217 protein-coding genes, 4 riboswitches and 1 other annotated feature (2 of these 222 cut by a window edge) are annotated in these 230,686 nt (G+C 40.2%); of the genes, 56 read left to right on the top strand and 161 right to left on the bottom strand.

Features of this window, described 5'->3' with window-relative positions; translation table 11 throughout:
* The 32 genes from BSM4216_RS06205 to BSM4216_RS06050 form a co-directional block, all read right to left on the bottom strand.
* Nucleotides 1-703: the 5' portion of an aspartate carbamoyltransferase catalytic subunit gene (locus tag BSM4216_RS06205; protein WP_048623116.1), read on the bottom strand. The gene continues 230 nt to the left of window position 1, outside the view; only the first 703 of its 933 coding nucleotides appear in the window; its start codon is at nt 701-703; its stop codon lies beyond the left edge, outside the window.
* 269 nt (nt 704-972) lie between these two features.
* Complete coding sequence (gene pyrR / locus BSM4216_RS06200) at nt 973-1,530, bottom strand: bifunctional pyr operon transcriptional regulator/uracil phosphoribosyltransferase PyrR (protein WP_255287916.1); 558 nt, start codon at nt 1,528-1,530, stop codon at nt 973-975.
* A gap of 181 nt (nt 1,531-1,711) precedes the next feature.
* The gene (locus tag BSM4216_RS06195) at nt 1,712-2,623 is read right to left on the bottom strand and encodes an RluA family pseudouridine synthase (RefSeq protein ID WP_048623115.1); all 912 of its coding nucleotides are present in this window, start codon (nt 2,621-2,623) and stop codon (nt 1,712-1,714) included.
* Entirely contained in the window at nt 2,610-3,086 is a 477-nt protein-coding gene (lspA, locus tag BSM4216_RS06190) for a signal peptidase II (protein WP_048624422.1), read from the bottom strand. The genes BSM4216_RS06195 and lspA overlap by 14 nt, the downstream gene beginning before the upstream one ends.
* A gap of 91 nt (nt 3,087-3,177) precedes the next feature.
* Entirely contained in the window at nt 3,178-3,456 is a 279-nt protein-coding gene (locus BSM4216_RS06185; protein WP_003354502.1) for a hypothetical protein, read from the bottom strand.
* A gap of 182 nt (nt 3,457-3,638) precedes the next feature.
* A complete protein-coding gene (ileS, locus tag BSM4216_RS06180; RefSeq protein ID WP_048623114.1) occupies nt 3,639-6,410 on the bottom strand; it encodes an isoleucine--tRNA ligase in 2,772 nt (923 codons plus the stop codon).
* Between the two features lie 58 nt (nt 6,411-6,468).
* Nucleotides 6,469-6,703 (bottom strand) — a binding site (T-box leader).
* 98 nt (nt 6,704-6,801) lie between these two features.
* The gene (locus BSM4216_RS06175) at nt 6,802-7,314 is read right to left on the bottom strand and encodes a DivIVA domain-containing protein (protein ID WP_048623113.1); all 513 of its coding nucleotides are present in this window, start codon (nt 7,312-7,314) and stop codon (nt 6,802-6,804) included.
* Nucleotides 7,315-7,398: 84 nt separating this feature from the next.
* The gene (locus tag BSM4216_RS06170; protein WP_003354498.1) at nt 7,399-8,175 is read right to left on the bottom strand and encodes a YlmH family RNA-binding protein; all 777 of its coding nucleotides are present in this window, start codon (nt 8,173-8,175) and stop codon (nt 7,399-7,401) included.
* A gap of 152 nt (nt 8,176-8,327) precedes the next feature.
* Entirely contained in the window at nt 8,328-8,591 is a 264-nt protein-coding gene (locus BSM4216_RS06165; RefSeq protein WP_003354496.1) for a YggT family protein, read from the bottom strand.
* Between the two features lie 5 nt (nt 8,592-8,596).
* On the bottom strand, nt 8,597-9,028 hold the full coding sequence (locus BSM4216_RS06160) for a cell division protein SepF (protein WP_048623112.1): 432 nt from the start codon (nt 9,026-9,028) through the stop codon (nt 8,597-8,599).
* 15 nt (nt 9,029-9,043) lie between these two features.
* Nucleotides 9,044-9,715, bottom strand: a complete 672-nt coding sequence (locus tag BSM4216_RS06155) for a YggS family pyridoxal phosphate-dependent enzyme (RefSeq protein ID WP_048623111.1) — start codon at nt 9,713-9,715, stop codon at nt 9,044-9,046.
* The gene (gene pgeF / locus BSM4216_RS06150) at nt 9,699-10,538 is read right to left on the bottom strand and encodes a peptidoglycan editing factor PgeF (protein WP_048623110.1); all 840 of its coding nucleotides are present in this window, start codon (nt 10,536-10,538) and stop codon (nt 9,699-9,701) included. The genes BSM4216_RS06155 and pgeF overlap by 17 nt, the downstream gene beginning before the upstream one ends.
* A gap of 65 nt (nt 10,539-10,603) precedes the next feature.
* Nucleotides 10,604-10,879, bottom strand: a complete 276-nt coding sequence (locus BSM4216_RS06145; RefSeq protein ID WP_003354492.1) for a YlmC/YmxH family sporulation protein — start codon at nt 10,877-10,879, stop codon at nt 10,604-10,606.
* Between the two features lie 96 nt (nt 10,880-10,975).
* Nucleotides 10,976-11,752 (bottom strand): RNA polymerase sporulation sigma factor SigG, encoded by a 777-nt coding sequence (gene sigG / locus BSM4216_RS06140; protein WP_003354491.1) that lies wholly within the window; start codon nt 11,750-11,752, stop codon nt 10,976-10,978.
* 215 nt (nt 11,753-11,967) lie between these two features.
* Nucleotides 11,968-12,687: an RNA polymerase sporulation sigma factor SigE gene (gene sigE, locus BSM4216_RS06135; protein ID WP_048623109.1), complete on the bottom strand. Its 720-nt coding sequence runs from the start codon at nt 12,685-12,687 to the stop codon at nt 11,968-11,970.
* 52 nt (nt 12,688-12,739) lie between these two features.
* Nucleotides 12,740-13,663, bottom strand: coding sequence for a sigma-E processing peptidase SpoIIGA (gene spoIIGA, locus BSM4216_RS06130; protein ID WP_048623108.1), 924 nt, complete (start codon nt 13,661-13,663; stop codon nt 12,740-12,742).
* A gap of 452 nt (nt 13,664-14,115) precedes the next feature.
* A complete protein-coding gene (gene ftsZ, locus BSM4216_RS06125) occupies nt 14,116-15,267 on the bottom strand; it encodes a cell division protein FtsZ (RefSeq protein ID WP_048623107.1) in 1,152 nt (383 codons plus the stop codon).
* Between the two features lie 39 nt (nt 15,268-15,306).
* The gene (gene ftsA / locus BSM4216_RS06120) at nt 15,307-16,608 is read right to left on the bottom strand and encodes a cell division protein FtsA (protein WP_048623106.1); all 1,302 of its coding nucleotides are present in this window, start codon (nt 16,606-16,608) and stop codon (nt 15,307-15,309) included.
* 506 nt (nt 16,609-17,114) lie between these two features.
* Entirely contained in the window at nt 17,115-17,882 is a 768-nt protein-coding gene (locus BSM4216_RS06115) for a cell division protein FtsQ/DivIB (protein ID WP_048623105.1), read from the bottom strand.
* A gap of 145 nt (nt 17,883-18,027) precedes the next feature.
* Nucleotides 18,028-19,134: an undecaprenyldiphospho-muramoylpentapeptide beta-N-acetylglucosaminyltransferase gene (gene murG, locus BSM4216_RS06110; protein WP_048623104.1), complete on the bottom strand. Its 1,107-nt coding sequence runs from the start codon at nt 19,132-19,134 to the stop codon at nt 18,028-18,030.
* 929 nt (nt 19,135-20,063) lie between these two features.
* On the bottom strand, nt 20,064-21,164 hold the full coding sequence (spoVE, locus tag BSM4216_RS06105; RefSeq protein WP_003354483.1) for a stage V sporulation protein E: 1,101 nt from the start codon (nt 21,162-21,164) through the stop codon (nt 20,064-20,066).
* A 102-nt stretch (nt 21,165-21,266) separates the two neighbouring features.
* Nucleotides 21,267-22,619 carry a UDP-N-acetylmuramoyl-L-alanine--D-glutamate ligase gene (gene murD, locus BSM4216_RS06100; RefSeq protein WP_048623103.1) on the bottom strand — a complete coding sequence of 451 codons (1,353 nt, stop codon included), beginning with the start codon at nt 22,617-22,619 and terminating at the stop codon, nt 21,267-21,269.
* On the bottom strand, nt 22,620-23,594 hold the full coding sequence (gene mraY / locus BSM4216_RS06095) for a phospho-N-acetylmuramoyl-pentapeptide-transferase (protein WP_048623102.1): 975 nt from the start codon (nt 23,592-23,594) through the stop codon (nt 22,620-22,622).
* 2 nt (nt 23,595-23,596) lie between these two features.
* Complete coding sequence (locus BSM4216_RS06090) at nt 23,597-24,043, bottom strand: hypothetical protein (RefSeq protein WP_048623101.1); 447 nt, start codon at nt 24,041-24,043, stop codon at nt 23,597-23,599.
* A gap of 4 nt (nt 24,044-24,047) precedes the next feature.
* Complete coding sequence (locus BSM4216_RS06085; protein WP_048623100.1) at nt 24,048-25,508, bottom strand: UDP-N-acetylmuramoyl-L-alanyl-D-glutamate--2,6-diaminopimelate ligase; 1,461 nt, start codon at nt 25,506-25,508, stop codon at nt 24,048-24,050.
* Between the two features lie 301 nt (nt 25,509-25,809).
* Nucleotides 25,810-27,723, bottom strand: coding sequence for a stage V sporulation protein D (locus BSM4216_RS06080; RefSeq protein WP_048623099.1), 1,914 nt, complete (start codon nt 27,721-27,723; stop codon nt 25,810-25,812).
* Between the two features lie 309 nt (nt 27,724-28,032).
* Nucleotides 28,033-30,186 carry a penicillin-binding protein gene (locus tag BSM4216_RS06075; protein ID WP_048623098.1) on the bottom strand — a complete coding sequence of 718 codons (2,154 nt, stop codon included), beginning with the start codon at nt 30,184-30,186 and terminating at the stop codon, nt 28,033-28,035.
* 1 nt (nt 30,187) lies between these two features.
* Nucleotides 30,188-30,544 carry a cell division protein FtsL gene (gene ftsL, locus BSM4216_RS06070; RefSeq protein ID WP_048623097.1) on the bottom strand — a complete coding sequence of 119 codons (357 nt, stop codon included), beginning with the start codon at nt 30,542-30,544 and terminating at the stop codon, nt 30,188-30,190.
* Between the two features lie 18 nt (nt 30,545-30,562).
* On the bottom strand, nt 30,563-31,498 hold the full coding sequence (rsmH, locus tag BSM4216_RS06065; protein WP_048623096.1) for a 16S rRNA (cytosine(1402)-N(4))-methyltransferase RsmH: 936 nt from the start codon (nt 31,496-31,498) through the stop codon (nt 30,563-30,565).
* Nucleotides 31,499-31,518: 20 nt separating this feature from the next.
* Complete coding sequence (gene mraZ, locus BSM4216_RS06060) at nt 31,519-31,950, bottom strand: division/cell wall cluster transcriptional repressor MraZ (RefSeq protein WP_003354473.1); 432 nt, start codon at nt 31,948-31,950, stop codon at nt 31,519-31,521.
* Nucleotides 31,951-32,301: 351 nt separating this feature from the next.
* Nucleotides 32,302-33,930 (bottom strand): bacillithiol biosynthesis cysteine-adding enzyme BshC, encoded by a 1,629-nt coding sequence (gene bshC / locus BSM4216_RS06055; protein ID WP_048623095.1) that lies wholly within the window; start codon nt 33,928-33,930, stop codon nt 32,302-32,304.
* Between the two features lie 78 nt (nt 33,931-34,008).
* Nucleotides 34,009-34,926, bottom strand: a complete 918-nt coding sequence (locus BSM4216_RS06050) for a 2-dehydropantoate 2-reductase (protein ID WP_169799152.1) — start codon at nt 34,924-34,926, stop codon at nt 34,009-34,011.
* A gap of 316 nt (nt 34,927-35,242) precedes the next feature.
* On the opposite strand from BSM4216_RS06050, the gene BSM4216_RS06045 reads away from it, so the two are divergent.
* Nucleotides 35,243-35,701 (top strand): N-acetyltransferase, encoded by a 459-nt coding sequence (locus tag BSM4216_RS06045; RefSeq protein ID WP_048623093.1) that lies wholly within the window; start codon nt 35,243-35,245, stop codon nt 35,699-35,701.
* A 59-nt stretch (nt 35,702-35,760) separates the two neighbouring features.
* On the opposite strand, the gene BSM4216_RS06040 is transcribed toward BSM4216_RS06045, so the two are convergent.
* The 3 genes from BSM4216_RS06040 to BSM4216_RS06030 all read right to left on the bottom strand — a co-directional run bounded on the left by BSM4216_RS06040 (nt 35,761) and on the right by BSM4216_RS06030 (nt 37,500).
* Nucleotides 35,761-36,306 carry an RsfA family transcriptional regulator gene (locus BSM4216_RS06040; RefSeq protein ID WP_048623092.1) on the bottom strand — a complete coding sequence of 182 codons (546 nt, stop codon included), beginning with the start codon at nt 36,304-36,306 and terminating at the stop codon, nt 35,761-35,763.
* Nucleotides 36,307-36,731: 425 nt separating this feature from the next.
* Nucleotides 36,732-36,905: a 50S ribosomal protein L32 gene (gene rpmF / locus BSM4216_RS06035; RefSeq protein WP_003354468.1), complete on the bottom strand. Its 174-nt coding sequence runs from the start codon at nt 36,903-36,905 to the stop codon at nt 36,732-36,734.
* Between the two features lie 64 nt (nt 36,906-36,969).
* Entirely contained in the window at nt 36,970-37,500 is a 531-nt protein-coding gene (locus BSM4216_RS06030; RefSeq protein WP_327832439.1) for a YceD family protein, read from the bottom strand.
* Between the two features lie 181 nt (nt 37,501-37,681).
* Between BSM4216_RS06030 and BSM4216_RS06025 the strand changes: the two genes are divergently transcribed.
* Nucleotides 37,682-38,893, top strand: coding sequence for a nucleotidyltransferase (locus BSM4216_RS06025; protein ID WP_048623090.1), 1,212 nt, complete (start codon nt 37,682-37,684; stop codon nt 38,891-38,893).
* Nucleotides 38,894-39,035: 142 nt separating this feature from the next.
* On the opposite strand, the gene BSM4216_RS06020 is transcribed toward BSM4216_RS06025, so the two are convergent.
* Entirely contained in the window at nt 39,036-40,094 is a 1,059-nt protein-coding gene (locus tag BSM4216_RS06020; protein ID WP_003354463.1) for a SepM family pheromone-processing serine protease, read from the bottom strand.
* Complete coding sequence (locus tag BSM4216_RS06015) at nt 40,075-40,911, bottom strand: patatin-like phospholipase family protein (protein WP_174521024.1); 837 nt, start codon at nt 40,909-40,911, stop codon at nt 40,075-40,077. The genes BSM4216_RS06020 and BSM4216_RS06015 overlap by 20 nt, the downstream gene beginning before the upstream one ends.
* 170 nt (nt 40,912-41,081) lie before the next feature.
* On the opposite strand from BSM4216_RS06015, the gene ylbJ reads away from it, so the two are divergent.
* Nucleotides 41,082-42,299: a sporulation integral membrane protein YlbJ gene (gene ylbJ / locus BSM4216_RS06010; RefSeq protein ID WP_156179223.1), complete on the top strand. Its 1,218-nt coding sequence runs from the start codon at nt 41,082-41,084 to the stop codon at nt 42,297-42,299.
* 55 nt (nt 42,300-42,354) lie between these two features.
* Here the strand turns inward: ylbJ and coaD are convergent, their stop codons facing one another.
* Nucleotides 42,355-42,855 carry a pantetheine-phosphate adenylyltransferase gene (coaD, locus tag BSM4216_RS06005; protein WP_003354460.1) on the bottom strand — a complete coding sequence of 167 codons (501 nt, stop codon included), beginning with the start codon at nt 42,853-42,855 and terminating at the stop codon, nt 42,355-42,357.
* Nucleotides 42,856-42,857: 2 nt separating this feature from the next.
* A complete protein-coding gene (gene rsmD, locus BSM4216_RS06000) occupies nt 42,858-43,430 on the bottom strand; it encodes a 16S rRNA (guanine(966)-N(2))-methyltransferase RsmD (protein ID WP_048623089.1) in 573 nt (190 codons plus the stop codon).
* Between the two features lie 537 nt (nt 43,431-43,967).
* Between rsmD and BSM4216_RS05995 the strand changes: the two genes are divergently transcribed.
* Nucleotides 43,968-44,357 (top strand): DUF7147 family protein, encoded by a 390-nt coding sequence (locus BSM4216_RS05995; RefSeq protein ID WP_048623088.1) that lies wholly within the window; start codon nt 43,968-43,970, stop codon nt 44,355-44,357.
* A gap of 133 nt (nt 44,358-44,490) precedes the next feature.
* Here BSM4216_RS05995 and BSM4216_RS05990 read toward each other — a convergent pair whose 3' ends face one another.
* The 5 genes from BSM4216_RS05990 to ylbD all read right to left on the bottom strand — a co-directional run bounded on the left by BSM4216_RS05990 (nt 44,491) and on the right by ylbD (nt 47,172).
* Nucleotides 44,491-44,766, bottom strand: coding sequence for a YlbG family protein (locus BSM4216_RS05990; RefSeq protein WP_048623087.1), 276 nt, complete (start codon nt 44,764-44,766; stop codon nt 44,491-44,493).
* Between the two features lie 139 nt (nt 44,767-44,905).
* On the bottom strand, nt 44,906-45,349 hold the full coding sequence (locus tag BSM4216_RS05985; RefSeq protein WP_003354456.1) for a YlbF/YmcA family competence regulator: 444 nt from the start codon (nt 45,347-45,349) through the stop codon (nt 44,906-44,908).
* 55 nt (nt 45,350-45,404) lie between these two features.
* On the bottom strand, nt 45,405-45,797 hold the full coding sequence (locus BSM4216_RS05980; RefSeq protein ID WP_048623086.1) for a lipoprotein: 393 nt from the start codon (nt 45,795-45,797) through the stop codon (nt 45,405-45,407).
* Between the two features lie 686 nt (nt 45,798-46,483).
* On the bottom strand, nt 46,484-46,741 hold the full coding sequence (locus BSM4216_RS05975; protein WP_048623085.1) for a YlbE-like family protein: 258 nt from the start codon (nt 46,739-46,741) through the stop codon (nt 46,484-46,486).
* A 20-nt stretch (nt 46,742-46,761) separates the two neighbouring features.
* Entirely contained in the window at nt 46,762-47,172 is a 411-nt protein-coding gene (ylbD, locus tag BSM4216_RS05970; RefSeq protein ID WP_053083227.1) for a YlbD family protein, read from the bottom strand.
* A gap of 133 nt (nt 47,173-47,305) precedes the next feature.
* On the opposite strand from ylbD, the gene BSM4216_RS05965 reads away from it, so the two are divergent.
* Entirely contained in the window at nt 47,306-47,788 is a 483-nt protein-coding gene (locus BSM4216_RS05965) for a PaaI family thioesterase (RefSeq protein ID WP_048623084.1), read from the top strand.
* A 69-nt stretch (nt 47,789-47,857) separates the two neighbouring features.
* Here BSM4216_RS05965 and BSM4216_RS05960 read toward each other — a convergent pair whose 3' ends face one another.
* A complete protein-coding gene (locus BSM4216_RS05960; protein WP_048623083.1) occupies nt 47,858-48,922 on the bottom strand; it encodes a CAP domain-containing protein in 1,065 nt (354 codons plus the stop codon).
* A 459-nt stretch (nt 48,923-49,381) separates the two neighbouring features.
* Here BSM4216_RS05960 and BSM4216_RS05950 point away from each other — a divergent pair, with 459 nt between their 5' ends.
* On the top strand, nt 49,382-49,741 hold the full coding sequence (locus BSM4216_RS05950; RefSeq protein ID WP_048623081.1) for a YugN family protein: 360 nt from the start codon (nt 49,382-49,384) through the stop codon (nt 49,739-49,741).
* A gap of 65 nt (nt 49,742-49,806) precedes the next feature.
* Here the strand turns inward: BSM4216_RS05950 and BSM4216_RS05945 are convergent, their stop codons facing one another.
* The 7 genes from BSM4216_RS05945 to cyoE form a co-directional block, all read right to left on the bottom strand.
* Nucleotides 49,807-50,268, bottom strand: coding sequence for a DUF420 domain-containing protein (locus BSM4216_RS05945; RefSeq protein WP_048623080.1), 462 nt, complete (start codon nt 50,266-50,268; stop codon nt 49,807-49,809).
* Nucleotides 50,269-50,493: 225 nt separating this feature from the next.
* Nucleotides 50,494-51,399 carry a cytochrome c oxidase assembly factor CtaG gene (gene ctaG, locus BSM4216_RS05940; protein WP_048623079.1) on the bottom strand — a complete coding sequence of 302 codons (906 nt, stop codon included), beginning with the start codon at nt 51,397-51,399 and terminating at the stop codon, nt 50,494-50,496.
* 281 nt (nt 51,400-51,680) lie between these two features.
* On the bottom strand, nt 51,681-52,013 hold the full coding sequence (ctaF, locus tag BSM4216_RS05935) for a cytochrome c oxidase subunit IVB (protein ID WP_048624417.1): 333 nt from the start codon (nt 52,011-52,013) through the stop codon (nt 51,681-51,683).
* A 3-nt stretch (nt 52,014-52,016) separates the two neighbouring features.
* Nucleotides 52,017-52,646 carry a cytochrome (ubi)quinol oxidase subunit III gene (locus BSM4216_RS05930; RefSeq protein ID WP_003354444.1) on the bottom strand — a complete coding sequence of 210 codons (630 nt, stop codon included), beginning with the start codon at nt 52,644-52,646 and terminating at the stop codon, nt 52,017-52,019.
* Nucleotides 52,646-54,517 carry a cytochrome c oxidase subunit I gene (gene ctaD / locus BSM4216_RS05925; RefSeq protein WP_048623078.1) on the bottom strand — a complete coding sequence of 624 codons (1,872 nt, stop codon included), beginning with the start codon at nt 54,515-54,517 and terminating at the stop codon, nt 52,646-52,648. The genes BSM4216_RS05930 and ctaD overlap by 1 nt, the downstream gene beginning before the upstream one ends.
* Before the next feature lie 29 nt (nt 54,518-54,546).
* Nucleotides 54,547-55,626 (bottom strand): cytochrome c oxidase subunit II, encoded by a 1,080-nt coding sequence (gene coxB, locus BSM4216_RS05920; protein ID WP_003354442.1) that lies wholly within the window; start codon nt 55,624-55,626, stop codon nt 54,547-54,549.
* Between the two features lie 102 nt (nt 55,627-55,728).
* Nucleotides 55,729-56,640 carry a heme o synthase gene (gene cyoE / locus BSM4216_RS05915; protein WP_048623077.1) on the bottom strand — a complete coding sequence of 304 codons (912 nt, stop codon included), beginning with the start codon at nt 56,638-56,640 and terminating at the stop codon, nt 55,729-55,731.
* A gap of 512 nt (nt 56,641-57,152) precedes the next feature.
* Here cyoE and BSM4216_RS05910 point away from each other — a divergent pair.
* Nucleotides 57,153-58,115, top strand: coding sequence for a COX15/CtaA family protein (locus BSM4216_RS05910; protein WP_048623076.1), 963 nt, complete (start codon nt 57,153-57,155; stop codon nt 58,113-58,115).
* A 125-nt stretch (nt 58,116-58,240) separates the two neighbouring features.
* Here the strand turns inward: BSM4216_RS05910 and pyc are convergent, their stop codons facing one another.
* The 3 genes from pyc to BSM4216_RS05895 all read right to left on the bottom strand — a co-directional run bounded on the left by pyc (nt 58,241) and on the right by BSM4216_RS05895 (nt 63,487).
* Nucleotides 58,241-61,678 carry a pyruvate carboxylase gene (gene pyc, locus BSM4216_RS05905; RefSeq protein ID WP_174521025.1) on the bottom strand — a complete coding sequence of 1,146 codons (3,438 nt, stop codon included), beginning with the start codon at nt 61,676-61,678 and terminating at the stop codon, nt 58,241-58,243.
* A 254-nt stretch (nt 61,679-61,932) separates the two neighbouring features.
* Nucleotides 61,933-63,084 (bottom strand): FtsW/RodA/SpoVE family cell cycle protein, encoded by a 1,152-nt coding sequence (locus BSM4216_RS05900; protein WP_048623074.1) that lies wholly within the window; start codon nt 63,082-63,084, stop codon nt 61,933-61,935.
* Between the two features lie 121 nt (nt 63,085-63,205).
* Complete coding sequence (locus BSM4216_RS05895; protein WP_048623073.1) at nt 63,206-63,487, bottom strand: Fpa/YlaN family protein; 282 nt, start codon at nt 63,485-63,487, stop codon at nt 63,206-63,208.
* 218 nt (nt 63,488-63,705) lie between these two features.
* Here BSM4216_RS05895 and BSM4216_RS05890 point away from each other — a divergent pair, with 218 nt between their 5' ends.
* Nucleotides 63,706-64,206 carry a molybdopterin-binding protein gene (locus tag BSM4216_RS05890; RefSeq protein ID WP_048623072.1) on the top strand — a complete coding sequence of 167 codons (501 nt, stop codon included), beginning with the start codon at nt 63,706-63,708 and terminating at the stop codon, nt 64,204-64,206.
* A 287-nt stretch (nt 64,207-64,493) separates the two neighbouring features.
* On the opposite strand, the gene BSM4216_RS05885 is transcribed toward BSM4216_RS05890, so the two are convergent.
* Nucleotides 64,494-65,822, bottom strand: a complete 1,329-nt coding sequence (locus tag BSM4216_RS05885; protein ID WP_040341485.1) for a PhoH family protein — start codon at nt 65,820-65,822, stop codon at nt 64,494-64,496.
* A gap of 407 nt (nt 65,823-66,229) precedes the next feature.
* On the opposite strand from BSM4216_RS05885, the gene BSM4216_RS05880 reads away from it, so the two are divergent.
* From BSM4216_RS05880 to BSM4216_RS16210, 3 genes are all read left to right on the top strand, one after another.
* Nucleotides 66,230-66,847: a YhcN/YlaJ family sporulation lipoprotein gene (locus BSM4216_RS05880; protein WP_048623071.1), complete on the top strand. Its 618-nt coding sequence runs from the start codon at nt 66,230-66,232 to the stop codon at nt 66,845-66,847.
* A gap of 631 nt (nt 66,848-67,478) precedes the next feature.
* Nucleotides 67,479-67,647: riboswitch (M-box (ykoK) riboswitch) on the top strand.
* Between the two features lie 227 nt (nt 67,648-67,874).
* The gene (locus tag BSM4216_RS05875) at nt 67,875-68,816 is read left to right on the top strand and encodes a magnesium transporter CorA family protein (protein WP_003354429.1); all 942 of its coding nucleotides are present in this window, start codon (nt 67,875-67,877) and stop codon (nt 68,814-68,816) included.
* Between the two features lie 310 nt (nt 68,817-69,126).
* Complete coding sequence (locus BSM4216_RS16210; RefSeq protein WP_081473078.1) at nt 69,127-69,327, top strand: YlaI family protein; 201 nt, start codon at nt 69,127-69,129, stop codon at nt 69,325-69,327.
* A gap of 136 nt (nt 69,328-69,463) precedes the next feature.
* On the opposite strand, the gene BSM4216_RS05870 is transcribed toward BSM4216_RS16210, so the two are convergent.
* Both BSM4216_RS05870 and typA read right to left on the bottom strand, forming a co-directional pair.
* Entirely contained in the window at nt 69,464-69,760 is a 297-nt protein-coding gene (locus tag BSM4216_RS05870) for a YlaH-like family protein (RefSeq protein ID WP_040341542.1), read from the bottom strand.
* Nucleotides 69,761-69,781: 21 nt separating this feature from the next.
* Nucleotides 69,782-71,623, bottom strand: coding sequence for a translational GTPase TypA (gene typA / locus BSM4216_RS05865; protein WP_003354424.1), 1,842 nt, complete (start codon nt 71,621-71,623; stop codon nt 69,782-69,784).
* 154 nt (nt 71,624-71,777) lie between these two features.
* Here typA and BSM4216_RS05860 point away from each other — a divergent pair, with 154 nt between their 5' ends.
* Nucleotides 71,778-71,963: a YlaF family protein gene (locus BSM4216_RS05860; RefSeq protein ID WP_003354423.1), complete on the top strand. Its 186-nt coding sequence runs from the start codon at nt 71,778-71,780 to the stop codon at nt 71,961-71,963.
* A gap of 55 nt (nt 71,964-72,018) precedes the next feature.
* Here the strand turns inward: BSM4216_RS05860 and BSM4216_RS05855 are convergent, their stop codons facing one another.
* The 3 genes from BSM4216_RS05855 to BSM4216_RS05845 all read right to left on the bottom strand — a co-directional run bounded on the left by BSM4216_RS05855 (nt 72,019) and on the right by BSM4216_RS05845 (nt 74,412).
* Nucleotides 72,019-72,813, bottom strand: a complete 795-nt coding sequence (locus BSM4216_RS05855) for an inositol monophosphatase family protein (RefSeq protein WP_003354422.1) — start codon at nt 72,811-72,813, stop codon at nt 72,019-72,021.
* Between the two features lie 572 nt (nt 72,814-73,385).
* The gene (locus BSM4216_RS05850; protein WP_048623070.1) at nt 73,386-73,835 is read right to left on the bottom strand and encodes a PH domain-containing protein; all 450 of its coding nucleotides are present in this window, start codon (nt 73,833-73,835) and stop codon (nt 73,386-73,388) included.
* Nucleotides 73,836-74,217: 382 nt separating this feature from the next.
* On the bottom strand, nt 74,218-74,412 hold the full coding sequence (locus BSM4216_RS05845; RefSeq protein ID WP_003354419.1) for a hypothetical protein: 195 nt from the start codon (nt 74,410-74,412) through the stop codon (nt 74,218-74,220).
* 153 nt (nt 74,413-74,565) lie between these two features.
* Between BSM4216_RS05845 and BSM4216_RS05840 the strand changes: the two genes are divergently transcribed.
* Entirely contained in the window at nt 74,566-75,216 is a 651-nt protein-coding gene (locus BSM4216_RS05840) for a YktB family protein (protein ID WP_048623069.1), read from the top strand.
* A 296-nt stretch (nt 75,217-75,512) separates the two neighbouring features.
* Here the strand turns inward: BSM4216_RS05840 and BSM4216_RS05835 are convergent, their stop codons facing one another.
* The gene (locus BSM4216_RS05835; protein WP_003354417.1) at nt 75,513-75,794 is read right to left on the bottom strand and encodes a UPF0223 family protein; all 282 of its coding nucleotides are present in this window, start codon (nt 75,792-75,794) and stop codon (nt 75,513-75,515) included.
* A gap of 33 nt (nt 75,795-75,827) precedes the next feature.
* Nucleotides 75,828-76,787: an NAD(P)H-dependent flavin oxidoreductase gene (locus BSM4216_RS05830; protein WP_048623068.1), complete on the bottom strand. Its 960-nt coding sequence runs from the start codon at nt 76,785-76,787 to the stop codon at nt 75,828-75,830.
* 148 nt (nt 76,788-76,935) lie between these two features.
* Between BSM4216_RS05830 and BSM4216_RS05825 the strand changes: the two genes are divergently transcribed.
* Entirely contained in the window at nt 76,936-78,405 is a 1,470-nt protein-coding gene (locus BSM4216_RS05825) for an aminotransferase class I/II-fold pyridoxal phosphate-dependent enzyme (protein ID WP_048623067.1), read from the top strand.
* A gap of 668 nt (nt 78,406-79,073) precedes the next feature.
* Here BSM4216_RS05825 and BSM4216_RS05820 read toward each other — a convergent pair.
* The 6 genes from BSM4216_RS05820 to pdhA form a co-directional block, all read right to left on the bottom strand.
* Nucleotides 79,074-79,190, bottom strand: coding sequence for a GapA-binding peptide SR1P (locus tag BSM4216_RS05820; RefSeq protein ID WP_048623066.1), 117 nt, complete (start codon nt 79,188-79,190; stop codon nt 79,074-79,076).
* A gap of 131 nt (nt 79,191-79,321) precedes the next feature.
* Complete coding sequence (locus BSM4216_RS05815; RefSeq protein ID WP_048623065.1) at nt 79,322-79,579, bottom strand: hypothetical protein; 258 nt, start codon at nt 79,577-79,579, stop codon at nt 79,322-79,324.
* A 155-nt stretch (nt 79,580-79,734) separates the two neighbouring features.
* On the bottom strand, nt 79,735-81,144 hold the full coding sequence (lpdA, locus tag BSM4216_RS05810) for a dihydrolipoyl dehydrogenase (RefSeq protein WP_048623064.1): 1,410 nt from the start codon (nt 81,142-81,144) through the stop codon (nt 79,735-79,737).
* A 5-nt stretch (nt 81,145-81,149) separates the two neighbouring features.
* Nucleotides 81,150-82,454: a dihydrolipoamide acetyltransferase family protein gene (locus BSM4216_RS05805; protein ID WP_003354410.1), complete on the bottom strand. Its 1,305-nt coding sequence runs from the start codon at nt 82,452-82,454 to the stop codon at nt 81,150-81,152.
* 74 nt (nt 82,455-82,528) lie between these two features.
* Nucleotides 82,529-83,506, bottom strand: a complete 978-nt coding sequence (locus BSM4216_RS05800; RefSeq protein ID WP_003354409.1) for an alpha-ketoacid dehydrogenase subunit beta — start codon at nt 83,504-83,506, stop codon at nt 82,529-82,531.
* 3 nt (nt 83,507-83,509) lie between these two features.
* Nucleotides 83,510-84,625 carry a pyruvate dehydrogenase (acetyl-transferring) E1 component subunit alpha gene (gene pdhA / locus BSM4216_RS05795; RefSeq protein WP_040341479.1) on the bottom strand — a complete coding sequence of 372 codons (1,116 nt, stop codon included), beginning with the start codon at nt 84,623-84,625 and terminating at the stop codon, nt 83,510-83,512.
* Between the two features lie 613 nt (nt 84,626-85,238).
* Between pdhA and def the strand changes: the two genes are divergently transcribed.
* On the top strand, nt 85,239-85,793 hold the full coding sequence (gene def, locus BSM4216_RS05790) for a peptide deformylase (RefSeq protein ID WP_003354407.1): 555 nt from the start codon (nt 85,239-85,241) through the stop codon (nt 85,791-85,793).
* 182 nt (nt 85,794-85,975) lie between these two features.
* On the opposite strand, the gene BSM4216_RS05785 is transcribed toward def, so the two are convergent.
* On the bottom strand, nt 85,976-86,746 hold the full coding sequence (locus BSM4216_RS05785; protein ID WP_048623063.1) for a Cof-type HAD-IIB family hydrolase: 771 nt from the start codon (nt 86,744-86,746) through the stop codon (nt 85,976-85,978).
* 470 nt (nt 86,747-87,216) lie between these two features.
* Between BSM4216_RS05785 and BSM4216_RS05780 the strand changes: the two genes are divergently transcribed.
* Nucleotides 87,217-87,423: a DNA-dependent RNA polymerase subunit epsilon gene (locus BSM4216_RS05780; RefSeq protein ID WP_003354403.1), complete on the top strand. Its 207-nt coding sequence runs from the start codon at nt 87,217-87,219 to the stop codon at nt 87,421-87,423.
* Between the two features lie 6 nt (nt 87,424-87,429).
* Nucleotides 87,430-89,097, top strand: a complete 1,668-nt coding sequence (gene rnjA, locus BSM4216_RS05775; RefSeq protein ID WP_003354402.1) for a ribonuclease J1 — start codon at nt 87,430-87,432, stop codon at nt 89,095-89,097.
* A gap of 128 nt (nt 89,098-89,225) precedes the next feature.
* Here rnjA and BSM4216_RS05770 read toward each other — a convergent pair whose 3' ends face one another.
* Both BSM4216_RS05770 and BSM4216_RS05765 read right to left on the bottom strand, forming a co-directional pair.
* Nucleotides 89,226-90,239 carry a cytochrome d ubiquinol oxidase subunit II gene (locus BSM4216_RS05770; protein WP_048623062.1) on the bottom strand — a complete coding sequence of 338 codons (1,014 nt, stop codon included), beginning with the start codon at nt 90,237-90,239 and terminating at the stop codon, nt 89,226-89,228.
* A gap of 196 nt (nt 90,240-90,435) precedes the next feature.
* A complete protein-coding gene (locus BSM4216_RS05765; protein ID WP_082142266.1) occupies nt 90,436-91,773 on the bottom strand; it encodes a cytochrome ubiquinol oxidase subunit I in 1,338 nt (445 codons plus the stop codon).
* Between the two features lie 331 nt (nt 91,774-92,104).
* On the opposite strand from BSM4216_RS05765, the gene BSM4216_RS05760 reads away from it, so the two are divergent.
* Nucleotides 92,105-93,466, top strand: coding sequence for an IS1182 family transposase (locus BSM4216_RS05760; RefSeq protein ID WP_048622333.1), 1,362 nt, complete (start codon nt 92,105-92,107; stop codon nt 93,464-93,466).
* A gap of 327 nt (nt 93,467-93,793) precedes the next feature.
* Here BSM4216_RS05760 and BSM4216_RS05755 read toward each other — a convergent pair whose 3' ends face one another.
* From BSM4216_RS05755 to BSM4216_RS05705, 12 genes are all read right to left on the bottom strand, one after another.
* Entirely contained in the window at nt 93,794-94,249 is a 456-nt protein-coding gene (locus BSM4216_RS05755; protein ID WP_048623061.1) for a TlpA family protein disulfide reductase, read from the bottom strand.
* 217 nt (nt 94,250-94,466) lie between these two features.
* Nucleotides 94,467-95,018, bottom strand: coding sequence for a peroxiredoxin (locus BSM4216_RS05750; RefSeq protein ID WP_048623060.1), 552 nt, complete (start codon nt 95,016-95,018; stop codon nt 94,467-94,469).
* Nucleotides 95,019-96,103: 1,085 nt separating this feature from the next.
* Complete coding sequence (locus BSM4216_RS05745) at nt 96,104-97,234, bottom strand: N-acetyldiaminopimelate deacetylase (RefSeq protein WP_048624415.1); 1,131 nt, start codon at nt 97,232-97,234, stop codon at nt 96,104-96,106.
* Between the two features lie 117 nt (nt 97,235-97,351).
* Complete coding sequence (dapD, locus tag BSM4216_RS05740; protein WP_048623059.1) at nt 97,352-98,062, bottom strand: 2,3,4,5-tetrahydropyridine-2,6-dicarboxylate N-acetyltransferase; 711 nt, start codon at nt 98,060-98,062, stop codon at nt 97,352-97,354.
* Between the two features lie 139 nt (nt 98,063-98,201).
* A complete protein-coding gene (locus BSM4216_RS05735) occupies nt 98,202-99,092 on the bottom strand; it encodes a transcriptional regulator CcpC (protein ID WP_003354395.1) in 891 nt (296 codons plus the stop codon).
* A 44-nt stretch (nt 99,093-99,136) separates the two neighbouring features.
* On the bottom strand, nt 99,137-100,627 hold the full coding sequence (locus tag BSM4216_RS05730; RefSeq protein ID WP_048624414.1) for an MDR family MFS transporter: 1,491 nt from the start codon (nt 100,625-100,627) through the stop codon (nt 99,137-99,139).
* A 134-nt stretch (nt 100,628-100,761) separates the two neighbouring features.
* The gene (gene cbpB, locus BSM4216_RS05725; protein ID WP_048623058.1) at nt 100,762-101,208 is read right to left on the bottom strand and encodes a cyclic-di-AMP-binding protein CbpB; all 447 of its coding nucleotides are present in this window, start codon (nt 101,206-101,208) and stop codon (nt 100,762-100,764) included.
* Between the two features lie 201 nt (nt 101,209-101,409).
* Complete coding sequence (locus BSM4216_RS16675) at nt 101,410-101,556, bottom strand: hypothetical protein (protein WP_155814574.1); 147 nt, start codon at nt 101,554-101,556, stop codon at nt 101,410-101,412.
* Nucleotides 101,557-101,683: 127 nt separating this feature from the next.
* Complete coding sequence (locus BSM4216_RS05720; RefSeq protein WP_003354390.1) at nt 101,684-101,935, bottom strand: YkuJ family protein; 252 nt, start codon at nt 101,933-101,935, stop codon at nt 101,684-101,686.
* Nucleotides 101,936-102,319: 384 nt separating this feature from the next.
* Nucleotides 102,320-102,559: a hypothetical protein gene (locus tag BSM4216_RS05715; RefSeq protein WP_003354389.1), complete on the bottom strand. Its 240-nt coding sequence runs from the start codon at nt 102,557-102,559 to the stop codon at nt 102,320-102,322.
* A 72-nt stretch (nt 102,560-102,631) separates the two neighbouring features.
* A complete protein-coding gene (locus BSM4216_RS05710; RefSeq protein WP_048623057.1) occupies nt 102,632-103,843 on the bottom strand; it encodes an EAL domain-containing protein in 1,212 nt (403 codons plus the stop codon).
* Between the two features lie 383 nt (nt 103,844-104,226).
* Complete coding sequence (locus BSM4216_RS05705) at nt 104,227-104,442, bottom strand: hypothetical protein (protein WP_003354387.1); 216 nt, start codon at nt 104,440-104,442, stop codon at nt 104,227-104,229.
* Nucleotides 104,443-104,725: 283 nt separating this feature from the next.
* On the opposite strand from BSM4216_RS05705, the gene BSM4216_RS05700 reads away from it, so the two are divergent.
* Entirely contained in the window at nt 104,726-105,592 is an 867-nt protein-coding gene (locus BSM4216_RS05700) for a metallophosphoesterase (RefSeq protein ID WP_003354386.1), read from the top strand.
* An 82-nt stretch (nt 105,593-105,674) separates the two neighbouring features.
* On the opposite strand, the gene BSM4216_RS05695 is transcribed toward BSM4216_RS05700, so the two are convergent.
* A complete protein-coding gene (locus tag BSM4216_RS05695) occupies nt 105,675-106,043 on the bottom strand; it encodes a hypothetical protein (RefSeq protein ID WP_048623056.1) in 369 nt (122 codons plus the stop codon).
* Between the two features lie 81 nt (nt 106,044-106,124).
* Nucleotides 106,125-107,483, bottom strand: coding sequence for a YeiH family protein (locus tag BSM4216_RS05690; RefSeq protein ID WP_048623055.1), 1,359 nt, complete (start codon nt 107,481-107,483; stop codon nt 106,125-106,127).
* Nucleotides 107,484-107,978: 495 nt separating this feature from the next.
* On the opposite strand from BSM4216_RS05690, the gene ssuE reads away from it, so the two are divergent.
* From ssuE to ssuD, 5 genes are all read left to right on the top strand, one after another.
* Complete coding sequence (gene ssuE, locus BSM4216_RS05685; protein ID WP_048623054.1) at nt 107,979-108,533, top strand: NADPH-dependent FMN reductase; 555 nt, start codon at nt 107,979-107,981, stop codon at nt 108,531-108,533.
* Between the two features lie 133 nt (nt 108,534-108,666).
* Nucleotides 108,667-109,422 carry an ABC transporter ATP-binding protein gene (locus BSM4216_RS05680; protein ID WP_048623053.1) on the top strand — a complete coding sequence of 252 codons (756 nt, stop codon included), beginning with the start codon at nt 108,667-108,669 and terminating at the stop codon, nt 109,420-109,422.
* A 30-nt stretch (nt 109,423-109,452) separates the two neighbouring features.
* Entirely contained in the window at nt 109,453-110,442 is a 990-nt protein-coding gene (locus tag BSM4216_RS05675) for an aliphatic sulfonate ABC transporter substrate-binding protein (protein WP_048623052.1), read from the top strand.
* A gap of 26 nt (nt 110,443-110,468) precedes the next feature.
* Nucleotides 110,469-111,314, top strand: a complete 846-nt coding sequence (locus BSM4216_RS05670; RefSeq protein ID WP_371836633.1) for an ABC transporter permease — start codon at nt 110,469-110,471, stop codon at nt 111,312-111,314.
* A gap of 61 nt (nt 111,315-111,375) precedes the next feature.
* Nucleotides 111,376-112,515, top strand: a complete 1,140-nt coding sequence (ssuD, locus tag BSM4216_RS05665) for an FMNH2-dependent alkanesulfonate monooxygenase (RefSeq protein ID WP_048623050.1) — start codon at nt 111,376-111,378, stop codon at nt 112,513-112,515.
* Between the two features lie 144 nt (nt 112,516-112,659).
* On the opposite strand, the gene bioC is transcribed toward ssuD, so the two are convergent.
* From bioC to bioF, 3 genes are read right to left on the bottom strand one after another with little or no spacing between them, the layout of a single operon-like run.
* Nucleotides 112,660-113,481, bottom strand: coding sequence for a malonyl-ACP O-methyltransferase BioC (gene bioC / locus BSM4216_RS05660; RefSeq protein WP_048623049.1), 822 nt, complete (start codon nt 113,479-113,481; stop codon nt 112,660-112,662).
* On the bottom strand, nt 113,478-114,203 hold the full coding sequence (locus tag BSM4216_RS05655; protein ID WP_048623048.1) for an alpha/beta fold hydrolase: 726 nt from the start codon (nt 114,201-114,203) through the stop codon (nt 113,478-113,480). Before BSM4216_RS05655 ends, bioC begins: the two co-directional genes overlap by 4 nt.
* Entirely contained in the window at nt 114,200-115,381 is a 1,182-nt protein-coding gene (gene bioF / locus BSM4216_RS05650) for an 8-amino-7-oxononanoate synthase (RefSeq protein ID WP_048623047.1), read from the bottom strand. Before bioF ends, BSM4216_RS05655 begins: the two co-directional genes overlap by 4 nt.
* A gap of 206 nt (nt 115,382-115,587) precedes the next feature.
* On the opposite strand from bioF, the gene BSM4216_RS05645 reads away from it, so the two are divergent.
* Entirely contained in the window at nt 115,588-116,949 is a 1,362-nt protein-coding gene (locus tag BSM4216_RS05645) for an IS4 family transposase (RefSeq protein WP_003353499.1), read from the top strand.
* A 405-nt stretch (nt 116,950-117,354) separates the two neighbouring features.
* On the top strand, nt 117,355-117,825 hold the full coding sequence (locus tag BSM4216_RS05640) for a YkyB family protein (protein ID WP_048623046.1): 471 nt from the start codon (nt 117,355-117,357) through the stop codon (nt 117,823-117,825).
* Between the two features lie 344 nt (nt 117,826-118,169).
* Here BSM4216_RS05640 and BSM4216_RS05635 read toward each other — a convergent pair whose 3' ends face one another.
* A complete protein-coding gene (locus BSM4216_RS05635) occupies nt 118,170-119,075 on the bottom strand; it encodes a chemotaxis protein (RefSeq protein WP_048623045.1) in 906 nt (301 codons plus the stop codon).
* Nucleotides 119,076-119,136: 61 nt separating this feature from the next.
* Nucleotides 119,137-120,129 carry a magnesium/cobalt transporter CorA gene (corA, locus tag BSM4216_RS05630; protein WP_048623044.1) on the bottom strand — a complete coding sequence of 331 codons (993 nt, stop codon included), beginning with the start codon at nt 120,127-120,129 and terminating at the stop codon, nt 119,137-119,139.
* A gap of 112 nt (nt 120,130-120,241) precedes the next feature.
* Between corA and BSM4216_RS05625 the strand changes: the two genes are divergently transcribed.
* Nucleotides 120,242-121,402 (top strand): aminotransferase A, encoded by a 1,161-nt coding sequence (locus tag BSM4216_RS05625; protein ID WP_048623043.1) that lies wholly within the window; start codon nt 120,242-120,244, stop codon nt 121,400-121,402.
* 93 nt (nt 121,403-121,495) lie between these two features.
* Here BSM4216_RS05625 and BSM4216_RS05620 read toward each other — a convergent pair whose 3' ends face one another.
* From BSM4216_RS05620 to BSM4216_RS05600, 6 genes are all read right to left on the bottom strand, one after another.
* The gene (locus BSM4216_RS05620) at nt 121,496-122,365 is read right to left on the bottom strand and encodes an NAD(P)-dependent oxidoreductase (protein ID WP_048623042.1); all 870 of its coding nucleotides are present in this window, start codon (nt 122,363-122,365) and stop codon (nt 121,496-121,498) included.
* Nucleotides 122,366-122,826: 461 nt separating this feature from the next.
* Nucleotides 122,827-123,612: an SDR family oxidoreductase gene (locus BSM4216_RS05615; protein ID WP_048623041.1), complete on the bottom strand. Its 786-nt coding sequence runs from the start codon at nt 123,610-123,612 to the stop codon at nt 122,827-122,829.
* A 276-nt stretch (nt 123,613-123,888) separates the two neighbouring features.
* A complete protein-coding gene (ptsP, locus tag BSM4216_RS05610) occupies nt 123,889-125,619 on the bottom strand; it encodes a phosphoenolpyruvate--protein phosphotransferase (protein WP_048623040.1) in 1,731 nt (576 codons plus the stop codon).
* On the bottom strand, nt 125,619-125,885 hold the full coding sequence (locus BSM4216_RS05605; RefSeq protein ID WP_003354366.1) for a phosphocarrier protein HPr: 267 nt from the start codon (nt 125,883-125,885) through the stop codon (nt 125,619-125,621). The genes ptsP and BSM4216_RS05605 overlap by 1 nt, the downstream gene beginning before the upstream one ends.
* Before the next feature lie 360 nt (nt 125,886-126,245).
* On the bottom strand, nt 126,246-126,422 hold the full coding sequence (locus tag BSM4216_RS16200) for an aspartyl-phosphate phosphatase Spo0E family protein (RefSeq protein WP_234395482.1): 177 nt from the start codon (nt 126,420-126,422) through the stop codon (nt 126,246-126,248).
* 333 nt (nt 126,423-126,755) lie between these two features.
* Complete coding sequence (locus BSM4216_RS05600) at nt 126,756-126,950, bottom strand: hypothetical protein (protein ID WP_003354365.1); 195 nt, start codon at nt 126,948-126,950, stop codon at nt 126,756-126,758.
* A 509-nt stretch (nt 126,951-127,459) separates the two neighbouring features.
* Between BSM4216_RS05600 and BSM4216_RS05595 the strand changes: the two genes are divergently transcribed.
* Both BSM4216_RS05595 and BSM4216_RS05590 read left to right on the top strand, forming a co-directional pair.
* The gene (locus BSM4216_RS05595; protein ID WP_003354364.1) at nt 127,460-127,639 is read left to right on the top strand and encodes a YkvS family protein; all 180 of its coding nucleotides are present in this window, start codon (nt 127,460-127,462) and stop codon (nt 127,637-127,639) included.
* 279 nt (nt 127,640-127,918) lie between these two features.
* Complete coding sequence (locus BSM4216_RS05590) at nt 127,919-128,731, top strand: hypothetical protein (protein WP_048623039.1); 813 nt, start codon at nt 127,919-127,921, stop codon at nt 128,729-128,731.
* Nucleotides 128,732-128,855: 124 nt separating this feature from the next.
* Here the strand turns inward: BSM4216_RS05590 and BSM4216_RS05585 are convergent, their stop codons facing one another.
* Complete coding sequence (locus BSM4216_RS05585) at nt 128,856-129,887, bottom strand: YkvI family membrane protein (protein WP_048624413.1); 1,032 nt, start codon at nt 129,885-129,887, stop codon at nt 128,856-128,858.
* A gap of 339 nt (nt 129,888-130,226) precedes the next feature.
* Between BSM4216_RS05585 and BSM4216_RS05580 the strand changes: the two genes are divergently transcribed.
* Nucleotides 130,227-132,389, top strand: a complete 2,163-nt coding sequence (locus BSM4216_RS05580; RefSeq protein WP_048623038.1) for an ATP-dependent Clp protease ATP-binding subunit — start codon at nt 130,227-130,229, stop codon at nt 132,387-132,389.
* A 208-nt stretch (nt 132,390-132,597) separates the two neighbouring features.
* Here BSM4216_RS05580 and BSM4216_RS05575 read toward each other — a convergent pair whose 3' ends face one another.
* Nucleotides 132,598-133,044 carry a MarR family winged helix-turn-helix transcriptional regulator gene (locus tag BSM4216_RS05575; protein WP_048623037.1) on the bottom strand — a complete coding sequence of 149 codons (447 nt, stop codon included), beginning with the start codon at nt 133,042-133,044 and terminating at the stop codon, nt 132,598-132,600.
* Nucleotides 133,045-133,889: 845 nt separating this feature from the next.
* Here BSM4216_RS05575 and BSM4216_RS05570 point away from each other — a divergent pair.
* Nucleotides 133,890-135,404, top strand: a complete 1,515-nt coding sequence (locus tag BSM4216_RS05570; RefSeq protein WP_048623036.1) for an ATP-binding protein — start codon at nt 133,890-133,892, stop codon at nt 135,402-135,404.
* A 52-nt stretch (nt 135,405-135,456) separates the two neighbouring features.
* Here the strand turns inward: BSM4216_RS05570 and BSM4216_RS05565 are convergent, their stop codons facing one another.
* The 3 genes from BSM4216_RS05565 to BSM4216_RS05555 form a co-directional block, all read right to left on the bottom strand.
* Nucleotides 135,457-135,726 (bottom strand): aspartyl-phosphate phosphatase Spo0E family protein, encoded by a 270-nt coding sequence (locus BSM4216_RS05565; RefSeq protein WP_048623035.1) that lies wholly within the window; start codon nt 135,724-135,726, stop codon nt 135,457-135,459.
* 283 nt (nt 135,727-136,009) lie between these two features.
* Nucleotides 136,010-136,495: a methylated-DNA--[protein]-cysteine S-methyltransferase gene (locus BSM4216_RS05560; protein WP_048623034.1), complete on the bottom strand. Its 486-nt coding sequence runs from the start codon at nt 136,493-136,495 to the stop codon at nt 136,010-136,012.
* A 9-nt stretch (nt 136,496-136,504) separates the two neighbouring features.
* The gene (locus BSM4216_RS05555) at nt 136,505-138,661 is read right to left on the bottom strand and encodes a PAS domain-containing sensor histidine kinase (protein ID WP_048623033.1); all 2,157 of its coding nucleotides are present in this window, start codon (nt 138,659-138,661) and stop codon (nt 136,505-136,507) included.
* A 143-nt stretch (nt 138,662-138,804) separates the two neighbouring features.
* Here BSM4216_RS05555 and BSM4216_RS05550 point away from each other — a divergent pair, with 143 nt between their 5' ends.
* Nucleotides 138,805-139,833, top strand: a complete 1,029-nt coding sequence (locus tag BSM4216_RS05550) for an acyltransferase family protein (protein WP_040340829.1) — start codon at nt 138,805-138,807, stop codon at nt 139,831-139,833.
* Nucleotides 139,834-140,116: 283 nt separating this feature from the next.
* The gene (locus tag BSM4216_RS05545) at nt 140,117-141,868 is read left to right on the top strand and encodes a B12-binding domain-containing radical SAM protein (RefSeq protein WP_048623032.1); all 1,752 of its coding nucleotides are present in this window, start codon (nt 140,117-140,119) and stop codon (nt 141,866-141,868) included.
* A gap of 4 nt (nt 141,869-141,872) precedes the next feature.
* On the opposite strand, the gene BSM4216_RS17225 is transcribed toward BSM4216_RS05545, so the two are convergent.
* Entirely contained in the window at nt 141,873-142,001 is a 129-nt protein-coding gene (locus BSM4216_RS17225) for a hypothetical protein (protein WP_003354993.1), read from the bottom strand.
* Nucleotides 142,001-142,162 (bottom strand): hypothetical protein, encoded by a 162-nt coding sequence (locus BSM4216_RS16875; RefSeq protein ID WP_003354994.1) that lies wholly within the window; start codon nt 142,160-142,162, stop codon nt 142,001-142,003. Before BSM4216_RS16875 ends, BSM4216_RS17225 begins: the two co-directional genes overlap by 1 nt.
* A 217-nt stretch (nt 142,163-142,379) precedes the next feature.
* Here BSM4216_RS16875 and BSM4216_RS05540 point away from each other — a divergent pair, with 217 nt between their 5' ends.
* Complete coding sequence (locus BSM4216_RS05540) at nt 142,380-142,586, top strand: alpha/beta-type small acid-soluble spore protein (protein WP_003354995.1); 207 nt, start codon at nt 142,380-142,382, stop codon at nt 142,584-142,586.
* Between the two features lie 166 nt (nt 142,587-142,752).
* Here BSM4216_RS05540 and BSM4216_RS05535 read toward each other — a convergent pair whose 3' ends face one another.
* From BSM4216_RS05535 to BSM4216_RS05510, 6 genes are all read right to left on the bottom strand, one after another.
* A complete protein-coding gene (locus BSM4216_RS05535; RefSeq protein WP_048623031.1) occupies nt 142,753-143,529 on the bottom strand; it encodes a TerC family protein in 777 nt (258 codons plus the stop codon).
* Between the two features lie 242 nt (nt 143,530-143,771).
* Entirely contained in the window at nt 143,772-144,236 is a 465-nt protein-coding gene (locus tag BSM4216_RS05530; protein ID WP_048623030.1) for a hypothetical protein, read from the bottom strand.
* A gap of 316 nt (nt 144,237-144,552) precedes the next feature.
* The gene (locus BSM4216_RS05525) at nt 144,553-146,124 is read right to left on the bottom strand and encodes a peptide chain release factor 3 (protein WP_048623029.1); all 1,572 of its coding nucleotides are present in this window, start codon (nt 146,122-146,124) and stop codon (nt 144,553-144,555) included.
* Between the two features lie 165 nt (nt 146,125-146,289).
* Nucleotides 146,290-147,615 carry a purine/pyrimidine permease gene (locus BSM4216_RS05520; RefSeq protein WP_048623028.1) on the bottom strand — a complete coding sequence of 442 codons (1,326 nt, stop codon included), beginning with the start codon at nt 147,613-147,615 and terminating at the stop codon, nt 146,290-146,292.
* A gap of 19 nt (nt 147,616-147,634) precedes the next feature.
* Nucleotides 147,635-147,874: a YueH family protein gene (locus BSM4216_RS05515; RefSeq protein WP_048623027.1), complete on the bottom strand. Its 240-nt coding sequence runs from the start codon at nt 147,872-147,874 to the stop codon at nt 147,635-147,637.
* Between the two features lie 134 nt (nt 147,875-148,008).
* A complete protein-coding gene (locus BSM4216_RS05510) occupies nt 148,009-149,058 on the bottom strand; it encodes a M42 family metallopeptidase (protein WP_048623026.1) in 1,050 nt (349 codons plus the stop codon).
* A gap of 151 nt (nt 149,059-149,209) precedes the next feature.
* On the opposite strand from BSM4216_RS05510, the gene BSM4216_RS05505 reads away from it, so the two are divergent.
* The gene (locus tag BSM4216_RS05505; protein ID WP_048623025.1) at nt 149,210-149,461 is read left to right on the top strand and encodes a GlsB/YeaQ/YmgE family stress response membrane protein; all 252 of its coding nucleotides are present in this window, start codon (nt 149,210-149,212) and stop codon (nt 149,459-149,461) included.
* A 294-nt stretch (nt 149,462-149,755) separates the two neighbouring features.
* Here BSM4216_RS05505 and metC read toward each other — a convergent pair whose 3' ends face one another.
* Together metC and BSM4216_RS05495 are read right to left on the bottom strand one after the other, a co-directional pair.
* Nucleotides 149,756-150,925: a cystathionine beta-lyase gene (metC, locus tag BSM4216_RS05500; protein ID WP_371836632.1), complete on the bottom strand. Its 1,170-nt coding sequence runs from the start codon at nt 150,923-150,925 to the stop codon at nt 149,756-149,758.
* Between the two features lie 5 nt (nt 150,926-150,930).
* Nucleotides 150,931-152,037, bottom strand: a complete 1,107-nt coding sequence (locus BSM4216_RS05495) for a methionine biosynthesis PLP-dependent protein (RefSeq protein WP_048623024.1) — start codon at nt 152,035-152,037, stop codon at nt 150,931-150,933.
* Nucleotides 152,038-152,826: 789 nt separating this feature from the next.
* Nucleotides 152,827-152,937, bottom strand: a riboswitch (SAM riboswitch).
* Nucleotides 152,938-153,235: 298 nt separating this feature from the next.
* Between BSM4216_RS05495 and bacA the strand changes: the two genes are divergently transcribed.
* The 4 genes from bacA to BSM4216_RS05470 all read left to right on the top strand — a co-directional run bounded on the left by bacA (nt 153,236) and on the right by BSM4216_RS05470 (nt 156,458).
* Nucleotides 153,236-154,018 (top strand): undecaprenyl-diphosphate phosphatase, encoded by a 783-nt coding sequence (gene bacA / locus BSM4216_RS05485; RefSeq protein ID WP_048623022.1) that lies wholly within the window; start codon nt 153,236-153,238, stop codon nt 154,016-154,018.
* A gap of 158 nt (nt 154,019-154,176) precedes the next feature.
* Entirely contained in the window at nt 154,177-154,989 is an 813-nt protein-coding gene (locus BSM4216_RS05480) for an amino acid ABC transporter substrate-binding protein (RefSeq protein ID WP_048623021.1), read from the top strand.
* Nucleotides 154,976-155,671: an ABC transporter permease subunit gene (locus BSM4216_RS05475; protein ID WP_048623020.1), complete on the top strand. Its 696-nt coding sequence runs from the start codon at nt 154,976-154,978 to the stop codon at nt 155,669-155,671. The genes BSM4216_RS05480 and BSM4216_RS05475 overlap by 14 nt, the downstream gene beginning before the upstream one ends.
* Nucleotides 155,672-155,723: 52 nt before the next feature.
* Entirely contained in the window at nt 155,724-156,458 is a 735-nt protein-coding gene (locus BSM4216_RS05470; RefSeq protein ID WP_048623019.1) for an amino acid ABC transporter ATP-binding protein, read from the top strand.
* A gap of 340 nt (nt 156,459-156,798) precedes the next feature.
* Here BSM4216_RS05470 and BSM4216_RS05465 read toward each other — a convergent pair whose 3' ends face one another.
* Together BSM4216_RS05465 and BSM4216_RS05460 are read right to left on the bottom strand one after the other, a co-directional pair.
* On the bottom strand, nt 156,799-158,262 hold the full coding sequence (locus BSM4216_RS05465; RefSeq protein WP_048623018.1) for a catalase: 1,464 nt from the start codon (nt 158,260-158,262) through the stop codon (nt 156,799-156,801).
* A 1,149-nt stretch (nt 158,263-159,411) separates the two neighbouring features.
* Complete coding sequence (locus tag BSM4216_RS05460) at nt 159,412-159,633, bottom strand: YozQ family protein (protein ID WP_003355011.1); 222 nt, start codon at nt 159,631-159,633, stop codon at nt 159,412-159,414.
* A gap of 417 nt (nt 159,634-160,050) precedes the next feature.
* On the opposite strand from BSM4216_RS05460, the gene fdhF reads away from it, so the two are divergent.
* From fdhF to BSM4216_RS17220, 4 genes are read left to right on the top strand one after another with little or no spacing between them, the layout of a single operon-like run.
* Nucleotides 160,051-163,032, top strand: a complete 2,982-nt coding sequence (fdhF, locus tag BSM4216_RS05455) for a formate dehydrogenase subunit alpha (RefSeq protein ID WP_048623017.1) — start codon at nt 160,051-160,053, stop codon at nt 163,030-163,032.
* Entirely contained in the window at nt 163,016-163,507 is a 492-nt protein-coding gene (locus BSM4216_RS05450) for a helical membrane plugin domain-containing protein (RefSeq protein ID WP_048623016.1), read from the top strand. Before fdhF ends, BSM4216_RS05450 begins: the two co-directional genes overlap by 17 nt.
* Before the next feature lie 28 nt (nt 163,508-163,535).
* The gene (locus BSM4216_RS05445; protein WP_003355015.1) at nt 163,536-163,781 is read left to right on the top strand and encodes a heavy-metal-associated domain-containing protein; all 246 of its coding nucleotides are present in this window, start codon (nt 163,536-163,538) and stop codon (nt 163,779-163,781) included.
* Between the two features lie 40 nt (nt 163,782-163,821).
* Entirely contained in the window at nt 163,822-163,953 is a 132-nt protein-coding gene (locus BSM4216_RS17220; RefSeq protein WP_255287989.1) for a hypothetical protein, read from the top strand.
* 211 nt (nt 163,954-164,164) lie between these two features.
* On the opposite strand, the gene BSM4216_RS05440 is transcribed toward BSM4216_RS17220, so the two are convergent.
* The 8 genes from BSM4216_RS05440 to BSM4216_RS05405 form a co-directional block, all read right to left on the bottom strand.
* Nucleotides 164,165-164,851 carry an ECF transporter S component gene (locus BSM4216_RS05440; RefSeq protein WP_048623015.1) on the bottom strand — a complete coding sequence of 229 codons (687 nt, stop codon included), beginning with the start codon at nt 164,849-164,851 and terminating at the stop codon, nt 164,165-164,167.
* On the bottom strand, nt 164,833-166,488 hold the full coding sequence (locus BSM4216_RS05435; protein ID WP_048623014.1) for an ABC transporter ATP-binding protein: 1,656 nt from the start codon (nt 166,486-166,488) through the stop codon (nt 164,833-164,835). Before BSM4216_RS05435 ends, BSM4216_RS05440 begins: the two co-directional genes overlap by 19 nt.
* Nucleotides 166,461-167,348 carry an energy-coupling factor transporter transmembrane component T gene (locus BSM4216_RS05430; protein ID WP_048623013.1) on the bottom strand — a complete coding sequence of 296 codons (888 nt, stop codon included), beginning with the start codon at nt 167,346-167,348 and terminating at the stop codon, nt 166,461-166,463. Before BSM4216_RS05430 ends, BSM4216_RS05435 begins: the two co-directional genes overlap by 28 nt.
* Nucleotides 167,345-168,220 carry a DUF4430 domain-containing protein gene (locus BSM4216_RS05425; RefSeq protein ID WP_003355020.1) on the bottom strand — a complete coding sequence of 292 codons (876 nt, stop codon included), beginning with the start codon at nt 168,218-168,220 and terminating at the stop codon, nt 167,345-167,347. Before BSM4216_RS05425 ends, BSM4216_RS05430 begins: the two co-directional genes overlap by 4 nt.
* A complete protein-coding gene (locus BSM4216_RS05420) occupies nt 168,217-168,795 on the bottom strand; it encodes a class D sortase (RefSeq protein WP_048623012.1) in 579 nt (192 codons plus the stop codon). The genes BSM4216_RS05425 and BSM4216_RS05420 overlap by 4 nt, the downstream gene beginning before the upstream one ends.
* Complete coding sequence (locus BSM4216_RS05415) at nt 168,788-170,854, bottom strand: DUF4430 domain-containing protein (protein ID WP_048623011.1); 2,067 nt, start codon at nt 170,852-170,854, stop codon at nt 168,788-168,790. Before BSM4216_RS05415 ends, BSM4216_RS05420 begins: the two co-directional genes overlap by 8 nt.
* A gap of 133 nt (nt 170,855-170,987) precedes the next feature.
* Nucleotides 170,988-171,193: riboswitch (cobalamin riboswitch) on the bottom strand.
* 98 nt (nt 171,194-171,291) lie between these two features.
* The gene (gene menC, locus BSM4216_RS05410) at nt 171,292-172,395 is read right to left on the bottom strand and encodes an o-succinylbenzoate synthase (protein WP_048623010.1); all 1,104 of its coding nucleotides are present in this window, start codon (nt 172,393-172,395) and stop codon (nt 171,292-171,294) included.
* A 439-nt stretch (nt 172,396-172,834) separates the two neighbouring features.
* A complete protein-coding gene (locus BSM4216_RS05405) occupies nt 172,835-173,983 on the bottom strand; it encodes a M20 peptidase aminoacylase family protein (protein WP_048624411.1) in 1,149 nt (382 codons plus the stop codon).
* A 702-nt stretch (nt 173,984-174,685) separates the two neighbouring features.
* Between BSM4216_RS05405 and BSM4216_RS05400 the strand changes: the two genes are divergently transcribed.
* Together BSM4216_RS05400 and BSM4216_RS05395 are read left to right on the top strand one after the other, a co-directional pair.
* Nucleotides 174,686-175,498: a protein-glutamine gamma-glutamyltransferase gene (locus BSM4216_RS05400; protein ID WP_048623009.1), complete on the top strand. Its 813-nt coding sequence runs from the start codon at nt 174,686-174,688 to the stop codon at nt 175,496-175,498.
* 86 nt (nt 175,499-175,584) lie between these two features.
* Nucleotides 175,585-176,748 carry an IS256 family transposase gene (locus BSM4216_RS05395; protein ID WP_048623008.1) on the top strand — a complete coding sequence of 388 codons (1,164 nt, stop codon included), beginning with the start codon at nt 175,585-175,587 and terminating at the stop codon, nt 176,746-176,748.
* Between the two features lie 509 nt (nt 176,749-177,257).
* Here the strand turns inward: BSM4216_RS05395 and BSM4216_RS05390 are convergent.
* The 11 genes from BSM4216_RS05390 to BSM4216_RS05340 form a co-directional block, all read right to left on the bottom strand.
* Complete coding sequence (locus BSM4216_RS05390) at nt 177,258-177,458, bottom strand: cold-shock protein (RefSeq protein ID WP_003355029.1); 201 nt, start codon at nt 177,456-177,458, stop codon at nt 177,258-177,260.
* Nucleotides 177,459-177,650: 192 nt separating this feature from the next.
* Nucleotides 177,651-178,640, bottom strand: coding sequence for a ferredoxin family protein (locus BSM4216_RS05385; RefSeq protein WP_048623007.1), 990 nt, complete (start codon nt 178,638-178,640; stop codon nt 177,651-177,653).
* A 320-nt stretch (nt 178,641-178,960) separates the two neighbouring features.
* A complete protein-coding gene (locus BSM4216_RS05380) occupies nt 178,961-180,211 on the bottom strand; it encodes a right-handed parallel beta-helix repeat-containing protein (protein ID WP_156179222.1) in 1,251 nt (416 codons plus the stop codon).
* 245 nt (nt 180,212-180,456) lie between these two features.
* On the bottom strand, nt 180,457-181,122 hold the full coding sequence (locus tag BSM4216_RS05375) for a haloacid dehalogenase type II (protein ID WP_048623006.1): 666 nt from the start codon (nt 181,120-181,122) through the stop codon (nt 180,457-180,459).
* A gap of 129 nt (nt 181,123-181,251) precedes the next feature.
* The gene (queF, locus tag BSM4216_RS05370; RefSeq protein ID WP_048623005.1) at nt 181,252-181,749 is read right to left on the bottom strand and encodes a preQ(1) synthase; all 498 of its coding nucleotides are present in this window, start codon (nt 181,747-181,749) and stop codon (nt 181,252-181,254) included.
* Between the two features lie 30 nt (nt 181,750-181,779).
* Complete coding sequence (gene queE, locus BSM4216_RS05365; protein WP_048623004.1) at nt 181,780-182,508, bottom strand: 7-carboxy-7-deazaguanine synthase QueE; 729 nt, start codon at nt 182,506-182,508, stop codon at nt 181,780-181,782.
* Nucleotide 182,509: 1 nt separating this feature from the next.
* Nucleotides 182,510-182,941, bottom strand: coding sequence for a 6-carboxytetrahydropterin synthase QueD (gene queD, locus BSM4216_RS05360; protein ID WP_048623003.1), 432 nt, complete (start codon nt 182,939-182,941; stop codon nt 182,510-182,512).
* Nucleotides 182,941-183,603: a 7-cyano-7-deazaguanine synthase QueC gene (gene queC / locus BSM4216_RS05355; RefSeq protein ID WP_371836618.1), complete on the bottom strand. Its 663-nt coding sequence runs from the start codon at nt 183,601-183,603 to the stop codon at nt 182,941-182,943. The genes queD and queC overlap by 1 nt, the downstream gene beginning before the upstream one ends.
* Before the next feature lie 263 nt (nt 183,604-183,866).
* A riboswitch (PreQ1 riboswitch) is annotated at nt 183,867-183,910 on the bottom strand.
* Nucleotides 183,911-184,122: 212 nt separating this feature from the next.
* Entirely contained in the window at nt 184,123-184,794 is a 672-nt protein-coding gene (locus tag BSM4216_RS05350) for a type 1 glutamine amidotransferase domain-containing protein (protein ID WP_041846895.1), read from the bottom strand.
* 265 nt (nt 184,795-185,059) lie between these two features.
* Nucleotides 185,060-185,326: a metal-sensitive transcriptional regulator gene (locus tag BSM4216_RS05345; RefSeq protein WP_003354269.1), complete on the bottom strand. Its 267-nt coding sequence runs from the start codon at nt 185,324-185,326 to the stop codon at nt 185,060-185,062.
* Nucleotides 185,316-185,699: a rhodanese-like domain-containing protein gene (locus tag BSM4216_RS05340; protein WP_003354268.1), complete on the bottom strand. Its 384-nt coding sequence runs from the start codon at nt 185,697-185,699 to the stop codon at nt 185,316-185,318. Before BSM4216_RS05340 ends, BSM4216_RS05345 begins: the two co-directional genes overlap by 11 nt.
* Nucleotides 185,700-185,942: 243 nt before the next feature.
* Between BSM4216_RS05340 and BSM4216_RS05335 the strand changes: the two genes are divergently transcribed.
* The 5 genes from BSM4216_RS05335 (at nt 185,943) to BSM4216_RS05315 (ending at nt 192,530) form a co-directional block, all read left to right on the top strand.
* Entirely contained in the window at nt 185,943-186,617 is a 675-nt protein-coding gene (locus tag BSM4216_RS05335; RefSeq protein WP_048623001.1) for an SOS response-associated peptidase, read from the top strand.
* Between the two features lie 296 nt (nt 186,618-186,913).
* Nucleotides 186,914-188,197 (top strand): IS110 family RNA-guided transposase, encoded by a 1,284-nt coding sequence (locus BSM4216_RS05330; RefSeq protein WP_048622726.1) that lies wholly within the window; start codon nt 186,914-186,916, stop codon nt 188,195-188,197.
* A 565-nt stretch (nt 188,198-188,762) separates the two neighbouring features.
* Nucleotides 188,763-189,206: a YndM family protein gene (locus tag BSM4216_RS05325; protein WP_048623000.1), complete on the top strand. Its 444-nt coding sequence runs from the start codon at nt 188,763-188,765 to the stop codon at nt 189,204-189,206.
* Between the two features lie 515 nt (nt 189,207-189,721).
* Nucleotides 189,722-190,669 carry an L-lactate dehydrogenase gene (locus tag BSM4216_RS05320; protein ID WP_048622999.1) on the top strand — a complete coding sequence of 316 codons (948 nt, stop codon included), beginning with the start codon at nt 189,722-189,724 and terminating at the stop codon, nt 190,667-190,669.
* Between the two features lie 661 nt (nt 190,670-191,330).
* Nucleotides 191,331-192,530 carry a NupC/NupG family nucleoside CNT transporter gene (locus BSM4216_RS05315; protein ID WP_048622998.1) on the top strand — a complete coding sequence of 400 codons (1,200 nt, stop codon included), beginning with the start codon at nt 191,331-191,333 and terminating at the stop codon, nt 192,528-192,530.
* 314 nt (nt 192,531-192,844) lie between these two features.
* Here the strand turns inward: BSM4216_RS05315 and BSM4216_RS05310 are convergent, their stop codons facing one another.
* The 13 genes from BSM4216_RS05310 to BSM4216_RS05245 all read right to left on the bottom strand — a co-directional run bounded on the left by BSM4216_RS05310 (nt 192,845) and on the right by BSM4216_RS05245 (nt 207,195).
* Nucleotides 192,845-193,258 (bottom strand): GtrA family protein, encoded by a 414-nt coding sequence (locus BSM4216_RS05310; protein ID WP_048622997.1) that lies wholly within the window; start codon nt 193,256-193,258, stop codon nt 192,845-192,847.
* 124 nt (nt 193,259-193,382) lie between these two features.
* Nucleotides 193,383-194,378: a glycosyltransferase family 2 protein gene (locus BSM4216_RS05305; protein ID WP_048622996.1), complete on the bottom strand. Its 996-nt coding sequence runs from the start codon at nt 194,376-194,378 to the stop codon at nt 193,383-193,385.
* A 22-nt stretch (nt 194,379-194,400) separates the two neighbouring features.
* Nucleotides 194,401-196,092, bottom strand: coding sequence for a DUF6044 family protein (locus tag BSM4216_RS05300; protein WP_048622995.1), 1,692 nt, complete (start codon nt 196,090-196,092; stop codon nt 194,401-194,403).
* 29 nt (nt 196,093-196,121) lie between these two features.
* The gene (galU, locus tag BSM4216_RS05295; RefSeq protein ID WP_048622994.1) at nt 196,122-197,006 is read right to left on the bottom strand and encodes a UTP--glucose-1-phosphate uridylyltransferase GalU; all 885 of its coding nucleotides are present in this window, start codon (nt 197,004-197,006) and stop codon (nt 196,122-196,124) included.
* A 711-nt stretch (nt 197,007-197,717) separates the two neighbouring features.
* Nucleotides 197,718-198,992 carry an Nramp family divalent metal transporter gene (locus tag BSM4216_RS05285; protein WP_048624409.1) on the bottom strand — a complete coding sequence of 425 codons (1,275 nt, stop codon included), beginning with the start codon at nt 198,990-198,992 and terminating at the stop codon, nt 197,718-197,720.
* A 476-nt stretch (nt 198,993-199,468) separates the two neighbouring features.
* Nucleotides 199,469-200,269: a VOC family protein gene (locus tag BSM4216_RS05280; RefSeq protein ID WP_244878048.1), complete on the bottom strand. Its 801-nt coding sequence runs from the start codon at nt 200,267-200,269 to the stop codon at nt 199,469-199,471.
* A 474-nt stretch (nt 200,270-200,743) separates the two neighbouring features.
* Nucleotides 200,744-201,349 carry an alpha/beta hydrolase gene (locus tag BSM4216_RS05275; RefSeq protein ID WP_048622991.1) on the bottom strand — a complete coding sequence of 202 codons (606 nt, stop codon included), beginning with the start codon at nt 201,347-201,349 and terminating at the stop codon, nt 200,744-200,746.
* A gap of 119 nt (nt 201,350-201,468) precedes the next feature.
* Complete coding sequence (locus tag BSM4216_RS05270) at nt 201,469-202,419, bottom strand: ring-cleaving dioxygenase (RefSeq protein WP_048622990.1); 951 nt, start codon at nt 202,417-202,419, stop codon at nt 201,469-201,471.
* A 217-nt stretch (nt 202,420-202,636) separates the two neighbouring features.
* Complete coding sequence (locus tag BSM4216_RS05265) at nt 202,637-203,035, bottom strand: DoxX family protein (RefSeq protein ID WP_048622989.1); 399 nt, start codon at nt 203,033-203,035, stop codon at nt 202,637-202,639.
* A gap of 596 nt (nt 203,036-203,631) precedes the next feature.
* A complete protein-coding gene (locus BSM4216_RS05260) occupies nt 203,632-204,471 on the bottom strand; it encodes a sugar phosphate isomerase/epimerase family protein (RefSeq protein ID WP_048622988.1) in 840 nt (279 codons plus the stop codon).
* A 23-nt stretch (nt 204,472-204,494) separates the two neighbouring features.
* Nucleotides 204,495-205,553 carry a zinc-dependent alcohol dehydrogenase family protein gene (locus tag BSM4216_RS05255; protein ID WP_244878047.1) on the bottom strand — a complete coding sequence of 353 codons (1,059 nt, stop codon included), beginning with the start codon at nt 205,551-205,553 and terminating at the stop codon, nt 204,495-204,497.
* Between the two features lie 62 nt (nt 205,554-205,615).
* Nucleotides 205,616-206,587, bottom strand: coding sequence for a sugar phosphate isomerase/epimerase family protein (locus BSM4216_RS05250; RefSeq protein WP_048622987.1), 972 nt, complete (start codon nt 206,585-206,587; stop codon nt 205,616-205,618).
* Nucleotides 206,588-206,598: 11 nt separating this feature from the next.
* Nucleotides 206,599-207,195 (bottom strand): Gfo/Idh/MocA family protein, encoded by a 597-nt coding sequence (locus tag BSM4216_RS05245; protein ID WP_244878046.1) that lies wholly within the window; start codon nt 207,193-207,195, stop codon nt 206,599-206,601.
* A gap of 125 nt (nt 207,196-207,320) precedes the next feature.
* On the opposite strand from BSM4216_RS05245, the gene BSM4216_RS05240 reads away from it, so the two are divergent.
* Nucleotides 207,321-208,043: an HAD family hydrolase gene (locus tag BSM4216_RS05240; RefSeq protein ID WP_048622986.1), complete on the top strand. Its 723-nt coding sequence runs from the start codon at nt 207,321-207,323 to the stop codon at nt 208,041-208,043.
* Nucleotides 208,044-208,259: 216 nt separating this feature from the next.
* On the opposite strand, the gene BSM4216_RS05235 is transcribed toward BSM4216_RS05240, so the two are convergent.
* From BSM4216_RS05235 to BSM4216_RS05200, 7 genes are all read right to left on the bottom strand, one after another.
* Entirely contained in the window at nt 208,260-209,621 is a 1,362-nt protein-coding gene (locus tag BSM4216_RS05235) for an IS1182 family transposase (RefSeq protein ID WP_048622333.1), read from the bottom strand.
* A 168-nt stretch (nt 209,622-209,789) separates the two neighbouring features.
* Entirely contained in the window at nt 209,790-210,806 is a 1,017-nt protein-coding gene (locus BSM4216_RS05230) for a FecCD family ABC transporter permease (protein WP_048622985.1), read from the bottom strand.
* Nucleotides 210,803-211,837, bottom strand: a complete 1,035-nt coding sequence (locus BSM4216_RS05225; RefSeq protein ID WP_048622984.1) for a FecCD family ABC transporter permease — start codon at nt 211,835-211,837, stop codon at nt 210,803-210,805. The genes BSM4216_RS05230 and BSM4216_RS05225 overlap by 4 nt, the downstream gene beginning before the upstream one ends.
* 80 nt (nt 211,838-211,917) lie before the next feature.
* The gene (locus tag BSM4216_RS05220) at nt 211,918-212,859 is read right to left on the bottom strand and encodes an ABC transporter substrate-binding protein (RefSeq protein WP_003354245.1); all 942 of its coding nucleotides are present in this window, start codon (nt 212,857-212,859) and stop codon (nt 211,918-211,920) included.
* Between the two features lie 72 nt (nt 212,860-212,931).
* Complete coding sequence (locus BSM4216_RS05215; RefSeq protein ID WP_048622983.1) at nt 212,932-213,555, bottom strand: nitroreductase family protein; 624 nt, start codon at nt 213,553-213,555, stop codon at nt 212,932-212,934.
* 21 nt (nt 213,556-213,576) lie between these two features.
* Nucleotides 213,577-214,398 (bottom strand): ABC transporter ATP-binding protein, encoded by an 822-nt coding sequence (locus BSM4216_RS05210; RefSeq protein WP_048622982.1) that lies wholly within the window; start codon nt 214,396-214,398, stop codon nt 213,577-213,579.
* A gap of 559 nt (nt 214,399-214,957) precedes the next feature.
* A complete protein-coding gene (locus tag BSM4216_RS05200) occupies nt 214,958-215,926 on the bottom strand; it encodes an ABC transporter substrate-binding protein (protein ID WP_048624406.1) in 969 nt (322 codons plus the stop codon).
* A gap of 193 nt (nt 215,927-216,119) precedes the next feature.
* Here BSM4216_RS05200 and BSM4216_RS05195 point away from each other — a divergent pair, with 193 nt between their 5' ends.
* From BSM4216_RS05195 to BSM4216_RS05185, 3 genes are read left to right on the top strand one after another with little or no spacing between them, the layout of a single operon-like run.
* Entirely contained in the window at nt 216,120-217,121 is a 1,002-nt protein-coding gene (locus BSM4216_RS05195; protein ID WP_048622980.1) for a FecCD family ABC transporter permease, read from the top strand.
* On the top strand, nt 217,118-218,170 hold the full coding sequence (locus BSM4216_RS05190) for a FecCD family ABC transporter permease (RefSeq protein WP_048622979.1): 1,053 nt from the start codon (nt 217,118-217,120) through the stop codon (nt 218,168-218,170). Before BSM4216_RS05195 ends, BSM4216_RS05190 begins: the two co-directional genes overlap by 4 nt.
* 23 nt (nt 218,171-218,193) lie before the next feature.
* Nucleotides 218,194-219,024, top strand: a complete 831-nt coding sequence (locus BSM4216_RS05185) for an ABC transporter ATP-binding protein (protein ID WP_048622978.1) — start codon at nt 218,194-218,196, stop codon at nt 219,022-219,024.
* Between the two features lie 413 nt (nt 219,025-219,437).
* Here the strand turns inward: BSM4216_RS05185 and BSM4216_RS05180 are convergent, their stop codons facing one another.
* From BSM4216_RS05180 to BSM4216_RS05145, 8 genes are all read right to left on the bottom strand, one after another.
* Entirely contained in the window at nt 219,438-221,255 is a 1,818-nt protein-coding gene (locus tag BSM4216_RS05180) for an IucA/IucC family protein (RefSeq protein WP_082142264.1), read from the bottom strand.
* Nucleotides 221,242-222,462 carry an MFS transporter gene (locus BSM4216_RS05175; RefSeq protein ID WP_048622977.1) on the bottom strand — a complete coding sequence of 407 codons (1,221 nt, stop codon included), beginning with the start codon at nt 222,460-222,462 and terminating at the stop codon, nt 221,242-221,244. The genes BSM4216_RS05180 and BSM4216_RS05175 overlap by 14 nt, the downstream gene beginning before the upstream one ends.
* 9 nt (nt 222,463-222,471) lie before the next feature.
* Entirely contained in the window at nt 222,472-223,773 is a 1,302-nt protein-coding gene (locus BSM4216_RS05170; RefSeq protein WP_048622976.1) for a lysine N(6)-hydroxylase/L-ornithine N(5)-oxygenase family protein, read from the bottom strand.
* Nucleotides 223,743-224,348 carry a GNAT family N-acetyltransferase gene (locus BSM4216_RS05165; RefSeq protein WP_048622975.1) on the bottom strand — a complete coding sequence of 202 codons (606 nt, stop codon included), beginning with the start codon at nt 224,346-224,348 and terminating at the stop codon, nt 223,743-223,745. Before BSM4216_RS05165 ends, BSM4216_RS05170 begins: the two co-directional genes overlap by 31 nt.
* Nucleotides 224,338-226,140, bottom strand: coding sequence for an IucA/IucC family protein (locus tag BSM4216_RS05160; protein WP_048622974.1), 1,803 nt, complete (start codon nt 226,138-226,140; stop codon nt 224,338-224,340). Before BSM4216_RS05160 ends, BSM4216_RS05165 begins: the two co-directional genes overlap by 11 nt.
* Entirely contained in the window at nt 226,091-227,638 is a 1,548-nt protein-coding gene (locus BSM4216_RS05155; RefSeq protein ID WP_048622973.1) for a pyridoxal phosphate-dependent decarboxylase family protein, read from the bottom strand. Before BSM4216_RS05155 ends, BSM4216_RS05160 begins: the two co-directional genes overlap by 50 nt.
* A 12-nt stretch (nt 227,639-227,650) precedes the next feature.
* Entirely contained in the window at nt 227,651-229,015 is a 1,365-nt protein-coding gene (locus tag BSM4216_RS05150) for an aspartate aminotransferase family protein (RefSeq protein ID WP_048622972.1), read from the bottom strand.
* 438 nt (nt 229,016-229,453) lie between these two features.
* Nucleotides 229,454-229,609, bottom strand: coding sequence for a DUF1540 domain-containing protein (locus BSM4216_RS05145; RefSeq protein ID WP_082142263.1), 156 nt, complete (start codon nt 229,607-229,609; stop codon nt 229,454-229,456).
* 357 nt (nt 229,610-229,966) lie between these two features.
* Between BSM4216_RS05145 and BSM4216_RS05140 the strand changes: the two genes are divergently transcribed.
* Together BSM4216_RS05140 and BSM4216_RS05135 are read left to right on the top strand one after the other, a co-directional pair.
* Entirely contained in the window at nt 229,967-230,320 is a 354-nt protein-coding gene (locus BSM4216_RS05140) for a DUF485 domain-containing protein (protein WP_048622970.1), read from the top strand.
* Nucleotides 230,317-230,686, top strand: the beginning of a protein-coding gene (locus tag BSM4216_RS05135) for a solute symporter family protein (RefSeq protein WP_048622969.1). 1,157 nt of this gene lie beyond the right edge of the window; the window shows 370 of its 1,527 coding nt (coding positions 1-370); its start codon is at nt 230,317-230,319; its stop codon lies off the right edge, out of view. The genes BSM4216_RS05140 and BSM4216_RS05135 overlap by 4 nt, the downstream gene beginning before the upstream one ends.

Below are 230,686 nucleotides of genomic sequence, written 5' to 3'. Positions count from 1 at the left end.
CGTACAATTCGTGATATTCCTCTGTTGAAAAAGAGGTATGTTCGTTATGACGTTCATGCTGAATTCTTAAAAGCATCAGCACATCCACCTCAGGAATCAAATCGTCGATCGCTGCAAATTCACCCGAATACAAGAAATCCTGATCAAACCATTCTTTCGGACCTGAATAAAAAACATTCGCTCCCAGTTTTCTTAATGCCTCTGCGTCGGAACGGGCAACTCGGCTGTGACGAATATCGCCGACAATTCCAATCTTCAATCCTTCAAAACTTCCAAACTCTTGCTGAATCGTAAATAAATCCAGCAAACTTTGAGTCGGATGCTGCCCGCATCCATCGCCTGCGTTAATAACGGGGATATTCACTTTTCCAATTAAGTGGCGATAGTATTCATCTTCTTCATGGCGAATCACAACCGCATCCACTCCTAGTGATTCCAAAGTACGGACTGTATCATAAAGAGTTTCTCCCTTTAATACGCTTGAACTTCCCGCTTCAAACGGTATCACTTCAAGTCCTAATTTCCTCTCGGCCATCTCAAAGCTGCTTTTTGTTCTTGTGCTCGGCTCAAAAAATAAGTTTGCGATAAAAGTTTGATTGTCAGGTTGCCAGCGATAGCCTTTGCTAAAATAATCGGCTTGCATTAATATTAACAAAATTTTATCTTTATGCAAATCCTTAATTGATACTAAATTTTTTAACATGCGCTCTGCACCCCTTAAATTTCGTTTTTTTGCTTGAATAAAAAAGTTTTTCTTTTTTCGTTCGAATCATCCAAAAATATTGTGTTTTTTGATATTTGTTTTTTTATACAAGCATAAAAAAACCTCTTTGCAGCTAAACGCCGACAAAGAGGTAAGCAAAATCATGCGCTCGCTGTTCGATCTCCCATACACGGTACCGAAATCAGCAGCGCCGTCATTCATTCTGCCCTTTGTCAGCCTCTCTGGACTGCATTTAAAAGGGAACTTATTTAGTTTTCAATCCGTTCATGGATCGTTACTCTCTCGTGTTGATCTACCTCCTCCAGCTCTACTACAATTTTTTCATGAATGGAGGTAGGTATGTTCTTTCCGACATAATCCGCTCGAATGGGCAATTCCCTATGTCCTCTGTCCACAAGAACCGCCAGTTGAATCTGAGCAGGACGCCCCATATCCATTAAAGCGTCCATCGCTGCTCTCACTGTTCTTCCCGTAAAAAGAACATCGTCTACTAATATCACTTTACGATCAGTGACATCTGTCGGAATATCCGACCCTTTTACCTGTGGCTCCTTACGATTAGATTTATACGTGAGATCATCTCGATATAAAGTGATGTCCAGCTCTCCGACCGGAACACTCTGTCCCTCGATTTCCTCGATTTTTTTTGCTAGTCTGTTTGCGAGATAAATGCCTCTCGTCCGGATGCCGACAAGCAAGCAATTATGAATACCTTTATTTTTTTCGATAATTTCATGGGCAATTCGAGTCAAGGACCTGCGTATGGCAGGCTGATCAAGCACCATCGCTTTTTGCATCGGACTCACCTTCTCTCTTTTTTTGGAAACGGCACAAAAAAAACTCTCATCGTCAGGATGAGAGGATTCATTTCGAAAGCATATCTTGTCAAAGTGATTACGATCATTTCCGTTTCCTTCTCAGCCTCACGGGACTGGATTAAAGGTTCATATTCAACTGCCATTATGATACTCTTTTCAAAATGTACTGTCAACCTTCCAATCGCAAAAAAGTCAGAATTCGAGAAAAATCATCCGGTAATGGCGCTTTAAACTCTAAATATTCTTCCGTTCTCGGATGAATGAAGCCAAGTACCTCAGCATGTAAAGCTTGTCCTTCAATATTTAATGTTTTTTTGGGGCCATACTTCGGATCTCCGGCTAAAGGATGACCGATGTATTTCATATGAACGCGGATTTGATGAGTCCTTCCCGTTTCCAACTCACATTCAATTAAACTATATTGACTAAAACGTTCCAAAACTCGAAAATGAGTGACCGCATGTTTGCCGTTATCGACAACCGCCATTTTTTGCCTGTCTTTTGGGTCTCTGCCAATGGGAGCATCAATCGTTCCAACATCATGTGGAATCATGCCGTGAACGATGGCTTTGTATTTTCTTGTAACCGTTTTATTAGAAAGCTGCTGAGAAAGCTTTTCATGAGCATAATCATTTTTAGCCGCCATCAATAATCCGGAAGTATCTTTATCAATGCGATGAACAATTCCAGGCCTTAGAACGCCGTTGATGCCTGACAAGTCTTTGCAGTGAGCCATCAACCCATTGACAAGAGTGCCTGACAGATGCCCTGGAGCCGGATGAACCACCATTCCACGCGGTTTATTGACAACGATGACATCTCGATCTTCATAGTAAATGTCCAAGTCCATTTTTTCCGGTGTGATTTCCAGTACTTCCGGTTCCGGAACGCTAACAACAATACGGTCATCTGCCTCACATTTATAATTTGCTTTCACAGTCGCTCCATTGACTGTTACACGTCCTTCTTTAATCCATTCTTGAACTTGACTCCGTGACCAATCTTCGTTCCATTGACTAAGAACTTTATCAATTCGTTGATGCTGTTCCTCTTCTGTGATGATATGTTCAATTCGTTCCATTCGCTTTCTGTCTTTCCCTCCGATCTTCTAATAACAGAGCAATAATCAAAAGCACCACCCCGATGGTGAGCGATGAATCGGCGAAATTAAATATTGGAAAATCATAATGGAAAATATACGTATGGATAAAATCGACGACTTCTTTCCGGAAAAAACGGTCCAGAAAATTTCCAATCGCTCCCCCGAGAATAAAGGAAAAACCGATGGATTGAAGCGTTTTATCTTTTCCGTATTTTACCATGTAATAAATGATGCCAATGACAACAATGACGGTTAAGATATAAAACAGCCATAGCTGTCCTTGGAGCATTCCCCATGCTGCTCCTTTATTGCGATGGGAAGTTAAGTACAAAAGATTCGGCACGATCTCTATGCTTTGACCGACTTGCATGTATTTGACAATCAACCACTTCGACCATTGATCGATTATCACCACCACAATTGCTAAACCAAAGTAATACAATAAACGCACATTGGTTACCTCCACCTCTAAAGTGAATTGTTACCTTTGCATTTTAGCATAACCTTTTTGATTCAACAATTGTAGAATGAATTTATCCGTATATCCCTTTTCTGCCATATGTTAAAACGCATTTCTCCCATTCATCGATCGTTTCCATTGTAGGAATTTGTTTGATCCATTCAAAGGGAATCCATTCTCCGCTGATTTCGCATTTTCCAAAATCTCCCGACTCAAATTTTTTTAAAGCTTTTACAATATCCTTCTTTTCCTGCTCGATGTAACGATACACTTCTTCTTTTTGGGATCGTGAATTCATTAATTCTTGATAGACGATCTGCAATTCATGATAGATCTTATCATACGTTGCCATCTTCATCCCTCCGTTAACACCGATTGAAGTTTATTCCCGGGAAGTCTTATTGAAAACTGCATCAACGCGAAAACGCTCACTTCTGAATTTCTTGTTATCGTTAGTGTTCCTTTATGAACAAAATTATTACGATGAAAGAAAAAGAAGCTTTGGATAAATTATGATCCAAAGCTTCTTTCGAATTAAGCTAAATGGGAATAATGATTTTTCACCACATCCGCACAGCGCGGGCAAAGAGTCGGATGTTCCGGATCTGATCCAACTTCCGGCGTCACTGTCCAGCAGCGTTCACATGTTTCCCCTTCCGCTTTTTCGACCACAACGGCTGCCCGTTCCAGCTTTAAGGCGTGTTCAGGAGCGTCTTCCAACCGACCAGCTACTTCAAATCCCGACACGATGAACAATTGTTTTAAGTTTTCATGAATGGAATCAAGCAGAGCTTTTGTTTCATCGTTTACATAAAGTTTGACGTGGGCGGTCAGCGATTTTCCAATTATTTTTTCGTTCCGCGCCTCTTCTAGCGCTTTAAGAACATCATCGCGCAGTTTCATAAATTGATCCCATTTTTCTTCTAATTCTTTACTGTTAGGAATCTCTTTATAAACCGGCATGTCAGTTAACTGCACACTTTCTTCCGTTACACCCGGAATATGTTCCCACACTTCATCCGCCGTATGCGCCAGAATAGGAGCTATTAATTTGACGAGGGAAACGAGACATTCATACAAAACGGTCTGAATGGCCCTCCGTTCATAGAAGTTCATCGGTTCAATATACAGAATGTCTTTCGCAAAATCGAGATAGAACGAACTTAAATCAAATGTGCAAAAGTTATTAATTTCGTGATAAATCGCCGAGTATTCATAATGTTCATAATGATCGTGAACACTTTTAATTAAATGATTTAATTTTACAAGGATATATTGGTCGACTTCACGCAGGTTGTCATAAGAAAGCGAGTCTTTTTTCGGATCGAAATCGGCAAGGTTTCCTAAAAGGAATCGGAACGTATTGCGGATTTTGCGATACACTTCCGAAACTTGCTTTAAGATCGCATCAGACACGCGCACATCGGCTTGAAAATCAACAGAAGCTACCCAAAGTCTCAAAATATCAGCGCCGTATTGATTCATGACTTTTGCCGGTACAACCACGTTGCCAAGCGATTTACTCATTTTTCGTCCTTCACCGTCTAAAGCAAATCCGTGGCTAAGAACGGCTTTGTACGGAGCTTTTCCCGTTACAGCGACAGCGGTTGTCAATGAAGAGTTAAACCAGCCGCGGTATTGGTCGGAACCTTCCAAGTACAGATCGGCAGGACGGTTCAATTCTTCTCTTTCCAGTAAAACGGCTTGATGCGATGATCCGGAATCAAACCATACGTCCATAATATCCGTTTCTTTTGTAAATTGACCGTTCGGGCTGCCAGGATGAGTAAATCCTTCCGGAAGAAGATCTTTAGCCTCCCTTTCAAACCATACATTGGAACCGTATTGACGGAACAATTCCGAAACATGCTGAATGGTTTCATCGGTAATAATAGCTTCCCCGTTTTCCGCATAAAATACCGGAATCGGCACTCCCCAAGCCCGCTGACGGGAAATACACCAATCACCGCGGTCACGAATCATATTGTAAAGACGAGTTTCTCCCCATTCAGGCACCCAATTCGTTTCTTTTACGGCTTCCAGAAGCTGTTCTCTGAAGGCGTCGATAGAAGCGAACCATTGAGCAGTGGCTCTAAAAATGACCGGTTTTTTCGTACGCCAATCGTGTGGATAAGAATGGGTAATAAACGCAAGTTTTAACAGTGCGCCTGCTTCTTCCAATTTTTTCGTAATGGCTTTATTCGCATCATCGTAAAAGAGTCCTTCAAAACCTGGAGCATCTTCTGTCATGCAGCCTTTATCATCTACCACTGATAAGACATCCAAATTGTATTTTTTCCCGACCAAGAAATCGTCTTCCCCGTGTCCAGGAGCTGTATGAACACATCCCGTACCTGAATCCGTGGTCACGTGCTCTCCCAGCATCACTAAGGAATCGCGTCCGTATAAAGGATGTTTGGCAACGACATACTCCAGTTCTGTGCCCTTTAATGTTTTCACTACACTTGGCTCATTCCATTCAAGCGTAGATGATACATCTTCAAGCAGAGCTTCCGCCACCACATATTTGTGGCCATTGACTTGAACTACCACGTAATTAATGTCAGGATGAACCGAAATCCCAAGATTGGCAGGTATCGTCCAAGGAGTGGTCGTCCAAATGACGATGCTTGTATCCGAATCCAGTACCCCTTTTCCATCCTTCACAGGAAAAGCAACATAAATGGACGGGGATCTTTTGTCTTTGTATTCGATTTCCGCTTCTGCCAAGGCCGATTCGCTGGAAGGAGACCAATATACCGGTTTTAGGCCTTTATAAAGGTATCCTTTTTTGGCCATTTCACCAAAAACTTTAATTTGTTGGGCTTCATACTCCGGCTTTAATGTAATATAAGGATTCTCCCAATCGCCTCGTACACCTAGTCTTTTAAATTGTTCACGCTGATTGTTAATTTGTTCGTAAGCGTACTGCTCACAAAGTTTACGGAATTCGGCCACGCTCATTTCTTTCCGATTGACGCCTTTATTCGTCAAAGCCTGTTCAATCGGAAGTCCGTGCGTATCCCAACCGGGAACGTAAGGGGCGTGATAACCGCTCATTGATTTATAGCGGACGATAAAATCCTTTAAAATTTTATTCAGCGCATGCCCCATATGAATATCTCCGTTCGCATAAGGAGGGCCGTCATGCAAAACAAAAAGGGGGCGTCCTTCCGTACGTTTTTGCACTTTTTGGTAAATATTCATTTCTTCCCATTTTTTTTGAATGGCAGGCTCTCTTTTTGGTAAATTCCCACGCATTGGAAAATCCGTCTTAGGCATTAACAGTGTTTCTTTATAGTCCATTCTTTTTACCTCCTTGTCCGTTCGTGAATGTAAATACAAAAAAACCTTCTCATCCCCAAAAAGGGACGAGAAGGTTGATGATTCCCGCGGTACCACCCTTATTGGCAAACAAACTGTCTGCCCTCTCTTTCATTCGTAACGTGAACAAACCGCTGTCTTCTACACATCCGTTTTGGATTTTCAAAGACAGAACTCAAGGGTGATCTTCCACTCTTCGCTTATACCGGCTTCCACCGTCCCGGCTCGCTGAACAATAAGCTAAAAGAATGTACTCTCCCCGTCATCGTTTTTCCCTTATACCTTTTACATTATAGAAATCGTATGTCTGTCAGTCAAGTCTTGCAACGGCACTCTCTTCCGGATAGAACGGTGAGACAATCAAAAATAAATCTTACTCCTCGTGTTCATTTTGCAGACTTTTAAGATCGGTTGCATCTACTTCAAATTCCATCAGCTGATCCCAATCGTCGTTGTTTAACAAATCCAGTTGGGCTTCCACAAGCATTTTAAAACGAGTGCGAAATACTTTTGACTGCTTTTTGAGCTCTTCGATGTCAAGAGCGATTTTCCTCGCTTTTGATAAAGCTTCATTGACAATGCGATCCGCATTTTTCTCCGCTTCCTTAATGATTAGCTTAGCTTCTTTTTGAGCATTCCGCTTTACGTCTTCCGCGGCTTCCTGAGCGATCAAAATCGATTTATTGAGCGTTTCTTCAATATCTGAATAATGATTCAGACGTTCACGCAAAGATTCCAGCTGTTCTTCCAGATCTTTTTTTTCCCGCAATATCAGTTCGTAGTCTTTAATCACTTGATTTAGAAACTCGTTGACTTCATCTTCATCATAGCCTCTAAATCCTTTACTGAATTCTTTATTATGTATGTCCAAGGGCGTTAAAGGCATACAGCCACCTCCATACCTATCTATGGACTTTATTATAACGGTTTTTTTCCCATTTGTAATGAATATCTTGCAATTTTCCCCAAATTATTTCAAAAGACCTAATGTAATTCGCCACTTCTCTTTTTTTGTTTTATCATCAATCGACAGCAGCTTGCACCTTCCTTTTCCACGCACGGAGAGAACATCCCCTTCTTCGCATAGAAAAGCAGGGTTGTCCACCACTTTCCAATTCACTTTGACTAAGCCGCTTTTGATCATCGTCTGCACTTTTTGGCGGGACAGCTTGGCATAAGCGGAAATCATAACATCTAAACGCAACGATGAGACGGTTGTTTGAACCGGTTGCCAGCTTTCTTCTGATTCAATCGCTTCTTCTAGTTTTTTTTCTTCCAATTGGACGGACGCTTTTCCCACTTGACGAAAATTTAATTTCACAAAATCAGCCATTTCCGCAGCAACTAAAAACTGAAAACGCCCTTCTTTAGCTAGAATATCGCCGAATTTTTCGCGTCGAAGTCCAAGACCCATTAAACTTCCTAATACGTCGCGATGATTTAAAACAACAAATTTTTGCGGGTAGAGAATTTCAAAAAGCGCTACTTGAAAGTCTTCTTGCTGTACAGAAAAGTAAGGCGGATAAAGGAGCGCCCTCTTTCGTTCCGCCTGTACCGTTCCTCCGAAAAACGACACGTTAACCTCGGTGTTTTTCCCCAGCAATGAAGACAAAATTTGCTGTTCCCGAGGATCTAAAAAATCCATCAATTTTGGTGCATATTTTTCTTCGACCTGTCGAATCGACTCGAGGACATCGTCAATAAATTCCTTTTCCTCCGGTCGAAAGTGCTGATAAATCGATGACATCGTTTACTCCTTTTCACTAACGAAATCGAAATAAATATTTAAATAACCTTTCTCTTCCGCACAATGGTTTGTCGGTCATGATTAGCATGATTACAGAATTTTCCTTTCGCAACGATCACAAAAAACGTTGCGAAACGGAATTTTCAACTCTGCTATAACACCCAGTAGGCAAGTTGATGCAGTCCCCGAGTAGCTAGGTTTAAAACAATGAACGCCACAATAGGGGAAAAATCTATCATCCCGATCGGAGGCACGATGCGTCTGAACGGTTCTAAATAAGGTTCACATATTTTAGCAAGAAACTGTCCGAAACCAGATTCTCTAGCTCCAGGCAACCAAGACATCAAAATGTAGATAATTAACGCCCATGAATAGATTTCAATGAGCCAAGACAAAGCATTAAAAACGAATACCATTCTTCTTATAACCACCTTGAATTATCCATATTTTCTTCTGACAATATTTCAGAAATAGAACCGGAAACCTCCACATTGTCAGGAGCGCAAAGAAAAATTTTCGGTCCTAAATGCTGGATGTCTCCACCAATAGCATAAACAGTTCCGCTCAAAAAATCCACAATCCTTTTGGCTTGGTCATGCTGGATTCTTTGTAAATTGACAATCACCGCTTTATGACTTTTTAAATGATCTGCAATTTCTTGAGCTTCAGCAAAAGCACGCGGTTCTATTAAAATCACTTTAGATGATTTTTGCACACTTTGCAAACTGACAACATTTCGTTTTGGAGCTTCTTTTGACGGTTGTTTCGGCTCTTCCTGTACTTCGCTCTCCTCAACCGCTTCATAATCATCGTCCAAAAGGAAAAACGTTTTAATTTTTGACTTGATTCCCATCCTTCCAACCCTCCTTTATTCACCTACAAGAGCTGTTCCGATCCTGATAAAAGTTGCACCTTCTTCAATCGCGATGGGAAAATCATTGCTCATGCCCATAGATAGTTCCGTGCAAGGCGCATAAGGCAAATCGAGATTTTGAATTTCCAACTGCAATTGTTTCAATCGTCTGAAACAGTCCCTTATGATGAGCTCATCGGTTGTAAACGGGGCCATCGTCATGAGACCGACCACCTTAATCTTTGGAAATTCTTCCAATCGCTTAACAAAATCTTCAACCGCTTCAGGAGCTAATCCATGTTTCGTTTCCTCTCCCGACGTATTCACTTGGACGAAACAAGAGATTGGTTCATTCGCCCTCTTATCGATCTCTTTAGCGAGCGACAGTCTATCCAAAGAGTGTATGTAGGAAACTTTATCTATAATGTTTTTTACTTTTCGGCTTTGCAGCGTGCCGATAAAATGCCACACAGGCTGATCTTTTAATGCTTCCCACTTGGAAAGAAGACTATCGTCTCGATTCTCGCCAAGATGAATGATCCCTGCATCCAGAGCTTCTTTCGCCCTCTCAACGGATACATATTTCGTAACGGCCACGATTTGAATTTCTTCCGGACTGCGCCCTGAACGTCCACATGCTTCTTCAATCTGTTTTTGTATGTTTGCCAGCTTATCGGCTACTCTCAAGATGCGAAACCTCCTTATTCCATCCGATAAAACCAAGCATTCTCCCCGTCTTTCCATTATCGCGGCGATGAGAATAAAACTCGTGATGACAGCTTGTACATAATGAGGTGACAAGGATGTTTTCTTTTGGCAATCCCGCATTTTCTAAAATAGTGCGGTTTAACGCTTTTAAATCCAATTGATAACGCCCTTTTTCTGTTTCAACATATGGAATGTCGTCGTTAGGAGATAGAACGGCATCGACTTGTTGAATGACACGATCATCCACTTGATAACAATTTTGGCAGATAGAAGGTCCAATGGCCGCAAAAAGCTCAGTCGGATCGATTCCATCACTCAGCCATTTTGCCGCCATTTCCCCGGCAATTTTTTGCACGGTTCCTTTCCATCCGGAATGAACAATGCCGATTCTTTGCTGTTTAGGGGCAAGAAAATAGATAGGGACACAGTCAGCATAACACATGGTAAGCAAAATGCCTTTTTCCTCTGTGTAAAAACCGTCAGTGTCCTTTATGCTATCTTCATAACGAAGTGCGCCTTTTCCACGATCATTTTGCGAGATGCGGCGAATATTTTTTCCATGAGTCTGTTCTGCGCTTACCCATTGCTGAAGAGGAAACCCGATCTTTTTTGCTAATATACGGCGGTTTTCGCACACATCGTCGCTGTTGTCATTGACATGAAACGCCAAGTTCATGCTGCGAAACGGTTCGCTGCTTTTTCCTCCATTTCTCGTCGTAAATCCGGCTACGAGGCCGGAATTGTTCTTCATCCAGGAGTCAAGAATATAGAGGTCATTCATTAAACGAAAAGGTTCTGTCATAACGACAACTCCCGTTTTTTCTTTAGTTTAACACGATTGCCAACAAACGTCACTGTTAAAGTGATTTATTCTTTTGGTTCTTCTAATTTCGACTGAGTATAATAAGATCCGCGTGTTCGGACAAGAATCACATCTTCGCCGATTTTTACTATCTGACTCCAAGGTATGACTGTTTCTTCTTCTTTTCCAAAAAAGCCAAGGACTTTTCCGCCGTTATTCATCACAATCGCATCAATTTTTCCAGTATCGAGATTAATTTCAATATCCGTTATATTTCCAAGCTTTTTTCCGTCAGAAACATTGACAACGTCCTTCACTTGAAAATCAGAGACTCTTGCCATTATCTCTCCCCATTTCTTTTCCGTCTTATTGTTACAATATATGCTCTTTCTCCGCACAAAAGACCCCGCAAGCTGTTCGCTTGCGAGGTCCGTTTCTTATTGAATATTTTTATTCATTTGTCGGATGGCCGCTTTTTCCAATCTTGAAACTTGCGCTTGCGAAATGCCTATCTCTTCGGCCACCTCCATTTGAGTTTTTCCTTGGAAAAAGCGTTTCCTTATGATCATTTTTTCGCGTTCATTCAATCTCTTCATTCCTTCTTTAAGCGCGATCCCTTCAATCCACTGGCTGTCTAAATTTTTCTCGTCGCTCAGCTGATCCATGACATAAATGGGATCCCCCCCGTCATTATAAATGGGTTCAAAAAGAGAAACGGGATCTTGAATGGCATCTAATGCGAACACAATTTCTTCATGGGGGACATCCAATTCCTTGCTGATTTCTTCGGCTGTTGGTTCCTTTGAGGTTTCACTGATCAGCCGTTCCCGTACTTGCAACGCTTTATAGGCGATGTCTCGAAGGGAACGCGAAACACGGATTGGGTTATTGTCTCGCAAATAACGGCGAATTTCCCCAATAATCATCGGGACCGCATAAGTGGAAAATTTAACATTTTGACTTAAATCAAAATTATCGATCGATTTCATTAATCCGATGCAGCCCACTTGAAATAAGTCATCCACGTATTCACCGCGATTATTAAACCGCTGGATCACACTTAAAACAAGACGAAGATTTCCATTAACGAGCTTTTCTCTTGCAGAAATGTCACCTGCTTGCATTTGCTTAAAAAGCTCACGCATCTCCTCATTTTTCAATACAGGGAGTTTAGAAGTATTCACACCACAGATTTCAACTTTGTTGCGAGCCATTGATTCCCCTCCTTGCAGGAGCTGCTATTTCAAAGATCAGTATCTCCTTGGAAGGGAATTTTATGCACGCCTGAATCCATCTTCAAAACCTGTCGCCGCCGCTTATCTGTAAAGCGATTGGCCCGTATTTTTCGTTAGATCGCTTTTAAAATTTATTATTTCCATCTATTTTTTATTTTCCGACAAATGATCGGATGTCAATCAATCTTAACTGTTTAAACCATTTTATTAAACTCTTTTCGGAGTCTTTGAATAATTCGTTTTTCCAGCCGAGAAATGTATGATTGGGAAATTCCAAGCATATCTGCGACATCTTTTTGCGTTTTTTCTTCTTCCCCGTTCAGGCCGAATCTCAGCTCCATAATTTGCTTCTCTCTGTCCGATAGTTGATGCAAAGCTTTAAACAACAATTTTTTGTCCACAGTCGATTCTAAGTCTTTCGTGATAATATCATCCTCAGTACCAAGCACATCCGATAAAAGCAATTCGTTTCCATCCCAATCGACATTGAGTGGCTCATCGAAGGAAACTTCAGAACGGATCTTATTGTTTCTTCTTAAATGCATTAAAATTTCATTTTCAATACAGCGAGAGGCATATGTAGCTAATTTGATTTTTTTCTCAGGATTAAACGTGTTAACGGCTTTGATGAGACCAATTGTACCGATACTAATCAGATCTTCTATGTTAATGCCTGTATTCTCGAATTTTCGGGCGATGTAGACTACCAGCCTTAAGTTGCGTTCAATTAAAATGGATCGAGCGGCTTTATCCCCTTTTGGCAGCTTCTCAAGCAGCACTTTTTCTTCTTCTTTAGACAGCGGCGGAGGAAGAGCCTCGCTCCCCCCGATGTAATAAATTTCATCGGTTTTTAATCCTAAAGCAATCAATAATTTATACCACAAATACGTCCATCGCACTCTCCATTTTTTCATTTTTTGTCATCCCCCTTCTATTTTCGATCCATACGAGTATAGTAATAATACGTTAAGATGCACTTTCTTTCGGGGCAGTTGCCGCTAATTTCGGGTGAACGATACATGCAAAAGATTGATCTGCCGACAATTGTTGAACGGTAAAATGAATCAATGCTTTGCTGACAGTTCCTCTAGGTTGGTTTTGGATTTCCACCCCATCCGATTTAAAAGCCAGCAAAAGCTGACGAGTTTTTCCGACGCTTTGAGCAGGAATGAAATGGACCCGGTCCGCCCACTTTTGGTTTAATTCTAATTCCCCATTTAAAAACTTATCTGGTTCTTCGGCTATTTCCAATATTTCTCTAGGAAGAGTATTTTCCAGACCTTTGGTAGAAACAATCATAACGGGCGTTTTTGTCAAAGGATCGAAAAGGTGATTGCCACTGTCGACAAGCCCTTTCAATTCCAATTGGCAGCCGGCAAAATGAATCATCACATCAACAAGTTGATCATATTGAATTTTGGCCGTTTCAAAATCTTCCAATCTTCGTTTAGAGAAATACCAAGCAACCGGAATCGCCAACATGACAAACACCCAGCTGATGGGATCGCCAAATCCTTTTACATTTGCTAGAAGCGTGGCGGAGTGAAGATCGGAATCAAATGAAATAAAATAATGAATGCCTATTAAGATTCCCCCCAGCAGAAAAGTTGCAAAATATAATGTCAGTAAATTGGACAGAAAAAAGCGAAACCTTTTATAGCCGAACACCGCCAATACCATCCATATGGAGAACAAAACTTTCACAGCCGGATTTCCCGCGATCGGCGCAAACTTGGTTGCCAATAGAAGAACAAGGCAAGATCCGATTATCCCTCCGAGAAGAATACGAAAAAAGGACACTTGCCTTTTTAAAAAAAGCGCCGTCATCCATAACAACAAACTGTCCACCAGCAAGTTTAATAGCCATATCACATCGAGATAGACTACCAATGTTTTCCCCCTTTTTCTTCCCTTTTGTTATCGAAGTATATCCTACTGCACATCCAAAGTGTGTCATAATTTGGATTCGATAATAGGTTTTTTTTTAATGATATATTCGAAAATTGTCAGCTTTATTCCTTAAACTGTTCTATAATCTTCTTTTGACAATCATTTTCTAAGAATGATGAGTTTAAAAGGGGCCGAAATAAGAGAGGATGCTATAAAACCGCCTATGATTTGTCACAATAGCCGGCAAGATTCGAAATTTAAATGAATCTTTATTCATGGATCGCACATTCCATCCCATTGCAGCATGTGGCTAACTTTCATTCTCCAAGAGCGGCTAAAAATACGATCTCTATCGTTTGATACTTAGCACAAAAAATGACTGCCTCCAAAAACCATAGATTACGGAATGGAGACAGTCATTTTCTTCATTTATGTTCATATCGTTTTTTCACTTATCTGCGGCGATTGCGATTGCGTAAAAATGTTGGAATATCAAGCGTATCTTCCAGCGGTTGAACATTGGAACGAGAAGGTGTTTCAAAGTGAGAGGCTTCTTCTTTTTTTCCTTCACGCTTGATATGACTGGAAGGAGCAGCACTCGCTTTGGCTTGTCCCAATCCGGTACGAATCGGTTTACTGTTTTGTGATGTATCTTGCTTAAATCCAGTCGCAATGACAGTGACGACAATTTCGTCTTTTAAATTCTCATTGATGACAGATCCAAAAATCATATTGACTTCTTGATCTGATGCAGAAGCTACAATGTCTGCTGCTTCTTGTACTTCATATAGGCTTAAGTTTGTTCCGCCCGTAATATTCATGAGAACACCTTGTGCGCCATCAATGGACGTTTCAAGAAGCGGACTGGAAATAGCCTTTTTCGCAGCTTCTGCTGCCCGATTTTCACCGGAAGCCACTCCGATTCCCATCAAAGCTGATCCTTTATTAGACATGATCGTTTTGACGTCAGCAAAATCGAGGTTAATCAATCCAGGAACGGCAATCAAATCAGAAATGCCTTGAACTCCTTGACGCAATACATTATCGGCTTCCCTGAAGGCTTCGAGCATCGGGGTGCTCTTATCGACAATTTCCAGAAGGCGGTCATTCGGAATCACAATTAACGTGTCCACCGCTTCTTTCATTGCCGCAATTCCCCCGGCTGCTTGGTTTGCCCGTTTTTTTCCTTCAAATGTAAATGGGCGCGTTACGACTCCAACAGTCAAAGCTCCTAAGTCTTTTGAAATTTGAGCGATGACCGGAGCGGCCCCGGTTCCTGTACCGCCGCCCATACCGGCTGTTACGAATACCATATCCGCTCCTTTGAGCGCTTCTTCAATCTGTTCTTTGCTTTCTTCAGCTGCTTTTTTTCCTACTTCCGGGTTGGCACCGGCTCCCAATCCTCGGGTCAGCTTGGCCCCAATTTGCATTTTGATTTCCGCTTTGGATAAATTCAACGCTTGTGCATCTGTGTTGACGGCAATAAATTCTACCCCTTGTACACCATGTTCAATCATACGGTTGACCGCATTGTTTCCTCCGCCGCCAACACCGATTACTTTTATCGACGCAAATGAATCTACACTCATATCAAACTCCAACATGACAAATCCTCCTAATTCGTCGTTATTCCCTCAAGATGACTACTCATCAAAAAAGTAACCAAAAATTCTTTTCATTTTAGCAGTAAATTTTTCTTCTTTATGTTTGTCAGGCTTCACTTTTTCTTTCGAAGGTTGCGGTTCTATTTCTTTTTGAATTCTCGCGTCCGGCACCATGACCGGTTCCGGATTCGCACTTACCGTTCTTCCTTGCATTCTTGCAGTCTTGTAAGCGTACTGTATCAATCCAATAGATGTGATAAACTGTGGATTTCGAACACCAATGTAATCAGGAACTGCAATGCGTACTCGATTTTCAAAAATGCTTTGAGCTAATTCCATCACACCTGGCATATTGGCAACTCCGCCAGTAAGAACAATGCCGCCCGGCAAATCATGGACACCCATCCGTTTCATTTCTTGCCGTGCCAATTCAAAAATCTCTTCCAATCTAGCTTCAATAATATCAGAAATTTCTAATTGATTGAATTGCTGATGTTGGTCGCTTCCTATGATTGGCACACTGAAAACTTCGTCCTCCGAGGCAAGATCATAAAACGCATGGCCGAATTTTATTTTTATTTTTTCGGCATCTTCCGTATTGGTCCGAAGTCCAACGGATAAATCTTTCGTAATATGATCGCCGCCCACAGGAAAAACCGTTGTGGCTTTTATATGTCCTTGTTCAAATACCGTTAAGGTGGTTGAACCTCCGCCAATATCAATCAACGCAGTGCCTAATATTTGTTCGTCCCGTGATAACGCCACCGTTCCGGCTGCCAACGGCTGCAGGACGATTTCCAGAATCTCCAGTCCAGCTCTTTCTACGCAACGTAATGTATTATGTAATAAAGTTTTGGATCCGGTTATTAAGATTCCTTCCATTTCCAAGCGGACCCCTATCATTCCTCTTGGATCGTTGATTTCATCCAATCCGTCCACGATAAATTGTTTAGGCAAAACATTGATTATTTCCCGATCCTGCGGAATCGGCATCACTTGGCAGGCGTCTATCACTCTAGCAACATCTTCATCTGTAATTTCACGATTCTCGCTAGATACAGCGACTACTCCGCTGCACGGCTGCAGCTGCACTTGATTGGCCGGAATGCCAACGATCACTTGCTTGATCTCCATTCCAACCATTCTTTCAGCTTGTTCGACTGCTTTTTTTATAGAATGAACGGTTTCATCTATATCAATAATGGATCCTTTCTTAATTCCTTTCGATTTTACATTTCCGACACCGATGATATTTAATGAATCATTAACCATTTCGCCGATAATGACTTTAACTGTGGATGTACCGATGTCAAGACTGACATAAATCTCATTGCTGTTCATTCTCTGGCACCTCCTTTATCTTACATCCAGCGTAATCCGATTGTGAACAACAATTGACCAATTCTTGTAAATACCTTGTTAAGTTATTCGTCATTTTTTACTTATTTCCCTTTAAAAAATATGAATTTTTTTCATCGCTCATAGCTTTGCATCTTCATGAAAATTTTTTTAAAAAAGTTTATTGCGATGCAATGGCAAAAGTATGCTAAATACAAGTCTACACTAAGATTCAAAGGGAGAAAAGCGAAATTTAGCTAAAGGATTTTCTCCTACGTCGTTTTTCTTTTTTCTTTCACTCCCGCCCATCCTTAAACTTTATGTCAGTTATCCACCCAGAACGCAATAGGACAGTTAAAAATAGTTTTTGCCATACGTTTCCATTCATTAATCGCTTTTTCCGAATTTCAACGGTACATAAATATTGTATTTTTTACGGAAACCATAGCAAAAAAAAATTTCTTTCATGAACAAAAATAGTTCTTATGACCTAACGACCTTTCTTTCCTTTATCTATTGTTTTGTTTCTTTTCTCCTTTATAGGATTGAAAAAAAGTACCTACTTCTAAATCGATAACTCCTTTTACTTTCGGATCCAATTGACTAACAATGGAAGGATAATACACCATTTTTTTCGAAAACGTCTCAAGTGTTGCTCTTACTTCATAACCATCATTCATATAAAGCGTTATATGATAGCGATCCGTTTTTTTCGGTGTGTAGTGTATCTCTGAAATGGAATTGACGATTTCAACCGGCAATTCGTTTAACGATTTCACCATTTCTTTTAAAACATCATCTTTTTTAAAATCAAATAGAATGGGTAATTGTTTTGGAATCTTTACAGTTTTTTCTTTTATCACACGTCCGTTTTCCAGAACCGGTTCATATGTGTCGCCATTCGCGAGATAGCCGATTTGCTTCATTTCCTTGATTTTAATATGGATACGGTTCGGGAACCGGACGGATATGTCTGATGATTTAATTTCGGGTATTTTTTTTAGCCGTTTTTCCACATCGTCCTTGTTCAATTTCCAAATGCTCATTCCATTTTCAATATTGCTCCATTTGATAATATCTTTCGTTTTCAGCACATGGTTTCCAGAAACAGTCACTTCTTTTACATGGCTGATAGGCGACAAAAAATAGACCACTGACAACACTAATAAGAAAAAAAGAAAAAGAAGTAAAATCAGCCGGCGATTCGCCTTCCTTTTGCGATATTCTTTTAATCTAGGAATCCGATCCTCCAACGAGACGATTTTCCCATTTTCCACTCCATTCCCTCCCTGATGTTGCTGAACAGATACTAGGAGCATGTTCCCTCTGCTCACCTTGTCCAAGGCCAGGAAACACACGGCGCATAGTACAGTTGATTCATCCTATTTTCTTGTACGGACACGCAGCTAGGATTAATCGGCCTTATTGGGGATCCGATGAGTTCGCCAGTTCAACCATTACTTGGTATAATCGATCAGATGCATCTGGAATTCCCAATTTGGAAGAAGCTTGCTTCATTTTTTTCAGTCGATTCTCGTTTGTTAAAACGGCATCCAGCTCCTTGACCAGCCGCTCCGGTGACAATTCTTTTTCTAAAAGCAATACTGCCGCTCCTTTATCGGCTAAAGTCCGAGCATTTTTTTCTTGATGGTTGTTCGTCACATAAGGGCTCGGAATTAAGATGCTCGGTACTCCAAGCGCCGTTAGTTCTGCTAAAGTAGTTGCTCCGGCACGAGAAACAACCAAATCTACTTCTTTTAATATCTCCGGCATATTATGGACAAACGGAGCAATAGCGACATTGGACGGCTTTCCTGCTAAAGAGACTTCCTTTTTGACATTCTCAAAATGGATTTCTCCTGTTATATACAAAATTTGATACGGTTTGTTTCCTAACACAGGCAGCGATTTGACGACTGCTTCATTTAAAGGTCTTGCTCCCCTGCTTCCGCCAAAAATAAGCACAGTAGGAACATTTTCTTTTAATCCAAATGCACGCAAAGCCCCATTTTTCTCCGCAGAAACCACTTCGGAAGCCCGGGGATTTCCAGTCAAAATGACTTTTTCCCGTGGGAAAAATTCCTCGGCTGCCTCAAAACAAACCGCTATTTTATCAACATATTTGCTTAAAAATTTATTGGTTAAACCAGGAACGCTGTTTTGTTCGTGTATGATGGTGGGAATATGTAATTTCGACGCGGCGTATACGACCGGTCCGCACACATAGCCGCCGGTACCGATGACAATATCCGGCTTATACTCTTTCAGCCACTTCTTGCATTCTCTTACACCCTTTAGAAAACGAGCCACCGTTTTCACGTTTTCAAAAGAAAGAGAACGTTTAAAACCCGTAATATGAATAGAGCGAAACTCAATTCCTTCTCTCGGAACAAGCTTTGATTCTAATCCCTTCTCTGTTCCGATATACAAAAAAGAAGTTTCGGCATGTTTTTCTTTTATGGTCCTGATGAGAGCCAAAGCCGGGTAAATATGCCCTCCAGTACCGCCGCCACTGACGACGATTTTCATATTCTTTTCACCTCAAATTCTTCTTTCACTGTTATGTACGTATTCATGATAGTCAATCCACATCCTGTTTCTTTTTCGGAAAACACGTTCACAAAGGTCGACTACATTATCATACTATATTTTAGCGAATGAATGTCCATGCGCAAATACAATTTAATAGAAATTGCAACATTGTAACATATCTTGTAAGCATTTTGTTAAATAACAAGGATTCTCGTCTTCTGAATGATGAAAGATGCCCAAAAAATCGAGTAGGAGGGAGCGATTAACTCCCGTCCTCTCACACCACCGTACGTACGGTTCCGTATACGGCGGTTCAATTAAGATAATTGACGCAAGTCTTTATAACTTCCGTGAATAGCTGTTCTCTTTATGCCAGTGGTCACTCCACCCTCCAAGAGGTCTCCCACGGGATTCACCGCTTCCTCCCTCAAGTGAGGTACTACGTTTTCTGTGTTCATCATGACTCACTGAATACCAAGGGCTATTCTCTCTTAATTGTTCGGTCCTTCTTAGTTGTTCTAGACCAACTAATACTATGACCTCTGCTGACTTCTGACGGTTCAGCTACTTATCACTAAGTAGGTTATGAAGAGTACTTCACATATCCGCCAGACCTCCCCGGGTAAGTACATGCACTTTCACACCATCTATCCGCCTCATTTACTCGATATGACCTTCGACAGAAAGAGCTTTGTTTTGTTATGCAAACTCACTCAATCATACCTAGCCTTATATGAGGTTCGTGTTCCTCGGACCGGTGTTTTGCCTCCAGCTTCCTTCAGATTCCGCGTCACCACGGACACCCTTGCTCTTGGCTAACCTCTACTTCTGTCTTCGGGGTTCGGGACTTACACCCTATAGTTCATGTACATGCCGGGCGCACATACAAAAAACTGGAAACCTTAAAAGATAAGGTCTCCAGTTTTTTAATATCGGGAATAACGACTTACATTTAAAAGAATCCCAATGGCTGCTAATACAAGCGTCAAGGAAGAACCGCCATAACTCAAGAAAGGAAGGGTGATGCCGGTGACCGGCATCAATCCGGTCACCACGCCCACATTGATCATGACTTGGATGGCCACCATGGAAATAATGCCCACTGCCAAAAAACTTCCATACAAATCTGGAGCCCCCAATGCAACGCGTATGCCCCTCCATAATAAAAGCGTAAATAAAAGGAGCACAATGCTGCCGCCGATAAACCCCAATTCTTCCGCTAAGATGGCAAAAATAAAATCGTTTTGCGGCTCCGGCAAATAGAAAAATTTTTGCCGGCTTTCTCCCAAGCCCAGCCCAAATAATCCTCCTGGTCCAATAGCATACATCGATTGTATGATCTGAAAACCGGTTCCCAGTGGATCAGACCACGGATCCAGATAAGAGGTAATGCGGTTCATCCGATAAGGTGCCGAAAGAATAAGACCCGCAAAACCAATCAGCCCGACAAAAGCAAAGCCAGCGAAATGTTTGATTTGAGCACCGGAGATAAAGATCATCACAATGCATGTGCCCACCATGACAGTTCCTGTTCCAAGATCCGGCTGGAGCATAATGAGTCCAAAGGCCAAAAACACTAAAGACAATGTAGGTACCAGCCCTTTTTTAAAAGAGGTAATGTACTTTTGCCGTTCTGATAAATATTTTGCCAAAAAAACGATCATAGCCAGTTTCATAAACTCGGATGGCTGGATGGAAAACGCACCGACCCCGATCCAGCTTCGCGAACCGTTTCTGACTGTTCCCACTCCCGGCACTAGCACAAGAATGAGCAATGCAAAACAAACAAGCAGAATGACTTTTGACCATGAACGCCATATCCAATACTCCACGTTCATGAGAAAGAACATCGCCATGACGCCAGCGCCGGCAAAAAGCAGCTGCCTTTTTGCAAAATAAAATGAATCACCAAACTTATATTCCGCCCAAACGGCGCTGGCGCTGTAAACCATGATGAGCCCAATGGCCAAAAGACTAAGTGTCAGTACAATTAAAACAAAGTCCGGGGAAGACTTTTTGTAAGACAAAGCCAACACCTCGATAGACATAGATTTGAGCTAATCAGCACGAAATTAGCCGATCGTAGGTGTTAATTCTTTGTTGGGTCCGTGCATCCACTAGACAAGCTCTTACTTCAGTCTATGCACAGCCTCAATAAAAATATCACCGCGTTGTTCGAAAGTTTTATACTGATCCCAGCTGGCGCATGCCGGCGATAACAGAATAATGTCCCCTTTCTCTGATAACTGATATGCTTTTGGCACTGCATCGCTCACATTCTCCGCATGAACAATCGTTTTAATGCCCGCTTTGCGCGCCGTTTCGGAAATTTTTTCTGCTGTTTGTCCAAATGTAATGACAGCTTTCACATTTTTTAAATAAGGAATAAGATCGTCAAAACCGTTTCCGCGGTCCAGACCGCCTGCAAGGAGAATAATCGGGCTTTGAAAGGCGCTTAAAGCGGCTTTAGTCGCCAACGTATTCGTTGCCTTCGAATCGTTGTAAAATTTTCGGCCATTCACTTCACCGACATATTGAGTGCGATGTTTTACTCCAGCGAAAACTTTTAACACGTTTCGAATCGCTTCATTTCCCCCGCCGGCCAATTTAACGGCTGCAACTGCAGCCAGTATATTTTCTAAATTATGGGATCCCGGGAGAGCAATTTCCTCTGTATCGATCAATTTTTCACCACGGAAATAGACGATGCCGTCTTGGATATAAGCTCCGTCCTCAATCACCCGTTTAGTGGAAAATAGAACTTTTTTCGCTTTGGAAAATTTCGTCAGTTCAATTAGTTCTTCTTGATCGCCATTGATAATCAGATAATCGTCTTCTGTTTGATTTCTCGTAATATTCGCTTTCGCTTTTGCATATTCTTCTTTTGTTCCATGGTAATCAAGATGAGCCTCATACAAATTCGTAATAATGGAAATATGAGGCCTGAACGTATCAATCCCCATCAGCTGAAAAGAAGACAATTCCATGACCACTATATTCTCTTCCGTTGCCTTTTGGGCAACTTTAGAAGCTACTTTTCCAATATTTCCGGCGATAAGCGGCCGCTTCCCATCCTTTTCTAACATCTCGAAAATTAACGTCGTTGTCGTTGTCTTGCCGTTCGTGCCGGTAATGCCGATGATAGGAGCTTCCGAAATTAAATAAGCCAATTCTATTTCCGTCAAAATCGGAATCCCACGTTCCAAAGCCCCCCGAACAAGAGGGTTCGAATAAGGAATGCCGGGATTTTTGACGATATACTCATATCCCTCATCCAACAATTCGATGGGATGGGAACCCGTGATCACCTTTATGCCCTGTTCCAGTAAATCTTGGGCTTGAGGATTTTCCTGCAAAGGTTTTTTATCGTTTACTGTGACAAATGCGCCAAGCTTATGTAGAAGTGAAGCCGCGCTTGCTCCGCTTTTGGCGAGGCCCAATACTAATACTTTTTTATGCTGAAATTTAGTGATCGTTTTCAATTAGTCCCACACTCCGATATAGATTCCTAGTCCTGCACAAATAAGAGAGGCCGTCCAAAAAGTCACGACGACACGCCATTCTGACCAACCGCCGAGCTCAAAATGATGATGCAGCGGACTCATCCGGAAAATACGCTTGCCGGTCGTTTTAAAAGAAATCACTTGCAATATAACAGACAGCGTCTCTGCGACAAACACCGCACCGATGACCAGAAGGACGAGCTCAAGCTTCGTTAGCAAAGAAATGGTGGCAATCGCACCTCCAAGCGCCAACGAACCGGTATCTCCCATAAACACTTTGGCCGGGTGGGCATTAAAGACGAGAAATCCTAACACAGCTCCCACCACTGCCATCGCAAACACAGCTGTCTCATATTGCGATTGATTCCAAGCCAACACTCCGAACGCCCCGAATGCAATCGCGCTCGTTCCCGAAACAAGCCCGTCAAGACCGTCTGTCAAGTTGACAGCATTGGAAAAACCAACAAGCCAAAAAATAACAAACAATACATACAACCAGCCCAAATCGACCGATATATCCGTAAATGGAATGGACAACTCCGTTGAATAATGATGCTGCTTATAGAAAAAATAAAAAATAACGGAAATAATGATTTGACCCAACAATTTTTGCTTGGATGTCAACCCTAAATTCCGCTTCATCACCACTTTAATAAAATCATCTAAAAATCCAAGCAGACCAAATCCAACTGTCACAAAAAGCAATAGATAGGTTTCCACATTCGGTTTGGAAAACTTTCCGGTCATCACTAGAGTCGTAATGATGATAGACAGTAAAATAACGATTCCGCCCATTGTTGGTGTGCCTGATTTTTTCTGGTGGGATTTTGGCCCTTCTTTGCGAATGCTTTGCCCAAATTTTAATCTTCTCAAAAAGGGGATAAAAATGGGCGAAAGAAGCACAGTGATTAAAAACCCCATCAAGATCGTATAGAAAATCACTTGTTCCATCATCGTTATCCCCTCCTCTTCCCATATTGATTAATAGATGAAAACAGCTGTTCCATTTCCCTTTCATCATCTAGGTGGAATGGTAAATATTGATTGAATGATGGATCGTTTTGATAAAAAATAAAAGTTGTCATTTCTTTCCACTCTTCTTGTTCTATTTTTTTCTTGTAATTCTCAGCAATCGTGTTAAAGGCATCAAATAAATCTTGTGTTTGAAAAACTGGAAAATCGTTAGGCACCGATCTCGGCAAAGGGCTGTCCGTGTTCCACAATGCCGCAATCGCTCCTTGTTTTATCGCCGCTAAAAAATTCGGATTTTCTTCAACAGGCAAATAAAGCCCTTTTGGCATCGATAATGAGGAAGTGATCGAAACCGTTTCAATTCGAATTTCCTCCATTTTGGCTCCCGCGACTTGCTTGAACCATCCGGCTATTTCTTTCATGAATAGCATGGATTTATCTCTCCTTCAAAGCTTCAATAGCTACTTCCCGATCATCAAAATGAAGCACTCGATCGCCGATAATTTGGTACGTTTCATGGCCTTTTCCCGCAATGACAACGACATCGCCGGCGGATGCTTTTTTAATCGCTTTGAAAATGGCCTCACGGCGATCCGGAATGATTTCGTATTTCTCTCCTTCAACCCCTTTTTCCATGTCCTTCAAAATAGCTAAAGGATTTTCACTACGGGGGTTATCCGAAGTAAAAATCGGATCTGTCGCATATTGACAAGCTACTTTCGCCATTAAAGGCCTCTTCGTTCGGTCCCTGTCTCCGCCACAGCCTACGACGACGAAAATCCGTTTGTCTGTCAACTGGCGCACCGTTTTCAGTACATTTTCAAGTCCGTCTGGAGTATGAGCATAATCCACGATAACAGAAAAATCTTGGCCTTCATGAATTAATTGAAAACGGCCGGCCACTCCTTCGATGTCTCCTACCGCTGAAACGATCGTATCGAAGTCCACTTTCGCAACATATGCGGCAGCAATGCTCGCTAAAACATTATACACATTAAATTTTCCGGCAAGTTTCGTTTTTATCTGACATTCCCCGTCCGGATACACTAAATCAAACGTTGTTCCCGAAGGGTGGAGTTCAATATTTTTGGCTCGAAATATAGCCTCCCGTTCGATGCCGTACGTGACAATATGGGCAGCTGTTTCGCGGATAAAGTACTCGGAAGCCGGGTCGTCGATGTTCAGCACGGCAAATTTTTGCTTTTCTCTGTCAAAGGTATTTCCCAGCTGGGCAAATAACAGCCCTTTGGCTCTCCGATACTCATCCATCGTTTTGTGATAATCCAAATGATCTTGAGTTAAATTCGTAAAAACGGCAATATCATAGTCACAGCCATGCACCCGCCCCTCGACAAGGGCATGCGAGGAAACTTCCATTGCCGCCGCCGTGACCTGTTCTTCCTGCATTTGATGAAATACTTTTTGCAACGTTAAGCTGTCGGGTGTCGTATTTTTGGTTTCCAGCGTTTTATCCCCTATTTTTATGTACATGGTGCCGATCAAACCAGCCTTTTCGCCCGCTTTCTGAAATATTTCGTACAGCAAATGACTGGTCGTCGTTTTACCGTTCGTTCCCGTGATTCCGATTAATTTTAACGATTTTGTCGGCGATTGATAAAAGGCATCGGCCAATACGGCCATCGCTCTTTTTGTATCTTTTACATATACGACCGGGACATCAACGTCAACAGGCTCCTCTGCCACGATCGCTGCAGCCTGTCGTTCCGCTGCTGCCTTCGCAAACTGATGACCATTTACCGTATACCCTTTAATACAAATAAAAAGGGAACCCTTTTTCACTTGGCGATGATCGTTTTCAATCGAAGTGATGTCTGGGTTTTGCTCGGAAGTAAGCTGATAAAAAGGCAATGATTTTATCAAACTTTGCAGTTTCATTATGTCCAATCCTTTCTAACAGTCGCATCCATCCTATGTATTTGGCTGTATGGCTGTTTTGCTTATTCAATCTTTACTATGATGATGGATACTTGGCCATGACAGCCACTCTTTTCTCATTTTAACGAAATTCCTGCGAGAATGCGAACCAATATCGAAGAAAAATGACTTTAAAACGGAAAGACAGATTGAAAAAAATGTCGAGCTGTGGCAGTCACTTAATCATATTAACACAGAATGGTAGGTTCTGCTTAACTTTTTGAAGAAGAAAGATGGGTAGGCGGCATATTGCCGCCTGCAGCTAATTCATAAAAATGCGGACAGTAGCCCCCTCTTCTACTTTCGTTCCCGGTTTTGGAGATTGATTGACCACTTTATTTCCATTTCCGCTTACATCGAATTGTAATGGATATCGTTGTTCCAATAATTCTTTTTTTGTCATTCCTTCCAAATTGGGAATCTTGATTTCTTTCGGGTCGTTCCATTGTCGTTTTTTCTCGATTTGATTTTTTCTTGGTTTGACATTCATCGCTTGCAAACTGTCATCCATGATTTTGCCTACAATCGGGGCCGCGACGGTTCCTCCGAATTGAATCGTGCCTTTAGGATTGTCGACTGCCACATAGACGACGATTTGAGGGTCATCCGCAGGTGCAAACCCGATAAAAGAAACGATATGATTATTTTCTAAATAACGCCCGTTTTGTGCTTTCTGAGCCGTTCCGGTTTTTCCGCCCACCCGGTAAGAATCAACATAGGCGTTTTTTCCCGACCCTTTCGCAACGACACTTTCCAATGCATAGCGAACTTTTTTAGATGTCTCTTCCGAAATCACTCTTCTCTTTTTAACGGGAGTTTTTCTCATCAGAACCTCATGAGTGTTTGGATCAATTAATTCTTTTGCTACATACGGCTGGTACAAAATTCCGCCATTGATAGCAGCGGAAACAGCTGCTACCTGCTGAATGGGAGTAACGGAAACACCTTGACCGAAAGCGGTAGTAGCCAATTCAACTGGCCCTACTTTATTCATAGGGAATAATAACCCTTTTCCTTCTCCTTGCAAGTCGATCCCGGTTTTTTCGCCAAAGCCGAAATCATGAATATACTTGAACAATTTTTCTTTTCCCAAACGTTCTCCCAATTCGACAAAACCAGGGTTGCAGGAGTTTTGGACCACTTCCAAAAATGTTTCCGTCCCGTGTCCTCCCCGCTTCCAGCAATGTAGTGTGGCACCCGACACCTCAATATAACCGGGATCATGAAATTTTTCATGCTCCAAATCTACCTTTTTTTCTTGAAGCGCCGCAGCAAGAGTGATAATTTTGAATGTCGAACCAGGTTCATACGTGCTCCAAATCGGCAAATTTCGGTTGTAAATTTCCGGAGGGACCTCTTTATAGTTTGCAGGGTTAAAAGTAGGCCTAGAAGACATCGCCAAAATTTCTCCTGTATTGGGATTCATCGCAATAGCTATGATTCCGTCCGGATTATACTTGGCTTCTGCATTGTCCAATTCCCTTTCAATAATCGTTTGCACTTTTGTATCAATGGTCAGCACTAAATCTTCCCCGTCCATTGGAGGTTGGTAGTCGTCGGACATATTGGGCATTTTTTTGCCCTTAGCATCAGAATAATATTTCATCGAGCCTTTCTGTCCTCTCAACTCTTTATCATATGTCAATTCCAGCCCGGCTAACCCTTGATTATCGATTCCCGTGAACCCCAGCACATGCGACAAATAGCTTCCAAATGGGTAATAGCGCTTTGAATCCTCAGCAATAAAAACTCCTTTGATTCCTAACGCTCGAATTTCGTTTGCTTTTTCATAAGAAATTTTTCTGCCTTCGGGTAAGCGTTCAATAGAAGTTTTTTTCGTCAAATGCTTATACAATTTTTCTTCATTCGCATTCAGAACAGCCGCCAACTTTTCGGCAGCTTCTGCAGGATTTTCAATTTGCCGCGGCATGACATAGATGGTCGGAGCACTCTTGTTTGTGGCTAGCGCAACGCCATTTCGGTCGAGAATTTTTCCGCGCTCAGGCTCAAATGGTATATTTCGGCTCCATGAGTCTTTCGCTTTATCCGTGAGCATGTCTCCCATGGCAAATTGAACATAGCCAAGTCTAACATCAATAACGGCGAATATAACTATCCCTGCAAGCAGCAAAAAGGTCAGACGTTTTCGAACCGTAACTTGAGATACACGCTTCAAGAAATCCCCTCCTTTCCAGGCTCGTTCCCAATATATGCTTGTTTTTTTTTAATAGAACGGACAAACCCGAAAGAGAAGTCTACTTGCTAACGCTGAAACAAAGCGAATAGGAGACGTTTACTATGCACGTGCATCTTTCATTTTTACAACGATGATAAACAATCTTGCAATGGGTTCTAATGAAGTTTTTTGAAATAGAAAAAGCCGGATCCCAGGCCCTGTTGTTTAGATGCCTTAGATCCGGCTGCATGGACTAAATATTTCTGCAGAACGTTTTTTCGTATCCGTCTCCTTGGTTTGCTCTCTTTTTTATTGCTGTTTAACGTAATTTTCCGGTCGTGTTAAATGGATGACAAGCTCCGTTCCTTTTTTAATGGTTTCATTCGGCTTTATGTTTTGTTTGATCACATAGCCTTTTCCGCTCACACTCAGCTTCAAGCCCGCCAGCTTCGCTACTTTCGCCACGTCACGCAATGACCACCCCTTCAAATCAGGAATCGTCAGCGGCCCATCTATTCGCAAAATGACTTTTTCTCCTTCGAGAAGGTCTGTGGACTTTTCTGGATCCTGACTTTGAACAGTGTCCCCCTTCCCTAACAATACAGGTTCCAATCCTGCCTCTTTCACTTTTTGAACCGCGTCTTCCGCCTTCATTCCCGTATAATCGTCGACGGTTATCGTTTTGGCTGTAATCTTTCGTTGCGGTTTAATATTTAAATACTGCAAACTGTTTTTCATGACAGGATTAAAGATTTTGGCCACCGGGACTCCTCCCGTCTCATTTTTGAGATGAGGCTGCTGTACCGCCACATATACGATCAGCTGCGGATCATTTTTTGGTGCCATGCCTAAGAAAGAAAAAAGATAGTTTTCGGCACCGCTTAAATAGCCGCCGCCGTTAGGGTTGGGCAGTTGAGCTGTTCCAGTTTTTCCTATCACATCATAGCCATCGATATTATAAATTTTTCCAGTTCCATTTTTCGCTGTGAGAACCGTACGCAAAATATCCCGAACTTCTTTTGCCGTGTTGGAGGAGATTGGTCTTCCTACCTCTTTCGGTTTTGTTTGCATAACGATTTTATTCGTATTAGGATCCACGATTTTATCAATCACATATGGTTTCATCATCTTCCCATTATTCGCGATAGCCGTAGCTCCTTGAACGAGCTGTAATGCCGTTACGGTCGTCCCCTGACCGAAGGCCGTCGTCGCCTTTTCCACAGGATACCGGTATAAGATATTTCCGGAAGCTTCATCAGGGAGTTCAATTCCTGTTTTCTTTCCAAATCGGAAGCGATCCAAATACTCTCGGAACGTATCCGATCCCATCATATCCAGCAAATGCACAAAGGCCACGTTGGAAGATCGCTGAACCCCTTCCAAATAAGTAATGGTTCCCCAACCTACGCCACCGTTATGATCACGTATGACGCTTGTTCCCACTTTATAGCTTCCGGATTTATAGGTGGCATTTGGTGAAAATACTCCTTCTTCTACTGCGGCCGCAAGCGTAAAAATTTTCATCACCGACCCTGGCTCATAAGCAGATTCCACGATTTCATTGCGCCAGTTATCGGACAAACCTTCCCGCGAACCGGGATCGAAAGAAGGTCTTTGACCCATCGCTAATATTTTTCCGGTTTTCGGATCTGCAACAACAGCTAGGATTTTAGAAGGTTTGTATTCTTTTTCTACCGTGTTCAATGCATCTTCCAAAAATACTTGTATTTTAGAATCGATCGTTAAATAAATATCATCTCCGTTCTTCGGTTCTTTCACCATTTCTTTTTTATTCGGCAATAAATATCCCCATAAATCACTCTCATATTGAATTTTTCCATTTCTGCCGCGCAAAAATCGGTCATAAGCTTTTTCAATCCCTAATTGTCCAATACTTTGATCGGAATTTTCGTCTTTTCTGGCAAACCCGATTAAATGCGAAGCGAATTTGCCGTTCGGATAGAATCGAGTTGAATCTCGCAGAAAAACGATCCCGGGCAATTTTTCCTTTTCGATTTTTTCTTTTACATCGTAGGAAAGGTTACGGCCTGCATTGCCAAATTCAACTTGAAATACTCCTTTTTTCGTTAATCGCTTGTAAATTTCTTTTTCATCCATATCAATATATTTGGCGAGAATTCGGGCGGTTTTTTTGGGATTCGTGACATGATGTGGATATTTCGGATCGCTTGTCGCTCTTTTATCCAGAATAGCCGCAAGCTTATAAGTGGTCATATCCTCGGCAATCACGTCTCCATTTCGGTCATAAATGTTTCCGCGATGAGCGATCAAAGTATCAGTTTTCATATACTTTCTTAACGCTTCGTTTGCCAATACATGGCCGTCTACTTTTCCTGTGATTTCTATGTATAAAAAACGTACAAATAAGACAAAAAAGAGCAAAGCGAAAAAAACAAATAAAATCGCTGCTCCTTTTCGGATGTTTATTTGATTACCATTCATGTTACTGCACAACCTTAATGTTTTGTTGATTCAAGTTTAGCCCTTGTTGTCTTGCCTTTTCCCAAATTTTTTTATATGTACTGTCTTCGCTGATTTGCATTTGTAAATCCTTGTTCACTTTTTGTTGATTTTTTACTTTTGCTTCGATCTGTTGGATTTCCTTATTCGTTTGATAAATGGCTGTTTCAGTTGAAATAATTTTCACGGACAGCACACAAAAAAACAATGCAAAAACAACGATCATCACTTTTTCACCCGGAGTAAGCCACCTTTTGTGGCGGCGTACTTTCTTGGGTGCTATCGGTTTCCGTAATTCCGGTTCCTCGAACACTTGTACTTTTCGCGCTACATTCGCCATCGTTTTCCCCCACTCATTTTAGATTTTTTCTGCGATTCTTAGCTTAGCCGAACGGGCACGGTTGTTGTTCATGATTTCTGCTTCATTTGGTACAATAGGCTTTTTCGTTATCACTTTTAATTTTGGTCTGTATTCTTCCGGAAGTATCGGCAAACCCGGAGGTAAATCCGGAGCTGAACTTAGCGATTTAAATATTTGCTTGCAAATGCGGTCCTCCAATGAATGAAACGTGATGACACTAATTCGTCCTCCGGGATTCAATAATTCAATTGCATCATTCAACGACTGTTCAAATGCGGATAGCTCATCATTGACGGCAATTCTGATCGCTTGAAATACCCGTTTGGCAGGATGTCCGCCTTTTCTTCGAGCAGGAGCCGGAATGGCTTCCTTAATTAGCTCCACAAGCTGGCCAGTCGTCTCAATTGGTGCTTTTTTTCGTGCTTCTTCAATTTTTCGGGCGATTGGCTTGGAAAATTTTTCTTCCCCGTATCGGAAAAAGATTCGGACTAGATCTTCGTATGGCCATTCATTGACGATTTCATATGCCGTTCGTTCCCCATCGAGATCCATCCGCATATCAAGAGGAGCATCATGATGATAGCTGAACCCCCGCTCCGGCGTGTCCAGCTGGGGAGAAGATACCCCGAGATCATATAAAATTCCGTCTACTTTATAGCATCCAATCGATTCCAATTCTTGTTTGATGAATCGGAAATTGCTTTTGACAAAAGTGATTTGATCTCGATAATCAGCCAATTTTTCTTTAGCAAATTGCAGTGCCGTGACATCTTGATCGAATGCAATTAATCGTCCTCGTTTCGATAATTTCGATGCCAAATATTGGCTGTGTCCTCCACCACCAAGTGTGCAGTCCACATAAATACCGTCGGGCCGTACATTCAGTCCGTCCACTGCCTCTTTTAATAAAACTGTTTCATGCACAAAATTCATTTACATCCATCCAATCGAATCTAAATATCAAAATCAATCATATTCTCAGCAATCTCTGTAAAAGACTCTTCCGACTTTGCAAAATAGTCTTCCCAAATCGGTTTACTCCAAATCTCAATTCGATTGGAAACTCCCAAAACTACACATTCCTTTTCCAATTGAGCGTATTGCAGAAGAGTCGAGGGAATATTGATTCTTCCTTGTTTGTCCAGTTCGCATTCCGTTGCTCCCGAAAAGAAAAATCTCGTGAAGCTTCGTGCGTCTTTTTTTGTAAGGGGCAATGCTTTTAATTTTTCTTCTAATATTTTCCATTCCTGAAGGGGATAGCCAAACAAACATTGATCCAATCCTCTGGTCAAAACAAACGTTTCACCAAGGTCTTCCCTGAATTTAGCGGGGATGATCAATCTTCCTTTTGCATCAATGCTATGCCGGTATTCCCCCATGAACATCACTGAGCCCCCACTTTCTAACCTAACTGTACCACATTCCCCCACTTTTCTCCACATCTAATTATTTCTTTAAACATTAAAGATTTCCTCTTTTTGAAAAAAATTTTAATCTCCAATTTGATTTTTTATATTCTTGTCTATGAAAATAACTCGTTCACTCGTTTCACTATACTCACTTCACACTTATCTTCTCCGCTTCATGAAGAAAACGGAATGACATTCTAAATAAGTTTCGCTTGCTTTTCAACCAAAAGCGCGGCGCTTCTTTATTCCGAAGAATCGACAGTTTTGGCCGCTCCATACAATCCATTAAAATAGAAAAAACCGGCCAAAGCCGGTCGTTGTAAGCATCTAAATTTTGACTAGTTGATGGGTGCCGTCAAACGTGAACGGCAATTCCATTAGATCGTGAATAAAGGAAACACCGTATTGGTTCATAAAATAAAAGAGGTTCCACACTCTTTCTTGAGGACCGCCGTTCGGATGAAGGCTGTTTTCGATGCGATCGTACTTTTGGAGAATGGCTTGATGTTTGACCATAAGGTTTTGGTCGGTTTTTTTCTTAAGATAATCCAGCTGTCGAAAATGAAATTCAAGATTTTTTTCTATAAGAGAAAGGGGGCCTAAATTCATTTTGCGGGCTCTGTCTTTTATTTTTTCATAATGCTTCATTAAATCCTCTTTCGTCGTCTCGATCAAATCGTGGAAAGTATCGTCTCGAACAGTATCCCAATATTGATTCTTTTCGCTGGAAATGCCCGATTCTATAGCTGTTTTGACATCTATTCCCAGCACTTCAAGATCTCTTGCCACACTTCTTTCCAAAAGAGTGATATTCAGACGCGGAAGGATTGGCGGCACTTTCATATCCAGAAACTCAAAAGCTTGTTTTAATTCAGCCCAATAAGCGATTTCACCAGGCCCCGCTATAAATGCCAGCGTTGGAAACAACTGTTCTTGCATGATCGGTCTCGTGACCACATTATTGCTAAAACATTGCGGAGCTGTTTTCAGTCGATCAAGCAAATGTTCAATTTCCAATTCGATTTCGCCATTTTTACCTGTAAAACGTTCTTTCTCTTTATTGTATTCAAGCAAAATTCGTTCTCCACATTCGTATAGAAAAAGGTTTGCCGCTTCCTCACTCAATTCGATCATATTGGAAAATCCAGCTTGACGAATTATCGATTGCTGCTCTAACACTTTTTCCGTAATACTCTCATTTTCGAGGATCATATTTCGAAAATAAGGGATTTCCAGTTTGCGCAACGGCTCAAACGCTGAATCGATCAGTAAAAGACCGTAATGGCAAAATAATCGGGCGATCAGGTAGCGAAAAAAATCAGTAATGGTTTCTGAACATTCAATGGCTTCCCGAAGCAAGTCAAGCAGACCGTTAGTATGCTCTGTCTCTCCGAACTGCCGTATAATCTCTTCGACCCACTTTTGCATCAATGCTTTATTAAAGGAGATATCAGAGACCATCTTTTTTCCTAAAACGCTTTCCGTATAAGAGAACTTTTCCATTTTCGTTCCTTTTTGAACATAAAGATGGTTCACTTCCAAGAAATCGTGATCTTCTCCAGCAATCCAAAAAACAGGCACTATAGGTACGCCTAGCTTTTCCTCCTGCAGACCGGCAAAGCGAATAACCGAAATGATTTTATGAATGGTATAAAGAGGGCCTGTCATTAGCCCCGCTTGCTGTCCGCCCAAAACCACCGCCGAATGTGGGAGCTTCAACTTGTGAATGGATCGCTGAACAGCGGGAATATGTAAAAAATCTTCCATATATTTTTCCAGACAACCGGCTAATTCATATCGCAAAAAAGTCCGGTTTTCAAGTTCTCTTAGTCTTTTTTCAAAAACATAAGGATCAGATAAACGATAATGAAAAAAATCCACAACCGGTTTTTCTTGTTTTAAGTAAGATGAAGCAAATAAGTTGATCGCTGGAATTTGAATGTTTTCCAGTTTCATATATATGTACTCTCCTTCTTCAGGCATGTCGTTTTCAAATACCACGTTTATGACAAATTTGGAAAGGATCCTTAATCATTAATCGAGGTCCAAATGATTCTCAAGCCCTTTTATCATCCAATAAACGGTTTGAATCATAGGAGTGCTGATTTGTTCTTGTTCAGCTATCTTCAACACATATCCTAAAATGGCATCGATTTCTGTTTTTCTCCCATTCTCTAAATCCGTCAACATAGATGAACGGTTTTCCGCCGTCTTTTGAATAATTTCCAACACTTTGTTGAATGTGGCATCGGATTCATATTTTGGAAACACGGACACCAGTTCCGTAAACATGGCCGTTAACAGCTGATGATAATACGGATTTTTGATCAATTCTCCATTCGGAACTTTCAAAACAGCTGTTAGCGGGTTAATCATGGCATTAGCCAATAGTTTTGCCATCATCATGTTTTGATAATTTTGATGAAATTGGAAAGGGAACGACCCATTTGTCTGCGACACGAAATGCTCAAGAAATTGCCGGGATCCCCGATAAACCGACACATTGGTTATTCCCCTTCCCCTTACTTGGACGATAGTATCTTTTTCTTTCAAAACACCGTGTTCGACGGTTCCTAAAAAGACATTTTTTTGAGGAAGCTGTTCCAAAAGAAAAAGATGGCCCATCCCATTTTGCAAAAACAATAACGAGACATCCGGGGACAATTGTTGGAAAAACGGGACCATCCCTTGTAAATGATATTGTTTCACAGCAACTAATAAGAGATCCTCGTCAATCGAATCCGCCTCGGTCAATTGTTTGACCCGTACGATCGCTCTTTTCTCACGACCATTTTCTCTTAAGGTGATTCCATTTTCTTGAATGGCTTTGCTTTGTCTGGATGTTCTTGTATAAAGGGTTACCGGAAACCATTTTGATAGATTGGCAGCATAATATAACCCGATAGAACCGCCGCCGATGACACCAATTTTCATTTCACTTTTTATGCTCATCATCCATTCCCCTTGTCTGCAGTCCTCTCTGCTTTCATGCTCTTTTATTTCGTTCATTTAAAACTTTTCCAAAGTCTGATTTCATCAACCAATATCATCTTTTCTTCACTTCATACACATTTTATCAGAATGCCAACTCTTTGATAACCATTTTCCTTGGCGAGATGGCCATCCCGGATCGCAGATGAGAAAACGTTTACATATTTCAATCGAATCATATATAATAAAATTAAGAAAATAAACTCAAAATATCCCATATCGCTTTTTTCACCTGTATAGATGGATCATCCTTCAATAAACAAGGGGGTTTTCGCCTATGACAATAAAAGTGGAAAACTTAAAAGTAAATTTCAAAACATTAGAGGAATTCACTCAATTTAAAGAATACGGGCTTCAAGAACTTTCCATGCTGGAAGAATTGGAATATTCCTTAGTAGAAGACGCAGCGGCTTCTCCTTTTTACGGAATCTACTTTGGAGACAAATTGGTTGCACGCATGTGCTTATATGTGAAAGACGGCCACTTGGATGGCGCCATTCAAGAATATGATAAGCATTTGGAAATTTGGAAATTAGAAGTGCTTCCACAATACCAATTTAAAGGGTATGGACGAATGCTTGTGGACTATGCCAAACATTTCAATTTGCCGATTGTGACAAGACCTCGTGTAAAATCACAAGATTTTTGGGTCAAAATGGGGTTCCAATCATTATCTGAAGACTCTTCCCGCCTTGTCTGGATACCCGATTCCATCAGCACAAAAAAAATAAGCTGATGAAAAGAAAGACGGATCAAGTGTTTCCCGGTTGATCCGTCCTTTTTTCATTTCGACGTTTAATTTCTTTCATCTACCGCTAATTTCCTTGCTCTTTCCATAATATACAGAAGCGAACGATAATCCTCTTCCAATTGATCATATTTTGTTTTCAGCTGTTCGAATTGTTTTTTTTCTTCATTCAATTGCGCCGTCAATGCCTCTATTTCCCTTCCTAGCAATTGTTTTTCTTTTACAACCTGATCATATTGGTCAGCCTTCTTTAGCTTTTCGGTCAAATAAACAATGATTTCGTCAGCCGTTTGTGTATCATTGCTTTTTAAATTAGAATTTTCTAAAGAATCGGTGCCTGCCTCATTTTCATGCAAAAATTCTTTTTTTACTTGTTTTCGTTGTTTTTTGGCCAGTTCGATTCCCGATTGATATTGTTTCCTTACATAAGAGTTCCACCGAAAGCCACAAGCAGCGGCTGTTCTGGAAAGCTTTTTTCCAACTTCTTCAAAAGCCTTTAATTGCGTGCTTCCGTCACGAATATGCCGCAATACCACCTCCGCCAACAAAACATCTTCATCTTGAGTCCATGCATCTTGACGCATTGCAGACAAGTCTATCCCCCCACTATCAGTTTATAGAGCCTTAAAAACCGCAAAACCGGCTCTAAAAGTTTTTCCTTCGTAAAAAGCCGGTAGTAGTTCCGCTTTATAGTAATACATATGTTGGTAGTAGAAGTGATAGACTGTTTCACGTTCAAATTTCTTTTTTATTTTGAAAAGATAAGACCTGCACATTTTTAATTTGTTTTTCGTTTAAACAACCGGGAAGTAATTTAGCATGATTTCAAAAGCTAAGTCACCCCCTGAACACGTCAAAGAGTAAAGGATGTCAGGAGTTTTATTCCACATCCTTCCAAAACCTTTATCACTGAGAACATTTTGGTTGAAAGCGAACCAGTCATTACACGGATTATAGAGCTCTCTTTGCAGCCATGCAAAAAACGCGAAGGATAAACTTCCTTCGCGTTTTTTGAAGATTATTTATTCACAACTTCTTTTCCTTTGTAAGTTCCGCATGATGGACATACACGGTGAGCAAGTTTCATTTCACCGCAGTTTGGGCATTCTACCATTCCTGGTACTTGCAATTTATAATGAGTACGACGTTTGTTTTTTCTTGTTTTAGATGTTCTTCTAAAAGGTACTGCCATTTTTCCCACCTCCTTACAGAGAGCTATAATCTATGAAGGCCAGAATAAGCTGGTTCTTCTCGGTTTATTTGTCATCAGCAAAAAGATCAGCCAGCTTTGCCAAACGTGGATCTATTTTTTCGCTTTCTTCTTGAAGAAGTTGATCCTCCGTCAACAGCTTCCAATCTTTTCCTGATGGAAGTTCTTTCTTCTTCGCATCTTCACTAATCACTTGCAATGGCACTTCTGCCAATAACATTTCCTTTATGACAGGCAACAAATCCAGCGTATCCCCTTGAACCTTATGGACATCTTCATCTTCCCAATCCTGTCCGGGCCATTCTTTCAAGACGTATATCTCGGTTGAATCGATCGCAAACGGGTACGGTACATCGACCAACGTCCGAGCGCACGGAAGAATAAATTGACCCGTGACATGAAGATGAAACGTCACTTTTTCAGAACTTATATCAGCTCTTCCCGTAATATGTACGGGGGAAAGATCGCGGATTTGTTCATCCATTTGTTTTAATTCCGGTATCTCTACCGTCTCGTCAATGATAAAGTCATCACGATTTTTTCGTAATTGTGCAACGGACCACTTCAAAAAAATCACCTCAAGGCAACAGAAATAATTATATATTCCCCTTATATGATTGTCAACTTTTTTTCTTTACAGGATAAAGAAAACTATTCTTAGTATACCACTTTTTCATCTATTATCTTCTTTTTGTTGATCCATCCATCCTTCCCCGCTAGAATGAAAATAACAATTTGCTTTCAAAGGATGAGAAAACATGAAAAGTGCTGGAATTGTGGTTGAATATAATCCTTTTCATAACGGCCACCTGCATCATATTTTGCAAACGAAACGAATAACAGGCGCTGAAGTGCTGATCGCCGTGATGAGCGGCCATTTTTTGCAAAGAGGGGAACCGGCACTCCTTTCCAAATGGGCGAGGGCAAAAATGGCCCTGCATTCCGGAGTTGACCTTGTCGTGGAGCTCCCTTATTATTTTGCCACTCAGAAGGCCGAAACCTTTGCTTTCGGAGCCATTGCTCTTTTACACGAGCTCGGTGTGGACAGTTTTTGTTTTGGAAGCGAATCAGGGGATATCAAAGCGTTTGAAAAAACGGCCAACTTGTTGGAAGAACAAAATGAACAGATTCAAAACGAAGTACAAAAATGGATCAAAACGGGCATAAGCTACCCAAAGGCTCAATCACTGGCCATGAAAAATGTTTTAAAAAACGTTTCTCTTTTAGATACGTCCAAGCCCAATAATATTTTGGGCCTTCAATACATCAAAGCAAAGAATCGACTGTCACCGGACATGAAAGCGTATACGATCCCTCGCCAAGGAGCCGGATACCACGATAAACAACCGAACAAGTCGATAGCAAGCGCTACCGGGATTCGCCATTCTATTTTTCATCCAAATGGTGTTCGGTTAGACGGTGTAAAACCCTATGTTCCGAACGCGACCTTTACCGAATTAAAAAAATATCTATCCACTTTCGGAGTTCTCCATCATTGGGAATTGTATTGGCCTTATTTGCAATATCAATTGCTTTCTGCCAAGCCGGAAGAACTGCAGTCGATCTACGAAGTGGAAGAAGGAATTGAATATCGGCTGATCGAGGCGGCCCATCAATCCACTTCTTTCCAACAGTTTATGGAATCCGTTAAAACAAAGCGATATACATGGACACGCCTGCAACGAATGTGCGTACATATTTTAACTCATGCTTCAAAAGAACAGATGGCGGCTGAATCAGACTATCCTTCCTATATCAGAGTGCTAGGGATGACATCAAAAGGGCGGGAATATTTAAGAAATGTAAAAAAAACATTACAGATTCCATTGATCGCCAAGGCGTCCGCTTATCGGAATCTGCTTACAGCTGATATAAAAGCGACTAATATTTTCGCAATAGGATTGCCTTCAAACAAACGTTCAGCGCTGCTTAACAGCGATCTTCTCTTTTCCCCGGTCATCATCCCTTAATTGGTTATATCTTCACCAGAAATGAAGAGACAAACGGAAGATGGAATGAAAAACAGGTTTCCTTTCGTTTGGAGGGTTTGTTTTTGGCCCTGATCCAAAATGATGAGGCATCCCGGTTCTCGTTCCATTTTTTTGTATCTCATCATTCCTTTGGTTTTAGTTTCTGCAAATAATCAAGGGCATCATCCAACGTTTTGACGGGAACAATTTTCATATTCGTTTTCGTATCTTTTGCCGCCTTTACCGCTTCTTGATAATTCGTTTGTATTTCCGGGTGCTTCTTCTTCCATTCTTTCGGGATTGGATCATTAGGAGCGAAAAAGATATCCGCTCCAGCTTTATCAGCGGCCACTACTTTATAAGCAATTCCTCCAATTCGACCAACGGTTCCATCCGGAGAAATGGTCCCTGTACCAGCAATTTTATATCCTTTTGTAATATCTTGTTTCACTAACTGATTATAGATTTCCAAACTGAACATGAGTCCTGCAGAAGGTCCGCCAATGTTTTTCGTGTTGATCGTCACTTTAGGATGAGTGGTTACTTTTATATCGTCCATTAATCCTATTCCAATGCCAGTTTTATGTTTCTGCATAGGGAATTTCATTGTACTGATCGGTTTTGTGATTTGTTTTTCTTTGCGAACAAAAGTGACTTTCAACTGTGTACCCGGTGGTTTAGATTGGACATATTTCATAAATTGCGAGGATGAAACTAAATTCCTGCCGTCTACCGCAATAATCCTATCTCCTGGCTTTAATACCTTTTCTGCGGGCATATCAGGAAAAACATCCAACACATACACTCCTTTAAAGTCAGTACGATACGGCCGTTTGATTTTATGGAAAGCGGCCATGATCGCATTATTTTTTGAGCTGTTCATATCATATAGTTGGCGGACATTGTATTCTTCATCTGTTTCCTCATCGCCAAACAATTCTTTTTCCGGGATAATGTCTTCATACTTGCGAATAGAAGCCAACAAATAAGTCGGAAGAGTGGCTTTTACAATCTTCACTGTAGTCAGCATCAGTTCTCCTTTTTCCTTTGTCCCGCCTTCGACCTTGATGACCGAATCCAGTTCATGGGCGATTCCCGGCTCCGTAATATAAAAAGGAAGAGGGAAAAATAGCACTGCAGCTAAACATAATCCTGTTATAAATAAAAAAAAGTATGACTTTTTAGTTCGTTTCACCCTCATGGTTCTCCTTCCAGTCGTCTATAATAGTTAAAATTTCAGGAATCTTTTTGCGGGCTTCATTTTCACCTGCTTGAATAATTTCTTGGATATTGGTAAAACTTCGCGAATTGAATTTTTCTACTGGTGGTTTGATCATGAGATGTGATTCTACCGTACGATTTTCCATCGCTTCTAGCTGTAAAATGTCGATGCTCTGAATGATGACGTCATAAATCGTCGAAATATCCGTCCCTTTTTTCACTCCCGACACATCAACCCCGATGATAATATCCGCCCCCATTTCCTTTACTACCGAAACAGGGACACGATCGACCACCCCACCGTCCACCAATAGTTTACCGTTCCATTTTTCTGGGACAAAGATTCCGGGAATGGAAATGCTCGCCCTTACGGCATCCGCTACAGGACCTTTCGTGAATACCACTTTTTCTGCTTGCTTCAGATCCGTGGCGACAATCGCAACGGGCAACATTAAGTCTTCAATATTTTTGCCATGAGTCAATAAACGAATCATGTCTTTGATTCGATTGCCCGCAATCAATCCCATTTTAGGGACAGTAAAATCTAAAAAGAACTTTTTCCGAAACGCTAAGGAAAACTTGCTTAATTGCTCCATACTGTGGCCCGCACCATAAAAACTCGCGACAAGAGCACCCATACTGCTGCCTGCAATCATATCTATAGGAATGGAAGCCTCTTGAAATGCTTTTAACACCCCCACGTGGGCAAATCCCTTTGCTCCCCCGGATCCGAGAGCAAGACCGATCTTAGGTTTTGCCAAAACTTCTCCGACCTCCTTTTCTATCAGCTTCCACATTTCCGGTATTTCTTTTTCGGCTCAACTCATTTGTTATCATATGGTCTATTTCAAAAACGTATGAGTATATTGAATTATCAGGACAAGAATTTCACGGCAGTCATCTTTTTCCCTATCTTTTACCTTTCCCTGCCATTTAAGAGCGAAACTTCAGATAGGAGGTACAGAACTTGACCCCTTCCAAATTAAAAACGGCTGTTTTAGCGCTAATGGCGACCATCTTTACGTTTTCTTTGATTGCGTTTCCAGAAGAGGCGTTTGAAGCATCCATTAGAGGATTAAATATGTGGTGGGAGGTAGTATTTCCTTCCCTGCTTCCATTTTTTATCATATGTGAAATGTTGATCGGCTTTGGAGTTGTCAAATTTATCGGTGTCTTGCTAGAGCCATTAATGCGCCCTTTGTTCCGCGTACCAGGTGCCGGTGGATTTGTCTGGGCGATGGGAATTGCATCCGGATTTCCGGCAGGGGCAAAACTGACAGCCAGGTTGCGCCAGGAAGGACAGCTGACTCGAAATGAAGCAGAAAGGTTAGTGTCTTTCACGAATTCTTCTAACCCGTTATTTATTTTTGGAGCCGTTTCAGTAGGATTTTTTTATAATCCCCATCTCGGCGTCATTCTAGCTCTCTCTCACTATTGCGGGAATTTTCTTGTTGGTTTAACCATGAGATTTTACGGAGAAGACCGGAGAGAAAAAAGAACAAAGAATAAGCAAACCTCTCTCTTAAAAGCAGCGTTTCACGCCTTGCATGAAACAAGAATAAAAGAAAACAGACCGATCGGAAAACTATTGGGAGATTCCGTTATGTCATCCATTCAAACTCTTTTGATGATCGGCGGATTTATTATTTTATTTTCCGTCGTCAATAAGCTATTGTACCTTCTACATATTACGTCTTTTGTCAGTCAAATCGTTCAAGCCATTTTTTCCCTGTTCGGGCTTTCTGCAAGCTTAAGCATCCCTTTTATATCAGGATTGTTTGAAATTACGCTTGGCAGCCAAATGATCAGCCAAGTCCCCCACGTACCGACGATTGAACAAGCAGTCCTTGTCAGCTTTATTCTGGCCTTCAACGGATTTAGTGTTCAAGCACAAGTGGCGAGCATCTTGGCGCAAACGGATATACGCTTTAAACCCTTTTTCTTTGCTCGTTTGCTTCACGGCATTTATGCTTCGACGATAGCTTTTTTGCTTTGGCCGCTTTTATACGAGCACTTTTTCAAAAATGGAGAAACCCTTCATTCCCTTCCGGTTTTCAGAAGTGGAAGTCAATCCATGTCTTTGCTTCACTGGTTTGAAAACAACGGCCCCTTCATCACCATTTGCGCACTAGTGGTCTATTTATTTCTCTACGCTCGCCGTTCTTTTCCTGAACGAATACGTTAAGGCAAAGCCAGCCATTACGGAGGAATATCCCTTCCACAATGGCTGGTTTTGTTCGCTACTTTTGACCGTTGTGCAATTTTTTGAATTTCTCCTTTAACGCCTTCTCTACCTCTTTTGGAACAAGAGCCGAAATTTCAGCATTATATTCTGCTGCTTCTTTAATAATGCTGGAACTCAAAAAGGAGTATTGGTTGTTTGTCATCATAAAAAAAGTCTCAATATTTTCATCGAGAAATTTGTTCATCGAGGTGATTTGCATCTCATATTCAAAATCAGAAACAGCTCGGAGGCCTCTTAGAATGACATTGGCATTGACGCTTTTGGCATAATCTACAAGCAAACCATGGAAAGAATCAATTTCCACATTCGGTATATGTTTTGTCACTTTACGGATCAATTCCATCCTCTCTTCCACTGTAAACAACGGTTTTTTTGCAAAATTGTGAAGTACCGCTACATATACCTTATCGAATACTTTCGCTCCTCTTTGAATGATATCCAGATGACCGTTTGTAATCGGATCAAAACTCCCTGGACATACGGCAATCCTTGTCATTTCTAATCCCCCTTTTCTTCTGTGTCCTCTGTCATTCGATAAATGGTGACCCCAATGATTCCATAAGTCTCATGTTTCCATTGCCGAAGATTTCCTGATCGGGCAGGGAGCGTGACTTCTTTACTGTGTTCACAAACGATAAAGCCATTTTCTTTTATGTATCCATTATTAAAAATACTCAAAAGCTCCTCCAATTTTTGTTTTCTATAAGGTGGATCCAAAAACACACCATCAAATCGGATTCCCCTTTTCTTTAGAACTTGCAAAGCTCGAAAAGAGTCATTTCGATATACTTCGCTTTGTTCCCGGAAACCACAAAAGTCGATATTGGCATGGATAGTCTGAATCGCTTTTGAATCTTTATCGACAAAAATCATTTTTTCGAATCCCCGACTTAAGGCTTCTATGCCTAACCCGCCGCTCCCTGCAAACAAATCTAGACCAATACCTCCGGAAAAATATGGTCCTACCATATTAAAAATCGCTTCTTTTACCTTATCGGTAGTCGGTCGAGTCGATTTTCCGGGAACAGCTTTCAATTGTTTTCCTTTACAAATTCCAGAAATAACTCGCATGTTTACTCACCATTGTTATAAAAATTCTTTCTCATGGTAACATAATTTGATCATCATCGCCACTAGGAAGCGTTTTCATCATCATTCTCATTGTTTCTTATGGCAGATGCTTTCCATTCTTTACGTATAAATCGAAAGAAAACGGGAACAATAAAAGTGACAGCACCAAAAAGGAAGGTGTTGTTGTCAACCGCGGAGAAGACTTACGTTTCCCCATAAGTTCTTCCTCCGGTTTCTCCTCTCCCTTTACCTTCTATCCTTTTACTAGGAATTAGAAGGGCCCTGCAGGAAATCCTGCAGGTTTTTTTTGTTAACATTCTGCCGTCGATAAGCGCTCATAGTATTCTTGATGGACGTTTTCGACAAATATTTTTCAAGATCCTAAAACTAGCAAATTGTCCGCTTTTCTTGAAATCTCCGCGCTTTTCTCCTTTTCTCTTTTTTTGGATTCATCGTTTCTCCTCAGATTGTCATGTTGAGCTCTAGAAGCAGTCGCGCTACAATGAAAGAGAATGACAACGAGAACGGAGGATGAAGATGATTCAACGATTTATTGAACTAGGAGAAGGCTATTCCGATCTATATGAATTAATTGAAATTGCGAAATCCAATCAGCACCGCTTAGCTCATTTAATGGCTTTTCACACGACCATTGATGACCGTCCCGCAACGTCCCTTGTCGTCGTATTGAATCCAACAGAACGAGGCGAGTTTCAGCCTTTGTATATTTGCAGAGAAGGCATTCCTCATCCTAGTCATAAATCTTCTCAACGATGGAATGATTTTAAAAGTGCGGCGACCTCGCTTGGGAAGGAAATCATTGAGTTAGATGTAAAACCGTCCACATTTTTTGCCGAAAAAGAACTGTTTTATCAATATCTTATCGGCATTTTGCGGATGAATCGCTATATTCCGCCTCTTCAATAAAAAATGGAAACAGGAAACCAAGAAAGACCTCGTTCAAAAGGCTTCTATGTATCTTGGAATTTTTTCTCTGCAGCGAATGCTGCAAAAAACGGATCGATGAATTAAAAAGGGGAGGACTTCCCCTTTTTTCCCTTTATAAGCCTATCTTATAATCATATTCTTTTGCTTTATCCGGTTTTGAGTTTTCGAATTCCGTTTTTAAAAAAGGTTTAAAGGAAGGCTCTACTTTTTTGACAAAGGGTAATGTGGATATTTTTTTCATGCAGTCTTCTATTTCATCTTGGTTGCAGTACACAACCGCATACTTCATTTTTTTTGAGACATAATGGACATTTCCATATCTTCTTAACGTCTTGGCTTGTTTTAAACTATAGAGCCAAACGATCATCGCTTGTCTTGCTGTAAACATAGCATCTCCTCATTTTTCAGAATATTCACATTCAGTCTATCATAGTTTTTTATTGCAATCAATGTTCTTAGGCGCCTGTTTAAGGGATTCAAAAAGCAAAGCACGCGTTTGTTGCTTTGCTTTTTTGAAAGTATGAAATTTACGCAGAGCAGCTGCAAGCTCCTCCTGAACCGCACCCGCAACCAGATGATTTCTCGAAAAAGGGGTTACCAACCGGTACTTTAATATGCGGTGACACGGAATGAGCAATCAACAGGCTGACCTCATCCAATAATTGTTGCAATGCATTTTCCGCTTTCCGAAAATTTGCGACATTTTCATCCAGATCCATTTCTCTTTTCGCTTCACGGATATTTTTCATCACATCCGCATAATCAGGATGATAGCGTCCAAAGCGCTGTACTTCTTCATATCGTTCTTTCAACCTGGAAAAGCGGTTGATTTTTTCTTTAGTAGATGGAGTTGTATATAGTCGATCGTAACACTTTCGATATTGTTCGGCGATATCAGATTGAACAATCATCTCAGCCAATTTCTCGGCTTCTTCTATTATTTCAATCGTTTCTAATGTTGCAGCAAGCAATACAGCTCACCTCCGTGCCTTCATTTTATCACGTTTTTTGGATGGAAGGAAAGAATCAAGGCACGGTCACATAAAATTGCTTTCTTAATCCTAAAGGATGATTGTTAGTATCCTTTATTTCGATATTGATTAAATGTGTGCCGCTAGGAAGCGATTCGATGATAAAAGCAGCCGTTCTGTATTCTCCGTAGCGAACGCCATCGATGGAAACAACTGCTTTTCCCCGCTTTTTTTGATTAGATTTTGTCATAAAAGTAATATCAGGAACAAAGCATTCCACATAAAGATCATTTGATCGTACGACATGGCGGACAACAAACAGAGAAGGATTCTTTTGTCCGGCGGCCTTTGCCGACTGTTCTAACGAATGTGTTTTCGAAACATCCGGATTTTGCTGGCAAGAAGCAAGAATGAAAACGAAAAAAATGATAAAAACAATTTTCTTCATAAGAATCGTACAGGATCCCTCCCTTGGGGTTGCAGTGATCCACTATATGTGGAGGAACTATATGGATTTTGCATTCGCAAAAACACTTCCTGTACTTCCTCCCTTCTAGATATTGAATTCGTTAACATAGACTCTCAATTTTATGGCACTTTTCATCCCCTGGACATTGGTTGCATTGAGGAAGTTCGATAAAGAAAACCGTTGAAGAGCTTTTTCAACACGAAAAACGAAATGGTCCAATTTAAGTTTGATTCAAGTCAAGATGACAACTGTATCTTCAGCCGTCGAGCTGTTCGTTTGTCTTCAAAGTGACAAGATGCAAACAAATTTACTCTCTTTATCGGACAACGGAAAACAATCATTCAGTGCAAGAGAAGATCCCTTTATTTTCCCTGACAAAGCTTTAACCGTCTAATCTCTCCCCTTCTTTTCCAATCAAAATGGCATCGATGATCATAATGAGTGCTTTTTTTATAGTTTTTACCAGCGATCTTCATTTATACAAAAAAGTTGAAAAGCTTTTCCGCAGTTGTTTTCTCTTACCAAGTAAACGTTGAGTTAAAACTCCATCATTTTCATTTTGGTGTATGACGACAGAAGGCAGGAACCAGCAAAATCATTAAAATAAAGAATGAAATTCCATTCACTTCTAGACATTTGAACGATCCAAATAAAAAGAACCGTTATCACTCCGCCGGTTCTTGGTTTCCATTATTCTGGATGGATGGCAGCATGCCCATCATCATCTTTGCTATTTGAATGCCGTTTGAAAATTTTTCCATTTGATGAGGGATCGTCCTTTTAAAATAATGAAGCGATTGAATCTCAAATTTTTCTAAATCCTCAGGTCTGCGGCTTAAAATTCGGTACCATTGCGGTTGTTCCCTCAAGAATTGCCTCAATTCATTTCTGGAATAAATATAATCAACTATTTCTTTTCTCACAAACGTTCCTCCTTTTTCTTCTAGTCTTTTCGAAAACCGAAGAAAGATTGTTCCGGTCTGTTGGGAGATTGTTTTGGAGATGGGGTTGCAGAAGAATTAGTTTGAAACTGCGCCAACAAATTTTGAAGCGCACCAATGGCCTGATTCATATGATAGAGATGCTCCTGAAGCTGATTGGGATCTATTTTTTTAAGCGATGTAAAAATCGTTTCCGTCCACTTGGAACTTTTTGGCTTATCTGATTCCGAACGCTCAGCAGCTTTCTCTTTATATTTGTCCCAGAGAGGATCTTCTTCCCCAAGCAGATACCATTCCTCAAAAAATTCTTGGAGGGTTTTATCCTTATTGTTGACTTCCTGAATAATTTTCGGGTGTGCTTTGACAAATTCTTTAAATTTCAATACTTGAGGATGCAGCTGCTTTTGGCCCAAGGAACCATCACCTCCTGTTTTTCCCATTTACTACATCGTATGATTTTCACTTAAAAGAGTGATTCTCAAGATTTCTATCTCGTGATAAGATAGAAAAACAACAGTAAAACTTTTTCAGGGGGGATCGCTCAAAATGAAAGAACCATTGTTCCAGTTATTTCAACAAGTAATAGAGAAAACAAACGAAAAAGAAAAAACCATTCTTAAAGAGCTGTTGGAAAGATATGAGAATTATATCGGTTCCGATGAACCTTATTTAGGAAGATTGCTTGGAATGCAAAAAAACGTAACCGATTCCAATTGCGAAATCACGATACCTATTACTGAAATTATTCATAACCATTTAGGTATCGTTCACGGGGGGATTACGGCAACTCTTTTGGACAGCGTGATGGGAACAATAGCAAGCCATGTGGCCCCTGATGGTCATGGAGCGGTCACTTCCAACTTAAACATTCATTATATCGCCCCAGGTAAGGGAGATAGCCTTACTGCCGTTGCAAACGTCATACATAAAGGCACAAAAACGATTGTAGTAGAAGGGGAAGTCTATCTGGACAATAGAAAAAAAATTGCCCACGCTACTGGGACATTTTTTATCGTCAAGATTCGATAAAACGAAAGCGTTTTAATTAGGGGAATCATGAATGGGAAAGAAAAAGAGGAAGTTTGCAATATACTTCCTCTACCATTTTTCTTTTTGAATAAAATCCTGTGTATAGTAAGTTTTGTAAACCCCGACTCCTAAGTGCGAATAATTTTTCTCCAGAAGTGCTTTCCGATGGCCTTCCGAATTCAGCCATCCTTGTACGGCTGCAGGACCGTCAACGTAATGGGCAGCAATATTTTCACCCGCCATCTGATAAGGAATCCCTGCTGCTTTTAAACGCGTCGCTAGATCTCCTTGTGACGGTGAATCATGCGAAAAATAATTTTTATCGCTCATTTCTTTACTGTGCCCGAACGCGACATTTGCCGTTTTTTCATCCCACTTCAGCGGCTCTAGATGAAACTCTTTTCGTATCATATTCGTTATATCAAAAATCTGTCGTTGCTCACCTTTTTCGATCATGTTCCATTGACCAGCCGTCGGATTCGGCCATTCAGGAAGTTCTCCTTGGTATATCAGCTCATACGGTTTTTGGCGAAGCAAAATTTCTTCATTGACAAATCGTACACTGGATAGCGTCCCTGAAAATTTATCCAAATACAATTGAGCGTAAATCCCCCCCATTTTTACTAACGGCTGAAGGTTTAAATCCTCTTCCGACAGTTCAAATCGATAATTCCCCGCACTAGTTTTAATCACGATTTCAGGATTCATGGAATAGGTTCGAAAAATATCGTCGATCCGTTGTCCAATTTTAAACGGCTGTACGTTTGCATCATGGCCAATGGCATAGACAGCAACCACCTTATTTTGTTCGACGCCAAATTGTATATACGAATTTTGATTTTGATAAATCCACCAATGATACCCGTATTGCGTTGGATCGATGCGGACCGGTTTCCCAAATTTAGAAATGACTTGCTGTTCGGATTTTCCGATAAAAAAAGCTAAACTTTCTTTCGGCAATTTTTCAGCCACATGTGTTTCTTGTGATCGTTTCTCTTCGCTTCCTTTCCATTTAAGAGAGTTGTCTTGCAGCGGCGGCTGTAAAAATCCCCAGTTCTCAGCATATTGATTTAAGTAAACTCCCATCACCAGAATGATGCTCAAAACCACAAGGACTCTCAAAATCGTTCGCAATCATTTCCCTCCTTCTAATTCTTTCAAGCTTGCAACAAGTAATCGTTCGGATGCCAGCCTTCATAACCAAGCCGTCTATCGAAAATCCCACTTTCGCTTTTGTGAGACTTTGCTTTTGAAACTCGTCACAATCAAATATCATTATCCCGAACTAGTTGTCCTCAGTCGTGCAGAAAAGAACATTTTAAAGAGACGTTTCGCTTGTTCCAAACATTTACGGATATTCTTTTAATCACTAGAATCATACATGATCGCATTCGAAAAATCTACGTCTATTGTTCCACATTCAATGCAGAGAAAATCATTCATAAAATATTTTATGCGATAGAAAATAAAAAAGATGGATTGAATAAATGTCTTGGATATATTTGCAAGCAGAATTTTTTTCGACTATTATAAAAATAAGATAATGGACTTTTCGCAATTTTCTTTAAAACTCTTTTTTGGGGGGATTTGTCCATGAAATTTGAAAATGTTGGTTTAGAAAAATACAAAGCAGATTTAAACCGCTTGGACGAAATTATGGAAGAACATCGATTGATTCGTGCGGGACAGTGGGATTATGAACGTGTCACATACGATCGCAAATTTGAATTAAAAGAAGGCGTATATTATCTTCGCGTCCAAGGATATGCCGTAGAAGGCGATGTGGGGGCTCATGATGCCGTCATTCAGTTAATGACACCCATTCTTGGAAAACATTATTATCCGCACGGGATAGAATATGGTGATGACGAATATTATCCCGAATATTTGGTGAAAGAATGTGAATCCGTTCTTTCCGCCGTCAAAAAAGAGATTGAATCTTTCGCCGTGTAGAAAAAGCGCAAAGCCAACCTTCAGTCGGCTTTGCGCTTCTTTAGATTTCAGCACCTAAATAATGCTCAATACCCCAAGATCGCTTTTAGCATCGAAGTTGTTTCGCCGCCTTTGTAAAATACGTAAAGCAGCAAATACACAGCGATCCCAGTAATCGCTGTGAAAAACCAGATAATGCTCGTAACAGGTCCTATTTTCCGATGTTTTTCAAATTTGCTTTTGTAGCCAAGCCAAAGGGTAACAGCTCCAAAAATCCCCCCGATTGTCGCAAGGAAAATATGGAAAATCAAAAAAATCGTATAGTAAACTTTCATATTAGCGGGACCGCCGAAAGCTGTGTTGCCAATAAACAAAGTTCTGCTTAAGTAAATGATAAAAAAGGTCAACGCAAAAATGGCGGCTGCCGTCATCAATTTTTGATGAGTATCTCTTTTTCCTTGTACAATTTTGATCCAACCGATACCGATTAGTACGGCACTTATGACAATGCAAGATGTGCTAATGGTAGGTAAAATAGGAAGCGTCATTTCCTTTCTCCTCTCTTCTTAACCATTTTACTATGTACATAACCATTCGCATTTCTATTTAGGACTATGACAAAACTCTGGGAATGAACCGGATGATGTTTCGTTCCATCCGTTATGTTTTTTAAACCGGGCACACTTTATGGTTCTATAAGAAAGGCTCCTTTTAAAAAGGAACAGACTCCCTTCTTGGGAATCTTCTTTCCGATTGAGCGTATTTCATTTAAGCTACCATTTCGTTTGGTGCTCACGAAGAGAAGCTTCCGTAATTTGATCGGCTTCAAGCTGTTCTTTTCGGTACCAATCAAAGAAAATTCGGGCCAGCACAATACCATAAACAACTTCTTGTATAATTTTCATCAACACTCCACCAAGCTGTTGATCTTCGATTACCGGCAAATTGGAAAACAGCTCGGGGCCGGAAAGTTCCAAACCATTTAGAGTGTTGGTTGGAACGCACAATTGCATCGATTGCAGCCAAGAAGACGGATCGCTGTACGTGTTATATAGGGGATGGCCGGAAAAAATAATCAATCCGCAAGCAGGGGTCAAAAGTACGGCATCAGCGATTAAATATCCGACCTTGCGTAATCCGATCAAATTCGAATGTTCGGGCAAATGATTCATCAGCGGCCACCACATAAAAAGGGCAAATCCAAATAAGACAACCGTGAAAAGCCCATGAAAGATCCCGTTCTTGTTAATCTTATCAAGAATAGCTGGAATATGGTAGAAGGAAAAAAGCCCGTTGAAAGCAATCGCTGCCATTAATGGTTTTGTCAATAACGAAAAAATCGGCTTGATGATTGGCAATTCAATTATGTATTTCCAAAACCATACCGGAATTCCTTTTATGAGGATCGGAGGCAGAACCAAGCAAAGAATGGCCATTTGAACCATGTGATATGAAAACATAATATGGCTCATTAAATCAACGGGAGAGCCTTTAATACCATACAAAATCACCATGGCCAGAATAAAATGCAATAATTCTTTTTTGGTCAAAGGTTTACTGTTCGGAAAAACATTTCTCCATTTGATCATCAGCAAAAGGTAAAAGACTGTCATCAAAAGTATGGCCATCAAAAAATACGGGCTCCACAACGCTTGAAACCCAAATATTGTGATTGGCATTGCTTCATCCCCTCATTCCCGTCAATTGCCCATAATATCATTATACTTTCTCTGCCAAACAGGAACAATGCAACAATTGACAAGTTTATGATTTTTCGCTGCCTTTGCGTTATGGTTTTACCGTTTTATCGAATGAGCCGAAAAGCCAACCGTTATGGCTGGCTTTTCGTTTCTTCAATCTTTCCCACACCGCATCCATCAAAAGATGAGTGAAACAGTAGGCCAATACAAAGTCCTACCATCAGGATAAAATAGTCATTCTTATCCGTCATTTTCACTTTTTAGATCCAAACAATCGTCGCAAACGTCAATACAGTTAAAAATGCGACGAAGACTGCGGACCAGAAAAATAGTGAAGGAGCTTCATGGCCTTTATGACTCATGTGCATAAAATAATATATTTGAAACAACACTTGTATGCAGGCCAGCAGCAAGACAAATGGCAGCACAAACCATTTCGATAAACCCGCCCCAACGGCCACAAACGCTATCAGCGTTAAAAAGAGCATCAGCGTGAAGGACACAATCTGCATTCTCATTTCTTCCGCATTTCTTCTTCTTCGAAACTTATAGTCGATTCTTGAATTTTCTTGATTGACAGGTTGATCCGTCATCATTCATCCCACCTTTCCCATCAAATATACGACAGTAAAGATAAACACCCACACGACGTCAATAAAATGCCAATACAAGCTGGCTACATAAAATTTCGGTGCATTGTAAAGAGTTAAGCCGCGTTTCGCATTGCGAATCATTAATGTCAAAATCCATAACAATCCAAAAGTAACATGGGCTCCGTGAAATCCGGTCAATGTATAAAAAGCCGAACCGAACGCACTGCTGGTAAAAGTATGATGAAATTCATGAACATAATGATTAAATTCATAAATTTCCGCTACCAAGAAGCCTATTCCAAGAAGTACAGTGATGAACAGCCAAGCCTGCATGCGCTTAAAATTGTAATTCCTCATATGGTAAATGGCATAGACGCTGGTAAGGGAACTTGTTAAAAGAAGCATCGTCATCGTAAATACGAGCGGCAATTCAAATAATTCTTTTGCATGCGCTTGATTAGGATTTGGAACTTTATCTTTTAAAGCGATATATGTTGCAAAAAGGGAGGCAAACATGACGGTCTCGCCTCCAAGAAACAACCAAAAGCCAAGAAATTTATTTTTCCCTTCAATGGTCGCTTTTTCAGGCAATTCGGGCCATGTTTGCGGCGTAAACTTTTGTTCCGCTTCCATTATGCCTTAACCCCCTTTTCCGAATCTTCCAACAATTCTTCTTTGTGAATATGGTAGCCATGATCGTCCTTCACGGAACGGATCAACATGGAACCGAATGTGATGGCCAAGCCAACGAACAACACTGGAATTCCCAACGGTGAATCAGCATGATACATTACGCCGAAAGAAGCAACAAATAAACCAAAAGCGATGAAGAACGGAAGTATGGATGAATTCGGCATATGAATATCACCGATCGGTTCAGCGGGCGTCAGTTCATTGCGCCCTTCCATTTTTTCCAGCCAATAAGCATCCAATCCACGAATCAGTGGTGTTTGTTTAAAATTATAATATGGCGCCGGCGAAGAAACGGCCCATTCAATTGTCCGTCCATCTCCCCACGGATCATTGCCGACTCTCTCTCCTTTGGCTGTGGAAGCGATGATGTTGAACAGTAAGATGAAAACGGCAATTCCCATCAAACCGGCCCCAATTGAACTGACCAAGTTTGGAGTATCAAAGCCCTGATTGGGTAAATACGTCCATACTCGGCGCGGCATTCCCATTAAACCAAGGAAATGCTGAATAAAGAATGTAAGATGGAAACCGATAAAAAAGAGCACAAATGTAATTTTCCCAAGAGTCTCATTTAACATTTTGCCAAATATTTTAGGCCAGTAAAAGTGAACAGCGGCCAACAAGGCAAATACAACGCCACCGACAATGACATAATGAAAATGCGCGACAATAAAGTAGGAATCGTGATATTGATAATCAGCCGGCGCAGCCGCTTGCATAACACCTGTAACCCCGCCAATGACAAATGAAGGAATAAATGCAATCGCATACAACATAGGAGTCGAAAAACGGATATTCCCCCCCCACATTGTCAAAAGCCAGTTAAATATTTTGATTCCTGTCGGAACAGCAATCGCCATAGTGGCAACGGCAAAAATCGCATTCGCAATCGGACCTAGCCCAACCGTAAACATGTGGTGAGCCCACACCATGAACCCCAAGAAACCGATTAAAACGACTGCAAATACCATTGACGAATAGCCAAAAAGCCGTTTCCTCGAAAAAGTGGCAAATATTTCTGAAAATATACCAAAGGACGGTAATATTAAAATGTACACTTCAGGGTGTCCGAAAATCCAAAAAAGATGTTCCCAAATAATCGTATTTCCACCGCCTGCAACATCAAAGAAATTAGTTCCAAACAAGCGGTCAAACATCAATAAAAAGATTCCTACGGTTAAAGGCGGAAAGGCGAATAATATCAGAGCAGAGGCAACAAACGTAGTCCATGTAAACAGCGGCATTCTCATGTAGGTCATTCCTGGTGCCCGCATATTAATGATGGTGGCAAGAAAGTTAATTCCAGAAATCAACGTACCAAATCCTGATACTTGCAAACCAAGAACATAGAAATCAATGCCATGGCCTTTTGACGCAAGAGAAAGCGAAGCATAAGAAGTCCATCCGGCGTCAGGCGTTCCTCCTAAAAACCACGATAGGTTTAAAAAAAGTCCTCCAAAAAAGAACAGCCAAAATCCCAACGCATTTAAAAACGGGAAAGCTACGTCACGAGCTCCGATTTGAAGCGGAACCACTGCATTCATAAAAGCAAACAACAGCGGCATGGCGGCTAAGAAAATCATCGTTGTGCCGTGCATAGTAAATAATTCATTGTATGTTCCAGCACTGACGAAATCGTTATTCGGCACAGCAAGTTGAATGCGGATGAGAAGGGCCTCTACACCGCCTATCAGAAAGAACAGTCCGCCGGCCATTAAGTATAGAATGGCAATCTTCTTATGATCCACAGTCGTTAAATAATCCCAAAGAGTAGCGCCGAAACCTTTTTTCTTGGCAGCTATTGTACTCAAAGATTAACCCTCCTTTTTTGATAACCCATTTAATCTTGCACTTTAAGCGTCATTAAGTATGTCGCCAGCTTGTCAATTTGATCTTCTGTTAATTGTCCATACGCACCCGTCATTTTATTTCCGGGTTTGTATTTTTCGGGATCACGTATCCAATTTTTCAACTCTTCTTTGTTGTGATCAAGGACTCCGGCAATACGAGAGCGCTCTCCAAAATTGGCGAGATTCGGAGCAGTTCGGGCTTGCTCAGGCCGATTGTCCTGTGGCGTGACCGCGTGACAGCTGAGGCATTTTTGTTTAAAAATCTCTTGACCTTGTGCAGCGACTGGATCAGAAGGGGTTGTCACTTTAGCTGCCTGCATATCTTTGACCCATTGATTAAATTCATCCTTAGGAATAGCCTTCACTTTGAAATCCATTAAAGCATGGGAAGGTCCGCAAAGTTCAGCACACTTTCCGTAAAAGAGGTTTCCTGCTTCTTTTGCTTTCTTACCATCAAACTCCAGCCAGAACGTATTGACATTGTCGACATTCGCATCCATTTTTCCACCAGCAGCCGGCACCCAAAATGAATGCTTTACGTCGCTGGCTTTCACGCGAAAATACACTTTTTCATCAGTAGGAACGACCAAGTCTTGGCTTGTAATAATCTTTTGATTAGGATACTCAAATTCCCACCAATATAGATTGGCTCGCACATTGACGACCACCGCTTTTGGGTTCCCTTTTCCATCCTTATCATTTAAACCTTTATTATCGGCCAATTTAAAAGTAGCGGAAACCGTCGGTACGGCCAAAATCAAAAGAAGAATGATCGGAATAATCGTCCAAAGCAGTTCGAGTTTATGGCTCCCCTCCACCTGCTTCGGAATTTTGTCTTCATCCCCTTTTTTTCTTCGAAAGCGAAAAATGGCCACTACATAAACCACTACAACAACTAAAATAACCAATACCATAATGGCAGTGCTCAAAATCATCAAATCAAATTGCGTTTGAGCAACTTCGCCAGCTGGATCCAGAGCTGATAGAAACGGCTCCCCACAGCCGGAAAGTATCAGCCCCAAAACAGCTAAAACAGCAAACAGACGCCATTTTTTTAGCCTTGCTTTCATAGCCTCATCATACCCCTCTTTCATTGGATTCTAGTCAAGTTGACTAGTCCTCTATTTGGATTTCTTCGTGAAAAGAAAGAACTCCCAACCCCTTAGTTCGTCTTACACGACAGTCACAATCACCATCGTTACAAATAAAATCGTTAAATAATTCAAGGAATAGATGAACATGATACGTGCCCATTTCAAACTGTCTTTCATTTTATATCCATAAATGCCAAGAATTAACCATCCCAAGTTTAATATAGTGGCAAAAATTACAAAAAAATGACCTAATGACGTCATGAAGAATGGCAGAGGCAACAAGGCCGCAACCCACAAAACAATATGACGCTTCGTTACGTCAAATCCCTTTACAACAGGAAGCATCGGTATACCGGCAGCACGGTATTCTTCGCAGCGCTTCATAGCCAAAGCATAAAAATGAGGGGGCTGCCAAATGAACATAACGACAAATAACATAAAGGCAATCAAATTCATATGGGGATCAACAGCGGTCCATCCGATTAACGGCGGAATCGCTCCTGAAATGCTGCCTACAACCGTATTGCTGACAAAACGTCTTTTCGTCCAGAGTGTATATAAAACAACATAGCTAAATACGCCGATGATTCCCAGCACTCCAGCAGTAAACGTTGTCATAAAAAGGCTAATCGTTCCCAAAATAATAAAAGCAAAGCTCATGACCAAGACTTTTCCACTGCTGATTTTACCCGTGACGGTTGGACGTGATTTCGTTCTTTCCATGAACGGATCGATATCACGATCAATATAATTGTTCAAACTTGCCGCCCCGGCAATGACCAAGGAAGTTCCTAACATCGTAAAAAAGATGGTATCGAGCTGGGTCAAAAAATGGATGTTATTGAAGTGGAACGCCAGCCACATTCCGGTAAACGTTGTAATTAAATTGGAATTTACAATGCCGATTTTGATCAACGCCATGAAATCCTTCAAGGCAGTTGTTTCAGGAGCATTTTTTTCTGTCGTGGTAATGGCTCGAGTATTAGACACCGATTTTTCCTCCTTGTCAAAGAACAAAAATGTTCTTATTTTTTAATATAAATGATTATAGATGTTATTTCTAGCCATTCTTCTAAAATTTTGGAAATTCTCTTTCAAAATAGGTCGATCTCATTATGACTCCCACCCTAATAAATGATAAAAAGCCGTCAATATAATATTAAAACACAACGGTCGATCTTTTGTGAACAAATTATGAACTAAATATGGCTAATTTGTTACTACTACATCTAAAACATTTTCATCTTTCAAAATTTATAAGAAAATAGTAATGATTACAATGATAGATAATAAAGATCGGGGATGGTGGATTTCAAACAAAATAATAGCTATACCTCTTGATCCATCATGATGCGAAAATGCGAAAATTTTCACATGATTTTTGGTCAAAAAAGTTTGATAGTTTCCTTAATCATTGTTTTTTCTTTCATTGTTCTGTATGATCGTTACAGTGATAAACATCAAAACAACATTTTAATACTGATTTAAGAAGGTGAATAACATTGCATCGAGGATTAAAATGGTTGGCTGTTCTTTCTTCGCTCGGTATGCTTTTCGTGCTAATAGGAGGAGCTCTGGTAACCAAAACACATTCCGGGATGGGATGCGGACATTCATGGCCACTGTGTAAGGGACAGGTGATACCTGATCACATTACGGTTGCCACAGTGATAGAGTTGGCTCATAGATTTGTTACTGGTGGAGTCTCAATCTTTGTAGTGGCTTTATCGATTTGGTCTTGGATCGCCATCGGCCATGTGCGAGAAACAAAATTTTTAGTTATAATGTCCGTTTTGTTCTTAGTGCTGCAGGCATTAATTGGTGCCGCCGCCGTCGTTTGGGGACAGTCTTCTTTCGTTCTCGCACTCCATTTCGGTATTTCATTAATCTCTTTTGCAGCCATATTTTTGCTGACATTATTGATATTTGAAGTAGATAAAAAGTTTGATGCCGCTACTTTGACAATCAGCAAAAAAATGAAGTGGAATATTATCGGAGTGACCATATACAGCTACATCGTTGTGTACACTGGAGCGCTTGTCCGGCACACAAACGCCAGTCTCATTTGCAAAGATTGGCCCTTATGCGTGAATTCGCAGCCCGCACTTCCTGCCAATATGCACGAATGGATACAAATGGGGCACCGTCTCGCTGCTGCTGCCTTCTTCGTGTGGATTGCTTATATTACGTATATCGCAGTAAAACATTATAAGAATCAGCGGGTGATTTATTGGGGTTCAATCATTGCGTTAAGTTTGATGATCTTACAAGTGTTTACTGGCGCTTTAAGTATTTATACCCGTTTAAATCTCTATATTGCGCTCTTGCATGCCTTATTTATTTCTTGTTTATTTGCTCTTTTATGTTACTTAGTATTGTTAGTATTAAGAAGCAACGTGAAAGAACCAGGTATATCACCGGCAAAAGAAAAAATGTCCACTACTCGTCCAACAACTATTTCATAATGAAACGACATAAAAAAGGCGGCAAACCATTTCGTTTGCCGCCTTTTTGTCATGGATGAATCATTCAAAAAAGAAGCACACCCATTTTCCTTAAGATTTAAAATGTTTCGCTGTTTTTTTATTTCTTATTTTTGCAGCTCAATCAGTAAATCACCTGTTGAAATGGCATCGCCGCTTTTTACATAAATATCTTTCACAACGCCGGAAAAAGGAGCTTGAACCGTCGTTTCCATTTTCATTGCTTCCGTTATCATTAAATGGTCGCCTTTTTTAACTTTTTCCCCTTTCGAAACAATAACTTTCATCACCGTACCCGGCATCGTTGCAGCGATATGGTTTTTATTTTTCAAGTCTGCTTTTACTCTTGTAGCGACTGTTGATTTAATGCTTTCATCTTTGATGACCACTTCACGAGGCTGGCCATTCAATTCAAAATAGACAATTCTGGTGCCGTCTGCTTGGGCTTGGCCGATGGATACCAGCTTGACAATCAACGTTTTACCTCTTTCAATTTCTACTTCAATTTCTTCTCCTAATCTCATACCGTAAAGGAAAGTCGGTGTATCGAGAACAGATAGGTCGCCATATTTTTCCACAGCTTGAATATAATCCAAAAATACTTTTGGATATAATGCGTAGGCTATCACTTCATGAGCGGTTACTTGGCGTCCAAGTTCATGGAATAGTTCATCCCTTAAAGCTTTGAAATCGACGCTTTCGAGCAATTCACCAGGTCTGACGGTAATGGGTTCTTTCTCTTTTAAGATGACTTTTTGCAGTTTTTCAGGAAATCCTCCATATGGCTGTCCGAGATATCCTTGGAAAAATTCAACAACAGAATCAGGGAAATCGATCGTTTCACCCTTTTCCAACACATCTTCTTCCGAAAGATCATTTTGCACCATAAATAAAGCCATATCTCCCACTACTTTCGAAGAAGGAGTCACTTTCACAATATCGCCAAACATCATATTAACCCGATGGTACATTTCTTTCACTTCATCCCAGCGATCTCCAAGACCAACTGCTTTTGCTTGTTGTTGAAGGTTGCTGTACTGGCCTCCGGGCATTTCGTGCTGGTAAACTTCTGTATGCGGCGCCACCATGCCGCTTTCGAAGTCTTTGTAATATTTGCGTACGTCTTCCCAATATCGGGAAAGTTGTTCAAGCCCTTCCACATTCACAACGGGTTCTCTTTCCGTCCCTTTTAGCGCATAGTATAAGGTATTCGCGCTTGGCTGTGATGTCAAACCAGCCATAGAACTGAGCGCTACATCCACAATATCGACTCCTGCTTCTGTTGCCTTGGCGTACATATAAATGCCGTTTCCGCTCGTATCATGCGTATGCAAATGAATGGGAATATCCACCGTTTCCTTCAATTCAGAAATTAATCTGTAAGCGGATTGCGGTTTTAATAAGCCGGCCATATCTTTAATGCCGAGAATGTGAGCGCCTTGATTTTCAAGCTCTTTAGCAAGATGTTTGTAATATTGAATATCGTACTTCGTTCGAGTCGGATCATCTATATCCCCCGTATAACATATGGCTGCTTCCGCAATTTTCCCGGATTGTCGAACTGCATCAATGGCTACTTCCATCCCTTTAACCCAGTTGAGGCTATCAAAAATTCGGAAAACATCAATTCCTGCATCTGCAGATTTTGCTACAAATTCACGGATGACATTGTCAGGATAATTTTTATAACCGACTGCATTCGATGCTCTTAACAGCATTTGAAATAAAATATTGGGAATTTCTTTCCTCAATTGCAGCAATCGATCCCACGGGTCTTCTTTCAAAAACCGATAGGCGACATCAAAGGTAGCTCCTCCCCACATTTCCAATGAAAACAAATTAGGGAGCAGTCGTGCTGTTGGTTCGGCAATGCGAACAAGGTCATTCGTTCTTACCCGAGTTGCCAAAAGCGATTGATGAGCATCGCGGAAAGTGGTATCTGTCAACAACAAATTCTTTTGATTTTTCACCCATTTGACAAGTCCGTCCGGCCCTTCTTTGTCCAGAATTTGTTTTGTCCCTGACTGTATTTCCTCGTAATGCTTAATTTTAGGGATCCGAGGTTTGTCAAATACCGGTTTTTTCTTTTTTTCAATGCCCGGGAATCCGTTGACGGTGATCGTTCCGATGTAGTTTAACATTTTGGTGCCACGGTCTTTTCTTTTTGGAAAAATAAATAATTCAGGTGTTGTATCTAAAAAAGACGTGTCGTAATTCCCTGACAGAAATTTTTCGTGTTTCATGACATTTTCCAAAAATGGAATATTTGTTTTGATTCCGCGAATTCTGAATTCTTGAAGGTTTCGAACCATTTTTGCAGCCGCTTGCTCAAATGTTAGAGCCCAAGTAGACACTTTCACTAATAGCGAGTCGTAATAAGGTGTAATGACTGCTCCTTGAAACCCATTTCCTGCATCTAATCGTACTCCAAACCCTCCACCGGATCGATAAGCCATGATTTTTCCTGTATCCGGCATAAAATTGTTCGTTGGATCTTCTGTTGTCACACGTGATTGAATGGCATATCCATTAAGATGAATGTTTTCTTGTTTTGGAATCCCTATTTTTTCACTATGTAACGAGTACCCTTTCGCAATCATAATTTGGGTTTGTACAATATCGATGCCCGTGATCAGTTCAGTGATGGTATGTTCTACTTGAATGCGCGGGTTTACTTCAATAAAGTAAAAATTTTCGCCCGAAACTAAAAATTCGACCGTACCTGCATTTTCGTATTGAACGTTTTTCATTAACTGCACAGCTGCTTCACAAATTTTTTCGCGAAGTTCATCCGATAAAGAAACGCAAGGAGCCACTTCGACTACTTTCTGATGCCGGCGCTGTACGGAGCAATCGCGTTCATACAGATGAATGATATTTCCTTCTTTATCTCCAAGAATTTGGACTTCGATATGTTTCGGATTTTGGACAAATTTTTCAACATAGACTTCACTGCTGCCAAATGCGGCTTTCGCTTCCGACGCAGCTCGTTCGTAAGCTTCTTTCACTTCTTCACTGCTATGAACAATTCGCATACCGCGTCCGCCGCCGCCTAATGCTGCTTTAATGATGATCGGGTAACCATATTTTTCCCCAAACGCTTCAATCTCTTCATAGCCGGAAACAGGTCCATCGCTTCCTGGAATAACAGGAATTCCTGCTCGCTGCGCTTGTTTTCTGGCTTTTACTTTGTCGCCAAACATATCCAAATGTTCGGTCCGCGGACCTATGAAAATAATTCCTTCTTCTTCGCATCTTCTTGCAAATTCAATATTTTCAGATAAAAAACCGTAGCCTGGATGAATGGCATCCACTTCTGCGTTCTTCGCAATTTCCAGTATCCCTTCTATATCTAAATAAGCGTCTATCGGCTTTTTTCCTTCACCGACTAAATAAGCTTCATCCGCTTTATAACGATGGTAAGAACCGGAGTCTTCTTTTGAATAGATGGCCACCGTTCGAATATTTAATTCTGTGCATGCCCGAAAGACGCGAATGGCAATTTCACCCCTATTGGCGACAAGCACTTTCTCAATCTTTTTCATCATTTCTCTCCCCCAATGCAATCAAAATATTTATATATATCGTCTTATGAAACCTGTAACAAAATGGCTGATCGGTTTTGACAAGAATCTCCATGGTCAGAACCATGCAACCATTTTGCTGAATTTGGCTTATTATTGCCCTGCACTAATGAAAGGACCGATCACCCCCTATTCTTTTGTGCAGGACAACCTTTTCTATGTAACAAAAGGCGCGTGAACCGCTTTCACGCGTAATAAGCCACATTATTCTAGCCTTATTTCTTAAAGTGTTTCTCATAATAGTTAAACATGGAAATATTGGCCAATATACCCATCGATAGGGCCAGCAAAATGAGGGAGGAGCCTCCATAGCTGATAAAAGGAAGGGGTACCCCAGTAATAGGAATCAATCCTAAAATACCACCGAGATTAATAAAAGATTGAATGGCAATCATGCTGGAAATGCCAACTGCCAACATGGATCCAAAAGGGTCGCGGCACTGTATGCCAGTATAAATTCCTCTCAATACCAGAAAGGCAATCCCTCCCAATACAATCACTACTCCGGCAAGCCCTAATTCTTCAGCGATAACCGCCATTATAAAATCGGTATGGGGCTCCGGCAAATAACCTAATTTTTGAACGCTTTGTCCCAAACCAAGCCCCTTAATTCCTCCCGATCCGATAGCCAAATAAGAGTTAACTAATTGGTACCCTTGGTCACTTTTCTGTTTAAACGGATCTAGAAAACCTTCCACACGCCCCATTTTTTCAGGAGTAAAAATCTTGTCTTTTTTCAACAAAACAACAGGTGATAAAAGAAGGCTAATCACCAGACCCAGAAGGATCAATTTACCGATATTCTTAAATTTCATTCCTGACGTCAAAATGACCGTTGCGCCGATCATAAAGATAATGAATGCCGTTCCAAAGTCAGGCTGTAAAGCAATCAACAAGCAAATAAAGATCAATAATATAATTGGTGGTATGACACCCTTGTCAAAAGAGTTGATGTATTTCTGCTTTTTGGCATATACAGCTGACATATAGATAATGACAGCAAGCTTGGCAAACTCAGCGGGCTGAAGGCTGTTTGACCCCACTCGAAACCAGCTTTGCGCGTTATTGGAAACATGCCCGAAAAAAAATATAAGGATAAGCCCCGCTGTAATGGTGGCAATCATAGAGAATAAAAACTTGCTATTTTTTAAGGCTTTATAAGGAAAAAAAGCCATAATAGCAAACAGCAGAAAAGCAACCATAATATGCAATTTTTGTTTGGAATAAAAATAGTCGCTTGGAACGCCATACCGTTGGACTGCAGTGACAGAACTAGCGCTGTAAACCATCACCAATCCAAACAGGCTGAGTATGATATAAACTATTATTAAGCTGTAATCAAAAGATTTCAAGATTTTCTTAAACATACTACTCTTCCATTCTATTATGTATTGTTCACAAATTCGACATGATATTGAAATTTCCTGCTTGTATCTACAAAAAAACTCAAACAAATACACTTCGTAATGTTTGAGTTCTTACTCATGTTTATTCCTTTGAGATCGCTTCATGAATGGCAGACAGCTCTTTTTCCAAAGAATCAAGCAGCTTTTTGCCGTCTGCTTCATTCACCAATCCTAATCGAACTGCAAAATCTATTTCACGGGATAAGCCAAACATTTGAGTATCCAACACTTCCTCATAAAGAGGGCATTGGGGCATCGTTAAGTTATCCATTTGTACTTTTATTAAACGCAAAATTTTCTCTGCGTCTGCTTTCAAAAGTGAGTAGGCCTTTTCCCGGTGATCCAAAGTCGTTTCCGACGCCATTACAATCCCCCCGTTTCCGAGCGATTCATCACTTATTATGAAATTTTATCGTTAAAATTCGTTTTTTGCAAGGGAAAGGAAGGAGGTTGCTCTTTTCCGGGATGTTCAATGCTCCTATTTCTCTTTTCCCCTACTCTATAATAGGAGCTTTAAAAGAATGTGACAAGACTTCTTTGAAAGGATATACTTAAGTTGAAAAAGAAAAGGAGGAACATGGTATGAACACGATCATTCCATTTAAAGGAAAAGTGAAATATCCGGTTACGATGGATGCCGGTGTATGGATTTTCGATGATCGACGCATTGATTTAAATACATATTTTGATCAAGAAGATCAGCAAACAGAAGAAACGGAAGAAGATTATACGAAAAAAGTGTCGAAATATTGGGAACGGGAAATTCGTGAAGGCGCCGTCTCTCCGCCTACTATTAAAACCGAAAAAAAATTTGAAAAGGAAAAATTATTAACGGGAACATTCGGTATCAAGCTGGCCCCATTTTTAAAAAATGCCGAACCGGAAAAAGATGCAACCACTTTGGTCATCGAAACAGCTGAAGGCGAAGAAGCTGTTCCATTGGAAAAAGCTTATGACTTAATCCTTTGTTTTTCCAAAAACGGCAAGCCATTACGTGAAGACGGTCCTGTGCACATCTATTTTGGAGACGGTTCCAATAAGAAAAACCCGATCAAACATGTCAGAGCACTTCGCGTAGAATAAACGGCTGTTCTTTTTCTCTAACAAACATTTTTTCAGTACAATCCGGCTGGACAGCAAAAGGGAACGATACACGCCGATCCGCGCAGTACTCCGTTGTATGCCCATACACCTTTACAACGGCTGAAATTCTAGTATTTTTACAACAAATGAGCAGCGGCCTATGATAGCCGTCCTTTTCTAACATATGCCGCTGCTAAGCTTTTCCAACCGAAAGATGTTATTTTTTTCAAAACGTTTGGAGCTCGAAAGACAAAAGTCGCGGACGAAGAATGGATGGCGAACGCTTTTTATAAAATATCCGCCGCTAATTGTGCAAGGTCAGAGCGCTCTCCTTTCATTAATTTAATATGTCCGGCCACTTTTTGATCTTTAAATTTTTCAACAACATAGGTTAAACCATTGTTATATTCGTCTAAATAGGGGTGATCAATCTGGGCGGTATCCCCCATTAGAACTATTTTGCTTCGTTCTCCAACTCTCGTTAATATGGTTTTGGCTTCATGTTTGGTTAAATTTTGCGCTTCATCGATAATAATAAACTGTTCTGGAATACTTCTGCCTCTTATATACGTCAGTGCTTCTACTTCAATGGAGTTCATTCCTGCCAGAATATTGTCAATTTCCCCCGGTTTTTTGGTATTGAATAAAAATTCTAAATTATCGAATATCGACTGTGTCCACGGTCTTAGTTTTTCCTGTTTCTCGCCAGGCAAATAGCCGATATCTTTCCCCATAGGGACAATCGGTCTTGCAACGAGCATCTTTTTATACAAATCCATATCTTCTGTCTGCAATAATCCGGCAGCCAGCGCCAGCAACGTTTTCCCTGTTCCTGCTTTTCCCACCAGCGTGACGAGCGGAATATCTTGCCTTAGCAAAAGTTCCAATCCCATTATTTGCTGTACATTTCTAGGCCGAATTCCCCAAACCGGCTCTTGATTGTATTTAAGTTTCCTTACATGTTTTCCGTCTTCAGCCACTATGCCAATAGCCGATTGGGAACTTCCCAACGCATCTTTTAAGATGAGAAATTGATGTGGATAAAATGGATGCTGGGTTAATTCTGAAAGAGAAAGTTCGCCTTTTACATAAAATTGGTTTAAAGCTTCGTTGGAGATATAACACTCTAAAAACCCCGTATAAAGATCATTGAACTCAATCACTCTGTCATTCAGAAAATCTTCTGCCTGCAACCCGATCACATCAGCTTTTACACGGACTAAAATATCTTTGCTGACTAATATAACCGGGCGCCCATTTTCTTTTGCTGCCTCTTCAAGTGATAAATTTTTGGCTACGGCCAAAATTCGATTATCATTCGTTTTTTCCACAAAGATTTCTTGAAGTTGCTGAAATGAACGATGATTTAATTCAATTCTGAGCGTTCCGCGGTTTGGAAGGCGAATTTTTTCATGGAGCTTTCCAGATTGTCGTAACCCATCAATTAATTTCGATACTTGTCTTGCGTTTCTTCCAATTTCATCCATATTCCTTTTTTTCGAATCCAGTTCTTCGAGGACAACAGCCGGTATCACCACTTCATTGTCTTCAAATGAAAAAATGGCGTATGGATCTTGCAACAAGACATTGGTATCTAAAACATAAATTTTCCCCAAATCCATGCCTCCTGCTCCATTTTCTTGATACAGCTTTGATTGCCGCAAATTTCGCAACTGCAGTTTTCTGGCGGCTGCAGCTACAGAGTCGCAACATCCTCCTCTTTGACTTCAAACGACTGCAACAACGCGATTCATGAAGCATCAACTCAAAACCTGATGTAGGCTTTAGCCGATTTTAAGATCGACATTCATATCCCTAATACGTAAAAAATTCAAGAATGTCGAGATAAACCCCCGCTAATTCAGTCGTTTTAGTTTGTTACTATTATATGAAGAATTTCTTGCTTCAGTTCAGAAAATTGGACTTCCTTTTCAAAAAATCACAGTCTTTTGAATAAAGTTGGAAGATCCCTGCAAAATAAAAACAGAACGAAAAAGATCAGAAAGATTTGAGGTGAAATCCATTGAAAACTTGGCTATTCCTTTTAGCCGTTCTATTATTGGCCTCTTGTTCCGGAAACAGAAATATAGCCGAAAACGCAAATCGTCCAAATCCAAATCCAAATCAAAACGCGCCACTCACGCAAGTGAAAAACAGCAATCCCCGTCCGCTGGACAGAGAAAGTGGGCAAAGAAAAGCGAATCACTTAGCTAATTTAGCGGACAGCGTACCAAATGTTGAAAACGCCCGAGCGGTTGTTCTCGGCCCCTATGCTGTTGTAGGAATAGATGTCAATCCTAATATTGACAGATCACAGGTTGGTTCCATCAAATATTCGGTAGCTGAAAGTTTAAAACACGATCCATACGGATCCAGAGCGGTTGTAGTAGCGGATCCCGACATGAACGCTCGTCTAAAAGAAATCCAAACGGATATTCGAAACGGTCGACCGGTTCAAGGGATTATGGAGGAATTATCCGATATTGTCGGCAGAGTCATGCCTGAAATTCCGAATCAAATTGTGGAACAAAAAAACCCCGACCGGGCAACCGAACATCCAAAAAGGAATTTACCTGATCGACAGGACCACAAGTTGGAAAAAGAACAGCAAGATCAATCGAATCAAATGAAAAACCGCTGACACAAAGGAGAATGTTTTCATCCAAACGAATTCACATGATGACAGTCCATTTTTCCAAACATAGTTTAAACAAAGTTGAAAAGGGTCTCTATTCCAAACGAACACCGACCAAAGTGTCTTACTTTCCAAAAGAGACCTTCTCATCCATAACGAATATACTTTCTTTCATCAAATGAGATCACCGCATTCAAAGATGTAGATCTTTTTTTTGACACATCATCAAACTAAATATAAACTAAAAATCGGCTCCTTCTTTTCTTCTTCCAAGGAGTTGATTTTTTTGCTGAAAAAAAACACATAAACATCGTTGAAGTGAAGTAAAGTCATACTCAAAATGGCTTTTTAATTGAATAAAACGTTCGTTGACTCTATCTATTTAATTCCCTTTTCTTTTTAAAAATCCTCTTGAAAAAATAAGATTTCATTTTGAATACCATAACCCTCACGGACTTATTGTTCCATGACGTGGGCACCATTTTTCCTCGTGATGATCATGAATTTATATTGATCATAAAGAGATGCGACTCTATTTTTATTTATATAAAACTCGCAGCCATAAAATATTTGAACACTTTTAAATAAACATTCTTGACTTCTTGATAATTAGATTTATAATCGAAACAGATTAAATGAATTTCCTCGTTAGGCGAGGCTCCTATACAAACAAAAGCCACTGCCCAGAAACATCGAAAGATGCCATTGGGTAGAACAGGTTTGGTCGGATTAAGGCTTAACCCAATGTGGCTGAGAGCATGACTCTCTACGTTGTATAGTGCTAAAGCTAAACTAGGGGGAAAAAGGTTCTTGAACGTTCCCCCCTCATCTATTCGTGAGGGGGGTTCAATTATTTAAAAAGGAGTTGAGCTTTTATGGGTAGTCAAAATTCCAATGAACCGGACCCACCGAAAACCGAGGAAGCCATAAACCAGCCCCTCTATGTACGATTGATTACTCATAAAAGTTATCAATCCTTAAATTGGGATGGTTTCTGACTTCCTCAATCAAACTGAGGGAGGAAGAAAGCATTATGATGAATATTTATTACACAAGCGAACATGGAAACCTTATTGAAATAAACGAAATAAAAAATGGCTGTTGGATAAAATTAGTCTCTCCAACAGAGGAAGAAATTCAAAATGTCGTCCAAAGACTTGAAATTCCTTTGGATTTTATTAAGGATGCTTTGGATGAAGAAGAGAGATCCAGAATTGAAAAGCATCGCAATCAATTGCTGATGATCATTGATATTCCGCTGAAGAGTTTCAATCATTCTAAACAGAAACCTTTTTATGAAACGATCCCAATGGGAATCATCGTCACGGAAAAATGTTTTGTAACGGTTTGTTTAAAAGAAAATTCCGTTTTCGATGATTTTATTCAAAACAAAGTAAAAGAATTTTATACTTACAAAAAGACAAGATTTTGTCTCCAAATGCTATATAAAATTTCCACTTATTATTTATTGTATTTAAAACAAATTAATAAAAAAACGGATTCAGTTGAAGCCGAATTGCATCAATCGATGAAAAACCAAGAATTATATACGTTGTTGGATTTGCAAAAAAGCCTAGTTTATTTCACCACTTCGTTAAAGTCCAATAATCTTGTTATGCAAAAATTGTTAAATGGGAATTTTTTAAAAATGTATGAGGACGACCAAGAACTTCTCGAAGATGTGATCATCGAGAATAAACAAGCGATTGAAATGGCGGAAACATACACTTCTATCCTTAGCGGAATGATGGACGCTTTCGCCTCTGTCATTTCGAACAATCTCAATATTGTGATGAAGTTTTTAACCTCCATCACCATTATCTTATCGTTGCCTACAATGGTAGCCAGCTTTTTTGGAATGAACGTCTCCATACCATTCCAGCATTATCCACATGCCTTTACAATTGCCATTATGATTTCCGCTTTTCTTTCTTGCTTTACGGCGATCATTTTTTGGAAAAAGCGATTCTTCTGAGGCGATCATAAGCAAGCATGTAAACTTTTTCGGAATTGAAAGTGTCGATCACGACAGGCCTTTTATAAAAATTTTGGTTTATTTTAAAAGATCGGTATGAACGGATGTAGATTCAAAACAACGGTTTATTTATTTAAAGTGTTGGAAAAAGGGCTAAGTCTTCATTACAGCATGATCATAAGATAAAGCATCAGTGTCGACGTAAACATGATGAGAAAAAGTGGTCGCAGACATCCACTCTTGGCCCTTACCTTTTACTTAAAAAAAATGTATACTTAAGAACAGTTGATTTGGTAATGAGGTGTTGAATTTGAGGGTAAAATGCATTTTATGCGACCGCGTTGACCATTTGGATGACGATTCTGTGTTAGCAAAACGGCTAAGGAACCGTCCGATCCACACCTATATGTGCCAAGAGTGTCATGATCGGATTACAGAACGAACAAAAGCAAGAATCGCCACCGGGAAATTCCGTTTATACCGATCAGGAAAAATGAGCAACCATTCATAGTCTATGAATGGCACAAAATAAAAAAGAAGTTCCGAATACAGGAACTTCTTTTTTATTTTGATTTGACAATGTCTGCCTGACGCCCAATTGCAATGACACACAATCTATTATTTTCGATAACCAACGGAAAATCGCATCATTCACTTTCTGCTTCTTTCTTGTTTCGACGGATTCGGTAAATGCCTAATACAATGGCTGCGACAAAAAGACTTTCCACAACAGGCAACTGATAGGATAATATCAACAAAATAAAAGAGCCCATGATCATGAGAACATAAATCACGATATTTTTCCCAAAAGAAAGCTTTCTGGCGAACCCGAGATTATACACAAGGATGGATAACACAATGATGATCACGAAGTACAACCAGACAGCCCCCTTCACCCCCACAAGCTGGATCAAGAGGGCCAAAAGCGGGCTGACATGTTCCATTCCTGCCACGTGTTTTCCCCCTTAAGAGCGTGTATCTGAATACTTTTTCTTTCTCTCCAATTTTTCCCGTTCATTTTTATTCAAGATTTTTTTACGTAATCGAATCGATTCAGGCGTTACTTCACAATACTCATCTTCATTCAAATATTCCAAAGCCTCTTCCAAAGAAAGAATTCTTGGCTTTTTCAAAACGGTCGTTTGATCTTTCGTGGCTGAACGGACATTGGTTGCATGCTTCACTTTTGTGATATTAACAGCAAGATCATTTTCTCTAGTATGCTCTCCGACGATCATTCCTTCATAAATTTCTGTTCCCGGTTCCACAAAAATAGTGCCTCGGTCTTCCACCTGGCCGATTCCATACGGTGTGGCCGTCCCCGTTTCCATTGAAACAAGAACTCCTTGTCGGCGACCTCCTACTCTTCCAGGCTGCATTGGCTGGTAGCTGTCAAAGGTATGATTTAAAATTCCGTAACCTTTCGTCAATGTCATAAATTCGGTTGTATACCCAATTAATCCTCTGGCAGGAACCATAAAAATCAATCGTACTTGACCATTTCCGTTATTGATCATATCGAGCATTTCGCCTTTTCGGGATCCGAGAGATTCAATTACAGCGCCAGTATGCTCTTCAGGAATGTCGATTTGCACTCTTTCCACCGGTTCACATTTGACGCCATCAATTTCTTTGATAATGACTTCCGGTTTTGAAACTTGCAGCTCATAACCTTCACGACGCATATTTTCAATTAAAATAGACAAATGAAGTTCCCCGCGTCCAGACACTATCCACGCATCGGGAGAATCCGTGCTTTCCACCCGCAAGCTGACATCGGTCTGCAATTGTTCCATTAAGCGCTCTTCGATTTTTCTGGCAGTCACATACTTGCCTTCTCGGCCAGCAAACGGACTGTTGTTGACAAGAAACGTCATTTGCAGCGTCGGTTCATCAATTCGTAATGGCGGCAATGCTTCCTGATGATCGATAGGACATACCGTCTCTCCTACGTTGATATCTTCCATTCCCGATACCGCCACCAAATCGCCTGCATACGCTTCTTCAATTTCCACTCTTTTCAATCCGAAAAAGCCGAACATTTTAGTAACACGGAATGATTTCACCGTACCGTCCAGTTTCATTAAAGCGACTTGTTGCCCTACTTTCATGGAACCTCTAAAAATACGTCCAATCCCAATCCGGCCTACATATTCATTATAGTCAAGCAGAGCCACTTGAAATTGCAGCGGTTCATTACGATTATCTACAGGAGCCGGGATATGCTCGACGATCGCGTCAAACAGCGGCTGCATGTTTTCTCCTTGTTTGTCTGGAGTTGTGCTTGCCGTCCCGTTAATGGCAGAAGCATAAATGACAGGAAATTCAAGTTGATCGTCATTGGCATCCAACTCGATAAACAGTTCAAGCACTTCATCCACTACTTCTTCGGGACGAGCGAATTCTCTGTCGATTTTATTCACTACAACGATAGGAGTTAAATTTTGTTCCAATGCTTTTTTCAAGACAAATCGGGTTTGCGGCATACAACCTTCGTAGGCATCGACCACAAGCAGTACCCCATCGACCATTTTCATAATACGTTCTACTTCTCCTCCAAAGTCAGCATGGCCAGGAGTATCCAAAATATTGATCTTTACATCTTTGTATTGAACAGCCGTATTTTTTGCCAAAATGGTAATACCGCGTTCTCTTTCCAAATCATTCGAGTCCATCGCCCGCTCTTCCACATGCTCATTGGATCGGAAAATTCCCGATTGGCGAAGCAATTGGTCCACCAATGTTGTTTTCCCGTGGTCTACGTGGGCAATGATAGCAATGTTGCGTATATTTTCCCTTCTATTCAAAGTAATACTTCCTTTCTATTACCACAGCAATTTGCATTGTCTGTTTGCACGTTGAAATAAAAGTTTTTCCATTAACCCATCAATTATATCACAGAATGTAGAAAATTGAAAAAGAGTTATGTAAAATATGAGAGAGAAGGAGGCTTAACTGGTGATGAAAAACATTCAATGGATTTTCTTATTTTTTGCAGTTGCAGCAGCCGCCAGCATCATTGGCATTGGCATATTCATCGCAGAACAAAGCTTGGCCGGCATCATCATTTGTATTATTTTATTATTCGCCATCATGGGAACGGGCTTTAAATTAAAACGAAAAAGAAGAGAAGAAGGCAGACTGTAAACGTGACCGCTAAAAGTGCTGGATGGCAAGCACTTTTAGCGAATTTTTGTTTACGTTAAATATTTTGAAGGAATCGCTCCATAATTTCCGTATGCAAACCAGGTTTTGCTACAAATATCGTGTTATTCTCTAGCAAATTAAGCGGCTCCCCTTTTAAGTTTGTCACAATTCCACCTGTTTCTTCCACCAGAATTTTTCCGGCGGCAAAATCCCATGGTGAAAGCCTCATCGTGATATATCCATCTAATATACCGGCTGCCACATAAGCAAATTCCAACGCTGCCGTTCCGTAAGACCGCGTTCCTCGCACCGTTTGGGCCAATGAAATGAGCGGCTTTGGATCCATTCTTCGATTTTGAACCAGCCAAGTAGAATTTAAAGCAATAATCGCTTCTTCCACTTTAACAGGAGCCAGTTTTTTTAACGGCTTGCCGTTTAAAAAGGCTCCTTTCCCTTTTTCGGCAAAATAAAGCTCATCATGTGCCACATCATAAATGTATCCCAATCGACCGATTCCGTTTTCGAAAATCCCGATGGATATAGCGAAATGACGCTGCTGATAAATAAAATTCATGGTCCCGTCAATCGGATCAATAATCCACACGACCCCATCCAATGACTCAAGCTTATCGCCAAACCCTTCCTCGCCCAATATCGAATGATCCGGATAGTTTTGTTTAATTTTTTCGATAAAAAATTGTTCAGTCGCTTTATCCATGTTGGTTACTAAATCATTTGGATTTGATTTTGTTTGAATATCCAATGTTTCAGTGAACGATTTTCGTATATTGTCCCCTGCCTCCCGCAGCCATTGTTTCACCTTTGCATCTATTTCATTCCAATTCGTCATCTCGATTTCCTCCAAACCGGATAAAAATACGATTGCGTCAATGAAGGCAATTCATAATCCTTCTCATTGCCAACGTTCGATTATGTACTTAATTAAAAAGCCTCTCCGGCCAATTTCACAGCACAGTACTGTGATGATTCCGAGACTGTCGAAACGGATCCAAAATTAGCTCATGGAAATTCGGTTCTCCGGCCACAGCAGCAGGCTTGTTTTATTGATGACAAAGAAGGTTGTTCTGGAATTACCATCAACAAAAGAATTTATAGTTACAACTCCAAGAGTTCCTATTGGAGTATATGTGGCGTATGAGATCTTCAAACATTTAGAAAGGTCATTCCGTCCCGCTGCTGTGACAAAATCCGTTGAAGCTTTTGTAAAAGCCTTGTAAGCCTACAGAATCTTATGTAAAGTATAAACCGAAAACCACCTTGTTTTCTGCAGGGTAGTTTCTTTTCATTTGCTCGTCATTGGTTCTAATACTTATTTCTTCCACTCATTTTAATACTTCTCTATGGCTTCTTCAATCAATATGTAACTGTAAAACGGTTTCTTTACGCAAATTTGTACATAACCTAAAACCGTTTAACTTCAATGATTATGTCTGGTCTCATTTTTTTTATTTGTTTTAAAAATAACGATTTGTCTTTAGGAGAAATTAAGATGAACTTCGATTTCCCGTACACTACTTGTAAACGATCAAGTGATAGAGCTGGTGCCGCTAGAGGATTTTTAGACTCAGTAATCACTTCAATCTCTTCAAGAGGAATTGTCCAACTAAAAATTCCTCCTCTAACTTTTAAGACTTTGTCAGTTAAAATGTAAAATGTATGGAACCATCCTGAAAGCAAAAAGAATGTAAATAAGCTACAGATGACTGTTAATAAAATTTTGTCCGCAACAGTTAGATTCTCCGCTATAGTACCTAACTCTAAGTGGACAGCTATCGGCAATGCGATACTTCCAATGATTAACAGCCATGTCAGGATGGAACTAACGGGTCCTTTTTTCGAGTAAAATACCAACTTAATCCCTCCTAACTGATACATCTGTCATCATTGTCATTAATCATGGATATTTATGAAAAACGATCTTTTCTTCATGGCAAGCGATTAGAATATCAAAAGATCCCTGCTATGCAAATCACCTCTTCAATCTCCTCTTTCGTTGATCTTCACTTGGGAAATGCATTTGTTATTTCTATCTTACCAAATATTAGACGGCTGCTCTCACTCTTTCAATCTTCATTTCTTTAAAATTATTTTTTCAATCAGAACTCCATAGCATTCATTTCTTTTAATTATCACTCCTTTAAAAGGAAAAATGTCGGTTGTGAAATTCACAAAAAAAAACCTTTAAACTCTCGTTTCGGGTCCGCCTTCTTTTCTTTTTATCTTCCCTGTTTTTTCACAACAACGATTCTAACCGCACCAATTCTTCACGCAAAGCGTGTAATTTTGTTTTCACATTGTCCATCTTTTCTTTATCGTTTTGCTCCATAGCTTCAAACAAAACGGCTAATTCATAATCCAATTCCATACGAATGACGGCCAACTTTTCTTGTGTTTTCTTTTTCTTCGAGTCATTCACCAAATGTTTCATTGAAGAAACACTCCCTCGAAATCAACTTATGGTTAGTACATCATATGAAATGGTATGATAACTTGTAACAAAAATGTCTCGCTGCCTAAAAGAAAATTTAATTTTCAAAGCCCTTTATGATAAAATATGTTCAATCTTTAAGGAGGGACAAAGATGAACTTTACCGGTTTTTCGAATGAAGATTTTCAAGTATTTCAAATTCCTGGCTTGGATGCCCGAATGGAGGCGATCAAAAGACTCGTTCGTCCAAAACTCGAATTTTTAGGGAAATACTTTGCACCGACGCTTAGCACCTTAACGGGAGATGAAATGCATTATCATGTGGCAAAGCATGCCCGCCGTACCATCAACCCGCCCAATGATACATGGGTTGCTTTTTCTTCAAGTAAACGTGGATACAAAAAACTCCCTCATTTTCAAATCGGCCTTTGGGAAACGCATTTATTTATCTGGTTCGCTGTCATAAATGAAGCTCCCAATAAAGATCAGATCGGCGCTTCTTTTCAAAATGAAGTATCTGCGATTCGAAAACGGATCCCTTCGCATTTTGTATGGTCCGATGATCACACGAAACCAAATGTCATCCAATCGAACGAATTGTCCGACCAACAACTGGTTCAATTGTTTGAAAGACTCCAATTCGTCAAAAAAGCGGAAGCTCTTTGCGGTTTGCATATTCCCAAAGATGAAGCCGTACGTTTAAACAGCACAGACCTTTTGAATACGATTGAGGATGTCTTTGTACAATTAATCCCTCTATACAAACTGGCATACAGACAAACGGCGATTTCAACCGACAAATAGTGTGCCGCATCCGTAGAAAACAGGATTGTTCGGCTTTAGCTAAAATAAAAAAATTGCTTATTCTGATATAAGAAAACGTGGTTTACATAATGATGTTGCGGTAAATCTGTTTATTTCAGACGAGAAAAAAGGAGACCCCATCACGCAAAAGTTTTCAATGATTCCTTTCAAATCCCCTAAGATGGACAAACACCTCATGATCGATAGGTTTAACATCACTACAAAGGGCTAAGCCCCTTCTACCAAAGTTGCAGGATCTAAAACGGTAGAATGGACGCCTAGCCCTATTGTTATGACTACTTTTGGTCCATGTACACCTTATCGCCCGGTTTTAAAGCTTTCATTTTTTTGACGACGTGATAAGAAGAATAGCCGCTCGATTCTTCAAATTCGTTGCAAAGCTTTTTTTCTTCCGATTTGCTCGGAACGATTTCTTTAAAGCGGCGATAAGCAGCCATCAGCTCTTCTCGTTCAATTCCCTTCTCATAAGCTTCTTCAATAGCTCGAAAAAATTTGATCACATCGATGACTTCCTGAGTGGACCAATCAAATGAAAACGGATAAGAATATTCCTTCATATTATTCCACCTGCTTATTCTGTTTTGCTAACTTTAGTATGCCCATTTTCGGCGAATGTCCTCCGCCTCTCCAATCATTCTTTCTATTAACTCTTTGACAGACGGAACGTCCTTGATCAATCCCATCACTTGCCCGGCCCAAGCAAAGCCGGAATCCGCTTTTCCTTCATATATAAAACGCTTATTGGCTTCACCGCTTATGTAATCTTTCAGCTGTTCATAGCCCCCATTTTGTTTTTCGATTTCTAAAATTTTTTCTGTCCAGCTGTTTTTAATGGCTCTTCCAGGCGCGCCTAAAGTTCGTTTAATCACTACTGTGTCATTTTCAGTCCCTTGAATAAGATAGTTCTTATATAATTCGGAGGCATGGACGCATTCTTTTGTCGCGATAAACCTTGTACCCATTTCAATCCCTTCAGCTCCAAGACTGAGAGCAGCCATAAGCCCTCTGCCATCGCCAATTCCACCTGACGCAATGACCGGGATGCTGACGTTGTCAACTACTTTTGGCGTCAATACGAATGTTCCGATGTCATTCTTTCCTAAATGCCCTCCACCTTCTTGGCCGACGACCATAACTGCATCGGCGCCAAGTTCTTCCGCTTTCTGCGCCTGTCGTACAGCCGCTACTAAGACCAGCTTAATCACATCTACTCCCTTAAGCTGATCGAAAATAGGAGCAGGATTGCCGCCTGTCATGGTGATGACCGGCACTTTTTCCTCTACAGCGACCTCCAAAAAATGTGAAAAAGAACGATTGTGCTGCCCAATCGCAAAATTGACTCCAAATGGTTTATCAGTTAATCCTCTTACCTTCCGAATTTCCTCCCGTAAATCTTCCGGTTTTTCTAACGACATGGCCGTAATTTGACCTAATCCACCAGCATTAGAAACGGCGGCTGCCAGTTCAGAATAGGCAAGATGGGCTAATCCGCCTTGTATAATCGGGTATTGAATCCCTAACAATTTTGTTACACGAGTTTCCCAATTCAAGTTAATCCCTCCCGACTCTTATTTATTCTACTTTGACCCTTCAAAGTCCTTTTTCTTTTCACAATTGGTTACAAATAAAACTAGGAAAATCCCAACTCCCATGCTATAATTCATTTGTTTTAGCTTACATGAAGAGGTGATTGTTGAATTGTCCCAGTTTGATACACCATTGTTTACATCATTAGTCCAGCATGCCAAAAAAAATCCTGTACAGTTCCATATTCCCGGCCATAAGAAAGGAGCGGGAATGGATCCGAAATTCAGAGAATTTATCGGCGAAAATGCGTTATCCATTGATTTGATTAATATTGCTCCACTTGATGACCTCCATAATCCAAAAGGCGTGATTCATCAGGCGCAAAAGTTGGCAGCCGAAGCATTCGGAGCAGACTATTCCTTTTTTTCCGTTCAAGGAACAAGCGGCGCCATTATGGCAATGGTCATGAGCGTTTGTGGACCTGGCGATAAAATCATCATTCCTAGAAACGTTCATAAATCTATCATGTCCGCTATCATTTTTTCCGGTGCTGTTCCGATCTTTATCCACCCGGAAATTGATGGCCGTCTCGGTATTTCACACGGTATTACTGCCGATGCAGTGGAAAAAGCGTTAAAACAACACCCAGACGCTAAAGGGGTTTTAGTCATAAATCCTACTTATTTCGGCGTTTCCGGAGACTTAAAGAAAATTGTAGAGATTGCCCATTCTTACAACGTTCCCGTTTTAGTGGATGAAGCCCATGGCGCCCACATTCATTTTCATGACGATTTACCTATTTCGGCCATGCAAGCCGGGGCAGATCTTGCAGCTACGAGCGTCCACAAATTAGGCGGTTCTTTGACACAAAGCTCGATCTTAAACATTCGGGAAGGTTTAGTCTCCGTTAATAAAGTCCAATCGATCATGAGCATGTTGACGACAACGTCAACTTCTTATTTGCTGCTCGCTTCATTGGATGTCGCACGGAAACGTCTTGCGACCGAAGGAAAAGAACTTTTAGACCGAACGATCGCATTAGCAGAAAACATTCGTAAACAAATAAATGAAATTCCATATTTGTATTGTGTAGGCGAAGAAATTCTCGACTCAGAAGCTGTTTTTGATTACGACCCGACAAAACTGACTATTTCCGTAAAAGATTTAGGAATCACCGGACATGATGCCGAAAAATGGCTTCGTGAGGTTTATCAAATTGAAGTGGAGCTATCCGATTTATATAACATCCTTTGCATCATTACACCCGGCGATACAGAAAAAGAAGGAACCATATTAGTCAATGCGCTCAAACATTTATCCGAAACGTTTCAACATGATGCGGAAGAAAAGCATATAGAAGTATTACTGCCGGATATTCCCCATCTTGCCCTAACCCCTAGGGATGCTTTTTACGCGGAGACAGAAATCATTCCTTTTGAAAAATCAGCCGGTAGGATCATAGCTGAATTTGTGATGGTCTATCCTCCAGGTATTCCTATTTTCATACCCGGAGAAATTATTACAGAAGAAAATTTAGCCTATATTCGAAAAAACATGGAAGCGGGGTTGCCTGTCCAAGGCCCGGAAGACCCGGAATTAAAAACATTAAGAGTCATCAAAGAATTCGAAGCTATACGCTAGATTCAATTTCTCAGTTTCAAATGGACCTTCACTTTACCGAAAAACGGCTATTTATTACACAGCCGCCAATTAGACAGCAGCATAATAATTCGTAAATAACGTCAAAACGATAGCTGCTTTATGCGACAATGGACCCCGAAAAAGATAAATTTCGGTATTGGATGACGACTATTGTGAAAGTCCATTCATTTCCTTTCTGAATGATCAGCGTTCAAAAACGGAAGGTGAAATGCCTTCCGTTTTTTTGAAAAACACCCCCCTTTAAAAACTCCCATACTTAAAGAAATCTATTTTTCCAATCGATCGTTTTCACTTCAGTTCGTTTCTGTTTGAACAGATGAAAAATGACGTTCCTGTCTACATTTCTCTCATCTATTGTATCGTTGATTTAAAATTCGCCGGCACCATCAGCTTAACCTCTTAGCTTGACTGGGAAAAATGTATAGTGAAATTTGTAAATAGCGTTAGGTCGTACCATAGTCATAAACGTTTTCTTTTTAAAATTAGGTCGGCAGACTGTGTTAAAGCATTTCAGCCAAAGCAATTTCCACACATAGCAGAAAAATGGGCAAAAAAAAAGCCAGCATAAAATATGCCGGGCATTCTATGTGAAAGTAAAGGTGATGATGATAAATGAATGAAAAACTGAAATTAGAAGGGAATATGACTTAGTCGTCCAATTCTTCTTCTTCGTTGCAGCCACAATCAGAATATAAAACGGTTACTTTTTCATCTTCAAAATGATCAATGGTTGAGAGGCAGGACTTGCAAACAATGGTCCCCATCTTCCAACTTCCTTTCGTGTAAGTTTGTAATCGGTTCATCTCTATGTATCTATAATAATATAACACATTTATTTTTTCAAGCCTATTTTGTATGTCACATTAAAAATAAATGTGTAGACCCTTTATGTGTTTCATAGTGTAAAAGGAGTTTGAAACACTATATCCAGAGCATATTGGATAAGCACAAATGCCGTTAGACTAGAGATTGTAACTAATATCACATTCTTATTGGAAGGAATAAATTTTTTCGCCACTAAAATCCCCAAATAGAGAAAAACCAAAAACATCAACCATTGAAAGCGAGCACGGTCACCTTCAGACAACCATGCCGCTAACATGTAACCGCTCCAAATGATTAATTGCAGCAAAAAAACGAAATAAAATGCCATGTTCGTCCACTCTTTTCTGTTACATACTGATACTTACGCCCTCTCGACTGTATTACTTTATTATATGAACGGAAAAACGATATTTCATTAAAACCTCTAGAAAAAAGAGAAAACCCTCAGCACATTGAACCGTGCTAAGGGTTTATCCGAACAGGTTATCTGACAATATGAATTGGTGTGCCTAAAGCCACTTCTGCAGCTTCCATCGTAATTTCCCCTAATGTCGGGTGAGCGTGAATAGTCATGGCAATATCTTCTGCTGTTACACCAGCTTCAATCGCCAATCCTAATTCAGCAATCATATCCGAAGCTCCAGGTCCCGCAATTTGAGCACCAATGACAAGACCGTCTTCTTTGCGGGTAATTAATTTCAAGAATCCATCCGTGCTGTCAAGCGACAGAGCCCGTCCATTTGCTGCAAACGGGAATTTAGCGGCCACAATTTCGATTCCTTCGTCTTTCGCTTGTTGTTCAGTATATCCTACTGTTGCTAGTTCGGGATCCGAGAATACAACTGCAGGAATAGCTAAGTAGTCAATTTCATCCGGCTGTCCAGCAATAGCTGCAGCTGCTATTTTTCCTTCATAAGAAGCTTTATGTGCAAGCTGTGGCCCCGGAACGATATCTCCGATAGCATAAATGTTTGGAACATTAGTACGACATTGTTTGTCAATTTTGATAAGACCTTTTTCTGTTAATTCAATGCCGACTTGCTCAAGTCCTAATTCATCCGTATTAGGTCTGCGGCCCACTGTTACAAGTACGTAATCAGCTTCTATCGTTTTTTCTTCTCCCTTTACTTCATACGTAACTACGACGCCATCTTCTTTTTCTTCGACACCTTTTGCCAACGCATTTGTAAAAATTTCAGCACCTTTTTTCTTCAAATTGCGTTTGACAATGGAAGACATTTGTTTTTCGAAATTAGGAAGAATTTCGTCGCCGCCTTCAAGAATCGTCACTTTTGTTCCAAAGTTGGCAAATGCGTTTCCAAGTTCCGTTCCGATGTATCCTCCGCCGATGACAACCAATTTTTCAGGAACTTCTTCAAGTGCAAGGGCTCCAGTAGAATTTAACACGCGTTTTGAAAATTTGAAAGCCGGAATTTCGATCGGACGAGAACCTGTTGCGATAATCGCATTTTTAAATGTATATGTTTGGGCTGATTTCTCGTCCATCACCCGAACAGTGTGCGCATCGACAAAATACACTTCACCTTTTACAATCTCAACCTTATTTGCTTTTAAAAGGGTTGAAACGCCGCCCGTTAATTTTTTGACAACGCTTCCCTTCCAAGATTGTACTTTGGAAAAGTCAACTGTCACATTTTCCGCTTTAATTCCAAGAGAATCGGAATGCAGCGCATCATGATAACGGTGGCTGGCTGAAATCAGCGCTTTTGAAGGAATACAGCCGACGTTTAAACATACGCCCCCGACATGCTCTTTCTCAACGATGGTTACTTTTTGCCCTAATTGAGCAGCGCGGATTGCAGCGACGTACCCCCCAGGACCTGCGCCGATGACAATAGTGTCTGTTTCGATTGGGAAATCTCCTACTACCATTTTGATTACGCCTCCATTAGTAATAATTCTGGATCGTTCAATAGACGCTTCAGATGATTCAGCGCATATTGAGCGGTAGCTCCATCAATCATACGATGATCGAAGCTCAATGATAATGCTAACACAGGTGCGGCTACAATTTCACCATTTTTAACTACAGGTTTTTCAGAAATTCTTCCAATTCCTAAAATAGCTACTTCTGGATGATTGATAACAGGCGTAAACCATTGTCCTCCAGCAGAACCGATATTCGTGATTGTGCAAGAGGCTCCTCTCATTTCATCTGGAGAAAGTTTTCCTTCACGGGCTTTTGTAGCAAGTTCTTGTATTTCAGCAGAAATAGCAAATATCGATTTACGATCCGCATGTTTTACAACCGGGACAAGCAAGCCGCGTTCTGTATCAGCTGCAATACCGATATTGTAATAATGTTTATGGATGATTTCCCCTGCTTCATCGTCAAGAGATGTATTTAAAGCTGGAAATTCACGCAATGTGCTCACGAGTGCTTTAACTACATATGGAAGGAATGTAAGCTTGATATTCTTTTCAGCTGCCACTTCCTTGAATTTTTTGCGGTGAGCAACAAGTTTGGTTACATCTACCTCATCCATTAAAGTCACATGTGGAGCAGTATGTTTGGAATTAACCATCGCTTTTGCAATCGCCTTGCGAATTCCACTCATTTTTTCGCGAGTTTCAGGGAATTCTCCTTCCAAAACGACGGTTTGGGCAGGAGCGGCTGCTTCGACAGCTTTTTCTTCTGTTGTCGTTTGTTCTGAAACTGCAGGTTGTGCTCCTCCGCTTAAGAATTGATCGATATCTTCTTTCAATACGCGTCCATTTTTACCGGAACCAGTTACTTGACGAATATCCACGCCTTTTTCACGAGCATATTTACGAACGGATGGCATCGCGATTACACGACGATCGGAATCCACTTTTTCAGGTTGGCCAGCAGGCTGAGGAGCCTCTTGTTTTGCTGCTGCTTCTTGTACGTTTTGAGATTTTTCGGCAGGAGTTTCTTCTTTTGATCCTTGATTTTCTTCTGCGGCATTGTCATCGCTGTAACCTTCCGCATCAAATGTGATTAATACATCTCCAACAACCGCAACATTTCCTTCTTCAACAAGGATTTCTTTTACCGTTCCATCCACCGGAGAAGGAATTTCAACCACTGCTTTGTCGTTTTGCACTTCACAAAGTACGTCGTCTTCACTTACTTTATCTCCAGGTTTCACATACCATTTAACGATTTCACCTTCGTGAATCCCTTCACCAATATCCGGTAATTTAAATTGAAATGCCAATGTATTCACCCTCCTAAAAATTGTCTAGTTCCGTAAAAGAGGGGAGCATAACCCATCCTCATAACGGTCATCCATTAAAATTCGAGCACTTTTTTAGCAGTTTCGACAATGTCTTTAAAGTTCGGCAACCATACCGATTCGGCTTGTGAAAAAGGATATACAGTATCCGGAGCAGTTACACGAAGAACAGGAGCTTCCAAGCTGAGAATAGCTCTTTCATTAATTTCCGCTACAACATTTGCAGCTATACCTGCTTGTTTTTGTGCCTCTTGAACAACAATCGCCCGATTTGTCTTTTCAACGGAAGCCACTATCGTTTCCACATCAAGAGGGCTGACCGTTCTTAAATCAACTACTTCTGCAGAGTATCCTTCTTTTTCTAGTTCTTCAGCAGCTTTTAATGCTTCATGTACCATTGCTCCATAAGCGATGATGGAAATGTCTTTTCCTTCACGCTTCACATCTGCTTTCCCAAGCGGAATCGTATATTCACCCTCAGGAACTTCTTGACGGAAAGAGCGATACAATTTCATATGTTCCAAGAATATGACTGGATCATTATCACGAATGGCTGAGATTAAGAGCCCTTTCGCTTCATAAGGTGTGGAAGGGATCACCACTTTCAGACCAGGTTGTTGGGCTACCAGCCCTTCTAAACTGTCTGCGTGCAATTCTGGTGTATGAACGCCTCCGCCGAAAGGAGCGCGAACGGTGATAGGCATAGAAAATTTTCCGCCGGAACGGTAACGATAACGAGCCATTTGTCCGCTCAGGGAATCCATTACTTCATAGACGAATCCAAAGAATTGGATTTCAGGAACAGGACGAAATCCTTGAAGAGCAAGCCCAATGGATAAACCGCCTATTCCGGATTCCGCTAACGGTGTATCAAATACCCGTTCCTCTCCAAATTCTTTTTGAAGGCCTTCTGTCGCACGGAAAACCCCGCCATTTACGCCGACATCTTCACCAAAAACTAGAACGTTCTCATCATTCTTTAATTCCGTACGCAACGCATCATTGATGGCTTGGATCATTGTCATTTGCGGCATGGCTTACTTCGACTCCTTTTCTTTATATAATTCATATTGTTCTTTTAAGTTATAAGGAAGCTCTTCGTACATAATAGAAATCAAATCGGTCACTTTTTGTTTTGGAGCTTCGTCAGCTTTTTTAATGGCAGCTTTAATTTCTTCTTTTGCTTTTTCGATTGTTTCATTTTCCATTTCTTCGTTCCATAATCCCTTGCCTTCAAGGAACTTGCGGAAACGTACAATCGGATCTTTTCTTTCCCATTCTGTATCTAGTTCAGATGAACGATAACGAGTTGGGTCGTCACCTGACATTGTATGAGGTCCGAAACGATAACAAATCGTCTCAATCAGTGTCGGTCCTTCTCCGTTAACGGCACGTTCTCTTGCATCACGCACAGCCGCATAAACAGCCAATGGATCCATTCCGTCCACTTGAATGCTTGGGATTCCTGCCGCAACCCCTTTTTGAGCTATGGTTTTAGCTGCTGTTTGTTTTTCTCTTGGCGTAGAAATCGCAAATTGGTTGTTTTGAACAATAAAGATAGCTGGTGCTTTGAACGCGCCCGCAAAGTTGATTCCTTCATAGAAATCCCCTTGTGAGGAACCTCCGTCACCTGTATATGTAACAGCTACAGCTTTTTCTCCTCTTTTTTTCAATCCAAGTGCAATTCCTGCCGTTTGTACATATTGAGCACCGATAATAATTTGTGGAGGAAGTGCACGAACTCCTTCAGGCATTTGTCCTCCCATATAATGTCCGCGAGACCATAGGAACGCTTGTGATAACGGAACACCATGCCATACAATCTGCGGTACATCACGATATCCAGGGGCAATCCAGTCTTCTTTTTCGAGAGCAAAATGGGAAGCAATTTGAGAAGCTTCCTGACCTGCCGTAGGAGCATAAAAGCCCAGCCGGCCTTGACGGTTTAAAGAAATGGAACGTTGGTCCAAAATGCGTGTAAATACCATCCGCCGCATCAGCTCTTGAAGCTGTTCATCCGTTAATTCAGGAAGCGCTGCTTCGTTAACGACCTTTCCTTCTTCATTTAAAATTTGAAACATTTCAAATTGATCTTCTATCGCTTTTATCTTCTTCTTCACATCAAGTGGTGCCTTGTTTGCTTTAGCACTCATTCGTGTCACCTCTTCCTTTCTTCCATAACAATGTTCATATTTAGTAACAGAATACCCCCAAATAACAGTTCCTAACCCCGACGATGACGATGGTTATGAGTGAATCTGCCTAAGTATGAAAAAGCACCGCAAACTGTACCATTCATTTTCCGTATTTTCATTAGTACAATTTTCATTTTACGAACCTAGTTTAAACCTTTTTTCTTTAAAAAGTCAAACAAAATAGCAGTTTTTCTTTCATTATTTCTTTCTGTATTATTCAAATATAATAATCTGTTTTATAAACACGGTTCGTTTAAATCTTTCTGTTATATAGAAGTAATACGGCGTTGTTTCCGGTTCAAAATCAGCTGTTGTACACTTCTTCCTCATTTCTGCCCATATATGGAGCCAAGGAAGAAATCTGGTTTCACTAGAAGCGTATACTGGTTTTAGAGGTCATTTATCGACAGTGAGCGTTTATTAAATTATAATTGGTTGATTCGACCATTGAGAATTTAGAAGTATGGATAGAAATCGCTTTTCGCGCGGGACAAAACCATTAACAAATGAATGATCATTTGTTAGACTTAATTACGGCAGTTGTAAATTTCTGTCGAAAGGAGGAATTTTCATGATAACCATGAAAGATATCATTCGTGATGGACACCCAACTTTGCGAAAAGTCGCTGAGGAAGTTTCACTGCCGCCGTCCGATGAAGATAAAAAAATACTAGAGAGTTTAATCGAGTATTTAAAAAATAGCCAAGATCCGGAAATCGCCGAACGATACGGATTAAGGCCAGGCATTGGACTAGCAGCGCCGCAAATCAACGTTTCCAAAAGAATGATTGCTGTCCATGTGGAAGACGAAAATGAAAAACTTTACAGCTATGCGCTTTTTAATCCGAAAATTATAAGCCATTCAGTGGAAAGAGCGTATTTAGCTTCAGGAGAAGGCTGTTTATCAGTAGATAAACCGATTCCGGGCTATGTACCTCGATATGCAAGAGTGACTGTAAAAGGGTATGACTCGGAAGGAAATGAAATCAAATTACGGTTAAAAGGTCTACCGGCAATTGTTTTTCAGCATGAAATTGATCATCTTAACGGTATCATGTTTTACGATCATATTAATAAAGAAAATCCATTTGCACCTATTGACAATGCAGTAGCAATTACGCGCTGAAAAAATAAGATCAATCGTTACTGTTCAAATCAAAAGAAATTTCCGTTTAGAAAAACAGTCAAATTGTCAAAAGGCCAACCCTTTCCATGAAGACTGCGGATCATTTTTCATCCATAGCCAAAATGGAAAGGGTACAACCTTTTTTTAGAGGTCGACGTCAGTCGCCGTTTGGGAAAGATGATTTAAATAAGCTGCAACCTTTTTAATCCTTCATAAATTCCATCCTCGGCCACATCTTTCGTGACGATATCCGCTTGTTTTTTTACAGGAGGCAATGCATTTCCCATGGCAACGCCCGTGCCTACTGTTTGAAGCATTTCGATATCATTCAATCCATCACCGAACGCATAAACGTCTTCAATACGAAAGCCAAGCTTTGCGATCAACTTTTTAATCCCTTCCGCTTTAGAACCGCCTGCAGGTAGTACATCCACTGAATACTCATGCCAGCGGATAAAACGAAAGTCGGGAAAACGTTCTTCGTAATAAGCCTCCTCACCAGGTTCGCAAAACAATAGCGCCTGGTAGATATCATGATTTCGATAATAATGAGGACTGTATTCCGGATGTGAAAATTTCAATGTGCCCAAGCTTTCTTCTATATAGCGATGATGGTGTATATTCGACTTCATCGTTTTGTCAGTCATAAATACGAGCGGATGATTTCTGCCATTTGCCTCTTTTTCCAACCGTTCCATCTGGTCAACAGAAAAAGGCCGATGATAGATCACTTCGTTTTCAAACACAACATACTGGCCATTAAAACTGACAAAAGATTCGATTTCTAATTCTTCCCTTAAATTGGCAAACATAAACGGAGCCCGCCCGGTTGCTATCGCAGTGTACACCCCGCTTTGCTTTAACAACTGAATCGCTTTTTTCGTATTTTCGGGTAGTTTTTTTTCATGGTCCAACAATGTGCCGTCTATGTCAAAAAAGACTATTTTACTCATCACTCAAACTCCTCACATAGAATCATTACTTGATGGTTAAGGTAAACTACAAGCACCATTTTGTCAAATAGGTTAAATGTTCCAACACGGGCAATGCAAATTTTTCGGTCAATTCCATATACTATCAACAGTATATAAACCAATGTGGGAGAGACGTAAATGACAATGCTGGCCATCTTAAGGGCGGCTTTTCCTTTGGACAAGTTTGTAGTACAATAAAGGCAAGGGAGTGATCCACTATGTTAAAGAAGCTTAAAAAAAAGCTCCTAAAACAGTGGAAAGACCTATTACGCAAAAAGTCTATCGCTTAGTTTTTGGCACCGCCCTTCTCTTTTGGGAGGGCTATCTTTATGAACAGTTTTTTTGTGTAAATTATTGGAAATGATTTAGCGCTATGAAAATGCATGAAAAAGTTAATAACTTTTTATATAATAGAAAAAGTTACTAAAAACGGCAAAGGAGTGAGTACATTGATTTACAAAGTTTACTATCAAGAATCAAACACGGAGGTTCCAACTCGCGAAAATACAGTCGCTTTGTTTATAGAAGCAGACTCTGAAAGGGATGTACGCCAAAAATTAAAAGATCGCCCCATCAGTATCGAATATATTCAGCCGCTGGAAGGGGCCTATTTGGAATATGAAAAACAAAGAGAAGACTTCAAGGTGGAGAAATAGACATATATGAAATTTGTAAAAAATGATCAAGCAGCCGTTTTTGCCTTAGGAGGATTGGGCGAAATCGGAAAAAACACTTATGGCGTACAGTTTCAAGATGAAATCATCCTTATCGATGCCGGAATCAAATTCCCGGAAGACGAACTGCTGGGAATTGACTACGTCATTCCGGATTACAGCTATTTAGTCAAAAATGAAGATAAGATTAAAGGTTTATTTATTACCCACGGCCATGAAGATCACATCGGTGGCATCCCCTATCTTCTGCGGCAGGTCAATGTTCCGATTTACGGAGGAAAATTGGCTCTTGGTTTAATTCGAAATAAACTGGAAGAACATGGTCTATTAAGACAAGCGAAACTGCACGAAATTCGCGAAGATGACGTGATTAAATTTCGCAAAACGTCTGTCACCTTTTTCCGGACAACACACAGCATTCCGGATTCATATGGAATTGTTGTTAAAACGCCTCCTGGGAATATCGTTCATACGGGAGATTTCAAATTCGACTTTACTCCCGTCGGTGAACCTGCCAACTTAACCAAAATGGCGGAAATCGGAAAAGAAGGCGTTTTATGCCTGCTATCGGACAGCACAAACAGTGAAGTACCTGAATTTACAATGTCGGAACGGCGGGTAGGAGAAAGCATTGAGGCTATTTTCCGAAAAGTAAAAGGCCGGATTATTTTTGCCACATTCGCTTCAAATATTCACCGTCTCCAACAGGTAACTGAAGCAGCGGTTCAAAACGACAGGAAAATTGCCGTTTTTGGAAGAAGCATGGAATCGGCTATTGAAATCGGGCAAGAGCTTGGCTACATTCGCTGTCCGAAAGATACATTTGTTGACACTCAAACGCTTAATCGCCTGCCTGCCCATAAAGTCACCATACTTTGTACGGGAAGCCAAGGAGAGCCGATGGCTGCTCTTTCAAGAATCGCCAATGGAACCCATCGGCAAATTCAAATTCAGCCAGGAGATACGGTCGTATTCTCCTCTTCGCCAATACCGGGTAATACGATCAGCATTAACCGCACCATCAATTTGCTTTATCGAGCAGGTGCCGATGTGATTCACGGTTCCTTAAATAATATTCACACGTCCGGGCATGGCGGACAGGAGGAGCAAAAATTAATGCTCCGCCTTATTAAACCGAAATTTTTCATGCCGATCCACGGTGAATATCGGATGCAAAAAATGCATGCAAGACTGGCAATGGATTGTGGTATTCCGGAAGAAAATTGCTTCCTAATGGACAACGGTGATGTATTGGCTCTTGGAAAAAATTCGGCAACGATCGCAGGAAAAATCCCTTCTGGCTCCATCTATATTGATGGAAGCGGAATCGGAGACATCGGAAATATCGTATTAAGAGATCGCCGAATTTTATCGGAAGAAGGTTTAGTCATTGTCGTTGTCAGCATCAATATGAAAGAATTTAAAATCGCTGCTGGACCTGATATCATCTCACGCGGATTCGTCTATATGCGAGAATCCGGTGATCTTATCAACGAAGCTCAAGCGATGATCACGAAGCATATCAACAAAATGTTGGAACGAAAAACTTCTCAATGGTCGGAAATAAAAAACGAAATTACCGACACCTTGGCACCGTTCTTATATGAAAAAACGAAACGGCGCCCAATGATCCTTCCAATTATTATGGAAGTTTAAAACAAGCAAAACCTCCTTAGAAAAAAGGAGGTTTTTGCTTGTTTTAAAGGGCTCTGGACATTGTTCTGAGTCTCATTAAAAGCCAGTACAACGATTCTTATGAATAGCATCCTTACGTTCAATCACATTCATTTTTTCCCTCTTACATAATCCGCATCGAACAAAAAAAGTCTCATAAGCAAAACTAAAGACGGGATTAAAAGCAAAAGCCCGAATATAAAAGCAACCACTAATGAGGTCCCCATTGCCGGATTGGTCACATTTTCATGCACGGTAATAAAAGGATATAAAATATACGGTAAATGTGAGACTCCATATCCAAAAAAGGCAAAGAAAAATTGCAGCATAACGAAAATAAATGCAGTGCCAAATCGTTTTTGACGGTAGATAAAATAAACAGCTGTCAGAAAGCAAATTAACGATAAGGCAAACATCCACCAATAATCAAGAGCTCTGTCATAATGAACAGGATTATGGACTTTAAGACCCCAAAATACGAGTAAGCTTGCTAAAATAGTCGGAGGGCTCCAAAAGAGAGCAAACTTTCTCAACAACGTTCTTGCCTTAAGGTCATTCGCCCGGTCGGCATAGTAAGTCAAAAATGCAGCACTGATAAAAAGAACGGAAACAATGGCTAAAAAGACAACGCTCCATGAATACGGGCTGGCAAACAGCTTATTGGCCAAAAAATGCACTTTATGATCCTTCACCTCTATAAATCCGCCTTCTGAAATAGTCAACGTCGTCGATAAAGCGGCAGGAGACAACAAGCCGGTTGCACCGTATAAAAATGAATAAACGAGGCTTCTTCGCGATCCATAATTTCCAAAAGCATAAAAAGAACCTCGAATCGCCAACAAAAGAATCGCAATGCTACCCGGAATCAACAGAGCGGTGCCATAATAATAGGCTGCCGCCGGGAAAAATCCGACTAAGCCGACAAAGAAAAATACAAAGAAAACGTTTGTCACTTCCCAAACCGGCGATAAATAACGGCTAATGAGTGTATTCATGACATGTTCCTGCTTTGTAATTTTTCCATAGAAATCAAAAAACCCTGCTCCAAAATCAACGGAAGCCACTATTAAATATCCATATAAAAACGTCCATAAAACAGTGATTCCAACGATTTCTAGGCTCATTGCTCATCCTCCTTTCCAAATTCCCTTCTACTTGCATACATAAGTCTGAATGATGAAATGTTGAATGTAACACTTTCATTCTGATAGTCCTTTAAAAGGAGTAAACACACTGTATTCTCCCTTCATATTTGCCTCTTAGAATAGACTTTGTCGATCAGCTGTCCATTTCGGAAACAATCAAACTCCAACGCTGAAACTATTTCGGATCTACATAAGGGAATCGCCGTTCCAATTCCACTTCTGCCGGATTATTTTTAAACATTTTACTCAGGACAAAACAGCACATAATGGTCAAAATGAAATACAAAATCGCAAACAATGTAAATGCCAGACCCACTCCATTTCCTTTTGTGGCCGCATCTGCCACTTTCATATACCCTCTTAAAATCCACGGCTGCCGACCTACTTCATCTAACATCCATCCTAGTTCGATGGCCAGCACCGCCAACGGACCGGAAGCCACGATCGCCCACAACAGCCATTTATTCCACTCTTTTTTCTTAAAGGCCCATAAGAGAATATATAGAGCAGAAACAGCTGTAAGAAAAACACCAATTGCAACCATCAAATCAAACATATAGTGAATAATCAGCGGCGGTCTTTCATCTTTCGGAAAATCATTCAACCCAATTACTTTCGTATCAACAGAATTTCCGGAAAAAAAACTTAACATCTTTGGAATGCGAATTTCATAATGGACATCATGATGGCGATCCAATGAACCAAACATGATTAAATCGGCACCTGTTTCCGTATTAAAATGCCATTCTGCCGCCGCCAATTTTTCAGGCTGCCGGTGCGCTAAAAATTTAGCCGATAAATCTCCCGCCAACGCCGTAAAAATAGAGAAAACAAGCGTGCATACCATGGTCATCCGCAGCGCCTTCTTTTCATATTCCCCCCTTCTTCCTCGCAAAATAGCAAAAGCGCTGATTGCGGCTAAAATCACTGCGCATGTAACATAACCGGACGATATCACATGCAGTACTTTGGAAGGTGTAGCAGGGTTAAACATCGCTTCGATCGGATTAATATTCACCGTTTTTCCGTTTTTTAATTCAAATCCTTGCGGTGTATTCATAAATGAATTTACAGTCGTGATAAAAAGTGCCGAAGAAGAAGATCCCACCATCACTGGTATGGAAAGCAGCCAATGATAAATACGGTTTTTAAAGCGATCCCACGTGTAAAGATAAATGCCTAGAAAGATCGCTTCAAAAAAGAAAGCGAACGTTTCCATAAACAGCGGAAGTGCTATCACCTGGCCGGCGACTTCCATAAATGAAGGCCATAGCATGGATAATTGCAAGCCTATAGCCGTACCTGTCACAACGCCAACGGCAACAGAGATCGTAAATCCTCTCGCCCAACGGCGCGCGAGCAGCAAAAAGTGAGGATCCTTTCGTTTGATTCCGATTAACTCGGCTAAGGAAATCATCACAGGCACGCCCACGCCTAACGTTGCAAAGACAATATGAAAGGAAAGCGTCATTCCAGTTAATAGACGGCTCAACATGACGTTATCAAATACCACTTTGACCCCTCCCTACTACATGTATGGCAACCTTACCAGCCAGATTGCCATCCTATGATTTTCATCATGTTGGAAATTCATTTTCCATACGATCCGCTTTCTTTTTATATCTTTCCCAAATAAGCTCAAGCAAACCATAAAATCATACTGTGACGAGAAAAAACTCCCCTTTCTGTTGGCAAAGAGAACAAACAAAAAATACATTCAAAATTCATAATAAAAACCGATCTAGTAAGATCGGTTCAGACTGTCGACAAATCCGAAAAAATCGGATTTGCCGACAGTCTTTTTTTGTATAATTAAGATACCGTAATGAATTGAGGTGGATGAAGTGCTAACAAAAAATACACAGATGAATCGTGATCAAATAGAAATGATAGCTTTAGACCAACTTGTACCTGCAGATCATTTGGTTCGTAAAATCGACGCTGCTATTGATTTTTCATTTATCTATTCGCTTGTTCAAGACATGTATTCATCGGAAAGAGGTCGACCAAGTATTGATCCAGTTGTATTGATTAAAATGGCTTTCATCCAATATACCTTCGGTATTCGTTCCATGCGAAAAACTATAGAGGAAATCGAAACGAATCTGGCTTACCGTTGGTTTCTTGGATTTGGTTTTTATGATAAGGTACCTCACTTTTCAACGTTTGGGAAAAACTACGAGCGACGCTTTAAGGATACAGACTTATTTGAACAGATATTCTATCGCATTTTGAAAGAAGCTGCAGATAAGAAGCTGATAAGCAGTGAGCATGTCTTTATTGATTCTACTCATGTCAAAGCGAGTGCGAATAAGCATAAATTTGAGAAGAAAGTGGTTCGAAAAGAAACGAAAGCCTATCAAGCACGTCTACAAGATGAGATAAATGCTGATCGAGAAGCACATGGAAAAAAGCCATTTCCTCCAGATAAATTTGGGAAAGAAGAATATAAAGAAATAAAAGAAAGTACCACTGATCCGGAAAGTGGTTACTACGTAAAAGACGAGCGAACAAAACAGTTTGCTTACTCATTCCATGCTGCTGCGGATCGAAATGGCTTTGTTTTGGGGGCTATTGTAACGCCAGGGAATATTCATGACAGTTCCGTATTGGAGCCACTTCTTGAAAAAGTCATAGAAAAACATGGAAAACCGGTTGTAGTTGCTGCTGACGCTGGATATAAAACTCCCGCCGTTGCCCAATACATATTTGAAAATGATATGACCCCTGCTTTACCTTATACTCGCCCTCGTACAAAGGATGGTTATTTCAAAAAACATGAGTATGTTTACGATGAATACTACGATTGTTATCTTTGTCCGCAAGGACAAGTGTTAAAATATGCAACTACGACGAAGGAAGGCTATCGTCAATATTTTTCTGATCCAGTCCAGTGTAAAGATTGTCCATTCCTTTCGAAGTGCACCCAAAGTAAGGAGCATAAAAAACTGATTCAGCGACATGTATGGGAATTTTATTTAGAGGAAGCTGATCATCTTCGGCATACACAAGAGAATAAGAGCATTTATGCAAGACGGAAAGAAACCATTGAACGTGTTTTTGCTGATGCAAAGGAAAAGCATGGTATGCGTTGGACAACCTTAAGAGGTCTAAAAAAATTGTCCATGCAGGCGATGCTAACTTTTGCTGCAATGAATTTGAAAAAGATGGCTTGCTGGACATGGAAAAGTCCAGCAATAACATAAAATAGACCCCTGGAGGGGTCTATTCCAAACATTTGAAAGCATAAAAGTGACAAAAGGCATCCGAAAGCGCACATTCGGATGCCTTTTGTCTACACTCTGAACCGATCTAGTAAGATCGGTTAGTGTGCCGATGCATTTTTCCTTTCAATATATATGAATCATTATTCGGAATATTCAGTCTAAAAAAATAAACAGGTTGTCGATATAGCCGACAACCTGTTTAAAATTTTTGAGCATGCAAGTACAGAACAACTGTCGCAAAATGCCCGATTGGTTCTATTGACCTAAGTGAAGATGAAACTTTACATTAATGATCATAGCTTCACTTTATTTGCTTTTTTCGGATTCTTCCAATACGCGATTCACGCGTTTTTCAAGCATTTTCATCCCACTTCCGCCAGCTTGGAAATGACGGAGTTTTCCTTCTTTATCAAATACATAATAAGCCGGTACGTATTGGTTTTGAAATGCATCTGTCAATTTATGTTCGTTATCAACAAAAATAGGCTGTGTAATTCCATGTTGTTCAGCCACTTCCTTAATTTGATCGATATCCAAATCTTTCTCGGAACGAGGCATATGGACAGCCACAACGTTTAATTTATCTTTATAACGGTCACGGAATTCGTTTACTTGGGGCATGGCTTCTTTACAAATATGACAGCTTACAGACCAAAAATGGATTAAAGTAGGTTTTTTACCTACAAGTTGGTCTCTTGACACCTGTCCGTTGAGCCAAGTCGTTGCACCGGTTAATTCCGGCATCGGTTCACGCAATTTCATGGATATATTCCTCCTTATTCATTTTGAAAAAAGGCCTAACGACTTCGGTTAGGCCTCCTTCCAATCACGATCCTGCTTCCCATTTGCAAATCATTCCTCTTACTTAGAAACCCCCGGCTGTCGTTTCCAATCTACCGGAAGAATTCAAGCTAGAGAGATGTTCAGACGAATGGGGAAAGCTGGATATACTCTCTTATAAGCTAATCGAAAGCTAAGCTTATTTTACTTCCAAAGTAGCTTGACCTGGTTTCCAGTTTGCAGGGCACAATCCACCCGTTTGAAGTGCTTGAAGCACACGGAGTACTTCATCGACGTCACGGCCGATATTGTTATGATGAACTACTTGATATTGAAGTTCACCTTCAGGATTGATGATGAAGAGACCGCGAAGAGCGACACCTTCTTCTTCGATTAGAACACCATAATCACGAGCTACTTTATGGTTATGGTCAGCTGCAAGTGGGTATTTGATTTCTCCAATTCCGTTTTCGGAACGATCAGTATTGATCCAAGCTAAGTGGGTATGAACGGTATCAGTAGAAGCACCGATTACAACAGCATCCAGATCTTCAAATTCATCATAGCGGTCAGAAATGGCTGTAATTTCTGTTGGGCAAACAAATGTGAAGTCCATTGGGTAGAAGAATAAAACAGTCCATTTGCCATTTTTCATGTTTTCTTCCAAGCTAACTTTTCCAAATTCTTTGTTTGGCAATACTGCTTCCATTTCAAAACGCGGAGCTTGCTTCCCTACTAAACGTTCTGCCATGATACAGATCCCTCCATTTGATTTTAATATATAGTTTATTGAGAAAGTAACGAAGATATTCTCAATTACTTTCTCTTGATTACACTTGTCATTATAATAAATAATACATTGCTAGTCAATTAAAATAAGTATAAAAAAGAAATAATTTTAATCAGAAGAAATTCTCCTTTTTTATTGTGTCCCATTAAAAGGAAAACTACTACGATTGGAATTGATTACTATTTTCATTTTAAGTTTACCATGTTTTTTTAGCGGAACAAAATATTATGCCTTTCATTTCAAAAGAAGCTTTTTTAACCATCATGATACGGAAGCACTTCTGTATAAACTTGAAAATGGAATGTTAAAAATACGCCTTCATTTAATCGAGTAGGAGGGAGCGATTAACTCCCGTCCTCTCACACCACCGTACGTACGGTTCCGTATACGGCGGTTCAATTAAGATAATTGACGCAAGTCTTTATAACTTCCGTGAATAGCTGTTCTCTTTATGCCAGTGGTCACTCCACCCTCCAAGAGGTCTCCCACGGGATTCACCGCTTCCTCCCTCAAGTGAGGTACTACGTTTTCTGTGTTCATCATGACTCACTGAATACCAAGGGCTATTCTCTCTTAATTGTTCGGTCCTTCTTAGTTGTTCTAGACCAACTAATACTATGACCTCTGCTGACTTCTGACGGTTCAGCTACTTATCACTAAGTAGGTTATGAAGAGTACTTCACATATCCGCCAGACCTCCCCGGGTAAGTACATGCACTTTCACACCATCTATCCGCCTCATTTACTCGATATGACCTTCGACAGAAAGAGCTTTGTTTTGTTATGCAAACTCACTCAATCATACCTAGCCTTATATGAGGTTCGTGTTCCTCGGACCGGTGTTTTGCCTCCAGCTTCCTTCAGATTCCGCGTCACCACGGACACCCTTGCTCTTGGCTAACCTCTACTTCTGTCTTCGGGGTTCGGGACTTACACCCTATAGTTCATGTACATGCCGGGCGCACATAGAAAAGGGCGGCGCTGCCAACAGCAGACGCACGCCCTATTGCAAATCCGTTCCATTCGTTTTTATGATCCGTCGAATTTCATTCGCGGTTTGACAAACTGGTCAAGTAAGAGGTGATAGCTTGAATACCGGTTTCAATCGCCTTTTCATCAGGATTTAACTTAGAATGGTGAAGTCCATAAGGCGAACCAACTCCCAACCAAAACATAAACCCGGGAATTTCTTTCAGCATATAGCCAAAATCTTCACCTGTCATCGCTTCACGACAAGGAACAAATGTGATATCCTCTTGCTTTTCCAAGAAACGAATAAAATCGCTGGTCAGCTCAGGATCATTGTTCACTTGATAATAACGACAACCATAATCTATCGATGCCTCGCAATCAAACGCAATCTCGATGCCATGCAGAATCGCTTCAATCCGTTCTTTTACTTTTTCCATCGCTTCCGGAGAAAGGGTACGAATGGTTCCTTCCAATCGAGCCGTTTCAGCAATAGCGTTTTGAACGGTGCCGGCAGTCATTTTCCCTATAGTAACGACAGCGCTGTCAAGCGGATCTACATTTCTAGATACGATCGATTGCAGCTGTGTGACAAGATGGGCTGACGCTATCACCATATCCTTTGTTTTATGAGGATAGGCAGCATGCCCCCCTTTTCCTTTTAAATCAATATACAATTCCGACGTATTGGCAAATAGCAGTCCTTCTTTAAGTGCAATCGTACCGGCCGGATATTCGGGGGCTATATGAAGGGCAAAAATCATGTCGGGTCTCCACTTTTTCATTTGTTCGCTCTCCATCATCGGCAAAGCCCCGCCCGGTCCTTCTTCAGCAGGCTGAAACAGAAAAACAAGATCATCACGGACAGGATGATGAACAAAATGCGTTAACACACCAAGGGCAATACTCATATGAACGTCATGACCGCAAGCATGCATACGCCCTGGATGTGTGGATCGAAAAGGCAAACCCGTTTCTTCCTCGATGGGGAGCCCGTCCATATCTGTTCGATAGCCAATCGTTTTTTCAGGTTTTAATCCTTTTATTTTTACAAAAATTCCGGTTCTCCATGTTTCTATTTCCATTCGTTCTTGCGGTAATGTTTGAAGATACTCAAGCAAATATTTCTGCGTTTTTACTTCTTGAAAACCAAGCTCTGGAATTTGGTGTAAATCACGGCGTATTTGAATAAACTGGCTGATAGCCATGCGATTTCTCCCTTTCTTTCCTTTTTTCCGTAAACGGCGGAACGTAGAAAGTTCATCCGCTTCCTTTAATGAAAAACTACAAACAAGCGTGGATGTTGGCATCCACGCTGATTCACATTATAAATTCCGAAGTTCCTGCATAATTTCTGTTTTGGATTTTGTCTTTTCATCAATTTCTTTGATCACTCTTGCAGGAGCACCAGCCACCACCGTATTAGGCGGAACATCTTTTGTTACGATCGCACCGGCTGCTACGACCGAACCTTTTCCGACAGTTACACCCTCCAAAATAACCGCATTAGCGCCAACAAGCACATCATCTTCAATAATGACAGGTTTTGCAGAAGGAGGTTCAATTACACCTGCAAGAACGGCACCTGCTCCTATATGGCAGTTTTTCCCGACAGTCGCACGTCCTCCAAGAACCGCATTCATATCAATCATCGTTCCTTCGCCGATAACGGAGCCAATATTAATGACGGCACCCATCATGATGACGGCCCCATCGCCGATTTCCACTTGATCGCGGATAATGGCACCAGGTTCGATACGTGCATTGATTCCTTTTAAATCAATTAGAGGCAAAGCAGAATTGCGGCGATCATTTTCGATTACATAATCGTCAATGCGATCTTCATTGTTTTGAATCGCTTGTGAAATTTCCGCCCATTCGCCGAACACTACACCTGTATTGCCGTTAATAAAGGTTTTGGCAGAAGGACCAAAGTCGATTCCATCTAAATTTCCTTTTATATAAACTTTTACTGGTGTAGATTTTTTGCTGTTGCTGATAAATGAAATGATCTCATGTGCGTCCAACATTTTCATAAAAAAACTCTTCCTCCTTGTCCATATTTGGAAAACCACTCAATATGTATTTTTGGCAGCGGTTGAACACAAACCGCCGTAAAAGCAGATGAACGTTTGATACTACTTTAGCAAAGGAAAGTCCTTAGTACAAGAGATTTTATTCAAAACTTGTCGACTGCTCTGCCAAATAATCATTGACTACTTCCACAAAAGCCTCCACCTGTCTTAGTTCAAAGGCGGAATCATATCCCATTAGCCAAGTATCCCTCGCCATTGGCAGCCCATGTTCATCGTGAAGAGGAATTTTATAAAAATCTGATTCCCACTGATGAAGCGTGATCGCAGGGAGAATCGCATAGCCGATCCCGTTAAACGTCATCTGCTTGCACGTTTCGATTTGGTCGACAATAATCGTTCGTTTTGGGGCCATTTGAAACTGACGATGCCACCAATTCTGGATTTCTTGATAATAGTTGGAGTCGCTTTTAAATTGGATAAACGGCCTGTCAGTTTCCAATACTTCTTCGACTCGGCGAATTTCCTTGTCAACCAGGTAAAGCCTGTCCTTGAATAAATGAATTTTTCGGCTTTTCCAATCGGGTGTTCCGCGAAGGATGCCTATATGCACTTCTCCTTCATAAAGCGCCTTCGCTATTTCGCTGCTCCATCCCGTCATCAACGAAATCTTGGCATGAGGATACTTTTCGACAAATTGCTTTAATACTTTCGGAAGCCAATTTTGCCCTACAATGGAGGCACAGGCAATTTTTAGCGTACCATGTACTTCCGATTCAAATGAATGAATTTTTTCCAGCACTTTTTCTTTTCGTTCCAGAATTTCGTTTGCAAAATCCACCACCAATTCCCCGGCAGGTGTCAAAGTCAATCCTTTTGGGGAACGGTTGAACAACCTTGTTCCCCATTCTTTTTCAATGTTCTGCAAACGCTGAGAAAGAGCGGGCTGAGATACAAACAGCCGTTCAGCCGCTTTTCGCATATTCATTTCTTGAGCCAGAACAGATAATAGTTGAAACTCCGAAAAAGACATGACCTATTTCCCTTCTGTTCGTTCTATTTCGCAAGAAATTTTCGCTATTCTTTTTTAGGCAAAAACATCACCAAAACAAAAGAGAGAAGACCGCAGAAAAAGACAACCAAAAATACAGTATGCAGGGAAGCGGACAAACCGTTTCTCAGAACGGAGACTAAACTAGACGGAATCCGGCTATTCCCGCCGTTGCCAAGCAAAGAATTAATTGAATTGATAGAAGCATATTGAGAATCTGTACGGTGTTCCAAATAACGTTGGAGGCGGCTGTTTAAAATCCCCCCCAGCAAAGCAGCACCGACTGTATTTCCAAGATTTCTCATAAACATATTGGTAGCTGTGGCGATCCCTCTTTGCTGCCATTCAACCGTGCTTTGAATGGATACAATGAAAGCGGTGGATGTTAATCCCATCCCCACTCCGACGAAAAACGAAGAGACAGCCGCCCATAACGGACCTGAGGACGATTTCATGAAAACAAAAAGCAATCCACCGATAACAAGAAAGATCCCTCCGAGCAGCGAAGTATATCGGTACCCAATTTTTAATAATAATCTTCCGGATACGGTAGAAGCAATCGGCCAACCAATGGACATGGCCGTCAAGGCAAATCCGGCAATGGTGGCATTTTCTCCCATCACACCTTGTACATACGTTGGAAGAAAAGAACTAATGCCGATCAGCATCACTCCCGTTATAAAGGAAACCACATTCGCAATAGCAATAGAAGGGACCTTCCAAATGGCAAACGGAACGAGAGGCTCTTTTGCCCGCTTTTCCTGCCAAATAAATAAGCCCAAAAAAAGGACTATTCCAAACCATATTCCGACGCTGGCATTTGAACGCCACCCAATATTCACTCCGCCTTCCACTAACAAAAACATAAAAGAGGAGATAGCGATTGTAAAGAAAATCGCCCCTAAGTAATCAATTTCGGCATTTTTCTTCTCTAAATGTTCATGAAAAAACAGCCAAATGCCAAGAAGCGATAGCACTCCCAAAGGTATGTTCATCCAAAAAACAAAATGCCAGCTGACATATTCCACCAATATTCCGCCGACAGCGGGACCGACAATGGCCGAAATACCCCAAACACTAGATAAATATCCTTGTACTTTTGCTCTTTCTTCTTTCGTATAAATATCGCCAATAATCGTATTCGCTATTGGCATGACAGCTCCTGCTCCAATACCTTGAATAAAGCGATACAAAATAAGCTGTCCCATCGACTGAGCAAACCCACACAAAGTCGATCCAATTAAAAATAAAATGATTCCTATCGAAATGATTGGTTTACGGCCTAACAGATCGGATAATTTCCCATAAATAAGAACAGTGACCGAATTCATAAGCAGATAAGCAGAAAACACCCAGCCATAGAGGGAAAATCCTCCAAGATCAGAGACAATGTCAGGCATTGCCGTTGAGACGATCGTCGATTCAACAGCACCCATGAACATCGCCAGCATAACAGCCGCAAGAACATAAGGCCGCTTTGTTTGCTTCAAACCGGAAACAGATGCTTCGCTATCCATCATCCACAACACCTCTTTTCAATCGCGAATTCCCATTCATTATTTCAATCTTCCTGAAATGAAAATGCAGCCCTATTAAACGGGGATTGGATATTTGCCAAAAAGAGAGATGCTCCCAATACCGGGAGCAGCCCTTAAAAATGATTTAATTGATCCACGTGGCGGTTTAATTGCTTTAATATGATTCTCCTCGTTAAAATGCCTTCAAAATATCCACTGTCGTCCACCGCACAAAGAAAAGGATGATCAATCAATAATCCAAGCGCCTTTTTAAAGCGATCATCAGATTTTAACGTAGGAATTTTAGAATTATATACATCTTTTACCTTTAATTGTTCGAGTCTTTCAAATTCAATCCGTTCAAGACCGAGGATTGCTTCTGTGATCATTGGAGAACTGATAAGCCCATGTAAACGAAATTGAGGATCAAGGACAGGAATTGCGGTATAACCGCTTTTTGTCAGAACTAGAAGAGCATGTTCCAAGCTGTTTTCTAACTGTACATGGGCTACTTTTTCAGAAGGAATTAAGAAATCCGAAATCTTTGTTTCTAAAAATTCTTCACTTTGGAAAGAAATCATTCCATCTCCTCCAGATAAAATTGCCGCTTTATGTAAGCGCTTGATTTCTTTTTACATTTTACCATATACCCGAATTTCTTGCTCCTAAAACACCTTGGAAAATATAAAAAAGGAATAAGCCCTTCTAAGTTCAGCAAACAAAGCACTTAAAGCACTTTATCAGTTCCGCTGCCTAAAGAACTTGACGCTCTTGCAAAACAGCTATGACCGATCCGTCGGCTTTTTAGAAGATTGATCAGACAAAATTTTACGGATTTCCGTCAATTCCTTTCTTGTTCCTGCGAGCTCCGCAGACATCAGCAGCAAAAAGAAAAGTTGGATGATTAACAAAACAATGATAAAGGTCACCGGTTTCACCCGCACTCGTTATTTATATTTTGAATTTCTGTCATTATACCAGAAATTGATTCTTTTCTACAGTATTTTGACATGAAAAATCCCCTATTGAGACCAAATCCTCAACAAGGGAACTCGATTATTGCTGCCGTTCTTCCTGAAGTAAATCAAAAATTTCAATGGCGGTCATATCGATGTCATCAAACGGATACTTTTTGGATTTACCGTCTTGATCGAACACTTCTAACTCAAACGTATCTTTATTTGGGAAATATTTAACTTGGCAAATGGTTTTACCGTTCAGTTCAAACAGCCGTTGCTGGACCTCTCCTGTCTCGCTTCCTTCTTGCAATGACTTGAGTCGTTGAATAATGCCGAGCAATTGTGACATACGCTAGGATTCCCCTTTCTAAATAAATGGTCTACTTCCGCCCGTACAAATTAGTGTAGAAAAAAAGAAACAAGAGAAATATACCATACATCTTTTAAGCCGCCAACTATTTTATTTTTTTCAAATTTTTTTTAGCCTCTGCTAACAGGAAGGAAGCATAAACATCTTCTTGTGTACAGTTTCAAGAAATGGAAACACATCTTGCAAAAGAAATACAAGATAAGCAAAGATAGAATCGATCCAAGCGAAAATTTTCCTCTCTTTTCTTATTGAAGAAATAGATGTAAAGGATAACATGTTCTGATATTGTCTACACGATTTTCTATCACTAGTCACAATGGCCCGTTTTTCTTTATTCACGATTCTGAACGAGGTCTGTTCCTTCTATAAATAGCCATAAATGACCGCCTCATAAAATATATAAAAAAGCACAAGACCTGTTCCGATCACTACGGTCCATATAACAGGGTTTCGAATATAGGGATGATCTTGAACAGCTTTTGGGATCGCAGAATCGTATGTTCGTTTCAGTTTTTGCTCTTGTATGATCAGAATCGTGTATAAAAGAGATCCGGAAACCACTACAACGCCCGCCAATGTTAAAATCCACATAAAAAAACTCATATTCAGCACCTCTAGCCTTATATTGTGTATAGTTAATATGTCCAGGTGCTGAATGAGCTATTCGAACCTATTTTAATAAAGAAGACCATCATGCTCGTATAAATAATCGTACGTAATGTCCATAAATAAATATTCATGATCATTGACTGGATAGGAGAACGTGCGGATTATTTCCCCCGTTTCAAGATCAGAATACAAATCTGATAAAAGACCGGTACGGTTTTTGCGCATGCGGAGAATGTTTTCCAGAAAGTAGGGACGCCAGCTCCAGTTTTTATTTAAATACTCCGGCTGTACAATCCACTCCCCATCCTTTTTCAACAAGTTCGGCGTCACTTCAAATCCGTTTTCATCACATATGTAGAAACGAAAACACATCGGATCAAAATAAGCAGCCAGTTCTTTGAGCAGTTCAATCCTCGAATCCGTTTGTTTCCTTAATTTCGGCAAAAGTGTTTGCAAATCGTTTTGTATGGATTCCGCCTGAAGATATACTTTTTCCAGCATGCGCTTTTCATGAAGAATAAATTCTTGGAATTTTCTCCTCAATTTCTCCTTAAGAACATCGCAAGGCAAAAAACCGGGTATTGGCTCTTGCAAGTAGCAGCCTTGATAATACCGGCCTCCATGTTTCCACGCATATTGAAGCTGAAATTCGATTTCTATTTTTTCAAAAAGCAGAGAAGCGCCGATTTTTCTTGCTAATATCGACAAAGAGTGAAGAATGTCTTTGTATGCCCGGTTTCCGGCATCATGTCGAAGAGCTTGCAAGCTGACTTTTAATATATCCGGATAAGAACCGGTAAACTTATGAATATTGACATTCTCTTCCCCAATATGATCAATCGCAATTTGTATGCCAAATGTTTTATAGTATTGTAATAGATGTTCAAGATCACTCGTATATTTTTTTTCCGAAATCTCAAGCACAATTTTATGTAGATCAAGACCCGTTTCTTTGTACCCGAGCAATATATTGAGAAATTCTTCTTCTTTGTCCATCATCAGTAAACGAGCATCCCTGTTGATAAACAGATGTCCTTCCGCTTCTTCCTCCATAAAACGATTGAGCGCCTGCCTTAAGATGTGATTATCCGCCTCTAACCGAAATTCATCCGGCACTTCCTCATCTTCAAAGAAATCTCCTAAACTTACCGGTCCATTTTCCCCTAAATATCTTCCCAACACCTCGTACCCAATGATGCTATGTTCATCTGCGCTAAAGATCGGTTGAAAGTAAGGAACTACTCTATCTAAATTCGCCATAATTTCCAATGCGTCCATAAACAAGCCCCCATCAGCAAAAATCTTGTTTCCGTCTTTTATTTAGAATAGGCCAAACGGCTTTTCCTAGGCGCATATTCAGCAAAAGTATGAACATAGGGAAAAATTCCTTGTCCCGTTTCAAAAATGTGCTATATTCTGCTTTATTAGCCGGAAAAATCGCTCGATTCAAAATACTTGAGGTTGTCGAATCATTCAAAAGTTCGCTAATTCTACCAATCATCCGCTTCTTACGAACTTTCTCTTAACAAAAAATTTAAAAATCTCAATTATATTATATGAAAAAAAGCGGGTTCCCGCCAGAATGACCCCCAATGATCCTCGTCCTTTTTCATTATTTATAAAAAAACGCTGATAAGAGAAAAATTCCGCCGAAGCGGAATTTAGAGGTTTTCATTTATTAATCTTTCATTTAATTTATTTAATGTTTGAATGATCGTCTTCTTTTTATTATACCCTTTCATATTGATGGTATATTCATGATACTGGGCAAACACCTGTCCCCAGCTTCCGGGAGCATCAAATCCATAGATAAACACCCGTATCATTCCTTTTTTAGAAGGAAGGAAAAACATTTCAAACCGATTTTCTTTTTGCACGGCTGCAGCCTCCTTTAAGCTGCCATCTTTTATTGTGCAGCTTCATCTATTCAAAAAGTAACACTTGAATCGAAAATAAGCAATACATTTGATTGCACGTCCATAGAATAATAACAGAAACTTTTTGAATCAGTTTACTAGAAAGCAAATGATTCGTGTTTAGGAATGACAGCACTTGCTGCTGCAACATGAAAATTCCCGTTTTTTGAAAAGAAAAAACGCCAATCCACTTTTTATGAGTGGGTATCCCCCATGACAAGAATAGGTGTGGATCAACGTGAACATGAGAATATCGAGAAGAATGTTTCTCCAAAAGATGGCAGGCACTTTTTTGGCTTTTCTAGGGTTGTCCGGCGGAGGACTGGCCTACGCACATTATATAGAACCGAAACGGCTGGATATCCATGTGGAAGAATTTTACCATCCTCTCATTCCTCCGTCATTTGACGGAATGTCGATCGTTCTATTCAGCGATACTCATATTGGATTTCAATATACTTTGAATCAATTGCAAAAACATGTCGCCATCATCAATTCTTTGCAACCTGACATTGTATTCTTTACAGGCGATTTGTTAGACCACCCTGGTCAGTTTCCAAAAAAGCATGTTCTCCCTGACATTCTCGGGAAAATCAAAGCCCCTTTTGGAAAGTTCGCCGTTTACGGCAATCACGATCACGGAGGCTATGGAACAGAAATTTATAAAAACATCATGGAAAAATCGAGCTTTCAAATTCTCCGCAATGAAAGCAGAACAATCTCTATGATTAACCAACAACGCATCTACATCGCTGGAATTGACGATGCTATGCTCGGATCACCGAATCTTTATGAAACGATCAAAAAAATCCCAGAAAATCAATTTACGATTTTATTATCTCATGCACCTGATTTAGCGGATGAGGCTTCTCTTTTTCCTATTCAACTACAATTGAGCGGTCATAGCCATGGCGGACAAATCAAACTGCCTTTCATCGGGGCATTGATTACCCCACCCTTTGGAACAAAATATCCAGAAGGACGCTATGAACTGACAAAACACCACAGACTCACACTTTATGTGAATCGCGGATTAGGCACCACCCGTCTTCCATATCGTTTTTTCGCCGTTCCCGAGATTACAAAAATCGTTTTGAAATCAGTTCCTTGAAAATTTGGAATCTCGCTGTTTAGTTCGTTGAAAGACTTTTTTGTTTATACATTTCTTCCGAGTTTCGTAAAACGGAAAAGAATCACAGCATTCCCCATTTTCGTTCGTATTCCACTTTCAAAATATAATCGCCATTGGTGAAACCATGTCTGGACAAGATGTCGAGAGCTTCACTAAAACCAAAAGTAGCGGTTTCCATAATGATTTGGTTCTTTTTTTCGTAAATCATCCAATGATCATGCGCTTCTTGCAAAATGTCCATCATGCAAGCAATCTTCTCCAATCGAAGCGATAAACGATCCTTCAATTCTCTCACATGTCGTGAATTCACTTGGTGAAAACGGGATGACCTTTTAAGAGGTTTTATTTTGCGCGGAAACCAAATCTGTCGATCCCAAATTTCGAAAATAAAACAGATTTTTTGATTACAAGTCAGTTGATTTTTATTCATTCAACAGCACTCCTTTAATATTCGTGTTGATCAGCAGAAAAAAGGCCTATGAAAGTTGAACTGTACATAGGCCTTTTTTCTTTATGATGATAGATTCGCCCAATAAGAGCCAAAGACAAGAATAGATAAAATATATCCCAAAACGACGTTCACCACGACCCCTGCACTGAAGGCGGCAAGCGGTTTCCAACCAACCGATGTTAATTCTTTAAAACGAGTTGTCAATCCAATCGACAGGAAACAAAAAGTAAAAGCCCATGTTCTCAGTTCTTTGATTGGTGCAATAATCTCTGTATTAATCACATCTGCCTGAACGGCCGAAGAGCCGGCCAAAAGGATGGTCAGGATGGCTGAGGCGCTAAAAAAACCAATCACAAACTTAGGAAATCGGCGCCATATTTCAGACGTATCCGCTTTTGCACCTTCATTTCTCTTTTCCCACCAAGTGATTGAAATGAACGTAAGTATGAAGCACCAAACCCCTATAAAGATATCACGACCGATGACCTTCATGAGTGTAAAGGCTACGAGCGCTTTATCGCCGAATGAGCTGGCAGCCGTTATTCCCGCCGCATCTGCAAATTCTGATGTTCCAATCCACGCTCCCGCTTGTCCTGCTGGTAATCCAAGCCATTTGATAATAAGCGAAAGAGCAAAAATCATAAATACTGCCCAAATCACAACAAGTGAAATCGAGACGGAAACATGTTCTTTTTTTGCTTTTATGGAACTGCCTACGGCAATCGAAGCCGAAACACCGCAAATGGAACCCCCTGCACCTAATGTGGCCGCAAATCGTTTATCCAATCCCAGCCATCTGGTTCCCACGAAATAAATGACAAGGAATGTTGCCACAGCAATGATCGTTGCCTGGAGAAAGGCAACAGGACCAGCCTTTATGATCAGTGTGAAAGGAAGCGTTGCCCCAAGAAACACAATCCCCACTTTCACGTAAAGTTCCGTCCTGAGCGCCGTTCCAAACCATTCGGGAATAGGTATTAAGTTGCCGATAATAAGCCCTAAAGCAAGGGCAACAAGAGGAGCTTCCAAATTATATTGCTGCGCCCATTCCCAAGAACTAAAAATATTGATTAAAACGCTGAGTATAAATAAAACGATAAATCCGGAAATAAAGTGACTCGTTTTTACTTGCAAAAAGAAGGCAGCGATCGAAAATAAAACAATATAAATGGCCAACAACAGAATGATGGAACCGAAATGTTGACTTAACGTGGTCGTTAAAGTATGAATGTCTCCCCATTTTGGAATTTGGGCTGTTAACACTTTAATGGAAGACCCTGCCAACCAAAAGAATATAGCTATCACAACCAGAAAAAGTCCGATCCACACTGCCCACCAGTCTTCCTTTCGGATCAATTCAGCCCAGCCCCTTTGAACCGTCGGCAATGCCTTTTTTTCATTCAAGTTTGTCCCCAGCATCATCAACAACCCCTTTCTATATTGAATTGGATGTTCATTTAAAACATTGTTTGTCTTTGAAACGCCAAAATTTTGCTTTCCACGCACCATAATTCAATTATGTCGATATGTTTACTATGATTAAAGACTAAAAAACAGAACATTTCGCTTTGCACATCACTTCCTTCGTTTTCCCAGTAAAAAAGTCTTCGTTTTTTAAAAAGAAGAACTTATGAATACGCTAAAATGGTATATTCTTGCCTACCTGATAGATATCGGGGGATAGACTTTTTATTGGAAAGCTCCTTCCGCTTTTGGAAAAAGATAAAAGACAATGGTGGATTTATTCATCAAAATAACATGTCCGCGCAATAAAATCAACATAAAATTCAGAATAAACAAAAATAAAATTCATAGTTGACAGGTATGAATACACGGTATTAGAATGAGAGCAATCTTAAATTTTGATTATTATTTGTTTTTTCAATTTTCAAATAGAAAGGGTGTGAAAAAAAATTGAAGCAGATTATCGTTTTATCGGGAAACCCGACAACTTATTCACACACAGCGCTTGTATTGCAGCAAATCAGCGATTTGTTAGCTTATCGTGGATGTAATGTAAAAAAGGTGTCCGTAAGAGATGTTGAGCCGGAGACGATATTCAATGCACGTTTTGACGATCCACAAATCACTTCGATTGTCAATGATTTTAAAAACGCCGATGGAATCGTCATTGGATCGCCTGTCTACAAGGGATCCTATACGGGCGTGTTAAAAGCATTGATTGATCTATTCCCGGAAGATTCGTTCAAAGGGACACCGATTCTGCCCGTCATGGTAGGCGGAAGCAGCCATCATATGCTCGCCATCGAGTATGGTTTAAAACCATTATTATCCGCTTTGAAAGGCGAATTATTGCAAGGGTTTTATTTGTTGGATAAACATGTGGATAAAACTTCTGCACCGTATGTCCGAAACATAGACATTTTACAACGCATCCATAAACAAATAGAGCAATTTATTGGGGAGATGGATAAAAATGGATCTTTTGTTCATGTCAAAAGCGAATAAACGCAATCTTTCCTTGCGAATTCATCCTGTTCGTTTCGTGATCACAACGTATCACGATTCGAAAGCTAGGTCATCGCTTTTTACGTCTGTTTGTTCTTAAGTTAAAGGAAAGCCGAAGCTTGGAGGAACAAAAATGGATATAAAAATCAACATAAAAGACAAGTCATTTAAAACGAATCAAGGAAGTGTGCAAGTGCTGCATGATGTTTATTTGAATATAAAAAACGGTGAGTTTATTACGGTGATCGGTCCGAGCGGTTGTGGCAAAAGCACACTGCTGAAGATTATCGCCGGGCTGGATACGAATTACAACGGAGATGTTTTCCTCGGCCAACAGGCTGTTAAAAAGCCAAGTGTCGCCCAAGGTTTTGTTTTTCAAGAACATCGCTTGTTTCCATGGCTGACAGTCGAAGAAAATATTGCCGCTGATCTTTCTTTAAAGGATCCTGCTATTCGCGAAAAAGTACATGAATTAATCGACATCGTTCGATTAAAAGGGTTTGAAAAAGCCTATCCAAAGGAATTGTCAGGAGGCATGTCACAGCGGGTAGCCATCGCACGAGCTTTATTGAGAGATCCAGTCGTTTTATTGTTAGATGAACCATTTGGCGCCCTGGATGCATTTACAAGGCAACATTTGCAAGATGTCCTTTTACAAATATGGGCAAAAACAAAAAAGACTATGATTTTAGTGACGCATGATTTGGATGAATCGGTCTATCTTGGGAATAGAGTCGTCGTCATGAAATCAAAACCGGGAACGGTGCACCGCGAGATTCCCGTTGACTTGCCATTTCCGCGCCAAAGAACAGATTCATCATTTCAAAAAATGAGACAAACCGTCATGCAAGAATTTGAAACAGTCAATCATTTTTCATTATCAAAATAATGTCTGTCACAGCAGTCAAGGAGGAAGTTTATGAAAAAGGCATATCTATTCTTTATTTTCGGAATTATTTGGATAATAGCCGGATGCGGCAACAGCCAAGCAAGCGAAAGTGCAGATCAAAAAAATACTACGATCAATATAGGTATTCAACAAGATGTCGGCCCTCTCCTTTTAGCAAAAGAAAAAAAGCTGTTTGAAAAAGCTTTCCAAAAAGACCATGTTCAAGTGAAATGGACTGAATTTCAAAGCGGCCCGCCGCAAATAGAGGCCATTTCTTCCAACCATCTTGATTTTGCGGGAGTGGGCAATTCTCCTGTTATTTCAGCGCAAGCCGCCGATATCGGTTTTAAAGAAATTTCCAATACCCGATTAGGATTAAAATCGGATGCGATACTTGTACCGAAAGGAAGCTCGATTAAAACCCTTAAAGATTTAAAAGGCAAAAAAATTGCTGTCGCCAAAGGAAGCAGCGGATTTAATTTATTATACCTGGCTTTACAGAAAGCAGGATTAAAAGATTCCGATGTGCAAATTATCCAGCTTCAACCGGATGAAGCACAGTCGGCTTTCAATGCAAAAAAGGTAGATGCTTGGTCGATTTGGGAGCCTTTTATATCTTATGAAACATTAAAACATGATGCTAGGATTTTAACGACCGAAAAGCAATTAAACAGTTTTTCGCCGAGTTTTATGCTCGTACGTTCCCAATTTGCAGAAGAACATCCGGATTTAACAGTGAAGTTCTTGAAAGTGTATGAACAGGCACGGCTTTGGGAAAAACAGCATTTCAACGAAGCCGTTGCGATCTATGCCAAGGCGAAGAATTTAGATAAAAAGGTTGTGGCCAGCGCATTGAAAAACAATCCATCCACCAACCTGCCGATCTCTGGCAAGATTATTCATGCTCAGCAAGAAACGGCTGATTTTCAATACAAGAAACATATCATCCAGAAAAAAATCGATACAAGCAAAGTAGTAGATAATCAATATATCAATCAAGCACTATCAAACAAAAAGTAGGTGAATAAAAAATGAGCAAAGCAGGAATGACAGCTGAAATACCGGTCTCCACGCCACGTCAATCTGAGAAGAAATGGAAATCTATTTCGCAATCTTCCGGAAAAAGAAGTAGGTATAGATTACTTTCCGGATTTATACTCCCTGTTATCATCATTATCATTTGGCAATTAATAGGGTCTCTCGGATGGGTGACGAAAACCGTATTGCCGACACCGTGGGAAATTATTTTGGCGGCTAAAAATTTAGCCGTCTCAGGGGTTTTGTTCACCAATATGAAATTGAGCATTATTCGAGCCGCATGCGGATTTGTCATTGGCGGCGGATTGGGATTGGCTTTGGGAACTCTGGTAGGACTATCGGCAAAATCCGAAAGTTTATTAGATCCAACTTTACAAATGGTGCGGACTATTCCGCATTTGGCGATTACCCCGCTATTCATTCTGTGGTTTGGCCTAGGAGAGGAATCGAAAATTTTATTAATCGGATTAGGCGCATTTTTTCCGCTATACGTCAATACCTTTTTAGGCATTCGTAAAGTGGACGCAAAGCTTTTTGAAGTAGCGCGCATACTTGAATTCAGCAAATGGAAGCAAATCAAGCTGCTGATCGTGCCTTCCGCTCTTCCCAATATATTGTTGGGAATCCGTCTATCGCTAGGAGCCGCTTGGCTCTCACTAGTCGTAGCGGAACTGATGGGTTCTACGTCGGGCCTTGGCTATATGATGATGGACGCCAGACAATTTAGCAACACGGATATCGTATTTGTCGGCATCATCATTTTTGCCATTGTCGGAAAATTAACAGATTCATTGGTCAGGCTGATGGAAAAGCATTTTCTGAAATGGCAAGACACTTACAAAGGTGAAGTATAAGTTGAAATGGGCTTATTTAAGATGAATCATCCATAATCATTCATTTAAAGGAGTGAAAAACATGGAAATATTTTGGTTTATTCCTTCTCACGGCGATGGAAGATATTTGGGAACGACAAAAGGCGGACGTGCAGGAACTTATCATTATTTCAAACAAATTGCTCAAGCTGCCGATCAGCTGGGATATAAAGGAGTGCTGATTCCGACGGGTAAATCGTGCGAAGATCCTTGGTTGTTGGCTTCATCGCTGGCCGTCGAAACCGAACGATTGAAGTTTCTTGTTGCCGTAAGGCCGGGATTAATGTCCCCAACTCTCGCGGCCAGAATGACGGCGACGCTAGATCGAATTTCCAATGGTCGATTGTTGATAAACGTTGTAGCCGGAGGCGATCCAGTAGAATTAGCCGGAGATGGGCTATTCATAAGCCATGATCAAAGATACGAAGCGACTGATGAATTTTTAACGATCTGGGAAAAATTATTAAAAGGCGAAACGGTCACGTTTGACGGACAACATTTAAAAATTGATAGTGGCGAACTTCTTTTTCCTCCCGTACAAAAACCATATCCGCCTGTCTTTTTTGGTGGATCGTCTGATGCCGGAAAAAAAGTGGCGGCTAAACACGCCGATGTGTATTTAACGTGGGGGGAACCACCAGAGCAAGCGGCCAAGAAAATCGAAGAAGTCAAGAAGTTGGCAGAAGAACAAGGCAGAACAGTTGAGTTTGGCATCCGATTGCATGTAATTGTGCGGGAAACGGATAAAGAAGCATGGGAAGCGGCAGACAAACTGATACACTATGTCGATGAAAAAGCCGTTCAAACAGCAGATCAAGTCCTTTCCCGGTATGACTCGGTCGGACAGAAACGAATGAGTGTTTTGCATCGCGGGGCAAACAAAAGCAGACAATCATTAGAAATAAGCCCTAATCTTTGGGCGGGGATCGGATTAGTAAGAGGAGGCGCCGGCACAGCCTTAGTAGGGGATCCCGAAACAGTTGCAAAAAGAATGTTGGAATATCAACAAGCAGGATTTAATCGTTTTATATTATCCGGATACCCCCATTTGGAAGAAGCGTATCGGGTGGCTGAATTGTTATTTCCATTGTTGCCTTTGGAACAACAAAATAATGAAAATGAATTCTTTCATTACGGTGAAATTATCGGAAATAATATATCGCCGAAATTTATCAAAGTATAACAAAGTAAGGGTCACCTCCTGTCCGTATAAGCGGCAGGAGGTGTTCGTTTCCGAAAAAGCCATCAGATAGAATGAAAACAGAACAAAATGACAGAGATAAAGGATCTGATTATGTGATTTTAAACCTCTTTCCCCTCTATCAAATCATCGTTTCAACACAGCTTCTATGAATAAGCAATGATAAGTAGCTGTTATAAAGCCATTTTCTTGAAAATCACGCTCATAGATTTTTATCATTTTTTTTAATATCGAAGGTCGTTGGAAAAATGGCCCTTGATTGCTATTCGTAGCCCCTATTTTTTTCAAAGAAGTGAAAAAGTCTCTCACAGAGAGGAATCGTTCTTTTTCAATGGTCTCTATTCCGACGATGTTCGAATGTGGATGAACCAATCGAATCGTACGATCGCATAATTCTAATAAATCCTTTAATGAGTAAAACGGCTGCCCGAGTCTGGCATTCGTATAGATTTGCCATTTTTGCAACGCTCGAGAAAAAGAAGTGTGAAGTTCATGGAATGTTTCGGCTCCAAATGTTGAAAAAAGAATCCTTCCATTATTCTTTAACGAATGGCTAAGACGAATCAGAGTATTCTCCATATCATTCAGCCATTGAAAGGTTGCATTGGAGATGATAAGATCATACCGTTCTTTTAGCCCCATTTCCTCAATATCACCGCAGAGAAAATGTACCCGTTCATCATTGATCCGCTGTTTCGCGATTTCGATCATTCCCGGTGCAAAGTCAATTGCGGTTATCGTTGCTTCGGGAAATTGTTGCGACAGTTTCTTCGTCAAATATCCTGTACCACAGCCAATCTCCAGAATATGGATCGGAGCGAATTCACTTTCTTTCCCATCCATCCGCTTCAATAACTGAGTCCCCATTTTTTTCTGCACGCTTGCAAATTGATCATACGTTTTGGCATGGTCACTAAATCGTTTTTTCAGCAACGGTTTATCGATCATTGTTCTCCCCCTGCAAATAATTGAATCAACTGTGCACATTCGTCCGTTTTCGTTAAAAAAGGAGCATGTCCGGTTTTCGGCAATTTATAGAGAAGCGCCTTGCCACTTGTCTGTTCCACAATGTCTTCTGCAGCGGATAGCGGGCATATTGCATCTTTTTCCCCATGAATGAGCAATAATGGAGCCGAGATATCTCTCACAGCAAAACGAACATCTGCTGAAATTAAATAGTCAAGGCCTGCTTCTAAACTATTTGGTTTATCACAATGAAAGTGATCGATGAAATCGATCTCCTTCCCTTTTTCGTCTTCATAAAGCAACGAGTTTATAAAAGTAGAAATCGTTTGTGCGCGATTACGAATCAATTGCCTTTTCATTCGTTCCACTATCCGTCTATTCCATCCAGCGTGATAACGATCTCCTTGAATAAACCGACTCGTACCGCTGATGAGAACTATGCGCTCGATTTTTTCGGGAACAGAAAAAGCAAGTTCAAGAGCGATCAACGCTCCAAGCGACCAGCCCACGGGAACAAAAGAAGAAAGACCTTTTTCTTCTATGAACTGAAGCGCTTTTCGTTTAAAATCAGCTGCTTTATCAATCCCATCCCATTCCACTTTATAGATGGCAAAAGTCGATTTTAGCCTTTCTTCAAGAGGACCCCAAATCGTTCCTTTCATTCCCCATCCCGGAAGGAAGACTAGAGAATGCTGATGTTTCACGAAATCACCCCCAATTCTTTTCCAACGGCGGCCACTTGCTCAAGCGTCCAATCTAGTTCCTCTTTTGTGAATGTCGACATAAGGGAGAAACGGATTCGTGCTGTCCCCTCCGGAACCGTAGGAGGCCGAATGGCGACAGCAGCAACACCTTTCTCTTCCAATTTCTTACTAAAGAGAACCGTTAACTCATTGGAACCGATCATGATCGGAACGATTTGTGTCTCGCTTGTACCGATATCAAAACCTATTTCATATAGTTTTTTTCGAAAATAATAACTATTCTCTTGCAACTTTTTCCGGCGTATCGTCTCTTGTTGGACAATGGAAATCGCTGCAAGGATCGATCCCAATGCAGCAGGCGGCAATGCGGTGGTAAAAATAAAGCTTCTCACTTTATTGATGAAATAGTCGATGATCCATTGTTTTCCTGTTACGTAAGCTCCAAAAGACCCCAGAGCTTTGCTGAAAGTCCCCATTTGAACATCTACTTGCTGTTCAATACCTAATAAATGAAGGAGCCCTTCTCCTCTTTCTCCGTAAATACCACTGCTATGAGCTTCATCGACCATCAAAATAGCCCCGTATTTTTCTTTTAATTCAACGAGCCCTTTTAATGGAGCAATATCCCCATCCATACTGAATACAGAATCCGTAACGATTAGTTTTTTCTTATGAACGGGCGCTTTTTTTAAAAGAGATTCTAAATGATCCAGATCTTGATGTTGATACCGTTTCATTTCCGCTCGGCTAAGAATCGTTCCATCGATGATGCTGGCGTGATTCCATTTATCGCTGAAGACGATATCATGGCGACCGACGAGTGCAGAAATAATGCCAACATTGGCTGTATACCCGCTGTTGAAAATAAGTGCGGCTTTTGTCCCTTTCCACTTCGCTAATTCCGATTCGACTTTTTCATAAAGTGAATAGTTGCCAACCATTAATAGAGAAGCTGTCGATCCGGCACCGTATTGCTGGGCAGCGCGCACGCTTGCTTGAATGAGCCGATCATCGCCAGCCAATCCAAGATAATTGTTCGATGAAAAATTAAGAAGCCTGCGACCATCTTTCAAAACGTATGAGTTCTTCAAAAAATCAATAGAATACAAATGGCGTTTTTGCTTTTTATCCTCTATATGCCGCAGTTCCTCTTTCATTTGTTTCTCCCATAAGTACATGAAAAAACATCTCACCTCTTTTGTTAACTAACTCAACTTTCGCAGTGAAAAATTTATGAATAATCCTTGATTTGATAGGTTTCTTTGGGTATCTCATATTCACTTGACACTGAAAAAATTCGTCTAAAAAACAAAAAGACACCTCTTTCTTTTGGTAAACTATTGGTGACCAAACCAAAAACCAAAGAAAGAAAGGTGTCACCATTATGATAACGAAAAAAGAGTATTTTGCGCAATTACCAAAAGAAATAAAAGACGGATTTTCTGAATTACAAATTGGTAATCATTTAAGAAAAGCAGGAATTATCAAGGCTTGTGGTTATTCTTGTTTATCGATTTTTCAACTATTATTTCTTCTTGTTTTTCAATACAGAAACTGGTACCACGCCTTACAAAGCAAAAAGGCTGCCGATTTACCAGGAAAAGATACCATTTATCGTTTTTTGAACTCGTCTACGTATAACTGGAGAACCTTTTTACTATCTCTGAGCTCCGAAGTGATTCGTCGTGTGAAACAAACGATTTCGAAGCGCCGTGTTACCGTGTTTATTGTAGACGATTCGATTTATTCTCGTAACCGTAGTAAATCGGTTGAGCTTCTAGCTAAAGTATTCGATCATTCCACTCGTCAGTTTGTCAATGGTTTTCAACTATTAACGCTCGGATGGTCCGATGGCTTTACATTTGTACCTATCGATTTCGCTCTTTTGAGTTCAGCGAACCAAAAGAATCGCTTGAACGAAATCCATTCGTCCATTGATAAACGAACCACAGGCTACAAACGACGGCTCGAGGCATTGGAAGCAAAACCAAACATGGTGTTGAAATTAGTAGAACATGCATTGGATAAAGGAATTTTCGCTGATTATGTGCTCATGGATACATGGTTTACTCATGCCCCGTTGGTGGAGAAGATTCACTCCAAAGGCCTTTTTGTCATTGGTATGGTCAAACAGCTGAAACAACGGTATCTTTTCAACGGAGAACGTTTAACCTTGGAACAACTGTATCGAAAAGCGAAACGAGACATTGGCAAAAAAGAAACACTCGGCTCGATTCACGCAACCCTTCATACGGGTTTACCAGTGAAAATCGTGTTTGTGCGGAATCGAAACAACCAAAGTGAATGGCTAGCCATTTTGAGTACAGATACCACGCTGTCTAATGAAGAAATCGTTCGAATCTATGGGATGCGTTGGGACATTGAAACCTTTTTTAAATTCAGTAAATCGTTTTTACATTTAGCCAAAGAGTTTCAAGGTCGTTCCTATGACATGATGATTAGCCATACTACCATTGTCTTCACTCGGTATATCTTGATTGCTTGGCAACTTCGGAAAGAAGAGGATCCGAAGACCATGGGCAACTTATTCTTGTTTCTATGTGACGAAGTAAAGGAGATGGACTTTAAAACGGCTTTACTACAATTGATTTCTCTTTTCCAAACTTTGGCTGAAGCTAAGGTTTATTTGAGTATGGACATTTTTCAGTGTCAACTGTCCAATTGGATTACTTCTTTACCTCGTTATATCAAGGACTGTCTTCATATTTCTGTGTGCGAAAGTTGAGTTAACTAATTTTATAAAAAGTTAACGTTTTTGAGATAATCGTATCATAACGGAAAATTTTAGACAATCTAAAAACGATCTTCTTTCGCGGCAAGCGGCAATGCCTGGTCCTTATGTTGATAAAGAACAGAGATTGGAGCATGTATGATGAGTTAAAAACCAATCTTCTCATCGAACAAAAAGGAGTTTATAATATTTGGAATATACAGAGAAAAAAATGGATATCCCCTTTTTAGTTTTATCGGTTTAGCCGTTTCAGAAAAATTAAAAAATATAAAGTTGAACTCCCATAAGAGAGTTTTTATTCCATTTTTATGAAAAAACTTTCTTTATCTTTTTCCTTCCCCTTTCCATCAAGCCTAAAAAAGGATATAATATGGTAAAAATGCTTCGAAAGGAGTTATCATGTTGAACAGCCAAAATGAATTGCCCTCGCTTCCTCCTACAACTACGAACCTCTCAAAAGCAATATTTACGGTGAATCGCCATGCTAAAACAGCCACCAATCCAAAATACTTATATTCACTGAAAAAGAAAGCGTTGCTGAAAATGATTCAAGAAGGAAAAGCAAAAAAAGTGGGGCTGCACTTTTCTCAAAATCCAAAATACAGTCAGCAGCAGTCTGATGTGCTCGTAACATGTGGAGAATACTCATTTCATATACCTGCCTCTAAAGATGACTTTCAACTTTTGCCGCATTTAGGTCATCTTGACCAGCATACTCATAATCCAAAATGTCATATGAGCCTGTTCCAAGCGAAAAAATTGCTTCAGAATTATACTGGTTTTGAAGAAAATGAAACACGTCCGTCAAGCGGACGAAAAAAATATCGAAAACCCGTTTTTAAACCTCTAGGAGAGTCATTTTTTTCCTAATGGCCACATCAACTAAAGAGGTTGGACCTTTGACCCGTTTTGCGGGTTCGTACGCTCCAGCCGCTTAACGTACGATTGTCGGCTGGAGTTTTACGCCATCAAATTGTTCACATAAATTACTGCATTGTTTGTGAGCCTCCCATCCACCCTTTCATTACAATCACGGCACTTTATGGACCGATATTCTCACCCCTTTTGCCATACCGTTCAAATTCATTCGATTGAGACGATTCCTTTTTATTGAAAAGCACTCTCTAAAGTTTCACCGTAAAAGTGAATCGGCGTTCCGTTACACATTTTTATGTCCGGAATAACAAAAAAGCACCTCACTCGGTGCCTTATCGCTATAAAATATACTCGTCAATTTTTTTGATCAATTCATTGATTTCTGGTTTGCTGACTTGTTCATCAGCTCCCACCATTTCTCCTTTGTGCCGTAATTCATTGGTGATCAATGAGGAAAAAATAATGACAGGCAGCTTTTTCAGACTTGGATTATCTTTTATCCGCTTGGTCAAATGATGTCCGTCCATTTGCGGCATCTCGATATCGGTAATCACCAATTGTACTTTTTCTGCAATATCAGATTCTTCTTCTATGAGAGATTCCAAGTAGGAAAGAGCCTCTTGTCCATTTTCAAAGAAATCAATATTTACATATCCCGCTTCTCCCAACGTCTCTTCCAATAATTTTCTCAACAGCGGCGAATCTTCCGCCACGATTATTTTCTTGTTCGATCTCTCCCGTTTACCAAGTTTTTTCACTTGTTCGACTTGAATACCGGAAGTCGGGTTAATATCGACCATTATTTTTTCAAAATCCAAAAGCAAAAGCATTTCTCCGTTCATTTTAATGACGCCGATGATTTCACTGCTTTTCCCTTGATAAATTTCGGAAGGCTTTTCAATGCTTTGCCATGAAATCCGGTGGATTTTAGAAACGTTGTTGACACGGAAAACAGCTTTTTGGCAGTTAAATTCCGTCACGATGAATTTATCATTCTCTTTCGGCTGAGAGTTTTCAAACCCCAGCACACTCATCATGTCGATTACCGGCAGTATTTCCCCGCGCAATTCGATAATTCCTTCAACATGAGGATGTGAATGAGGTATAAACGTGACGGGAACCGGCAATATAATTTCTCTCACTTTTATCACATTAATGCCGTATTTGTTTCCGTTCACTTCAAACTCTACAATTTCCAGTTCATTTGTCCCACTTTCTAACAGAACTGTCGTATTTTTGTCCATAGTGGCAACCCCTCCCAATTACCTTAACTATACCATGAAAATGATAGGCAAAAAAGACTATCTATTTTGAACTATGACGATTCCGTCGATTTTTTTTATTCCCGATTTTCAGCCATCCAATTTTGACAAAAATCAAAAACATAAAGAAGGCTATACATGCCATCCCTATTAACACCATATAATAAGCGTATTTAATATGAAGTTCCGGCATATAATCAAAATTCATTCCATATATTCCTACGATAAAGGTTAACGGCATAAAAATCGTCGTAATAATCGTCAGCGTCATCATAATGTTATTGGTCTTATTGGAATTAAAAGACATATAGTTATCACGGATATCGGCAGAAAACTCCCGGTAGGATTCCAGCATTTCTGATAACTTCAACAAATGGTCATATATATCGTGAAAATAAAATCGCTGATCTTCAATAAATGAGACATTTTCTGAATTTAAAAGCCTGTAAAGAAGATCTCTCATCGGCAAAATGGAGCGCCGGAGCTTGGACATGTCATGGCGTATTTCAAATATTTTATCCAGCAACTCATTAACAGCCTCTCTATCGCTGTTTTCTTCGATTTGATTGAGGGTATCTTCAATATGGAAGACAGGCTGAAAATAATCGTCTACGATCTGGTCAATAATGCTGTGGACCACAAAAATCGGCCCCTTTTTTAAACCTTCTTCTTTTTTTAGACGCACCCATGAGTTATTAATGGCTCTGTTCGGCTGTTTATGATAGGTGACAAGCATATGACTGTTCATAAACACCTCTACTTCGTCTGTAGCCAAAGTTGTTTGCTGAATGGAATGCAAAAGAAAAAATAAATAATTTTTGTAGAAATCCACTTTGGGCCTTTCAATCAATTCGTCTAAACAGTCCTCCACAGCCAATGGATGGAAATGAAAAAAATCACGTAAAAGGGAATTTTCCTGATCGGTTGGCTCCGAAAAATCCACCCAATACCAAACCGTATGTTCATTGTTAAGATCACGAAGCGGAACATCATATACGATTTGGTTATCTTTATCAACAGCGCATGTTCTGATCATAATCTCTCATTCAACCGCCTTTAAATGATGAAGTTTTTTGATTCTTTCCTTTTTAAGAGACTCTATAGACATTATAATGATAACAAAAGGAAAGAAAGGTTAGTGAAAAACATTGGAACAATATCTGAACGAAAACGTCAAAAATATTCAAATCTCTGGAATTAGAAAGTTTTTTAATATGGTGAGCGGAATAGAAGGGATGATCTCCTTAACCATTGGCCAACCGGATTTTCCTACACCGGATCATATAAAAAAAGCGGGAATGAATGCCATTCAAGAAAATTTTACCGTTTATACACATAACGCAGGATATTTGCCGCTTCGCCAAGCCATTAGCCATTATGTACATAAAAAATATGATTTAACCTATTCGCCGGAAAGCGAAATCATTGTCACGATAGGAGCGAGCGAAGCGATTGACGTTGCCTTAAGAACCATTTTATGCCCTGGAGATGAAGTCATCCTTCCAGGTCCGGTCTATCCCGGCTATGAACCGATCATTCGGATGTGCCAAGGGGTCCCTGTTTTTGCCGATACTAGGGACAACCAATTTAAATTAACAAAAGACGTTCTTGAAAAATATGTCACCGCCAACACGAAATGCGTTATTTTGCCTTATCCGTCCAATCCAACAGGAGTAAGTTTAACAGAAGACGAGTTAAAAGAAATCGCTCTATTTCTTAAAGATAAACCTATTTTCGTGATTGCTGACGAAATCTACAGCGAACTTCTTTACGATCGTCCTCATGTCTCCATCGGCCGTTTTTTAAGAGAACAGACAATAGTCATCAACGGCTTGTCGAAATCGCATTCCATGACTGGATGGCGGATTGGCTTTTTAATGGCGCCGGAAAACATCGCCCAACATTTACTAAAAGTTCATCAATATAACGTGTCTTGCGCTTCTTCTATTTCTCAAATGGCTGCATTGGAAGCTTATACAAATGGAGAAGAAGACTCCGCGGCTATGAGGGAAGAATACAAAAAGCGCCGCGCTTATGTATATGAGCGTCTCGAAAGTTCCGGCTTGGAAGTGGTCCGCCCGGACGGGGCATTTTATTTCTTTGTAAAAATACCTGATGCGATAAAACTGGATTCTTTTGATTTTTGCCTTCAATTAGCGCGGGAACAAAAAGTGGCCTTGGTTCCCGGGAGTGCCTTTTCCCACTATGGAGAAGGATACTTTAGGCTGTCGTATGCTGCCTCGATGAAAGAGCTTGAGGAAGGGCTGAACAGACTGGAGAATTTTCTAAAAAGCAAACATATCCTGTAATCATTCTGCTTGCTTCGATAATATCGTAAAAATGTTGGCATTCAAAAACGGTAAAAAACTGGTCCTTTTGTGGACCAGTTTTTGCTTCTTTTTTTATTCAGCCCAATATTTGATAAGGGCTTGCGTCCCACTTGATTCTTCTCCTTTTGCCGACAGTTCCTCATACATTTGTTTAGCCAGCGAAAGTCCCGGAAGTGAAAGATTCATTTTTTCGGCTTCTTCAAGAGCAATCTTCATATCTTTTATAAAGTGTTTAATGTAAAAACCCGGTTCAAAGTCTTCTTTTAAAATACGTGGAGCTAAATGAGACAACGACCAGCTCCCGGCTGCTCCTGTGGAAATGCTTTTTAGCACCATTTCCGGATCCAATCCCGCTTTTTTCGCATAAATAAGCGATTCGCACACACCGATCATATTAGTAGCAATAGCAATCTGATTGCACATTTTTGTATGTTGTCCGGAGCCGGCTTTCCCTTGGTAAACAATATTATTTCCTAAAACGTTTAAAAGATCTTGAACCCGATCAAAAATTTCTTTATCTCCTCCGACCATGATGGCAAGCGTCCCGTTTCTAGCGCCGATATCTCCTCCTGAAACAGGGGCATCTAATGTATAGATTCCTTTCGATTGGGCTGTTTGATAAATGTGTACAGCCAATGACGGCTTGGAAGTGGTCATATCGATAAAAATCTGTCCACTTCGGCCGTTTTCAATCAGTCCGTTTTCAGATAAATAAACTTCTTCCACATCACTTGGCATACCGACTATCGTAAAAACGATGTCCGCCTGTTTCACTAATTCTTTCGGACTGTTCGCCCATTTTGCTCCATTCTTTAATAGCTCATTCGCTTTTTCTTTTGTCCGATTATACACCACCAGCGGATAACCGTCCGCTAAAATATGTCCGGCCATACTTTTCCCCATTACTCCTGTTCCAATAAACCCGACAACCGGTTTCGTCATCCTCCTCCTGATTGCCAAAATCCGTATAAACGGGCGAACTCCCATCAGAAGAGATTTCACATCTCCCCAGGGCCTTTACATCGATAAACCTGCGAGTCTTTCAGGATATACAATAACGATGTAATCGTTTAAAAATACAGAAGATTCCCTCGACTATTCGAATACCCGTTTATATAATTGGATTTCGCAATCAGTTGTTCACCTCCTCCGTTTATTGTAAAACGATCTGAACCTTTCCATAATAAAATGAACGATCTTTATATACCGAAAAAAAGAAGACCTGTTTCAACAGGTCTTTAAAAGAAAAGGGGGTTGTGAGTGAGAATCTTTAAAATTCCTCTTTCATCATTAGAATTCCCCCCATTTTCTTTTTTAAACATGTTTTTACAAAACATGTGCCTGTTGTTTTCAATATCATATATTTGATGTTTTTTCGATTCGTCGAATGGTCTTTGAAAGCATTAAATGGAACGGACCATGCCGCCGTCGACTAAGAAAGTGCTGCCTGTCATATATGTATTGGCTTCCGAAGCTAAAAACGCGACCACATTCGCAAATTCCTCCGGTTTTCCGTATCTTCCGAGAGGAATCTTACTTTTCATGATTTCTGACATTTCTTCTATGGAGATCCCTTGTTTTTCAGCGCCAATTTTATCCAGCTCGATAATTCTATCAGTCGCGATGCGCCCTGGAGCCACTGTGTTCACTAAAATATTATACGGAGCAAGTTCCGTAGCCAGTGTTTTAGAAAGCCCTACTATCCCTGTTCGGAATGTATTCGATAAGATTAAACCTGGAATTGGCTCTTTAATAGAAGAAGAAGCAATATTGATGATCTTTCCGCCGTTTTGTTTTAAATAAGGCAAAGCGGCTCGAATCATTCGTATATAGGAAAGCAGATTCAATTCAAACGCTTTTTGCCACATTTCATCCGTTATTTCTTCAAACGTTCCGGACGGCGGTCCTCCTGCATTGTTGACCAAAATATCGACTCCGCCATAAACGTCTACCGTTCGTTCGACCAGATGTTGAATATCAGCAAGTTTTGTCACATCGCAAGTTGTCCATTCTATCCGGCCGGGCAATGTCTTGTCCCATTTTTGTTTTAGATCTTTCAGCTTTTGTTCGCTTCTGCTGGAAATCATGACATTGGCTCCGTTAGCCGCGAGTTCCTCCGCAATAGCTTTTCCCAACCCTTGACTAGAAGCGGCAACGATTGCCTTTTTTCCTTCTAAACCTAACTTCAAGCAGAATCCCTCCTTTAACCAAAGTACTTTTATTATAAAACATGCAAAATTTTCTTGCATTTTTTTCGCTTAATTACCGTCTAATCACAAAGTCGATCTAAAATGCCATGAAATTGGCAGAACAACATCAAACGTTTATTCCCTCCAACCACCAAAAAAGAGGCTGGAACTTTTTAAAACTCCAGCCTCCATAAAGGGGGAAATGAGAATAAAGATCTAAGTTGAGTATTCGTGTGGCATTTAACATTTTTACCCCTGATTAAGAATTTATACATCTTAATGGCTATATTGAGAAGACACTGCTTTTTCAACAAGTTCTACTACTTCAGCAGTAGTTCTTTTATTCAATGCTTCAAAAGCCAATTGTTCCATTTCGGATCGATTTAACTTTTTAATAAGAGATCGAGCTTTTAGAATGGATGTGGCACTCATGGAGAATTCATCAAGACCAAGACCGAGCAAGAGCGGAATGGCCGTCTCATCTCCTGCCATTTCTCCACACATTCCTGCCCATTTACCTTCTTTATGAGCGGCATCGATGACCATTTTCACAAGCCGTAAAATCGCCGGATTGTATGGTTGATACAAATAGGATATGCGTTCATTCATACGGTCTGCTGCCAGCGTATATTGAATTAAATCGTTCGTTCCTATGCTGAAAAAGTCCACTTCTTTTGCAAATTGATCTGCCATTACAGCCGTGGACGGAATTTCCACCATAATGCCGACTTCAATCGAATCCGAAACTTTCGTTCCATTCTGAATCAATTTTTCTTTTTCTTCTTCTAAAATAGCTTTTGCTTCACGAAACTCATTAATGGTTGCAATCATAGGGAACATAATTTTCAGATTGCCGTAAACGCTGGCGCGCAGCAATGCCCGAAGCTGTGTGCGGAACAGATCTTGATCTTCCAAGCATAAGCGAATAGCCCGGAAACCTAGGAACGGGTTCATTTCTTTTGGAAGATTTAAATATGGAAGTTCTTTATCTCCGCCAATATCAAGTGTGCGGACAACGACTGGCTTTCCGTTTAAGCCTTCCAATACCGTTTTATAAGCTTCGAATTGTTCTTCTTCAGACGGCAGCTGATCTCGTCCCATATACAGAAATTCAGTACGGAACAAGCCAACTCCTTCTCCTCCGTTATTGATAACGCCTTCTATATCTTTCGGCGTTCCAATATTGGCGACCAGTTCGACTTGATGGCCATCGCTGGAGTATGTTTTTTCATTCTTCAATTTGGCCCATTCTGCTTTTTCCTTAGCAAATTGTTCCGCTTTGTCTTTATAAGATTCAATGACTTCAGGAACAGGATTGACATGAACCTCTCCATTGATGCCGTCAACGATCACTAAATCGCCATTTTGAATTTCTTTTGTCGCTTCCTTTGTCCCCACAACAGCAGGAATTTCCATTGAACGCGACATGATAGCGGAGTGAGAAGTTCTTCCCCCTACGTCGGTCGTAAAACCTTTAACAAATTGTCGGTTCAATTGAGCAGTATCAGAAGGAGTTAAATCTTCTGCTACTATGATTACTTCTTCCGCAATCAAGCTAGGATTCGGAAGTTCCACTCCTAATAAATGAGCGAGAACACGCTTCGTTACATCTCTAATGTCAGCTGCCCGTTCTTTCATATATTCGTTATCCATGTTTTCAAACATGGAAACAAACATATCAGCTGTTTCTTTTAAAGCATATTCAGTATTGACTTTTTCATTTTTGATTTTATCTTTAATAGAACCTGTCATCTCAGGATCGCTTAATACAAGAAGATGAGCTTCAAAAATGGCTGCTTTTTCTTCGCCCAACTCTTTTTTGGCATGATCCCGAATCGTTTCAAGCTCGCTTTGAGATTGACGGATTGCTTCTTCAAAGCGGTTGATTTCTTGTTCAGAATTCTGAATGTCTTTTCTTTCTACTTTTAAGTCGGGTTCCACTAAACGGTATGCTTTCGCAATTGCAATCCCGTTTGATGCTGCGATTCCTTTTAAAATCGTCGACATTATTCTGCCAAACCTTCTTTTTTCATAGTTTCTTCAATCGTTTTCAACGCATCCGCTTCATCGCTTCCTTCAGCGGAAATCGTTATTTGGGCGCCTTTTCCGATTCCTAGCGCCATAACACCCATGATGGATTTCAAGTTCACTTTTTTGCCATTATATTCAAGCTGAACATCGCTAGAAAATTTGCTTGCAGTTTGTACTAATTTAGTTGCTGGACGAGCATGGATTCCTGTTTCATCAATAACGGTAAATTGTTTTTGCACCATTTATCATCGTCTCCTTTACTTTTTCGTCATCAATACATTAACGAATCTTTCTTCATTCGTCAATACTGGTCTATACCACATGAAAACTCAATGCAATTCCCCCATGAAAGAATATCATGGAAAACCGGATAGTGACAATAAAGAAAGTGTGTCATTTCTATTATATCTTAAAGAAAGAAATCTTATTTCTTTTGGATTTCTGTAAAGAATTCGGACTATTTCATTCTGTTATGCAAATCACATTGGATTTAAAGGGTTAACTTAGCGCTTTCTCTCTTTTTGCAAGTGCCGTCATCAAAGAAGACTTCTCTTCATTTTTCTTTCAAAGAATATAAAAAAAATAGACCCTATGAAAGAAGTCTAGGATTTTGAAATCGCAAATTGTTTATCGTATTCATTTAATAACAGATCAAGTTCTTTGCTTAATTTTATTGTCTCTTCACTGTTTAACCCTTTTTCAATCCCGACCGCAATCATCGCGATTCTTTTTTCTTCAATTAACTGGATGAGTATAGCCGGGGAACGGTTAGTATTCACATTTCGTCACCACATTTCGAATTTTATCCCCAGAAAAATCGAAGTCTTTCATCTACAATAGATTACTATATTATTGATAATTTTACAATCAATGACATTGTGAATTTATATATGTTTTTACAATATTTGATAATTATATGAAACTTTTATTAACGATGGCTTTCTAACAACTTGTTCGAATCAAATGATAGGAAAAGTTACCAACGTGGGACATTCTTCGGTGCTTCCATCCTTAAAGGCAGGGGCTTTTTGTGGAAAATCGCCGGTCAAATGACAGCCCAAAAAGGAGAACCGGATGATCGTATACTCCTTATTAAATATTTTTAAAGACATTTACTTTCGAGGTTCTTTATCATAATAAAACAGCACATCTCCCCCTCTTTGGGCCACTCCACGAAAATGTTTGAAATCCGGCCGCTTAACAAGATGGGAGCGAAACTGCATAAAATCCTCTTTTTTCACTAAAAACTCGTGAATTTCCTCGTTTTTCAATTTGTCCAAAATGGATTGTATTTCTTCTTCTTTCAAGAGATTCCCCCCTATTCGTGCTTATCTGCCAAATCCGAATATGGTCTTTAAGCTAGAAAGCGAGCGCAATAGGTTCGATCATCTTTTAAAGTTCAAAAAAACACCAAGACAGCAAAATCATCAATGCGCACAGTACAGCTATACGTTCGTAGTCATGATGATTTTAGAGTGAACTTTTCATTTTTGGAATTCATTATCCAAGCCAGCCGACGATGTTTCCATGTTTTGAGAAAAAGAAAGATCTCCTTCGAAAATAGCGATTTTCAAACAAAAATTATTATAAGACTATTGCTTTCAAAATGCTATAAAAAAGATTATTGAAAAATTATACATTTTTATGTAAAAAGACTTTACCTTTTGATTCTTATAGGGCAAACTATTATTAATTATTTTCCACATCTTGCAACCAGGAATGCGGGCTTGCTGTTGTTTAATCGCGTCTTATGCAAAATTTGTACTCCGTCCTATGAGTGACTTATTTCGGACTATAATTCAAAGGAGAGAGGGTTATGATCAAAGCAGAAGTAGGAAATATCATTGAGTTTAAAGGCGGATTGAGGGGGATCGTCGAGAAGGTGAACGAAAATTCGGTGATTGTGGATTTAACTTATATGGAAAACTTCAGAGAGTTGGATTTAGAAGAAAAAACAGTGGTCAACCATAAAAATTATACGATCGTACAAAAATAGGTCCATGCTCTCACATCGAAGGTTTGACATCTATAGAAACGTTTTTTCGGAGAAAGCCCAGTATATCTTTTTTCAGTTTCGGCTTTACAAAAAAAGGATTTTGAACCGAATTTGAAAAGAATTTGTAAATCATTTGAAGCAGATTTCCTTTAAAATAGAATCAGAAGCAGAAACAGGCAATGTATATTCATTGAGATTTCCTGTTCTCAATGCTTATTCCCTGATGCCAATCTCGATGCATTGCCGGTTATACAACAAAAGGATAGAGGAGGAAATGGCATGAAAAGTTGGACCAAAACTGTTCTTGCATTGGCATTATTGTCAACTCTCAGTTTAGCCGGATGCGGAACGAATGAAAAAACATCTGAAAACGAAAACCAGGCATCATCTAATACTGTCGAAACAAAAGAGCATAAGGACGCTGCAAAACAAGCCGTTCAATCAAGCGAATCCAATCAAGAAAGCGAAAATCAAAATACCGCCAGCTCAGAAAACAAGCAAAATGAACAGGAATCAGCGAAAGCAAACGATTCCTCAAACAATCAGACTGAAAAAAAGGCTTCAACCAATGACAGCGTTCAACCTAAGGATAGCTCACAATCCAAAGACAGTACACAATCCGGAACCGTCCGCCCATTCGAGAAAAAAATTCAATATTCCATAGGCGGACAAAACAAAACCGATACAGCTGTATTGGAAGAAAGCGACAACCAAGGGTTTTCCATGTATGTTCTTCCCCACTATGAACTAACAGCCGAAGAACCATACAAAGACGTTGTGTACTTTAAAGACAAAGACCAGCTGTTTATGCGAATTGAATTAATGCAAAAAACCCAAAATTGGGATACATTTAAACAATCGGCTTTCGATCAGTTGAAAGCTATTAATGATGAGGTAAAAACGATTTCGCCGCCAAATACAAGCACGTTTAAAAACGCTACCGCCTATCGGACTAGCACTCAAGATGCAGTGGTCACTGCTTATGTGATACCATCGAGCACCCAGCCGATAAAGATTACCATTTATGATGACAAAGACAGCTCGTATTCAGATGCCTTTTTAAAAATGGCGGATACCATTCAAGTGAAATAACTTTCTTTAGGGAAGCTGATCATCGCTTCCCTTCCCTCTGCCTCTCCCCTCTCTCATTTCATTTATCACCATTTAATCTTTTTCTTTCGACGTTTTATCCCATAGCAGAGAAATCCCGCTCCCATTATTTGATAGGCTTTACCCAAAGAAGAAAGAAGAACAAAAAACTAAAGTATCCGAATAATGGATAAAGAAAGGATAACAATCGCCCGTAATGAAGCTGGCTTAAGCAAAAAGCAATCAAAAAAACGCTGATATAAAGAAGAATAGGCTGAATTGGCCAGTAATGACTCAATTGTCTTTCCAATCCATATATGTTTCCGATAATCGAAGTAAAAATTTCTCCATAAATAATACATAAATAAATGCCTGAAATTCCATAGGCGACGTTATTCATAACGCTTGCCATCGGTATTTCCAAGCTAGTTACGTCAGGAAGCTGCAACAAAACAAAGTGGCTGGAAAGGAGAATGATCGTCAAAAATAATCCTCCAATGATTCCCCCCCATCGGATGGTTCTTTCGTCATTGATCTCTGCGGCAACAGGAACTAATACTGCTTGAGCAAGAGCCAAATTAAAAGCCGTATAAGCGAAAGGACTTACTATGGATTGAATACTAATATCGGAAGAAGCTGACGAAAAAAGAGAAGAAAAAAATTCCGGTGTTTGGGATGAAACCAAAAACACAATAAGGTTAAAAGTGATCATCAGCGGAACAACAAATGAATTGACAGCCAATAGTCCTTTCGTTCCATTGATGATCACAATAACCCCTCCAAAAATCGTCAACCAAATCCCCAATTGCTTCGATAATCCTAATTGTTCCTCAAAAAGCGCTCCAGCCCCAGCTAGCATAACGCCGGATACACAGATTAACATGAACAGCATGGCCATATTAAAAAAGAAAGCAAGTTTTTTGCCAAATAAATATTCATTTAATTCTTCATAAGATTGAGCTTTTAACTTGATTGATACTCTCATCGTCTTCGTTCCCATAACAATAAACAAATAGCCGCTTACCATGATTCCGAGGAACCCAATGAATCCAAACTGAGTAAAAAACTCCACGATTTCCTTTCCCGTTGCAAATCCCGCTCCAATCACTGTTCCTACGTAAACAAACGCAATTTGAAGAGCGCCATAAAAAGCCTTCACGAATACTCCCCCAATTCTTTCCCCTCTGTCCATATGTATGTGAAACCATCCCCTTTCATAAGCGGAAAGCAAAAAATTTTATTTTAAGAAAATCACTTCGTGAGGGTGAGAAAAAAATTTTTTAAAAAAGAACAAAAAAATTTCATCAAAACACTTGAAAGTCAAAAATGGTCAGACTATAATAAAAGCGAAAGGTCAAAGTTAGTCAAACTTTCTCGATGATCTTTGACGAAAATCAGTTGACACTAACAGATGATCCTTTTAAATTCATCTGCTGTTTACGAGCACCTTAAAAGTCAAAGTTAGTCAAAGTCAAAACCTTTTAAGGAGGTTGAATAAATGCTCTGTGAAAAATGCCATCAAAAACCTGCCAATATAAGCCTTCATTTGCAAATCAATGGACAATCGAAAGATTACCATTTTTGCGAAGAATGTTATGAGAAAGAAAAACAATCGATCGCTCAATTACAAGGAGGGATGCCTATGTTCATGAATTTTGGTGGATTTCCGTTCGACGATTTCTTTAAAGGCTTCGGGGAACAACCTCCATTTGAAAACGGAACGCTAAACGCTTTTCCATACCAAGCACAGCCAAAACAAGCCGGAAACGGCAACAGTTTTCTTGACCAGTTTGGCCGCAACTTAACAAATGCAGCAAGAGCCGGCATCATCGATCCTGTTATTGGCCGCGACGAAGAAATCAACCGTGTGATTGAAATTTTAAATAGAAGAAATAAAAACAATCCGGTTCTGATCGGTGAACCAGGTGTCGGAAAAACGGCAATCGCCGAAGGGTTGGCTCTGAAAATCGCCGAAGGCTCCGTTCCTTCCAAATTGAAAAATAAAGAAGTATATTTGCTGGATGTCGCTTCACTCGTCGCGAATACAGGAATTCGCGGACAATTTGAGCAAAGAATGAAACAATTAATTGCAGAACTGCAAAAAAGAAAAAATATTATACTCTTTATCGACGAAATTCATCTTTTAGTGGGAGCCGGATCCGCTGAAGGGTCTATGGATGCCGGAAATATTTTGAAACCGGCGCTCGCACGTGGAGAATTGCAAGTGATCGGTGCCACCACATTGAAAGAATATCGACAAATTGAAAAGGATGCTGCTTTGGAACGCCGCTTCCAACCTGTTCAAGTGGATGAACCAGCACCGGAAAAAGCTTTGGAAATACTGAAAGGTTTGAAGAAACGTTATGAGGATTACCATGGCGTCCAATACACGGATGATGCGTTAGCAGCCTGCGTCCATTTATCACATCGTTATATCCAAGACCGATTCTTGCCAGACAAAGCCATTGATTTAATGGACGAAGCTGGTTCCAAATTGAACTTAACCATTACGACAAACGATAAAGACACCATTCAAGCGCGGTTGAACCAAATAGCGAAAGAAAAAGAAAAAGCTTTACAAGAAGAACACTATGAACTGGCTGCTAAATTAAGAGACGAAGAAGCCAGCCTTGAAAAACAACTGAACAGCGAGGCGGATTCAAACATTCGTCCGGTCGTCACTGTCGCTCATATACAAGAGATTATTGAAAAGAAAACGGGAATTCCGGTCGGCAAATTACAGCAAGATGAACAAGAAAAAATGAAACATTTAGAAGAAAACTTAGCGAAAAAAGTCATCGGCCAAGATGAAGCAGTCAAAAAAGTGGCGAAAGCCATCAAAAGAAGCCGCGCCGGCCTTAAAGCGAAAAATCGACCTATTGGCTCTTTCTTGTTCGTCGGTCCTACCGGAGTTGGGAAAACGGAATTAAGCAAAACGCTTGCCGAAGAATTGTTCGGTTCAAAAGATGCCATGATTCGTCTCGATATGAGTGAATATATGGAAAAACACAGCGTGTCAAAATTGATCGGTTCTCCTCCTGGCTATGTAGGTCATGAAGAAGCTGGTCAATTAACAGAAAAAGTTCGTCGCAATCCATACAGCATCATTTTGTTGGACGAAATTGAAAAAGCCCATCCAGACGTTCAACATATGTTCTTGCAAATTTTAGAAGATGGTCGCTTGACAGATAGTCAAGGACGAACTGTAAGCTTTAAAGACACCGTTATTATCGCAACAAGCAACGCAGGACAATCGGTTAAAACGATTACGGTTGGATTTGAAAAGGGAAATGACAAAAGCGAAAGTTCCGTGCTGGATTCGTTGAAAAATTACTTTAAACCAGAATTCCTCAATCGTTTTGACAGCATTATTGAGTTTAAACCTTTAGAAAAAGAAGAATTGAAGAAGATTGTCGATTTGATGTTGGCGGAATTAAACGAATCATTAAAAGAACAAGAAATGACGATCGAAGTAACGCCTGAAGCAAAAATGAAACTAGCTGAACTCGGCTATCATCCAGAGTTTGGCGCCCGTCCGTTGCGCCGAGTCATTCAAGAACATTTAGAAGATCCGATTGCCGATTATATGTTGGACCATCCGGATGTAAAACATTTAAAAGCCGTGCTGGAAAATGATCACATCGTCATTGCTGCAAACTGATATTGGTCTTGAATGAAAAGAGGCAGACACTAAAAGAGGATACGGTCTATTAAATAGATTTAACTCCACAAAGCCGTATTCTCGTGTCAGCCTCTTTTTTTACTTTACAGCAAGTCAGAAGGATCATAGAATCGCATAAAAGCCTTTCTGATTCGAATGAAAGAGCAAACAGACGGAATGAAGAATTTTCCTATAGAAAATATGGGTTCTATGTGGATAAATCCTTCACGGCAAGTCCAATTTTTTTTAATAAACGGATAGCCGTTTCTTTCTCCTCGTCGTCCAGAACGCTCATCAGTGAATGAATGTTTTCAGCATGCTTTGGAAATATCTCTTCAATAACGGCCCTTCCTTTTTCCGTAATGGCAGCATATGTCACCCTGCGATCGGTAGGGCATGCGACCCGCTCTACCAACCCCTTTTTTTCTAATTTGTCTACTACATAAGTAATACTGCCGCTCGCCAGCAAAATTTTGCTTCCAATTTGCTGCAACGGTTGCGGGCCTTTATGATGCAACAATTCCAATACGCCAAATTCCGTAGGATTTAACCCATTTTGATAAATCCATTCATTCGTTTCTTCATTGACGACTTTATATGCTCTTGACAGTACAACAAATAGTTTCAAGGACATTTGTATGTTTTTTTCTTCCATTTTCTCAATCAGTTCCTTCTATTCATAAATTCTGCATTCTTTGCGGCTCAATCACTGTCCAATAATCATGATGGCCAGCAGCTTCGTCTATTTGTACTTGTTGAATTTCGGCAAGCAATCGAGCATGTCCCCATTGCTGATATCATCTGTTTTTCTTTTATACAAAACAGATTTTCACCAATGCCACCGCACCATCACCTATTAACGTTTGAAACATTTGTCCAGACAAGACTTTTTCCTCATTGTAACATAATCTTTCCATTCTTTGGCCATGTGGTTTCGCAATATTGATCAAAATTCCTTCCTGCATATCAACATTATATTACTTAGACTTTGGGTGAATAAACAAAGTGGTCATGCCAATTTTTTATTTTTCAATCGGAAAATCACTGTAGACCGCTGAAAGCGCCATTTTTGACGTCTTCTCCTACAAATAAATCGTCCATGAATGCTCGCAAACCATTTCAGGTTCTCTTCTGCTTTTTAAAATATAAGCCGCTTTCCATTTCTTCTTTCGTCTGTCAAAAGGTCATGCAGAAATCCTGTAAAAACACAACCACTCCTTCTGTTTTATACATATCCCATCAGATTGATTTCACCTTGTCAAGTTTAAACGTTTGCTCCTATTAAAAGATGCTTATATTCAAATTACTTTTTTTCGATCATTTTAAAGGGAAAACAACATCAAACGATTGATTTTCTCTCATTTTGACTTTTTTTCCAAAGGTTTTTTTCTAGCACTTCTCATTTCAAAGTTTCTGATATAATAAAGTAGATTTCAACATCGCAGAAGAGATCATTGAATCACGAATCTGCGGGAACCATAATAGTAAGGGCGAATTTTGATGCGAATAAATAAGAAAAAACAAAAATGGATTTATTTTTGGGTTGTGGTGGTCCCAAGTATTCTAACCATCATGCTGTTCTACCGTATTTTATTAGACAATGAAAGAGACAATTATCGTCAACATATTGAATGGATCGCCTCCATTCATCAAAACCAAATCGATCAATTTATTGGGGAAACGATCACGGGATTAAACATTTTAGCTTATAGTCTGGATCCGATGCTGAATGATTTGGATTCAGTCAAAATGATCTTAAAAAAGACTCAAAATCAGGATCCGCGTTATGGAGGAATGTATATTCTAGATTTAAAAGGCAACGTGGTCACCGGAACAAACGACTTGTTAAAACACTATAACTTTAGATATATGGACTACTTTCGAGAAGTTCTTTTAACCAAACATACGGTCGTATCCGATCATCAGGAAAAGATTGATAATCAGCATGTTATTGCCGCCGCTTCTCCCATTTTGTCGAATAATAAAGTCATAGCGGTGCTGGTAGCCCATATACAAGTCGATTATATAAGAAATATCATGAAACAATTGACTCCCGATCAGGCTATATCATTTGAGAATTCAAAAGGAAAGACCATTTTTACTGTCAACAAACCACCGAAAAATAACGATACAGAAAATAAGATTCGTTATCCGCTTGAGCAATTGCCTTGGAATATTGTTCTTACGGCAGACAACCGTTATTATCGGGATGTGATTCGTTCAACCATCTTATTTGCTATCATTCCGTTTATTTTTTTTCATATTCTTTTCCTTGTCTTTAAATATTTTATGCTCAAAAGACAAACGAAACTGGAACGGGTTCAAATCGAGGCTCAAAAACTGGAATTGATAGGAACGCTTGCGGCCGGCATTGCTCATGAAATTCGAAATCCTTTAACGGGAATTAAAGGGCTTGTTCAGCTTTTAAGCGAGAAATATCAAGATCAAACGGATCGTTTTTATTTTTCGGTTATTAATAAAGAAATTGCCCGCATCAATCAAATTGTCAGCGAGTTTCTTATTTTAGGAAAGCCGACGGTTCAAAAAATGTCGTACACCGATATTCGTGACATTATTGTTGATTTGAATCCATTGATTTATTCAGAAGCAAACTTGTACAACGTTCAATATGAGTATTCACTTCCAGATGAGCCTGCGATTCTATACTGCACGGTGGATCAGATGAAGCAAGTGCTCTTAAATTTAACCAAAAATGCTCTTGAGGCGATGAAAGATGGGGGAATTCTCCAATTAACCGTCACGAAAGCAAGCCGTTCTTGTTTGATTACGATCGCCGATAACGGAGAGGGGATCTCTCAAGAAAACTTGGAAAAGATTTTTACCCCGTTTTTTACATCGAAAGAAAATGGAACAGGGCTCGGCCTGGTCGTATGTAAACGTATCATTGAATCTTTTGGCGGAGAAATTGCGATTGAAAGCAAGCTCAAAATAGGCACCCAAGTTCGGATTACTTTGCCGCTAAAAGAAGATACAAGGGATGATATAACGAAATAACAAAAAAGCCAGGAAGGGAATCTTCTCCTGCCTGGCTTAGCTATCCACAGTGTCAGACCATACTGGCCATACAAGAAGAAAATGTCGCTTCTCGAATACGGACTGCCACTTTTTTTCCGGACCGGTATCTTTTGATCGTATTGGTTTGCGTTTTGTCGTAGAAGTATTGATAACGATTCAAAAGCTGATCCAATTCTTGGCTGCATTGAATGGTTTCTTTAGCATCAAGTCCCATTAAACTGCCAAGCCGAATCATCTCTTCTCGTTTTTCCTGAATTTTTTCCATCAAATACGCCTGATCATACCAAAAACAATCACTCACTTTACTTCCCCCAGATTATTCTTTTTTTCCAACACAGCCGTATCATAAACGCTTCGAGATCCGCTAAATTCTCTCATCTCTCGCATTTCATAAGTATTTTACCGTAGGATTATCTCAAGATTTTTCGAAAATGTAAATAGGTTCGGAAAAATAAGACATAAAATGGCATTACTGATCATATTTTGACATATTTTGATTGATCCGTCTGAATCTTTCATCCCATTTTGAAGAAAAACTCTCTCATACGTTTGAAATCCCAAACATATACATCTCCATAAAACTGTCACACCATCATAAACAGACTCGTTTTCTCGAGTTCTAAAAGAATGGCTTTTTTATCAATTTGTTTTCCGGCATAACCAATCAACTGATTGTTTTTCCCGATCACTCGATGACAAGGGATAATGATCGGCATCGGATTGGCTTTATTCGCTTGTCCTACCGCTCTGACGGCATTCTTATTGCCAATCGCTGCCGCAATCTCTTGATAGCTTCTTGTTTCTCCATAAGGAATATGAAGAAGTTCGTTCCATACTTTAAGCTGAAATTCCGTTCCTTTCAGAAAAATTGGAAGCTGAAAAACCTTTCTTTTTCCGTCAAAATACTCCAAAAGCTGTCCTCTGGCCTCCAATAATAAGGCGTCTTTTTCCGCTTTCTTTATCTCTTCATTTTCCGCTTTTTCACCAAATTCCAGTCCGATGATTCGTTCTCTGCTCGATACGATCGTCAAATTTCCGATCGGACTGTTCATCGTTAAAAATAATTTCATCTTTCTCTCTTACTCCTTTTTAACAGGCAAATAAATATAAAATGTTGTTCCCTTGCCAACACTACTTTTTACTTCCACTTTTCCATTATGTTCTTTAATGATTTTGAAGCTGACCATTAAACCAAGCCCCGTCCCCCGTTCTTTTGTCGTGTAAAACGGCTCGCCTAGCTTCTTGATCTTTTCTTCCGGAATGCCCGTCCCTTCATCCGATATCATAATACAAATATACTCTTTTTCCACTTTGCTTTGAATCAAGACATTCCCGCCTTTTGGCATCACTTCAATGGCATTTTTAATAATATTGATAAATACTTGTTTTAATTGATTGGATTCCGCATAAACAACCGGCAAGTTTTGATCCATTTCCATAATAAGCTGAACATTGGTCATTAAGGCCTGTGGCGTAAGGAGGTCAACTGTATGTCTGATGACTTTTCCAATATCGACTTTTTGGAATTGAACCGCTTGAGGCTTGGCCAATATTAAAAACTCGGTAATGATCGATTCAATTCTTTCCAATTCTGTTTTAATGACTTCAAAATACATTGCATATTGACCATTTAAATTATGCTCCAACAGTTGGATAAACCCTTTCATCGCCGTCAAGGGATTCCGGATTTCATGGGCGATGCCTGCCGCCAGCTCGCCGACCACATTCAACGTATCCGATTTTCTCATCTGCTCCTGTATTTTGATTTGTTCCGTCACGTCCCGAATCACCGTTAAATTCAGATGAGTATTTAAATATAGTTTGGAAGCCAGCTCAAAATATTTCGTCTCCTCACCGCATTTTTTCGTTAAAAGCAATTTCGCCTGTCCATGTTTTTTTACCTGACAAAAGTAATTTCTCTCTTCTTCTCTACTGGCATAAGATTTCATAACGTCCCTTACGTCCTGATTCAGGAACGTTTCTTTTTCAGCTTTTAACAAGCGGCAAGCCACATGATTAATATCTTTAATCACATAATGTTCGTCCCATAAAATCATGCCGTCCATCGATTCTTCAAAAACTTTGCGAAAACGCTCTTCACTCTCTCTCAATTCTTTTTCCATCCGATAACGGTCACTGACATTTCGGAAAATACTAAGATGATATTGTCCATCGGATGGCATTTTCACTGTAAATTCCAGATGCTTCTTTTGTCCATTAGGCATTTGAAAAAGCATTTCTTCCCTGGCTTGTCCATCTCGGTTCAGCTGCTTAATCACTTTCTCGTAGTCATCTATGTTATCAATAAAATCAATAAGGTTTCTGTTGAGCAGTTCTTCTAAAGTGCATTCAAACACCTTCAGCGCTGAGCGGTTCGCTTTAATGATCGAACCATCCCGGTTCCAAAACACGATCGCATCTACAGCTTCATTAAACAATTCCTCAAACATTTTTTCGCTTTTTTTTAATCTGATTTCCATCTGCTCATGTTCGTTCATGCCTTGCATGATCGCCAAATTGATCCCTAAGTCTTTGACGGGAATCACAATATAATCAAAAATCGTCATACCGTTGGCATGGATCATCGGGATTTCTCCGACTGTTTTTCTCCCCAGCTGAATCATCTCTTGAATCTCTTCAAATTGGTTTTGATATTCTTTTGGAACAAAAGAAGCAACCGTTCTCGTTTTTGCTTCCGACATGGTAACAGACATTTCTCGGCAGAACGCAGGATTCACATCCAATATGTTGCCTTGGCAGTCAAACAGAAGAATAGCATTCGATGCGTGTCTGTAAATATTTCTCAACATCATGGAAGTCGTAACAGCAAAGCGATCTTTTTCTTTTAAGTAGGTGATGTCACGCAAATAGTATATAACCATCTGGAGATTTTCATCGCGTTGAATCGTGATTTGCACAAATTTCATCGTGCCATCTTTTAAATGAAGGACCGTTTCGTCTTCCAGTTTACCGTGTTCATGCAGCTCCTCTTTAAAATAAACCAAAATTTCCTCTGGAACAGCCGGAAAAAAATCCTTCCATTCATGCTCCATCAATTCACGTTTCGTCAAATGCACCAAATCAGCAGCCGCTTGATTGGCATATATGATTTTTGAGTCCATAGTAGTGACAATGATAGCTTCCCTTGAGCCTTCCAGTATCTTTTGATAGAATTGTAAAGTGTTCTCATCGGACAGCCGTTCTGCGACCTTTTGCCGTTTCTCCTTCTTTTCCATTCCTTCGCCTCCTAAGTTTTGAAAACACTAAACGTTCATTCCTTAATCAATCGGGTTTATATGAGTGGTTGTTAGGGTATAACTATAAATGTTTTTGGCCTTTGCGCCATGATGGATACTTCATAATGAAGGTGATCATTCGAATGTCAAAAAGAGATTTCTACTTTGACAACGCAAAATTTATACTCATCTTTTTCGTTGTTTTCGGTCATATCATACAGTCTTATATTCATGACAATTCCGTGATTACAGCCTTGTACATGACCATTTATACGTTCCATATGCCGGCGTTTACACTCGTTTCCGGCTATTTCGCTAAAGGGTTTTACAAAAAAGGATATGTAAAAAAATTGGCGAAAAAATTATTGATTCCTTATTTGATCTTCCAAATGATATATACCATTTTTTACTATTTCCTTTACCAAGAACATACTTTTCAAATCGAGCCGTTCGTTCCACAATGGTCCTTGTGGTTTTTGCTCAGTTTATTTTTCTGGAATGTGCTGCTGATTTTGTTCGTGAAAATCTTTCAATTAAAAGAAAGTCTTTCTCTTTTTATTTCTTTGATTTTGGGCCTTGTGGTTGGATGTTTTGAAGATCATTTGGATGTTCTCAGTTTTTCACGGACGTTTGTGTTCTTTCCGTTTTTCTTGCTCGGATTTTATTTAAAGAAAGAACATTTTTCGTCTATCATCACGACAAAAGCAAGGATCCTTTTTCTAATGGTTTTGTTGACCGTCCTGGTGTCGGTTTATTTTCATCCGAACTTAAATGAAAATTGGCTTTTAGGGTCCAAGTCTTATGCGCAGCTCCATTCTGATAACTTTACCGGGATGGTTTTACGAATTGGCATATACGCCATTAATATTTTAATGGTTTGCTGCTTTTTCGCTTTTGTTCCCCAACGAAAATTTTTCTTTACTCATTGGGGGAAAAATACGTTATATGTGTATCTTCTGCACGGCTTTTTTGTCAAAACTTTTCGTGAAAGCGACATGAAAAATTCGGTGGAGTCTGTCATTCTTTTGCTGATCGTATCGTTTTTGCTGACTGTCTTTTTGTCCAGCTCTTACATGACAGCCGTCGCACAACCAATTATTGAGATGAAGTGGGGAAAATTAAAAAAGATGATCCTCCATTTGAAAAAATCATCGAAATACATGGAAAGCTAGCATCGTTTTCGTACATAAAATAGTATTCGGAAAAAGATGAACATTTCCTGCTAAACAGTAAAAAAGACCATTGTTTTTTGTTTTACTAGCTGGACGATACCGAAAAACCGTCTCCCTTCCAAGCGACGAAAAATTTTCCAGATGTTGGAAGGGAGATTTATTATGGAAACTTTTCTACGTGTTGTCCTTTTTTCCCGTACTTTTATAAAATAGATTTAGTGATTTTCGCACGTTTGAACAAATGAAAAAATATTGAAATCGAATAGAAAAAGGAGTAACATCGATGCGCATAGTTGTCAGTACATTGAATGCTAAATTTATACATATGAACTTGGCGATACGCTATTTAAAAGCGTATGTTCAATCAAAATACAATGTGGAAATTGCGGAGTATACCATTAAAGATCCCGTCATGAATATTGCGACCGATTTGTTCAACCGAAAACCCGATGTATTAGGATTTAGCTGCTATATTTGGAATATCGAAGAAACGATTAAAGTAATCAAATTAGTCAAAAAAATTATGCCAAATGTAATCATTGTCCTTGGCGGTCCTGAAGTTTCTTACGATGTCCCTTATTGGCTCAAAAGAATTCCGGAAGCAGATTTTATTGTGATGGGCGAAGGGGAAAAAACGTTTGAACAGCTGCTTGATGAAATCAACGGGAATCAAGATTTCAGCACAGTTCCCGGAATCGGATTTATCAAGGAAGGTAAAGTCCAGATCAATCCCCCTGCAAACAAGCTTGATTTAAGGGAAATGCCGTCGCCGTTTCGATTCGAAGAGGATATACCGGATCTTCCCAACCGGATCGTATATATTGAAACGAGCCGTGGATGTCCTTTTCAATGCCAGTTTTGCCTTTCCTCGATTGAAGTGGGAGTTCGTTACTTTAACCGTGAAAAAATAAAAGATGATATCCGTTACCTGATGAAGAATGGAGCGAAGACCATCAAATTTGTAGACCGAACATTTAATATTAGCCGAAGCTACGCCATGGATATGTTTCAATTTTTAATTGAAGAACATCTCCCGGGCACCGTGTTTCAATTTGAAATCACCGCAGACATTATGAGGCCGGAAGTGATTGAATTTTTGAACCGTGAAGCACCCCCTGGATTATTTCGGTTTGAAATCGGCGTTCAATCGACCAATGATTTAACGAACGAACTGGTGAAAAGAAAACAAAATTTTGCAAAACTGACACGGACCGTCACGATGATAAAAGAAGGCGGGAAAATTGACCAGCATTTAGATTTAATTGCCGGCCTTCCGGAAGAAGATTACCAATCGTTCCGGAAAACGTTCAACGACGTATTTGCACTTAGACCGGAAGAACTCCAACTTGGTTTTTTAAAAATGCTCCGGGGAACCGGTTTGAGAATCAACGCCCGTAAATACGGATATATTTATATGGATCATGCTCCGTATGAAATTTTGCAAAATCATGTTCTGGATTTTGAAGATATTGTCAAAATCAAGCAAGTGGAAGATGTACTTGAAAAATATTGGAACGATCATCGAATGGATCAAACGGTAGAATTTCTCGTCTCCCACGTTTTTCCTTCTCCATTCGATTTTTTCCAATCGTTTGGAAGCTATTGGGAAGAGCGAAAATGGTCAAGAATAGGCCATCAACGAGAAGACCTTTTCTTACGGCTTAAAGAATTTCTGCAAAATGAACGAGTAGAACAATGGCCTTTGATTGAAGGATTCATGAAATACGACTTTTTGACTAACGCTCGCTACAAGCCGCGAAAACCATGGTGGAACACAGTTTTGGATAAAAAAGAACGGGCAGCGGTATATGCACGCTTATTAGAAGAACCGACATTATTAGGCAAAAACTTTGCAAGCCTCAATCTGGATGAAAAAGATTTGTACAAACACACAATTTTAGAAAAAATTCCTTTCGATATAGAGCATTATTTTCAAACAGGAAACATTGTCGATTCGCCAAGCTATCTTCTTGTCTATTATCAGCCCGCTACAGGTGAACCTGTTTCTTTTTTCTTACATGAAAAGGAATGCTGAGCGCTCAGCATTCCTTCTTTTTATTTTGCTTTTTTTTCGCTTCTTTATGGGTGATATCATATAATTTAGAGGCGTTCACATCTCCAAATTCAAGGCCATACTCTACTTGCAATGAAGGTTTCTTTTTTTTCATTATCCTCTACCCTTTCTTCCCTGTTTGGAATTGCGGTTGGCGTGTTTGATCGCTTCTTCGCCATTGGCAAACTCAACGGAAAAATCCGTTTCCTTCACATTTTCTTTCGGTGTTTTGCTGTATTTTTCCACCGCATTCTTTTCCGCTTTTCGCTTCGGCAACAAAAGTACCTCCCTTCCATTCGGTTATTTTCTATCATGACCAAAATAAACACGATTATCCTGACCTACACACGAATAAACAGATCGAACAGTTCACGAAGAAATGCTTATTCCAAATTTTTGTTTCATGATTTGCCGTCATGGGGAAAAAATAAAATTGAATGGACCATTGAACACGAATGGTCTAATATTAAAGTTTTTAAAGGAGGATGCACCAATGGCAGGCAGTCGAAATAAATTATTAATACCAGGAATTGAACAATATCTTGATTCCATCAAATATGAAATTGCCGAAGAATTCGGCGTACAGCTAGGCTCCAACACTGCTTCCCGCTCCAACGGGTCTGTCGGTGGAGAAATAACAAAACGACTTGTGAAGCATGCCCAATCCGAACTAGCTGGATCACAAAATCAAGAATCATGACGTTCAACCAATAACGAAATTTCAAGATCAAGACCTTCTCTTGAGAAGGTTTTGAAAAGTCGCTTTCAAACATTTTTCAGAACCTATAAAACCATAACAAAAGAGGCTAGACCATATCGAATATGAATAAGTCCGCCTCTTTTGTGAATGCTTGTCTTCATTCTTCTTATTGTCTACCAAAATTCTCTTTAACCATTTCTTTTTTTCGCGACACCACATAACCAATAACGGCGATGGCAATCAAAACACCCCAGAAAACGGATTTCCAGCCGATAGATTCCGGAAAATGCTCGTCTAGGATATGAATTTTAGGATGAGCAAGCGTGAAAACAATCAATTTTACACCAACCCACCCCACAATTAAAAAGGCCGCTGTTTCCAATGTTGGATATTTTTCTAGCAGCTGGACGAACCAAGAAGCGGCAAATCGTATTAACACTAACCCAATCATACCGCCAAGAAACATGACGATAAATTGTCCGCCGTCAATTCCACCTATTTGGAACGAGCCAATAGGACTTAATGTGATGGCCATCGCCACGGCTGCCAACATCGAATCGATTGCAAAGGCAATATCCGCTATTTCGACTTTTAGAACCGTCAGCCAAAAAGAGGTTCCTTCCAAGTTTTTTGGGCTTTCCGATTTTTTCTCCTCACGTTTCCATTTTTTGATTAAATGATTGATCATGATATACAGTAAATACAATCCTCCGACGGCTTGAACTTGCCAGACATTCACTAAATAAGAAATTAAAAACAAGGCGCTAAAGCGGAAAAGAAACGCTCCGGCCAAACCGTAAAACAACGCCTTCTTTTGCTCTTCTTTTGGCAAATGCTTGACCATCACGGCCATAACAACCGCATTATCAGCTGCCAAAATTCCCTCCAATACAACCAGAATCAACAAAACCCATCCATATTCCATCAGCAATGCAATATCCATTTTTCTCCTCCTCCCTTGATTTACAAAAGTTTCACAAAAAAAGACCTTTGCCCGTTATCGTACAGGCAAAGGTCTTGCGATGCATGATCCAATGTTCATGCCAACAAAGCCGATGGAAAGCTCCATGAATTGACGACTTTGTTGTAGGCTGAATCAGCCCATTGCTACTCCCCTTTGACTTAAAAGCCAAGGTATTCATATTGTTATTAACATTATATGTTTCGAAACAGAAATTGTAAACATTATTTTTTCTGAAAATGCAACAAAAAGATTCTCATCAGTATACCGGCGACCAAGCCAGGAAGCAAAAAGAGCATCGGAGTAAAAATTGGACCTAAAAATGCAGAGCCAACATAGACTTTCGGCGAGTAAATCAAGCCTAGCGTGACGGTATAAGCTGAAAAAACAAATGGAAAATACGCATATTTTTCTTTCTCATTCGAAGCCATTTTATAGGCATCCCACATCGAAAACATATACAAACACGGATAAAACATAAGCCACTGATAATCGACAATTTCAGCTGCTTTTTTCGTTTTTCCTAAAAAACTAAGTATAATGCCTTCGTTAAAATGACTAAGAAGGTTAACGTAAATTTCCAACACAACCAATAAAATCCCTTTTACCCATTCACCAGCTAAAAGCTGAGGAAAGCCGGGAAACGCGATGCTCCAAAGCACTGCCTCCAACTTTGTTAGCCTTTTCATATTTTCTTTCGCCGGTTGGCAGCCAGTTGATCTTCTTGAAGTTGAAAAATTCCGCTGCTCATAGAACCTGCCTCCTGATTTCTGCTTATCCATAGTTTATTCGTTTTAAGACAAATTAAACATCAGCCAGTGTAAGGTTCACTTTGCAAGATGGATTTTCCATTTGCTGCAAAAAGATTTTCCGCTGTCGAATCCATGACCATCCATACAAATTCGAATGATCTTTTTTCGCTCTCGCTTAAAAGGGGCCCATCCATTGACGGCCCCTTGCTTCAAAAAAGTATTTAAAGTTTATCAACAATAAAAGATTCGTCCTTTAGTCCATTGGATTATATAAATGAATATCGGGATTTTTTTCTTGAAACCAGCGAAGTGCGAAATCATTTTCGAATAAAAAGACCTTTCTGTCAAAGCGATCCTTCACCAACAAACTGCGGCTGCTGGATAAAGAATCATTCACGGCGTCTTCATTTTCAATCCAACGAGCGATTTTGGACCCCATCGGCTCCATTAATACTTCTGAGTTATATTCGTTTTTCATCCGATGTTCAAATACTTCAAATTGCAATTGTCCGACAGCCCCGAGAATATACTCCTCAGTGCGATAAGTTCTAAACAACTGAATGGCTCCTTCTTGAACTAACTGCTGTATCCCTTTATGGAAACTTTTTTGTTTCATCACATTTTTTGGAGACACTTTTACAAACAGCTCCGGTGTAAACTGCGGCAGTTTTTCAAAATGAAATAATTTTTTGCCCTCTACAATCGTGTCTCCGATTTGATAGGTCCCGGTATCATATAATCCGATAATATCGCCGCTGACTGCTTCGTCCACAGTACTGCGATCATCGGCCAAGAACTGCGTAGATTGACTAAGCTTCATGCTTTTCCCCGTTCTGGATAAGGTCACTGACATCCCTCTATTGAATTTTCCGGAACAAATTCGAACAAACGCAATTCGATCACGGTGAGCGGGGTTCATATTGGCCTGGATTTTAAAAACAAATCCTGAAAAAAGATCACTGCAAGGATCTATTTCCCCTTGATCAGATAGCCGAGGCTGAGGTTCGGGGGCAAATTGCAAATACGTCTCTAAAAAGGTTTGTACGCCGAAATTGGTCAATGCACTTCCAAAAAAGACCGGAGTCAATGTTCCTTCTCTGACACGCTCTTCTGAGAATTCATTTCCCGCTTCATCCAACAGCAAAATTTCTTCCAAAGTTTGTGTATATAAATCGGATTCTTTTATTGGATGGTCGCCGATGATTTCTCCATTTTCATCCAGAGAAAGGAACCGTTCTTCTTCCTCTACTCGAAATTGTTCAACGCGGTGATAAAAACGGTCATAAATTCCAAAGAACTCTTTACCCATGCCAATCGGCCAATTCATCGGGTAAGAGTCGATTCCCAAAACCTCTTCTAATTCAGACAACAGTTCAAGCGGTGGTTTACCCTGCCGATCAAGCTTATTAATAAAAGTGAAGATCGGAATGCCCCGCATGCGGCATACTTTGAACAATTTAATCGTTTGAGCTTCGATCCCTTTCGCCGCATCGATAATCATGACGGCGCTGTCAACGGCCATGAGTGTACGGTATGTGTCCTCGCTAAAATCTTGGTGGCCCGGTGTGTCTAAAATATTGACCCGATAGCCGTTATACTTAAATTGCATAACGGACGAAGTGACCGATATTCCTCTTTGTTTTTCTATTTCCATCCAATCGGAAGTAGCATATTTTCCGGTTTTCCTTCCTTTTACCGTTCCTGCTGCCCGAATGGCGCCCCCAAAAAGAAGCAGCTTTTCCGTAAGAGTGGTTTTTCCCGCATCCGGGTGAGAAATAATTGCAAACGTTCTTCGCGAACGGACTTCTTCCTGTAATGATGCCATATAGAATCAATTTCCTTTCCAAAATTCAACTTAAATGGCCCGAGACTGGCCTTAAGATCGTTACCTTTTCTATCATATTCTTTCAAAATCAGAATTTCAACGTGATTTCATCATAAAAAAGACTTTGAAATCAGGATCTCGGCATGTCTAACGGAAAAATGGCCTTTAATCTAATCTGCTCACTTGCTTCCTTTCCGGTCGCCAAATGTGTTCCAACAATAAAGCAAGAAGCATTCCAATCATGATACCGTTGCTGGCCACATACTGCACAATGGCCGGCAACCCTTGAAACACAGACTGAGGTAAAAACATAATGGCCGTTCCTAGCGAAAGAGACATGCCGACAATCGTCAAACGTCTTTCATCCAGAGGGGATTTCAAAATAGAATTCAATCCGATTCCCAACATTTGAGTAAATGTTACTAACATGGCCGCATATGCAATCGGACCTGGCAAAAGCGACAACGCTTGATAGACAGCCGGTAAAAATGAACTGACAATCAAAAGTACACAACCGATTATATAAGGCTTCATACGGCTTTGGCCCGTCATACGGACAAAACCCGCCGAAATGGACAATGGGACAACCCCAACAGAAGAAAATAAAGAAGACAACAGATTGTTAACCCCGCTGATGATTCCGGCTCGGTTCAGTCTTCCCCTTTCCTCTTGCCGATCAACTACTTGCTGCATGGCCGCCACACTGGCAATAATATTGCTGATTAATACAAAAGCAACTAAAACAGCAGAAACCGCCATGCCTGCGTCCAATTTTGGCCATCCCCAAGCGAAAAACTTAGGAAATGAGACAACTGAAGAGACAGCCGGAGCCTTTTGTTCAAATCCATTTAGCATTATAAAGGTTAACCAGCCGAGAAGAATCCCAATGAGGACAGCGTAACTTTTGAAAAATCCCCTTCCCCATACAGACAAAATAAATACTAATATAAAGACGATAAAAGAAACGAGCACATGGCTTGCTTTTATTTCTCCTCCGGAATCGCCAACACCGATCATACCTTTTAAAAACACACCGGAAAGTTGGAGGGATAAAAGAATTAAATAGACTCCTGTCACGAGAGGCGTAAACAACTCAACCATATAATTCATCAGCCCCATGGCTCCAATGACAAGCAATACCCCTCCCGCAACTAACATTCCGCCTTCAAGCAATTGTAAAACTTGGAATGGATGAGAATGCTCCGCGGCTGCCATTTCCCCCATCAACACGAAGATGCCAAGCCAAATTCCCGCCGGCCCATCGGCAACCGGCAATCGGTGACCAATCCAGCCGGAAAGCAGAGAAGATATGCCAACAACCAAAAAAGTCCGCTGCAAAAGTTCGGCAATCTGATCGACGGACAAGTGGTAGACTTGTCCAACGACAATAGGAAGTACAATGGAATTGGCAAGTAAAAAAATAAACCATTGCAGTGACGCAACAGCGGTTTCCACTGTCCGTTCTTTCATAAGGGGTCCCTTTCTTTCCATTGAGCGGCACCTCACATCCCTACATCTCTCTTGTCCATTGATAAATCCGCTTTGCCACTTCATCTGATTCGTTTTCTGACAATGCCTTTGACAAAGAATCACTCATTTTCCTTAAAAGCGGTTCCTTTTCCTCTTCATATGTAAAAAAGATGGACCATTCTATTTCAGGAATAGAAACGACGAAGTAATCCTCTTTTTTATTTTCGTAAATAAAGATATTCGTTTCATTTCCGTTTATTTCTGTTTTACGAATTTTCATTTTGTTTTCCCCTTCCTATAAAAATGCAGTCATTTCAATAACTTTGGATGCTGCACTATCTTCATATAAATAAGCATCGTTTTTAATTTTGAGCAGGACACGCTGTCGATAAAGGCAGTCATTACTTTTTTAGGTCACACTTCTTCAGCCATTGGCGAGTATAAATAGACATACAGCAACTTTTCCGTATTTTCGATTGCCTTTTGATGAGTTCGTTCGAATGCGTGGGAAGAATCGATTCCCGGGCCGATCAGACCGTGGACGAGATCGCGTCCCGCTCTCATAGCCGCTGAAGCATCCGAGCCGTAGAAAGGATAAATATCGATTTTATATTGAATTTGATGTTCTTTTGCCAGCTGAACTAAATGCTTTCTTAGTCCGTAATGATAAGGTCCGCTAGAATCTTTCGCACAGATTGACACAGAATACTCATCTGAAGACTGTCCGTCCCCGATTGCCCCCATATCGACCGCCAAATATTCCACTGTCTCTTCCGGAATATTGGAATTTCCACCATAACCGATTTCTTCATTATTAGAAAACAAAAAATGAGTCGTATATGGCAATATACGTTCTTCTTTTTGAATCCTCCTCAAAGTTTGAATTAAAATCGCCGCACCTGCTTTATCATCAAGATGGCGCGATTTTATAAAACCCGACGCTGTCATTTCAACCCTCGGGTCAAATGAAACAAAATCACCAACTTGAATTCCCAGCGATTGAACATCGTTTGCAGATTTTACCTCTTCATCGATGCGCACCTCGATATTTTCATCATTTCTTTTTGCCTCTCCCGCTTCTTTATAAACATGAACAGACTGTTGGTGCATCAGTATCGTTCCAGTATACACGCTGCCGGAATCGGTATGAATACAGCAATATTCGCCTTCAACGGAATTCCAGCGAAATCCGCCGATCATCGTTAATTTCAGCCGTCCGTCTTTTTTGATTTCTTTAACCATCGCTCCTAACGTATCAACATGGGCAGTTACAAACCGGTGTTTGGATGAATCTTTTCCCGGCACCGTCACCAATAAACCGCCTTTTCGGGTTTTCTTGGTTTCGAACGTTGTATCTTTCAACAAAGACTCCACATAACGAATAATGTTTTCTGTATATCCTGTCGGACTGGGAATCGATACAAGCTCTTGAATCAATTTCATCGTTTCATTGACATCTTCCATCCCACATACTCCTTTCCATCGATATCGATTATACAATATGTATTTTAATAAACCTGGAAAAGCGATAACAAGTTGTCAAACATGCAACTTTATTCCAGTATTTAAAATCACCGTGGTTGGGGAATACTTCAAATAAAGGAGGATGATGAAGATGTTATCGTTTATTCTATATTTAATTGTTGGAGGAATTATCGGCTGGTTAGCCGGTCTTATCTTAGGGAAAGACATTCCCGGGGGAATCATTGGAAATATTATCGCTGGGATTATTGGGGCTTGGCTTGGCGGTTTGATACTGGGAGATTGGGGCCCTGATATTAGCGGTATCGCGATCATTCCAGCCTTAATAGGATCCATTATTCTTGTTTTTATTGTTGGCTTGATTTTAAGAGCAGCCAGAACTTAATCAGTACTTCTAATCGCAAACCTATACCTCCACTTTGTTTATATGAACACTTTGCGGGCAGTTCAATTTCCTTTTTTCATTCTAAAAAGGAATTTTTCTGCCCTTTACATATATACCCAGTCAAAAAGCCATTTCATTTATGATCAAGGCCTCTCTAACTATCTCCATCCTTGGTGAGTTAGAGAGGCTTGTTTTCCTATTCACTGTTTATAGGCCAGCTTTCAAAACTATATGAACAAAACCGATGACTCTTGTTATTCCAGACGTAAAGGCCCTTTTTTCTCGATGAAAGCATTATACGTATTTCAAAGCATGGTCCAAATCCCGAATCAAATCGTCCGGGTTTTCAAGGCCAACGGATAAACGTAACAGCCCGTCTGTAATTCCTCTTTTTTCTCGTTCTTCTTTGGGCATTGCCGCGTGAGACATTTTAGCTGGATATGACAAAATAGATTCCACCGCTCCCAGACTCACTGCAAACACGGGGATTTCTGCGTGTTGCACAAAAGTTCGAACCGCTTCTTCGTCTTTCAACGCAAAGGACAAAACGGCTCCCGCACCTTCAGATTGGCTTTCATGGATCAAATGTCCTTCATGGAATTTCAATCCCGGATAGTAAACATGTTCGACTTTTGGATGTTGAGCCAAAAACTCAGCAATTTTCAAAGCCGAATGGGAAGATTGCGTCAACCTCACATGCAAAGTTTTTAATCCTCTCATGACTAACCAAGAATCGTGCGCCCCTAATACAGCGCCAAATGCATTTTGCAAGGCATACAGTCTGTCCGCCAATTCTTTCTCTTTTACAACAGCCAGCCCGGCTAACACATCACTATGACCGGCTAAAAATTTTGTCGCACTATGAAGAACAATATCAACCCCAAAGTCTAAAGGTCGCTGCAAGGCAGGCGTCATAAACGTATTATCAACGAAAGTAAGACATCGATTCGCTTTTGCCAATTTTACAATTTCTTTTAAATCCGTAATTTTTAATAATGGATTGGAAGGTGTTTCTACATAAATGACCTTCGTATTCTCTTTTATATTTCTCGCGACGGCATCCAAGTCCGTCATATCTACAAACGTATGTTCAATGCCGAATCTGTTTAATACAGTTGTAACCATGCGATAGGTTCCGCCATAGACATCCTCTGTCACCAATACGTGGTCGCCTTGGGACAATAACAAAAAAGCTGTTGAAATCGCCGCCATTCCCGATGAAAAAGCAAAACCTCTCGAACCGCCCTCAAGCTGGGCAATCACTGACTCAAGAGCCTCGCGTGTTGGATTTCCTGAACGACTGTAATCGTATTTTCCAAATTCATCAAAACTAGTTTGGTGAAAAGTGGAAGCTAATTGAATGGGAACACTTACTGCCCCTGTAACCGGATCGAATTTATGCGAATTATGGAGCAACTCTGTTTGAATGGAAAATTTTCGATCGATCAATTTTTTATTACTCATGCGGATCACCCTTTCATATTTTGAAACGCTTGTTTTAAGTCGGCTAACAAATCTTCCACATTTTCAATGCCGATGGAAAAACGCAAAAGCCGATTGTCAATCCCGTTTTTAATGCGAATTTCTTCCGGAATATCCATATGTGTTTGCGTAGCCGGATACGTAATAAAGCTTTCGACTCCTCCTAAACTCTCAGCAAAAGAAATTAACTGCAAGCTTTGTAAAAAAGGGTTGACCCATTCCTCTTTTTGCAATCGGAAAGATAGCATTCCTCCTCTTCCAGGATATAAAACATCGGTCACCTCGCTACAACATCGCAAAAATTCACTGATTCTCCGGGCATTTTCTTCATGCTGCTTCATTCTTAATCCGAGCGTTTTCATCCCTCGAATCAATAGCCATGAATCAAATGGAGATAAGACCGCTCCGATCGCATTTTGATATTCGCCGATTTTTTGAGATAATTCTTCTCCTTTTGTGGCGACAAGGCCTGCAAGGACGTCATTATGTCCGCCAAGATATTTCGTAGCACTATGGACGACAATATCGGCCCCTTGAAGAAGCGGCTGCTGCAAAACGGGGGTATAAAACGTATTATCCACAATCAATAAAAGCCCGTATTCTTTTGCTAATTTTGCTGTTTGCTCTATGTCTGCTTCTTGCATAAGCGGATTGGTCGGCGTTTCAAGAAAAATCGCTGCCGTTCGATCCGTGATTTTTTCTCTTACTTTGGAGATATCTTGAAAATCGTCATAAATAAAGGTTAAACCGAATTTTTTCCAATTTCTTTCAAACAATCGATAAGTGCCGCCGTATAAATCTTTGGAAACGATCAGTTCATCGCCTGATTGAAACAAACTCAAAACCGTTTGAATCGCTGCCATTCCTGAACTGAATGCAAAACCCGCATCGCCTCCTTCCAAGTCGGCAATGGCTTTTTCAACGATTTTTCGCGTCGGATTTCCTGTTCTTATATAATCATATCCAGTCGATTGACCTATCTCTTTATGTCGGTAAGCGCTCGATAAATAAATGGGAGGATTGATCGCGCCGGTGGATTCCTCGCTCCGGTTGCCTATTTGGGCCAGTTTGGTTTGCAAATGATAACGTTCCATTGCATGCATCTCCTCTTGAAATGGTTTTGATAGGACGACATGATGGAAAAAAGAAATTTTTACAAATCAAGTCGATTTCCTAACACTGTTCATGAATAGTTTCAAATCGAGTAGGAGGGAGCGATTAACTCCCGTCCTCTCACACCACCGTACGTACGGTTCCGTATACGGCGGTTCAATTAAGATAATTGACGCAAGTCTTTATAACTTCCGTGAATAGCTGTTCTCTTTATGCCAGTGGTCACTCCACCCTCCAAGAGGTCTCCCACGGGATTCACCGCTTCCTCCCTCAAGTGAGGTACTACGTTTTCTGTGTTCATCATGACTCACTGAATACCAAGGGCTATTCTCTCTTAATTGTTCGGTCCTTCTTAGTTGTTCTAGACCAACTAATACTATGACCTCTGCTGACTTCTGACGGTTCAGCTACTTATCACTAAGTAGGTTATGAAGAGTACTTCACATATCCGCCAGACCTCCCCGGGTAAGTACATGCACTTTCACACCATCTATCCGCCTCATTTACTCGATATGACCTTCGACAGAAAGAGCTTTGTTTTGTTATGCAAACTCACTCAATCATACCTAGCCTTATATGAGGTTCGTGTTCCTCGGACCGGTGTTTTGCCTCCAGCTTCCTTCAGATTCCGCGTCACCACGGACACCCTTGCTCTTGGCTAACCTCTACTTCTGTCTTCGGGGTTCGGGACTTACACCCTATAGTTCATGTACATGCCGGGCGCACATAAAAAAGCCTTCTAAGAAGAAGGCTTTTTTATGACAGTCCTCTTCTTATCTTCCGGATAAATCCGCTGGATTTAGCACCTTGACAGCAATCGTGGATTGCAGCAGGTTGCTGAGGTTTCACAGGGCCAGTCCCTCCACCTCTCTCGATAAGAACGAAATTATTTGAATTTTTCCATCTTTTAATTAAATGTAACCGATCAGGTAAAAAAAAGCAATGATTTTTTATCATCGTTATGGAAAGGTTGAAAAGATGACAGCCTTTCATCCATTTCCTCTTTTGTTTCACATCTGCCAAAACGGTTCGATCAAAACGCCGTTCACTTGTGAATATTTTCCCATTTTCAGCAAAATACTTCATCGAATCTTGTCATTTATGAGTCTATATTTCTCATGTCCTGTTTTTCTCCCATATGGTATAATTAAGCATATTTTGTGAAAAGGATGTGGGATTGTGCTAGAAGTCATCAAAGCGATTGTGCTAGGATGCGTGGAAGGGCTGACCGAATTTCTTCCGATTTCTTCCACAGGACATTTAATTCTTGTGGGTCATTTTCTTTCATTTACAGGCGACAAAGCAAAAACTTTTGAAATTGTTATCCAATTGGGTTCGATACTTGCCGTGGTCGTTCTTTATTTCAAACGGTTCCTTTCCCTGTTTAACTTCAAAAAGCGATCTGGTTTAAACCTTCTACATATTATTATCGGGATGATTCCAGCCTCTGTATTAGGTTTTCTCTTTCATGATGTCATTAAAAACGTACTTTTCTCTCCCTTCACCGTCGGTATCGGTTTATTTTTGGGAGCTTTTTTAATGATCTATGCGGAAAAAAAGAGCAAAACCGAATCTACCCAAGATTTGGATCACTTATCGTATAAACAGGCTTTCATTATCGGTTTGTATCAATGCCTGTCCCTATGGCCTGGTTTTTCAAGAGCAGGATCGACCATCTCAGGAGGACTCCTTGCCGGGGCTAACCATAAAACCGCTGCTGAATATTCCTTTTTGCTAGCTGTCCCCATGATGGTCGCTGCCAGCGGACTTGACTTGTTAAAGAGCTATCAATACTTATCGATTCATGATTTGAACTACTTTGCTGCAGGCTTCATTACCGCCTTTATTGTTGCCATGCTAGCCATTGTCTTCTTTTTGAAAATTTTATCCAAAGTCAAACTCATTCCGTTCGCAATCTATCGAATCATCATCGGAATCATCGTCATCGCATACTTTATTTAAAGCATTAAAGGGGCCTGGCCCCTTTAATGCTTTAAAAATTTATTGTTGGATTATTTGTGGTCTTTGGGTTAAAATACATACTGCTGGGTGATAGAAAGGTCTAAGTACCTATTTTTATCCATATCAAAGTAACTCTATACACATTGGAGGTTTACAGCATGAAAAAATACTTTAAGTGGTTTGCTGTTGCTACGCTTATGCTCGTTTTAGCAGCATGCGGCAACGGTCAATCAACAGACAAGAATAAGACTTCTCAATCCAACGACTCCGATCTTTATCGTCAAGTCAAAGATAAAGGCGTTCTCGTCATCGGTACAGAAGGTACATATGCTCCGTTTACTTTCCGTGATAAAAGCGGAAAACTAACAGGATATGATATCGATGTAGCGAACGAAGTGGCAAAACGCCTTGGAGTCAAAACAGAATATAAAGAAACGCAATGGGATTCCATGTTTGCAGGTTTAAACTCTAAACGTTTTGATATGATTGCAAACGAAGTAGGAATTCGCCCTGACCGCGAAAAGAAATACGATTTCTCCAAACCGTACACCGTCTCTAAAGCGGTAGTAATTGTGAATAAAAACAACAAAAATATTCATTCATTCGCAGATCTGAAAGGGAAAAAATCCGCACAATCACTCACAAGCAACTTCGCAGATCTTGCGAAGAAGAACGGCGCAAACATCGTGGGCGTAGACGGATTTGAACAAGCGATTCAATTATTAACATCCAATCGGGTAGATGCTACGATTAACGATTCATTGTCTTATCTTGATTATAAAAAACAAAAACCAAATGCTCCGATTAAAGTGGTAGCTAAAAGCGATGATGCTTCTAAAAGTGCTTTCATGTTCCGTAAAGGTTCAGGTCAATTAGTAGATAAAGTAAACCAAGCATTGGATGACATGAGAAAAGACGGCACTCTAGCCAAAATCTCTAAGAAATGGTTTGGTGCAGATGTATCTAAATAGTATCCAATTACAAGATCCTAATCATTATATGCAAATTGCACAAAGTTCCCTTCTCCCTATGTTGAAGGGGGCTTTGTATTATACATTGCCATTAACTCTGATTACGTTTTCTATTGGCTTGATTCTTGCTCTTTTAACAGCACTCGCAAGAATTTCAAGCATTAAACCGCTTCAGTGGATAGCGCGTTTTTACGTATCGATTATCCGTGGTACTCCGTTGCTTGTGCAATTATATATTATTTTCTATGGTCTGCCATCCATTCATATCACCATCAATCCATTCCCGGCTGCCGTGATCGGTTTTTCTCTTAATGTAGGAGCTTATGCGTCAGAAATCATACGTGCAGCGATTTTATCGATTCCAAAAGGTCAATGGGAAGCGGGATACTCTATTAATATGAACTATTCGCAAATATTAAGACGAATCATTTTGCCACAAGCGGTGAGAGTATCGATCCCGCCTTTATCCAACACTTTTATTAGTTTGGTGAAAGATACTTCTCTTGCATCACTGATTTTGGTTACAGAAATGTTTAGAAAAGCCCAAGAAATTGCCGCAACCACATATGAATTTTTACTTCTCTATTCAGAAGCGGCTTTAATCTATTGGATTATTTGTTTCATTCTCTCCATCATTCAACAGAAATTGGAAGGTCGTTTCGACAAGTATGTAAGCCATTAAAAAAGCTTTTGTACAATAACAAGCCTTTTATAAAGGAGTATTGAGCATCGGCATGATTAAAATTCATGATCTACGAAAACAATTTGATCAACTTGAAGTTTTAAAAGGGATCAACATGAGCATCGAAAAAGGAAAAGTCATAGTGATTATCGGTCCATCCGGCTCCGGAAAAACCACTTTTCTGCGCTGCCTGAATGCCCTTGAAATTCCAACAAGCGGGACGATTCAAATCGGAGATGTAAAAATAGATTTTTCACAACCTGTTTCAAAAAAAGAAATTGCCGCTTTACGCAAAGAATCCGGGATGGTCTTTCAACAGTATAATCTTTTTCCGCATAAGACGGTTTTGGAAAACGTAACGGAAGGACCCATTATCGTAAAGAAACTGCCGAAAAATGAAGCCATTCAAAAAGCAGAAAAACTCTTGCAGAAAGTGGGCTTGCTTGATAAAAAAGATGAATATCCGTTCCAACTGTCCGGAGGGCAGCAACAACGGGTTGGAATTGCACGCGCCTTAGCCATGGAACCGGAATTAATGCTGTTTGATGAACCAACTTCCGCTTTAGATCCCGAACTCGTCGGTGAAGTGTTAAATGTTATGAAAGAACTCGCCAATGAAGGAATGACGATGGTCGTTGTCACCCATGAAATGCGATTCGCAAAAGAAGTGGCAGATGAAGTCGTCTTTATGGACCAAGGTGTGATTGTGGAAAGAGGTACACCTGAAGAAATCTTTACACGTCCTAAAGAACAACGGACGAAGCAATTTCTGCAATTATTAACATAACCCCTTTCATCCACTTTGATAGATCCTTCCTATCTTTTAAATCATGATGGGAAGGATTTTTTTATTTTACGTTTCCAACAACCGTTCTGTCTAAGATTCTCTCATTTCTAACGCCAAAACAAGTACTCCATTGTTTTTCCCACCAATTAAAATCACGTAATCATTTATTTCTTCTTTTTCTTTTCTTGCTTAAACAGTCCATCAGTCATCCTTCCAAAACCGGGATTTTACAGTCTATTATGCGGGATTTAGTGCATTCTTCAAAAATAGGTATCCCCTTTTATCCATAAAAAACCGCCTCCGGAATTCAACCAGAAGGCGATTCTAACGGATGGTCTTTTTATTTGGCCAGTTCCTTCACATAAGGTGTGATGTCGATTTTTAAACTGTCTGCCAATCGTTGTCCCAGCCCTTGATCTGCTTGATAAAAATTCATAATCGAACGAATCGTAATCTTTTGATCTTTTACTTGGCTTAAATCATCCGTTAAGTTTTTAATCACTGTATCTTGTACTTCTTTTGAATATTTTCTCCACACTTGTCCGGCTTGACCAAAATTGTTTGGTTTATAGAAAGCTTGTTTAGCAGCAACTCCATTTATCGGCTGCGGTTCCTCAACATAAGACCGGTCTTCTTTCGGCTCATTTTCATAGCTGTTCGGTTCATAATTGATCGGGCTTTCTTGCTGTTTAAACGGCATATAGCCATCACGTTGATAATTATGAACTTCTACACGCGGGGAATTAATCGGAAGTTGCAAATAATTCGGTCCGATCCGATGCCGTTGAGTATCCGAGTAGGAGAATAGACGCCCTTGAAGCAATCTGTCTTCAGATGGCAACATTCCTGGAACTAACACGCCCGGATTAAACCCTACTGATTCAGTTTCCGCAAAATAATTTTTTGGATTGCGATTTAAAGTCATCGTCCCGACAAATTCGTACGGAATATCTTCCTCGAACCAATCTTTCGTCGCATCGAGCGGATTAAAATCAAATCGATCAAAATCTTTCGGATCAAGTACTTGAACATATAAATCCCATTGAGGAAAATCGCCGTTTTCAATCGCTTCATATAAATCTTTCGTTGCATGGCTATGTTCATGAGCTTGAATTTTCGCTGCTTCTTCAATACTTAAATTTTTGATTCCTTGTTTCGGCACCCAGCGCAATTTTACATACACTGTTTTCCCTTCAGCGTTGATCCATTTAAAAGCATGAACGCTTGAACCTCTCATATGACGATATGTCGCCGGAATCCCTTCATCCGTAAAAACATGAAGAAGCATATTGGTGGATTCTGGAGAAAGCGAGCAGAAGTCCCAAAAACGGTCTTTTGATTGCAAGTTTGTTCTTGGATCCGGTTTAAAAGCATGGATCATATCCGGAAATTTAATGGCGTCTCTAATGAAGAAAACGGGAAGATTATTTCCAACAAAATCATAATTTCCTTCTTCTGTATAAAATTTCACCGCAAAACCTCGTGAATCTCGCAATGTTTCCGGAGAATGATTTCCATTAATCACCGTGGAAAACCTTGCAAAAACAGGAGTTTCCGTTCCCGGTTCTTGAAGAAATTTTGCTGTCGTATATTTGCTCATGCTGTTTTTGGTCACAAACACTCCATGAGCCCCTGCTCCCCGAGCATGAACAACCCGTTCAGGAACACGTTCTCTATCAAAATGAGCCAGTTTTTCAATTAATTGATAATCTTCCAGCAAGGTTGGCCCATTCACCCCAGCTGTGCGAGAATTTTGATTATCTCCTACTGGCGCTCCCTGGTTCGTGGTTAACTTTTTCTTCATTCTCTCCGCTCCTTTATCAATCATTATTTTTATTTTAAAATTATTATTATCTAATACACTTTTTATTTTATATAATTGAGAATGAAAGTCAACTCCAAATTATAATAATTTTAAATTATTTTTTTTCGAGTTTTCGATAAACCTAGACTTTCCTTTCGATTTGTTATGTCTACAACTCATGATTCCCCGCTCAAAAAACAATTTTTAATACAACGTATGTCTATGTAAAAGAGCAGCTAACATTTATATATATATAAAATGAAAAGGGATATTCGCATCGGAATATCCCTTTTTTATGTGCGCCCGGCATGTACATGAACTATAGGGTGTAAGTCCCGAACCCCGAAGACAGAAGTAGAGGTTAGCCAAGAGCAAGGGTGTCCGTGGTGACGCGGAATCTGAAGGAAGCTGGAGGCAAAACACCGGTCCGAGGAACACGAACCTCATATAAGGCTAGGTATGATTGAGTGAGTTTGCATAACAAAACAAAGCTCTTTCTGTCGAAGGTCATATCGAGTAAATGAGGCGGATAGATGGTGTGAAAGTGCATGTACTTACCCGGGGAGGTCTGGCGGATATGTGAAGTACTCTTCATAACCTACTTAGTGATAAGTAGCTGAACCGTCAGAAGTCAGCAGAGGTCATAGTATTAGTTGGTCTAGAACAACTAAGAAGGACCGAACAATTAAGAGAGAATAGCCCTTGGTATTCAGTGAGTCATGATGAACACAGAAAACGTAGTACCTCACTTGAGGGAGGAAGCGGTGAATCCCGTGGGAGACCTCTTGGAGGGTGGAGTGACCACTGGCATAAAGAGAACAGCTATTCACGGAAGTTATAAAGACTTGCGTCAATTATCTTAATTGAACCGCCGTATACGGAACCGTACGTACGGTGGTGTGAGAGGACGGGAGTTAATCGCTCCCTCCTACTCGATTTACCAGCATGTATTTCTGTTGCAGGTTAAGATCTTAATGCCTACAAGCATGATATTTTTTTTACACTTTTCCTTCCCTTTTTCTCCGACAAGCACACAAAGGACATTCACCCCTTGTTTCAGACGACCTTTTTAAAAAAAGTGTAAGAAGAAACTATTTTTAGACCCATCCCAGAACTGATCACTATAACACACATACATAACTTGAAGCCTTATTCCTTTGACCCCTCTTCATAACCTCTACTGGAAAGAGAACGATCTTCACCATCCAATTGTTCTATTTTCTCGTCAATGGTTCCTTCCGTCACCGTATCGTTGACTTGTTCATGCGTTTTGGCCAAACCAGAAGCCACTTCTGATGAATCTTGATTATCTTCGGGATGAAAATATCTTCCTGCTGAATTTTCACTATTTTGTCGTTTTTGGGCTGCCATTTGTCTTCCCCTTTCCAAATCGTTTATCCCTATTTTTCACTTATAAGAACTCTTTATTCGCTTTTCTCATTTTGGCCTTTATCGCCATTGAAAAAATTGGACTATAGCCATCGCTACGTTTACTCTCCTGTTCATGTATCTTCCCGCAACAATGTTCCTCAACCGTTCATTATAAAAAGATACGTTTTGACCTTTTGAAAAGCGATAGACAATAAAAATCGTTCTACTCCATTTAAAAATTGTGGGAAAACCCTTTCATTCATGTTCTCTAAAAATGAAAAAGTCAAATCCGCAAAAACTTCAAACAAAGATACATCTACAGTAAATTTCCTTTGCAGTTTCTCATGTATATTCACCACTTCATTTGCCCATACTTTTTATCGGATGGTAACTTTTAAATAAACAGGTGATATGCAGATGGAAAATAAGACCTTTACCATTTTTGTAAATGGCGTTGAAATCGAAGCAAGAGAAGATCAGTCGGTTTTTGAAGCGGCGCGGGATCATAACCAATATATCCCCGGAATTTGCTCGTATCAGCCGGATCTCGGCGTTGGTGTGCTGCAAACTTGTGACACTTGTTATGTTGAAATAGACGGGGAACTGCAGCGGGCTTGTGCAACGAAAGCCAAGCCTGGCATGCGGGTAAACTCTTTATCAGACAAGGCGAAGGCAGCACAATTGGAAGGAATGTCACGGATATTGGCCAACCACGAACTCTATTGCACAGTCTGCGACAACAATAATGGCAACTGTGAAGTCCATAATACCGCCGAATACTTGCAAATCGAACATCAAAAGTATGAATTTACGCCAAAGCCTTATCCACCCGATCATTCCCACCCTTTTTATCGCTATGAGCCGGATCAGTGCATTCTTTGCGGTCTATGCGTCGAAGCATGCCAAGACCTACAGGTAAGTGAAGTTCTCAGCATTGCTTGGGACAGAGAACGACCTCGTGTCATTTGGGACAATGATGTTCCAATCGATCAATCATCCTGTGTTTCGTGCGGACACTGCGTAACTGTCTGTCCTTGCAATGCTTTAATGGAAAAGTCCATGTTGGGCGAAGCCGGCTACTTAACAGGTATTCCGAAAAATATTTTAGAACCGATGATTGATTTTACGAAAGAAGTGGAACCAGGTTATCAAGAGATTTTCGCTATTTCCAATATGGAATCAAGCATGAGAGAAGCTCGGATCAAAAGAACCAAAACGGTATGCACTTATTGCGGCGTCGGCTGCAGCTTTGAAATATGGACAAAAGGCCGAAAAATATTAAAGGTTCAGCCTGAGCCAGAAGCGCCGGTGAACGGGATTTCCACCTGTGTCAAAGGAAAATTCGGCTGGGACTTTGTGAACAGCGAAGAACGACTGACTAAACCGCTTATCCGAAAAGGCGATCATTTTGTCGAAGCAACGTGGGATGAAGCACTGAATTTAATCGCAGAAAAATTCCAATCTATAAAAGAAAAATACGGTCCCGACTCTCTTGGATTTATTTCGTCCTCTAAATGCAGCAACGAGGAAAATTATTTATTTCAAAAACTGGCGCGAGCTGTTTTCGGTACGAATAATGTCGACAACTGCTCTCGTTATTGTCAAACCCCTGCTTCCACCGGTTTGATGAGAACGGTTGGAATCGGCGGCGATTCCGGCACTATTCAAGATATTGCTAGTGCCGATTTAGTCATCGTGATTGGAGCCAACCCTGCGGAATCCCATCCTGTTTTAGCAACAAGAATCAAACGAGCCCACAAACTGCATGGACAAAAATTAATAGTAGCAGACCTGAGAGTAAATGAACTGGCCGAACGAGCTGATCTCTTTATTCATCCGAAGCCCGGAACCGATCTCGTCTGGTTGTCTGCCGTAACAAAATACATTCTGGATCAAGGCTGGGAAGATAAAACATTTATACAAAACCGAGTGAATAATGTCGAGGAATATATTCGCTCGCTGGAAAAATTCACATTGGATTATGCAGAAGAAAAAACCGGTTTATCCAAAGACACTCTTGTCAAGATAGCCACTATGATCCACGAAGCAAAAGGCACCTGTATTCTTTGGGCGATGGGAGTTACGCAACATTTGGGCGGAACCGATACAAGCACTGCGATCGCCAATTTGCTTCTAGTGACAGGAAATTTTGGAAAACATGGAGCAGGTGCCTACCCACTTCGCGGACACAACAATGTTCAAGGAGCAAGCGACTTTGGAACAATGCCTGCATGGTTTCCGGGATACGAGCCTGTTGAAAACGACGAAGTACGCACACGATATGAAAAAGCATGGGGCGTGAAACTGCCGGAAAAACCAGGACTGAACAACCATCAAATAGTAGAAGCCATTCATGATGGAAAAGTGAAAGGAATGTATTTGTTCGGTGAAGAAATGGCTTTAGTGGATTCCAATATTAATCACGTGAACGCTGGATTTGAAAAATTGGAGTTTTTCGTCGTTCAAGACATTTTCTTTTCCAAAACGGCCCAATATGCGGATGTGGTGCTTCCGGCTGCGCCTAGTCTGGAAAAAGAAGGAACGTTCACGAATACAGAACGAAGAATCCAGCGCTTTTACCGAGTGATGGAACCACTTGGCGATTGCAAACCGGATTGGGAAATTTTCCGCGATCTCGCTAATCGTCTAGGTGCCGATTGGCGCTATACCCACCCGTCTGAAATTATGGATGAAGCGGCTAAGTTGGCTCCTGTTTTTGCCGGTGTCCGTTACGATCGACTGGAAGGATGGGAAAGTCTCTTATGGCCTGTTGATCGAGATGGAACAGATTCGCCGCTCTTATTTAAAGACCGATTTGGATTTCCCGACGGAAAAGCAAGATTGTTTCCGGTTGATTGGACACCACCTTTTGAAGCAGGCGATGGCTATGATCTCCATTTGAACAATGGCCGTTTGTTAGAACATTTCCATGAAGGAAATATGACTTATCGCTCAAAAGGCATTACTCATAAAGTGCCGGATACGTGGCTGGAAATTTCTCCGGAGCTAGCGAAAGAACGAAATATCGAAACCGGAGCGCTTGTCCGTCTGACGTCACCATATGGAGAAACAAAAGTCCGAGTTTTGGTCACCGATCGAGTCAAAGGACACGAATTGTATTTTCCGATGAACGGGAACAAAGAATATAATGCCGTTAATAAACTAACAAGCAGTTATCATGATCGGGTGACTCATACCCCTAACTACAAAGAAATGCAAGTGAAAATGGAAGTTCTTGAACCAAAAGGAGAAAGCCCGTTGCCAAAAGTAAATTACAGGTTTGGAAATCCACAGCCGCATATAGGAGCAGAAGTAGAACGAAAATGGAAACGTTCTGACTTTACGCCGATACCGGAGGAAATCAATAGGGAGGGAATCATCGATGGCCAAGCCCATTAGTGCAATTGAAAAACAACATCCCGATCCCCTTGAAGAAACATCAGAAGCTTTAGCAGAAATGGGGGAAAAATTAGCGAACAGTCGAGAAGCTGTTCTAAAAACACTGGATATACTTCAAGAGATGCAAAAATCGGGTGTATTGGACATTCTATACGGCCTCTTAAAGTCACGTGAAAAAGTGGGCGCGGTGATGATCGAACAAATCAATCAGCCCAAATATCATCATGTGATTAAAAACGGCTTTCAATTATTGGCTACACTCGAATCAGAACAATTGGAAACTATTTTTAACGCTATGAAAAAAGGGATTGAACAATTGGATCAACCTTCAAAAAAGCAACAATCGCTAAGCCTCTGGGGCATGATGAAAGCAGTGCGAGACCCATATATCAACTCGGCCCTTTCCATGATGCTCCATTTCTTGCATGGCGTTGGTAAGGGATTGGAAAGTCAGAAGCAATTGAAAGAAAGCTGAAAAACTTTGGCCATGGATGGTGAGAAGATTGATTACACGCATGATTTCCATTCCAAATATGACAGAATCAGATAAGGATACGGTAAGCAGAGTGCTTCACGATGTGTGGGGAGTACGAAATATTCAAATGAATGCCGAGAAAAAAACCGTTGCAATCTCATTCGATGAAAATGCAGCCACTTTGGAAGATTTTCGACAAGCCATGATCGATAACGGATTTGAATGTCAGATGATGGAACATCAGCCGCCTGACATTCCCGACCATATTCAATGAGATCACTGTAAAAATGTTCATCAATAAGGAGGATGCCTTGATGCCTAGAATTTGCGAAATATGCGGAAGAAAAGAAGAAGTGGAAGATGAACAATGGGAATATGATATTTTAGATGTATGCAAAGACTGTGCAAATGATCGAAAAATGACATTGGATCCTGAAGAACTATAAAGAAAAAGGGATGGCCAACCTCCGTAATGGATAAAATTCAATGGAGGTAGATCATCCCTTCTTTTTTCTTTCAGCCTGTTATGTTCTATAACGGTAGGAAACCTTCTTCTTAACTGGAAGCCTCTTTCCTCTAAAAAACGCTTGACGGGATCCGTATGAAAGAAAAATCTTTATTGAATCCCCTTCGACATGATCCATGCGGCTTATTGGTTTATTGTTCCAATAAGCCGTATTTTTTTTGAAAACGTTGTAGAACTTTGATCCAGCTTTTTGCAAATAAAGCCAGAAAGAAGACATTGGAAAGCCCGTGAGCCAAATCAAATGGAAAACTGGCGCTGTAATACGCTACTATTTGCGGCCAAGTGATGTGGTTCATAACAGAGACGACATACATGAGATTCATACCCCATCCAAATAGAATGCCCACCACGAATCCATAAGCACAGCGGCCAACCGTATTTTTCATCAGCCTTGTTCGTCGCATCAAACCTGCCGTTAACCCGATCATACCCCAAGCATACATTTGCCAAGGCGTCCAGGGGCCTTGTCCTAAAAACATATTGGAAACGAGTGCTGCGAGTGCGCCGACCACAAACCCGCTTTCTGGTCCAAACGCGAGCCCGGTGACAATCACGACGAACGTGGTAGGCTGAACGCTTGGAAGAGGAGCAAACGGAACCCGACTTACTGCGGCAATCGCTCCTAAAACCGCCAACAACACCAGCTCTCGTCCGGCTGCTTTCCGCCTCTCAAAGCGAATGACAAAAGGAAGAAACGTGCCGATCATAAAAATCACGCTGATCCATAAAAAATGGCGCTGTACCGATAAAGGCAAAAAGGCTAGAATCACAAATAAAATAACCGCTAACAGGATGAGAATCATTCTAGAAAGCGCCATTTTTCTCGAGCCTCCTCTACCGTTAACACTTCCGGGACACGTCCGCCCCTGGAAATCCGATTGGCAACAGTCGTGTAAAACGTATTTCCTTGAAAAAACGTTTTAGTAGGAGCGGTAATCGTTACTTCTCCTTGGAACAGCATGGCGCAGCGAGTCGAGTATTGAGCAGCAAACTCAATATCATGAGTAACCATTACAATCGTAACCCCATTAGCCCTTAAATTTTTTAACAGTTTCCCAAACTGAAGTTTTGCTTCCGGATCCAATCCTTTTGTCGGTTCATCTATAAGCAGAAGTCGCGGATTCATCAGCATCACACCGGCAAGAGCCGCCTTTTGCATTTCTCCTCCGCTTAAATCATAAGGATGACGGTCTTTAATAGGCGTCAATTGAAACATCTCCATTAATTGTTCCATCTTTTCTCTTCCATGTTGAATTTGGTGCTTATCGATGATGGCCTCTAACTCCGTTTCCACTGTATCCTGCAGGAAGAAAAGTTTCGGATTTTGCGGTAAAAAAGCAATTTCTGATGGAATTGGCTTTTTCAGTTTCTTTCCATTAAAGATAACGGCACCACGCTGCGGGTTTTGGAGACCGGCCATGACTTTCAGCAACGTAGATTTTCCCGATCCATTCGCTCCAACTACCGACAGCCACTCCCCTTCATACACGGAAAGCGACAATTGATCCAGTATTGGTCTAGTCTCCTTTTCATATTGAAAATTAATTCCTTTTAAAGCCAACAAAGGTTTTTTATTTGTAATATCCTCTTGAAACGGCTGGGTGGGAACGGAGGTCCCTTTCAGGGTCGAAATCCATTTTCTTCCTTCTTTTACTGTCAGCGGAATGCTTTCTGAGGCAGGCTTTTGACTATGTTCTAAATATAGGCGGGCCGGGCTGGGAAGATAGGGATAGATCTGAGAAGAAGGATGTTTTGCCAATTGAGAAACGACTTCACGCGATGGGGCATCATAAATCTTTTTGCCCTTTTCCAAAACCATGACGCGGTCTGCAAGTGAAAACAATTCCTCCAAGCGATGTTCCGCGATGATGACGGTAAGTCCAAATTCTTCATTCATTCTCCGGAGCATGGTCATAAATTCACTTGCAGCCACCGGATCAAGCTGAGCAGTAGGTTCGTCTAAAAGAAGAATACGCGGATGCAACAACAAAACAGCAGCAAGATTGACCAATTGTTTCTGGCCGCCTGACAATTCAAATGTCTTTCGCTCCAACCATCCTTCCAAGCCAAAAAAATGAACCATTTCGGCTATTCGCTTTCGCATGTCCTCCGTTGAATATCCCAAATTTTCAAGACCAAAAACCAACTCCTCCATCACCCGGTCCATAACGATTTGATTTTCCGGATCTTGAAAAACCATGCCAATCTCTTGTGCCATTTGTTTGGCCGGAACTTTCATAAAAGAACATCCGTCCAAAAACAACTCCCCTTCTATCTTTCCATGCGGACGGACTTCTCGCTTTAACAAACGCAGAAGAGTGGACTTTCCGCTACCGGAAGGGCCGCAAAGGAGAATAAATTCTCCCGGCTCTACTGTAAAAGTGATATCAGATAGAGCAGGTTCTGGTGCATCCGGGTACGTAAAAGTTAAATTTTTCGCTTCCAATAACGCCATAGCAGTGCCTCCCTTACTTGAATTCCTATTGGAAACCCTACAAACATAACGAACATGAGCAGGAAAAACCACTCTCTGCCTTGCAATAATAGTGGTTCCAAAATCGGATAGACTGCCAGCACGCCGTCCCCAAGCCACCATCCAAAAGCCACTGCCGTTCCGAAAACAAGCAAATAAACCATCGCAAACCAATCTTTTCCCTTCATCCGAAAAGGAATATAACGGCTCCGTTTCTGAATCCCATAACCCCTTGCTGCCATGGAATCGGCGGTTTGAATTGCCTCTTCAAGCGACCAAGTTAACAATATTTGCACGAATTCCAGACCATTTCTTACTCTTTGTATGAAGGTGCCTTCTGTGACAGATTGTCCCTTTCCTCTTTGGACCATTTCAATTTCATAAAGCCTTCTTCGTAAGAGCGGAACAAACCGCATGGCCAGCATAGCCAACAGGGCCCATTGCGGGAGCCATTTCGCAAATAAAAATAAAAATTTTTCCGCCGTAATCACTTGGTTGTAAGCGGCAAAAGCCGCCATTAAATTAAATAAAGTAAGCGCAAGCATCAATCCTTGCAAAAACGATTCCAACGTGACGGGATTTGCGCCGAAATAAAAGAAAATATGACTGCCGCGGTGATTCGTCAATGGATTGAGTATCAAAAAAAATACGGGAATGGTGATCATCATCCCCTGCCATTTACGCACCGTCTTACCGGAGTCCAACAAAATATTCAATATGAGAAAGAGCACAGCACCCGCCGCTAAAAAGACTGGGTGCTGATAAAGCATGGCAGACACCATCGCCCCGGCAAAATAAAGAAAGCAAACGAATGGATGGTAAGAATGAATTCCTTTTTTCATGGTTGTGTATCCTTTGTATAGTCATTCGTGTAAATCCATTGAATCACATCCCCCGCCTTGACGGCGACAGCACCTGCACTACGAGAAACGTACTTATTGTTGACTTTTATCGTCCAACCACTTAACGGACCATGATCAAATTCATAAAGATTCGAAATTCCTTCCACATAAGCCGTGGAATGACTGCCGCGTATACTGACCGGAATGCCCTTTTGCTTGGCGATTCGCAATGTCACTTCCAACGCCGTATCCCCATTTTGCAACGGTACTTTAGTGGGGGAAAGGATGGTTCCCGTTTGTGAATCTCCACGAATCGATACCGTTACCGTTTGTTTGTTAACCGGTTTTGAGGCCGATTTTGGGGCCGGTTTTGGAACAGGCGTTGCGGCTGGTTTCGAAGATGGTTTTTTGGCCGGCTCCGGTTTCACAGTCGATTGACTCTTTGGTGCTTGTGGAGTATGGATTGTCGTCGCATTGCTCTTTTCAGCCGTTGATTTTTGTTCGCTGTTCCCTTTGCTATTCTCTTTCTCCGCATTGGCATTGGACGATCCGTTTTTTGACTTTGCAGCTGAATCAGTCGATTTCGACTTTGTTTCTTTTTCATTGCTGGTTTTGGACGAATCTGCGGCCGAATGGGACGACTTTTCCGCATCTGCAGTTTGATCTTTATTTTGATTATGATCTTCTTTGGAAGTTTTTATCTCCTTTTCTTTACCGTCTGAAGATGTTTTGTCCGAAGATGACTGAACAGCCGCTGCGTTATGATGGTCGTTATTGGAATGAGGCACGACTTCATCCTTTTGACAGCCTGCCGTAAACAAGATCAACAAAAAAGAGAATAGTAGTAAGAACGCATTTTTCCATTTTCTCATTTACCGTCACCCCCTTGAAAATGTTCCGGATAAGCATAGATGATATAACGTTTCGGTGCATTTCCCACATAACGAAATGGGTAGCATGTCGTTAAAACTAACTCCTCAGTCGGCGCGGTGGAATGAATGACAGAACGATCGTCCTTGTCCACAATTTTCATGCGGCGAATGGTATAAGAAAAGGATCCGTACGACAATCGAATGATCAACTGATCGCCTTTTTTCAGCGTTCCTATTTGTCGAAACACCGTATCCCGGTGGCCGGAAAGAACAATTTGATTATGTTGTTTCGGATAGGCAGAAGCTGAATAATGGCCGACCCCTTTTTCTAAATCTTCCGGAGAAGCTCCTTCGACAATCGGCAGCTTCCGTTTTAAGGCTGGTATCTCTAAAGTACCCACGACTTCTCCGCGCACAGGATGAAAAGATCCTTGTTTATGTTCAGAATGCACAATTTTTTCCGCTTTTCGAAGCGCATCTTTTTGATCCGCATCCATTTTCAGCTTCTGCCATCCAGCGCAGGCAATGAAAAGAAAGCCCCCAGCAATGAACAAAAGAGAGATCTTTTTAATCATGGCCTCTCTCCCGGTATTTCCGGTTATAAACATATAACAGAACACCCGCTATGATCAGAATGATTCCTGCCAAAAGAAGATTATAGATATTCGTTGAAGTATTCGGCAATTTGCCGCCCAAAGGAGGGTGTGAAGTTTTGGATCCGGATTGATCGTGATCATTTTTTTCTTTTGAATTGTTCGTTACGAGACCGCTGTTCTCATTTTTTGATTCTGAATTAGGATTGTTGCTCGTTTGGGTATTGTCGGTCCCTTCTTTCGCCGGATTTGGATTTTGTGCCATCCGATAAACGGAACCTTTTCCATCAGCAAAAAGTTGATAAGCGACCATCGCCTCGGCACCTTGCTCGGTTGCCACTTCATCTGCATCACCCGTTGCCGTGTGGCGAAATTGTCCGGCACCATTATAAAAACGGATCAAATAGCTCAACAAATTGCCGTCTTTTTTCGTAAATGCAGCACCTTGAGGATCAACTCCTGCTGCTGTCAAACCTATAATGGCTGCGGATGCTGCTTCACTTGTTTCCCCTAGTTGAGGATCTGCAAAACCACCATTTTCCTTCTGTTCAGCAGACAGCCAATCGACACCTCGTTTAATAGCGGCAGCCACTTCCGGTTCATCCTTATAAGGAGCCAGAGCAGCGATTGCGATTCCGGTCATATCGACAGGTGAACCTTGGCCGTTATATAGCGTCCACTTGCCATCCGCTTCCTGTAATTCTAAAATGCGTTTCTTTAACTTTTCTCTCGTCCAATTAGCGTTTGATGGAACTGGATAATTTCCGCTGTCCAAAGCAATTAAGGCATACAAGATTCCGTTTGTGCCTTGGCGAGTCATTGGACAGCTTTCGTTTTTTTCGCAATAGTCACTGTTGTAGATTTTCTCCACTAAATTATATCCTGCTATATCGCGAGGATCTCCTCCTGCAGCCGTTATACCAATAACATCTCTTTCATAATCGGTAATATTCCGGTACTCTCCTTTTGTCTCTATCACTTGTTGCTTTATGTCATTCAAATAAGATGCAGGAACTTTCATTCCGGCTTGACGAATGGCAACAGCCTCCCACGGACTGTCGACTCCCGATTGAAGAATATGGTTCACCGTCGTTTTTAAAATGTCATTTATTTCGTTTTCACTGACCTTATTTGGTTCGTTTACCGGCGATGTATTGGACCCATCTGATCCATTTTGACCATTGCCGCTGCCTTCATTTCCGGTATTTCCGTTATTTCCACTATTTCCATTGTTTTCATTATTCCCGTTGTTTCCGTTATATTCGTTCGTTCCCCACGTTTCGACTTTAAAAGTTATATTGTCATCCGGTTGCAGTACATAGGACGATGCACCGACGGAAGCCATTTGGCCATTGACATAAAATGCCCAATATTGCCCCCATGTATCATGAGATTCAAGCCGTTCTGTTCCGATGTTTTGAACGTAAAAACCAAAGTCTTTACTATAAGTAACATCAAGAGGAATCTTTTGATCATCCGCAATCGATTTTAACAAATCGTAAGCCGTCGCATGGCCTTCGGTTGTTCTTTTTACATTCGAAACAAAAGGTTTTCCATCTTTCCCGATGATCGTTAAACTGGCATCTACTTTCTGATTTTTCGTATAATCAGTCGTGTATTCCCACTGAATGTGATCATGGTTGGTCACTTGATATACAGCGGCACTGACAGGAATGGAGAGCCCGTTGACATACACCATCCAGCCGCTAGCCGGTCCGCGGTCGCCTCCATGTAAACCATTGATACCGTCTACATAAACGTTTTCACCGCTTCCCTTCGTTTCGACCGAAAGATGGTTTTCAAGGGCTGCTTTTTGCAAAACGTCCAAAATCGTACTTCCAGAAGGGACATCGACCGCCGTTGTTTGCAAGATCGGACCATTGTCCCCGATGATGGTCACTCCTACTTCTGATTGCTGCTGTTCAGCCGTTATACTGCTATTTGACGGTTCCGACGCGAAAGCAGTAAAACCAAATGCCAATTGGCCTATTATGAAAATAGACATTAAAGCCGTGACAGCTATCTTTTTAATAGAAAACACAAATCCCCCTCCTCAACGATATGTAATAATAAAAAATAACCAAAAGAAAAAGGCACACCTAACGAGATAGGGTGCCAAAAAAAAACAAAAATAGCCAGCAACAAACTGACGCACCCTATCCTCGTAGGTATAACGTCGCAAGAAAAAATAGGCAGGTCTCCTGGCTCATGATCATCGCTTTCTAAAGCCTTCCCATCTGCAAAACAGCAAACAGTGGCAAACCATTTAGAAAGCTCCCATTCACAGTGGCGGGACCGCGCCGGATTTTCACCGGACTTCCCTTTTCATGGCAAGAGCTCGACAGCACGGCTTTTGCCAACCTATTTTCCTATTAACTAATTGTATTTGAATTTATCATAGCCAATCAAAGTGTAAACTGTCAAACGGACAAAAAATGACAAAATGGTTTGCCAAACAATCATTTTTTCTAACATCCATTAAAAAACTTTTTGGTGGCAAGTAAAAGAATCAATCGCTTCGAAATCTGGCTCATAGCCAATCCCGGGTTTTTCAGGGACATGAATCCATCCATTCTCGACGGTCACTTCCGGTTGAATGATATCACGTTCCCAATAATGAGATGAGGCAGCCGTATCCCCTGGCAAAGTAAATTGATCCAGAGTAGTGATGGCAACGTTATGGGCCCGGCCGATTCCTGCTTCAAGCATTCCTCCACACCAAAGCGGAATGTGATGTTCTTTGCAAAAATCGTGAATTTTGATAGACTCTCCTAATCCGCCAACGCGGCCGATTTTCAGATTAATAATTTGACAACTTCCAAGTTCAACAGCTTTTCTTACATCTTCAAGACTATGAATGCTTTCGTCCAAACATATCGGCGTTTTCAGTTCCTTTTGAACCAACGCATGATCGACGATATCATCGTGGGCCAACGGCTGCTCAATCATCATTAAATGAAAGTCATCCAATTGTTTCAATAAAGGAACATCTTCCAAACGATAAGCAGAGTTGGCATCGGCCATCAAAGGGAGCTGCGGAAAATAATGACGGATTTGTCTGATCACTTCTACATCCCAGCCAGGTTTGATTTTCACTTTCACTCTTTTATATCCTTGTTCCACATAGTTTTTGATCATTTCCAGCAAATCATCGATGGATTTTTGAATGCCAAGGCTGATACCAACCTCTATTTGTCGCTTTTTCCCCCCAATCACTTGGTAAAGCGGTTTGTTTAAACGCTTTGCATATAAATCCCAAATGGCCGTTTCAATAGCGGATTTTGCCATATAATTACCACGAATCGGCTGAAATATCGAATTTACTTCATGTGGATGAGAAATCTCCCGCCCTTTTATCATGGGGATTAAAAAATCTTCCAAAATATGCCAGTTGGTTTGAAACGTTTCTTCAGTATAGGTAGGTGCGCTAAAGGCAACGGATTCCCCCCAACCTATATTCCCGCTCTCATCTTGCACCTCAACTAAAATGAAATCTTTCATTTGGATGATGCCAAAACTGGTGACAAAAGGAAGTTTCATTTTCATTTTCATATGGCGCATGCTTATTTTTTCAATAATCATACAAGTCATCCCCTTCTATATCGTTGCACATTCGGAACCAGCAGGTAAATTGAACTGATTCTTTTGCATTCTTACAAATTTCATTACAACCATTCCCGACTGAACATAATTAAATTAACAAGTCTTGTTTGATGACAATTTCTGCGCCAATGATTTTCTTCAGCTCATGACCGCTTAGGATCGCTCGATATAGCAAATTGTAATGGTTAGGTGAATAAACAGAGATCCAACCATCATCGTAAAATCCTATCAATTATTTCCCAGGAAAAAACAGAAACGATCCTATTTCGTTACCACATTAAAGATACTGAAAAACACGTCCATTCAAAAAGTTTGACAGGTATACCGATATTCCGTTGATGAATAAGCTTTCATCACTATTTTGGGCCCGTTGTCGGATTGTGAGTTTATTAGAAACGATCGATTTTCATTATACCATTCATCCGGCCTTGTCCTTATCCGACAGTTCGAACGTGCGCATCACTGCATTAGCCAATATTTCGATACCGGTAAAGATTGCTTCCGTTTGAAAGGTCATGTTTGGATGATGAAGCCCCGGACGCAGATCGCAGCCAAGTCCGAGCATCGTAGCTTTTAAATCTGGTTTATGGAAAGTATAATGATGAAAATCCTCGCCCCCCGTTGTCAGCATGCCAGGAGCCAGCCCTTCTTCTCCCAATGTTTGGACAATCGCTTTGGACATGATTCTTTCTGCTTCCGGATGGATGGAAGCAGCTTTCACATCGGCTTCCATTTTAGCGTGGATCTTAACGCCAAATTGAATTTCTAATGATTGGAATATTTTCGATACACGTTCCATTAGCTGCTGCATAGCCTCGTTCGTTTGTGCTCTAATATCCATTCGAAAAGAAGCTTTTCCCGGAATGAGGTTTGCCGCTTCCCCGCCGGCATGAAAACTTGTCAACTTCACAGAATAAGGGATTCGGGGATCGAAATGAATTTGATTCAAAGCGTTAACCAAAGCGGCTCCAACTTCAATGGCATTTTGCCCTAAATGAGGCCTGGCGGCATGAGCATCTTCTCCGTGAATCTTGCCTTGAAGAAATGCTGATGCGCCATGTTTGATACTTGGTGAAGCCTGACCAAAGCGAAGTTCTTGAATAGGCCGCAAATGAATGCCGTATAAATAGTTCAAGCTATCAATAACGCCTTTTTCAATCATTTTCAGCGCCCCGGTACCTTTTTCTTCTGCAGGCTGAAAGAGAAACATCAACTTTCCGGGAGGACTATAGTTTATTTTTTTGAACAAAAGCATCACGCCAAGAACAATGGCCATGTGGGCATCATGGCCGCATGAATGATTGGCTTGCCATATTCCGTCTTTTTCTTGCCATAAAGCATCCATATCGCTTCTGACCCCGACACATATTCCGTTTTTCCCTTGGCCGAATTCTACCACAACTCCCGTACAATCCGTAAACGTTTTTGGTTGATAGCCGAATGTTTTCAGCTGTTCAGCAATAAAGCGTGTCGTTCCAAACTCATGCCAGCTTTTTTCCGGATGATGATGGAAATAGTCAAACAGCTGGTGAACAACAGGCTTTAAAACCTCCAAATCTTTTTTCACGTCCACACCTTCTCCCCATGCGAATCATCATTTTATCATTTAAGCATCCATCCGATTTTAAAACGTTATCTATACGTTTTTCTCCCGATACTTTGTTTAGAATGCGAGTGCACAAACGATTTTTTATAAAAACAAACTATTATGCGTCTTTTCCAGCGCCGAAAATCCATGATTTCCTGTTTTCTTTTATCTTATGGTCCATCAAGATTTATTCTTCTCATACAGCTTCTTTAATTCTATGTACAAGCAAATTTTTGAATTTTCCCGAAATAGGAAACGGATTTTTTTCAAAGAGCTTCTTCACTCAGAACCTTTGTTCAGGTTGGAATCAATTATTTCTTTCGTTTTTCACCTATTGATGAATTCGTTCGTCATCCTAGCCTTTCGGATTTTCCAAACGATCTCTTTTGCTTGATTGAATGTATTAGAAATCAAATTTTTCTAATTTTCAAAATCATCCTTTCATCATTCTGCTTAAATCATTTGAAAACGAGCATTAAATATTGTTACACATCCTTTTTAAAAGATAGTGCCCCGATATATCAACATTTTAAGGTTATTTTCAGATTTATTGAACCTTTTCCACAGGAACAAATTTTATCATTATTCTTCGATCATTCATATAAATAATTAAACTATATGCAGTATAGCGATTTTTTTCATTCCTTTATTCCGATTCTCTAAAACGAGGAGAGGTTATGATTGATCATTATTAATCAAAAATTAGAAGATTTCAGCCAAATGGATCTGGGGACTTTATCCAATGAAGCATCTACAATCCTTCAATTAATGGGGAAATACAGTACGGTTTATGAGTATGAAACAAAGGAGCAACTTGAATTTGAACTTGCGATTAGACTTCAAATCATTCAAGCGGCTAAACGGTTGTATAAAAGCGGTGTCCATTTTGCCACTTTTAGTACATCTAAATGCAACGAAAAATATTGGACGCTTACCGAAAAAGGCGCCTTTGCCCTCAAAACTAATGTTTTGCCCCAAACTGCGATTGAAGACATCTTCCGTAACGGCAGAAAGTATGCTTTTGAATGTGCTACAGCCATGGTGATCGTCTTTTATAAAGCAGTTTTGGAAATCATTGATAAAGAACAGTTTAATCTCCTTTTTTCAAATCTTTATCTATACGATTGGCAATATGACCAAGATCTTGATCTCCGCAGTCATAAAGGAACGGATTTTTTACCCGGAGATTGCGTTTATTTTATCAATCCTGATCATGATCCTAATACTCCGGAATGGCAAGGAGAAAATGCGATCGTATTGGATGAACGTCTCTATTATGCACATGGAATCGGGATTACAACCAGGCAAAGAATCATTGATATATTAAATACTAAAAGAAAGCAAAATCCCAATCAATCCGCTTTTTTAACCAATCAAATCACTCGCCTGAATTTTCGGTCTTTACTTCCTTACAAACCAAAAGTAAATCGTGATCATCACCACGTGCACCAGCATTCCAGCCTTTTTTCCGATGATGTAAATTATTTTGTGTAAGCAAATTTTTCTACTAGAAAAAAAGAAAAAGGCAGGGTATTCTCAGATTTGCGACCAAACAAAACTGAAAGGAGATACCCTACCTTATGAGTAATAGTATACTCAACTCAGATTTCGCAAATCAACTGGAAAATATGATAAAAGATTTTGTTCAAGAAAAGCTTGAATTCATCATGAGAGAAGAAATCAAAAATTTCCTCCAAGTGGAACAGGAACACGTTCAAAACTCAAGAAATGGTTATTATCACCGTACTCTTGATACAAAGTACGGGAAAATAGAAGCTCTTACGGTTCCAAGAGATCGCAACGGGGATTTCCAGACTCAACTGTTTGAGCCTTATCAACGTCAAGACGGCTGGCTGGAACAGGCGATTATTAAAATGTATCAAAGTGGGATGAGCACTCGAGAAATTGGGAAGTTTATCGAAAGAATTCTTGGTTCAACCTACTCTCCTACCACGATTAGTCATATTACAGATGCCGCGTTGGAGGATATTCAAAAATGGCAACAACGTCCATTAAACAAACGGTATTCTGTGTTGTATCTTGATGGGTTTTATATAAAAGTTCGTCGTGATACGTATGCCAAAGAAGTCATTTACGTTGTTCTTGGTGTCAATGAAGAAGGTTATCGTGAAATTCTTGGCTTTTACGTTGGAGGTCAAGAAAGCGCGCATGGCTGGCAAGAGATTCTCCAAGACCTTTATACACGCGGTGCTCATGAAGTCTTACTTGGTGTTTTTGATGGACTCCCAGGTCTTGAAGAAGCCTTTAAAGCCGTCTATCCGAAAGCCGATGTTCAACGATGTGTGGTCCACAAAGTAAGAAATACGTTAAACAAGGTAAGGAAAAAAGACCAATTTGAAGTGGCTGAAGACCTAAAGCTGATCTATCGTTCGATGACAAGAGACGCAGCCATTCAAGCCTTTCATGAGTTTAAAGACAAGTGGTCTAAAAAGTATCCTAGAGAAGTCCAATCTTGGGAACAGGATTTAGATGTCCTCCTAACATTCATGAAATATCCGACCAGTATTCGTAGTGTCATCTACACGACCAATGCGATTGAACGAACGATTAAAGATATACGTAAACGACTCAAAACGATGAACAGCTTAACCAGTATTGAAGCAGCAGAAAAAATCACGTTCTTAACGGTACAGGACTTGAATGAAAAATGGTCCACTAGAAAACTTAAAGGGTTTTCTACGGCATACAAGGCACTTCAAGATATGTTTGAAGAAAGATACTGAAAGACCAAATTTTGTTCATGAAGAACAGAGTCTAGGGAGACTAAGTTGTCTTATATGAGACTGAATATTCAGTCTCATATAAGACAACTAAACACCTCCTCCAAGATTAAAAAAACGTATCTGAGAATACTCTCTTACACAAAATTCTTGACGGTACCTTTTTTCCAATCTAATCATTTCTAAAATAGGTTCGAAAACTTATCTTTTATAATTTTTTATTACAACTGTCCAAAACTCTTCATTGTTCATTTCGGAAAGAAGTTGGGTTCCCGGCAAAAATTTTGAATGGATGGCAAGCGGTCGATCAAACTCATGACTTTGGATGAGATGTGAACATTGATTTAAATGGAAAAGAATCAGGTTGACCTCATTTTGTTACGTTTAGATGATCTCTTCAGAGTGGTTTGGTTGATGCTAAACGGCGAAAGAATCGTTTTTCATTCAGGTTATAATCCTTTTCATTGAAAAAAGGGGTGACTATAACGAAGTCACCCCCTGATTCATCCTCATTATAGTTTGACTACATGTTCTGCCTGAGGTCCACGATTTCCTTGAACCACTTCAAACTCCACTTGTTGTCCTTCTTCCAACGTCTTATATCCTTCTCCTTGAATGGCGCTGTAATGAACAAATACATCGGATCCACTATCAGATTCGATAAATCCGTATCCTTTTTCAGCATTAAACCATTTAACAGTGCCTCGTTCCATATTAAAACCTCCAACATATAAATTCATTCTTTATTTAGTTTCTCCAAAAAAAGAAAAAACATTCACTTATCCATAAAATATTCTTTTTCTGCCAAAAAAAGGCCCTACATCGATTACGGAACAAACGGAATCGTCGCAATCAATGTAGGACCGCAAATGAACCGTGCTCTCCACGGCTCCTATTGAAACGGATTAATGATTCATTTTATCCAATCGAGTCGTTCTATATTGTTTCACATCGCTCGGTTCTGCCCCGCATCCCCAAACTTTGATCGTTCTTTCAATTTTTACATCAGCTTCATAAGTTCCTTGCTGTTGGCCGTCTGGTGAATGATAATCAATTCGTACCCGAGCCGTATTCTCGCTTTTTTCAACGATCTTCGACTGTTTCATCATTTCTATCCAATCCCAGCCCATTTTCAAAAAGGCTTCCCGCTCTGCTGCTTGTTCAAATGGAGAAATAACTCCCCAGCCTCGGTAAGAACCGGCTAGATCAGAAAATGCACCCTTCCGGAACAATAGAGCATCCAGTTGATTTGGATTCAAATGGCCCCAGTAGCGTCCTTCCGGCAAGTCAAGCATAGTCGGCGCATAGCGATGGCCTCCCAAATGACTGGAACGCCATACGCGTAAACAAGAATCAGGATTTAATGAAAGACGTTCCTGAATTTCCTTATACAGTTCGTAGCCAAACTTTCCACAGCACCGATCGCGGCTGCCTTGTGTACATAAAAACAGCTCTCTGATATGGGATGAAGGCTGCAAGTACTCATCAAATTTCTCTAAAGAAGCGGTATTGGCTAAAAAACCTCGCACCAACTCGTGAACTTTTTGACTCGGAAGCAAATATTCCCGTTTTTCATAATGAGCCAAAAAAGAGTCCGGTCGTTCAAACAAAAAGACGCGCGAATACCCATCAGGAGAAGGGAGAGTATCCGAATGAAACGCTAAAAACCGGAAACTTTTTTCTTGCTCTTCCGCCTCTTTTAATACTTCCAACAATTTTTCATTCATTTTTGGGGACTGTTCTACTTTTTTTGTCCATGGAAATGGCGTTTCCACCAAAATATAGCGCTGATGAACCGGAGCTGAACCGATTGGATCAATTCCATTGGTCTTGGCTACGATGGAACAATAGTCATGTAGATCTGCTTCTTTCGGGCTTGTTTTTGTTTCTAACATACTTTGCATCGTCTCCTTGCTTTTCAACTTAATGACCTTTTTCTTCATACACTTGAATATTCTTTCTTCCTATCATTAGTTTAATGATAGGGAGATGTAACTTGCAAATGTATGGGCCCATTTTTCTTAATGATCTGTGAGAATCTTAATTATGAACAATCTTCATGTTCACAAAACAAAAACACCGTCACGTACGAACGGTGTAAAAACAAAGTCATATCAAGAAACCCTAACTATTCATTCCGGACAAAAAAAGCTCTACTTACTACCACTTAACCTGAATTCTAATTAGGAAATAATGCCTTGCAGTTTTTTAAACTTTATTGTGATCTTTGGTCCGAAATGGTTGCATGATTATTTTCGGCACTTAAGGCAGCCAAATCATCGTATGGTGGTCCTGTTGTAGTTCCAGCTAGCAAGACAATATCAAACTCATTTGCCGGGATTCCCCATGAATTACCATTAAATGTCGTGAATGCCCGATCCACTAAAAAACCACCTTTTGTATTATAAACCACGTTATTATTCATAGCACCCGTTACATTTGGATTGATATAAATACCTGTCCGCAACGAATAAAACGTATTATTTTCAACTATTAAATTCGTTACATTAACCTGAGGCACTACTGCCCGATTCACTACCCAGTCAGACATTGGCAATGCTTGTGGAGGACCGAATATTGTGTTATTCATCAACCTTGTATTCGTTCCGGCAACTTGGATGAATTCTTTCTGGTAAGGAGTATCACTCGTTATGGTTAAACCATCAATCGTCGTATTATTCGATAAAATTAACAATGGAATAAGATCGGCCTGCAATACAAGCAATGTTCCTGGCTCGCCTTTTAAAGTAATCCCTTCCTTATTGACGGCAATTTGAGTGGTGATAGGGTATGTTCCACTTAATACATGGACCGTTCCTCCCGGATTTACGGCTGCAATCCCTTCCACAATGCTACCAAATGGATTCGCTCTGCTTCCATTTCCATCTACTGAGCCTGCAAGAACAAATATATTGTTCGGATCTACGATTTGATCTATTGCATGATTAAGAGCTTCTTGTACACTTGCCACGGTAGGATATCCTGAAACGGGTCGATTCGTTAATACGGTTCCGGCTGCTTGATCTTTTTGTGCCTCTGTTAGGCTGTTGTATGCTGTAAGATCAAGCCCCAATTGTGGATTTTCAAGAGCAGCCCGCATCTCAGCCACTGTTAGAGCATTATTTACTGCATCTAGACTGCTGTTGCCTCCAGATAAGACGTAATCGGTTAGTTCCTTTGTGATTGTAATCACATCATTAGTATTAAGAAGATTATCAAGCTCACTTCCAACTACGGTTACAAATTGAATTTTGCTATAAAGATCTCCTGCAAAAATAGTAAACAAAGAAATTCCGTTCAGGAAAGAGTTTTGAGCGTTTCCAAAGGCAACGACCTCTGTTTCTCCCGGATCAAGGACAAAAGAAACCGTCCCATCTTGACTTAGCGGGTCATTTCCTTCACGAATAAAAAGAGTAACTTGTAAAGTGGCCGGGCTCGTGTTTACAAATGTTTTTGTACCTGCCATCTTATTTCCCTCCTTTCTTGCTTAATTGATCAAATATATTATTCATAAATTAGATAAAAATACCAACTGCTTATTAAGAAAGACAGATCACTGTCTTCAGTTCATCATATGTACAAGCTGGTCAAAAGAGTGAAACTAAAATAGCCCTTTTTAAAAAAAGGGCGCAACGGATTCTATTGGGATTTTTCAAAAAATCCAGTTTTAAAAAGAACACATTAAAAAAAGGGGGGCTACTATATTCTTCTTTATATCCATTCCAAAATACCGGTTAAATCTTCATATATTGCATCCGGATGTAAATCCAACTCTTCTATCGGCAACTTGTTCCGATTTATCCATGCAGTATGAAAGCCAAAGTTTTTTGCACCGGAGATATCCCATCCATTTGAGGAAATGAACAATACTTCTTTTCGTGAAACTTTTAGCGTATGTAATGTATGATCATAGGCGGCTGGAGTTGGTTTATATTGTTTTACTTCATCAACGCTGACGACATCATCAAAAAGTTCGCCAAATAGAGAATGATCGATCAATGGATCTAGCATATCATGCGACCCATTTGAAAACACAGCCAGAGTCTTGTTCCGTAATTGAAGCAAAACTTCATGGACTTCGGGAAAAGGAGTAAGATGCAAATAAGCTTCCATTAAAAATTCCTCAATTTCAGACGGTATGCTCCGTTCATTTTCTTTCAAGGCATAGCGGAGAGCATCTTTTGTTATTTCCCAAAAAGAACGGTATGTTCCCATGAGTTGACGCAAAAACGAGTATTCGACTTGCTTTTTCCGCCAAGTCTGACTAATAGACTCACCTTTTCCAGGATATAAAGTTTCCACTGCTTCTTTCACAGAATGTACATCAAAAAGAGTACCATATACATCAAATATAAATGCTCTTACGGATTTAGACATTTTTCTCCCCCCTTTAAGAATAATAAACTTAATATTCTAAAATTTAAAATGATTTTTTAAATTTTATGGTAAAAAAGCAGCCGGATCCATTAAAAAACCCTCTGCGGAAGTTCCGCAGAGAGCGAAATATTAGCGATTGTCGATTTTTTCAGGATATAAATCGTGATTCATTAATCGATATTCAGCCATTTTTTCATATTTTGTACCGGGACGTCCGTAATTGACATACGGGTCGATCGAGATTCCGCCCCGTGGAGTGAATTTTCCCCAAACCTCAATATAGCGTGGATCCATGACATCGATTAAATCGTTCATAATAATATTCACGCAATCCTCATGAAAGTCTCCGTGATTGCGAAAACTAAATAAATAGAGCTTCAACGATTTGCTTTCGACCATTTTTTTGTCGGGAATATAGCTAATATATATTGTAGCAAAATCCGGCTGGCCCGTTTTTGGACACAAGCTTGTGAATTCCGGGCAATTGAATTTTACAAAATAATCGCGGTTCGGATGTTTGTTGTCAAATACTTCGAGAACCTCTGGTGCGTAGTCGAATACATATTTTGTTCCTTGATTGCCTAACAACGTGACTCCTTGCAATTCTTCCTCATTTCTTCCTGCCATTTCGGCTTCCTCCTTTTCTACTTTTTTTGTTTAAACCCCTCGTTTATTTCCCCATAAAAGAGTATGGAGCTGCGGCAGTGCCCGAACATCATTCATTTCAGCCGATGCAGAAATTTTTTCTACAAGCCATTTCATTTTTGTTAATAAATGCTTAATCAACTGATCATCATCGGCCGTAGCTGGATCGTCATTTCCTACTTGGACAAAAAAAGGAACAGAGGGGTAGCGTTGATGGACGGAGACAGCATAATCAAAATCACGATCATCAAATATTACCACTTTTAAACTAAAAGTTTGGTGGTTTTTCGCTTGAAGCTTTTTCACGATGTCATCCAGCACGAAAAAATTGGTTTTCATCCCTGAACTAGGAGGCTTCGGTGAAATCGTTAAATCATCGATTTGCCAAAACCAATCTTGCCAGCGGCTCCCTTGCGTTTCAAGACCTATACGGATTCCTTCCTCTTTCAGCAAATCAATGAATTCTGAAAGGCCAGAGATGAGCGCCGGGTTGCCTCCGGAAATCGTCACATGACTGAAACAATCACCGCCCAGTTGTTTGAGTTCCTTCCATATTTCCTCCGCCGTCATTTGTCGAATGTCTGCTTTTGCCGATCCGTCCCACGTAAAAGCAGAATCGCACCAACTGCATGAATAGTCGCAGCCGGCCGTTCGGACAAACATTGTTTTTTGACCGATTACGCTGCCTTCTCCTTGAATGGTCGGGCCGAATATTTCTAATACAGGCACCTTCTTAGCCATATTACTTCCCTCTCTTCGGCCGATAAACTACATAACTGGTCGGTGTTTCGCGCAAGAACACCTGCAAGCATTTTGGCTTGTTCGGCAATGTGTCCAAATAAGCTTGTATCATTTCGTATATTTTTCGTGCCACTACTTCGGTGGAAGGAAAGTTTTCAGGCTGTTTTTCACTGAACATTTGGTGATCATTCAAAAGTGTATGGTCAAATGGATACGAAACAATTTTTTTCAACGCTTGAAAGTTCACCAAAAATCCGGAATCATCCAACTCGTCACCTGCAACCGTTATATTGACAAAATACGTATGGCCATGTACATTACGGCACTGTCCTGCATCTGGATGAGGAATGAAATGGGCAGCTGCAAATTGCAGATCTTTGTTTAATTCGTACGTATAATCATGCTGCACTTGCGGATAAATTTGTTGTAGCATTACTTACTACCTCCGTTCTTTTTAGATAAATATTCGTTCAATCCCCGCTTGCGAAGTTTACAGGCCGGACAATGACCGCAACCGTCGGCCATAATACCGTTATAGCAAGTCAATGTATTTTCACGCACATAATCAAGCGCTCCTAACTGATCAGCGAGCTCCCAAGTCTGAGCTTTATTCAGCCACATCAGCGGGGTATGAATGACAAATTCGTAGTCCATTGCTAAGTTAAGCGTCACATTTAAGGATTTGATAAAAACGTCCCGGCAATCAGGATAGCCGGAAAAATCCGTTTCACAAACCCCTGTGATAATATGGCGAGCCCCCGATTGCTTTGCCAGCACCGCAGCAAACGATAGAAATAACAAATTTCGGCCGTCCACAAAAGTGGTTGGGAGTTCCCCCTCTTTTTGTTCAATCTCAATCTCTTTACGAGTCAGTGCATTAGGAGCGAGCTGATTTAATAAAGACATATCCAGCACTGTGTGCTTCACTCCAAGATCGTCAGCAATCGTTTTTGCCACTTCTATCTCTTTTCGGTGACGTTGTCCGTAATCAAAAGTCACCGCTTGAACTTCTTGAAAATTTTTCAAAGCCCAAAATAAGCATGTTGTGCTATCTTGTCCTCCGCTGAATACCACAACCGCTTTTTCCTCATTCAACATGATCTTCACCTTTTCTTATATAAATTGGTTGTTTAGGGTTCACGAATTCCAATATAATCGCCGGCATAATAAAAAGAGATTGCGCAATGGAAAGACGCAATCTCCCACTATTATCAGCAGAGAAACAAACTGCTGACCTGCCGTTCCTAAAAAAAAGCAAATCAATAAAAAGCACCTTTCCATTTCGTACGAACTAAAGGGAAACGTGCTTTGACAGACATGCAGAACGGCAGCCCGGACATTGTTTCCTGGCCGGATGTCTCTCCTTAGTTTTTTATAGAGGGAGTTCGCGAACCTCTCCCGCGCGTTATGCACGGATTTCTTATGGAGTTGTTCAAATGATCATTCATCATTCTGATTGTTTACTATAGCACATTTTTATAGATTCGACTACTATCAGGATCCATCCATTCATTTGTCTTATTTTTCCATTCACAAGGAAAACACACCGTTCAACAAGACGAACGGTGTGAAAAATCGTAAATTCAACTTCTATTTAGAACAGTTCCAGGTCTGTTATTCCTGATTTTCAATCGCTTCAATCACTTTTTCAGCCGTGCTTTTGCTGGATTGTGGATTTTGTCCTGTTACCAAATTTCCGTCGCGGACAGAGAAATCGGACCACTTTTCACCCGAAACAAAGTTCGCCCCTTTTTCACGCAGCTTGGATTCCAGTAAAAATGGCATATGTCTGTCCAGCTGCGTTTCCCTTTCTTCCTCATTCGTAAAAGCGGCTACTTTTTTCCCTTTCACTAATGGAGTACCGTCTTTATAGGTGACGTTGACAAGCCCCGCCGGACCATGGCAAACAGCGCCAATGACTCTTCCATCTTCGGCGAATTGCTGCAATACATATTGCAACGTTTCATTATCCGGAAAATCAAACATGGTGCCATGCCCTCCAGGGAGGAACACTGCATCAAATCCAGCGGCATCTTCTTTGCTTAATTTCGCTGTGTTTTTTAATTCTTTTTCCGCTTCAACCCAATCCGGATTTTTTTCTTTTATGCTATTTGGATCAAGAGGAACTTCTCCGCCGTTAATGCTCGTTACTTTGACATCATATCCTTTTTCCTTAAAGGTCAAATAAGGCACCGCAAACTCTTCCAGCCAAAGTCCCGTCTTGTGATCATCCGTAATCGTTGTATGGTTCGTCACAACCATGAGAATACGTTTATTGTTCGCCATTTGATGTACCTCCTTTAATTGAGTCTCATGACGTTTTCGAATTTACTATAATGATTCTTTCCCGATAAAACAAAAGATATGCTTCGGTTTGATGAACCTTAAAATCGTTATTAAAGGTCCAATCCATATTCTATGACCTTCAAACTGCCTTGCTGATATTCCCTTTTTTGAAATGCAGAGAGCCACCTCTTATTACACTTTCGAATAGCCATCCAAATTCATGGACACTTTGCTTTAAATGCCAAATGCCAGCCAGTTAATCGATTTATCTGCTTTTTACGAGAAGCTGCACCGCTTCTTTAATGACCTCAGAACGCGCTTGATCTTCTCCCTCTTCCATTTGTTCACGAATGCATTTTTCTAAGTTTGTCGCCACTATTAGTGCAATCGCCCGATCCAAAGCACTTCTTGCTGCACTTAATTGGGTAATTACTTCTTTACAATCTTCCTCTTGGTCCAGCATACGAAGTACTCCGCGAACTTGTCCTTCGATTCGCTTTAAGCGGTTTTTAATATCTTTACTATACTCCATTACCGGCTATCCCCTTTATCCTTTTTTGATCACACGAACAGTTCGATAATGAATAACTTTTAACTTTAAACCCTTTTCTAGCTAAAAACCGCAGACCTAGATTCAATTCCAGTGGATCTTGCGCAATCAAATGAATGTTGTTTTTGGGAATATCTTTATAAAAACGTTTTAAGTATGCATATGGAATATTCAAAGATGTATGACCGTCCGTTTTCATGACTTCATTATAGTCCCTGATATCCAAGAACGTAATTTGGCCATCTTGGCGCTGTTTCCTTTGATCTATACACGGAATGCCTTTAACCGGATAGTAACGTTTATAAAGTTCTTTTAAGCAAATAAAAATGATGAATAATATCAGCAATCCAACCATAAGCATCTCCCATATCTCGTATATTCTATACTCACAATGGATAGTATACCCTATGGGGTGTTTAGTCAAGTAGATTGATTTATTATGAAGCATGAGGCTTTTGCCGCATCTTACATCGTATTTTCTTGTAATTGCTGAACATTCAATAAGAATGAACGTCTATTGGATGCTCAAAACCATTTTCATCCTATCTCTACTACATGTAACTGCTACAATATATAATACTTTTAAGAGGTGAATGGTATGTGTGGACGATTTACACTAACGGCTTCCATTGCAGAAATTGCTGAACGTTTTAGCGCTGAATATTCATTTAAGGATGAAGATTATTCCTCAAGCTACAATATAGCCCCTTCCCAATCGGTTCTAGCCGTCATCAATGATGGTCAAACCAACCGAATGGGCTTTTTAAGATGGGGATTAATTCCGCCTTGGGCAAAAGATGTGTCCATTGGCCATAAATTAGTGAATGCCAGAGCTGAGACTCTTACTGAAAAACCTAGTTATCGGCATGCATTTCAAAAAAAACGCTGCCTTATTGTAGCCGACTCCTTTTACGAATGGAAACGAGTGAACAATCAAAAGATTCCGATGAGAATTTTATTAAAATCCCACGAGTTATTTTCGATGGCTGGATTATGGGAACAATGGAAATCGCCGAATGGCGACTCGATATTTTCTTGCACCATCATTACAACCAAACCTAATCCTCTCATGGCGTCTATTCATGACAGAATGCCAGTGATATTAAAACCGCAGGATGAACCGTTATGGTTGGACCCAACTATTAGCGACCCTCAAAAATTAAAGAATTTATTAAAGCCTTATGATGAGCAATGCATGGAAGCGTACGAAGTTTCTCAATTGGTCAATTCACCGAAAAATAACTCGCCCGATCTAATTCAGCCCATTGACTAGGAAGTTTTAAGGCTTTCTTTTTTTCTTTTTTTCTTTTCCCCTTTTTCATCACGATTATAGAGAAGATTTCAATAAACGAATCCTTTTCTGAATTCGATCACGTGAAATGTCCTAATGGTTTTTCACAAAATTATTTGACACAAGTATAAAATTCTGATTTTTGATTCAAAATATGGACAAAGGAGCATTCCTGTAATGAGGAAATTTGAGGTTTGATAAAAAAAAGTCCCCTTGGTATAGTACAGGGTGTCAATGCGCGTTGACCCCGAATTTCAATAAACCAAGGAGGACTCAAAATGAATTATACACAAAATCAAAAAATCTCTCAAATTACACCATCAACTCTCATTGTAGGTATTGATGTAGCTAAAGAAAAGCACGTTGCCCGTTTTCAAGATGACCGAGGCTTAGAATTTGGCAAGAGATTGATCTTTGAAAATCGTATACACGGCTTTCAAACCTTATTAGATTGGGTTAATCATATTCAAAAAGAAAATCATAAGGACCACGTGATTTTTGGAATGGAGCCAACAGGTCATTATTGGCTAAATCTTGCTTACTTTCTTAAGGCAAAAGGATATGATGTAGTGCTAGTGAATCCCATGCACGTCAAAAAAAGTAAAGAGCTTGATGACAATTCGCCTACAAAAAACGATACAAAAGATGCTCGTGTCATTGCACAGTTAATGAAAGATGGGCGATACTCCGTACCGAACCTATTAGAGGGCGTATACGCTGAACTAAGGGAAGGCGTCAAATTACGAGATCAGCTCATCAAACAGCTTATGATCATTGAAGGGCGGATTGAAAACGTCATTCAGCGCTTTTTCCCAGAGTTTTTCGATGTGTTTGGAGATTGGAAAGGTAAAGCAGCCTTTTATACCTTGCGCATGTTTCCATTTCCCTCTCATATTCAAAAGTTGTCACCAGAAGAAGTGCTGCAAAAATGGAAACCGTATGTACAGCGTGGGGTTGGGCTGAAACGAGCAACCCGACTCGTAGAAGTAGCGAAAAAGAGCGTTGGGATTGAGACAGGAATCCAGTTCGCAAAAAGAGAATTGGATTGCCTATTGGATCAATATGAGCTTTACAAGAAACAGTTAGCACAACTAGATGAAGAACTAGAAGGTGTTGTTGAAAGCATACCAGGTGCGAAACAAATGACCAATATCCCGGGACTTAGTTACACTACCATTGCTTTGTTCTTTGCGGAAGTAGGAGATTTAACCAAGTACAATCATCCGCAACAATTAGTCAATCTGGCAGGGCTTTCTTTAAGAGAACACAGTTCAGGAAAGTATAAAGGGCAAACACGCATAACCAAAAGGGGTCGAAGACGTTTACGAAAAGCATTATACCTGGCCATTCGACCATTGGTTGCCCATAATCCTGTATTTAAAGCCTTGCATCATTACTATACCAATCGGCCAGACAGGCCGTTAAAAAAACAACAGTCTCTGATTGCCTTGTGTTGTAAATTATTACGTGTGTTATTTGCCATTGGTAAGAAACAGTGTGAGTTTGATGGATTAAAGCTATTAAAGGGATTACCTCAAATAAAAGCATTACAGGCTGCATAAAAGCTTTCAAACGACTTGTTATTCTGACAAACACCAATAGTGCAGAGTTGGAGTATATTTTCACCATTCGGGCATTAGACCCTGTAAAGGAGCATATCCAACCTCCACCTCATGGGTACGCAGGACGAAGGAATGTGTGGATCTTAAAATCCAGTGATACATGGGAGGGTGAGCGACCATGAGAAGTGTGGAGACTTCTTGCACGGTCATACATGATATTACAGATATTGTAAATCTGTATTATAGGATGCACCTTACCATGTAAATATATTGAATAAATACAAGAAATTTACACTCATTTGAGGTGAAGAAGCTATTATGTGTTAGCGAAATTTAAAGAAAACGCGAGAATTTTGAAGAAAATTAAAGTTTATAGAGGGAGGCTTTCTTTTTTTCTTTTTTTCTTTTCCCCTTTTTCATCACGATTATAGAGAAGATTTCAATAAACGAATCCTTTTCTGAATTCGATCACGTGAAATGTCCTAATGGTTTTTCACAAAATTATTTGACACAAGTATAAAATTCTGATTTTTGATTCAAAATATGGACAAAGGAGGATTGAATGATGAAATACGCTGGCATTTTACTTATAAAATTTATTGCTTGCCTAATCGCATTTGCAGTAGGTCTCGATCTATTTTTTGATGCTACCTATTTGGATATTTTTTCTTTCAGCTTACTGACGACGATTATGTCTTTTTTAATAGGAGATCGGTTGATTCTTCCCTATTTTGGAAATACGTCTGCATCAATAGTTGATTTTCTTCTTGCCTATACGAGCGTTTGGATTTTTGGCAGTATTCTTCTTAATAACTATATGCAGATTGCTTGGGGAAGCATTATTTCAGCCGTTATCATCACAATAGCAGAAGCGTTTATTCATCAATTTATTCTGAATCGTTTTCCGGACGTTCAAACGAACAGGCGGACAAAAATGGGAGTCAATCAAAAACTAGCATATAACGCCGAGTTTTCGGAAGATCATGATTTTAACGATAAAAAAGAATAAATTGGTCATTTGATTAGATCCCCTTATAGGCAATGGAAATGAAAGAAACGAATGATACCTAAATGACTATAAGGGGTTTTTGTATGGACTTTAAAACCTATTTCCCATTCGCCCTTTTTTTTGCAAGAAAACGCCGATTCATCCTGTTTCTATAAAAAATGGTTTCATCCAAAAATAAAAAAAATCAGTGTGTGAAAAAGTTCACAAATTATTCATTTATATTGTGAATAAATTCACATTTAGTGTTGTATAATGAACTTGTAAATCGCTGCAGCCATTCCTTTTCTTTCTAAATTATCAACGTTTTATGAAGAACCGTACCCTTTCACGTGTGTCTTTGGCTGCAGCATCTTTTAAATGAATGTTGGCATAACATTTACTGCTAACAGGAAATTATGTTCTAACAGTACATAAATTTGTAGACTTACCCTATGTAAACCATTTTTTACATATGGGTTTGGTTAGATTCTCACACATTTCACATCAACCAGAAATGACGAAAGGAGTTTCTTATCATGAAAAAAGAAAAAGTAAATCGTGTTGTTATCGTTGGAACTGGTGCAGTAGGTTGCAGCTATGCTTACTCCCTAATCAATCAAGGTGTAGCTGAAGAAATAGTATTGATAGATGTCAACAAAGCAAAAGCGGAAGGCGAAGCCATGGACCTCAATCACGGAATACCGTTCGCCCCTTCTCCCGCTAAAATTTGGAACGGAGATTATGAAGATTGTAGACAAGCTGATTTAGTCGTCATAACAGCCGGATTAGCGCAAAAACCGGGAGAAACCCGTCTGCAATTAGTAGAAAAAAACACTAAGATTTTTAAAGAGATAATTCGAAATATTATGAACAGCGGATTTGACGGAATTTTCCTAGTAGCTACAAATCCGGTCGACATTCTTACTTATGTGACCTGGAAAGAATCAGGACTTCCTAAAGAACGTGTCATCGGTTCCGGCACTGTACTCGACTCAGCCCGGCTGCGCTTTCAACTTGGAGAACGTTTAAAGGTCGATCCAAGAAATGTTCACGCAGTTGTTATTGGTGAACACGGCGATACAGAACTTCCGGTTTGGAGCCATGCTACTATTGGTATTGAACCACTCGATTCCTTTATCAAAAAGGGTGAAATCACTAGAGCAGATCTGGATGAGATCTTTGTAAACGTACGGGATGCTGCATACCATATCATCGAAAGAAAAGGAGCCACCTATTACGGAATCGGAATGTCTCTTGTCCGCATCACTAAAGCGATCCTTCAGAATGAAAACAGCATTCTGACTGTATCCGTTCTGCTTGAAGGAGAATACGGTCAAGAAGATCTTTACATCGGTGCACCCGCCGTCGTTAACCGAAATGGGGTTCGTGAAATCATCGAAATGAAATTAAATGAAGAAGAAAAAGAAAAATTCAACCACTCAGCCGCTGTTTTGAAAGAAACGATGAATAAAGTACTTTCTTAAACGACCATACAAAGGGAGCGTTTTAAGTTAAATGCTTATTCCGCTCCCTTTATATATGCCCTGTCTTTTGGCGAGCTGCAGAAGTTTATTTCCAGTTTCGTTCTATCATAAACCATGATTCTGAGAAGACAAAACCATGCAAAAACTCATTTGAGAGGGCAAGGGGTATTCAAACTCGATTTAATCAAAACGATCGTTATTATTCGAATTTTAGTTGCATTTCCGCATCGTTTTTCTGGACGCCGAAATGGTTCCATGTATGAAGAAATAATATGTTGATTGAATAAATGAAACCGGCATTTTTTGACATTATATAGATTCTACTTTAGTTTTTTCTATGTTCACTATAATTTTAAAATTTTAAAAATTAAAAACTTCTTTTTGAACTGTCAATAATCCCCTTGAAAATGCACATTTTTTACACTTATTTGATCTTGCATATTCCCCACCCTGCATTTAAAATTTAATTTGAAACGACTATTTATTATTTTTAGAATTTTATTTCGTCGTTGCGAGGGATTTTGACGTCGATTTTTGTATGTTTTTTAAAATCGATTCACTAATACGCTCGAAAAGTATAAACGAAAAAAAGACCGGACAACATAAGAACGCTTAAAATCTTTTATTCATCAAACCTGCGTAGGTTCAGGGAGGAATTTCATTGTCTTTTATCATTAACATCATTGGAATTATCGTTGTTTTTGCTATTGCCTATTTATGCTCTATCAATCGTAAAGGCATAGATTTTGTCTCTATCCTTTTGATGTTTGTTATTCAATTGGTTATTACTTGGTTTATGTTAACCACTAAAATAGGTGGACAATTCATCCAAATCGTTTCAAAGTTTTTCTTATGGCTTATCCATTGCTCTATGTCCGGTATCAATTTCGTCTTTGGTGACCTAGTATCTTTAAATGGTACACCGTCCTTTTTCATGAGCGTATTAATGCCGATTATTTTTATTGTTGCCTTCTTCGATATCTTAACTTATTTCGGCATCCTTCCAGCTTTAATCAACGGCATCGGTTTTGTGCTTTCTAAATTGACGCGTGCTCCCCGCTTTGAAAGTTTTTTCGCTACTCAAGTCATGTTTTTAGGAAACAATGAAGCGTTGGCGGTAACGAGACAACAACTGAACAAAATGGATGATAAACGGCTGCTGACCGCCTGTATGGTAGGAATGTCTTGTGTCAGCGTTGGAGTTCTCGGCGGATATATGCAGCTCATCGATCCTAAATATGTATTAGTTGCCATTCCATTAAATGACGTTGGAGCATTAATCATTACATCATTCTTAAATCCATATAAAGTGTCGAAAGAAGAAGACGTCGTTTACAACCCTGCAAAATCCGGAGAGAGAAGAAACTTCTTCGATATGTTGGCAGACAGTATGCTGACTGGAGGAAAACTAGCTTTAATCATCGCCACCATGCTGATCGGATTTACAGCATTAATTACTGCCAGCGATAGCGTTTTAGGATTGATCCATAAAAACCTTTCACTGGAAAATATTTTTGCCGTACTTTTTTCGCCTTTTGCCTATTTAATGGGAGTTACACATTCCCAAGTATTTACCGTTTCTCAATTTATGGGTGAAAAATTAGCGACGAATGAATTTGTAGCAATGGGGAAACTACACCCTATACTGAATAAACTGAATCCACACACAGAGGCTGTCATCTCCACGTTTCTTGTTTCTTTTTGTAACTTTTCTACTGTAGGAATTATTTTGGGAAGCGTGAAATCATTATTCAATGAGGAGAAAACAAAACTAATCGCCAAAAATATTTGGCGTCTGCTCGTTTCAGGTATTTTGGTCTCCTTTTTAACTGCGATGGTGGTAGGGTTGTTTGTAAGATAAGCAAGAAGATGCTGTCGCTTTCTATTCATTGAGGTAAGAAAATCAATTCCGGTCCTAAGCAAAGTTGATGCTTAGGACTGTTTTATGGGTGAAACTGCTTCTTTCTTTTCTTCCTGAAATACCACTAATCTTTAGGCAAGGATTTGCATTCAAGCAATCAAATAACCCCAATATCTCGATCATATTCTTCAAAGCTTATACACAATGAATCCGCTTTTAAGTTTTTATAAAAAAAGCTCGGCACAATGTTCGAAGAACCAATGTTCCGAGCCTCTTTTTCGCATGAAAAAAGAAAAAGGTAAATATGGAATACCCTAGCTTTGGCCTTTAGACAAACCGCTTTTAAATACCCAAAGTCGGCTGCCCATAAAAGTAATGGCCATCCCACACAATGTTGCAAAAATCTTACTTACAGCCAACGGCCATTCAAACTTTTGCTTAAATAAAGAAAGTAAAAGAAGAGTAGTCGCATAGGCAGCCAAATTAATGGTTAGAAATCGAAGCAGCTCTTGAATATTAGCTTTTTCTTCTGCTTTAAAAGTCCAATTCCTGTTCCATATGTAGCTATTGATCATACCAGCAAGATAAGAACATCCTTGCGCCCATAAGTAATGGACATGTAAACCGGTGAGGACAAAAAAGACGATAAAATCAATAAGTGTATTTCCAACTCCTACCGTACAAAACTTCAGAAGCATTCCCATTTTTTCTTTTAGATGATCCCACATAAAGATACCTCCTTCGTCTTTTGACCGGAAGGCAAAAACCATAATCTTTCACGCCATTCGAATGCTGTCAGGATTTCACCAAAATTCGAGGAGGCCTGATTGGGAGCTGGACCTCCTCGCTTGATCAATTCTCGGAAGTTTTGGGAGCAGGAGATGAAAGTTTCGCTTCTTTTGTATATAAGTCCGTTTCGATCGCGTATCGAGGACGTTTTTTTACTTCTTTAAAGATTTTTCCAATATATTCTCCTATCAGTCCAATCCCCAATAATTGCAAACCTCCAATCAACCAAATGGAGAGCATGAGAGAAGTCCATCCTGATACGGTATGGTGCCGCCATTCTTGAATAAGAGCATATCCGCCAATCAAAATACTTAAAAGAATAGAAAGAAACCCTAATAACGTCACAAATCGAATGGGAGCTACACTAAACGATGTAATTCCATCAAAAGCGAAGGCCAGCATTTTTTTCAAAGGATATTTAGATTCCCCGGCGAAACGTTCCTTTCGATCATACATCACTTTAGTAGATGGGAAGCCGATTAACGGCACAATCCCTCTAAGGAAAAGGTTCACTTCTTTATATTTTAGTAATTCTTCCAAAGCTCTTTTACTCATAAGACGAAAATCTGCATGATTAAAAATAAGGTTAATGCCCATTTTGTTCATGAGCCGATAAAACGCGACAGCGGTTGTCCGTTTAAAAAACGTATCGGTATCTCGTTTATTTCGTACTCCATAAACAATGTCATAACCTTCCCAATATTTTTCTACAAACGTACGGATGGCACGAATATCATCTTGCAAATCCGCATCAATGGAAATCACGCAGTCGGCTTGTTTGCTGGCGGTTGCTAATCCCGCCAACAAGGCATTTTGGTGCCCGACATTTCGAGCAAGCTTTAAACCTTTTACATAAATATTTTGATTCGTTTCTGCTTCAATCAAATCCCAAGTACGGTCTCGACTGCCATCATCCACAAATAAAATATTGCTATCTTTTGAAATTAAATGTTCATCGATTAATTCTTTGATCACCTGTGTTAATTGTTTAGACGTTTCTTGAAAAACTTCTTCTTCGTTATAACAAGGAACGACGATGGTTAAAACTGGGTAATTCAAAGAAATTCCTCCTCAGAATTCTTTATTTTGCTTTGTATAAATAAATTCTCCACGCTGAATCCGGATCGTCGAAAGCCTTTAAAAAGTGAAGGCCGTCCTCCTCCGCATTCATAATAGGTACGGATGAAAATATATACTGTCCGCCCATTTTCTTAAATTGATCAATGTTCAATTGAAGATGATGAATTTTTTTCTTGCTATTTTTTCGGAAGTCGTAATGCTTTCCTAATTCACTTACAAAAATATAGCATCTGCCGCCCCATTGATCAAAGTATGTCTCCAACTGCTTATTTTTCTCCAGTTCTTTCGCAATGATTTTCCTAAATTGGTGCTTATACGACAAAGGATAAAAATTATTATAGGTATCCAATGTGTAAAACCCATTATACTGGGCAATGGCAGGGTGAAGCCCTATGCTCGCCACCCGATAAGAAGATTTTGGTTTTCCGATATATTTCGCTATTTCTTCAAACTGATGAGTGGCATAAAACTGTTTAAACGACGGCGAGTGATTGGCACGATAATAAATCTCTGGATTGGCTGCAAAAAGTATAAGAAGCTGCAGCACTAAACATACCTTCACAAATCTTTTCCATTGAACCCCTTTTTTCCAGAGAATATAAGCACCTACCGCGAACATCATGTAAATGATCATTGGCCGTAAAAAATGGAAACGAGCAAAATTAAACGTATTTAGCAATTGGTACCTTTCTTTTAATGGCTCCCATCCTTTGTAAAACCAGAAGGCATACCAGACTGATAATACGAAGTTAAGGATAAACAAACGAACATAGTTTCTTTCTTGATTCCATTGTTTCTTCTGAATAATGATCGCCATGACGATAAAAGAAAGCGGAACAATCACAAAAGTGTGCAGGGTCATTACGTGCGTATGCCCTAAGAAATAGTTCTTAAACACAAGACGAACAGAATGCCAAAATCCTAATTTAGAACTGACAAATTCATTCCGGCTCGTCGGTTCTGTCGGAAACACCAGCGAATAAACCAGCCGATATTCAATTGCCAAAAAAAGGAAAGTCATATACGCTATGCTGCCAAAAAACTTGAGATTCCAATCACGTTTGACCATCACATCGCGCAGCCAAAGGAGCCCCATGGCTACCAGAAAAAAGAAAAACCCTAAAACGAAGCTTGAATAGAAAGGAAGCAAAGTAATCGTCAACCATTCTTTCCAAGTCGCTTTTCGTTCTCTTATATTCAAAAATGCCCATAAAGCAAGCGGCTGTCCAAGCGTGCTTAACATGCCGGAAGGCCAAAAAGGAGTCAGCGCAAAAGCAAGCGACACTCCCACTCGAATTAGATAAGCATCGTCTGCTTTAACAAAGTGCTTTTTTAAAAGCAAATACATGCCTATAAAAGCGAATACCCGTGTGATCGTTTGGCTTAATGCGTAAGCTAACATTGGAGGAAACAAATGATGCAGCCATTCGATCCCACTAAACTCCGTACCGTATGCATTACGCGGCAACCCATTGATTACTTGTGGAATGGTAGCATTAATAGGTCCGAATAATTCCCCGCTTCGCTTTAACACCCTATACCAAGCAATGTTCGAGTCCATATTATCATGAACCCGAATATGTGAATTTTCCCCTAATACATACATAGGAAGGAGATATACTCCAATTAATGCAAAAGCAATAATAATCCATTTTTGTTCTTTCGTCCAATTCGAAGCTAATTTTGCCATCATTCCGTATACACGCACCCCATCTATTTGTTTTAAACCATTCTCTCTTCTTGTTTTATCAGTTGTTTCAATTTTTCTAGCATAGGCTCTCTTAATTCTTCATTTTTTAAAGCAAACTCAATAGTCGTCAAAATAAAGCCCAATTTTTCTCCGACATCATATCGTTTCCCTTCAAAGCAGTAGCCAAACACTTTTTGAGTCTTGCTCAATTTTTGAATGGCGTCGGTAAGCTGAATTTCTCCCCCTGCCCCTCTTTCTTGTTTTTCTAGGTAAGAAAAGATTTCTGGCGTCAGAATATAACGACCCATGATCGCTAAATTAGAAGGGGCTTGTCCTCTTTTCGGTTTTTCCACTAAATTTTTGATTTCATACAGTCGGCCATTCTGAGCCATCGGGTCAATCATTCCATAACGATGACTTTCTTCCAAAGGAACAGGCTGAACTCCAATGACGGATGCTCCCGTTTTTTCATATACATTCATTAGCTGCTTGATGCAAGGAGTTTCCGATTCCACAATATCATCCCCTAATAACACGGCAAAAGGCTCGTCTCCAATAAATTTACGAGCACACCAAACCGCATGGCCCAAACCCAACGGTTCTTTTTGACGAATGTAATGGATGTCAACCATGTTCGATGATTGCTGAACCTTTTCCAACAAATCCAGCTTTCCTGTGTCATAAAGGTTTTTTTCTAATTCAAATGCATGATCAAAATGGTCTTCTATCGCGCGTTTTCCTTTGCCGGTCACGATGATAATATCCTCAATCCCAGAATGAATGGCTTCTTCCACAATATATTGAATGGTAGGCTTATCAACAATGGGAAGCATTTCTTTTGGCATCGCTTTTGTTGCAGGCAAAAAACGTGTTCCCAACCCGGCAGCCGGGATGATCGCTTTTTTTACTGATTTCATGACGTTGCACTCTCCCTTGGATGAAAAATTGGTCTTTTTATCATTTTCACCATTCGTTCAACGGTAGAAAAACTCATATCTTCTAAAAATCCTATTTCTCAAGAAAAAAGAATTTAGCCTTTGTTTATTTTCGGGAAGAATCCATTATGAGTTTAAAAGTTAGGCGATCATGGATACAGTCCATTCACTCGTCCTCTCCATCGACCGTACGATCAAAATGAAATGTCATCATGATGATGACATTCTAAAAGACCTATCTATACCATTAAAAGTTCTGCCGGAATTTTTTATTTTCTATCCATTATTACAATATAGATAATTTCTCAAACCCATTCTTTGAAAATAATAGAATAGATCGCACGACTTCTCCAAGCTCCCGAAAGATCGGCATTGTAACCATTTCCCCCTTCATCCATTCCACGTTTTATTATAATCCCAGTTTCAAGACGAAAAAGCAGTAATCCCGGCAAAGGCTGAAAAGGAGATTGAAAAAGAGTCCTTATACAGGTTAATGAAAAAGCAGACTTTTGACAATAGAGAACGCCAGTGGAAGAATGAATCTAGAACATGCTCACTATTACATCTTATTCATAAAAAAACCTTTACGAATCCTCATTTTATGCTGAAATTCGTAAAGGTTTTACTCATTCATGATTTTATGACAGTGCATCTGATGGATGAACACAATTTTATTTTTTTAAGTTTTTCAATCTATCCAACAAAAGTATGAAAAAGGATAAAAAGATTTAGTAAAATGACTAGCGTTGCGACAATCCAGCTAATGACGGTTGTCATGCGATGATTCACAAGAATCCCCATAATTTTTCGCTTGCTTGTAAAAATAATGAGCGGAATTAAAGCGAAAGCAATGCCAAAAGATAAAACAACTTGGCTGACTACCAACGCTTTTGTAGGATTAATGCCGCTTATAATAATGGCCAACGGCGGCACCATTGTAATGAATCGCCGGACATAAATAGGTATTCTTTTGTTAATAAATCCTTGCATGACCACATCACCAGCCATCGTCCCGACGGAAGAGCTCGACAAGCCAGCAATTAACAAACCAAGACCAAAAAAAGCGGCAGCTGCAGTACCGGATAAATGATGGAAAAGGTAAAAGGCTTTGTCCAAATCTTCTACAACATAACCATTTTTATGGAATAAGGCCGCGGCTACAATCAACATGGCCATATTGATGGCACCCGATATTAACATCGCAAAAAGGATGTCCAAAAACTCAAATTGAAATATTTTCTTTTTCTCTAACTCGCCTTTTCCCACTATACGATTTTGAGTCAAAGAAGAATGAAGGTAAATAGCATGAGGCATGACCGTCGCCCCGAGAATGCCGGAAGCGAGCAGAATACTGTCTGCTCCTATAAACTTCGGCGTCAACAAGCCTTCGGCAACGGCTCCCACATCAGGTTTTGCCAGAACCGTTTGGACCGCAAACGATAAAACCACCATGGAAATCATGACGACAATCACGGTTTCCAATGAACGAAAACCACGGCGCTGACATTCCAAAATCACAAAAGATGCAATAGCGGTGATAAGAGCGGCAGGAACCATAGGCACCCCGAAAAGCAAGTGAAGCCCTAATGATGAACCAATAAACTCAGCCAAATCCGTTGCGATGATCACTAATTCACTTTGAATCCATAAAAAGACGGAAACAGGTTTTGAAAAATATCCCCTTGCTACCTCAGGCAAGTTACGGCCTGTTGCAATTCCTAATTTAGCGGATAAAGATTGAATCAGCACCGCCATTAAATTGGATGCCGCAATCACCCATAACAACGCATAGCCATATTTAGATCCCGCTGTGATATTGGTTGCAAAGTTGCCCGGATCCATATAGGCGACAGAAGCAATAAACGCCGGACCCAAGAAAGGAAAAATGCCTTTCCATCCTTTGATTTTGCCCTCTAAAACCGCCTGGGCTGTATAAATAATTTGTTTATTCTTATCATGATTGTTCATTACGAATGATCCTCTCATTTTTGCATAAACACCTAAAAGTAATACTTCTACAAAAAAGTTTACTTAAGGAAAAAATAATTGTTTTCATCTTAAATCATTCATGCAAAAATGTAAATTATTTTGCACTAATTCTTACTCGCATAGCCTGGTGAGATACATCCATACATCTTAATCCATTCACCATTATGGCAAAGCATCCATATTCAGTCCATATTTTGTGCTAGAAAGAATTATTCTATCAACAATGCTCCGTTCAGGACTTATCTATTATGACAAAATATAAAATGTTTCCATTTCTCCCTTCTAAAATCATTTCACGTATAGAATGAAAGAGACATGCATAGGTCCGTTATAAAAAAACAGCACTCTTTCACCCGATTTAAGGAAGAGTGCTGCAAGAACGTTTATTGGTTTCAAAAATCAACTTCTCAAAAAGCATTGGAGTTCCGCTGAAAATCTTGGAAAATGATTCAAACTTACACCAACAGCTGAATCTGATTTCCTGAAGGATCTTTTGTCATGTATATATCGTTTTCTTCTGTCACGGAAGCATCGATTTTCCGCAACCGGTCGATGATTTGATTTCGAGCTTCATCGCTCGGGAGGACAAGAGAAAACTTTTTCAATCCGACGCTATTTTCTGAAGGCGCAGGTATTCCCACCCCGTTCCAAGTATTTAATCCAATATGATGATGATAGCCGCCTGTCGAGATAAATAACGCCTGTCGACCATATCGGCTTACAATATCAAATCCAAGCCCTTCACGATAAAATTGCTCCGTTTTTTGCAATTCGGAAACGTGCAAATGAATATGTCCAATAACTGTATCGGAAGGAAGTCCTTTCCACGATCCATCTCTTCCTTCTGCAAGCAAATTTTCTACATCCAGCGGCTCTGTTGACATGACCACTTCCCCATTGTTCCAATTCCATGTAGATGATGGACGATCTGCATAAATCTCAATTCCGTTTCCGTCAGGATCCGCTAAATAGAGCGCTTCACTTACAAGGTGATCCGATCCCCCTTGCAATGGATAGCGAATTTGAATAAAATGCAGCAATACTTTCGCCAAGTCCGAACGTGTAGGCAGTAGGATGGCAAAATGGTACAAACCGGTTCTATGCGGCTGTTTCGGTATCACATTTTCCGGTTGCTCAATGGTTACCAGAGGCGTTTTTCCATCCGCTGTAAGGACCGCCTTCTTTTTTGATTGTTCCAGTATTTGAAAACCTATCACGTTTTGGTAAAACGCAAGAGAACGTTCTAAATTGGCCACTTTTAAGTCCACTTGTCCCACAAACGTATGGGGCGGGATGAAATTCCATATTAATTCCCTCTCTTTGAATAAATAATGAAATTCATTTACTTACCTTCAGTTGTAAAAAAGTAGTTTTCAAAATTTATATAGTTACTTTACGTAAGTAATTTTATTATTGTAATTAAAAACTGTAAAGTAACAATCTTGATCATGAAAAATATATTTGAAAATACATGAATGAGGTGGTCATTCGTGCCTTGCCGTTATAATAGTATGTTTTTATTCTTTTAAAGCCAAAACAGACAACGTTCAAAAATGATTCCATTCAACCTGCTTCCATTTTCCGATTGTTAATGTTGCTGCTATGTTTTCCTCATTGTTCAATTCAGCCAAACATTTCTCATTTGCTTATTGTCCACAAAGCTGCTCCATTTCGCATCATCATCTTTTTCAAAATTCGCACAAAATATCAGAATACATGGTTTTTAGATATCAAAACATTTCTTGATACCATTTAGCAGCGGCTTGAATTTCATCCAATGTTAATTGATGGCCTTTATTCTCCCAGTGAATGTCAACTTTCGCATGTGCTTGTTCTAATAAAAGTTGAAGTTCCGATGATTCCTGCGGAGAACAGATGGGATCATTTGTGCCCGCTGCGATGAATACCTTTGTCTCTGACAGATGCGGCAAATCAATCCCTCTTCTTGGAACCATCGGATGAAAGAGAATGGCTCCTTTCAACGCATCTTGATAATGAAACAGTAAGCTTCCGGCGATATTAGCTCCGTTGGAATATCCAATAGCCACTATATTTTTTCGATCGAATGAATACTTCTTTGATGCTTCGTCTAGAAACTCATATAATTCTTTCGTACGGAACACAAGATCTTTTTCATCGAATACGCCTTCCGCCAATCTTCTAAAGAAACGAGGCATTCCGTTTTCCAGCACATTTCCGCGTACACTTAAAACGGAAGCATCCGGGTCGATCATACCGGCCAGAGGCAATAGGTCCGATTCATTGCCCCCTGTTCCATGAAGCAAAAGAAAAGTGGGCTTCGCCGGATCGCGGCCTTGTTGAAATAGATGTCTCATGATTTTTCTCCTTTCATACCTCATAACAAGGAAGACGGCTCATTCAATTTCCGATTTTCTTATGGATTGGATCAATGATCGAATCCCAATCATCTAGTCCTGCTTTTAAAAAGAAATTTTTACTTCTGAGTTTTGTCCAATTCTCTTACTTGAATAGACGGCAAAATTTGTTCCAATTTGCTTCTGTACGGTTCATACCACTCAGGCAGCATTAAATTTTCTCCTAATTTTTCCGGTTCTTCATCAATGGCAAATCCCGGTGGGTCTGTGGCCATTTCAAATAAAATTTTCCCATATTCTCTGAAGTAAATAGAGTGAAAATAATTTCTGTCCTGTACAGGCGTTACTGGATATCCGTGTTTTTCGATGCGTTCTTTCCAATCCAACTGATCCTCGTCATTCTCTGTACGCCAAGCGATATGATGGACCGTTCCGACCCCTACTTGACCGCGGCCGGTTGGAGATGTTTTCAAATCAACCACATTCCCAATGTCGCTTGTCGACCGAAAACGGATATATTCTCCTTCCTCTCCTGCTTGTTCAAGCCCCAGTACGTTTTCGAGCAATTCAGCTGTTTTTTCAGGATCGGCAGAGAAAAGAACGGCTCCTCCAAAACCTTTAATGGCGACATCAGAGGTCACGCCGCCAAAACTCCATTGGCTGTTGTCTCCTTCTTTTCTCTCCACCAATTCTATTTCCAACCCATGAGGATCGCTCAAACGTAAATATTGTTCGCCAAATCGTTCTAGTTTGGAAAATGGAACGTGGAATTTCTCGAGCCTTTGTTCCCAAAACAGCATAGCGCCTTTTGGAACAACATATGTTGTCACTCCCACTTGTCCGTCGCCGATTTTCCCTCTGCGCCCATCTGGCCATGGGAAAAAGGTGATAATCGTGCCCGGTTTTCCGGCTTCATTGCCAAAATAAAAGTGGTAAGTGCCCGGATCATCGAAATTAATCGTTTTCTTCACCAATCGCAATCCCAGCACACCAGCATAAAAGTCGACATTTTCCTGCGGATTCCCCACAATGGCTGTGATGTGATGGATCCCTTTTGTTTTCTTCCCCATCATTCTTCTCTCCTTGAATAGATTGATTCCTTTCCTGATGAAGCAAGTATGGATCATTTTCTAAAAATACAAGTATCTTCCTCGCTTTTGCATGTTAAAAAAGAAGGGGCAAATTTTCTATAATGGATTCTATAATGGCTGATTCACTCTATTGCCCCTCCATACTCATTTACTTTAAATTCTCTTTTGATTCCCTCACATTTTGGACAAAATCGTTTTAGAAAAGAACGGCATCCAAAGCATATTGGCCAGGACCTGTAAGAGCAACCCCAATGGCAACTGCAATTAATATAAGATTCAATTCATAACCATTTTGTGTCGCCCAAAATCCATTCGGTCCGTGAACTTTTGCAATCGCAACGATCATGGTCGCAGCGATCATGATTCCCGCAAGAGGTGTTAGTAATCCTAGAGCGAATAACAATCCCCCTGCAAATTCTGCTAAACCGGCCAGAAAAGCCATCGTTGCACCTGGTTTAATGCCAATCGATTCCATCCATTGACCGGTGCCCTTTATTCCATAGCCTCCAAACCAGCCGAACAATTTTTGAGCTCCATGGCCGACAAACGATAATCCAATCACTAAACGAATAATTAACAAACCAATACTCATCATCATTTTCTCCTCCTTTAAAATTTATTTTGATCTATATTGAAGGGGCCCATTCTCGCCCCGTGCTTAGGGTGCGCTTTCCTTATTCATACTAAGGAAACGTTCCACTATTCCATCCTGTCTAAAAACCAACAGACATCATCATCTTGTTATTTCCACCCCCCTTATATTCGTTTTCTTCCACCTCATTATCTTAAATCCAAGTATCTTGAATTTGAGATAATAGTAACGCACATCCAATCTTTTGTCAACTCTTATGTTGTAGATTGGAAAATTTTATTGAATGGTATTTTTTGTTCAATCCGCAAAAGGAAAGAACAAAATAAAAATGAGCGTGATGGCAGGATCAAATAAAGCATTTATCGTATAGTGAAAAAATTATGAGATCGATCAAAACCTCCATAAAACATTGGTTTCCTTTGAATTTTATTTTGATTGTTCACATAGTATTCGAATAAAAGCTGTTTCTTCCTGCCGAATCAACACCCAAATAACAGGAATTTTTCTTTTTATGCTAAAAAAGGTTGTGCCCTATAGTGGACACAACCTTTTGGATCCGGCAAGCTCTTCCTGACATCGGTTGAACTCTTTTTTTTCCATTAATCCAATTCTGCTAATTTCGCTTTTAAATATTCGATTGACGTTCTTGCATACCAATCAGGTTCTGATTGTCTCGTATGAAATCCTACTTCCATTGACAAATAACCGTCATAATGAATATCTTTTAACGCTTTTAATAAAGATGGAAAATCGCCTCTTCCTTGTCCGGGCGGAAGTCGGTCATGATCAGAAATGTGGACGTGGTGAAGGTATTCTCCCATTCGATAAGCATAATCGCTTGGCACTTCATTTCTGTATAAAGCATGGAAAGTGTCAAACATTACTTTTACATTGGATAAGCCTGTTTGTTCCCTTAAAAGCAAGGCATCATCGGCTGTTTCAATTAAATTGCTGTCCGCAGGAGTAGGTTCTACTACCATCGTCACCCCATGTTTTTTGGCGAAATTGGCTACATCTATTAAACCTTGCAAACTATAATTCCACGCATCTTGTTGAGAAGTGCCATGGACAACCCAGCCGGCAACCCAGATAACGGTTGGACATTCCCATTCAGAAGCTAGCCGTACCACTTCTTTGTAATGGTTGATGGTAAACTTTCTTTCTTCCGCCAGAGGAGAACTCGGATTCATCCCCGGCCCGCCGCCTGGAGCGGGCAACATTGCTGATACTTTTAAGTTCTTTTCTTTTAATAATTTTAAAATCTCTCGTCTTCTTTCATTTGATAAATAGTCCGGCCACGCATGCGGACTGGCGCATCCTATTTCAATCGCATCATAGCCAAATGACGAAATTCGTTTAATCACTTCTTCTAACGGATAAGAAGGAACCCAAGTTGGAAAACTGCTGTAAACCCAAGTATTAAAAGATATACCCTTCATCTTGTACATCCCCTTTTCAAAATTCATTCCCAAACAAATACCGCTTTTTCCGTTTTGCGCTCATCAAACAGCCGAAAAGCTGTTTCAGCCTCTTCCAACTTAAATCGATGAGTGACCAATTTTTCGACGGGCAATTTTTTTCGGATGATAAATTGCGCAATTTCCTCATATTCATGAATGGGGAAATACCAAGAACCTATAACTGTTATTTGTTTACGAATGAACTGATCACTTGGCTTAATCGTTGTGCTTTTGCTCTCGCCAATCCATGCGACTCGTCCGTGAGGGCGGACACAATCCAACGCATTATTTTCAGCTTGCGCGTTTCCGGAACAATCAATGGCAGCATCTGCGCCACGGCCATTTGTAATCCGAAAGATTTCTTCCAGTACATTGACCTTTTTACCATTAACGATATAATCCGCTCCAAGCTCTTTTGCAACTTGCAGCCGTTCATCCAGCATATCTACGGCAATGACCGTTGCCCCCAATCCTTTGGCGATCATGACACCCGCACCGCCCATTGGCCCTAAACCAAAAATCACTAAGACATCTCTTCCGGAGATCCCCAGCCTCTTTTGTGCATGGTATAATGTGCCAATGGCATCAGTAGAGACGGCAGCAGCAACAAAACTCATTTCATCGGGAATTTTCATACAATTTTCAGCCGGAGCCACCATGTAGTCAGCATCTCCGCCATGAGCGTCAAATCCAATGCATTGAAATTCTTTACAAAACATTTTATAACCGCTTTTACAATATGAACATTCTCCACAGCCCAATGCTAAATAAACAGCCACCTGGTCTCCGGGATAGTAGGAATGTACACCTTCTCCTACTTGAACAATTTCTCCTGCCGGTTCATGTCCCGGAATAATGGACCCTGTTTTCGCCTTTTCTCCGCCGACAACAGGGTCGCCGTAATATAAGCTCATATCGCTTCGGCAAATGGCTGACGCTTTCATTTTGATTAACACTTCACCTGGTCCTGGAGTCGGAATGGGATATTCTCGCACTTCCACCTTTTTATCTCCAGGAAATATAACCGCTTTCATTTTCGTGATCCACTCCCCTGTAATCATTATGCAGCAGGCCCCAAGAGACAATCATATAAGATCAATCGTTTTCGAAAATTTCATAGAAATTAAGCCCACCACATTTCTTCTACCGGCTCTTTGAAGAGCGCTCCTTTTAATAAAGAAATCGCCTTGCCTAAGCCTTCATCTATGGAAGCAAGCATATCCTCGTGTTCAATGGAAACCACATAATCATACCCAACGGCGCTAAGAGCGCTGAGCATATCTTTCCATGCCTTTTCATCCATACCGTATCCAACGGATCTAAATGTCCAGGAGCGATTCAAAATATCGCTGTAATGTTTTGTATCCAATACGCCATTGACACGAATATTCGCTTCATCCAGATAAATATCTTTTGCATGGAAATGAAAAATGGCATTTTCTTTTCCTAATTTTTTAATCGCCTCAACGGGATGAATCCCTTGCCAAACGAGATGGCTTGGATCAAAGTTGGCACCGATGGCAGGTCCGACATGTTCCCTTAATTTTAGTAAAGTTTCCGGATTGTAAACAACAAAACCAGGATGCATTTCAAAGGCAATCTTCTTAATTCCGTGTGACTCCGCAAACTTGGATTCTTCTTTCCAATAAGGAATAACGACTTGGTTCCATTGCCAATCTAGAATTTCTAAATATTCCGGCGGCCAGGAACAAGTGACCCAGTTTGGAAACTTCGCATTTTCGTGATCGCCCGGACATCCGGCAAATCCATTGATCACGGGCACTTCTAGACGTTCTGCCAACAGAACCGTTTTCCTCCAAACCTCATGAGCTTCTTTTGCAGCCTTTTTATTCGGGTGAAGGGGATTTCCATGACAGCTTAATCCGCTGATGGTTAACCCTCTGCTTTCGATCGCATGTAAAAAAGATCTGATTTTTTCAGGATTATTGAGCAGCTCGTCCGGATCGCAATGGCTGTTTCCCGGATAATTGCCTGTTCCCAGCTCAACCGCCTCTACCCCCATCTCGCACAGCTTATCTAACATCTCTTCAAACGGAAGATTTTGATAAAGAACGGTAAATACGCCTAGTTTCATGAATGTACCTCCTAATCTGCCTTCACTTTCACCCATTTTTGTTGTTCATGACTTTCTAAAATGGCATCCGTAATACACATCGATACATGACCATCTTCAAATGTGGCAAAATTTGCTTTATCTCTCAGCGGGTCTTTGCCTTCTTGAATAAAGGTATAAAAATGGAGCATCATATTTTTTAAAGAGTCCGGCCAACCTTCATTGTGTCCCCCAGGATGATGAATATATGATCTTGCTTTCGGCGTGAATAAAGCAGGATCCGCTAAGAGAATTTCATTCGGCCTGTCCCGATGCCCAATCCATAATTTCTCAGGTTCTTCTTGATTCCAATAGGCCGATTTTTGGCTGCCATCAATTTCAAAACTGAGCCTGTTTTTTCTTCCGGCGCTTACTTGTGAAACCGTGAAAACACCTCTTGCTCCATCTTCAAAACGTACAAGGACAGAAGCATAATCTTCTGTTTGTATCGGAACATCTTCGGATGCTTCCTGTCCTTTTTGTGTTCCAAACGTCGTGACATGGGATGATGGTTTTTTCCTAATCGGTATCACCGTGGCCAAATCAGCAAATACTTCCACAATTTTTTTGCCGGTTATTCTAATTTTCATTTTTTTCCACTACAGATTTTTTATCATTCAAGAATTAAAATAAAACTACTTTTCTGTGGTTTGGCAGCTTGGCCTTTTCCTTAGAAGAAAATGAAATTGATCTCCAAAAGAAAGGTAGGATCCTATTGATTAAACTAGTCTTAATGGATTTAGATAATACATTATTGCCCTTTCAATCGTATTGGGAAGAAGCAAATAAGGATGTTTTCCACTCTTCTCATTTAACGAAAAACCTTGATTATCATAAATTTCTCTCTTTATTTAAAAGATATGATAAAGAATTATGGAACCTCCATTCCCAAAATGTCATATCTTTAGATGAATTGCGTCAACAAAGATTAATAAAAACGTTAAACGATTTTCAAATTGATATTACGGTTGAAGAATCTCAGCAGTATTTTCAAGAGTTTTTTCAGAATTTATTAGATAGGATCACTCCAGACTTTACGCTACATCATCTGTTGACGTCCATAAAAAGCCATTATGAACTTGCGATTTTAACAAACGGGAAAAAATCAGAGCAAAAAGAAAAAATAAAGAGAATGGGACTGGATCAAATCATTAAACCTACCCATATTTTTATTTCAGAGGAGATCGGTTTTGAAAAACCCAATCCTAAAGCATTTTATTATGTTTTAGATAAATTAAATAAGAATCGTGAAGAGGCTATCTACGTTGGAGATTCTTGGTTAAATGATATAGAAGGTTCGGTGAAAGCCGGTCTTAAAGCTGTATGGATCCATCCTTCTTCCACTTTGCCAGACCCTTCTTATCATTCAAAAGTGTATATATGCCCGTCTATTTTAGAACTGGAAGAAGTTTTACAAACGATCCAGATCCCAAACTAAACTCAACAAAGTGACAATGTCTAAAGCTCTTTATCGGACAATTGGATGAGATGATGTTCTAAATTTAGCAGGACTAAAAAAGAAAACCATATTCTTATCGAAAGAATATGGTTTTCTCAGAGTGTAGACAAAAGGCATCCGAATGTGCGCTTTCGGATGCCTTTTGTCACTTTTATGCTTTCAAATGTTTGGAATAGACCCCTCCAGGGGTCTATTTTATGTTATTGCTGGACTTTTCCATGTCCAGCAAGCCATCTTTTTCAAATTCATTGCAGCAAAAGTTAGCATCGCCTGCATGGACAATTTTTTTAGACCTCTTAAGGTTGTCCAACGCATACCATGCTTTTCCTTTGCATCAGCAAAAACACGTTCAATGGTTTCTTTCCGTCTTGCATAAATGCTCTTATTCTCTTGTGTATGCCGAAGATGATCAGCTTCCTCTAAATAAAATTCCCATACATGTCGCTGAATCAGTTTTTTATGCTCCTTACTTTGGGTGCACTTCGAAAGGAATGGACAATCTTTACACTGGACTGGATCAGAAAAATATTGACGATAGCCTTCCTTCGTCGTAGTTGCATATTTTAACACTTGTCCTTGCGGACAAAGATAACAATCGTAGTATTCATCGTAAACATACTCATGTTTTTTGAAATAACCATCCTTTGTACGAGGGCGAGTATAAGGTAAAGCAGGGGTCATATCATTTTCAAATATGTATTGGGCAACGGCGGGAGTTTTATATCCAGCGTCAGCAGCAACTACAACCGGTTTTCCATGTTTTTCTATGACTTTTTCAAGAAGTGGCTCCAATACGGAACTGTCATGAATATTCCCTGGCGTTACAATAGCCCCCAAAACAAAGCCATTTCGATCCGCAGCAGCATGGAATGAGTAAGCAAACTGTTTTGTTCGCTCGTCTTTTACGTAGTAACCACTTTCCGGATCAGTGGTACTTTCTTTTATTTCTTTATATTCTTCTTTCCCAAATTTATCTGGAGGAAATGGCTTTTTTCCATGTGCTTCTCGATCAGCATTTATCTCATCTTGTAGACGTGCTTGATAGGCTTTCGTTTCTTTTCGAACCACTTTCTTCTCAAATTTATGCTTATTCGCACTCGCTTTGACATGAGTAGAATCAATAAAGACATGCTCACTGCTTATCAGCTTCTTATCTGCAGCTTCTTTCAAAATGCGATAGAATATCTGTTCAAATAAGTCTGTATCCTTAAAGCGTCGCTCGTAGTTTTTCCCAAACGTTGAAAAGTGAGGTACCTTATCATAAAAACCAAATCCAAGAAACCAACGGTAAGCCAGATTCGTTTCGATTTCCTCTATAGTTTTTCGCATGGAACGAATACCGAAGGTATATTGGATGAAAGCCATTTTAATCAATACAACTGGATCAATACTTGGTCGACCTCTTTCCGATGAATACATGTCTTGAACAAGCGAATAGATAAATGAAAAATCAATAGCAGCGTCGATTTTACGAACCAAATGATCTGCAGGTACAAGTTGGTCTAAAGCTATCATTTCTATTTGATCACGATTCATCTGTGTATTTTTTGTTAGCACTTCATCCACCTCAATTCATTACGGTATCTTAATTATACAAAAAAACGCTTCTTTCTCCTTATTAGAAAGTTCGAAAAAAGTTTATGTTCTTTTAGTACAATCTTTTCTAAGAAATATATGTATATACAGCAAGTGCAAAAAAAGGAGCTCTTACATGATCATTAAATATTATTCTTTTACCATTAAATAAAGAAAGTATGGAACTCCAATGATCGACACAACGATTCCAACCGGTATCTCTGCGGGTGCTACAATATTTCTTGCGATCGTATCGGATATTAACAAAAGGAGCGTCCCTACTAAGGCTGACACGGGCAATAACAACTTATGTTTCGGACCTACTAATTTTCTGGCAATATGCGGAGAAATCAGACCTAAAAAAGAGATCGTTCCTGCGACAGAAGTAGCGACTCCGGCCAATGCAACCGCAAAAAGAATCAGTATCCGTCGTGCTTTTTCCACTTGAACGCCTAATCCGATGGACAAGTGATCGCCTAAAAGGAAAACATCTAAAAATCTTGCCTTATAAATTGCGAAAAACAGAAAGACTATGATCCATGGTAATATGGTGATGACATATATCCAACTAGTCCCCCATATGCTGCCTGAAATCCAAACCATTACTCTATTAAATTCCTGTGTGGTAAATCGAAGTTGAAAGATAATCATGAGAGCTTGAAAAGCAGAGTTTATTCCGATCCCGATTAAAATCAATCTTGTAGGATTGATCCCTTTTTTCCAGGCAAACAAGTAGATGAGCACGGCCCCCAATATCGATCCAAAGAAAGCTACAACAGGCATCGTCCATATAGTTAAATTACTTACCCCGTCGTAAACATTCCCGTTCATAAAATATATGTACATCACGACAGCTAACGCCGCTCCCGAACTAATTCCCATGATGCCAGGATCCGCTAAATCGTTTTTGGTGATGCTTTGAAGAATGGCGCCAGATACGGCTAAAGCGGTACCTACCAGTATCGCCATCACAATTCTGGGGAGTCTCATACTAAAGAGAACGATTTCTTGTTTTCTAGTACCTTGTCCAAGAAAGGTTTGAACGACTTCCCATGGTTTGATCGAAAAAGAGCCTAATTGTAAACTAATCAGAATCGTGAATAGAATAAGAATTATAAAAACCGTTGTAATCCAAATCACTCTTTTCCGTTTACCATATGTGATCATGACACTCTAGCACCCTTTCTTACAAGATACAGAAAAAACGGCACTCCTAATAGAGCTGTTATGGAACCTACGGGAGTTTCGTAAGGCTGATTGATCATTCTTGCGATGATATCGCTAAACACTAGCAAAGTAGCCCCCAACACAAATGAACAAGGAATAATCAATCGATAATCCGGCCCAACCAAACTTCTTACTATCTGAGGCACTATAAGCCCTACAAAAGCAATATTTCCCGCCACTGCTACGGAACTACCACTTAACAAAATAACGATGATGATTCCCATTATTCTTACAGTATTTGTCTTTTTCCCTAGACCAATCGCAACTTCTTCCCCTAAGCTTAAGATGGTAATGCTCGGTGAAAGGATGATGGCCGCAATGACTCCCCAAATCCCTGCGAAAAAGAGCAACTGGACCCCTTCCCATTTTGCCGTTGTCAATCCACCTACAATCCAAAAACTCAATTGCTGTGATAAATTGTGGTACATGGCAATGGCCACCGCCACTGATATAAACAAAGTCCCGAGCGCTGTTCCGGCTAAAGCCAGCTTGGCGGGATCCACACCATTTTTCGACCTGGAGCTGAGAAAATATACTAGTAATCCACTCAAACTTGCACCTATAAACGCAATAAACATAAAGCCTGCGCCACCTATTTTCGCTTGCATTGCAAAAGCAATGGATATAGTGAGAGTGGCGCCTTGAGTGATGCCTAAAACGGAGGGTTCTGCAATCGGATTCCTTGTCATTCCTTGCATAACGGCGCCTGATACGGCCAGGAATGCTCCAACCAGAGCCGCTGCGACTGCTCTAGGCAATCTCACATCTCTCACAATTTGAGAGTCTAAAGCATGTTTTCTCGTAAAGATACTGTTCATGACGGTCGAAAAACTGATGTCTTTCGCTCCTAGAGAGATGGAAAGTCCAATACCAAAAACCAACAGTATCAACCCAACTATCAAGAGAGAAATCGTCATGATGACTCGCCGAGACGTCAATTTTTGATGATATACTTGTGATATTTCATCCATTGTGTATTTGCTCCTCCTGAAAAAGCAATACGGGCTGACAAAAGGTAGGACTATTCCTTTCGTCAACCCTGCTTACTATCCTATTTCTTTGTTACTTTTTCTTTTATGTCATCTAGCAGAAGTTCTTTTCCGATTGGTTGATAACATTGAGTAAAGTAAGGGGAGCTATTAAGGAATGTTACATTCCCTTCTTTCACAGCTCTCATCGATTTCCACACAGGATTGCTTTCTAAATTTTTCTTATCTGCATCGGTGGCAATCATAATGATGTGATCGGCATCAATTTTGGATAATCCTTCAATCGTCACTACAGGCAATGTAATTCCTTTTTGTTTTGGCAGATTAGCTGGTTTTTTCAACTTCATATCATCATAAAGAATGGACCCCACACCGGCATCGGCTAATACAAAGAATTGGCCGCCGCTCGCTAATACGGATAAATACGTTTGATCCCCGTTTTTAGCTGCAATTTCTTTTCCATCTTCTTTCGCCTTTTGGTCATAAGCGCTCAGCCATTTTTTGGCATCTTTTTCTTGACCAAATAACTTGGCGACATCCATCATTCTGGCTCTCCAATCATTTCCATAATCCTTCATTACAACAACGGGTGCAATCTTTTTCAATTGATCATAAATTTTTTCTTGTCTTTCGCTCATGATAATCAAATCAGGATTCGTATCCAATATCGCTTCTACATCCATCGTATCGTTCATGTTATAGCCTACAATTTTTGCATTCTTCATTTTATCTTTCAGATAGCTTGGGAACTCTTTTATGTTATAGGCATCACTGTTGGCGGTCGCCACCGGCGTATGACCTAAGATGAGCAAGTCTTCGCTGGCACCGGAAATATCCGCAATGCGTTTCGGATTCGCCGGAATTTTCACATCGCCTTTGAGCGTGCTGACCACTCTAGTTTTATTATCCTCTTTGGCTTCTTCTTTTTTATTAGAGCACCCAGAAAATATAGTAAGTGTTAAAAATAATGCGACGATAAGCGCTAAAGACATTTTGTTCTTCATGGTGTTTCCTCCTATACATTTCTTAAAATGACTAATTGATGCTGTTATATAAATGGGCTTTTTGAACATTTGCTAGAGTTTTGTATCGACGGAAAGTGAAAGAGAATGAACCCACTCCTGTAACGCTCTTCTTGGTTTTGCTTTCGGTATTTTCTCTTCATCTATGTATCCTAAATGAACAGAACCTATGATTTTTTTAGAAGATGGGATCCCTAACTCTTTTGCAAATATCGGATCATGAATATAAGGATTAGTCCGCCACACAACCCCTATATTTTTCTCCCAACATAATAATTGAAGGTTTTGAATAAACGCACAAGTAGCTCCTATGGATTCAAAGTCTTTTTGTTCATCTCCAAAGAGATCCGTTGCTACAATTAACGTAATGGGAGTTGATGAAAAATACTGCTCATACGCCTCTCTTATTTTATTCACACGCTCTTCAGAATAAGCAGCCAACACTCCGGTTCTTTCGTAACTATTCATCACACAATTCAAAAAATACTTTTTCTCATCCTCAGTAGATACGATGGTGACAGACCAAGGTTCCACTTTGCTGTGAAAGGGTGCATAAGCAGCCATTTCCAACAAGTGTTCCACTTCTTGCAAAGGAATGGGAATTTCTTTTGTTACTCGAATCGTTCTTCTTGATACAATGACCGATTCGATGGAAGATTCCGGTTTTAGCGTCTCCATAAGCTCCACCTTCTCCTTATATCAGATCCCCGCCGCTTTTCCAATGTCAAGTTGCTCATCTTTCAGCAAATCGTAAGTCAGACACACAGGTCTTTTCGTTCTCGGATCTTGCACAATTTCTGCGTCAATCTGAAAGACCTTCTTTAATATTTCAGTCGTCATCACTTTCTCTGGCTCCCCTTCACATACGATTCGCCCATCGCACATAGCAACCATATAATCGGCAAATCTGGCTGCATGATTCAAATCGTGCAAAACCATGACAACTGTTCGATCTTCTTTTTTATTTAATTCCTTAAGAAGCTCGAGTACTTCCAGTTGATGCGCTAAATCCAAATACGTGGTAGGTTCATCTAGTAAGATGGAGTCCGTTTGTTGGGCAAGTGCCATGGCAATCCAGACACGCTGTCTTTGCCCGCCAGATAAAGCATCGACCGGACGATCTTTAAATGGTAATGTTCCTGTGACAGTTAACGCCCAATGAATGATTTTTTTGTCTTCCGCTGTTATTCTTCCAAAACCGCTTTGATGAGGAAAACGGCCATATGTGACCAGTTCAAAAACCGTCAGCCCTGATGGCGCATCCGGTGCCTGCGGCAAAATAGCCATCTTCTTGGCAATCTCCTTCGTCGATTGTTTATGAATGGCTTTGCCGTCCAAATAAACAGTGCCTTTCTTTGGTTGCATGATGCGCGCCAACGTTTTTAACGTAGTGGATTTTCCACAGCCATTAGGACCTATAATAATGGTCATTTTCCCTTTAGGGATTTTCAAATTCAGATCCTGAACGATTTTCCTTTCCCCATATGAAATATCAAGATTTTCAGTAGCTAAGTAAGGCATTGCGATCCTCCTTTCTTTTAAAATGACCCGATCTCCGCCTGTATTGTTTGGTTTTATCCGCGAAATCGCTTTTATGTCATGAAAACCGCAATTATTATAATGATAATCATTTTCAATTATAAACGTGGAATCGCTAGTGTCAAGATTATTTCTTAAGAAACACAGCTTAGTCCCTTACATCATTTTGTGTAATCCTACAAAAAAAATCAATAAAGCGAAAGCGGAGAAAATCCCTTTTCAGAAAAAGATAAAATACAAAGCCGAAACAGGATATAAGGATATCGAAATATCTGATTTTATTCTTCAAATCAGTTAAAAAGAAATTCCACACCTATTGCAAAAAAGTAAGAAAGCTTTTGACTAAAAAGGAACTCGCAGCCTACATGCAGGCTGACTCCATAACATATTGAGTCAGCCTGGGCTTTTACAAAAACGTTTGAGTAAAATCAATCGAGTGAAAATTCAGCCATAATACGATATGATGACATCAATCTTTTTATGAAAAACGTGTATGAAACCATGTTTTAATAACCAAAAACCGTTCTCAACAACATTGTTCTTAAGATTGCTGATCATTGAGAAAATATTTTTCAATATCATCCAACATTAAATTAGCAGCGATGACACCGCCTGCCGTATTCCAAATAGCATCGTCCACTTTATAAACTTTATGATTCTTCGAAACGGATAAATTTTTGAAAATCGGATCAGAAATCCAATCCTTTTCTAATTCATTTCCTTTATTGTCACCGGTATCATAAGTGAAATAGAAAAGAATATCGCCATCCATAGCAGACGCACGCTCTTTTGTTACGTGTTGTTCTGCAAAGTCGTTTTTATCTTGTGAGGCAGGGCGAGCAAATCCTAGTTGGTCTAAAATCACTCCTGAAAAGGTGTCTCTATGATAAATCCGAACATCCCCTGGAACAAATCGAACGACAGAAACTTTCATCTTTGTTTTGTCCCCTAGCTTTTGCTTCAATTCCTTTACACGATTATCAAATTTGGCAATGACTTCATTGCCTTCTTTTTCTTTATGTAAAGCTTTCGCATAAAGTTTGAAATTTTCTTTCCAATCTCCGCGTAGTACATCAGAAAAAACAGTAGGCGCAATAGCGCTTAATTGTTTATAAATTTTTTCTTGGCGCATTTTATTCCCAATAATCAAATCCGGTTTCAATGAAGCGATTTCTTCTAAATTTGGTTGGTCTTCTGTACCTACTACTTTGACGCCTTTCATCTGATCTTTAATATGATCATACCAAGGATTCCCTTCCCATGATTGAACAGCTCCAACCGGTTTCACACCCATCGCAAGCAAAGCTTCTGTCCCTTCATTGGTTAAAATTACAACACGTTTCGGTGTCCCTTTAATCTTTGTAGTACCCATGGCATGTTTGACCGTATAGCTGGTGCTCGGAGAAGCGGTGGTTTTCTCCGAAGATGTATCTCCGCTGCTGCTACAAGCTCCCAGAGCAAAGACAGCAACAAGAATAAGTAAAAAAGTAGTTAGTTTGGTAGAAACCATTTGCATATTATTCCCTCCCGAGATAATTGATAGTAATTTTCATTCTCAAATACCATATTATGAGTGATAGAGCCGGTTGTCAATGATTAATTGAAAATGATTATCATAGTCATTGACAGTTTATTATTAATTTTCTAGACTATTAATGAACAAGTATGTTGAAATCGATTAAATAGACAAGGAGAAAGACCTTATGTTAAGCAGCTTTACGACACGATTGGTTGGATTAATCGGGGGATTCATTCTTTTAGTGATTTGTATTGGTTTGAGCATCATCTTAGGATACACCGATACAAACGTACAAGCAGTGATAAATACTTTTCAACATTTTAACGGCTCAAATACTCAACTTGTGATAAAAAATGTTCGTTTGCCAAGGGCTTTGATTGGCGCGTCGGTAGGTGGTTGTTTAGCTGTAGCGGGAGCTCTTATGCAAGCACTTACCAAAAATCCTCTTGCTTCTCCTGACATTATGGGAGTAAATGCTGGTGCCGGCCTCTTTATAGTAGTCGCTGTTATCTTTTTTTCTGTTAGTTCGCTCCATTCCTTTACATGGATCGCTTTTCTAGGAGCTGCCATTGCCTCTTTTATTGTCTACTGCCTTGGATCACTGGGTAAAGATGGTCTTACACCGATGAAAATGACATTGGCGGGTGCTGCGATTGCGGCTATGTTCGGCTCATTGACCCAAGGGCTGCTTGTTATCAACGAATCTTCTTTAGATCAAGTTTTATTTTGGCTAGCAGGATCTGTTCAAGGACGAAAGCTTGAGATTCTTTTTGCAGTACTTCCCTATATGATTTTTGCTCTTGCTTGTTCCTTTTTATTAGGAAAGCAAATCAATATTTTAGTCATGGGTGAGAAATTGGCGAAGGGATTGGGCCAACGAACAGGGATGGTCAAACTCCTTATGTCTTTAATGGTAGTCCTCTTGGCCGGAGGGGCCGTTGCGGTTGCCGGTCCGATCAGTTTCGTGGGTGTCATGATTCCGCATGTTGCCCGTTGGCTGGTGGGAAATGACCATCGTTGGGTTCTCCCTTATTGTTCTGTTTTAGGTGGAATTTTTTTGATTATCGCGGATATTGGCGCCAGATATATTTTAATGCCCGAAGAAGTACCCGTAGGCGTGTTGACGGCTTTCATAGGGGTTCCCTTTTTCATTTACATAGCGCGCAAGAAAGGAGAAGCGTTATGAAAAATCATCTGTCTTTACGAACCAAGTACTTTTCTTTTTTAATCAGTAAAAAGTCTTTATTTCTTATTCTGTTTCTTTTTATCCTTTTGCTCGCTTGTTTTACAATCAGCGCAAGCTTGGGAGAAACGTTTATCAACCCATTTCATGTGATCGAGGTATTAGTCGGAAAAGGAAATGCATTTGAACAATTAGTGGTGACCCATTTTCGACTTCCTCGGATTCTCATTGCTATTTTAGTGGGAAGCAGTTTGGCTGTAGCCGGTGCCATTCTACAAGGAATGACGCGCAATCCTCTAGCTTCTCCTGACATTATGGGGATTACAGGAGGAGCCGCTACTGCGGTTGTGCTCTTTTTGACTTTCTTTAGTGACAAAGATAATAATTTGACCGTCAGCATTCAATGGTTGCCTTTGAGTGCATTCGTAGGAGCCACCGTCGTTGCACTGCTTTTATATATCTTAGCCAACCATGGCAGGAATCTTTCCCCTATTCGTTTAGTGTTAATTGGAATCGGTTTATCTGCTTTCATGAAGGCCACTACGACACTCTTTATGATTACCAGTCCTATTTACCGTGCGAGTCAAGCCAATATTTGGATTACGGGAACTGTCTATGGATCTGACTGGCAAGATGTAAACATACTATTGCCGATTACGACTGTATTAATGTTGATCAGTTTCCTCATCATTCGGGACATAAACATTCAAGAATTAGGCGAACCAATCGCCAAAAGTGCAGGAAATCGTGTCCATACATATCGTTTCCTGTTTTTATTGATTTGCACAGGTTTAATCGGCAGCGCAGTTGCTTTTGGAGGAACGATTGGTTTTGTAGGATTGCTGGCCCCTCATATCAGTCGGAGATTAGTCGGATCTTCCTTTGGGTATCTGCTTCCTTCATCTGCTATCATGGGAGCTCTTTTAGTTTTACTGGCTGATCTGGTTGGAAGAACACTGTTTTTACCCATTGAAGTTCCGGCTGGTGTTTTTACGGCGTCTATTGGAGCCCCCTATTTTGTCTATCTTTTATTGAAACAAAGGAATCAGTAATTGCTTAGAAAGGAGAGAATGACATGGAAGCCATTGAAACAAAATCATTGACTTTATCATATGGAGACAACATCATCATTGAAGAGTTGGACTTACAAATCCCTAAAGGGGAAATTACGGTTTTTATTGGCAGTAATGGATGTGGCAAATCCACATTGTTACAATCTTTAGCTCGATTGCTTAAACCGGCTAACGGGACGATCCTATTAGATGGAAAGCAGATTTTGAAGCTGCCAACAAAAGAAGTGGCAAAACAGCTTGCCATTCTCCCTCAAGGCCCTATTGCACCGGAAGGGATTACCGTATTGCAGTTGGTTAAACAAGGACGCTACCCCCATCAAAGGTGGTTTCAACAATGGTCAGAGGAAGACGAAAATAAAGTTCTAGAAGCATTAAAACTGACAGGAATGGAGAAACTGGCAGACCGTCCTGTGGATTCCCTTTCAGGAGGCCAGAGGCAAAGAGCGTGGATTGCCATGACGCTGGCCCAAGACACTGACACGATTTTATTAGACGAACCTACTACGTATTTAGATATGGCTCATCAAATTGAAATTTTAGATTTGCTATTTGAATTAAATGAAACAAAAAAACGCACGATTGTAATGGTGCTGCACGATTTAAATTTAGCGTGTCGCTATGCTCATCATTTGGTCGCCATTCATGATAAAAAGGTATATGACCAAGGAAAACCTGAAGAAGTGGTAACATGCGAACTTGTCAAAGATGTCTTTCAAATCGATTGCCAAATTGCGGTTGACCCTATTTTCGGCACACCGATGTGTCTTCCCCACGGAAAAGGACGCCGGATTGTACAAAAAGCCGGCCCAACACTACGAGCGGCGGACTACTAATCAAGAAAACGAAATAACAAACAAACATGCTGTTTTTTATAAAACGACCGGCTCATTTGCAATGAAAATGATCATATGAATCGAATGAATCCTTTCTACTTTATTCTACTCATTTTTTGTACAACTGGTCGGCTATCTGTTTGATTTAGATTCATCATTTTCAGTTGTTCTGCTAATCTTTATAACGGCTAATAAAAAACATGAAATCATCCATTCACAACAGGCAGATCTTATTTGAAGATTGGCAGAGAACTGCTCCTTGTTTATGACTAATTAATACTACCATGGTTTCTCTTTTACAAGATGTAAAAGAACTTCAATGAATGGTTCATTCATTGAAGTTCGCCCTTTAATATTGAGAATTTATATGATAGGGGGTGGGATCATAAACGTTTTTAACGCAAAAACGATAATTACTTCTTCTTGCTAGTCTGAATGGCTACTTCATACAGTGCATTCGACACTTCTCCATACTCGCTGGCATGCGGACGATCCTCTCCGTCTGCATAACCATAATCGAACATGCGATTTCGATTCAGTGCCAACTTTGTAAACGTTGGACGCAACAAATCAAAGAGCTTGAATCGGTCTTGTAAATGAGAAAATCTTCTTTGATATGAAAGGATTTCTTCACGAACTATGCCCCAAAAACGATACTCAGAAAATTGTTCTTTTTCCTGTAAAATGTTGCTTAAATACCGGAAATGACAAATAAATAATCCGGTTAAAATAAATTGTGTCAATCCTTCAGGCGGCTCGCTGCGCAATACTTTTTTCAACTCGGGAGACAACACCTCAAGTTCCGGAAGAGGCTGGTCGCTAATATTGACATCATCGACAAAATCTTTCATAATGATGCGCTCTGGCTTGTAATCTTTTAACACAAGCACCGTATTTTGGCCATGCGGTGAAAACACGGTACCGTACTGATATAAATAATGAAGCAACGGTGGCAAAATCGCTTTTGCAAGCTTTTTCACCCACTGTTCTACCGTAAGACCGGATCGTTCCACTAATTTGGATACGAACGGAGTTCCTTCATGGTCTACATGTAACAATGCTGCAAGTGTAATCGCTCGCTCACCTTCTTTCAGTTCCTTATAGACGCTTTCTCTCCACACCACACCAAGCATTTCAAGATATTGATAAGGAGCTCCTTTTAATTTCGTATACGTGCGGTGATCGACATTGATGGTCGCCACTTCTCCCAACAGACCAAGGCGGCATTCTTCCTTTAAAAACCAATCGTTTTCCAGAATATTTTTCATATACGTCGTTACTTCGGGAGCGATCACCGTTCTCTCGCTCGGTAATCCCCTATAGACAAGTGTATTAAAAATGCTCATCGGCAGCTTCACATGAAACTTTTCCTTGTTTGTTACATTCACAAAAGTGCGAATCGACTGTTGAGGCAGATATTCATCTTCTCCTTCTCCTAACGGAATCAACTCTTTTCTTGCTATTTCAGCAGCAAACATAGACACAATCACATTGTTCCATTGCCACGCATGTATGGGCATGAAATAATAATCCTTCGCTTTGACTCCTGCTTCTTCCAGCTTTTCCAGAAAAAGCTGATAGGTTTTTTCACCAAGTTCTTGTTCGATCACATGCTGATAAGATAAACCGTCTACCGAATGAAAAGTGCCAATATTTCGATGAACGGCAATCCATGACAGCTGGACCTTTTTCTTTTGCTCCGGTGCGTATTTGACATAGTCATCATACCCGAATCCAATACGGCCTTTATTGTATGTGATCCAAGGATGCCCCGTCATTTCTCCTTCCAATTCCGAATAATCTAATAAAATCAGGTCTTGCGATAACTTTGATCTTTCTTTCAAATGAGTATCTGCTACTAATGTATGTAAATACTCTTTTACTAAATGTCCCGCCGTAGAACTTGACATGTTTCCTTCCTCTTTTATACTTAACAAAAAAGCAAGAGACTGTGGTATATCGCTTTTTTCATTCGTTACCACTTTGATGCTCTCTGATAAAACATAATAACTGTCAAATAGGCGAGGTTTTGCCTGGAAATAGTAAACATTTCCTTTTTGATCTTTCCATTCGCAATACCGAATGCCTTCTGACTCATCCTCACTGATTACCTTAGGTATTATAATTTCCTCATACATGAACTCTTGAATCATTTTGGCTAAAAGTCGTTGATCGGCTTCTTGAAAAGCTTTTTCTGTTATCATATGGACAGGCGTATCACAAATTTTCACGACGTTCAACTCCCCTTTTCATTGAATTTGAAGATGATGGATCCATATGGATAGAACTCACGATTATGCTCAGTGTCGAACCCAATAAAAGAAAACCACACAGGAGGAAAGGTGCTTCCAAGCCGTTATGCTGCACCATCATCAAAGCAGCCATCGGCGATAAAAGCAGGGAAACATTTTGCATCGACGAGACAATACTATAAGACAATGGCGCTTTTTTTCCGATTCCCATTTGGAAAAATAAAAGATCTAATGCCGCCAGACTTACAAAAAAACACATACCATACAAGATTCGAATGAAAACAAACAACCATATGCTTCTGGCAGCCGATTGGATAATAAGCAATCCCCCGGTTATACCCGTTAAGCTAATGAAAATGGCTTTCATATGCGTTTTTAAATAACGCTTCGGCAATAAAAATTGCAGTACAATCGCCACAATACTTGGTAATACATATAACAAGCTTGATACTTGTTTTGTTAGGCCAAATCTGTCGTCAAGAAAAACCGTAAAGTAGGGACGTATGGCATTATGTCCAATATAAAAGAGAAAGACAGTGAGCAAATATCCTAAAAATTCCACCGACCACCTTCTACTTTTTCTTTTAACGGAATCTTCTTTCTTTTTTACACACCCCCTTTTTCTCATCGCTTCATTGCGAGAGAAAATAAAGCCACTTGCGATCGCAAAAACGAAATCTATGAATGCAAAAACGTAATAGCTATCGAACGGGAACGGCTGGTTCACCATAAAGCTTCCAGCCATTCCCGATACGACCACACTCCCATGAAAGATCCATAAATAAGTCGTCGTGGCTCTTACTTTTTCTTCCTCATTTTTGCTTGCAGCCACGAGCGTCGGATAAAGCAAATAAATTCCGCTTTGGAAACAGAGTAAAATAAGTGAAACGATTAAAAAATAAAGGAAAGTATGGCCCATAGGGAGGAGGATTTTGCACCCTCCCATAGCCGTCAACAAGATTGGTATACATTTCTGAAAATCTCTTAATTTCCAAATCATCGCCCACAATGGTGTCATCACAATCACAACAAGGCGACAACAAATGATAAAGAAGCTCGTTGCTTGCACCCCATCCACTTGAAAATAGCCGGAAAATAGCTGCGGATAAAACGGGGATAACAGCATTTCTGATATCAACGTAAACAGTAAACAACTGTAAATAAATCCTTTTTCCCTGTTCGTCATTTTCTTTTTCTACAGCCCGAATTGTTGGAACACATTTTTTTCATAGGTTTGGTAAATTTCTTTTCCTGCCAACTGATTGATAATCGTTGCATTTCGAAAGGCGCCTAGTCCCAAATCAGGTGCACCGACACCGTGAGTATGAAGTTCGCCGTTTTGAACGAATATGTGGTTTTGCCCTTCCTTGTTCAACTTCACTTTATAATTTTCCTGAATGACAAGTTGTCCGTCCTCATCCCAATCCACGATATGCTTGATTCCTTGCAAACAATCCGGGATATAAGGATGATATCCCGTTGCCAGGATCACAACATCACTATTCAATTGGTGACTCTTTTCTTGTTCATGTTGGTACAGCGTTAAACGATATAGATGATCCCACTCTTCTATAGACACTAATTCAGTTAATGCTTGCAGATGAACATTCAGCACTTTATTTCCCACTGTCCGTTCATACAATAACTCGTAAATATCGGCAATGGTCTTAAAGCTGATCCCTTTGTAAAGCAGCGCTTGTTTGCTCAAAACTTCTTTTTTCTTTTCTTTCGGCAGCCTATAGAAATATCGTGTATAATCTGGCGAAAAATGCTCGAGACCAAGTTTAGAATATTCCATCGGATAAAATCCTTTGGATCTTGTAAACCAGTTCAATTGGTAATCATGTTCCGGCTGCTTTAACAAAAGATCATGAAAAATCTCCGCTGCACTCTGTCCGGATCCTATCACCGTAATCGAATTCGCGTTCAAAATATTATCTCGCTTGGTCAAATACTGACCAGAATGAAAAACTCGATCACCAAGAACGTTTTGAAACTTATCGGGAACGTACGGTCTCGTTCCTACGCCTACTACTACATGTTTCGTGTGATACGTTTTTCTTTCCTTTTCTTTCTGGCAATAAACGGTCACTCGATAATATCCTTCTTCTGTTTGCTCAATGTTCTCTACTTCACATCCAAACTGAAGCTGTGGAAGCTGGCTGGCCACCCATTGACAATAGTGATTGTATTCTGTACGTGGGATTAGGAATTTTTCAAAAAAGTAAAAACGATACAACCTGTTATGCTCATGTAAATAGTTGAGAAAGCTGAAACGGCTTGTTGGATCGACCATCGTTACGGTATCTGCCATAAAAGGTACCTGCAGCGTCGTTCCTTCCAACAACATTCCCGGATGCCAGTCAAATTGATCTTTTCGATCAAAAAATAAGGAACGACAATCTGTTTTTTCCAGTAAAGCAGCCAATCCAAGATTAAAAGGGCCGATTCCGACGCCAATCACATCTAAAATTTGTTCTCTTGCCAATCTGTCCATCTTTTTTCAAATCCTTTCCTCTCACAAATCATAAATAATCCTGTTTTATCAGGGAGATCGACCTCCTTTACGGGCTGAAAACCGCATTTTTGGAATATATGAATCATTTTTTCATTTCTCACATCGGGCTCGGCCACAATGCGAGTCGTTTCTTGAACTTGAAATTTTTTATGCAAAATGGTTAACAATAACGGATAAATATAGCCTTTCCCCAAAAACTCCTTTGGTCCAATCAATAAATGAATGCCTTGATCATATTCATCAAATTGATAATATTTCCCGATAATATCATCCTTCACCCAGTAGGACTCCCAATAGCTCATTGGAATTCCGTCCATTTCTCCAATGAGAAGTATTTGATGATCGTCATGCAGAAATTTCTGTAAATGTGCTTTATACTCGGTAAAAGGGATATTTAAGTTCCAAAAGGGAATGACATGCGGCTCATGCATCCATGAATGAAGCCGACTCACATCTTCTTCTAAACGAACCGGCCGAAATGTAATCTTTTTTTGAATGACGGGATCATACCTTTCAAATGGATAGCTCTGTTGAGCCATGATATTACACTTCATGCCATTCACCCACCGCAGCAACGATTGGATTAGGTACTCGAACATAAACGGATTGCGATGCAAGAGACCCTACAAGCTCGTCCATATCATGCACTCTTGTCAGTAAGTTCCCCTTGCTCGGCAGCTCTCTTTCCGTTAGCAGAGATTCTATCAAATTCGTACGATCACCCAGTTGAGCTTTTAATTGATTCAACTCTTCTTTAACCATGATCAACAAACGGTTTTCATCTATTAAACGGTTCACTCCGAACGCGTTGATTAAACCAAATAAATGATTAAACAATACGTAGTAGCAAAAACGCTCCTTTGCAATAGCATCGTCGCATACAGTGTCGCTTTTTTCGTTTAAAGTGCCAACCAGTTCTTTAAGAGCTTCCGCTTTTGATCTCATAAAATAATAGCCTTGGTTATCGCGATAATAGAAAGTGGATGGATAACCTTCTTCGTCCAGATTGACGATGGAGTTTTGCTGATGGGCTTCTAAGGCAATCCCATACGTTTCGTATAACCAGTAAAGAGGCCGCAAACTGATCTCTAAATAACGAGCAAACCACTCCTCGCTCACTTCCGCAACGGAAGTCCCTTCTCGGTGTGCAATGTCCAAAATGATGTTGGTTAGATGGGAACGTCCTCCTGTAATATGGTCTTGACATAACGCCGCTAATAAAGTAGTCCGAAGTTCATTTCCTTCTTGAAATGGATTATCACGAATGACGACTTCAAATCCAGTTTCATAAGAATCGGATTTTAACGAAATATAAGCAGGATCTTCAATAATGCGAAATGAAGGGTGCTGTTCTTGTAATTGTTCACGAATCTCTCCGTGAAGCAAACGACTCACTTCCACCCCGCGATGCAGCTCTTTTCGCTTATTAACACGCAACGAATTGGTGATTTTCACCGGAATCGAAAATTTATACATGAACTTTGCCTCTGGATGGTATACAGTCCGTACGGAAGAAGTTGGATAATATTTTCTTCCATGAGGTCCAAGATAAGCCATTTTCCCTGATTGGATCAGGTCACACACATATTCATTCCCCAAAAGCTTCCTTGCCTGAAGCGGGTGAACTGGTATAAGAGAAAAACCATCTTTCTGACAATATTTTTCTTTAAAAGCTTTTGAAACCAAAGGATCATACAACAGTTCTTCTTTAATAAGAGTGGATGCCTTTTTTGCCAACACAGAATCTTCTTCTACCAGTTCATTCACAATTCGAAAATAATGAAGCTGAAAAGCTCCTTTTCGTTCAGGAGCAAAGATATGCTCTTCATCTTCATCGATTCCTTGTCGGCTTTTCGGCGTCGGATGAAGCTGGTGTCCGACGATCAATGACTGTTCCGATTGGAGGTAGGTTTTTTCTTTTTGATAGCATTCTTCTATATCCTCCTTTCTTTCTGCAAGAATGGTTTTCATATTCTGATAGCTTAAAATGATACGAAGGATCAGTTCGTCTGAATGAATGGGCTTGTCCGATTCGAGTCTGCATTCTTTTTGAATCAACAAAGCCAATGTGACATAGTCGAGTTCTTCCATTTCCCCATCTCTCAATTGATAATAAATAGGAGATGAATAGAGGTGGCGGCCTGTTGGCGACTTATACTGAACAGGAACATATACTGTAACAGACTGCTGACCAAAAGAAAGTACTAATACATAGGGAATATCTGGTATTTGGACTTGAACAGGAATGTCATCCGGATGCTTCCATTCCCCTCTTCCCGTCTCTTTTACATAACAATTAATTAAGTTTTGCATCGTAATGTGGCTCGTAATGAATGGAATATTCATGCCTTTTCTCTCCTTGCTCTTTCTCTATTTTTTCTCCCAATCTCTTCATCCGTTCTATATGTTGCTTCATATGATCGATCGTATTAAGCGGATTAAGCATCGTGCATTTTAAATATAGTTTTCCATTTTGTTTTGTTTTGGCTATAATCAACTCGCCGTTTTCGTAAAGGGCTTGCTGGATCTTACGGTTCATTTCATCCACATACTTTCGGTCTTCCGTACGTGACGGTAAATAGCGGAACAGAATCGCATTCATTTCCGGATATACCGGCACTTCAAAACAAGGATCTTTTTTCATGAGCGATGCCGTTTCTTTCGCTAAATCAATCGTATAATCAATCATCTGTCCCAAGAGATCGGTCCCTAATAATTTGAAAGTCATCCATAATTTCAAAGCGTCGAAACGCCTCGTTGTCTGAACACTTTTTTCAACAAGGTGGATCATCCCTTTTTCTTGATCTTCCTCAGGATTCAAATAATCCGCATGATAAGCAATACGGTGAAAATTTTGATTATTTTTCACAAAAAAAGCACCGCAGCTGATGGATTGAAAGTATAACTTATGAAAATCGATGGTGATCGAATCAGCCAAACGCAATCCATCTAATAAAGACCGATATTGATGAGAAAAGAGAAGCGCTCCGCCATAGGCGGCATCGACATGAAGCCATAATCCTTCGTCCTTTGCCAATCGTGCCGTCTCACTTATACTATCAATGCTTCCAAAATCCGTTGTCCCTGCTGTCGCTACGATCATAAAAGGAATCAATCCTTCTCGACGAAGCTTTTTCAGTTTGTCCCTCGCATCATCTATGGACAGCTTCTGCTGATCATCTGTCGATACTGTCACTACGGCATTCGCTCCCAATCCAAGCTGTGCGGCCGACTGCTGCACAGTAAAATGAGCATGCTCCGAGCAAAGGATGCGCAGCTTATTTGCTTCATATGGCAAACCCTTTTGATGGGCATTCACCTTGAAGTACGTTTCACATGCTTTATTCCGAGCAAGCAGCAATCCCATATAATTAGATTGAGTGCCCCCGCTTGTAAACACACCATCAGCTTCATGAGAATAGCCAATTTTTTGAGTAAAAAATTTCACAAGCGCCTCTTCCACATAGGTAGCAGAGGGGCTTTGATCCCATGAATCCATCGACTGATTTAACGCTCCAATCATCGTTTCTGCCGCAATCGATGGAAGCAAAGGGGGACAATGCAGGTGTGCCATAGCGGAAGGATGGGAAATCCATAACGAATCTCCCACAATAACGTCTTGAATTTCCGCCATCACTTTCGCTACTTCTTGGCCGGCGATTGGAATGTGGAGCGCCTCCTTCACTTTTTCCTCAATCTCCAGATGGCTTGTCCCAGAAAACGGCTTTTTCGCCTTTTTCGTTTGTTCACATATTAATGTCATGATCTCATCCATGAGTATGCGATAGGTTTTCTCGCTTTTACCGTCAGGATGAAGAAACCATTTTTGAAAATTGAAATTCATGCCCATCACCTTCTAGCGCAATCCAAAATAAGATTCAGCATTTATTACGGCTTCATAAAAGCGCTGCAACACATCACCGATTTGTTCTTTTGAAATAATTAACGGCGGCAACAGTCGAATGACGGAGCTGAAACGACCCCCAACTTCCAAAATCAACCCGCGGTTAAAACATTCTTGCTGAATCTTCTTGGCAAGCTCTGGATGGGCAGGGTAACTTCCGATCGTATTTGGTTGTTTGGTCGGATCAATGATTTCAATCCCGATCATAAGACCCCTGCCTCTTACATCACCGATGGAAGAAACTTGTTTTTGCATTTGTTTTAATTGCCCCATGGCATATTGTCCTAATTCATGAGCATGCTCTGGCAAGTGATATTCTTTCACAAACTGTATAGTAGCTTTTCCCGTTGCCATTGCCATTTGGTTTCCGCGAAACGTTCCGATATGGGCCCCTGGCTCCCATTGATCAAGACTTCTGTCATAAAGAACGACGGATAAAGGCAAACTTCCTCCGATGGCTTTGGATAAAACAAGAACGTCCGGTTCGATTCCTGCATGTTCAAAAGCAAACATTTTTCCCGTTCGACCGATCCCTGTTTGCACTTCATCAATGATAAGAGGAATATTACGTTCTTTAGTGATTCGTCGAAGTTCTCTGAGCCATTCGATCGGGGCTGGAATCGAACCTCCCTCTCCTTGAACCACTTCCACAATAATTCCTGCCGGCGAAACGATTCCACTTTCTGGATCGTCTAATAAATGTTCAATGTATGTGCTGCTGATACGGTGTCCTTCCGCTCCTATGCCAAACGGGCAGCGATAGGCATACGGATACGGAAGAAAATGAGTATCAGGAACAAGCGCGTGAATCTTCTTTTTAGGATTTGTCGTTCCGGAGATACTCAACGTTCCATGAGTCGAACCGTGATACCCTCCTTGGAATGATAATATCGTTCGATTTCCCGTTGCTGTTTTCACAAGTTTCAAAGCAGCTTCGACTGCATCAGCTCCCGTTGGTCCACAAAAATGGATTTTTGACTTTTCAGCAAACGAAGAAGGTAAAGAAGCAAATAGTTCATCAATAAAGGCTTCTTTAATTGGTGTGGTTAGGTCAAGCGTATGTAATGGTACATACGCTTGCAGGACTTTTTCAATGGCTTCTCGAATCACTTCATGATTGTGACCCAATGCCAGCGTACCCGCACCTGCCAAACAATCAATGTACTGCTTGCCGTTCATATCTGTTATATAAATGCCTTCAGCTCTTTTAATCGCAAGAGGGAGTCTTCTTGGATATGACCTGGCATTCGATTCTCTTTTTTCTTGCATCGCCAATAGGTCTTGATTTCCTACATGTGTAAAAACAGGTGCTTTCATCCTTCACCACTCCTTTATTTTTCTCATTCTCCATTCATAACAGAAAGAGGGGGTTTCCATTCATATATTGAGAATGATTTTCATTATCGATTGCAAGTATTATCTTAATTGATAATGATTATCATAGTCAATATCTTTTTGAAAAAATGATAATTTTTTCCTAAATTAGAAAAAAGGGGTATATTATTTAAAAAGGTTTTAAATCTTTTAATTTTTCTTAGTTTCTGTTGTTTTCAAGCTTCACTCTCTAACCCTTCATCCATTAATAGAATTGAATGACAAAGTACCTACTCTTGTCCTCTTCCAATAATGGAATGAGAAAATGAATTCCATATGATGGGATAAAAGCCATAAAATAAGAAATGAATGATTCAAATTCGAATGTAAATCATCTAAAAACAATAAAGGGTAACCAAATATTGGCTACCCCTTAGCGAATTAAGCTTCTGGTCTAAATGTTTTACAATCTGTTTCTTCAGTACTCGATGCCTGTTTTCCTTTGTGACTGACCACATAAATAGTATCTGCACTGCATTTGTTTCCATTGCTCCAATATTTACAATTATGAACTTCACAAAGAACATCTTGAGCCATATTAGTATCCCTCCCTAATGGTTATGATTCGCCACTTTTCGGTTATCGATACTTATTTTTTGTCCTCATTATTTTGTGATGCACACAAGAAATGTCAAAAAGGTTTCCTTATCATATAAAAGGCCTCGTTGAGTTTTTCTCCAATCCATGAGTTGGTGCTTATTTCGAATTTTACTAAAGTACTCCTTGCCCCAGAAAATTTAAAGCATAGCGGCTGAGAATGATAATACCCACTTAAATTATCAAAATTTTCTAAAAATATATTGCGTATGGACCATTGTTTTTTTAAAATAAACTCATGGTTCTGATATATGTAAGCGATTTCAGAACTGAATCATTTATAAAGGAGTGACGAATATGGAAAACAAAGAGTTGCAATCATCATCCCCGCTGGAAAGCACAACGATCGACTACGAAAAAATCGCTGCCAGCGAACCATTTCAACATCTTGTTTCATCAAAAAGAAAACTTCTTGTACCACTCACAGTATTCTTTCTCGTTTTTTACTTTGCGCTTCCTTTTCTGACCTCATTCACTAAAGTGTTAAACAACTATGCCATCGGCGATATTTCTTGGGCTTGGATTTTCGCATTTGCACAATTTATCATGACTTGGACGCTTTGTACGGTATATGTCAAAAAGGCAAACAAATTCGATGATATGGCAGGAAACATTTTGGAAGAATATAAAAACAAGGGGAGTAACGTATGAGTATAACGGCATTTATTTTATTTGTTATTATTGTAGGCATTACCCTTGTGATTACGTACTGGGCAGCGAAGAGAACCAAAACAGCTAGCGAGTTTTATACAGCCGGCGGCGGACTCAACGGCTGGCAAAACGGTTTGGCGATTGCAGGCGACTACTTGTCTGCCGCATCCTTTTTGGGAATTGCCGGAGCGATTGCCTTAAACGGATTTGACGGGTTTTTCTACAGTATTGGCTATCTTGTTGCCTATTTAGTTGTTCTGTACGTCGTGGCGGAGCCATTGAGAAACCTTGGAAAATATACTTTGGCAGACATGATTACCGCTAGGTTCGACCAAAAGAAAATCCGCGCAGTTGCGGCCATCAACA

The sequence above is a fragment of the Bacillus smithii genome, from assembly GCF_001050115.1.
In the GTDB taxonomy this organism is placed as follows: Bacteria; Bacillota; Bacilli; order Bacillales; family DSM-4216; genus Bacillus_O; species Bacillus_O smithii.
The sequence above is the reverse complement of the archived record's forward strand: the minus strand, read 5'-3'. Positions and strand labels throughout refer to the sequence as shown.

What these genes read in the sequence shown, in the direction of transcription:
- BSM4216_RS05520 (WP_048623028.1), bottom strand. Translation starts at nt 147,615, where the DNA reads ATGGAAAGAAAGGGACCCCTTATGAAAGAACGGACAGTGGAAACCGCT.
- BSM4216_RS05265 (WP_048622989.1), bottom strand. Translation starts at nt 203,035, where the DNA reads ATGATGAGTATTGGTTTGTTAATTATTCGTTTAGTGATTGGATTATCG.
- rsmD (WP_048623089.1), bottom strand. Translation starts at nt 43,430, where the DNA reads ATGCGAGTTATTTCTGGAATTTGTAAAGGAAAACAATTGAAAGCTGTT.
- BSM4216_RS05475 (WP_048623020.1), top strand. Translation starts at nt 154,976, where the DNA reads ATGTATCTAAATAGTATCCAATTACAAGATCCTAATCATTATATGCAA.
- BSM4216_RS05185 (WP_048622978.1), top strand. Translation starts at nt 218,194, where the DNA reads ATGGAAGCCATTGAAACAAAATCATTGACTTTATCATATGGAGACAAC.
- bioC (WP_048623049.1), bottom strand. Translation starts at nt 113,481, where the DNA reads ATGATCGATAAACCGTTGCTGAAAAAACGATTTAGTGACCATGCCAAA.
- BSM4216_RS05815 (WP_048623065.1), bottom strand. Translation starts at nt 79,579, where the DNA reads ATGGCATTTTATTTCGTTTTTTTGCTGCAATTAATCATTTGGAGCGGT.
- BSM4216_RS05950 (WP_048623081.1), top strand. Translation starts at nt 49,382, where the DNA reads ATGAAATTTGAAAATGTTGGTTTAGAAAAATACAAAGCAGATTTAAAC.
- BSM4216_RS05770 (WP_048623062.1), bottom strand. Translation starts at nt 90,239, where the DNA reads ATGAGCCTAGAAATCGTTGGAATCACTGTTTTATGGACGTTTTTATAT.
- BSM4216_RS05275 (WP_048622991.1), bottom strand. Translation starts at nt 201,349, where the DNA reads ATGAGACATCTATTTCAACAAGGCCGCGATCCGGCGAAGCCCACTTTT.
- ftsZ (WP_048623107.1), bottom strand. Translation starts at nt 15,267, where the DNA reads ATGTTGGAGTTTGATATGAGTGTAGATTCATTTGCGTCGATAAAAGTA.
- BSM4216_RS05495 (WP_048623024.1), bottom strand. Translation starts at nt 152,037, where the DNA reads ATGGAACGTTATCATTTGCAAACCAAACTGGCCCAAATAGGCAACCGG.
- ftsA (WP_048623106.1), bottom strand. Translation starts at nt 16,608, where the DNA reads ATGAACAGCAATGAGATTTATGTCAGTCTTGACATCGGTACATCCACA.
- ctaF (WP_048624417.1), bottom strand. Translation starts at nt 52,013, where the DNA reads ATGACGGATCAACCTGTCAATCAAGAAAATTCAAGAATCGACTATAAG.
- sigE (WP_048623109.1), bottom strand. Translation starts at nt 12,687, where the DNA reads ATGAAAAAATGGAGAGTGCGATGGACGTATTTGTGGTATAAATTATTG.
- BSM4216_RS05225 (WP_048622984.1), bottom strand. Translation starts at nt 211,837, where the DNA reads ATGGATGAAATATCACAAGTATATCATCAAAAATTGACGTCTCGGCGA.
- BSM4216_RS05575 (WP_048623037.1), bottom strand. Translation starts at nt 133,044, where the DNA reads ATGGAAGAAAAAAACATACAAATGTCCTTGAAACTATTTGTTGTACTG.
- BSM4216_RS05675 (WP_048623052.1), top strand. Translation starts at nt 109,453, where the DNA reads ATGAAAAAGGCATATCTATTCTTTATTTTCGGAATTATTTGGATAATA.
- lpdA (WP_048623064.1), bottom strand. Translation starts at nt 81,144, where the DNA reads ATGGTAGTAGGAGATTTCCCAATCGAAACAGACACTATTGTCATCGGC.
- mraY (WP_048623102.1), bottom strand. Translation starts at nt 23,594, where the DNA reads ATGATGGAACAAGTGATTTTCTATACGATCTTGATGGGGTTTTTAATC.
- BSM4216_RS05840 (WP_048623069.1), top strand. Translation starts at nt 74,566, where the DNA reads ATGAACTTTACCGGTTTTTCGAATGAAGATTTTCAAGTATTTCAAATT.
- BSM4216_RS05440 (WP_048623015.1), bottom strand. Translation starts at nt 164,851, where the DNA reads ATGGCGCTTTCTAGAATGATTCTCATCCTGTTAGCGGTTATTTTATTT.
- BSM4216_RS06170 (WP_003354498.1), bottom strand. Translation starts at nt 8,175, where the DNA reads ATGTCATCGATTTATCAGCACTTTCGACCGGAGGAAAAGGAATTTATT.
- BSM4216_RS05395 (WP_048623008.1), top strand. Translation starts at nt 175,585, where the DNA reads ATGAGTAATAGTATACTCAACTCAGATTTCGCAAATCAACTGGAAAAT.
- BSM4216_RS05165 (WP_048622975.1), bottom strand. Translation starts at nt 224,348, where the DNA reads ATGAAGTGTAATATCATGGCTCAACAGAGCTATCCATTTGAAAGGTAT.
- BSM4216_RS05900 (WP_048623074.1), bottom strand. Translation starts at nt 63,084, where the DNA reads ATGTTTAAGAAAATCTTGAAATCTTTTGATTACAGCTTAATAATAGTT.
- BSM4216_RS05845 (WP_003354419.1), bottom strand. Translation starts at nt 74,412, where the DNA reads ATGAAACATTTGGTGAATGACTCGAAGAAAAAGAAAACACAAGAAAAG.
- BSM4216_RS06025 (WP_048623090.1), top strand. Translation starts at nt 37,682, where the DNA reads ATGAAAAGTGCTGGAATTGTGGTTGAATATAATCCTTTTCATAACGGC.
- BSM4216_RS05835 (WP_003354417.1), bottom strand. Translation starts at nt 75,794, where the DNA reads ATGAAGGAATATTCTTATCCGTTTTCATTTGATTGGTCCACTCAGGAA.
- BSM4216_RS05510 (WP_048623026.1), bottom strand. Translation starts at nt 149,058, where the DNA reads ATGGAAGATGTCAATGAAACGATGAAATTGATTCAAGAGCTTGTATCG.
- BSM4216_RS05150 (WP_048622972.1), bottom strand. Translation starts at nt 229,015, where the DNA reads ATGAAAGCACCTGTTTTTACACATGTAGGAAATCAAGACCTATTGGCG.
- BSM4216_RS05380 (WP_156179222.1), bottom strand. Translation starts at nt 180,211, where the DNA reads ATGGCAGGTACAAAAACATTTGTAAACACGAGCCCGGCCACTTTACAA.
- BSM4216_RS05535 (WP_048623031.1), bottom strand. Translation starts at nt 143,529, where the DNA reads ATGGATATTGCATTGCTGATGGAATATGGATGGGTTTTGTTGATTCTG.
- murG (WP_048623104.1), bottom strand. Translation starts at nt 19,134, where the DNA reads ATGAAAATCGTCGTCAGTGGCGGCGGTACTGGAGGGCATATTTACCCG.
- BSM4216_RS05995 (WP_048623088.1), top strand. Translation starts at nt 43,968, where the DNA reads ATGATTCAACGATTTATTGAACTAGGAGAAGGCTATTCCGATCTATAT.
- BSM4216_RS06195 (WP_048623115.1), bottom strand. Translation starts at nt 2,623, where the DNA reads ATGGAACGAATTGAACATATCATCACAGAAGAGGAACAGCATCAACGA.
- ftsL (WP_048623097.1), bottom strand. Translation starts at nt 30,544, where the DNA reads ATGGCGAATGTAGCGCGAAAAGTACAAGTGTTCGAGGAACCGGAATTA.
- BSM4216_RS05550 (WP_040340829.1), top strand. Translation starts at nt 138,805, where the DNA reads ATGTCAAAAAGAGATTTCTACTTTGACAACGCAAAATTTATACTCATC.
- BSM4216_RS06090 (WP_048623101.1), bottom strand. Translation starts at nt 24,043, where the DNA reads ATGCTATTCATGAAAGAAATAGCCGGATGGTTCAAGCAAGTCGCGGGA.
- BSM4216_RS05860 (WP_003354423.1), top strand. Translation starts at nt 71,778, where the DNA reads ATGAAAAACATTCAATGGATTTTCTTATTTTTTGCAGTTGCAGCAGCC.
- BSM4216_RS05800 (WP_003354409.1), bottom strand. Translation starts at nt 83,506, where the DNA reads ATGCCGCAAATGACAATGATCCAAGCCATCAATGATGCGTTGCGTACG.
- BSM4216_RS05430 (WP_048623013.1), bottom strand. Translation starts at nt 167,348, where the DNA reads ATGAAAAAAGGAATTCATTCTTACCATCCATTCGTTTGCTTTCTTTAT.
- BSM4216_RS05755 (WP_048623061.1), bottom strand. Translation starts at nt 94,249, where the DNA reads ATGAAATTGCGTGAACCGATGCCGGAATTAACCGGTGCAACGACTTGG.
- BSM4216_RS05385 (WP_048623007.1), bottom strand. Translation starts at nt 178,640, where the DNA reads ATGTTAGAAACAAAAACAAGCCCGAAAGAAGCAGATCTACATGACTAT.
- BSM4216_RS06045 (WP_048623093.1), top strand. Translation starts at nt 35,243, where the DNA reads ATGACAATAAAAGTGGAAAACTTAAAAGTAAATTTCAAAACATTAGAG.
- BSM4216_RS05590 (WP_048623039.1), top strand. Translation starts at nt 127,919, where the DNA reads ATGAAAAGTTGGACCAAAACTGTTCTTGCATTGGCATTATTGTCAACT.
- BSM4216_RS05470 (WP_048623019.1), top strand. Translation starts at nt 155,724, where the DNA reads ATGATTAAAATTCATGATCTACGAAAACAATTTGATCAACTTGAAGTT.
- BSM4216_RS05215 (WP_048622983.1), bottom strand. Translation starts at nt 213,555, where the DNA reads ATGGAGACGCTAAAACCGGAATCTTCCATCGAATCGGTCATTGTATCA.
- menC (WP_048623010.1), bottom strand. Translation starts at nt 172,395, where the DNA reads ATGATTATTGAAAAAATAAGCATGCGCCATATGAAAATGAAAATGAAA.
- mraZ (WP_003354473.1), bottom strand. Translation starts at nt 31,950, where the DNA reads ATGTTCATGGGGGAATACCGGCATAGCATTGATGCAAAAGGAAGATTG.
- BSM4216_RS05190 (WP_048622979.1), top strand. Translation starts at nt 217,118, where the DNA reads ATGAAAAATCATCTGTCTTTACGAACCAAGTACTTTTCTTTTTTAATC.
- BSM4216_RS05735 (WP_003354395.1), bottom strand. Translation starts at nt 99,092, where the DNA reads ATGTCTTTTTCGGAGTTTCAACTATTATCTGTTCTGGCTCAAGAAATG.
- fdhF (WP_048623017.1), top strand. Translation starts at nt 160,051, where the DNA reads ATGGAAAATAAGACCTTTACCATTTTTGTAAATGGCGTTGAAATCGAA.
- BSM4216_RS05820 (WP_048623066.1), bottom strand. Translation starts at nt 79,190, where the DNA reads ATGGGGACCATTGTTTGCAAGTCCTGCCTCTCAACCATTGATCATTTT.
- BSM4216_RS05605 (WP_003354366.1), bottom strand. Translation starts at nt 125,885, where the DNA reads ATGGTGCAAAAACAATTTACCGTTATTGATGAAACAGGAATCCATGCT.
- coxB (WP_003354442.1), bottom strand. Translation starts at nt 55,626, where the DNA reads ATGAAAGCAAGGCTAAAAAAATGGCGTCTGTTTGCTGTTTTAGCTGTT.
- corA (WP_048623044.1), bottom strand. Translation starts at nt 120,129, where the DNA reads ATGATCAGAACATGCGCTGTTGATAAAGATAACCAAATCGTATATGAT.
- BSM4216_RS05335 (WP_048623001.1), top strand. Translation starts at nt 185,943, where the DNA reads ATGTGTGGACGATTTACACTAACGGCTTCCATTGCAGAAATTGCTGAA.
- BSM4216_RS06160 (WP_048623112.1), bottom strand. Translation starts at nt 9,028, where the DNA reads ATGGGAATCAAGTCAAAAATTAAAACGTTTTTCCTTTTGGACGATGAT.
- BSM4216_RS05250 (WP_048622987.1), bottom strand. Translation starts at nt 206,587, where the DNA reads ATGAAACTAGGCGTATTTACCGTTCTTTATCAAAATCTTCCGTTTGAA.
- BSM4216_RS05730 (WP_048624414.1), bottom strand. Translation starts at nt 100,627, where the DNA reads ATGGATAGCGAAGCATCTGTTTCCGGTTTGAAGCAAACAAAGCGGCCT.
- BSM4216_RS05875 (WP_003354429.1), top strand. Translation starts at nt 67,875, where the DNA reads ATGATGAATATTTATTACACAAGCGAACATGGAAACCTTATTGAAATA.
- queE (WP_048623004.1), bottom strand. Translation starts at nt 182,508, where the DNA reads ATGGCTAAGAAGGTGCCTGTATTAGAAATATTCGGCCCGACCATTCAA.
- BSM4216_RS05645 (WP_003353499.1), top strand. Translation starts at nt 115,588, where the DNA reads ATGATAACGAAAAAAGAGTATTTTGCGCAATTACCAAAAGAAATAAAA.
- BSM4216_RS06075 (WP_048623098.1), bottom strand. Translation starts at nt 30,186, where the DNA reads ATGAATGGTAATCAAATAAACATCCGAAAAGGAGCAGCGATTTTATTT.
- BSM4216_RS05195 (WP_048622980.1), top strand. Translation starts at nt 216,120, where the DNA reads ATGTTAAGCAGCTTTACGACACGATTGGTTGGATTAATCGGGGGATTC.
- BSM4216_RS05980 (WP_048623086.1), bottom strand. Translation starts at nt 45,797, where the DNA reads ATGAAGAAAATTGTTTTTATCATTTTTTTCGTTTTCATTCTTGCTTCT.
- pgeF (WP_048623110.1), bottom strand. Translation starts at nt 10,538, where the DNA reads ATGACAGAACCTTTTCGTTTAATGAATGACCTCTATATTCTTGACTCC.
- BSM4216_RS05170 (WP_048622976.1), bottom strand. Translation starts at nt 223,773, where the DNA reads ATGGACAGATTGGCAAGAGAACAAATTTTAGATGTGATTGGCGTCGGA.
- BSM4216_RS05230 (WP_048622985.1), bottom strand. Translation starts at nt 210,806, where the DNA reads ATGATCACATATGGTAAACGGAAAAGAGTGATTTGGATTACAACGGTT.
- rsmH (WP_048623096.1), bottom strand. Translation starts at nt 31,498, where the DNA reads ATGAATTTTGTGCATGAAACAGTTTTATTAAAAGAGGCAGTGGACGGA.
- BSM4216_RS05420 (WP_048623012.1), bottom strand. Translation starts at nt 168,795, where the DNA reads ATGATTAAAAAGATCTCTCTTTTGTTCATTGCTGGGGGCTTTCTTTTC.
- BSM4216_RS05580 (WP_048623038.1), top strand. Translation starts at nt 130,227, where the DNA reads ATGCTCTGTGAAAAATGCCATCAAAAACCTGCCAATATAAGCCTTCAT.
- rpmF (WP_003354468.1), bottom strand. Translation starts at nt 36,905, where the DNA reads ATGGCAGTACCTTTTAGAAGAACATCTAAAACAAGAAAAAACAAACGT.
- BSM4216_RS06185 (WP_003354502.1), bottom strand. Translation starts at nt 3,456, where the DNA reads ATGGCAACGTATGATAAGATCTATCATGAATTGCAGATCGTCTATCAA.
- BSM4216_RS05555 (WP_048623033.1), bottom strand. Translation starts at nt 138,661, where the DNA reads ATGGAAAAGAAGGAGAAACGGCAAAAGGTCGCAGAACGGCTGTCCGAT.
- BSM4216_RS05160 (WP_048622974.1), bottom strand. Translation starts at nt 226,140, where the DNA reads ATGAATATTCCATTCATTACGAGCCACATTACGATGCAAAACTTAATT.
- metC (WP_371836632.1), bottom strand. Translation starts at nt 150,925, where the DNA reads ATGAGTAATAAAAAATTGATCGATCGAAAATTTTCCATTCAAACAGAG.
- queD (WP_048623003.1), bottom strand. Translation starts at nt 182,941, where the DNA reads ATGCTACAACAAATTTATCCGCAAGTGCAGCATGATTATACGTACGAA.
- BSM4216_RS05695 (WP_048623056.1), bottom strand. Translation starts at nt 106,043, where the DNA reads ATGAATAAAAATCAACTGACTTGTAATCAAAAAATCTGTTTTATTTTC.
- BSM4216_RS06015 (WP_174521024.1), bottom strand. Translation starts at nt 40,911, where the DNA reads ATGTGGAAGCTGATAGAAAAGGAGGTCGGAGAAGTTTTGGCAAAACCT.
- queF (WP_048623005.1), bottom strand. Translation starts at nt 181,749, where the DNA reads ATGGCAGGAAGAAATGAGGAAGAATTGCAAGGAGTCACGTTGTTAGGC.
- BSM4216_RS05700 (WP_003354386.1), top strand. Translation starts at nt 104,726, where the DNA reads ATGAGAATATCGAGAAGAATGTTTCTCCAAAAGATGGCAGGCACTTTT.
- BSM4216_RS05390 (WP_003355029.1), bottom strand. Translation starts at nt 177,458, where the DNA reads ATGGAACGAGGCACTGTTAAATGGTTTAATGCTGAAAAAGGATACGGA.
- BSM4216_RS05435 (WP_048623014.1), bottom strand. Translation starts at nt 166,488, where the DNA reads ATGGCGTTATTGGAAGCGAAAAATTTAACTTTTACGTACCCGGATGCA.
- BSM4216_RS17220 (WP_255287989.1), top strand. Translation starts at nt 163,822, where the DNA reads ATGCCTAGAATTTGCGAAATATGCGGAAGAAAAGAAGAAGTGGAAGAT.
- BSM4216_RS05990 (WP_048623087.1), bottom strand. Translation starts at nt 44,766, where the DNA reads ATGTTTACAGCAAGACAAGCGATGATCGTTTGGCTCTATAGTTTAAAA.
- BSM4216_RS05870 (WP_040341542.1), bottom strand. Translation starts at nt 69,760, where the DNA reads ATGGAACATGTCAGCCCGCTTTTGGCCCTCTTGATCCAGCTTGTGGGG.
- BSM4216_RS05340 (WP_003354268.1), bottom strand. Translation starts at nt 185,699, where the DNA reads ATGGTTGGATTGCTGATATTATTCATCATTTTTATTTGCTTAAAAGAA.
- BSM4216_RS06165 (WP_003354496.1), bottom strand. Translation starts at nt 8,591, where the DNA reads ATGGTATTCGTTTTTAATGCTTTGTCTTGGCTCATTGAAATCTATTCA.
- BSM4216_RS05715 (WP_003354389.1), bottom strand. Translation starts at nt 102,559, where the DNA reads ATGAGTTTTTTTATGTGGATTTTAACATTGGCGGGCGTTGTAGTGGTT.
- BSM4216_RS05505 (WP_048623025.1), top strand. Translation starts at nt 149,210, where the DNA reads ATGTTATCGTTTATTCTATATTTAATTGTTGGAGGAATTATCGGCTGG.
- BSM4216_RS05595 (WP_003354364.1), top strand. Translation starts at nt 127,460, where the DNA reads ATGATCAAAGCAGAAGTAGGAAATATCATTGAGTTTAAAGGCGGATTG.
- BSM4216_RS05375 (WP_048623006.1), bottom strand. Translation starts at nt 181,122, where the DNA reads ATGTCTAAATCCGTAAGAGCATTTATATTTGATGTATATGGTACTCTT.
- pdhA (WP_040341479.1), bottom strand. Translation starts at nt 84,625, where the DNA reads ATGAGTGCTAAAGCAAACAAGGCACCACTTGATGTGAAGAAGAAGATA.
- BSM4216_RS05750 (WP_048623060.1), bottom strand. Translation starts at nt 95,018, where the DNA reads ATGGCAGAACGTTTAGTAGGGAAGCAAGCTCCGCGTTTTGAAATGGAA.
- BSM4216_RS05310 (WP_048622997.1), bottom strand. Translation starts at nt 193,258, where the DNA reads ATGTGGGATCATCTAAAAGAAAAAATGGGAATGCTTCTGAAGTTTTGT.
- def (WP_003354407.1), top strand. Translation starts at nt 85,239, where the DNA reads ATGATAACCATGAAAGATATCATTCGTGATGGACACCCAACTTTGCGA.
- BSM4216_RS05670 (WP_371836633.1), top strand. Translation starts at nt 110,469, where the DNA reads ATGACAGCTGAAATACCGGTCTCCACGCCACGTCAATCTGAGAAGAAA.
- BSM4216_RS05530 (WP_048623030.1), bottom strand. Translation starts at nt 144,236, where the DNA reads ATGAAAAGGCTAACAAAGTTGGAGGCAGTGCTTTGGAGCATCGCGTTT.
- BSM4216_RS05350 (WP_041846895.1), bottom strand. Translation starts at nt 184,794, where the DNA reads ATGGCGAACAATAAACGTATTCTCATGGTTGTGACGAACCATACAACG.
- BSM4216_RS05465 (WP_048623018.1), bottom strand. Translation starts at nt 158,262, where the DNA reads ATGAAGAAAAAGTTAACCACGAACCAGGGAGCGCCAGTAGGAGATAAT.
- BSM4216_RS06020 (WP_003354463.1), bottom strand. Translation starts at nt 40,094, where the DNA reads ATGAGGGTGAAACGAACTAAAAAGTCATACTTTTTTTTATTTATAACA.
- BSM4216_RS05460 (WP_003355011.1), bottom strand. Translation starts at nt 159,633, where the DNA reads ATGGCAGCCCAAAAACGACAAAATAGTGAAAATTCAGCAGGAAGATAT.
- ssuD (WP_048623050.1), top strand. Translation starts at nt 111,376, where the DNA reads ATGGAAATATTTTGGTTTATTCCTTCTCACGGCGATGGAAGATATTTG.
- BSM4216_RS05425 (WP_003355020.1), bottom strand. Translation starts at nt 168,220, where the DNA reads ATGAGAAAATGGAAAAATGCGTTCTTACTACTATTCTCTTTTTTGTTG.
- BSM4216_RS05890 (WP_048623072.1), top strand. Translation starts at nt 63,706, where the DNA reads ATGAACACGATCATTCCATTTAAAGGAAAAGTGAAATATCCGGTTACG.
- BSM4216_RS05270 (WP_048622990.1), bottom strand. Translation starts at nt 202,419, where the DNA reads ATGGGGAAGAAAACAAAAGGGATCCATCACATCACAGCCATTGTGGGG.
- BSM4216_RS05220 (WP_003354245.1), bottom strand. Translation starts at nt 212,859, where the DNA reads ATGAAGAACAAAATGTCTTTAGCGCTTATCGTCGCATTATTTTTAACA.
- galU (WP_048622994.1), bottom strand. Translation starts at nt 197,006, where the DNA reads ATGAAATCAGTAAAAAAAGCGATCATCCCGGCTGCCGGGTTGGGAACA.
- BSM4216_RS05560 (WP_048623034.1), bottom strand. Translation starts at nt 136,495, where the DNA reads ATGAAATTATTTTTAACGATGAACAGTCCGATCGGAAATTTGACGATC.
- BSM4216_RS05945 (WP_048623080.1), bottom strand. Translation starts at nt 50,268, where the DNA reads ATGACGCTTCCTATTTTACCTACCATTAGCACATCTTGCATTGTCATA.
- BSM4216_RS05330 (WP_048622726.1), top strand. Translation starts at nt 186,914, where the DNA reads ATGAATTATACACAAAATCAAAAAATCTCTCAAATTACACCATCAACT.
- BSM4216_RS05175 (WP_048622977.1), bottom strand. Translation starts at nt 222,462, where the DNA reads ATGACGAACAGGGAAAAAGGATTTATTTACAGTTGTTTACTGTTTACG.
- BSM4216_RS05785 (WP_048623063.1), bottom strand. Translation starts at nt 86,746, where the DNA reads ATGAGTAAAATAGTCTTTTTTGACATAGACGGCACATTGTTGGACCAT.
- BSM4216_RS05545 (WP_048623032.1), top strand. Translation starts at nt 140,117, where the DNA reads ATGCGCATAGTTGTCAGTACATTGAATGCTAAATTTATACATATGAAC.
- BSM4216_RS05345 (WP_003354269.1), bottom strand. Translation starts at nt 185,326, where the DNA reads ATGGAGTATAGTAAAGATATTAAAAACCGCTTAAAGCGAATCGAAGGA.
- BSM4216_RS05930 (WP_003354444.1), bottom strand. Translation starts at nt 52,646, where the DNA reads ATGGAAGCGGAACAAAAGTTTACGCCGCAAACATGGCCCGAATTGCCT.
- BSM4216_RS05680 (WP_048623053.1), top strand. Translation starts at nt 108,667, where the DNA reads ATGGATATAAAAATCAACATAAAAGACAAGTCATTTAAAACGAATCAA.
- BSM4216_RS06175 (WP_048623113.1), bottom strand. Translation starts at nt 7,314, where the DNA reads ATGCCTTTAACGCCCTTGGACATACATAATAAAGAATTCAGTAAAGGA.
- coaD (WP_003354460.1), bottom strand. Translation starts at nt 42,855, where the DNA reads ATGACAAGGATTGCCGTATGTCCAGGGAGTTTTGATCCGATTACAAAC.
- BSM4216_RS05300 (WP_048622995.1), bottom strand. Translation starts at nt 196,092, where the DNA reads ATGATGGCAAAATTAGCTTCGAATTGGACGAAAGAACAAAAATGGATT.
- BSM4216_RS05745 (WP_048624415.1), bottom strand. Translation starts at nt 97,234, where the DNA reads ATGGCTATCAGCCAGTTTATTCAAATACGCCGTGATTTACACCAAATT.
- bshC (WP_048623095.1), bottom strand. Translation starts at nt 33,930, where the DNA reads ATGAAACTGGAAAACATTCAAATTCCAGCGATCAACTTATTTGCTTCA.
- BSM4216_RS05965 (WP_048623084.1), top strand. Translation starts at nt 47,306, where the DNA reads ATGAAAGAACCATTGTTCCAGTTATTTCAACAAGTAATAGAGAAAACA.
- BSM4216_RS05450 (WP_048623016.1), top strand. Translation starts at nt 163,016, where the DNA reads ATGGCCAAGCCCATTAGTGCAATTGAAAAACAACATCCCGATCCCCTT.
- BSM4216_RS05210 (WP_048622982.1), bottom strand. Translation starts at nt 214,398, where the DNA reads ATGCCTTACTTAGCTACTGAAAATCTTGATATTTCATATGGGGAAAGG.
- BSM4216_RS05720 (WP_003354390.1), bottom strand. Translation starts at nt 101,935, where the DNA reads ATGTCACAATTGCTCGGCATTATTCAACGACTCAAGTCATTGCAAGAA.
- sigG (WP_003354491.1), bottom strand. Translation starts at nt 11,752, where the DNA reads ATGGCTCGCAACAAAGTTGAAATCTGTGGTGTGAATACTTCTAAACTC.
- BSM4216_RS05145 (WP_082142263.1), bottom strand. Translation starts at nt 229,609, where the DNA reads ATGGCTCAAGATGTTCTTTGTGAAGTTCATAATTGTAAATATTGGAGC.
- BSM4216_RS05895 (WP_048623073.1), bottom strand. Translation starts at nt 63,487, where the DNA reads ATGGCGTCGGAAACGACTTTGGATCACCGGGAAAAGGCCTACTCACTT.
- BSM4216_RS05480 (WP_048623021.1), top strand. Translation starts at nt 154,177, where the DNA reads ATGAAAAAATACTTTAAGTGGTTTGCTGTTGCTACGCTTATGCTCGTT.
- BSM4216_RS05285 (WP_048624409.1), bottom strand. Translation starts at nt 198,992, where the DNA reads ATGAACAATCATGATAAGAATAAACAAATTATTTATACAGCCCAGGCG.
- BSM4216_RS05245 (WP_244878046.1), bottom strand. Translation starts at nt 207,195, where the DNA reads ATGAAAATTAGAATAACCGGCAAAAAAATTGTGGAAGTATTTGCTGAT.
- BSM4216_RS05635 (WP_048623045.1), bottom strand. Translation starts at nt 119,075, where the DNA reads ATGGACAAAAATACGACAGTTCTGTTAGAAAGTGGGACAAATGAACTG.
- BSM4216_RS05155 (WP_048622973.1), bottom strand. Translation starts at nt 227,638, where the DNA reads ATGAATTTCAATTTTCAAAAATGGTTTCTTCATCCTGACGGTAAAAGC.
- bioF (WP_048623047.1), bottom strand. Translation starts at nt 115,381, where the DNA reads ATGTACTTATGGGAGAAACAAATGAAAGAGGAACTGCGGCATATAGAG.
- BSM4216_RS05200 (WP_048624406.1), bottom strand. Translation starts at nt 215,926, where the DNA reads ATGGTTTCTACCAAACTAACTACTTTTTTACTTATTCTTGTTGCTGTC.
- BSM4216_RS05570 (WP_048623036.1), top strand. Translation starts at nt 133,890, where the DNA reads ATGCGAATAAATAAGAAAAAACAAAAATGGATTTATTTTTGGGTTGTG.
- BSM4216_RS05325 (WP_048623000.1), top strand. Translation starts at nt 188,763, where the DNA reads ATGAAATACGCTGGCATTTTACTTATAAAATTTATTGCTTGCCTAATC.
- BSM4216_RS06050 (WP_169799152.1), bottom strand. Translation starts at nt 34,926, where the DNA reads ATGAGCATAAAAAGTGAAATGAAAATTGGTGTCATCGGCGGCGGTTCT.
- ileS (WP_048623114.1), bottom strand. Translation starts at nt 6,410, where the DNA reads ATGGACTATAAAGAAACACTGTTAATGCCTAAGACGGATTTTCCAATG.
- pyc (WP_174521025.1), bottom strand. Translation starts at nt 61,678, where the DNA reads ATGAAAAAGATTGAGAAAGTGCTTGTCGCCAATAGGGGTGAAATTGCC.
- dapD (WP_048623059.1), bottom strand. Translation starts at nt 98,062, where the DNA reads ATGAAAATGTTGGACGCACATGAGATCATTTCATTTATCAGCAACAGC.
- BSM4216_RS05640 (WP_048623046.1), top strand. Translation starts at nt 117,355, where the DNA reads ATGTTGAACAGCCAAAATGAATTGCCCTCGCTTCCTCCTACAACTACG.
- BSM4216_RS05140 (WP_048622970.1), top strand. Translation starts at nt 229,967, where the DNA reads ATGGAAAACAAAGAGTTGCAATCATCATCCCCGCTGGAAAGCACAACG.
- cbpB (WP_048623058.1), bottom strand. Translation starts at nt 101,208, where the DNA reads ATGATTTCTTTCCAAAGTGAAGAATTTTTAGAAACAAAGATTTCGGAT.
- BSM4216_RS17225 (WP_003354993.1), bottom strand. Translation starts at nt 142,001, where the DNA reads ATGAAAAAAAAGAAACCTTCATTGCAAGTAGAGTATGGCCTTGAATTT.
- BSM4216_RS05525 (WP_048623029.1), bottom strand. Translation starts at nt 146,124, where the DNA reads ATGGCATCATTACAGGAAGAAGTCCGTTCGCGAAGAACGTTTGCAATT.
- BSM4216_RS05540 (WP_003354995.1), top strand. Translation starts at nt 142,380, where the DNA reads ATGGCAGGCAGTCGAAATAAATTATTAATACCAGGAATTGAACAATAT.
- BSM4216_RS05260 (WP_048622988.1), bottom strand. Translation starts at nt 204,471, where the DNA reads ATGAAGGGTATATCTTTTAATACTTGGGTTTACAGCAGTTTTCCAACT.
- BSM4216_RS06085 (WP_048623100.1), bottom strand. Translation starts at nt 25,508, where the DNA reads ATGAAACTGCAAAGTTTGATAAAATCATTGCCTTTTTATCAGCTTACT.
- ctaG (WP_048623079.1), bottom strand. Translation starts at nt 51,399, where the DNA reads ATGCCAATCACAATATTTGGGTTTCAAGCGTTGTGGAGCCCGTATTTT.
- BSM4216_RS05620 (WP_048623042.1), bottom strand. Translation starts at nt 122,365, where the DNA reads ATGACGAAACCGGTTGTCGGGTTTATTGGAACAGGAGTAATGGGGAAA.
- BSM4216_RS05320 (WP_048622999.1), top strand. Translation starts at nt 189,722, where the DNA reads ATGAAAAAAGAAAAAGTAAATCGTGTTGTTATCGTTGGAACTGGTGCA.
- ptsP (WP_048623040.1), bottom strand. Translation starts at nt 125,619, where the DNA reads ATGTCGACGATTTTAAAAGGAATCGCAGCATCAAACGGGATTGCAATT.
- BSM4216_RS05855 (WP_003354422.1), bottom strand. Translation starts at nt 72,813, where the DNA reads ATGACGAATTGGAATGAAATAGATGCAAAGGTGAAACAATGGCTGCGG.
- BSM4216_RS06145 (WP_003354492.1), bottom strand. Translation starts at nt 10,879, where the DNA reads ATGGCAAGAGTCTCTGATTTTCAAGTGAAGGACGTTGTCAATGTTTCT.
- BSM4216_RS05515 (WP_048623027.1), bottom strand. Translation starts at nt 147,874, where the DNA reads ATGAAAATTCGTAAAACAGAAATAAACGGAAATGAAACGAATATCTTT.
- rnjA (WP_003354402.1), top strand. Translation starts at nt 87,430, where the DNA reads ATGAAATTTGTAAAAAATGATCAAGCAGCCGTTTTTGCCTTAGGAGGA.
- BSM4216_RS05710 (WP_048623057.1), bottom strand. Translation starts at nt 103,843, where the DNA reads ATGGACGCATTGGAAATTATGGCGAATTTAGATAGAGTAGTTCCTTAC.
- BSM4216_RS05255 (WP_244878047.1), bottom strand. Translation starts at nt 205,553, where the DNA reads ATGATTACAGGGGAGTGGATCACGAAAATGAAAGCGGTTATATTTCCT.
- BSM4216_RS05690 (WP_048623055.1), bottom strand. Translation starts at nt 107,483, where the DNA reads ATGCTGGGGACAAACTTGAATGAAAAAAAGGCATTGCCGACGGTTCAA.